The organism is Bacillus haimaensis (genome assembly GCF_048270625.1).
Classification (GTDB): domain Bacteria; phylum Bacillota; class Bacilli; order Bacillales; family Bacillaceae_I; genus Sutcliffiella_A; species Sutcliffiella_A haimaensis.
Window position 1 is genome coordinate 515,556 of sequence record NZ_CP158164.1, and the last position, 230,686, is coordinate 746,241.

The following is a 230,686-nucleotide window of genomic DNA, read 5'->3' on the forward strand; positions in this document are numbered from 1 at the left end:
AATTTGTGGAGAGACCCATCAGGCTGCTTATGGACCTGTCGCTGCCGTAACGGTAATTGTTCCGTTGATTGGCGTAGCGATTGCAATCGCATTGTTCTCACTTGGACTTGGTATCTAAAAACATTAAGGGAGGGAGCATAATTGGTAAAGGATAAAGTTGTCTTCATCACAGGAGCAGCCCAGGGTATTGGGTATGAAATAGGAAAACAATTCGCAGAAGCTGGCGCAAAAGTTGTGTTGACTGATTTAAATAATGAAACTGTAAAAACTGCAAGCTCTGCCTTAAATGAACAAGGGTTGACGACATTAGGAATCAAGTGTGATGTAACATCTGAAGATGAAATCAAGGAAGCAATTGGTGCTGCCATCAGCGAGTTCGGGAGTATTGATGTATTGATCAACAATGCCGGTCTTCAGTATGTCTCCATGATTGAAGACTTCCCGACGGAAAAATTTGAACTTTTAACGAAAGTGATGCTAGTTGCTCCGTTCGTCGCAACCAAGCATGTCTTTCCGATTATGAAAGAACAGAAATCGGGCCGTATCATCAATATGGCTTCCATCAACGGATTGGTCGGCTTTGCGGGTAAGGCTGCCTATAACAGTGCCAAGCATGGGGTAATCGGATTAACAAAGGTCACTGCTTTGGAGGGGGCTGCGCATGGAATCACCGTGAATGCACTATGTCCAGGGTATGTGGATACCCCGTTGGTACGTAATCAGCTGAAAGATCTGGCTGAGACCAGGGGAGTTCCATTGGAAAATGTATTGGAAGAGGTTATCTATCCTCTTGTCCCACAGCGAAGATTGCTGCAAGTAAAGGAAATTGCAGACTATGCGATGTTTTTATCCAGTGATTCAGCTGGTGGAATTACAGGGCAGGCTGCTGTTATTGACGGAGGGTATACCGTACAATAAAAGAAAACGCCAGGTGCTGCATGGCATCTGGCGTTTTTTGTCGAAATTAAATCAAAATAATTTGATTAATTTAGTTGCATATATTTTCCTCGCGACATATAATCAAAGTAGATAATCAAATAAAATTGATTTAAGGAGAGATCCAGATGAATAACAATCTTTATACATTGGCAAATATGAACCGCCAAAAAATCAACAGCCTAAGAGAAGAACAAATGCTTCATATGGTGGCAAAAGCTTCAAGGGGTGAAAGAAAGACAATCGGAAATGCATTGAAAGCGAGTTTCTTGAAGCTGACAAAAATGCTGAATAACCAACAGGAACCTTGCTGCGTTTGTGAATAAAGAATGCTTTATTAATCAAAAAAAATTGATATTAAAAGGAGTTGATGATGATGTTTTTAATGTTCAAGAAAAAGAAGGATGACTGCTGCAAAGTGGAGATCGTGGAAGTCCAGGAAGAAAAATGCTGCGAGAGCAGCCAAAAGGACTCAAACAACAAAAAAGAGTGCTGCTAACTACTGCTGAGAATAATTAGTTTGAAAAAAGTTCATAATGATTAATGAAAATACCCCTTGAAGTTTTCCAATAAATTCTTTACAATACAGAATAACAACTAAACTTATACGTTGAAAAGGATCAGTAGTGAACGAAACGAGCACAAGAGAGTTGACGGGTGGTGAGAGTCAACAAACGAGCGTTCATGAACTCGCCTTGGAGTAGCAGGTGTGAACCCTTCCTAAGGAAGCTAGTAATATCTCGCCGTATCATCCGCGTTAAGGATTTGAGTGATTATCACATTGGTGGTAATAATCTGGGTGGTACCGCGGTAGGTTATGTATATTCAAACCTCTCGTCCCTTTTATAGGGATGAGGGGTTTTTTGTATTTATTTGAATTAACAGGAGGAAAAGAAGATGTCGTTTCAGCATCAGTCCATTGAACAAAAATGGCAAAAGTATTGGGAAGAAAACAAAACGTTCAAAACACAGGAAGAAAAAGGAAAAGAGAAGTTCTATGCACTAGACATGTTCCCTTATCCATCGGGCGCAGGCTTACACGTTGGTCACCCGGAAGGATATACTGCAACAGACATCCTTTCACGCATGAAGCGTATGCAAGGACAAAACGTCCTGCACCCAATGGGATGGGATGCATTCGGATTACCTGCTGAACAATATGCATTGGATACAGGAAATGATCCTGCAGAGTTCACCGAGCAGAACATCAATACATTCAGAAGACAGATCAAGTCCCTTGGATTCTCCTATGACTGGGATCGTGAAGTGAACACCACAGATCCTGAGTATTATAAATGGACGCAATGGATTTTCTTAAAGCTTTATGAAAAAGGCTTGGCTTATGTGGATGAAGTACCGGTAAACTGGTGCCCGGCATTAGGTACCGTCCTTGCGAATGAAGAAGTAATTGATGGGAAATCCGAGCGTGGCGGACATCCGGTCGAGCGCCGTCCGATGAGACAGTGGATTCTTAGAATTACTGAATATGCGGATCGCCTGCTTGAAGATTTGAATGAATTGGATTGGCCGGAAAGCTTGAAGGATATGCAGCGCAACTGGATCGGTCGTTCGGAAGGAGCCAACGTCCATTTTGCGATTGATGGCACGGATGAGAGCTTTACCGTATTTACGACTCGCCCTGATACTCTGTTTGGTGCAACCTATGCCGTATTGGCACCAGAGCACCCTCTAGTGAAGAAAATTGTAACTGCAGACCAAAAGGACGCAGTAGAAGCTTATATTACAAAGATTCAAAGTAAGAGTGACTTGGAGCGTACAGAGCTTTCCAAGGAAAAAACAGGGGAGTTCACAGGAGCTTATGCTGTAAATCCTGTGAGCGGCGAAAAGCTGCCAATCTGGATAGCGGACTACGTGTTAATGAGCTACGGAACAGGTGCCATCATGGCAGTACCTGCACATGACGAGCGCGACTTTGAGTTTGCGACTAAATTTGAGCTGCCAATCGTCGAAGTGGTTGCAGGTGGAGATGTTACCAAGGAAGCTTACACAGGGGACGGGGAGCACGTAAACTCTGATTTCTTGAACGGACTTGGAAAAGAAGAAGCAATCACCAACATGATCCAGTGGTTGGAATCAAATGAAAAAGGCGAGAAGAAGGTTTCGTACCGTCTTCGTGATTGGCTGTTCAGCCGTCAGCGTTATTGGGGCGAGCCGATTCCTATCATCCATTGGGAAGATGGTACCACAACGGCAGTACCGGAAAGCGAGCTTCCACTTGTTTTACCAAAAACAAAGGAAATCCGTCCATCCGGTACAGGGGAATCTCCACTTGCAGCAATTGAAGATTGGGTGAATGTGGTAGATACTGAAACAGGTAAAAAAGGACGCCGTGAAACAAATACAATGCCACAATGGGGCGGAAGCTGCTGGTACTACCTGCGCTATATCGACCCAACCAACAGTGAGAGATTGGCTGATCCTGAAAAATTGAAAGAGTGGTTACCGGTAGATATTTATATCGGTGGAGCGGAGCACGCGGTTCTTCATTTATTGTATGCTCGTTTCTGGCACAAATTCTTGTACGATATCGGTGTTGTTCCAACGAAAGAGCCATTCCAGAAGCTTTTCAACCAAGGAATGATTTTAGGTGAAAACAACGAGAAAATGAGTAAATCCAAAGGGAATGTAGTAAACCCTGATGAGATCGTCGAGTCTCATGGTGCAGACACATTACGCCTATATGAAATGTTCATGGGACCTTTGGAGGCTTCCATTGCCTGGAGCACAAACGGATTGGACGGCTCCCGCCGCTTCCTTGACCGTGTATGGAGATTGTTTGTCGAAGAGAATGGCAAGATCAGCTCCAAGGTTGTGGAATTAACAGAAGAGGATACATTGGAGAAAACCTATCATGCAACCGTCAAGAAGGTAACCGAGGATTACGAAGGACTTCGTTTCAATACGGCGATCTCGCAAATGATGGTTTTCATCAATGATGCCTACAAAGCGGATGTGATTCCAAAAGAGTATGTGGAAGGATTCGTTAAGCTATTGTCCCCAGTTTGTCCGCACATTGCCGAGGAACTTTGGGAGAAGCTTGGCAATGAAGGAACCATCACATACGAAGCTTGGCCTGTGTTTGATGAAGCAAAGCTAGTCGAGGATGAAGTGGAAATCGTTGTTCAAGTTAACGGTAAGCTGAAAGCGAAACTTTATGTCCCGGCAGATGCAACTCGTGAAAAAATGGAAGAGATCGCAGTTGCTGATGAGACAGTAAAAGAATCCATCGAAGGAAAAACAGTTCGTAAGGTCATTGCGGTACCGGGGAAACTTGTAAATATCGTAGCGAATTGATATTTCTAAAATACAAGCAAGACTGCCGACAATTTGGCAGTCTTGTTTTGTTTTTGATAAAATGAAAGGTATCTTTACACATTACATAGAATCGAGGTTTTTATTGATGGAAGAAATCAAGACCATTACAACTGACGAGCTGAAAAAGAAATTGGATGCAGGAGAAGAACTGCTTCTTGTTGATGTTCGCGAAGATGAGGAAATCGAAACAGGTAAAATAAAGCAAGCGAAGCACATCCGCATGGGGGATATCCCGGCAAGTCTAGATCAGCTTGATAAGGAAAAAGAATACATCGTCATTTGCCGCTCAGGCCGCCGCAGCGAAAATGTCTGCCACTATTTGCAGGACCAGGGATATAAGGTCCGAAATATGGTTGGCGGCATGCTGGAGTGGGAAGGCGACGTGGAATAATGTAAATTGGAACACTGGCCGGCGGGCGAGGAAAGATGGCGCGCTGGTCAGTGCTTTTTTAATCCAAGGTGGAAATGGTCAATAAAGGGGCTAAAGTGTTCAATAAATGAGCGTAAATATACGAGATACACTCCAAGTTATTCAATAAAGCGCTTGAAATTAACGACAATACATATTTTGTAAATGTTAACCTGAGACGCATCAAGGAAAGATGGAAATTCCTAAGAGAATTTTTGCAGAAAAGGAGGAATTATGCAGAATCGTGTCTAATTGTCCTATTATCCTATCAAAAGAGGTGGTACTTTGATAAAAAAAGCTAGAAGCGTTCCTTTAAGAGTGCACAAATTGAGAGCAATGAAGAGACGTGTTCGGCCAGATCATGAAAATTATCAAGATTTCCTTAGTGAATTAGGAAGGAAAGAAGCAGGCATCTACGGTGAACAATCATTGGACTATTACATAAAACTTCTCCCAGAAACAGACCACCCATTCTACATTTTCCACGGGCTAAGGCTTCCATTTAGGGACACCTTCTTTCAGATTGATACCCTCATCCTATTCTCAAGCTTCTTTTTAACTTTAGAGGTGAAATATAACAAAGGAACTCTCTACTTTGATCCAAAAAATTATCAGCTCATTCAAGAGGTGGAAGGAAGTCCGCATAAAGGATTACCTGATCCCATTCTTCAAGCATCTAATCAATGCTTTAAACTACAGTTATGGCTAAGAGCCAAGCAGCTTCCTGAGATTCCGTGTGAAAAACTCGTAGTATTGACACATCCAAAAGCAATTATCAAAGTCCTTTCCTCTCCTAGCGAAGTGGAAAGATATGTGATTAAAAGCCCGGCACTTACAATAAAAGTAAAAGCAATACTCGAACGACATTCATCACAACCTCTAGACAAGAAAATAATAAAGAAAATAATCAGAAGTTTGCTTAAAGATGATACCCCTGCAACCTCTTCCCCCATTCCTCAGTATGCTATCTTACCTTCAGATATTATGACAGGAGTTTTTTGCCCCAATTGTGATCCTTATATTGTGATGAGAAGAATCCACGGCAAATGGGAGTGCTCTAATTGTGGGGAAAAATCAGAAGATGCACACAGAGCGGCATTGGAGGATTACGCACTTTTAATAAGTCCCTTCCTCACAATGAGGGAGTTAAAACGGTTTTTAAGGATAGAGAATCGAGTGACGATTATCAGATTGCTAAATCACCTCAATGTTGAATTTGTAGGAGGAAACAAATCCCGTACCTACAACCTCACCCCACTTCTAACAAAAACTTGAAACCAGACCTAGATCATACGTATGTTTATATATCAATCTCTCATCAAGAAGGGGGATAAAGAAATATATCCCGCAATCTTTCTTCAGCGTTATAGATAGGAATCTTGCAAATAAAAGCTATTCCTATAAAAAAGTCGTCATTGCAAATGAAGATTATCTAAGCAACAATTATATCACTATGTACTATTTCGACGATTCCTATCAAACAATTAAAATTAAGTGGAAAGACCTTGAAAACAGCAATATGGAAGTGGAGTTAGTAAAATTCTCCGATAAAGACTTTATTAAGGAGCAGTCAGCTGATCTGTGTGAGGAAAGACCTGCTATTTCCTTTTTTTAATTCAACCGGCTTTCTTTAAGCATTTCAGCCATCCTCATCTATATAGGAACCATGCAGTTACTTGGCTATTAATAATAGAAGTCGCTCGGCTACCTACTAGCCGAGCGACTTTAATTCTATAACTCACCAACTCTATTATATTCGACAGCTGTAGCAAAAAACCTTTAGGGGTCAGACCCCTAAAGAAAGTTTTTTTCTCTCCCATTAGTATAAAATCTCATAATTTCATCTATACATAGTAATAAAAACTGGCTCTATTAACCATGCAGGAGGTGTACAGGCTTGATTCAAATAAAAATGTTTGATGAAGAGCACGAGCGGGATCTCGAGGATTCAGTAAATGATTTTTTGAGAGGGCTTGCAGACAGGGATTTGATAGATATCAAGTATCAGGTGGGATGTTTACTGGAAGAAGAGGAGCAAATCTATTGCTTTTCGGCGATGGTCATATTCAGAGCCTGAAAAAATCTGAAAAAGATGTTTATCAGGCTCGAATATGTGGGTAGAGATAAGTAACTTATTAAAAAGAAGAAACAATTATTAAAAAGCTGTAACAATTATTTGTGACAATCGTCTAATAGAATAACACTACTTGAAAGGATGGATGGAACATGAACCACCACACTCAAAACGAAACGGTAATGACAGAGGACAAATCATTTATGAATGAATTCGCAATGTATGGTGTAGGACTTGGACTAGTATTCTCGTTTGTATTAATGGTAACTGCGTAGGCTTGCCGCCTTTTTCCCGGCGTTCAAGCCTGCCAGCCTTCCGGTAACAAGAGCCGATGTAATATTGTAACCACCAGTATATCCATGGATATCAAGTACTTCCCCACAAAAATATAATCCTTCTTTCTGTTTGGAAGCCATCTCTTTAGGATGAATTTCTTTTACAGAAACACCGCCACCGGTCACAAATGCCTTCTCAATGGATAAGGTGCCGGATACTTCAAAGCGGAATTGCTTGCACATTTTCGCAAGGTCCCTTATTTTCTCATGTGCTAAAGTTGCACCGATTTCCTGTTCATCGATACCACATTGCTCCAATAAAAATAATAAGTACCGCTCAGGCACAATTCCTTTAAGAACATTCTTAATGGCTTTTTTGGGTTCTTCCTTTAAAAGCTTATGCAGTTCCTGGAAAACCTGCTCTTCATTGATGCTTGGAAGAACGTCCAGATTCATCATCACAGTTCGGACATTAAATTTTTTCATCGTTTTCACGACATATTGGCTGCAACGCAATACAGCCGGGCCCGACACCCCAAAGTGAGTGAATATCATATCCATTTGATGTGTTTTGACTACTTTGCCTTTAGGGTTCAATACACTTAGAGCAACATCGCGCAAGGACAGCCCCTGCAATCGTTTTTCACGGATAAATGGCTCCGTAGAAGTTAAAGGCACTTCAGTAGGGAAAAGGTCAGTCACTGTGTGTCCCGCTTTTCTTGCCCATGGGTAGCCATCACCGGTAGAACCTGTATGCGGTACCGATTTTCCTCCAACCGCAATGACGACGCATGTGGATTCAATGAATTCCCCATTTTTCAGGAGGACCCCTTTGGTTCGCTCTTCTTCATATTCCACCGTTTCAACTGCAGTATTCGTACGAATCTCCACTTTTAGCTGTTTCATTTTATCCAAAAGGGCATCCACGACACTCTGCGCCTTATCGGTCACAGGGAACATACGGCCATGGTCCTCTTCTTTCAATTGAATACCAAGCCCTTCAAAAAACTTGATGATATCTTCATTACTAAACTCTGAAAACGCACTGTATAGGAATCTTCCGTTACCGGGTATGTGTTTGATGATCTCATCAACAGGAAGCCTATTTGTCACATTACAGCGGCCTCCGCCTGAAATCGCCAGCTTTCTGCCGAGCTTGTTTCCTTTATCCAACAGGAGAACCCGTGCTTTCTGTTCCGCTGCAGCAATCGAGGCCATCAGACCGGACGGACCGCCGCCAATTATTATTACATCATATTTCATCTTTTCACCAACCAACTAAATTTAGAAAACCTATCTGTTATTATATACTGTAAACGGAAGTTGGACAAAATAGACATCTTTCCGTATGATTTTGAGAGATAAAGTTAACGAAAAAGGGGTATACAATGAATTATTCACCTAATATAACGGAAGCGCATCATCCTGAAGATGGTGGTTGGACCGAAGAGAATGGAATTCCCGTACTTCTCTTGTCCGCACCATCATTGGGCGATCTCATTCCAACTAGAATAGATAAATATTCTTTTGCTTGGCTCTATGAAAAAGATATGGATGCATACATATTCTGTGTGATGATAAATAACAGAGATGAATTCGGGGTTCTTTTTTCCCGGGAGGAAGCAGGCCAGCTTCTTCTCGAGGCGGATGCTTATGGGGAGTTCAAGGTAGTCATCTGCAAAGAGGCATTTGAACACTTGGAAGATGACACGCCATTCATCACTTTTTCCAGGATTTCTCTCAATAGAAGCGTCCTTGCAGGCTGGTAAAAAGCATACACGCCAAGACCCTTTATGGTAAAATACTAAGGTTAGACAAAAAGTTACATATAGTAGGTAGGGATTTTATGTCAACATCGAATATATTAAGAGGTACGTTTATTCTTACTCTGGGAACGATGCTTTCTAGAGTGTTGGGGCTCGTCTATATTTTTCCGTTCTATTCCCTTGTAGGGGAAAGCGGCGGGGAGTTGTATACGTATGCTTATGTTCTTTATTCTGTGGTTTTAAGTGTAGCGACAATGGGTGTTCCGCTAGCGGTTTCCAAGTTTGTTGCAAAATATAATGCTTTGGAAGAGTATGCAGTGGGCAGGAAATTATTCAGCTCCGGTCTTCTATTAATGAGTATTACTGGGATTGTTTCGTTTTTAGTGCTCTATATTTTGGCACCCGTATTTTCACCAATGATTATCAATGATGGCAGCAAACACTCTTTTGATGACGTTACACTTGTTATCAGGATGGTAAGTTTCGCATTGCTGTTGGTTCCTGTGATGAGTTTGATAAGAGGATTCTTCCAGGGACATGAATCCATGGGGCCGACTGCTATTTCCCAGGTTGTAGAGCAGATTGCCAGGATTATCTTCCTGCTTGGTAGTGTATATATCGTGATTGAAGTAACGGATGGAAGCTTGCCGACAGCCATCGGTTATGCCACTTTTGGAGCGTTTATCGGTGCTGTGGCTGGTCTTGCAATACTTATCTGGTACTGGTTCAGCAGGAAAAAGCATCTGGATACCCTTTTGGAAAAAGACAAGGGTACGGTGGAAATATCGTATAAAGATATGTACAAAGAGCTAGTCATGTATGCCGCACCATTTGTATTTGTCGGGTTGGCAATGCCATTGTATCAATTAGTGGATACTTTCAGCTTTAACAAAGCGATGGCGCTGGCTGGGTTTGACGATAATTTTTCCGGATCCGCTTTTGCTATCATCAACACATACGGCCAAAAGCTAGTCATGATTCCAATCACGCTTGCTACCGCTTTTGCCTTGTCATTATTGCCGGCCATTACCAGGTCATTTATCAGTAATGACAAGGATGTTCTGCAACGCCAGATGAGCAAAACATTTCAGATACTGCTATATTTGACTTTGCCAGCTTGTATCGGCCTTTCCATACTCGGTGGACCAGCGTACGCAGCCTTTTACTCCTATGATGAACTTGGTGGTTATTTGTTGGCCTGGTACGCGCCAACTGCCATTCCTCTAGCGATTTTCACAGTGACGGCATCCGTGCTGCAAGGTATCAACCGTCAAAAATACACGGTATATGGATTGGCGCTTGGAATAGGATTGAAGCTTGTGCTCAACTTCCCACTTATTTTCCTGATGGGTGCGGAAGGATCGATTGTTGCAACCGGAATCGGGTATACTGCAAGTGTAGTAATGAATCTTTGGGCGATTAAAAGATACACAGGATTCGATTATTCCATCGTTTTCAGAAGAACGATGCTGATGAGCATTTTTAATATTGCGATGGTAGTAGGCGTGCTTATTGTACTTCGATTCTTGGAAGGCTTCATTCCATACAGCGATGGACGCTTACAGGCAATTATCGTGATATTCATAAGTGCTGCTGTAGGAGCGGGAATCTACTTCTTCCTAAGCTATCGCAGCAATTTGTTAATGTATCTTTTCGGGAACAGATTTCCGTTTTTAAATAGAAAAACAGGTGAAAGAGGCCTTTAATATCAAAGGAGTAAACTATGAGATTAGATAAACTTTTGGCAAACAGCGGCTATGGAACACGTAAAGAAGTGAAGAAGCTGTTGAAGACAGGCGTTGTAAAAGTGGATGGCAAGGTTGTAAAGGATGCAAAGGTTCATGTGGAGCCTGAAGAACAAGAAGTGACGGTTTTGGATGATGTTGTGGAATACCGCGAGTTCATCTACTTGATGATGCATAAACCGCCTGGATTTTTGTCGGCAACCGAGGATCACAGGCAGGAAACGGTGGTGGATATTTTACAAGAAGAGGATAAGATCTTTGAGCCTTTTCCTGTTGGACGCCTCGATAGGGATACAGAAGGATTTCTGCTCCTGACCAATGATGGACAGCTTGCGCACCAGCTGCTATCACCGAAAAAGCATGTACCTAAGACCTATTATGCAAAGATTGACGGAGAAGTAACGGAAGAGGACAAGGCTGCATTCCGAGAAGGTGTGACATTGGATGATGGATATGAAACCTTGCCTGCCGAGCTGAAGATACTTTCTGCAGGTCCACAATCCGAAATAGAAATCACCATTGTCGAAGGGAAGTTCCATCAAGTAAAAAGAATGTTCCAGGCAGTCGGAAAAACGGTTACTTATCTGAAAAGGCTCAGCATGGGACCGCTGGAACTCGATCCGGATCTTGAACTTGGTGAATACAGAGAATTGACGGACGAAGAACTGGAACTTTTAAAAGAGAATAGATAATCTCTCAGAACGCTCCTAGTAAATTAGGAGTGTTTTTTTATATTTTCTAAAACTTAAACTGATAAATTTCTACTATTTTCCTCATTAACCGACATAATCTGAAAAAATAGTTAGAAGATTATTATAGCCGAATGTAAAAGGAGGTGAAGCGATGAACGTGCGAATATTATGGTTTCTGCCTCTATTATTTTTGTTTGTGCTGACTTTGCCGGATGCAGCCGATGCTGAAAAAGGTGGGAATCCGCCTGAAGGGAAAGGGAAGCAAACCCCTGTAGAAGTAACAGTTCCGAATGGGAACGTCCCGCAAAAACCGGACAGGACTGAAACTCCAGTAAGAAAGGAAATCAATCCGATTGCAAAGGAAAAACGGAGCGTTCCAACTCAGCATGAGAAAAGCAATGTAGTAAAGGAACTACCCGAGCAAGCCAGTGAAACAGCAAATGCTGCGGTTCAAAAAGAGTCTGCCAAACAAAAAGTGGAAAAAGTACCAGTTCCATCTGAATCTGATCAAGCGGTTCCAGTCACGGCTCAAAAAGTCGAAGTGCTGGACAAACCGAGTGCCTCCACTCAAAAGCAACCTGAAATCATACATAACAAAAGTACAGCAGAGGAAGCAGATACGGATACTTCAAATAAGGGTGTAACCTTATCAGAAGAAACTTCAGTATCGATAAGCGAAGAACCTAGCAAGAGCATTCCTGCTCCACTTCCACCTAGGAAGGACAGGGAACCGACCATCCTCCAAGTGCAACAGCAGCAATCTCAGAAAAAGCCTTCGGGAAATACAGGAGACACTAAAGTGCCATCCAAAGGATCACTTGATTTCCTCGGCATGAATCCCGGTGAGGCGGTTATGGTGTTGATTGAGCCTTTTGTGTCAAAGCATCTCACGTTTCGGAGCCAATGGGTAAATGCACCACCGGCACCGCCGCCTGAGAGCCCTCTTTCTTTTTTCAATAGATAATGTATATACCCATTCTATTAAAAATTGAAGGAGCGAATCAAAATGAAAATCAATTTCCTAAACAGTAAAGCAATCGTAAAAACGTTAGTATTAACAGGTGTTCTATCTTTTGGTTTCGGGATTCAGATGAGTGAAGCGGCAGGTAAAGAAAACAAAGAAGACCACAAGCCAAAAGTAGAGCAAAAGGTTAACGTTGAGGAAAAGGTAAAAGTTGAACTTCCTGCACAAGCGAAAGTGAATCCTTCTGCTGAGAACAAAGCAAAGTCTCAAGCAAGTGTAAATGCCAGTGAGCAAGCGGGAGCAAACGCTGCAGCCAATTCCGCTGTCCATGCGGGCAAAATAGAGGAAACTCCTGAAGTAGTGGAACAACCGACTGAGGAAACCACAGAAGAAGTGGTGGAAACAGGAACGGAAGTACCGGAAACTGAAGCTCCAGAAACTGAAGAGGAAGCGAAAGTGAATCCTTCTAGGGAAAACAAGAAGAAATCCATGGCGAGTGAAAAAGCAAGCGCACAGGCTAAATTGCATGCAGCGCCAAATTCCGCTGTTCATGCAAGCACAGAAGAAGTAGAAGAAGATGTGAAGGAAGAAGAAACGGCTGAAGAAACAACAGAAGAAGCGACTGAAGAAGTAACAGAGGAAACGACTGAAGAAGTAACAGAAGAAGCGACTGAAGAAGCAACAGAAGAAGCGACTGAAGAAGTAACAGAAGAAGTGACTGAAGAAACAACAGAAGAAGCGACTGAAGAAGTAACAGAAGAAACAACAGAAGAAGCGACTGAAGAAGTAACAGAAGAAACAACAGAAGAAGTGACTGAAGAAGTAACAGAAGAAACAACAGAAGAAGTGACTGAAGAAGAGAAAGTAAACCCTTCTGTAGAAAACAAATCCCTTTCAATGGCAAGTGCAAAAGCTAATGAAAAAGCTAAAATGCATGCTGCTCTTCAATCTGCTGTACATGCAGTAGTGGAAGAAGAAATTGAGGAAGAAACTGTTACAGAAGCAACTGATGTAGAATAATCAGAGAAAAAGTGTCTGATTTAGCGGCCACTCATGAAACAGGCGGGAGAATAATCTCCTGCCTGTTTTCTTTCTTTTGTATAAGAAACCTTCGAACATATTCCCCATAAAAAAAGAATCGATCCGATTTCCGGAACGATTCTCTCCCTGCTATTTTCCAATCATTATATTTATGTAACGTTAAGACGACAACCTAACTTTCTTTTCTGTAGTAGACCATTTACCTTTTGTCGGACTTTGAACAAGACCATTAAAAGCTAACACATTTAAATCACGCTGGACGGTTCGGGGGGTTATCCCAAATTCATCGACCAACTGCTGTGTGGACACAGTCCCTTTCTCATGAATGTACATGTAGACGGCTTTAATACGGGTTAGCATACGGTTTGTTGAAGGCTTCAAAAAACCACTCCTTATCCGGTATTTAACATGTTACTACTAGATAATTCTTGATGTTAGGTGTTTAGTATTAAGTTAGTTTATATTGTACACGATTCTGTATAAAAAATTCTAGAATAATGATGCTATTTACACAATTTTAATAATTGACGTTGGAATTATCGTGGTAAAATTGGCTTATTATTCCTTATTCACAATATTACATTACTCGACAATAAACCGCCACTCTTTTTTGAAAATTCGAAACTTTTTCTTTTAAAGTCTCGTAAATAGGGAAGAAGGAGGAACTAAGATGAATTTACTGACATTAGATTTAAACCGTGCAGGATATGACGATGAAATGAAGGTCGTGCAAAATATATTTTTAACGGTGAATGCAGGTGAAATGGTGGGCCTGATCGGTCCCAACGGAGCTGGCAAGAGTACCACTATTAAAACCATGCTTGGGATGAATCCTTTTTTTGAAGGGGATATTCAACTCCCTTCAGATAAATCGTTTGCTTATATTCCTGAGAAACCGGTATTTTATTATGATATGACATTATGGGAGCATATCGATCTGATGGCTTCTCTTTTGGAGCTCGATGAACCCGAATGGAAACCAAGGGTGGACAGACTGCTTGATATGTTTGGATTGGGACATGTCATACATGAGTCTCCAGCTACTTTCTCTAAAGGGATGCAGCAAAAATCGATGCTGATATTTGCGTTCATGTCACGTCCTTCCTTGTATGTCGTGGATGAACCTTTCATTGGGCTTGACCCTATTGCAATGAAAGATCTCCTTCAACTATTTCGCCAAGAGCAGGAAAGAGGAGCCGGCATTTTGATGTGTACACATGTCCTTGATACGGCAGAGCGGATTTGTGACCGATTCGTGCTGCTCACAGAAGGTAAGGTGAAATCCTCCGGAACGCTACGGGATATACAGAAGGAGTGTGGGATGTCAGGCGCTTCCCTATTGGACTGCTTCTACACCTTATCCACTCGGAGTAAACAAATATGAACGGATTCGCACTTTTTCGTTATCGCCGAAAGAAGGACTGGGCTTACCAATGGAAGAACATGAAGGTTGTAGTGGATTGGACTATTTTGGTCTATATTATCCTTACCATCCTATTTGTTGGGGCAATGGTTTATGACTCAATCCCTGAAATTTTTGAAATAATCAGTCAATTACCTTTTGGTCTGACCTTATTCCTTATTTATCTGATGATGAATACTGGTGCCATTCGGATTTATGTGGAGTCGGCTGATTCCTATTTTTTTGTCCACCGGAAAAGTGTTCTTAAAAGCCTTAAAGGCTATTGCATTGGTGCGGCTATTTTGAAGAACACAGTTGTATCCGTCCTGATTGCCCTATTATCTTTTTTATTGCTCCAACAGATCAAACCGGATGCGTTTTCCCTGATTCATTTTGCAATATTCATCGTGCTGGTACGGTTGTTGCTGATTGTAATCGGTCAGCTGGTGGATGTGAGATGGAAAAGCTGGAGTAATAGGCTGATAAGTTTTACCGTTTTTGTACTGGGTGGGATAATCTTTTATTTGCTGGTAGATTATATGTTGGGCTTCTATACGAATGTTGGCATACTCTTACTAGTTGTAGCTACCTATTTCCTTTACTGGAAAATGGACAGCTTTGATTTTGATGTAATGGAAAGTGAAAAAATAAAGCAGAAATATGTTGGTGTGATGTTCTCGATGTCTGAGTACGTTTATATTCCCAAGGTATCCAAACGGAATAAACCATTTCTTTTCCGGAAATCCCAGCGTATTTTCGAAGACAGGCGACCGGAAAATGCCCTCGCCGAACTGTTCTTCAAATACTTACTACGTAATCTACGTCATGTTTCTTCTTACCTGAAGCTAATCGGAATCACCATTGCAGTGATGACATATATGCCGCTATGGATGAAATATGGGCTGTTTGTTGCATTTTTCTTTTTCATCAAAGAATGGTTAAATATACTATATGATGAATTGACCACCCATCCATTTTTGGGCTTGTATAAAGGCAAGGAGATTTTGAAGGAGCATTATCAGGACGCTGTTACAAGATGGCTCTACTATCCTGCATTGGGACTGGTTGGTTTTGTACTATTGATGAACACATTGTTTCATTTTTTATGGAAGGGATGATCGAACGGAATGACTAACATCAATTGGTTGGAAGAAGTAGAAAAACGCAAGGAAGCACTCATAAAGGATACACAAGAATTTTTGCGAATAAAAAGTGTGCTGAACGAAGAGGAAGCAACACCTGTTGCGCCTTTTGGAAAAGGTATAGAAGAGGCGCTGCAATATTTGTTACATAAAGGGAAAAACGACGGGTTTACAACAAAGAATGTCGATCATTATGCCGGCCATATCGAGCACGGACAAGGGGATGAGCTAGTTGGTATCCTCTGTCACGTGGACGTCGTACCGGAAGGCGATGGCTGGACGGATGAGCCATACAGTGCTTCTATCCGTGATGGGAAAATCTTTGCCCGTGGTGCAATTGATGATAAAGGGCCGACGATGGCTGCCTATTATGCCTTGAAAATAGTGAAGGAATTGGAGCTTCCGCTATCCAAGCGTGTCCGGATCATTATCGGAACAGATGAGGAGAGCAGCTGGCAGTGTGTGGACCACTATTTCAAAAAAGAAGAAATGCCTACAATGGGATTTGCGCCTGACGCGGATTTTCCAATCATTTATGCGGAAAAAGGACTTGGAGACATCCGTCTGCAAATGAGAAAGGCTCAAACAGAGACCGCTGGCTCGGTTAAGCTACTGGCATTCGAGTCGGGAAGACGTCTGAACATGGTACCAGATCACGCGAAAGCAACTGTTGAAGTGGATGGCAGCATGGAGGAAACAAGCCATGCATTTAACTGTTATATAGAAGAGAAAGGTCTTGAAGGTGGCTATACGAAAGAAGGGAACGCCCTAATATTATCCATCAAAGGTGTATCGGCTCATGCGATGGAGCCTGACAATGGAAAGAATGCCGGCTACTATTTGGCGGAGTTCCTCCATTCCCAAGCTTTGGATGCGAATGGAGCGGCATTTGTCTCTTTTGTTTCTGAAAAGCTTGCTTTCGATTCGAGAGGAAAAAAACTTGGCATTGCGTTCAAGGATGATATCACAGGGGATTTGACCGTAAATACCGGGGTATTTTCCTATAACTCTTCCACCGGCGGGACTCTTGGAGTGAATATCCGTTTCCCGGTTACATGCGACATAGAAGTAAGTCGGGAGAAGATTAAAGCCGCGGCTGAAGCAGGCGGATTCGAGCTAAGTAAATATGAAGTAGCGCCGCCTCACCATGTACCACAGGACCATGCGTTGATTCAATCACTTCAAAAGGTTTATGAGGAGCAGACAGGGGAAAAGGCGGAGCTCTTGTCTATCGGTGGCGGGACCTATGCGAGGTCGCTTGAGGCTGGTGTTGCTTTTGGAGCACTTTTCCCTGGGCGTGAGGATGTGGCCCATCAGAAGGACGAGTATATTTTTATCGAGGACCTGGTGAAGGCCACAGCAATTTACGCTCAAGCCATCTATGAGCTTGCAAAATAATCTGATGTATAAAAAAGATTGTGATAGAATGAAAAGGTTACCTGCCGATAAAGTGGGTAGCCTTTTCATTTTATTTTTATGCGAGAAAGAAGGTCTATGAAGACGATGTCTACGAACCGGTATTTTTACAGCTTTTATTTTCTTGTATTCTTTAGCTTTGGTGCTCTTTTTCCGTTGTTAACGGTCTATTTAAAGGATGATGTTGGGCTCTCAGGCTCACAGATTGGGATGATCATGTCCATCAGTCCTGTCGTGATGATCCTTATACAGCCGATGTGGGGTGTGTTCAGCGACTATACGCAAAATCCAAGACAAATCTTGATTGCTACATTGTTTTTTACCGCATTGGCTGGTTTCGCCTTTTCCTTTGTGGGAGGCTATGCTGGACTGCTTGTCATCGCATTTTTATTGGCATTTTCTCAGAGTGCCCTTGTACCGATTTCAGATAGCATTACCTTGAATTATGTACAAAAAACAAAAGGGAACTATGGCTCCATCCGGTTATGGGGAGCGGTCGGTTTCGCAATAGCGGTCCTTGTCTCTGGTAAACTTTCGGAGTACTTTTCACTTATAGTCATTTTCTATGTATTTGCAATAGGCCTGTTAATTGCCATGGTCGTGGTTTTCTTTCTGCCGAAAGAAAGCCAGTCGATGAACGTGAATATCAGGGACGGAATCGGTACTTTGATGAAAATGCCAAAATTTGTCCTCTTCCTTGTCACCACATTCCTGATATTCGGTCCGGTCTTTGCGAATAACTTCTATTTCGGGTTGTTTATCACAGATATAGGCGGCACGGTGACAGGAGTAGGAATTGCCTTCCTGTTGGCTGCAGGGAGTGAGGCGCCTTTCATGAGGTTTGCAGGTAAATGGATATCCAAATTCGGCTTGCATTCCATCATGATCAGTGCCGCATTGGTATCTGCGCTTCGCTGGGTTTTCTATTTTTTTGAACCGCCTTTATACATTGTCTATGCCACCACCATTGCACAAGGTTTTTCAGTAGGACTCTTTATCCCTGCTGCGATGCAATATGTACGCGACATAGCACCGGTCAACGTCCGGGCAACAGCTGTCAGCCTATATACAGCTGTAGGTAACGGCCTTGGCAGCTGGTTCTGTACATTCCTAGGCGGATACATTGCAGAATACTTCTCCGTAGCCTATGTTTATCTATTTTTCGGAATTCTTACCTTCGGAGGGCTTGGGTTGATTCTTTATATCAGACAGGCTGATCAGCGGGCGTTGGCGGAGGCTTAAATGGATTTGAATGTGTGCTGTCCGTAATTTTTCGGGCAGCTTTTTCTTTGTCTTTTTTTTGAATGCAGGACTTTTTGCGGGGAAGGAGGCGGGGGAAGTCCATCATAAAGGGTATGAAGGACGTTTTCAAGGTGAAGGTGGTGAGAAAAGTCCATCATAAGGGAGATGAAGGACCTTTTCACGAGGATGCCGGTGCGAAAGGTCCATCATAAAGGGTATGAAGGACTTTTTCATGGTGATGCTGGTGCGAAAAGTCCATCACAAACTAAAAAAGGACTTTTCTAATATCGCGAAAAGTCCTTCATCCATTAATTTTACCTAAGCTATCGATTCATTCAAAATCAAACAAATCCGTCGATAAGTATCTTTCCCCGGTATCACATGCAATGCACACCACTACATCGTCCTCGGTAAGCCTTTTTGCCACCTGGATGGCAGAATAGCACGCTGCCCCCGATGAAGGACCAACGAGGATACCTTCCAATGCAGCAAGCTGACGGGTAATTTCATACGCGTCGTCATCTTCTATCTTAAATATCTCATCATAGACTTCCTGGTTTAATATGTCGGGAATGAATCCTGGGCTGGTGCCGACGAGTTTATGTTTCCCTGGCTTTCCGCCGCTCAGAACCGGTGATCCTGCAGGCTCCACGACATGGACAGTTAGATCCTTATAATGCTTTTTCAGTTCTTCCCCTGTCCCTGTAATCGTTCCGCCAGTTCCGGCAGTTGCAACGAAAGCGGATAGCGACTTGCCGATCTGGTTCATGCCATCTATGATTTCGAGTGCCGTCGATTTGCGGTGGGCATCTGAATTGGCATGGTTTTCAAACTGCATCGGCATGAAGCTGTTGGGAATCTCTTTTACAAGCTCCTTCGCTTTATTGATGGCTCCAGGCATTTTTTCATCGCCGGGAGTTAAAACCACCTCAGCTCCATATGCTTTAAGTAGATTAATTCTTTCTTTTGACATGGTATCTGGCATAATAAGAATAGCTTTATAACCGCGCGCTGCTGCATTCATAGCCAAGCCGATTCCTGTATTGCCGCTTGTCGGCTCGATGATGGTAGCGCCTGGCTTGATTAATCCATCCTTTTCAGCCTGTATGATCATATTGAAAGCGGCTCTGTCTTTTACGCTGCCGCTTGGATTAAAGAATTCCAATTTCAGATAGACCGTAGCTGCCCCTTTTGGAACGATACGGTTCAGTTTTACCAATGGGGTGGAACCAATCAAATCTGCCATGTTGGAAACAACTTTCATTGTAAGAACACAACCTTTCTCTGTCTCATCCATTTTACTACTTTGTTGTTTTCGCATGCATTGTTGCTTTTGACGTATCTAATTTAAACACGTAATATTACTTGCATTCGTGCTCTTTTCCCGTGTAATAGATTAATTTCCTAATTTAATTTTAAGGTGAGAAATGCTGAAAAAAATCCAAAAGCCGATTTTTTTCGGACATATGCAACAGACTTTGCGAAAAGACCCTACTACTTCGTATTGTATCATAAAAAAGCTGATTAAATTGATGGATAAGGACGGGATTACTTTACATTTTATTATGATTTGCTTTAAACACCCCGGCTAATCACCGCAGACTTCAAACTTTTTGATAAAATAGGAAAGGTGAGAATAATGACATTACAAAATCATTTTTTTATAGCAGTCCCACTGCCTGATGAATGGAAAAATCAAATGTCTGTTTACTTAAAAGAGCTTAAAGATGAATTTGCTTTTACACGATGGGTTCATCCAGAAGATTTACATATTACCTTGGCTTTTCTAGGACCGGTTAGTGAAGAGAACATAGCTGCCATAAAGGATTCCATGAAGGTTATCGCGCAGGAAACGAAAGACTTTTCTTTAACATTGGATCGCTTAGGGACCTTTGGAAACCCGCAGTCACCAAGAATTTTCTGGCACGGGGTTGAGGAATCTGCCGAACTGAACGCTTTGAGGGATCGAGTGTATGAGGTGTGCGAAAAGATGGGCTTTGAATTGGATCGACGGTCCTTTCATCCGCATATTACCGTAGCAAGAAAGTGGCAGGGGCCGGCTTTCCAACATGAGTCAAGCCTGAGCGACCTGGCAAGAACGGACACTTTTAAAGTGAAAGAAATTGTTTTATATCAATCGCATCTACATATGCTTCCGAAATATGAAAAAATAGGAATTTTTCCTTTAAAACAGGAGTAGGAGAATCAAATGAAGGGAATTAGAATTGTACTGCAAATAGCTGGCCTCTATGCCTTGTATTGGATAGGGGCAGAGATTCAGCGAGCATTTGATATACCGGTGCCAGGAAGTATTATCGGGATGCTTCTTTTATTTATCCTGCTTTTAAGCGGGATAGTGAAAGAGAGGCTGTTGGACGAAGGGGCTGATCTGCTGCTGAGATACATGCCTTTGTTCTTTGTTCCTGCAACGGTTGGGGTCATCCGCTACTTTGACGTTTTTGCGGGAAAAGGGTCAATGCTATTGGTGGCATTATTATTAAGTACCTTTCTAATCATGATCATTTCAGGGTTGGTTGGTCAAAAAACGGTTGAGTTGGTCGATAAAAGGAAAAAGAGAGGGGTATAAGGTGACCTATATTATTGGAATCGCATTTGTGATACTTACGGTTCTCATCTATATCGGAATGAAAGTCATATACGAACGATTTGGTTGGCCACTCCTGGTACCCGTAGCAACGACCACGGTTCTCCTTATCGCGTTTCTCTTAACCTCCAACATCCGCTATGAAACCTATATGGTTGGCGGCACCTTGATCAATGAGCTACTCAGTCCGGCAGTGGTAGCCTTGGCGTATCCCTTGTACCGGAACCGCGGAAAGATCTACCAATTCAAGCTTCCATTATTCGCTGGTGTCGCTTCCGGAATTGCAGCTGGTTTTATTTCAGGTTTTGCCTTTGTGAAAATGGCAGGTTTGGACCGTGCGTATGCGGCGACATTTCTCCCGAAGTCGGTTACATCCCCTATTGCGATGGATATCGCTTCAATGACAGGAGGGATTCCAAGTCTTGCTGCAGCACTTGTTGTATTAAGCGGGATGATGGGGGCCATTTTTGGTCCTTACTTACTAAAGATATTTCATATCGAGCATTTTTTAGGAATAGGAGTAGGGTATGGGAATGCCGCTCATGGAATTGGGACGGCAAAAGCGATGGAGTATGGAAAAGAAGAGGCTGCTTTCAGCTCGATTAGCATGACTCTATCAGCGATTGTCTATGCATTCGCGTTACCTGTCGCCGTAGAGTATTTACTATAGAAATAGAAAAGAGTGAACCCATGTGGCTCAGCTAATAAAACTGCAAGATTATATATCTCGTTATGAAGTGGATGTTTATCGCTATCCAAGCCAATTTATGCGATTAAAAAAACAGCAGTGGAATACCTTCCTGCAGCAGGAGTCAGATTCACAGGCAGATACGGAGCTGTCCTCTCTTCAAGAGGAGGAGCCGTTAAAGCACAATAAGCTTGCCGTTTTTTTCCAATCATTGAAAAAGAAGCCCGAAATCGAAGAGGAGCTTCATGTCGGCAAGGTGGTAAAGTCTGAGGAAGAGCTTGATGAGTGGGAACTGCCGAAGCTTGTTGGGGCCAAGACGCCCGAGGAGAAAAAGCAGCTATTCTTGAATGCAATTCTCCCCTTGCAACTTAAATGGGCAAGTTCCACAATACGGGAGATGTCCTATCTGCAAAAAAACTATAAGCGGGAGTCGACGCTTCTATATTTCCTGCAGCGTTTCCCGGATACGCATCTGGTCATGTATCGACCTATTTTCCTGGTAAAGCAGGCACCTGTTGAATTGGAAATTATCCTTGTTACTCCCACCGAAATATTTGCCATTACGTATTTGGAAGAGGAGAATAACAGTGTGGTGCTTGGAAATAATGAACGTTTCTGGGCAATAAGGGATAAGGAAAAAGAAAGAAAAATTGTCAATCCAACGATTAGCTTGAATCGAATGGCGTCTATAATAAAGAATATTCTGGCGTATCATGAAGTCGATTTTCCGATTACAAAGGTGCTTTTGCATCAGAACGGTTATATTGATATTACAGACGGACCATCTGACATACATGTCATTGATAAAAGAAGCTATGAGCCTTGGTTTGAGAAGATGAGAGCAAATAAACTCCCTCTTAAACATAACCAGTTAAAGGCGGCAGGGGTCCTGCTTTCCCATTGCCAATCTACTTATGTGGATCGTCCTGAATGGAAGTGAAGGGGAGAAAGTTTTAGATAAGGCTGTTTCGAAGGGAGGAATATGGTGTGATATTCATTAAAAGAGAATTTGAAGCCTATTTAGATGAGATAGATTGTATTACCATTTTACTGCCGACAGAGCGCCATCATGGAGAATCAAGTCTCTTTACCCTCCTATTGCAAGAGAAGCAGCACCCGTTACACATCATAGAAAAAGTGAATCTTGGGCATTCAGTGAAATATAGATGCAAAGCAGATGCCCCTATTTCAATAGGAGCTAAATATAAGGTAAAAGATGAGCATGGCAGAAAAACAGATTTGCAGATCGGTGCGGTGATCAGAACCGCTGCGTTTGATGAACTCTACTATTACGGAGAAAATGATCTTGGTGCAACCTATCACCTTGGTGAAACTAACTTCACTGTTTGGGCACCGACCGCTACTTCGGTAAAAATTAAGTTGCTTGCTCCAAACAGCGAGGAACCGATCCATTATTCACTCGTTCCCGAGGATAAAGGAATATGGCGCATCACAGTCCAAGGTGATCTGGAGGGCTTCCAATACACCTATCTTGTGTGTGTGAATCTTATATGGAGGGAAGCGGTGGATCCGTATGCAATTGCCACCACAATAAATAGTGGAGCGGGAGTCATTATCAATCCGGAAAAGGTAAATGTGCCAAAGACAGCTCTGCCCCCATTTCTAAAAGCAACGGATGCCATCATCTATGAATTGCATGTAAGGGATTTTTCCTCTCACCCGAAAAGCGGGATGCGTCAAAAAGGTAAATACGCAGCTTTTATGGAGGAACCTCTCGTTGAAGATGTAGGGGTTACAGGTGTTCCTTATATAAAGCAGCTGGGAGTAACACATGTGGAACTACTTCCCGTAAATGACTTCGGCGGTGTAGATGAGGAAGAGCCTGAAAAGGATTACAACTGGGGGTATAACCCATTGTTTTTCAATGTACCTGAGGGGAGCTATGCATTAGAGCCCGAAGATCCTTATTCCAGGATCCTGGAACTGAAGAACCTTATCGGGAAGCTGCACAAAGAAGATTTAAGGGTCATCATTGACGTTGTATACAATCACGTTTATGTACGCGAGGAATCCTCATTTGAGAAGATTGTGCCGGGCTATTATTTCCGTCACGATAATCATGGCATGCCTTCCAATGGAACCGGGGTAGGGAATGATATTGCATCGGAACGCAGAATGGTACAGAAATTCATTTTGGATTCCATCCGATATTGGCTCACGGAGTATGATGTGGACGGATTCAGGTTTGATCTGATGGGAATCTTGGATATTGCCACGATGAACGCCATTAAAGAGCTGATTGATACACATAAACCAGGTAGCATCCTCCTTGGTGAAGGCTGGGAGCTCAACACCCCTTTACCAGCTGAACAGAAGGCAATGATTATGAATGCGAAAAAAATGCCTGGTGTGGCGTTTTTTAATGATATGGTCAGAGACTCCATCAAAGGCAGTACCTTTAATTTGTTCGATAGGGGCTTTTCACTGGGGAATACCCATAAAATTCAAAGCCTCAAGCAAACGCTTTCTGGGAGTGTGGGATTGGATCCCCATTTTAGAGGATTATTCTTCGAACCCACCCAGTCAGTCAATTATGTCGAATCACATGATAATCACACCATGTGGGATAAGATGGCAATTTGCAATAGTCATGAAAGTGAAGAGCTTCGAAAGCGGAGACAGATGCTCGCAACGTCCATTATCCTGCTCTCGCAAGGCATCCCTTTCCTGCATGCAGGCCAGGAATTCTTTCGTACGAAGCATGGAGAGGAAAACAGCTATAAATCTGCGGATACTGTAAACTGGATAGATTGGGAGAGAAAGCATCAATTCTCCAAAGAGGTGACATACGTACAAGGCCTCATTGAGCTAAGGAAAAATCATGGAGCTTTCCGCTTCTCCTCCAGCACAGAAATACACAAGCATCTGACATTTCCACAAGATAATGGGCATTTGCTGATGTATATGCTAGAGGACGTGAAAGTATATGGTAAATGGAATAAACTGCTTGTCGTATTCCATAACGCAATGCAGCAGGAAAAAATAGAGCTGCCGGATGATTCCGGTTGGGAGGTTCTTGTCAAGGACCTGCAGGTGAACCTTGATTCACCACCCTTTGTCCAAAAGGAAATAATGGTGGATCCCATCAGTACAATTGTTTTGGCACAATATTAATTGTTCCAGAAGTACTTGATTTAATTGGGAAATAACGATAAAATTTATTAGATAGCTATTGTGAATTATCCAATAGCTGTTTTTTGCTTTTTATTATATATCAACAAATACGGCTCCAGTCCGATAAAAATAATGATAGAAGTTTACATGAAATAAGAATGATCAGCTCAGGGCATAGGTGCTCCGCTGTCTAATTTTTGATGAAAAGTTGTGTTGAAATTGAAGGTGAAATGGTTGGAACATTTATTAGGTGATGAGTGGAAAATCAGTCCTGCCGGCGGTTTAACCGGAGATGCATATTTTGCTCAAAATGATGAGAAGAAACTCTTCTTGAAAAGGAATTCATCGCCATTCTTGGCTGTTCTTTCTGCAGAGGGAATTGTTCCTAAATTAGTTTGGACAAAGCGGCTGGAAAACGGGGATGTCATTACGGCCCAGCATTGGATCAGCGCAAGAGAATTGAAGCCGAGTGATATGAACAAAGAAACAGTGGCACAACTTCTTCACAAAATACACCACTCTAAAGAACTCCTTGATATGCTCACTCGACTGGGAAAAGAACCGGTAGAGCCAAGTACCATTTTGGACGATATTAAAAATGGTATGGCGTTGGATCTATTGTCATTGGAAGTGATTCAAAAATCATTGGACTTCTTGCTGATAGAGATGCCTAATGTACAATATAAAGACAAAGTGGTTTGTCATTGTGACTTGAACCACAACAACTGGCTTTTGTCGCATAGCAATGAACTCTTCCTCATTGATTGGGACGGTGCAGTCATAGCGGACCCCGCCATCGATCTTTGCATGCTGCTATACTGGTACATCCCTGAACAGGATTGGCAGGATTGGCTGTCCACCTATGGAATTGAGCTTACAGACGATCTGCGTCATCGCATGCATTGGTATGTGATCGCCCAGACTATTCTTTCTGTTCAATGGTACCATAAGAAAAACATCGAAAAAGAAAAAATGAACTGGTTGAACTATCTGGAGCGATTATTGCCTGTTGAACTATGAGTATTGGTCGATGCTGTCGATCCAGTTGGTGAACTGCCCTTGATGGGACTGTACGTGCTCGTTGACATTGCTTGAATTGATTCCAGCCTGGCTATAGGTATAAATATCCTGAAGAACACTTTTCACATTTTGATCAATCTCGGAATTGACCATTAACGATTTGATTACGCGTTCGAGCTGTTCATATTCAGCCACAGAACCGCAGCAATCAATCTGATGATCCGCCAAAATATCCTTTAACAAGTGTATTTGATCATGATAATTTAACGGCATAACATGCACTCCTTTTGAAAAATAAATGATAAGTTTAGCTTTCGTCATAAAATCATTCTTATACTCAAAAAAAGAATCGGTCTCCGGATCGGTTTTTTTCTGTGAATAGGGACGAATTAGAAAATCTATCCAGCATATGAGGTGACATACAATGAGATTCAGAAATAAACCATGGGCAAAAGATTATATTGCAGAAAATGCATATTACTGTATTCCAAATCCTGAAGAGCATAAAGGGAAATGGGCAGTGCTGTTTGGCAACTCCAATCCGATCCATATTGAAGTTGGAACAGGAAAAGGTACGTTTATTACGGAAATGGCCAAAGCCAATCCCGAAATCAATTATATAGGCATTGAACTATTTGAAAGTGTCATTGTGAAAGCATTGGAACGTGCGGTTGAGGCTGACATTCCGAATGTGAAGCTTTTGAATGTGGATGCAAAGAAACTGACCGAGATTTTCGAAAAAGGGGAAGTGAACCAGGTTTACCTCAACTTTTCCGATCCATGGCCTAAAGGTCGTCACGAAAAGAGAAGATTGACCTATAAGGACTTTTTGGATTTATATAAAACAGTATTGATCGAGCAAGGTGAAATTCATTTTAAAACGGATAATAGAGGATTGTTCGAGTACTCACTCATGAGTTTCTCTTCCTATGGACTGCTTCTGAAATATGTGAGCCTGGACTTGCATAACAGTGACTTCGAGGGGAATATCATGACGGAATATGAAGAGAAGTTCTCGAGCTTAGGCCAACCTATTTATCGTTGTGAAGTGAAGTATATGGATTGATTCAGTGGCCGCTCATTTTGGTGTATACCGAGAGAGCGGCCATTTTTTATTTAAGAAATAAATCACCTTGCAGTGGCGCTTGGAATTTGTCGAAACGTGCGGTTTATCGATATCTCCACTGTTTTCATTGATAAAATAAAAAACTCGTTGATATATGAAATTTTTCATTGATATCTTGATCAGATTCATTGATATATGTAAATTTTCGTTGATATCTGAAATTTCAAAAGAAAATTGAACGCTGTATGAAGGGAGAAAACCGTAATTTCTATGTGGCGCGTCATAATGAAGGCGCTTTCGCCATTCTTTTGTTAAAATAAGGGCAAGTACATCGAGGGGAGAGTAAAAAATGGAAACATTATCTTTTGGACAATGGAAGCTGACCTGGCTTAATGGGGGAGTCACACATCTGGATGGAGGGGCGATGTTCGGAGTGGTACCAAAAGCGCTTTGGTCAAGGAAGTACCCTGTTAATGAACAGAATCAGATAGAACTTAGGACTGACCCGATACTATTGCAGACTGGTGACAAAAACATTCTTATTGATGCTGGAATCGGGAATGGCAAGCTTTCTGATAAGCAGAAGAGGAATTTTGGGGTTCTCGAGGAGTCATCCATTGAAAAGGATCTTAAAACTCTCGGCCTGACACCTGAAGATATCAATATGGTTCTCATGACGCATCTTCATTTCGATCATGTTTGCGGTTTGAATAGATGGGATGCAGAGAAAGAAAAATATGTGTCCATGTTTCCGAATGCAAGCATTCACGTATCAAGCATAGAGTGGGAGGAAATGAAGAATCCTAATATACGTTCAAGGAATACGTATTGGGAAATGAATTGGAAAGGGATCGAGGGACAGATCCGTCCTTTCGAAAAGGAAGTAACACTGGAACAAGGCATAAAAATGATACATACAGGCGGACATAGTGATGGGCATAGCATCATCGAATTGGTTCAAGGGGATGAGATTCTGCTTCATATGGCCGATCTAATGCCAACACATGCCCATTCACCATCCCTTTGGGTACTTGCCTACGATGACTATCCGATGACTTCGATCTATGCAAAGGAAAAGTGGATCAAAGAAGGGATTGCCCGTAATGCATGGTTCACTTTCTATCATGATGCAATCTACCGGGCAATTAAGTGGGATAATAATTTTGCAGTTGTGGACAAGGTGGAAAGAGAGAGATAACAAGAAAGGTGCCTGGCGGGAGTTTTCCCGATACAGGCACCTGTATAAAGATCATTTTATTTGATTAACATCCAGCAATACTCCTGTGCTCTTATCCACAATAAATTCATATTGCTCCAGAACTTTGTCGATTCTTCTTGAGATTCCACCGCGGTATACGCTATAGGCAATATCATGTTTCATTACGGTTTCAGGAACCATCTGTATCCATGAACCGTCAACAGGGCCTTTTTTCTTGAATGCATCTTTTGCAATTTTTAATGCTTTCTCTGGTTTGATCGCCTGTTGCTTGGAGGCTTCCGTAAAGAAGTATGCAGCGGCGATTCCTATGCCTGCACCAAGTAATAACGTTTTCCATTTCATTGACGTCCCATCCTCTCTCTTCTCAAACGGCTATAAAAGGTAAGCCTTTTCAATTGTAGGTAAGTACATTGGATTTTTGTCACTGACTGCCATTAGTTATAGTATAACTCGATATTCAAATAAATGTCATGCTAAAGGTGGAAAGTCTCCAGAAAGTTCGATACAATAATAATAAAAATATTTCGATAATCTAAACGAAATAGACTAAGTATTTTACATAAGCAGGTCAACTAATAATTTTGGGAGATGAAAACTGTGAACCAAGAAACTTTATCGCTTTTTAAAACATTGACGGAATTGCAAGGGGCACCAGGATTTGAGCATGATGTAAGACGCTTTATGCGTAGCGAACTAGAGAAATATTCGGATGAAGTGGTACAAGACCGCCTAGGTGGAATCTTCGGGGTTAAACGTGGGGATGAAACGGGTCCGACTGTCATGGTGGCAGGACATATGGATGAAGTAGGATTTATGGTTACAAGCATCACAGAAAATGGAATGCTTCGCTTCCAGACGCTTGGTGGCTGGTGGAGCCAGGTATTATTGGCTCAAAGAGTTCAGGTAATGACAGATAATGGACCGGTTGTTGGAGTGGTTGGTTCCATTCCTCCGCATTTGCTGGATGAAGCAAAACGCAGCAAGCCGATGGAAATAAAGAACATGCTGATTGATATCGGTGCTGATGACAAGGAGGATGCTTTGAAGATCGGTATCAAGCCTGGTCAGCAAATTGTCCCGATCTGCCCATTTACACCAATGGCAAATGAAAAGAAAATCCTGGCGAAATCTTGGGACAACCGTTATGGATGCGGTCTTTCCATCGAGCTTCTAAAAGATCTCCAGGGAGAAACACTTCCAAATATCCTATATTCAGGTGCAACTGTTCAAGAGGAAGTCGGCCTGCGCGGTGCCCAGACGGCTGCCAATATGATCAAGCCGGATATTTTCTTTGCCTTGGATGCGTCCCCGGCAAACGATATGACAGGTGATAAAAAAGAATTTGGCCATCTTGGTAAAGGGGCATTATTGCGTATCTATGACCGCTCCATGATCACGCACACAGGAATGAGGGACTTTGTCCTTGACACGGCAGAAAGCAACGACATTCCATATCAATACTTCATTTCACAGGGCGGCACCGATGCGGGAAGAGTTCATACTTCCAATGAAGGTGTACCATCTGCAGTTGTGGGAATCTGCTCACGCTACATTCACACACATGCATCCATTGTACATGTCGATGACTATGCAGCAGCTCGTGAATTGATTGTGAAGCTGGTAAAATCAACGGATCAAGTAACAGTCGATGCCATCCGAAATAGATAATCACAATAAACGGTGGGGAGACTCCACCGTTTTATTATGGAAAAAAACATAAAGGAAGGGACTAATATGATAAAAGTTGCAATTGGATCCAAAAATCCTGCGAAATATAAAGCAGTCCTCGAGGCTTTCGATCAACTTGATATAACATGCACCTGGAGCAGCCATGAGGTGGATTCCGGCGTACGTGCACAGCCTATATCGGATGAGGAAACGGTGAGGGGGGCCATCCAGCGCGCCAGGAGTACACTGAAAGAAAGTGGAGCGGACATTGCCATTGGACTTGAAGGGGGAGTTGTATTGGATGAAGGCTCCAATGTGATGGTCTGCAACTGGGGGGCATTGGTTGATAGTGCCGGAAGAGAGTTTATTGCCGGTGGGGCAAGAATTCCGCTTCCCGATTATTTTAGGGGTCCCATAGAACAGGGTGTGGAGCTTGGAGATCTAATGGAACAGTATTGCAACAGAGAGGGAATTCGGAAGCATGAAGGGGCACTGGGCATATTTACTAATGGAGCGGTCTCAAGGGTGGAAATGTTCAAGCTTGTAAGTCTAATTTTGATTGGTCAATGGCAGTACAATAATAGGGATTCACAAGATTAAGAGAGCGTACTCCCATTATAGAGTATGCTCTCTTATGAAAATTTTTCTATTCATAAATATAAGATAATACCTTTAATGCCTGATTCACTGTCTCAACTGTCACATTCGCTTTATTGGATAGCTCTTTTAATGGGTGATGCAAGGCTTCCGGTCTGATAAGTATTAATGGCTTTTGCAGGGAAATCGCTGCGCTTGCATCCATCGCCGTATTCCACTGCTTATACTTTTCACCGAATAAAGCGATCACCATATCAGACTTTTTCATGAGGAGCTGTGTTCTCAGGTTGTTGATCTGGGATGCAGCTTCATCTTTAGCTATTGCATTCACTTGAGCTCCAAGAACGATTTCACCGATATTATCCGACTTTTCATGGTCTGTCATTGGGCCGACAAAATCGATGGGAAGGTCCAGTGCACGGACCTTTTCCATAATCTCCTCGCGCCAAGGTGTGTGAATTTCTCCTGCAAGATAAACTGTCAGTTTCATCCTTATCCCTCCAAATAGTACCTCTTGTAGTTATCCTGCTTTTTAGTCTATCATAAATGGAGGAATAAAGTGATAATTCGAAAATATCCTTGTCAACACAAAACTATTATAGGTATGATAGATGAAGTGGTATTTTCTAGTCTAAATGTACTAAAGGAGTGGAAGAGTTGTATTTGGGAAGAGCATTTATTTCTATTTTTATTTTTTCGATTCTATTATTAAGCGGATGTTCCTTATCCTTCGAGGATGCTTCGAATGATACGTTGAAAGCGATTGAAGAATCTTTGGGCGAAGAGAAGAAAGAAACAAACGAGACCAGCGATCAATTCAACTATTATCTGCCTCCTGGGTATGAAGTGGATAGTGCTGCAACCAACAATATAGTCCTGACACATAAAGAACAGACCTATATACTTTTCATCAATCCTTTTGAACCGGATGATTCTAAGGTTATATATGAATCTACACTTGAAGGCTATGATAGCCCTGAAGTGGAAGAGACATTCACCGAAAATGGAGAATTTGGATATGTGATTATTGATAGATTGGACGATGAAAAGGAAGAGTTCTATGAGATAACGGTTGGAGTAGGCGGAGTCAAAATGACGACTGTGACCGACCCTGATAATATGGAAAAGAGTGCGGATACGATGATGGAGATTGTATCATCTGTGGAAGTGCAGGGGGAAGAGAGCTAATTATTATATATGACAGCTAACCATTCGATGGTTGGCTTTTTTTATGGGGAAATTCATTGGGCAAATAAGTAAAGCAGCTGCCCCAAGGACAGCTGCTTTATAAATATATCACTTCTTGGAATGGTGTTCTTCTTCTTCGAGACCAATTGCTGCCTCATTATACGCTTTTTGTTCTTCATTTAACCCTTCGAACTGCTCCGATTCCAGATTTTCGTCTTCATAGTCTTCAACAGAATCCAAGTATGGAGATTGTGCAGCTTCGTCTTCACCTACTTCATCCACCACAACAAACTGACTCACTTCTTCTTGTAGCTCCGTAGCTATATCAGATAGGGAAAGTGCCGCCTCATTCACCTGCTCGATTGCAAGGATCTGATGTTCACTTGATGCACTTACTTGCTCGGAGGCCGCTGCCGCTTCCTCTGAAATATAATGCACTTCTGATAATTTTTCCTCAAGCATCACGTTCGAGTGGGTAACCTGTGCGATAGCTTGTTGAACATCATTCACTTTATGGTTAATTTCCAGGATATTATGCGCAATTTTTTCGAATGATGACTTTGTCTGAGTAACGGATTGCTGCTGGAGCTCCCTGTATTCATTGAATTGAAGGGCATCATTGGATAATTTGCTCATCTGGCTGCCCATTTCCGCTACCAGCTTTTTGATGGATAGTGCTTCATGCTTGGATCGTTCTGCAAGCTTACGGACTTCCTGGGCAACTACTGCAAAGCCTCTTCCGGCTTCACCGGCTCTTGCAGATTCAATGGCTGCATTAAGAGCAAGAAGGTCGGTGTTCTCTGCAATTTCCTGAATGGTTGCTACGATAGTATGAATCTGCTGTGATTGTTTGGTCGCCTGCTGCACACGCTCTGTCAGATGATTGGCAAGGGATAGGAATTGCTCTGATGACTGGTGAAGGTCTTTGACGACTGTCAGTCCTTCTTCCCCAACTACCTTGGCACTGTCAGCCTGCAGTTTGATCTCATTGCTGAAGCGGTCAGTTTTCCCAACTGCTTCTTTGACATGATGCAAGATTTCTGTACTTTCATCCAAATGCCTTGCTTGCTCGCTCGATCCCATTGCGACCTGTTTGATTGCTTCGTTCACTTCTGTTGATTGTGCGGTCGTTTCCTCTGAAATAGCTGCCAGGTTTTGAGAAGAGGAATGTAGCTTATCCGTTGCTTCCATTACTTTTAACAAGGAAACTTGCATTCTCTCAGCCATGGCATTGAATGTCTGAGCAAGGTCGGCCATCTCATCTTTGGTAGTGATGGGAACACGATAGGCAAAATTCCCTTCCCCGATCTTCGATGCCCCGTCCTTTAGGGAACGGATCGAACCAGCTATTTTTCGGTTCAGGAAATAACCGGTGGTACTCAGGAATAGAAGCAGTAGAACACTGATAATGAGTGATAAAAGCATGATTGTTTGAAGGTTGGAGTTTAATTCCTTTTGGAGCTCTGTTTGTAGAGAGGATACATTGGACTCCACCTCATTGACACTTGACTCCACCTCATTGCTGATCTCTTCAAAGTTCCGAATATACGTAACGGACATGGTATAGTTTTCATATAGGGTATTCATTGTTTCCGTATATGGATTGAATAGGTTGATAATATCGGCCTTTTGAGAATCGGTAAGATCTGTTCCTTCCAGGGTTGTACGGAAGGTTTCTGCTGTTTCTTTGAAATCCCGGTAGCGAATCTCCTGTTTGGACGCCAGGTATTGCTGTTCATAGAGACGTAAATCAAGCAGAACCTCTTCAAGCTCCACCTGGTTTGCTCCCTGGATATTGATGGTCAGGTTTCGGACCATGTTCCCCATCTGTCCCTGAAGTCCTGTTGATTCTGTAAATCCGATTTCAGTGTAAGCTTCTTCCAACGGCTGGAATTCATTTAAATAGTTTGTGGACGAAGCCTGGATTTGCGAAAACAATGCTACAAGATCATCATATTCGGCAAACTGTTTTTGCAGCTTTTCGGATTCAGCTGAAATTCCAGCGAGATTCTCTTTTATCTTCTCCGCAGTTTCCGTACTTGGTGCGCGCAGGAATTCCTGCTCATTTTTGCGTGTATCGGCAAATGAATATTTGATGTCCTTACTTCCGTTCACCGCTTCAAAAAGTGCTGTTTCTTGTTCCTTGGCATTAGACTGAGTGAAGTAGAATAAGAAGTTGAAAAGTAAAACTACAATAAGTCCCAAAATCGCTGTTAGTAAAATAAATCTGACTCTTCCTCTGATTGTTTTCATGGTACCCCCCTAAATCCTTATATCTTTTCGAATTTTATATGTTTTAATAAAAATCAGATATTTTAAAATAATTATAGACATAATTCAACAAAATTCACAATAAGGTTTTGAAAGATTATGAAAATAAGAATAGAATTTTCTATTGCGCTGAAACTAAATTTGGCTATGATTAGTTTGAAGGTATGAATATTTAGTAGGAAAGAGGCGGTTGAATGAAGTCCTTTTTACATAAGAAGGGTGTGACATTGTCACCAAGGGTATATTTGATTGATGGGTTGAGCTATATGGCCCTGGGATTATTTTCATCTTTGATTATCGGACTTATTATCAAAACGGTGGGGGACCAGCTAGGGTGGACTTGGTTTACGGAAATGGGTGTCCTCGCGATGGGGCTGATGGGTCCAGCCATAGGAGCGGCAGTTGCCTATGGATTGAAGGCGCCACCATTAGTATTATTTGCAACCGTTATTGCCGGTGCTGCTGGAGCACAGCTTGGGGGGCCGGCAGGAAGTTTTATTGCAGCCCTTTTTGCAACGGAAATAGGGAAAGTGGTTTCAAAGGAAACAAAGGTGGACATTCTGGTCACCCCGTTTGTTACAATTCTTGTAGGATTTTTCGTTGCAACCTTTATAGGGCCGCCAATCAATTATGGAATGACCAGCCTTGGATCTGTCATCATGTGGGCAACAGAACAACAGCCGATTATCATGGGTGTACTGGTAGCTGTATTGATGGGATGGGCTTTAACGGCTCCCATTTCCAGTGCGGCAATTGCATTCATGCTTGGACTTGAAGGAATCGCAGCGGGTGCCGCTACCATTGGATGTGCAGCCCAAATGGTCGGATTTGCAGTCAGCAGTTACAGGGAAAATAAAGTTTCAGGGCTTTTGGCGATTGGGATAGGAACCTCCATGCTCCAGGTCCCGAATATTATCAGAAATCCCTGGATTATCATTCCTCCGACCATCGCCGGGGTTGTTTTCGCGCCGATCGGAACAACGATCTTTAACATGACGAACGTGAAAGAGGGGGCAGGTATGGGCACGAGTGGATTTGTCGGGCAGATTATGACATTTGCTTCCATGGGCTTCTCGGTTTCCGTCCTCCTCCAAGTCTTGCTGCTTCACATTATTGGCCCGGCTGTGGTAAGTTTAGCAATATCGGAATGGATGAGAAAAAAATCCTATATTAAAGACGGCGATATGAAAATTAACATTGGAGGGTAATGAAAATGGAGAAATTACAATCGTTGGAGCAATTTAATGAATTAAAGGAAAGCCGAAATGTGGTTTTCATGTTTTCCGCAGACTGGTGTCCGGACTGCAGAGTAATCGAACCGGTATTGCCTGAGATTATGGAGAAGTTTAATGAGTATACATTCATCTATGTGGACCGCGATGAGTACATCGATTTATGTGCCGAATTGAGTGTTTTTGGAATTCCAAGCTTTGTCGCTTTCAAAAATGGCCAGGAAGCGGGGCGCTTTGTCAGCAAGGATCGAAAAACTCAGGAAGAGATTGAACAATTTATAACTTCATTATAAGTAAAAAGGATGCGGGAACTTTCTCCCGCATCCTTTTTTCATTCATTTTAGTTCTTTTTCCCTTTTCCTTTACCAGGTTTTCCTGGCTTTCCAGGCTTTCCATCGTCTTCGCCAGCTTCATTGATATACAATTTACCTTCTGCTAGCGCACGAGTCACATTATTATATTCATCAGTAGCTTTCACCTCAATTTCGGCCCCGCTGGCAACCACGCTGGAAGTTGCTGTCCAATAACCAACATAGTACCCAGGAGATTGTTCCATCATTGGCAGCTCAACTGCGTTGCTTGGTTCATTGTTCTGCAGCATGGCCGAAGCATTGGTCAATGGCATACGGATCGAGAAGGTTGCACGTAAACCAGGTTCACTGTTGAATTCAATCTTCACAGATTCTCCAGATTTCAAGTGCTTATCTTCTGTAGGCTGTAAGTTCTCGATCACAGGAGCATCATAATCAGCAAAGACCGTGACGTCTTGTGTAGTATTGTTTCCTGCAAGATCCTGTGCGATGACCTGGATGTTATTCTCGCCGCTTTCAAGTAGAATTCGGTGGGAGAACGCCCCGTCTGTCACCGCAACCTCCGCTCCATTCACTTTTACAAAGTCGAGATTTTCATCTGCAACCGTTCCTGTGACTGTCGTTGTTTCTCGGTTTGTTTTGGACCCATTTTCAGGCCCCGTGATTGCAAGCTCAGGTGCTGCCTGGTCGAGCACTACTGTTACAGGCTCTGACGGATCTGTCGTTCCATTGTCAGTGGAAGCTTTCGCTGTTAAAACATTCTCTCCATCATTCAGGCTGATATCGACAGCGAAGGTTCCTTCATCTGTAGCTGTAGTGGTGGCCACTTCTTCGCCATTATTCAAAACATGTACTGTTGTGGTAGGAGCTGCATTTCCTTCTACCGTAACAGTCTCTTCATTTGTATAGGATCCGTCTGCAGGGGAAGTGATGCTAGGTGCCGTCACTTCAAAGTTCACTCTTGCACGGATCATGTAGTTACCTTCCTCTTCAGGTGCTGGGGACCATGCACCTCCAACGAATTGCCAGCTGCGAGCAGCATTCTCGCCATCTTCATCAGTAGCTAGACCAGGAGTATTCGGATTCGGATGGGACTGGATGTATACCATGTAGAAGTCCTGCTCTACAATGATACCGTGTTCAGATAGATCAACATCTGTCCATTCTCCATTTCGAAGTGCTGTAGCATCGAATGGACCAGCCAGCTTCTGACCTGGCGCTCCATCTGCACCTGATGCATCATATACTTCGACTTGGAATGCAGTACCACCAGGAACCGGCCATTCCGTATCCCAGAAGCGGAACAAACCGCCAGTTACAAGGGCACTGTTTTGTCCTTCAGGAAGAGACATCTTTACTGCCCAACCGTTTCCGGCATCGTAGAATGCACGTGCATTTTCTGCAGTGCCATCATCATAGCCGATTTCACCAGGGTAGCCGATGAATGGACGAAGCTCCACGTCAAGTGTTGTTTCGCCGTTCGGCTCTACGCTGACTGGGATATTTTCACTGTAGAAGGAAGGAGCCATGACACGTAATGTGTAATCTCCCTCGTAAGCAGTGATAGAGTAGTTTCCGTTCTCATCTGTTGTAACAGGTGCAATAGCTGCATCCTCTACAAGCATTAATGTAGCATTTGCAATCAGCTCACCTGTAGCACTGTTTGTAACAGTACCTGTAAGTGTACCTTGAGGGATTTCCTCTAGGATAAAGTTTGCGACTGCTTCCCCATCTGCCGGGATATCCACTGTTTGCTCAGCAGGGTAATATCCGTAGCTTTCTGCCTTAACGGTATAGCTTCCTGCTGCATGCAGCAATTCATATTGGCCATTTGCAGGGTTCGTATTTACCGTTCTGTCGGTCTCGACAACCGTTACCTGTGCATTTAAAGGAAGTGCTGCAGGGTTGAATTCTTCTTTTGATTCATCCGTTTCAACAGGCGTTGCTGCAGGATGGATCTTATCCGGGTTCACTTGCTCTTCCTTCAGTTCTACTGAACTTTCTTTTTGTAAGCCAAGCTGAGATTTGTTTGCAGCTTCAGCGGCATTTGATTCAGCTGAAAGTGCTACATCATCAATATACCAGCCAGCTCGTACCACGCTTCCATCGGTTGTAACGTTAAATCCGATATAGATGCGTTGTCCTGCATATGCGGACAGGTCGACTTCCCGTGCCTGCCACTCCGTAGTCACACCGTCAAAACGGAGAAGCTGTGTCCAGTTTTCCTGATCAGTGGAAACAAACACATGGGCAAAATCATAACGTGTTTCAAGGTTATGCCAGTTCATGAACTGCAGATAGGCTGCACTGTCTGCCGGCAGGTCCACAGGAGGCATCACAAGTGTCATGTTGGCACTGTTCCCGTAATTTCCTTCAAGATTAGTAGCATAGACTTTTTCTCCGGAGTTGGCAGCACCAGGTCCGCTCGTTGGGGCACCCCATTGCCAAGAATTTACCGCTCCGAAGGAATACCAGCCAATCGGATCTGATTCAAAGTCCTCGGAATATCCAAGTGAAATACCTGGTTGAACACTGACTTCATACGTATCGGAACTAACTTCATTTCCTCCGAAATCGACAATCATCCATTTGTAGGATACAGATGGTTCTGCGATTGCTTCTCCTAGAATGGAAGCAGTGTAGACGGCATCATTATAGGTGCCGGATGCACGTTCAGCATCGATATTCACCCAACTGCCATCCTGAGACAGATGTTGAAGTGTAACAGAAGAAATACTGACATTATCCTGGACGTCGATGCTTAGCGGTAAATTCATTCCAGCATATGTTTCTGCCGGGGCTGTATGTTCAAAAGTAGGAGCTTCATCGTCTTCTCCATCTTTTGCAACCTGCCCTTTGATTTTCCCTAAGCCAGAGATGATGGAGGATACTGCATCGAATGCATTCACAATTCCATGCCCATATCCATTGTTAGGAGTTTCAGGGAATGCGGAGTCGGTTCTAGGTGTCGCTGTGGTCATTAAAATTTCCTCAATGTCACTGATAGTCAAGGAGGAATTGACTTGTTTAAGCAAGGCTACCACACCGGCAACATGCGGACTTGCCATGGATGTTCCACTGGCAGCACCATATTGATTGCCCGGGAAGGAAGATCGAACGCCAACCCCTGGCGCAGAAACTTCCGGTTTAATTTCTCCATAAGGAGATGGACCTTGCAGGGAGAAGCTTGCCAGATTCATATTTACATCTGTTGCTCCAGTTGCAAAGGACTCAGGGTAGTTACCAGGATTGGAAACAGAGCCCGGTCCTCCAGGATTTCCTGCACGAGTGTTCCCTGCAGCAAAAGCCGGGAAGATTTCAGCAGCTGTCCATGCCTGAACCATAGGTCGGTACCATTCGTCCAGACCTGCTCCGCCACCCCAAGAGTTGTTGACAACATCAGGAGCCATTGCAGGATTTGGAACACCATTTGCATCCTTTGGTGCCAGGATCCATTCCCCTGCAGAAAGTAAGGCAACATCGGTTCCGCCTGAAGGAGTGAACGCTTTAACTGCAATCCATTTTGCTCCAGGTGCCACACCGATCTGGTTGGAACCGTTCGGCTCAGAACCAGTCATCGTACCGGTAACATGCGTTCCATGCCCGTCATCATCATAAGGAGTTGATTGGTTGGCAGGAGTTGCATCAAACCAGTTATACTCATGACTAGGGCTGGTTGGGTTGTTGGCATCATATCCACGATATTTCTCTACCAACGCTGGGTGATTCCACTGGACACCAGTGTCGATACTTGCGACAACAGTTCCGGTTCCATCCACTCCCATTTCCCAAGCCTGTGGAGCTCCAATTTGAGCCACGCCCCACTCGATATTCTCCAAACCTGCAGCCGGCTTTTGGTTTTCTACCGCCAGGCCGACACTATTTGATTTTTGGGCTTCAATTTGTGGATCAAGCTGCCTTGTTTCGTTAGGAAGAAGTTTATCCACCTCTGGAAACTGAGCAAGCATTTCCATTACTTCTTTTGTAGCAGTGACAGCCATTCCGTTCACCACGTAGAAAGATTGGATGTCCTTGGCATTTCCTGCTTCCACTTCTTTTTCAAGAAATTCTTTTACATTCACTTGAGTTTCGATTGCAGTTGATCTCAGCTCAGAAACAACCGCATTTCTTTTCATCAGCTTTTCCTGGTTTGCAGTGGCAGCCTTTGCTTTTGCTGATTGAGCTGCTTTGTTTGCTACCGCAATTGTGTCAACCTGCTCCTTGAACTTGATAAGGAAAGTGACTTTTTCACCGTCCTTGGAGAACTGTGTCGACAGGCGATCAGGAATTTTGCTGGCCGCTACTTCATTCGACTCTCCCGATAAGGAGACAGTGGCACCTTTTCCTTGTGCAGCCGCTTTGTTAAGCGTGAAACTTGGGACGATCAAAAGTAAACACATAATGATACTGAACACTCTAGCAATATTACGTTTCCTTCTCATTCAACATCCCCCTCAAATTGGTTTTGAATAACCGTACAGCATGCATCCCCCTTTCTTTGACAAAATCCTTCTACCATTTAATTTGCGAGAATGGTAGAATCCGGCCGCATTAAAAAAAGCCGGTATATGTAGGTTTTTCTAAGTTGACAATTTAAGAGTAAAGAAGAATGTAGAAGAAGAATGTCGAAATAAGAGGAAAGAAATCAGAATATTCCAAAAATGATTCTTTTGATATAGTTGGATTAATTTGGATGGTAAAATAGTATTTGGGTGCACAGATAACCAAAACGAAGAAATAATGTAAAAATATTCTATTGCACTCAGATTTAATAGGATATTTCCCATACTACTTAGGTAGTAGAAGTGATAGGTACTAATCACTATGGTTACAAAAATTGAAAGAATTGAAATAAAATCGAGCTATTATTACTAATGCAAGTATTCTTACAAGAATAAAGCAACATCCTATAAGTGGAAGGAACTAGGGAAAGGAAGAAATGAAAGCGGCTTTACTACTAGTTTTCAGATGAAAGGGTATTATTTTCCTAGCTGACGGAAAAGGTAGAAATGGAAAAATTCAATTCTCCAGAGAAAAAAGGGGAAAAGGGGCTTACCCGTTACATGCTGTCTATTTTTGTTGTACAATAAAGGTTGACCTAAATGAGAGAAGGGAATGTTCCTCATGGAGAAAATGACCGTCCAAAAAATCAGGCGGATGTTGGAAGACAAACTATCCAATCCCAATTGGACTTTTACATATGATAGAGAACAAGAGTCACTTCGAGTAGAGGATAAAGAAACCAAAAAAGGCATCAATGTTGCCCTTCAAGGTGTTCTTGCAAAATACGAACAGAATGATGACCAAAAAGCCATCGAAGAGTACGTATATTATGTTAAGGAAGCACTAACGAGCATGAGAGTGCCAATTCAGTTGAATGGAGCGGAACGCCACATCTATCCAGTTATAAGGTCCACTTCCTTCCCGACTTCTAGCAATGAAATCCCACTTGTATATGATGAACATACGGCTGAAACGCGCATCTATTATGCGGTGGATCTTGGGAAATCCTATAAACTGATAGATGAGAAGCTGCTTCAGAAAGAGAATCTGGAAAAGAAAACGATCAAAGAGATGGCAATGTTCAATGTTCGCTCCCTGCCAACGAACATGAAAGAGGATGTTGTAGCGGGCAACACTTTTTATTTCGTCCGCTCCAATGACGGATACGATGCGAGCAGAATACTGAATGAAAGCTTCCTTGATTCCTTTAAAAAGAAGATTACAGGAACCATGACGGTGGCTGTACCCCATCAGGATGTACTGATAGTTGCTGACATTCAAAATGAGGTAGGGTATGATGTACTTGCTGAATTGACCATGAGCTTTTTTGTGAATGGCAAAATCCCGATAACAGCTCTTTCTTTCCTATATGAAGAAGGGAAGCTGGAACCGATTTTCATTCTAGGGAAAAATAATAAGGATACAAAGTAGGAGAGAAGGGGTTTACACATGAATGTATTCTATAATAAAGAAGGTATTGGCGATACGCTTCTTATCTACATAAAAGATATGGACCTGAAAAATAGGACCTTTGAAAAAAACGGAGACGTAGCAACCATCCTGGACAGCGAAACGCAGGAAGTGGCCGGCTACAATCTTTTTGAAGCTTCCAAGTATGTCGATGTGGAGCAGTTTAATGGCCAAGTGGAACTTACAGAAGAATTGGTCGATAAAATCAATGAAGCTTTTAAAGAAAACGGAGTGCAGGAAAGCTTTTCTCCTGATCTGAGCCCTAAGTTCGTCGTTGGTCATGTGGTGGGAAAGGAAAAGCATCCAAACGCAGACAAGCTGAGTGTATGCAAAGTGGACGTTGGCACTGAAGTGCTGCAGATCGTTTGTGGCGCACCTAACGTAGACAAGGGACAGCATGTCGTGGTAGCAAAGGTCGGGGCGGTTATGCCAAGTGGCCTGATTATCAAGGATGCAGAATTGCGTGGTGTTGCCTCCTCCGGAATGATCTGTTCCGCCAAAGAATTGGACATGCCGAATGCACCTGCCGAAAAAGGAATTTTAGTTCTTGATTCCGATGAATACAAAGCCGGACAACCTTTCGGGAAGTAAAAATCAAAGAAAATACCACTAGATTGTTCTAGTGGTATTTTTGGCTAAAATAACGTACGAAAGAGTGTGATAGATGTGAACTGGTTTAAAAAGCTGTTTGCTCAGCTAAATGATGATGTCGAGCAGGAGAGAATTGAGCAGAGTTATGCTAAGAAACCGGAACAGAAGAATATGCAGGCGAGAATTTCCTATCAGTACCCCAATGGCAAATTTCGCTTTCCGTTAATACCTGATGGAGAGAAGACAGTGATGGAACCACCTCCGCAAGTGGCACCAAGAAAGAAGAAGGAAACTGCGTCTTCAAACAAGAAGCAGATTTCTGAGCCAACGATAAAAGAACAGATTAAAAAAGAAGCTGCACCTGCCAAAAAGGTCATGCAAAAGAAAGTAGAACCGAATTGGAAAGAGAAGAAGCCATTTCACCCAACTGAAGTGGTGTCCCCGGTATATGGCTATAGCCTTCGTCCTCCTGCAAGTAAAAAAGTGGAGGAGGAAATTCCGGAAATCGAATTGGAAAGTCTCAGCTTCGCAGCACAAAACAACCTTGTAAACGTAGATCCTATTATGGAAGAGACATTGACTATTAAAGAGGGTTCTTTTGCCATTTCGGAGACGGAGAAGGAAAAAGTGCAAGCCTTCAGCTTTGGCCTGTTGAAAGAAGAGACGGAATATAACAGGCATATTGAAGAGGAAGAAACGTATTTCGTGGAACAAATTCCGAAAAGTGAAAAGTTTAAAAGCAATGCCGAGCTTGAAGTGGATCACTACCGGAAAGAACAAGAAACACCTATTGAGGCATCTCCGGAGAACAAGGACGACAACTACGAGTTTAATCCTATCGTAGAAGAGTCTGTTTCACAACTAGAAGAAGAGACTGCACCTGAACTGGAAGAACAGGCGGAAACGATGGAACCAATCGAAGAAGTAGGTTTGAATGAGACCCCGATGGAACCAGTCGAGGAGGTAGGTCTGAATGAGACCCCGATGGAACCAGAAGAGCCGAAACGTCCACAAATGCAACAGGCCGAACCTGTCAGAAGCCCAAGGCGTGAGTCGGAAAATGATAGAAATAAAGAATACAAGAGACAGCATATTCCCTATAATGTGATTATGCTAAAGCAGGACAAACGTACCTTGGAAAATCGGAAAACGGAAGAGGTACAGCCTGAATACTATCGAAAGCCGCCTATCCACCTTCTGAATATTCCCCCACAGCATTCAGAGAATGATCGTGAATGGGTGGAGGACCAAAGAAGGCTGCTTGATGAGACCCTGCACCATTTCCGAGTAGGGGCGAAGGTGGTTAAAGCAACACAGGGGCCATCTGTGACTCAATTCGAAGTACAGCCTGAACCTGGAGTAAAGGTGAATAAAATTACAAATCTCAGTGATGATATCAAGCTGAGCCTTTCTGCTAGGGATATAAGAATGGAAGCGCCGATCCCAGGGAAAAACACAATCGGAATAGAGGTTCCGAACCGGGTGAGTAAACCAGTACTTATCAGGGAGATACTCAGACATCCGTCATTCATACAGAATGCTTCACCATTAACGGTTGCCATGGGACTGGATATTTCCGGCCAGCCGGTTGTGCTTGACCTGCAGAAGATGCCTCATGGACTGATTGCAGGTGCAACTGGTTCCGGAAAAAGCGTATGTGTGAATTCCATTATTATGAGCTTGCTCTATAAGAGTACCCCAGATGAAGTGAAGCTTTTGCTGATCGATCCGAAAATGGTCGAGTTGACGCCATATAATCATATTCCCCATCTGGTCAGCCCGGTTATCACAGATGTAAAGGCTGCGACCGCTGCTTTGAAGTGGGCGGTGGAGGAGATGGAAAGAAGATATGCCATGTTCGTCCATGCAGGCGTAAGGGATATTGCCAAATACAATGAAGGCGCCAAAAAGCATAAACAGGAAACCTTGCCTTATATGGTCATTATCATCGATGAGCTCGCTGATTTGATGATGATGGCGCCAAGTGACGTCGAGGAGGCGATCTGCCGTATTGCCCAAAAAGCGAGAGCGTGCGGAATGCACCTTCTTATTGCGACTCAGAGACCTTCTGTTGATGTCATTACCGGTCTAATCAAAGCGAATATTCCAACCCGTATCGCCTTCTCTGTATCGTCCCAAGTGGATTCCAGAACCATCATCGATATTGGCGGGGCGGAAAGGCTTCTTGGCAGAGGGGATATGCTGCTGTTGGAAAATGGTGCTCCAAAGCCGATCCGGGTGCAAGGAAACTTTGTTTCGGATGAAGAAATCGAAAAAGCTGTATCACACGTCAGAAAAGAGCAAAAACCCACTTATCTGTTTGAACAAACGGAATTGCTTAAAGAGAGCTATGTTCAGGAGGAAGATGAATTGTTCCTCGAGGCATGCCAGTTTGTGGTGGACCAGAACGTCGCTTCCACATCAAGCCTTCAGCGCAGATTTAGAATCGGCTACAACCGCGCTGCCAGATTGATGGAACTGATGGAGGATCAGGGAGTCATATCCGGTCCGAAAGGGAGTAAGCCTCGTGATGTATTAGTATCCGAGGAAGAATTAGTAACAAGGCAAGAAGCGGAGTATTGATGAATACATGCAGGAAAAGTTGTAAATGGATATAAACTTCTTATAATATAGATAATAGTTAATAAGACAAGTATAGGCGGGTTGGGCAATCTGTCCCGGCCGCCTATACCTCAGTAACCATTCTTCATTATTTAACAGTTGTTAAATAGGGGACGTAAGGAGCTTTTTGGATGAAAGAAATAGAGTTAAAGCTACAAGGAAAAATCAAAAGGTTGACAAATCGTACATTCAAATTTGATGAACGTGTGAAAGAAGGCTGGTTTTCTGCTGTCTATTTTCTTAAAACGCGTGAAATTGTACGTGACTATAAACCTGACAATATTGTTACCATGCAATTTTTCCAAAAAGAACACGCAGTGCTTTGTGGTACGGATGAAGTAATCGCCCTGATAAAAACATTTGCAGATGATCCTGATTCCCTGGAAATATACTCACTGAAGGATGGAGATAAAATAAGTCCTTTTGAGACTGTGCTTACAATTACAGGGCCATATCAGAACTTTGGGTTCCTCGAAGGTATCATCGATGGCATACTGGCAAGGCGCACTTCAGTTTCGACAAATGTCTACAATGTGGTCAAGGCTGCAGGGCAGAAGCCTGTCATTTTTATGGGTGACCGCGATGACCATTTCACCCAGCAAGCAGGGGATGGTTATGCCGCACATATCGGCGGCTCCACAGCCCAGGCAACACATGCGATGAACGAGTGGTGGGGCAAAAAGGGAATGGGAACGATGCCGCATGCCCTTATCCAGCTTTTTAATGGTGATGTAGTCGAAGCATCCAAGGCATATCATGAAAAGTTTCCTGAGGACGATCTGCTAGTTCTGGTTGATTACAACAACGATGTCATTACAGACGCACTGAAGGTAGCCAGAGTCTTTGGAGACAAGCTCAAAGGTGTTCGCATAGATACATCAAGAACGATGATTGATCAGCACTTCATACGTAACCAGGATGTATTGGGCACGTTTGATCCACGTGGAGTGAATGGACCACTGGTATTCGCATTAAGGGAAGCGCTCGATAAGGAAGGCTTTCAACATGTGAAAATTGTGGTAAGTGGAGGCTTCAATCAACAAAGAATCATGGAATTCGAAGAGCAGAAGGTTCCGGTGGACATCTATGGTATCGGAGGCAGTCTGCTGAAAATCACTATTGGGTTTACCGGTGACAATGTCATGCTGAACGGGGAGCCGCAAGCGAAAGCTGGAAGAAAATATCGTTTCAATGAACGTTTGGAAAAAGTGGATTAATATCTTCATAAAGCCTTTTGGAAAACTGATGGAACGATAATTCTATCAGTTTTTCTCCCCTTGTGGATATTGGGTACTTTAATGCACTCCTTTGATAAAGTGGAGTATAACTGAATTTCATGCTATAATAACAAGTTGTTGGGCAAAAAATTAGTATACATATGGTTTGATGGCTTTCGAATGAGGGAATTATCACTTTGAGATGTAAATCATATACTGTAACTATCGAAGTTACGGAGGCATTGCCTACAAATAAAAAACTACTATTCGATTCGGCTGCAAGGAAGTGCTGCAGACGGATTATATATAGATAAATGTTGGAGGTTTTTTCATGACCATTTATCATTTTGTTGGTATTAAAGGTACAGGAATGAGTGCTTTAGCTGGTATTCTTCACGATATGAAATTTGAAGTTCAAGGTTCGGATATTGAAAAAAAATTCTTTACCCAAAAAGGACTGGAAGAAAAAGGTATAACCATCCTTCCTTTTGACAAGGACAATGTAAAAGATAATATGACAGTAATAGCAGGTAATGCTTTTCCTGATACACATGAAGAAATTGTGGCGGCGCATGAATTGAACCTTCCTGTCATCCGATACCCACAATTTCTTGGTCAGTTCATGGAGAAATTCACAAGTGTTGCCGTAACCGGCGCTCATGGGAAAACATCCACTACAGGATTGCTGGCGCATGTTATCCAAGGAGCAAAACCGACTTCCTTCCTGATCGGAGACGGTACTGGCCGAGGTGCAGAGGACAGCGAATATTTCGTATTCGAGGCATGTGAATACAAAAGACACTTCTTATCCTATCACCCTGATTATACAATCATGACAAACATTGATTTTGACCATCCGGATTATTTCGGAAGCATTGATGATGTCTTCAATGCATTCCAGGAAATGGCCCTTCAAGTTAAGAAAGGGATCATCGCTTGTGGAGATGACGAGTATCTGCAGAAGATCCAAGCAAAGGTTCCGGTAATCTATTATGGCTTAGGGGAAGAGAACGACTTCCAGGCAAGACATATCGAGAAGAGCACAGAAGGAACAACCTTCGACGTATTTGTCCGCAATAATCATTATGCCACTTTCAAGATTAATGGTTATGGCGATCATAATATTATGAACTCTTTGGCTGTTATTGCTCTATGCCATTATGAAGGAGTTCCTGTTGATGTAATCCAAAGCCAATTGCTCACTTTCGGTGGCGTAAAACGAAGATTTTCCGAAAAAGTGTTCGGTTCCCAGGTGCTGATCGATGATTACGCCCATCATCCAACAGAAATTCGCGCAACAATTGAAGCGGCAAATCAAAAGTACCCGGATCGAGATGTAATCGCAGTTTTCCAACCACACACATTCACGAGAACTCAGACGTTCCTGAATGAGTTTGCTGATAGTCTTGGCGGTGCAGACTTTGTCTACCTATGTGACATCTTTGGTTCTGCAAGGGAAAACCAGGGCAAGCTGACAATCAACGATTTAAAAGAAAAAATCGAGCAGGCAGAAATCCTCAGTGAAGAAGGAACAGAGATGTTGACACGTCATGAAAATGCCGTCATCATTTTCATGGGTGCAGGAGATATCACAAAATTCCAGGAAGCTTATGAGAAGCTGCAGGCTACGGAAACGAATTAAATGACTAATACACTTTTGAGAGAGGATGAGGTAGTAATACCTTGTTCTCTTTTTTATTTTGATTTAAGAGGGAAATCGTTAATTTAAATCCGGGTGAACACATACACCTGCAAAAAAGCAATTTATTGTAAGAGAAACAGGAATCGTACCGTGACCCAGGTTAAAACGAGAGAGACGCGGTATGAGAGGGAATCAAAAGCGAGTAATGATACCCTGAGCGGGTAAAATCGTCGGAGTGAGGGAATTAAAAGCGAGTAATGATACCCTGAGTGGGTCAAAATCGTCGGAGTGAGGGAATCAAAAGCGAGTAATGATACCTCGAGTGCATCAAAATCGCCTGATTGAGGGAATAAATAGTGGCTACCCGATACGATAAATAAAAAAAGACCTGCCCCATGGGAATAAATCATTTGGGCCAGGTCCTTCATAACATTTTCGTTTTCTTATTTCAAATTCTCCGGATTCAAGCTCTCTAGTTCAGGAATTACAAAACGACCATCTTTTCTGATCAGTACATCATCAAAGTAAATTTCACCGCCACCATATTCAGGGCGCTGGATCATGACCATATCCCAGTGGATATCGGAGTCGTTTCCATTGTATGCATCCTCATATGCCTGACCTGGAGTGAAGTGGAAGCTACCGTCAATTTTCTCATCAAATAGGATATCCTGCATCGGGTGCTGAATATAAGGGTTCACACCGATAGCAAATTCACCGATATAGCGTGCACCTTCGTCCGTGTCAAAGATTTTGTTGATGCGATCGGAATCATTTGCAGATGCTTCTACGATTTTTCCGTCCCTGAATGTCAATTTGACATTTTCATAAGTGAATCCCTGGTAAGGGGAAGGAGTGTTGTAAGTGATGGTTCCATTTACTGAATCTCTAACTGGACAAGTATAGACTTCACCGTCAGGAATATTCATTTCACCTGCGCATTTAATTGCCGGGATATCCTTGATGGAGAAGCTTAGATCTGTGCCTTCGCCTGTAATGCGCACTTTATCCGTTTTATTCATAAGGGAAACCAGTGCATCCATCGCATCGCTCATTTTCCCGTAATCAAGGTTACAAACGTCAAAGTAGAAGTTCTCAAAGCCTTCAGTACTCATTTTTGCAAGCTGAGCCATGGAAGCATTCGGGTATCTTAACACAACCCACTTTGTTTTCGGTACACGAATGTCACGGTGAACCTTTTTGCCGACTGTGCTTCCTTGGATTTTCTGCTTTTCATCCGGTACATCGGAAAGTTCACTGATGTTATCGCCGGAACGCAACCCAATATATGCGTCCATATTTTTCATAACATTTGCTTCGAAATCAGCCTTCATGTTAAATTGTTCTTCCTGGGCACCCATAAGCAGGGCACGATCTACTTGTACATCCTTTAAGGATACGAACGGGTAGCCGCCAGCTTTGTATGCCTCTTCCACCAAGGCCACAACAAGCTCTCGTTGAAGACCGAAGTTTTCAATAAGCACTTTTTCACCTTTTTGTAATTTAACCGAGTAATTTATCAGGTTTTTGGCTAAAGTTTGAATGCGAGGATCTTTCACATGTATTGCCCCCTAATTAATGAATTTTAGTATGTAACCATTATATTGTAACCGAATTCACGGAGTTTGTTTAATTTTTTTGATTTTCCGGCAGCTGAATTTTTTTTATAAAATGTACATTTTGTGCATTTTCTAGCAGGGATTTTGTCTTTCTCATAGAATAAGAAGTGGTATAAGATGTTTAAACTTTATCATGTGGGGTAAACAACTAGTATGCAAATATTCAGCAGGAGGTGTCAGATTTGATCGACTTGCTCTACGTGAGTGCCATTATCGTAGCAATTGCATTTTTAGTATTAGTAATTTTTGTTTCGAAAACTCTTCGTTCTGTGCAGGGCACATTGGATCAGGTTGCAGGTACTCTTGGAAGTATCGAAAAGCAGATGCAGGGAATCACGACAGAGACGGAGCAGATATTACATAAAACCAACGTTTTGATGGATGATATTCAAGATAAATCGCAGCAGCTTAATACGGTTGTAACAGCCGTAAAGGATGTTGGTACTTCCATTCAAGGGTTTAATCATTCCGTAACACGGTTATCAAATAATGTAGCACATCAATTGGATCAGAATCAGGATAAGGTTTCCCAGGTGGTTCAATGGTCCAATGTTGCAATGGAGCTAGTGGAAAAATGGAATGAGAAAAAACAGAAAAACAAAATCAACAAATTATGAGGAGGAATCGGAAATGAGTAACGAAGAAATGAACAAAAACAATGATGGAATCAACACAAAGGACTTTTTAATCGGTACATTGATTGGTGGAATCGTTGGAGCGACAACTGCACTTTTCCTAGCGCCTAAATCAGGTAGAGAGCTTCGTGAAGACATTACCGATCAAGCTACTCAATTGAAGGAAAGAACAGATAACTGGAAACAGCAAGCAACTGATTTTTCAACAGACTTGGCTGAGCAGGCACGTGAGAAGTCCAATCAATTAACAAAGGCTATCACAGAACAGACACAGCAAGTAATGGATAAAGTGAAGCAGCTGAAAGATAGAAACGGTGATGTTTCTTCAGATCTCCAGGATCAGGTTCAGGAAATCATCTCCGAGGCAGCCACTGCAATTGAAAGCGGCTCTGATGAAATGACGGACGAAGTGAAAAAGAAGCTTGAAGATACAAAAGCTGCATTGGAAGATGTAGAGAAGCAATTGACTGAAACTAAATAACTTGAGTATAATGCGGCGAAGTGATATGATAACTTCGCCGTTTTTAATTCGGTACAATCTAGAGGATGGTGTAATTCTATGAGTAAAACGTTGGTTCAATCTGTTGAACAATTCGAAGAGCTGGCAAAAGAAAATGGTACGTTTCTATTGTTTAAGAACAGTACAACCTGCCCAATAAGCCATGCAGCATATGAGGAATTTGAGAACTTCGCTGCAGACCATAATGAAATTCCTTTGTACTATTTGCATGTACAGGAAGCTAGATCCTTATCAAACTATATTGCTGAGACATATGGCATTAAACATGAATCTCCACAGGCACTTCTTTTCAAAGACGGAAAAGTTGTATGGAATGCTTCCCATTGGAAAATCACGTACTCTTCTCTTGGGGAAAATGTAAAATAAAAACGAACGGGCCCATGCTGCTCGTTCGTTTTTTTGTATTATTGGTACACCCTTTTCTCCCACTTGATATCGAGCACATCCCCTTGTTGAATGAAGTCATAGAAAGAGGAATCCGCTCCATTTTTTTGAAGTATAAACGATCCTGCTCCGTGTGGCTTTTCGATTTCTACAAATCGGAAAATATCCTGGAAAATAAACGGCTCTTTTCGTCTCACCATCAGCTGAAGATGATCTCCGTTGGATAGTGTATCATCTTCTGTCAACAGTACTCCATTCCGATAAAATTCAAGAAGCGTTTTGTGAAGGATTACCTTTTGCCCATTATATATGACAGATATTTCTTGCCTTGTTTCATAGTTTTGAATCATGGACACCATTTTTACTGTCGCTTGTGAACCTTCTTTACATTCAATCTCATCGCCTGGCGAAAAGTTGTCTTGCAGGGAGGCTTTTTTTCCATTTACATAAAGGGTCTTGGAGAAATGCTCGAACTTTGTTTTTTCATCGTTCAAATAAAGAACAAAAGGAGAAAAATCCGATTCTTCATTTTGATCAAGATGTGTCAGTAACTCCCTAATGCTAGTGGGGTAATGGAATACAATTCTATCCCGGTCTCTTAAGTCTCTGTCAAAAGAAGCAGACTCACCATTGATGAGAAGAGTTGGCTTTATGACCAGTGTGGTTCCATTAAGTTTTACTGGATAGCTCGGCAGGTCCTCCCCTATGACATCACTGACTGTAGCGGCGGCGGATACGCCGTCAACGCCTTTTATCACCTCAATGGAATCGCCGTTCTGGATGGTGTCAAAGCTTTGGGCTGGCTCCCCGTTTTTGTATATTTCAGGGGCTGTTCCAAGGCTGCCAGGAAGTGTGATGCTTTTCTCATTAACGGAAAACATCAAGGCAAGACCTGGTTTTCCTACCAGTTTGTTGATGGAGACGCCAGCTGCCAACAGACTGTCGCCTATTGTTAGCTTTTTCACATCAAATAGTCGCACCTGCAGATCATTTACAGTGACAGAGACATATTCGATGGGTTTTTGCTTTGCCGCTATTGCAATGCCGATAGGAGTGACAAATTCAGGACCAGTGATGGATATGTCCGATTTTTGAAGCTGAGGGATGGCATCCACCCCACGAATTGCCACACGGTTCTCAGGAAGCTCCAGGTAATGGGCAATCATGGAGGTTAGGGTGGGCGTTAAGCTTCCTCCCCCAACAAGCATGACAGCCTTTGGTGATTTCCTATTATTCTGATGCTTGATTTCATCTGTAATGGCTTTTGCCAGTTTTTCAATGAAAGGCTTAATAGAATCAATCATCGAATCTTTCATAAGAGTATGTTCAAATCCTAGAATGTCGGTGAAGGTAATCATGTCTTTATGTATCATATCTCTTTTTGCCAGTTCCGCTTGAGGGAAGTCCAATAAGAATTGATCACTTAGTCCCTCTGTAATCTCATCTCCTGCAACAGGGACCATTCCATAGGCAGTAACGGTGCCATCCCTTGTAATGGCAATATCCGAAGTTCCTGCACCGATATCTACAAGTGCAACGTTCAGGCGGCGCATGCTAGGTGGAATCAGCACGTTGATAGCCGCTATCGGTTCAAGGGTCAAAGCTTCCAGCTGCAGATTGGCTCGCTGTAAGGCAGAGATGAGGGACTCCACCACTATTTTCGGTAAGAAGGTGGCGATGACCTCTGTTGAAGCAATCTCACCTCTTTGATCAAGAAGACTACCGATTTCCTCTCCATCCAAGTAATAGCGGAGAATCGAATATCCTACACAGAAATATTGATTGGCGGTATCCTGCTGATCGTTCAATAACTGCGCTTGAGCTTCTTGTACAGCTGCCAGCTCCAATAGGAAAATATCATTTTCTGTAAAAAGTGATTTCCCTTTAATGTTCTGAGTGGAATGGGCAGTCTGCGTTTTAAGGGCTCTACCCGCAGCCGCCACACAAACTTTCGTAAGCGGACCATGGTTTTTTTCCAGCTCCGTTTTTACATATTCGATCACCTTGGAAACTGCTAATATATCGTGTATCTGCCCATCCAGCATGGCGCGTTCCTCATGTTCTTTTGATACCATATCCAGGACCTTGAATTGTTCGTTCTGCTGTTCCAATAATAGGCCGACCACAGATCTTGTTCCAATATCCAATGCAAAAACTCTCGAGTTACCTTCCAAAATAGGTACACCTTCCTCTATATAAGGTCATATAATACTTTATCGCTTAAAAGCGTTTAATTATTAAAGAGATTTTTCGTGACAATCACTGATTGTTCGTTTATAATAACTAATTAATAGAAATGTACCATAACTTGGTGCTGTTATAAATAAGCTCTTTTCGTAAAGTTTGCTGCTTTTGACCGTAAAAAATCGGCTTTTGGATTTTTTACCGCGATTAACTTCGCACTGTTTAAAAATTATTTGATCTAATACACCGAAAAGAGCACGATGATATGTTTATATACGTGTTTATGTTGTATTCGTCAAAAGCAACAATTTCTGCGAAAACGGCCTATAAATAAGGAAAGGATGAATTAAAATGAGTCATAACGAATTAGACGCCTTGCGAAAACAAGTAGAAGAACTTAACTTACAACTATTAGAGGTCATCAATAAGCGCGGTGAGCTTGTTCAGGAAATTGGGAAGCTCAAGGAAGCGCAAGGTGTAAATCGATATGACCCTGTGCGAGAAAGAAAGATGCTCGACCTGATCACGGAACATAATGATGGTCCATTCGAGACATCTACCTTGCAGCATCTTTTCAAGGAAATTTTCAAAGCTGGTCTTGAACTCCAAAAGGATGATCATAGAAAAGCTCTATTAGTATCCAGAAAGAAAAAACCAGAAGATACAATTGTCGATGTAAAAGGTGTAAAAATCGGCGACGGTTCTCAACACTTCATCATCGGACCGTGCGCAGTGGAAAGCTACGAGCAGGTGGCTCAAGTGGCACAGGCTGCCAAAGCACAAGGAATCAAGCTTTTACGCGGAGGAGCATTCAAACCTAGAACCTCCCCTTATGATTTCCAAGGTCTTGGCCTTGAGGGCTTGAAAATCCTGAAGCGTGTCGGCGATGAATTTGATATGGCCATCATCAGTGAAATCATCAACCCTGCAGATATCGAAACTGCATGTGATTATGTGGACGTGATCCAAATCGGTGCACGCAACATGCAGAACTTCGAATTATTGAAGGCTGCTGGTGCCGTAAGAAAGCCTGTACTATTAAAACGCGGGCTAGCTGCAACGATTGATGAATTCATTAATGCAGCAGAATACATCATCTCACAAGGAAACGATCAAATCATCCTTTGTGAACGCGGTATCAGAACGTACGAGCGTGCAACCAGAAATACCTTGGATATTTCCGCTGTGCCTATTCTGAAAAAGGAAACACATTTACCGGTATTTGTGGACGTGACACATTCCACGGGACGAAGAGATCTTCTATTGCCTACAGCAAAAGCTGCACTGGCAATCGGAGCCGATGGAGTCATGGCAGAGGTTCACCCAGATCCAGCAGTTGCGCTTTCCGACTCTGCGCAGCAAATGGACATCGATATGTTCAATGAATTCATAACAGAGCTCCGCAGCCATTATGCATATAAATCATAAGAGATAGCCATCCAAGACGAGCACCGAGTTGCTCGTCTTTTTATTTAGTTGGAACAGCTTTTATCATGAAAAACAAATAATTTATCCCTGATAGGGCAAGATGAACAAAAAGGCAGTAAATTCGTTGCTTGTCCCACCATAATAACGTATGATAATAAAATAAATGCGCTGAAATTGCCATTATTATCTTATATATATCTGTTTTACCTACATAGATGCATGTAAATGAAGGAGTGTGTGTTTGAATGAACGTAACAATTTATGATGTTGCCAGAGAAGCGAATGTCTCCATGGCAACGGTTTCCCGTGTAGTAAACGGAAACCCAAATGTAAAACCGACCACAAGAAAAAAAGTACTCGAAGCGATTGAACGCCTGGGCTATCGTCCAAATGCAGTTGCACGTGGATTGGCAAGCAAAAAGACGACTACTGTCGGTGTAATCATCCCTGATATCTCGAATATCTTCTATGCAGAACTGGCACGAGGAATTGAAGATATTGCGACAATGTATAAATACAACATAATCCTGAGCAACTCGGATCAAAACGTCGATAAGGAATTGCATCTTTTAAATACAATGCTAGGCAAGCAAGTAGATGGAATCGTATTCATGAGCGGAAATATTACAGAAGACCTTGCTGCAGAATTCGAAAAATCACCTGTACCGATCGTACTTGCAGCCTCCATTGAAAGAGACAACAAAGTACCGTCCGTTACTATTGATTATGTACAAGCTTCCTTCGATGCAGTTACTGCTCTCGTGGAAAAAGGCCATAAGCGTGTTGGATATGTTTCCGGACTTTTTGATGAACCGATCAACGGCGAAAAGAAATTGACCGGCTATAAGAATGCGCTTCAGGAAGCAGGTATTTCCTATGATGAAGAAATAGTGATCGAAGGTGATTACAGCTACGATTCAGGGATTGAAGCTGTAGAGAAGCTCATCAGCTTGGATGATAGACCAACAGCAATCTTTGTTGGTACAGATGAAATGGCGCTTGGTGTGATTCACGGTGCACAGGATCAAGGTCTTCACATTCCAAATGATATAGAAGTGATTGGTTTTGATAATACCCGTCTGGCTACGATGGTACGCCCAACGCTTACAACCGTGGTACAGCCGATGTATGATATCGGTGCAGTGGCAATGCGTCTATTGACCAAATTCATGAACAAGGAAAAAGTCGAAGAACAAACTGTCGTTCTTCCTCACCGAATTGAATTTAGGCGCTCAACAAAATAAAAAAACTGTCGATATAGATAGTAAAAGAGGACAAAATGCTTTAAAGTTTGTCCTCTTTTTATATCAAAAATTTTAAAAAGCGCTGTAAGGTCAGGGGAGAAAGTATGAAAAAGCTTGATATGTTAACACCTATTGGACTAGTTCTTGGATTTGCTATGATTGCCTTTGGAATATTAAGCAACTCTGGATTTGCCGGAGCTGCCAGCTTTTTGGACCCTGCGTCTTTGTTTATTGTTCTTGGAGGCACAACAGGCGCACTTTTCATTACCTTTAACTTGAAAGAAATGAAGCTGATGCCCAAAGTGCTGAAGGCGACATTTTCCAGAGAGGAAACAGAGCTGCCTGCTCTCATTGAAACATTTGTCCGTCTTTCTGACCGTGCAAGAAGAGAAGGTTTATTGGCATTGGAAGCAGAGCTTGAAGATGTGGAAGATGATTTTATAAAAAAAGGTATACTGCTTGCCGTGGATGGAGTGGATCCGGAAGTCATTCATGATATTATGAACGCAGAAATAAGCGCGATGGAAGAACGCCACCTAAAAGGCAAAAATATTTTAGAAAAAGCAGGTGAATATGCCCCTGCATGGGGAATGATCGGTACACTGATTGGTCTTGTCCTCATGTTGAATAATCTAAACGATCCCACTACGTTGGGTCCAAACATGGCCATTGCAATTCTGACTACCCTTTATGGCTCCTTGCTGGCAAATCTTGTTTTCTTGCCAATGGCGAATAAATTAGGGAATAAGACAGAAAAAGAAGTATTTATGAAGCAGATCATCATCGAAGGTGTCATCGGAGTTCAATCCGGACAGAACCCGAAAATCCTGGAAGAGAAATTATCAGCATTTCTTACTGCACAGGATCGTGAAAAAGAAGAAGTGGAAGTGATGGACGGGATGGAGGAGACCGTCCGATGATGATCAGGAAGAGAAGATCGTCAAAGGCACCAGGTGCACCACTATGGATGGTGACATTTTCCGACCTTTTCATGCTTGTTCTCGTATTCTTTATCCTATTATTTTCTATGTCCCAAATAGATTTGGTTAAATTCAAGGCGGTAGCGGAATCCTTCAAAGAGACGAACATTTTGGATTATTATCCTTCCGCCGTTCCGTTTGATCATCCTACCGATTTTACGGTGGAGACAGAATCAACGAACAACAAGGAAGAAGATCAGACGAATCCACAGGAAAGCGAGCAAAGTCTCGAGGAGTTGTTGTATGAAGTACAGAAATTTCTGGATGAGAACGACTTGCAGGATGTCGTGATTGCAAACCGCACTGAACGTGGTATTGTGCTGGTTCTGGAAGAAAAGGTGCTCTATGAAACTGCGGAAGCAAGAATCCTTCCAACAGCATACCCATTCCTGGATAAAGTCGGAACACTGCTGACGAAAATCCCAAATCTGGTGAAAGTGGAAGGGCATACGGATAATAGGCCGATTTCCAATGAAAAGTTTCCTTCCAACTGGGAATTGTCCGCTGCCCGGGCCAGCAGTGTCATCCGTTATCTCGTTGCTGAGCATAATCTCGACTCCGAGCGGTTTGTAGCAGTGGGTTATGGGGATACAAGACCAATTGTACCAAACACATCAAGTGAAAATTTTCAAAAGAATAGAAGGGTCGAAATAGTCATTTCGGATCCGCAGTATGAGGAAAAGATCAATTGATATTGGTCTTTTTTTCTTTACAGGAGCTGTTTTCGCATTGATTGTTGTTAATTAGATAAAATGTACACAACAAATGTAGCCCGTTGATTTCCGCTCCGGACACAAGATTCCCCGGGACGGATGGGAGCCCGCGGAAAGCGAACGCCTGGAACGGAGACCAACAGGGTGTTTAATGTTGACACCTTATCTTTAGCCCAGCTAGCTTTTCAAAGCAACAATCTTGACGAAAACAACTTTTCGGAAAAAGCTTCCAGGGAATATAAAACGCCAATCCTCATTTGGATTGGCGTCAGTTTCTTGGAAGTATCAATATTTCAACACGTCTATTCTGTGCTCTTCCTTCTGCAGTTTCATTAGAAGCAATGGGTTCGTATTCTCCAAAACCTTTGGCACTGAACCAGCTGGGATCAAGCCTATCGTTTTCTATTACAATCTTCATAAAATTGACGGCTCTCATTACGCTTAATTCCCAGTTTGATGCAAATTGGGAATTATTGATTGGAACATTATCTGTGTGTCCGCTGATAATAATGTTTCTCGGCGGGTTTATCACTAATAGATCGGAAATTTCTTTTGCCATCTCCAAATCATCTTTTCTTACCCTGTCACTTCCAGATGAGAATAATACATTATCACGGATTAAGACCAATAGTCCTTCATCTGTTAAGGAAGTGTCGAGCATATTACTTAGTTCCTTTTCTACGATATAAGAGTCAATCTTCTTTTGAAGGGATTCAAGTTCTTGCATATCTGCCTTTTTCTCCAATTGCTCTTCAACCTCATCCTGTTCATCCAAAACTGCTGCGTTCTCCTGTAGAACTGGATTAGGGAATTCCATTATACCTGAGCCTTTAGAAAAAACTTCATTAAAAACCTCAGAAAGTGCTTGGAACTTTTTTGCATCGATGGAACTCATGGAGAATAAAACGATAAACAATGCTAAGAGCAGTGTTAAAAGGTCAGCATACGGAATTAACCAGGACTCATCAATATGTTCTTCTTTGTCATGTTTTTTCCGCCTTCTACTCATCCTTGTTTCCATCACTTCCATCAAGAATTTTCTTTCTTTCACTTGCAGGCAGATAGGATGATAGCTTTTGTTCAATTACTTTAGGAGATTCGCCCTCCTGAATGGATAAAATTCCTTCAATCATCATATATTTCAATTTGGCCTCTTGTTTTGATTTCCTCTTCAGCTTATTTGCAAATGGATGCCAAAGCACATATCCTGTAAAAATCCCAAGTAGTGTAGCGATGAATGCAGCACTGATTGCCTGGCCGAGACCGTCGATATCATTCATATATTTTAATGCTGCTACCAATCCGATCACTGCACCGAGTACGCCTAATGTTGGAGCGTATGTACCAGCCTGTGAGAATATTAATGCTCCGGATTGGTGCCTTTCTTCCATTGCTTCAACTTCTTCTGATAATACATCTCTGATAAATTCAGCACTTTGACCATCGACTGCCAATGTTAAGCCGTTCTTTAAAAAATCATCTTCAATATCGATGGTAGTTGATTCAAGTGCCAACAAACCTTCTTTTCTTGCCAGTTGAGCCAAACTGGAAAAAGTTTTGATCAATTCTATCGGATCCATTAATTTTCTTTCTGTAAATAAAATGCCAAATAGCTTTGGCACTCTCTTGATTTCAGAGGTTGGAAAGGCGATTGTTACAGCAGCTACTGTTCCTAATAAAATAATTAATAGAGCGGCTGGATTGATTAACGCCGCTGGAGTGACACCTTTAAAAAACATTCCTACTCCAACAGCTACTAATCCTAAAATGAGACCTACTACCGACGTTTTATCCATGAAATAACCACCTGTTCCTATTCAATAAACTTTTACAAAACTTCTCTTTCTAATTACTTCGACATAAAATCTAATTATTTTATAGAGCGATATAAAATTGTGCGTTCGGATAGTCAAAAGAAAAACACCTTTCCAATAATAGGAAAAGTGCTTTGCAGGGTGTATCAGCCGATGTTGTGGTTGTCTTTATTGAGATGGCTGATCGGATATAGGGCTTTTAAGAGAATCTGTTTGTTTTTCTCGGTTATTTCCTGCTTTCGTGGAATGGCCTTATACATGTCTATTGGATCTTCCCAGTTTGGAGGGAGAGCTACAGGAGCTTGCACTTCCCATTCCTTCATCCATTCCTCTGAGATTGCTCCTGTGACAGTGTTCTTATCAATCATCTCAGCCCAAAGATGCGACCAGGCCCTTGGTACCACTCTCCATATATCATAGCCGCCACCGCCAACAGCAATCCAACGTCCGTTGCAGTATTGATGGGCAATTTTATGGGCGAGCTTCGGGATTTCCCGATAAACCTTCATCGTGGTGGAGAGATGGGTCAGGGGATCATGATAGTGGGCATCGACACCATTCTGGGTCAAGATGATATCCGGTTTAAAAAAGGCCGCAATGTCGGTCAATGCCTGCTCATACACTTCAAGGAAGGAATCATCCTCCGTAAAGGCGTCGACTGGAATATTGAAGGAATAGCCATAGCCATCCCCTTGGCCGCGCTCATTCACATTCCCGGTTCCGGGGAACAAGTACCGACCTGTTTCATGGATGGACAAGGTGCAAACATCAGGATCCTCGTAAAAGGTCCACTGTACACCGTCTCCATGATGGGCATCGGTATCCACATACAACACTCTCGCATTATATTTCTTCTGTAAATATTTGATTGCCACAGAGCTATCATTATAAATGCAAAATCCGGAAGCCTTTCCACGAAATCCGTGATGCAGCCCGCCACCCAAATTCAATGCGTGCTCCGACTTCCCTGTCATCACATAGTCCACAGCGGTCAAGGTGCCTCCCACTAAAAGGGCACTCGCCTCATGCATGTTTGGAAAGATTGGGGTATCTTCTGTTCCAAGTCCATAATTGTTTGCTTTTTCTTTCGGCAATAGTCCCTTGCCAGCCAATTTTACAGCTTCGATGTATTTGGGATCGTGGACCAAAGCCAATTCCTCGTCCGTCGCCATCCGAGGAGGGACTACATCCTGAAAGGACAGAAGATTGCTTTTTTGAAGCAAATCATAGGTGAGCTTCACTCTAAGCTGGTTGAATGGATGATTCTCACTGAATTTATAGGTTTGAAAATCATCCGAATAGACGAAAACCGCTTTTTTCATGAGGTCACACCCGGAAGATTGGGCCATAGCACATCATAGCCTTCCTCTTGGAGATCCTTGATTACCCCTGTAGGATTCATGGTATGTACACGAAGTACCAGAATTTTATACTGTTCGTCCTCATGTGGATATACCAGGACACTTAGAATATTGAGCTTCCGTTTACGTAAGATTGATGTGACTTCTGCAAGTTTCCCTGAGATGTTCTCCACCCTTACTTCGAACTGCGATGCCGGCTGGTTGGCACCTGTCAGCTGGATAAAGGTATACAACAGATCTGATTCTGTTACAATACCAAGCAATTTAGAATCACTTACAATCGGCAGGCAGCTTATTTTATATTCGTAAAATAATGCCGCAACCTCTTCCACGAAATCAAGCGGATGCCCGGTGAGAAGGTTGGTCTTCATCACTTTGGAAAGTGGCTGATTCAAATCATCCTTGCCTGCATGTTCAGAAAGCGAGGAATGCAGCACGTCCCGCACATCCCTGTCCGAAATGATCCCGACCAGCTGCTGTTTAGCATTGACGATCGGAATATGACGGATACTCTTTTTCTCCATCAACTGAAGTGCCTGTTCCACCGTATCGGTAGGCAAAAGCGTAAAAACGTCTTTCTTCATTATACGTTCAACGATCAAAAGTCTCTCCCCCTTGTAAAACAAGTTCCCTTAAGACATCATATGCTAGTACATGAAGCGGTTGTGAAAGCGAAGAGCATCAAATTTCTGTACAGACTCTGTGTTCACGTTTTTCCCGATCCTTGCCATCAGACAGTTGGCAGGATGCGAGCTGATTTCCGGATCGTCGGTTGCGTAATATTCCAAGCCACCGGCATTCATCATTTTCTCCATCACTTTCCGGTATTCCCAGACGTTCAGCCCAGTCCCTTTTAAATCCCAATGCCAATAATATTCAGTCGTTATGACAATATAATTTTCCATCATTTTATCCATCATCGATACCTGTAGAAGGGTCTTACCTACAGAACTCCCCCGGACCTCTGGCACAACCTCGATTGCACCGAGTTCAATCAGGTTCTCCATCTTCCCTTCCGCCCATCTTTCCATCGGATCAGGATATAGATAAGTCACATATCCTACGATCGTATCATGTGTCCGTGCAATCAGGATCCTCCCCTCAGGAAGTCCCGCTATCTCAATCAATGCCTTTCGCTGCTGGGCAGGCGGCCTGAAAGCAATCAGATCTTCATGGAAATCATAGCTTGCGAGTTTCTCAGGCGTTACTGGCCCTTCTATAATCAAGCGGCTATTTTTCGTTTTGATTTCCTTTGCATTGTACGTTTTTCTATGTTCCAACAATCATTCACCCACTTTTGCCTACGATAGTATAAAACTATTTTCTCATTTTACTGAAAAAAAACAAGAGAAATAAAACGCTTTCATGCCTGCTACCCTTTAAGTCTACTAGAAAACAGGAAATAATTCATGTGATTATACCGATTTTTTAAAAAATTGAGAAAAAACAAAAACTATATTATAATAGAGGGTATATTTTACATAAGGGGGAGTTGTGGATGAAAGTGGAAGCGCTACCAGTAACCAAGGGGAACTATAATCTCGAAGACTATCAACAAACCTACCATAATTTCGATTGGGCAGAAGTGGAAAAGAGCTTCAGTTTTGCCGAAACAGGAAGAGTGAATGTGGCATACGAAGCAATTGATCGCCATGCCTTGACTCACAGAAAGAACAAAGTGGCACTTTATTACCGCGACCCGGAACGTGATGAAAAGTACACGTTCAAGGAAATGAAGGAAATGTCCAACAAAGCGGGGAATATTCTTCGCCAAACGTGTGATGTGGAAAAAGGTGACCGCGTATTCATTTTCATGCCTCGTTCTCCGGAGCTTTATTTTGCTGCACTCGGGGCGATTAAATTAGGTGCAATCGTAGGGCCATTATTCGAGGCTTTTATGGAAGGTGCCGTAAAAGACCGCTTGGAGGATAGTGAAGCGAAGGTGATCGTAACGACGCCTGAACTTTATAAGCGAATTCCGTTTGATGACCTGCCAGCATTAAAGCATGTTGTGCTTGTAGGCGAAAATGTGAAAGAGGAAGGACCGTTTATTGATTTCAATACACGCATGAAGGATGCGAGCAAAAAGCTGCAGATTGAATGGGTGGATAAGACTGACGGACTTGTTCTTCATTATACAAGCGGATCCACTGGTAAGCCCAAGGGTGTGCTGCACGTCCATAATGCGATGGTACAGCACTATCAGACGGCTAAATGGGTATTGGATCTAAAGGAAGATGATGTATACTGGTGTACGGCCGACCCGGGTTGGGTAACTGGAACCGCATACGGTATTTTCGGTCCTTGGCTGGCTGGCGCATCGAACGTCATCGTGGGAGGACGCTTCCGACCGGAGGCTTGGTATCAGACAATCGAGGACTTCGGCGTTTCTGTATGGTATAGCGCACCGACTGCGTTCCGTATGCTGATGGGTGCAGGGGATGAAGTAGTGAAGAAGTATGATCTGTCTTCGCTCCGCCACATCCTGAGTGTAGGTGAGCCTTTGAACCCAGAAGTAATTCGTTGGGGAGTAAAAGTGTTCAACCTGCGTGTACATGATACATGGTGGATGACGGAAACAGGGGCCCAGCTGATCTGCAACTACCCATGCATGGAAATCAAACCGGGCTCCATGGGCAAACCTATTCCGGGTGTCGAAGCGGCAATCGTTGATGACCAAGGGAACGAACTGCCTCCATACCGCATGGGTAACCTTGCCATCAAAAAAGGCTGGCCATCCATGATGCACACAATCTGGAACAACAAGGAGAAATACGAATCCTATTTCATGCCGGGCGACTGGTATGTTTCAGGCGACTCCGCCTACATGGATGAGGAAGGATACTTCTGGTTCCAAGGCCGAATCGATGATGTCATCATGACCTCCGGTGAGCGCGTCGGACCATTTGAAGTGGAGAGCAAGCTTGTCGAGCATCCGGCAGTAGCGGAAGCAGGCGTAATCGGAAAACCGGATCCTGTCCGAGGGGAAATCATCAAAGCTTTCGTTGCGCTGCGTGATGGGCATGAAGCGACAGATGAACTGAAAGAGGAAATCCGCCAGTTCGTGAAGCGAGGGCTAGCGGCACATGCAGCACCTCGTGAAATCGAGTTCCGCGATAAGCTGCCTAAGACACGAAGCGGGAAGATCATGCGTCGCGTGCTGAAAGCCTGGGAGCTTGATTTGCCGACAGGTGATTTGTCGACGATGGAAGATTGATTTGTTCGGAGGTTTAAGCTGCGACTTTGGAAGTTGACGAAGTTGTTGAAATAGAGCATTGGAGCAGCCACCCCCTTTGGAGGGGGTGGCTGTTTTTTTGAGGAGAAATTTTATTTCCCAACACATAAATTTCGTATTGCGAAACACTTCCCGCAAGCTTACAATAAATACAAGAACTAGAGAGTGGGGAAGCAGCATTGAGAAATCATAAGTTATTTTTATACACCAAAGCGTTATCTGATTTTGGTTCGTTTATGGACCTGATTGTTTTGAATGTCGTTGTTTATGCGGCAACGGGCAGTCCTGTTTGGCTGGCTGCAACAATGATAGCCAGGACAGTTGGGGGAGTGCTGGCAAGCTTGGTCTCGGGTGTGGCTGCAGATAAATGGAACCGTAAATCGATTATGCTTGTTACGGATATTGCCAGGGCGGGGTTGATACTGCTGCTCATCCCATTTCCAGATCCGGTTGTCATTATCGCTGTATCGTGTCTGATCGGCTTTATTAACAGCTTCTTTATGGTCAGTTTCAGTGCGGAGATTCCGCAGATTTTCGGTCAGGATAAGATTATTGAGACCAATTCACTTATCGCCAGACTAACCTCTGTCAGCCTGGTAACAGGTTTTATAGGAGCTGGTGTGATAACCGAAATGCTCGGTTATAAATATACGCTGTTGATTGATGCGACTACATACCTTTTATCAGCACTGGTACTTTGGCGCCTGAAATGGAATATGGCACTACCAGAAACACGTGAAGCCGTTAGAGGGTTCAAACAAAACATCTATTCTATAGGAAAGGACATTTCCGAAGTGCTCGGTTATCTGAAAAAGGCTCCGATGCTTCTGAAGATTAATGTTGTCTTTCTGGTTGGCGCTTTTGCCGGAAGTTCCCATAACCTTGGTATTCCGTTATTGGCGGAGGATATAAATCCCGAGCGCCAAAGCTTTTATTACGGTTTGATCTGGGGTGTATGGGGGATTGGTTCAGTGCTTGCCACATATACCATACCTCGTCTAAGCATCATCAGAAGTGAAAAGATATATATGGTGTTTTTTGTATGCGCCATGTTCATGTCACTTGGATTTATCTCGTTTCTGTCCGGCACAGTGGTTCCTTTTGTGCTAGCTTTTGCTTTCCTGACAGGTATCTTTGATGCAGGATTCACCACACTTCATGCAAGCCTGCTTCAGAAAGCGGACAATAATATTCGCGGCAGGGTGTTCGCTGTGGGGATGCTCCTGAAGTCACTTGGCTTTGCTCTTGGGTTCTTTGCAGCTACTATCCTGATAAGCAACATGAGCATGCCGCATATGGTGTGGATTCTGCACGGAACATTGATCACTACATGTTTGGTTGTCATAGGTACTTCATTATTTCATGCGTTAAAGAAAAAGCAGGTACAGGTAGCAAGGGAAAGTTCATAAAAAAGAGCCACGAGACAAATTTCGTCTCGGGGCTCTTTTCTAGTTTAATCATCACCGTTGGAATCAGGTGGCGGATCGGTGGAGGTATCATCTCCGTCGTCATTTCCGTTTCCATTTCCGCCGCCATTATTGCCGCCTCCTGGTGGGGTGGTTGGTGGCTTTGGATCAGGTTTCGGTTCTTCTTTTTTATCTGGATCTCCAAGTTTTGCTGAACTAGATGGAGAGGAAGTTTTTCCACTGGCATTTATCGCTACAACATAATAGAATCCAGTTCCTTGTGATAAGTTCGTACTTGTTTCCTTTCCTGCAGGAACAGAAGCAATTTTCTTAGCAGAGCTTGAACTGTTTGCAGAATGATACACATAATAGCCAATCACATCTTTTTCCGGACTTGCAGACCAGGAAAGTGTCGAGCCGGAGATCTTTACTCCGCCTACTTGCTTTGGAGCCTGGTTGTTGACCGGCAGTGGATCTGGTGACAGCACAGTTAGACCTTCAAAGATGGAACTGTCCGGCATATATTTTGCAAGTTCCTCGACATCCTGAATCTGTAGTTTCTTTAGGAAATCAGGCTTCAGCATCGGTCCTTGTTTAACAAATTCGGAAGGAGTTGACCCCAGTGGTGCATAGGCCACATCTCCAATTTGTACATATTTTCCGACTGTTAAGCTGTCATCCACTTTTGTCGGTGCGAATGCTGCGTTGAAGAGATCCTCACCAACAAGACCAGCTTGACGGCACAAATCGGATGGCAGCATGCCGGAAAGCTTACAGTAGCTGCGCTTTACAATTCCGCCTGGCATTTGGAATCGTTCGGTCGGAGCAATGTATTCCGGATTTACTTCGTGGGCTGCATTCAGTAATTGAGCCCATAGAACTTGGCTTCGTTGTGTTGGAGTATAACCTTTAACAGATTTTAGTACTCTTCTTTCATCATAGCCCATCCACAAGCCAAAGGTAACATTTGGGTTTGATCCCATCATCCAAATATCTTGTGTATCTTGTGTGGTACCAGTTTTTCCTGCCCAGTCAGCAGAGAATTGAAGATTGTTTCTTGCCGGAATTGCAGTACCTCTGCTGAACACATCACGCATCGTATCAATCATGAGGTAAGCTGTTTGTGGAGAGTAGATTTGAACAGGTTCTACTTTATGTTCATAAACAATTTCTCCATCACTTGTTTCAATTCTTTCAATCAAATAAGGCTCCACATAGTTACCGCCATTGGCGAATGTGACGTAGCCACCGGTATTCTCTTCAACAGTTACTCCATAAGTAGGAGCACCCAATACTGCAGAAGGATATTCAGCATCGCCAGGTGTTAGACCGGTAAATCCTTGCTTGTATAGAAATTCCATTGGTCGTTGAGGCAATATTTCCATATAGCCTCGAATAGCTGACAGGTTATGTGAGAGTCTTACGGCATCACGAGCTGTTACAAGACCATTAAACTTATTATTCCAGTTAAAAGGTTCCCAATAGCTGCCGTCTGGTTGAGGAACTCTTAATGGTATATCTGCCAAAATACTACCAGGCTGCAAAGTCCCCAATTCATAGGCTGGAGCATAGCCAAGCAACGGCTTCATCGTAGAACCGTTGTGACGATAGGTGCTTGTTGCAAAATTGACGGAAGATAATTCAAAGTCACGGCCACCAACAAAGCTCTTAATGGCACCAGTCTTGTTATCAATCATGACAGCGGCCACTTGTTCTGCATTATTCTTCATCAATTCCCCAGTTTCAGGGTCCGTCTTTTCCTGATAATCATAAGTTGCATCGAAATACTCGAAATTATCTTTCACTGCTTGCATCTTGTCATAAATATCCTTATCAATCGTGGTATAGATACGATACCCATTCTGTCTTAAAGCAGTATCTGCAAGCGATCGATATTGTTCCTTCAAATCTGGATTGTTCTCAAGGTCAGTTACTTCATAACCATCCTCAACGGCAAGCTGTTCCGAAATGATGTTCCTTGCTCTCTTTTCCAACTCAAACGTCACATGCGGATATTGCTCAATCGCTGAATTAGTTGGTGCAGTAAAATCCTTAGTTATATCGTACGCAATAGCTTCCTCGTACTGCTCATCTGTTATCTTGCCCATCGCATTCATCCGGTGAAGCACATAGCGCATTCTTTCAAGGCCTGGAGCCAATCCATCTACGTCCTTCACTTCTGCAGATCTTGTAAAGGGCGTATAGGCGAATGGGCTCTGCGGAAGTCCGGCGATAAAGGCCGCTTGCGGAATGGAAAGCTCGCTGATATCGACGCCGAAGATTCCTTCTGCCGCCGTTTGTGCTCCTGCGATGTTTCTACCGGAGGAATCTCTTCCAAAAGGGGAAACATTCAGGTAAGCTTCGAGTATTTCTTCTTTGCTGAAGTAATTTTCAAGACGAAGGGCTAAAAGGATCTCCTTCGCTTTACGATCGAAGGATACTTCATTGCTCAGCACCTGGTTCTTGATAAGCTGCTGTGTTAAGGTACTTCCCCCGTCTGGTTGGCGGAGTTCGTTACTTCCTGGACAATGGCCCGGACAATCGCTTTTGGCACGACGCCTTCATGTTCAAAAAAGTACTCATCCTCGGTTGACACAAGGGCATTAATTAAATGCTCGGATACGTTTTCCAGGTCCACTTCCTCACGGACGAGATCCGCGCGGTATTTCCCTAGATACACATCGTTTGCAAAAAACATCTCTGTTGATTCCTCGTAGTTGTAAATGTTTTTCCTCATATCTTCATAGGAACGGACTTCTTCATCTTTTACGAGTGCTGCAAAGTATCCTGCACCTGCACCACCTGCAAAGGATGCTCCGATCAATCCGATGACAAGGAAAATCAAGATTAGATTCCACACTACTAAATATGTAATGTTTGCACCTTTTTTCGTGTATTTATTGACGAAAATTTGATAAAAGGACTGCGTTTTTTCTTTGAACTTGTCGTAGTTTGACATAATTTATCTACCCCCCGGCAAATCATACTAATTATAGCATATTGCGGATTTCTAGCGACAAATTTTTTACTTTTTCCAGGATTTTGTTGACACTGAGCTTGCTCTTGTGATAAAAAGACTGTATATTATTTTTAACATAAGAGCGTAGACAGGAAAGAGTAGTGTATATGGGCTTGCTTAAAGAGAGCTGATGGTTGGTGCAAATCAGTACACCCTTATAGATGAATTACCTCCTTGAGCATCTTTTGGGAACGGCGTATTTGGCCTAGTAGCAAAAGACGGTGTGAACCGTTACATTTTTGAGTGGGAAAGCACATGCTGCTTTTCAATTAGGGTGGTACCGCGTATAAACTCGTCCCTTCTGTATGGAGGGATGGGTTTTTTTGTGTTTATTTTGAACAAAAGGAGCAAAAAACATGAATTTATTAGAGGATTTAAAATTTAGAGGCTTAGTGAATCAGGTTACAGATGAAGAGGGATTGGTGAAGCTTTTATCCGAGGAGAAGGTGAAATTGTACTCCGGCTTCGACCCGACAGGTGATAGCTTGCATATCGGCCACTTGCTTCCAATCTTGACGTTAAAAAGATTCCAGCAGGCAGGTCACCATCCGATTGCGTTGGTTGGTGGAGCAACTGGATTGATTGGTGATCCAAGCGGGAAGAAAGCGGAACGTACGTTGAATACGTCCGATATCGTAGTGGAGTGGTCCAACCGTATCAAAAATCAACTTTCGCAATTCCTGGATTTCAAAGCTGCTGAAAACCTTGCAGTAATCGCGAACAATCACGACTGGATCGGCGAAATGAATGTCATTACCTTTCTGCGTGATGTCGGGAAAAATTTCGGCCTGAACTACATGTTAGCAAAAGATTCCGTGCAATCCCGTATTGAGTCAGGGATCTCCTACACGGAATTCAGCTATATGATTCTTCAATCATTGGACTTTTTACATTTATACAAAGAGGAAAACTGTAAGATTCAAATCGGTGGAAGTGACCAATGGGGGAACATCACTGCGGGTCTTGAATTGATCCGTAAGTCTGAAGAGAATGCAAAGGCATTCGGGTTGACGATTCCGCTTGTTACGAAAGCAGATGGTACGAAATTCGGTAAAACGGAAGGCGGCGCGGTCTGGTTGGATCGTGAAAAGACTTCCCCATACGAGTTCTACCAGTTCTGGATCAACACGGATGATCGTGACGTTGTGAAATACTTGAAGTTCTTCACATTCTTATCTCACGAAGAAATCATGGAGCTGGAAAATGAGTTGCAGGAAGCACCTGAAAAACGCTCAGCGCATAAACGCCTGGCAGAAGAAGTGACGAAATTGGTGCACGGGGAAGCATCCCTTGAGCAGGCGATCCGCATTTCCAAAGCGCTGTTCAGCGGAAGCATTTCTGAATTGACAGGTGACGAAATCAAGCAGGGATTTGCAGATGTACCTTCCTTCACAATTGAAAATGAAGAGCAGCTGCAACTTGTGGAATTGCTTGTAGCAAGCAAGATCGCGCCATCCAAGCGCCAGGCCCGTGAGGATATCACAAACGGTGCCATCTCTATCAATGGAGAAAAAGTACAGGACCTTGCGTATGTCCTAGGGGATTCCGACCGAATCGAAGATCAATTTACTGTAATCAGAAGAGGGAAGAAGAAGTACTTCCTAATTAAATACTAAAGTTAGTGGAAAGAGGTGGATAAAATGTCCGCCTCTTTTTGTAAAGTAATTGCTTTTATGTATCTAGCTATTGATTGGAGCAATAGGCGAAGACTCCTTGAAAATGCGAGCATTTTCTGCGGCGATGTACCGCTTCCGAAGCCTTCCTTGTCCTGCGGGAGGTGGCGTTTAGTGGAGACCCCACAGGCGAAGCCGAGGAGGCACCACAAACGCCCCTTGGGTCGCTGCGCCTAGTGCGGAAATCAACAGCGGTCTTTAATGGGGAGAAACAAAAAAACACCACCGGAATCCGGTGGTGTTTCTTATCATTAACGAGAGTAGAACTCAACGATTAGAGCTTCGTTAATTTCAGCAGCTAACTCGGAACGCTCAGGTAAACGAGTGAAAGTTCCTTCTAAAGCGTCAGCATTGAAAGTAAGGTATTCTGGAACGAAGTTGTTTACTTCGATAGATTCCTTGATAGTGCTTAGGTTACGTGATTTTTCACGAACACCGATTACTTGACCAGCTTTCACGCGGAAAGATGGGATGTCTACGCGAGCTCCATCAACCGTGATGTGACCGTGGTTAACTAATTGGCGAGCTCCACGACGAGTGCGAGCTAGACCTAAACGGTAAACTACGTTGTCTAAACGAGATTCTAAAAGAACCATGAAGTTTTCACCGTGCTTACCTTGCATCTTGCCAGCAGCATCGAAAAGGCTACGGAATTGACGCTCATTTACACCGTACATGTGGCGTAATTTTTGTTTTTCTTGTAATTGTAAACCGTACTCAGAAATCTTTCTGCGTTGGTTTGGACCATGCTGTCCAGGAGCGTAAGGACGCTTTTCTAATTCCTTACCTGTTCCGCTTAATGAAATGCCTAGACGGCGAGAAAGTTTCCAACTTGGACCTGTATAACGAGCCATGAATGACTCCTCCTTCGTGTTATTATTTGTTGTAAAATAATAACAGATGCGACTAATCTACCCGACCATTTTGTTTTCATGTATCCTCGCTCTGCAGCAAAGAGTTACACGATACACCTCCGTTTTTATGGAACGGGGAACAAAATGAATCAACATAGCATACCACATAGGCTGCAATATTTTACACAAAGGCTATTATATCGGAAAAATGTATAGGAAGTCAAGGATAGAATCGAATAGTTTTGGGGAAAGGATGTTTTCAGTACATTTATTATACCACAACCAGAAAGCCGTCAATAATTTCGCTAAACGTGCGTGTCCGTCCTTATAGCTCCTATGGTATAATTTTCAATACAAATGCGTCGAGGAGAAATAAACATGTACAAAGAATCGAAAAAAGAAAAAATTATTCGCTTTCTTATTATTGGAGTCATCGGGATTACAACTTTGTATTTGTTTTCCGTACAATATGGTTCCGATGAAGAAAAAGAAAAGGCGAAACCTCCAAAACCATTCCAACCGATGGCTGTGGTCGTCCAGGAGAAAGATCAACAAAATCAGACTCCCGTCATTGCAATTGTAAAGGAACATGAAGAGAAGCCAATTCTTGTTACCTATAAGATAAATGAAAAAGATAATTACAAGTTTGACACGATAAATGCCATCGAGCTGAAGACTCATCCGACTCAACTTGAAAAGGACCCAAAGTCCAAAGGTATATGGCTGCAAACCGATGAGGAATGGATGCTCTATAATGAAGAGTTAAAAATGGAAAAAGGTGTTAAAAAAGAGGAGAATGAGGAAGAGAAAGATTATCAAGTCTCAATAGAAGAGACTGATACGAAACAGTATGTGGTGAAACTCTCCAATGAAGGGGGGTTTATCATTCAGAAATCCTTTGATGAAAAACCCATCTCGGTTCATAAGCTTTCGGAAAAGCATGATTTGTGGCTTGTCTTGTTTGAAAAAGATACTGTTTTGTTAATTCCTTAAAATAACACTAGGAAAATTTAACCTGTTACCGTTATAATATAGGTAAATAGTAATGTAAAAGGTGAAAAAAATGGAATCGACTAAAAAAATTCTTGAAATAAAAAGCAGAATATTAGATTTTTTTCTTTCGTCTTCTAATCTTACACAAGCTACATTTCTCACCATGCTGCAATCCATCCTAAAAGAAGAGCTGAAGGCGAATTCGGTCACCGTTACAATGGAAGAGTTTTCACCCATCTACGATCAGCTAAGAGTAAGGGAAGTGGGTGCCGTTTACCATAAAACTCTTGAAACAGGGGGAAGTGACTGGGGAAATGTCAACCTGCCTCTCTATGGGGACAAGGATTTTTTGGGTGCAGTAGAATTGCAATTTACCTCTCCATTACCTCTCTCATTAGTAAGCTTTGACGAGTTATCAAAAGAACTTTCCACAATCTTTCAACAATACAACCAATACATACATACAAGATTTGAAGAGAAGCAATACGAAGAATTGTATAAAGTGACATCCAAATTCCATTCTTCCATGAGGGTGGAAGGCATACTATCTGAAATTATCGAAATATTACGAAATACGTATGAGGATTTTTCATATTTGCTGCTGCTTACATCGGATAATGATGATCTGCAGCATCTGCCGGTAAAAAAATTGGATTTTGATGATTCTAACATGAGCGCAATGAATGCCTATGTGACAGGGGAAGTTCAGCTTGAGAACTGTATCAGGGACAGAAGAACCTATATTTATGTTCCGATAAAAGGGGAGCAGGGGATCTATGGCGTATTGCAGATTATCTCCCTGGATTCTTTCTATTTGCCTGAAAAAGAGCTGAAATTTATCACTTTGCTTGCCAACGCTACCGGAACTGCCCTTGAAAATGCACAACTGTATGAGCAGTCGAAGCAGGTCATTTCCGATCTGCAGCTGATCAATGAGACCTCCCATCAGTTAAATTCCAACCTGAGGCTTCAGGAAGTTACGGCATATATGATCAAGAAGATCATGCATTTCTTCGAGGCAAAAGAAGCGGCATTTGTCCTATATAAAGCTGGAGGGGCAGAGGTGCTGCCAGGGTCCACCGAATTTTTCCAGCAGGAGGATATCGGAGTCTATCTATCCCATATGCAGGATTATGTATATTCAGATGGAGAGCCGCTTTTTATCGGAGATCTACGTGTACATGAACGGCTTTCCAATCTGCCGTTTTGTTCCTGTATGATTATTCCGATGCATACCTCCAACGGCATTAAAGGAGCATGTGTCGTTACACACACACTGCCCTACTTTTTCAGCTTTGAGCAATTTAAGCTGCTTCAATCGCTTATTCACCATTCGACGCTTGCATTCAGCAATTCGATGCTGCGGGAGGAATTGGAGAAGTACGTCATCACGGACTATTTGACAAAGCTATATTCAAGAAAATATTTGGACGAAAAAATAAAGAAATCGATGAAACACGATTCCTATGGAACTTTTATTCTATTGGATATTGATGATTTCAAAAGGGTCAATGATACATTCGGCCATCAGATAGGGGATACCATCTTGATGCAGGTCGCCGCGATCATCAACGCAAGCATTCGAGAAACGGACATTGGTGCCAGGTGGGGTGGGGAGGAATTGGCTATTTACCTTCCGAAAATTGATTTGGCACTAGGTGAGCAGATTGCCGGGCGCATCATCAGGAAAATTGAAGAACAGACGTCGCCTGCTGTGACGGTTTCCTGCGGACTATCCTTCTGGAAAAAAGGTCTGAACGATTCCGCGCGCGACCTCTTTCACAGGGCTGATTTTGCCCTTTTGAAAGCAAAAGATTTAGGTAAAAACCAGCTATGCATCGAGTCAGAGGAATATTGTGGATAACATTAGCGGCCGGCTGAATCGGCCGTTTTTTTATGAATTCCATCATTTTCAGTTTTCCTCGGAAAAGGACCGCAAAAAAGAAAACGCTTTCATTTTTCGGTATTTTGCCATATGCTAATTATGGATGTGATATTTGAAGGGAGAAATTTTTATGGAAAAGAAAAATACAAGGTTTGAAACAGAAGTCGTCCATCATGGATATGACAGCTCCATTTATCACGGAAGCTTGGCGCCACCAATCTTTCAAACTTCTACTTTTTCCTTTCAAACGGCAGAACAAGGGGAAAAACGGTTTGCAGGCGAAGAGGAAGGGTACATCTATTCAAGACTCGGAAATCCGACAGTGAAGATGCTCGAGGACAGAATTGCTGCGCTTGAAAATGGGGAAGCGGGATTGGCGTTTGGTTCCGGTATGGCGGCAGTTTCTGCAGTACTGATTGCCCTGACGAAAAGTAATGGACATATTTTGTGTTCTCAGGGGATATATGGCTGTACATTTGGATTATTGCAGCTTCTTAAAAACAAATATGAGGTGGACCACAGCTTCTGCAGCATGCAAACAGAAGCGGAGATCAGGGATGCTATTCGTCCTGAAACCACCTGCATCTATATAGAAACACCGATAAACCCTACGATGGCGCTGATCGATATCGAACTGGTGGTGTCGATTGCGAAGGAATATGGTATCAAAGTGGTGGTGGACAATACATTCTGTTCTCCATATTTGCAGCAGCCTTTGGACATCGGCTGCGATATCATCATCCATAGTGCCACCAAGTATATTGGCGGACATGGAGATGTCATCGCCGGTTTGATTGTAGGATCCAAGGAAATGATCCAGGAGATATCCATGACTACACTAAAGGACATTGGCGGTGTTATGTCACCATTTGATGCGTGGCTGTTGATTAGAGGATTAAAAACTCTGCACGTCCGGATGGACCGCCATTGCGACAATGCAGAGTACGTCATTGAACAATTGAAGGGTCATTCGGCGATTGAAAGCGTCTTTTATCCAGGTGATCAAAGCAATCCATCACACTCCATCATGAAAAAGCAGATGAAGCGTGGCGGCGGACTTATTTCCTTTACCATTAAAGGCGGAAAAACAGAGGCGCAGAAACTGCTGAATGAATTGAATCTGATAAAGATTGCAGTAAGCCTTGGGGATGCCGAAACGTTGATTCAGCATCCTGCTACCATGACGCATGCTGTTGTTCCAAAGGAGAACAGGGAACAGATGGGGATTACAGAAAGTCTGATCCGCCTTTCCGTGGGTCTTGAAGCGAAGGAAGATATCTGGAACGACCTGAAACAGGCATTGGATAAAATCCTATAAAATAAAAAAGTGCCAAGCCCTCTGTTAATAAAACAGGAGCTTGGCACTTTTTTTATGTTATTTTCGCATGTTTTGTTCCTTTTCGTATGCGATTATAGCCCGTAATATTACTCGTCATCGTGCTCTTTTCCAGTTTGGAATATTGGTTCACCAATAAACTTAAAATAATTAATGCATTAAAAAATCCAAAAGCCGATTTTTTTACGAACAAAAGCAACAAACTTTACGAAAAGAGCCTTTTTAATTTGCCAGAAGTACCTCAACGAACTTCTCGAGGTATGTTCGGTCCACTTCATCAAAGCGCTCTTTGATCGGGCTGTCGATATCCAGCACCCCAATGACTTTTCCATCCTTCACCATCGGCACTACTATTTCCGATTGGGACGCGGCGTCACAGGCGATATGTCCCGGAAAAGTGTGAACGTCTGCAACAAGCTCCGTTTTAGCATTCGCTGCTGCGGTTCCGCAAACTCCACGGCCGAATGGAATTCGTACACATGCAGGGAGGCCTTGGAATGGACCAAGTACCAGCATGCTTTCGCCTTCAGTCAGATAGAAGCCTACCCAGTTGATTTGATCAAGAAAGACATTTAACAGCGCGGAGGCGTTGGAAAGGTTGGCGATGAAACTTGGCTCATCAGCTATTAGTGCCTGCAGCTGCTTGATGACCAGTTCATAATTTTCTTCTCGAGTTCCTTTGTAGTTTTCGACTTGAAACATCATAATCCCCTCACTTTTTCCTAATAATATGCGGAATTACCAAACTATAAGTAGAATTCCTATGTACTTTGTCGACATTTAATAAAAGGATAAACGCTCCACGGCTAGAAATCAATAAAAGAGAATCACCAAAAGGGGTGAAAAGGATGGAATCGACCAAAGAAAGAATAATAGAAGCCGCTGTTCATCTATTTAATACAAATGGTTATTCAGGTACCTCAATTCGGGAAATCGCTAAAAAGGCAAAGGTCAATGTTGCACATATATCCTATTATTTTACAAACAAGGCAGGGCTGCAGGAGTATCTGCTTGCAGCTTTTCTGGAAGAATATCTGTCCGTCCTGGAGCAAATCTATAAAAAGATGAACATTCTATCAGCGCAGGAATGTGTCATACTTACAGTGAATAATGTGATGAGTTTTCATCGTGACAATCGCCAGCTTGCAAGATATGTGTACAGGGAAATTACGCTGGATACCACATTGGTCCGGGAAGTGATGACCACCTACTTGATGAAGGAGAAATATTATTTGCAATTGTTTTTTGAAAAAGGAAAGAAGAACAAAGAATTTCAGCCTATTTCCATTCCTCTTGCGGTGATGCAACTGAAAAGTATGATCAGTATGCCATTTTTACAAGCTCAGTATTTGGCTGAGGTGTGGCATGTGATGCCGTATGAGACACAAACAGTCGATCTCTACCAGAAGAAGATCATTGAATGGCTCGAGCATTCCGTCTTCTCAAACAGGGTTGTGGACAGGATTGCCCTCTAATCAAGAAGAGTCCGCTCCAACTGTTGATATCCCTGCATTAATCCCTTTGCGCTGTGGGCGTCCGATCCATAGACGAGAGGGATTTTTCTTTTATATGCCTCCAATGCGATGGACGCCGGTGGATAGGAATCCAAACAAAGAGACTTAGTGAAGCCTGCACCATTATAGTCAAGTTCATAACCTTTGTCCGCAATGGTGTCCAATAGAGGCAGCACATAATCAGAAAGATCCTGTTCATGTGGGAATTTGCGCTTGAACTTTTCAACTAGCGTGATATGACCGATCCGACCTGGTTTATATTTTCCGAGATCTGTAACAATGGATTTTTTCAGAGTGGAGAAATATGCTTCATAAACCTTGCTTAATCCTCCAAACATCTGAATCATCTCCTCAAAGGTTTCCTCACTGTAATCCATGCAATAATAGGCCTTCCCACTCCATAAAAAATGAACGGATAAAATGCTGTCATCCAAAAAAGGACCATATTCATCGAGAAAGGAGGCAGTTTCTTTTTCATAGCCCTCAATAAAGTCCACTTCCAAACCGATATTAACCTTTAGTGCTGAAGAATAGTAAGTTTTCAACCTACACAAGTCCTCCAGATATGAAGACATTTGGTCTAGGGACATAGCACTGTCTTTTTCCGGTGTTGGATCAATAAAATTCTTGGGTAAGGGAGCATGTTCCGTAAAGGAAATTTCCCGGTAATTCAAGGCAAGAGCCTGTTCGATATACCTCTCAAGTGGATCTGTGCTACCATGGGGACAATAGTGGGTATGTACGTGTTTATCGATAATCATCATTCTTGCCTCCAATACTTGAAGAAATATGTAAAAAATTTTAAAATATTGGTCAAAAAATGTCGTTTACATGGTATCATAAATACATTGAAATACAAATAAAATGGGCATGTTTTATACTTGTTTACCATCAAAAACAAAAATTTTGAAAAATGAATGGAAACAATGACCGTTTTAGTTTCGAACCTTATATATATTAGCATGTGTTCAAAGGGAAAAACGCCTTTTTGATTATCTTACATAATAAAATTTTCAGTTAATCGTTACAACCATCCAGGCCAAAGGGGATTAGGTATGAAAATAATCATTGGAATACTAGTAGCAGTAATTATATTTGTCATTTTCAGTTATCTAAGAAGAAAGAAAATTTATGCGGAAGTTGACCGATTGGAAACGTGGAAGGTGTCGATTATGAATAAGCCCGTTTCTGAAGAGCTGTCAAAAGTGAAAGATCTTAACATGACCGGGCAGACAGAAGAGCTCTTCGAGAACTGGCGCTATCAATGGGATGAAATCCTGTCCTCCGAATTACTGAGCATTGAAGAGTATCTGTTTGATGCAGAGGACCTTGTCGATAAATACCGTTTCAAAAAGGCGAAAAATGTGCTTGCTATCGCAAATCAGAAGCTTGAAGGCATCGAGGATAAAATCAAGTCCATATTTGATGAACTGGATGAGCTGATCGGCAGCCAAGCGAAAAGCGTGGAACAGATCGACATGTTGGAAGTCACTTATACGGAATTAAAAAAGAAGCTGTTAAACCAGCGCCATCAATACGGGAGTACCACAGCCCTTTTGGAAAAGGAAGTCGATCACCTTCAGCAAACCTTCCTTGAATTCCATGATAGCATGAACAATGGGAACTATCTGGAAGCGAGAGGGTTAGTGCAAAAGCTGGAAAAGGAAATCGAGGCATTTGAATTTAAAATAGCTAATATCCCAAGTCTATTGATTGATTGTCAGTCCGTCCTGCCAAGCCAGCTGGCCGAGGTGGAAACAGGCTATAAGGAAATGCTGCAAGAGGGATACATACTTGATCATGTTAAATTGGAAGAAAATGTAGAAAGTCTGAAAGAAAAGACAAAGCATATCACCAATCTTCTTTTTGAAACAAAAGTGGCGGAAGCAAAAGAAGGCATAGAGCTTATGAAAGAGGAAATGGATAAGCTCTATGACAACATTGAAAATGAAGTGATTGCCAAACACTACATTGTGAAGGAATTGCCTGTTGTCGAAACGGTGCTGCATACCCTATCCGAGGCAAGTGCAAAATCCAAGGAAGAAACCTACGTAGTACAGGAGAGCTATCACCTGCAGGAAGAAGACATTCAAACCCAACGTAAAATAGAACATTCCATGCTTGCTCTTGTCGATCGTTATGAAAAACTCAGTTCACATCTGGAAAACCAGACGATAGCATTTTCCATCCTCAAAGAAGAGCTCGAGGATATTTGCGAACAGATCAATTCCCTGCAAGAAATACATCAACAGTACACGGAGATATTGCAGGCTTTGAGAAAAGATGAAATGGCCGCCAGAGACCAATTGGCAACTTTGCGCAAAATGCTATTGGAAGTGAAAAGGGAAATCGAAAAGAGCAACATGCCTGGACTTCCGGAAACCATTTATCAGGAGCTGACAACAGCCAGTGAGCAGTTGAAGGCAGTTAAGGAAAAGCTGGAGGAAAAACCGCTGAACATTATTGAAGTGAATGCCATCTTGCATCAGGCTGTCACTTCAGTGGAAAAATGCTATGCGGATTGTACGGACATATTAGACCATGCTTTCCTTGCAGAGAATATCATACAATACGGCAACAGATATAGAAGCAAGCATGCTTTCGTCCATGAAAGCTTGATAGAAGCGGAACAGCTGTTCAGAAACTATGAATACAAAAACGCTTTGGAAGAAGCGGCTACTGCACTTGAGAAAGTGGAGCCAGGCGTACTGAAGAAAATAGAGCAGATCTTGGAAAAGGAGAGCTAAGAACGTGACGACCTTAAGGTTCTTGCTTATCGGGCTACTGGTTGTAAGTGGAGCGGCCACATGGTTTTTGGTTTTTGATTCTTTGGAAACCATTAAGGATCAACCTTTGACCGTGCAGAAGCATTCAATGAAAAATAATATGGAAGCAGAACCACTTTCCCTTATTATTCATGACTCCAAAGATGTTCAAACGTTTCATTCGGGTGTCTATGGTTTAACCTATAAAGACGTCACTGAACTCCAATCAGAAAACCAGCGTGTATCTATTGATGAACTGCTTACCTATGTAGAAAAAAAACAGAATGACAGATAAAAAAACTCCGCTTGGCAACCCAAGTGGAGTTTTTCTTTTATGCAATACTTTCTGAACGTTTGCTTCTTGGCATCAGGTTTCCAATTGCCATTCCAATTAAAGCACCGATGATGGCAGGAACTAACCAGCCTACGCCAACACTGTAAAATGGAAGAACACTAAAAATATCTTGAAGGAATGTAATATTTATATTTGCAATGGCCAATCCATCGACAAAGCTTACTATTCCTGTAAACAGTAGTGCAAAGCTATATACATACGATTCATTTTTCCAGCGATAGAAGGATAAGAGAATCAATACAATCGCTAGTGGATAAATCATGATCAGTACAGGCAATGAGAATGCGATTAGTTGATTTAATCCGAAATTCGCCACAATCAAGCTGAAAATACATAATATTGCAACAAATAATTTATAGGAGATGGAAGGGAACACTTTTACGAAAAACTGGCTTGTTGCAGATACTAATCCAACAGATGTGGTCAGGCAAGCAAAGGTAATGGCAAGCGCAAGAATAACAGTACCTAAGGAACCGAACAGATAGCTTGCAGAACCTGATAAAATTTGGCCGCCATTATCCGCAGCACCAATAACATTCGTACTTGTAGCTCCCAGATAGGAAAGTCCGCCGTATACCAGGGTCAATCCGATTGCAGCAATGAATCCAGCTTTCATACAAAGGGAGGTAATGGTTTTTTTATCGGTAACCCCTTTATCCTTGATGGCCGAAATAACGACAATTCCGAAAACTAATGCTGCAATGGTATCCATCGTAAGATATCCTTCCAAAAAACCTTTGAAAAATGGAGAATTCGCATATGCTTCCGAGGGCTTTTGCAGTTCTCCCATCGGGGTCACGATGCTTTTTATAACCAATATTCCAATTACCCCTAATAGGAGTGGTGTCAATATTTTACCGATTCGATCTACAAGCTTGGTTGGATTCAGTGCAAGAAAATACGTGATAGCAAAAAATCCAATCGTATAAAAGAATAAAGGCCAGCCCACCGGATTAATGGATTCCGGTAAAAATGGAGTAGCACCGATTTCAAAAGCTACCGTACCAGTTCGTGGAATTCCGAAGAATGGTCCAATCGCCAAGTACATAATGATAGTAAAAATAATTCCGAAAATTGGGTTTACACGATTAGCAAGTGTCTGCAGGTCTCCACCGGTATATGCTATCGCCATGACACCGAGTAGTGGCAATCCGACTCCGGTAATTAAAAATCCTATAACAGCCGTACCTACACTAGTACCAGCTGCCTGCCCCATCAATGGCGGGAAAATCATGTTTCCGGCTCCCAGGAATAGTGCAAAAAGCATTAAGCCTAATATGAGAATATCCTTATTGGAATATAGTTTATGTTGCATAAGTGAACCTCCTGATGACAAGAAATAATGAATACGTTTACATACTATCATAGTTTTGCTGAAATTTGTCGAATAACTTAAAAGTTAGACAATTCAATATATTAGAAAAACATTTAATAATCGTAACATAGATAAGGATGTATGAAAAGTGAGAACAGTTTCCAGTAGAAAATGTCTGTTTTCACGAATGGATAAGACCGAATCTTTTCCCTGTTTGTAAAGTGTGCTAACATTAATATTTGCTTAGAAGAAAAAATTATCAGTGAAATACTTGCATCTCAAGCTGGAGGCTTTATGATGATCTATTTGGATAATAGTGCGACAACAAAACCTTATAAAGAAGTGTTAGATTCCTATATAGCTGTATCCACCAATTATTTTGGCAACCCTTCCTCTCTTCATTCCCTGGGGGGGAAGCGGAAAAGCTGCTTCATCATTCCCGTGAGGTGATAGCTTCCCTACTGAAGGTGGAGCATAGGGAAATCATCTTCACATCTGGTGGAACAGAGAGCAATAACCTGGCAATAAAAGGGTCTGCCCTCAGCAAAAAACATCTCGGTAACCATATCATCACAACCTCAGTCGAACATCCATCTGTTACCAATGCTGTAGAGGATCTAAGGAAAGAAGGCTTTGAGGTAACAATCCTGCCGGTAAATGAGGAAGGAAGGGTTTCCACGGAACAAGTGGAAAAAGCAATGAAGAAGGAAACGATTCTTGTTTCCATCATCCATGTGAATAATGAAACGGGAGTAATCCAGCCCATTGAGAAAATAAAAAAAGTGGTTAAACAGTTTCCTCTCGCAAATCTCCATGTGGACCATGTGCAGGGGATAGGAAAAGTTCCACTAAATATGGAGGGAATCGATCTATGTTCCATCTCCTCCCATAAATTTCATGGACTGAAAGGGAACGGGGTATTGGTTGTCAAGCAGGGGGTAAAGTTGCATCCCCTCTTTAGTGGAGGAAATCAGGAATGGACGCTCCGTTCCGGTACAGAAAATGTTGCCGGGATTGTGGCGATGACCAAGGCATTAAGAATGACCATGGAACTCAGTGAAAAGCGTTTGGAATCCATTCAAAGCCTGAAAGAGTATTTGTTGAATAGACTGTATGAGATGAAAGAGGTTGCAGTCAATACACCTTTCCATGACTCAGCTCCACATATCTTCAATTTTTCGGTTCCCAAAGTAAAATCGGAAGTGTTGGTGCATGCACTTGGTGAAAAGGGGATTTTCGTATCAACAACTTCCGCCTGTTCCTCCAAGCGAAAGGCACCAAGTAAAACACTTTCTGCAATGGGGCTCTCGAAGGACCGCTCCGAGACGGCAATCCGTGTCAGTATGACCTTCGACTCAACGAAGGAAGAGCTTGATATATTCTTAAAAGAAGTAACCAAAGCAATCGCCACAATAAAACAGTTAACGAGGTAGAAAATGATGAATTATGACCACATTTTGATCAGGTATGGAGAAATGTCCACTAAAGGTAGAAACAGAAAACAGTTTGTTCAAAAGCTCAGCTCGAACATCCTGGATAAAGTAAAAGATTTTCCTAAAGTAGGAATCGAAAAAAGCAGGGACAGAATGTTTATCAAGTTAAACGGAGAACCGCCGGAACCAATCATTGAAAAGCTTCAACGTGTTTTTGGGATTTACTCATTCAGTCTTGCAGTAAAAACAGAAACGGAGCTTGAAGATATGAAAAAAGGTGCACTCTTTGCCTTAAAAGCATTGCCATATGAAGGTAAGACTTTTAAAGTTACTGCCAAAAGAGCGTACAAAAAGTTTGAACTCGATACAAACGGGTTGAACCATGCGATTGGATCACATCTATTGATAAACACGGAAAATCTGAAGGTGAATGTCAAACAACCAGATATAAATGTCAGGGTGGAGGTACGCGAGGATGCCACGTATATTACCTGTAAGGACATTTTAGGAGCAGGAGGCCTGCCGGTTGGTTCGAGTGGAAAAGGCGTATTGATGCTCTCAGGCGGGATTGATAGTCCGGTTGCGGGATATCTCGCGATGAAGAGGGGCATCGAGCTGCAGGTTGTACACTTTTTCAGCCCGCCATACACAAGTGAACGTGCAAAGCAAAAGGTGATCGATCTAGCTGAAAAACTGACGGAATTCGGTCCTTCCATCAACCTGCATATCGTTCCATTCACAGACATCCAAGTTGCCATTCAAAAGCAGGTTCCTGAAAACTACACCATGACCTCGACGAGAAGATTCATGCTGTTGATAGCAGATAAACTGCGTGAGCAAGAAAAAGGGCTTGCCATCATAACTGGTGAAAGCCTTGGTCAGGTTGCAAGCCAGACCTTGCAGAGCATGGTAGCCATCAATGAAGTCACAAGTACACCGATTATCCGTCCTTTGATTACGATGGATAAAACGGAAATCATGGAGATTGCGGATAAAATAGATACATTGGAAATTTCCAATCGCCCATACGAAGACTGTTGTACCATTTTTACTCCCGCTTCTCCGAAAACGAAGCCGAAAGCAGAAAAAATCAACTTCTATGAAAGCTTTTTTGACGTGGAACAGATGGTAAAGGATGCGGTTGAAAACACAGAAAAGTTGAAAATAACGGGAAAATCCGATAAAGAAGACAGTCTTTTCAAGGAACTATTTTAGTGACTATAAATTTGTGAACAATTACCATTTTTAAAACATGAATGATGCCATGTGTTTTTACACATTCTATATTCACAAGGAGGTGAAAACACATGGCAAACAACAGTTCAAACCAACTAGTTGTACCTGGTGTACAACAAGCTCTTGACCAAATGAAATACGAAATCGCTTCTGAATTCGGAGTTCAACTTGGTCCTGATGCAACTGCTCGCGCTAACGGTTCCGTTGGTGGAGAAATCACTAAGCGCTTAGTTCAAATGGCTGAGCAAAGCTTTGGTGGCGGTTACCAAAAATAATAAATATAAATGGCTACGAGGTGGGGGCGACCCCACCTTTCTTATATTCTCTGGAGGTGTTTGTTTATGAAAGAGCAGAACCAGGTGGAAAAGCAACAAAAAAAGCAAGGCCGTAAACGTCAGAGTGAACCAAAACACGCAAAAAAATCAAATGAGCAGTAATAGGATCATGGCGCCTTCTTCGGAGGGCGCTACTTTTTATGAAAGCTCTATTCGTATTCATTGATGTTACTTAGATAAAAATCAAATGTAGTCCGTTGATTGCAGCGAGGGACACAAGATTCCCCGGGGACGGATGGGAGCCTCCTGGGCTTCGTCTGTGGGGTGTCTCCCATGCCCTCTACTATCCCGCAGGAGTCAAGTGTCCTCCGCTACAATCAACTCAGTTTTTTTAAATTATTTGCTATATGGAAGAGTAAAAAAATTGATTCGCTACTGACTTTAGTAAGGTGAATTTTTTCTTTGAGTCATCCCCTTTTGGTTGGAGTGCAAGGGGTGAGACTCCTGCGGGAGGAGAGTGTCAAGGGAGACCCCGCAGGCGCTTTTACGCCGAGGAGGCTCCCGAGGCCGCCCGCGGAAAGCGAACCCCTGGAACGGAGACCAAAAGGGTGTTTAATGTTGACTCTTCATTTTTAACAACAATCTTTTCGTAAAGAACCTTTGTGAAAGAGAACAAATTGTCCGACAGCACCTACACAATATTACAAAATGATAAAATTCCAACAAAACAATTCAAATTATTTTAAAAATTTTGTAAGATAGAGATAGTACTAATACAAAGGGGATGACTTCATATGTTGAGAGAGGAATTATTAGCACCAGAAAAGTACAACCTTGTTCAGGAAGTGGAGAAGTACGCACAAGTTGGGGATAAGCTTGCACTTATCTGGGAAAGCGAGCAAGGAGAGAAAAATCAGGTTACATATCAGGAATTAATGAAAGCTGCAAATAAAATTGGAAACGCTTTACTTGCCGAGGGGCTGCAAAAAGGGGATGTGGTCCTTGTGATGATGCCGAGGTTGATTGAATCCTATCAAATCTACCTTGGTGCACTGAAAGCAGGGCTGGTAGTAATTCCGTGCTCCGAGATGCTAAGAGAGAAAGACTTATCCTATCGGATAGAACATGGGGATGTGAAAGGGATCATTACGTACCATCCTTATGTGGAACAGGCTAATAAACTGGAGGAGGTAGGAAGTTTAGTTCGTTTCAGTGTTGGTGGATTCAATGACGCAGGCTGGAAGAATCTGCACGACGCTGTGGAGAAGCAATCAGACGTCTTGCCGTTCGCTGAAACCTCCAAGGACGATATGGCTTTCCTGTCATATACATCAGGCACTACAGGGAACCCAAAAGGTGTCGTCCATACACATGGCTGGGCCTATGCGCATCTTCGCACTACTTCCAAACATTGGCTCGGAATCGAAGAGAAAGACGTGGTATGGGCGACAGCCAGCCCAGGTTGGCAAAAATGGATCTGGAGTCCATTCCTTTCGACACTTGGTTCAGGTGCGACAGGGTTCGTTTATCATGGGAAGTTCGATCCCAACACTTATTTGAAGCTCCTTGAAAAGTACGAAGTGAATGTCCTTTGCTGCACACCTACAGAGTACCGGATCATGGCGAAGGTGGATAATCTGGATGCCTATTCGCTGCCGCATCTCCATAGTGCTGTATCTGCAGGGGAACCGCTTAATAGAGAGGTTATCGACACATTCAGAAGGCATTTTGAAATAGATGTTAGGGACGGTTATGGGCAAACGGAGAATACTCTTTTGATTGGTGTTCTAAAGGGGATGGAAATCAAATCGGGCTCCATGGGAAAACCGACTCCAGGAAATAGTGTTACCATCATCAATGATCATGCCGAGGAATGTGAAGTAGGTGAAGTAGGGGATATAGCGGTGCATATCGAGACTCCTGCACTGTTCAAACATTACTACAAAGATCCGGAACGTACGTCAGGACAATTTAGAGGGGAATATTATATTACAGGGGATCGGGCGAAAAAGGATGAAGAGGGCTACTTCTGGTTTGAAGGGCGTAGTGACGATATCATCATCAGTTCAGGCTATACGATTGGACCATTTGAAGTGGAGGATGCACTCGTGAAGCATCCATTTGTCCGTGAATGTGCGGTGGTTGCAAGCCCAGATGAAATCCGGGGAAGTGTCGTCAAGGCTTTTGTCGTTCTGCAGGAGGGTGCAGAAAAAGAGGAGGCTAAATTGACCAAGCTTTTGCAGGAGCATGTCAAGGAGCTTACAGCACCATATAAGTATCCTCGAAAAATAGAGTATGTGGCGGAATTGCCAAAAACGACTTCAGGTAAAATAAGAAGAATCGAATTGAGGCAAAAGGAATTGGCTTCAGGAGCAAAGTAAATAAGGTTGGCGGGTAATGGAACCATTACCCGCCTTTGTTCTGCATGCAGTTCTTTTGTATAGGACCCATACAAATGATAATCTGAAATTATTACATTAAAAACTTACATAGGAAAAGGGGCAAGAATGTATATGGGAGAAATATGGTTTGGGGGCAAGATCTATACTCTTCAACAAGAAGGGCAAACGGTGGAAGCGGTCTACACGGAGAATGGGGTAATTAAAGAAATTGGGGCTGAAAAAGAGCTGAGCCATAAATATGGAGAGGCTGAGAAAAAGGATCTTCAAGGAGCGGTGATGTACCCTGGATTTACCGACAGTCATATGCATTTGCTCGGGCACGGGGAAAAGCTGCTGCGGTTGGATTTGTCCGAATTATCATCCTCTCAGGAAATTAAAAAGGCATTGCTCGAGAAAGTGGCTGACACGGCTGTTGGAGAATGGATTTTTGGAGAGGGCTGGAATGAAAACAACTTTATCGATCGAAAAATCTTTCATCGTGCAGAACTGGATGAGATCACATCCAGCCATCCGATGATCCTATCGAGAGTATGCCGCCATGCGGTGCTAGTAAATTCTAAGGCATTAGAGCTCGCAGGAATCACAAAGGATACCAAAAATCCTCCTGGAGGCGTCATTGTGAAGGACGAGCAAGGTGAGCCAACAGGATATCTATTGGATCAAGCACAGGAGTTGGTCAAAGCAATCATTCCGAAAGCGACAGAAGAATACTTGTATACCGCACTGAAGAAGTCGGTTCAGGATTGCCTGAGGCTTGGGCTGGTAGGAAGCCACAGCGAGGACCTAAGCTATTACGGCAGTTTCCACAAAACGTACGGTGCATTTGTCAATCTGATTGAACGGGACAATTGCAAATACAGGGCACATCTACTTGTGCATCATGAGGTGGTGGATGATATGCATGAATTCGGCCACCGCTATAAAGATTCAACAGGATTTGTCACGCTTGGTGCGATGAAGATATTTGCAGATGGTGCGCTAGGGGGAAGAACGGCACTATTAAGCAGGCCTTATAATGATGCACCGGAAACCTCGGGGGTGGAAATCCATTCGAAAGAACAGCTGGAAAGGCTTATCAAAAAAGCGAGGGATTACGGGATGCCAGTTGCGGTACACACAATCGGCGATCTGGCCTTTGAATATATATTGGATGTAATCGAGCTTTATCCTGCACCGGCAGGGGAAAGGGACCGGCTCATACATGCGCAGATATTAACAGAGGGATTGATTGAGCGTGCTAAAAAGCTCCCGATCATACTGGATATTCAGCCCCGTTTTGTCGCAACGGATTTTCCTTGGATTATTGAACGTCTTGGAGAAGAACGCTTGAAGTACAGCTATGCGTGGAAAACGTTGCTTGATGAAGGGTTGATATGTGCAGGTGGATCCGATGCGCCAATTGAGCCGGTAGATCCGTTGCTCGGCATACATGCCGCTGTCACACGGCAGATTCCATCTGACCCGGAACAAACGGTGTATCAACCGGAGCAGCGCTTATCGATGTATGAAGCCATTCAATTATTCACAAAAGGAAGTGCCCAGGCCATTGGCGAGGAAGAGAAGCAGGGTCTGATCAAGGAAGGGTATTATGCGGATTTCACGATACTGGATAAAGATCTGTTCAGGATTGCAGCTGATGAAATCCTGGAGACCAAGGTAAGAATGACGGTCGTGGACGGTACTGTTATGTTTCAAAATTAATATCCCAATAAAACACCCCACTCCAGATATGATACGTTGGAGTGGGGTGTTTTTTTTATAGGAAGGTGCGTTTCACTTTTTCCCAGAAAGAGTTGTCCTTCAGTTTTACCGTTTTGATTTTCTGGTCGGTCAATTGGATATCGAGTTTTTCGACATGACGGATACTCAAGGCTTCGTTGTCGATACCGATAGTCGGATAGTCATTGCCGTCCTGGACCACTTTTAGAGTCAGCTTTCTTGCGCCTGCCATAATGAATGGAGAGCCAAGTGTACGATAGCTGTTATTGTTGATGGAAGCAAGCTCGCTTACCTGGAAGCATGGAAGCATCGGGTCCACAACCGCTCCATGTACGGATTTATTGTATGCGGTGCTTCCAGTCGGAGTCGATACGATCATGCCATCCCCCCGGAAGGTTTCGAAATGCAGATCATCTATGTATACATCGATTGCAAAGGTTTTGATGATGGCCGATCGAATCGAGCATTCATTCAGGCAATAAAACTTGGACAAATCATCCACCGTCACTTGAATAGTGGGGTATTTTCTTACTTCAATCTGTTCATTTGTCATAGCTTCCACCATTTTATCGGTTTCGTCTATATGAAAATCGCAATAGAAGCTGGACGTATATTCCGTTGAAATACCTGCGTACAGGCAATCCTCCTTGAAGCCTGTTTTTTGGACAGCCTGCAGGAACGTCCCATCACCTCCGACAGCAACAATGATGTTGGCTGTCCGATAGTCTTTTACCACCTCAAAGTTATTGGCTTCCGCTAACTGCTGCAAGTTGTTCACCTTTGTTTCAAGGTCCTGTTCTTTTTTATAAAAGAAATACATTTTACGGCGCTCTGTCATCTTTTTTCCTCCTCTGATTAATAAATAATGGTAGAAAATCAAAAGATAACCAATAATCATTATCCTTTTTGTCTTGTTTTTAGTACAATTCTATATTGTGATTAGTTTATCATTTTCATGAAACTTTTTGAAAGATTTTAACGTAGTAGTACAGTACACACACTTTAGGAGGTTTTAGCATGAGCGGAAAACGGTGGGCGGCACTAGGTATAGCTGCATTGCTATTTTTGGTATCAATCGTGACGAACATGACTGCAAGCGCAACAGAAAGCAGTGAGTCACTGTCAGATATTTTTGGAACAGATACGGGATTTGTAGAAAAAGTGGTGGAAGAAGGCAATCCGGACCGAAAGCTTCTTGTTTTGGAAGTGAATGGTGCAATTCAAGACCTTGGAGAAGATGTAACTTCCATTTTTCAATCGGCAGGATATAATCATCGACAATTTTTGAGAATGCTGGATCAGGCGAAGGAAGATGACTCTGTAGAGGGAATCGTACTTCGGGTGAACACGCCTGGTGGCGGGGTATCGGAAAGTGCGGAAATACATAAAAGATTGATGGAAATCAAAGAAGAGACGAAAAAACCTATTTATGTGTCGATGGGAGCGATGGCGGCTTCTGGTGGTTATTACATCGCCGCTCCTGCAGATAAAATCTTTGCAACCAATGAAACGATCACAGGCTCCATCGGGGTGATTATGCAAGGTGTGAACTACAAGGAGCTTGCTGAAAAGTATGGTGTGAAATTCGAAACCTTCAAAAGTGGGCCCTACAAGGATATCATGTCCCCAACTAAGGATATGACGGATGAAGAGCGCCAAATCCTGCAAACGATGGTCGACAATATGTACGATCGCTTTGTCAGTGTCATTGTCGAGGGCAGGGGGATGAGTGAGGCGGAGGTGCGAAACATTGCCGATGGACGCATCTATGACGGCCAGCAGGCCAAAGGAATCAATCTTGTAGATGAAATCGGTTATTTCGAGGATGTCGTGGACGCAATTAAAAAGGATCATAAACTTGGAAATGTCCAAGTCATCCAATACGAAGAGAACCTCGGATTCGGTTCCCTGTTCAGTATGAATGCCAGCTCTCTGCTAAAACCGGATTCAGAGATGCAGATGCTTGCTAAGCTCATCAATCAGCCGAACTCTCCAAGATTGATGTACTTGTATGCGGACTAGGGGGGTGGAAGAATGAGAGAAGAATCTAATAGAACAGAGCCGGAAATGAATAGGATAGCTGTTAACAAGAATGAGCATGTAGAAAAGGTACATGTAGAGAGCGTCGAAGAAGAGTTTGTGCACGATTCCTATCCAAGTGCAGGCATAGATAACACCATTTTTAAGTCTCCGCCAGAAAGACCTGTATATCGGTTTGCAGGCTTCTGGATGAGACTGTGGGCATTTCTTTTGGATGGAATCATTATTTGGAGTATCGGATCCATCTTAATTTTCCCTCTATTTAGGGTACTTGGATTTTCTACGGGAGAGAGCTCCATGTTTTCGCCGGCCACCATTGCGACGACCATCGTCTTTTATGCCTACTTTATCCTGATGACCAAATACTTTAAGCAGACGCTAGGTAAAATGGTATTTGGACTGAGAGTAGTCGATCTTGCGGAGGAAAGGCTATCCTGGAAGACGGTCCTGTTCCGTGAAGGGATCGGCCGTTATATTGCAGGTGTTTTTGCGCCTATCACCTTTATAGTCTATCTGGTTGCCGCTTTCACGAGAAAGAAGCAAGGAGTGCATGACCTCTTTGCTGATACTAGTGTTGTTCATGAAAATTGATGATAAACCTGCAGGCTTGAAGCTTGCAGGTTTATTTTTTTTTCCCAAGGAGATAATGATTGTTGACGGAAAGGGCGTGAGTATATTGATTTGGATTGGTATTTTAGCTGGAATCGTCCTTTTACTATTTTTATTGATATTTTTCACTAAAATCACGGTCCATTTTTATTACCACCATCAGCAGGATGATGACGAAATGATAATCCGCTTAAGCGCCTGGTTTGGGCTTATCCGGTATACGATAGATGTTCCCTTGATAAAAGTGGACAAGGAAACGGCCTCCATTGAAGTGAAGGAAGAGACTCATATGGGTAAGGGTGGAAAGACAAAGGAGAAGGATAAAAAGTATTCTCCAGAAGAAATACTTAATAGTTTTCGTGATACCTATGAAATGGTGAGACATGTGGTGGGAATGCATAAAATAGTAAGAAGGTTTTTATCAAAAATGGAAATCAAGGAATTGGAATGGCACAGTAATATCGGCCTTGGGGATGCTGCCCATACCGGAATGGTTGTTGGTGCGGGGTGGACGCTAAAGGGTGGTATAGTGGGCTTTATGAGCCATTTTGCCAAATTGCAGACACAGCCGATTCTCACCATCACACCCTACTTTCAAATGATGGTCTCCCAAACTCTGATTAAGTGTATGATTCGTTTTCAAATCGGGTATGCTATTCTAGCAGGAATAAGAACCGTTAAATATTGGAAGGGCGGGAGGCCAAAATTCAAGACTCGTCCTTTATCCATGCTCTCGAAAGAAGAAGATAGACAAGAATCTATGTAAGTGTATAGAAGGAGGATCTATATGTCTGAACATCCTATTAAAAGTCTGATGACAACCGCAATGGAAAACTTGAAAGATATGATTGATGTGAATACCATCATAGGTGATCCTGTTGAGACACCTGATGGAAGTGTCATCCTTACCGTGTCGAAGGTGGGATTTGGATTCGCTGCTGGTGGAAGTGAATTTCAAGGCACTTCTTCTGCAGGTCAGGAAAAGCATGACGGCGGCCATGGCCAGCAACAGCAGTCTAAGCTTCCTTTTGGTGGAGGTAGCGGTGGTGGAGTTTCCATTACACCTATCGCTTTCTTGATTGTCAGCTCTTCAGGTGTGAAAATGCTCCATCTTGATGAAAGCACACATCTCTACGAGCGCATTCTGGATTTGGCTCCACAAGCGGTGGAAAAAGTGCAACAGATGATGAACAGCAATAAAAAGAACCAAAACCAGCAATCCAATCACAACTCCTATTCAGATCACAAACAGGATCTGGACTTTTAAGAAGTTGGCTGCTTAGCAGTTGACTTCTTTTTTAATTAATTGGAACGTTTAGACTTTTAAAAGCGATTTTGGAGTGTGATTAATTGCAAAACACCACCGACAGGGCTATTATTAACATAGTACATAACTTTTAAGGAGTGAACATTTCATGGCAAACGTTACATTCAAAGGGAACAAAATGACTTTAGTTGGAAGCGAAGTTAAAGTTGGGGATAAGGCACCTAATTTTTCAGTACTTGCAAACGATCTATCCCCAGTGACTCTTGAAGATTCCAAAGGTTTCAAACGTTTAATCAGTGTAGTACCTTCTATTGACACAGGTGTATGTGATGCACAGACCCGCCGTTTCAATGAAGAAGCTTCTAAATTGGATAACGTAAAAGTGATCACTGTCAGCATGGATCTACCTTTCGCTCAAAAGCGTTGGTGTGCTGCCAGCGGACTTGATAACGTTCAAGTTGTTTCCGATCACCGTGATGCATCATTTGGTGAAGCGTATGGCGTGTTAATGCAAGAACTTCGTTTATTGGCTCGTTCTACTTTCGTAGTCGATTCAAATGATACTGTAACTTATGTGGAATATGTAGGTGAAGGAACAGATCACCCTGATTATGATGCAGCTATCGAAGCTTTAAAAGCTGCTGAATAATTAATCGTCTTATTTGGCATCGATAGGAGCAGACTGTAGGAACATGCAGTCTGCTTTATTTTTTTGTTTGTCGGAGCTGACCGAGCGGCTTGCACTTTTAGGGCAACGCTAGTTAAAATAAGTATACTCATTAAGGAAAAAAGAATAGGAGTGTCAGAATGTCCATTACCAAATTGGAAAACACATTTAGTTTATTTGATACAACCGCGCAGATTTTGCAGGAGGAATTGGGGTGCACGTACTTGGAGGCACTTGCGGAAACGGCCGAGAATATGTTTCACGGGGACGTGATCCAGGAAGAAGTATCGGAAGTGACGAAGCGCCGCCTCACAAAGGAGTATGACAAGTTGAAGCTGCAGTCGCTAAGTAAGGAAGAAATCCGTAAAGGATTCCAGCTTGCCATTCTAAAAGGAATGAAGGATGCGGCTCAGGTTCATCATCAGATGACTCCCGATGCCATTGCCATATTTATGGGCTATCTTGTAGGAAAATTCACTTCCCAAGAGCAGCAGCTGACACTTCTCGATCCTGCTGTTGGTACAGGAAACCTGTTGACCGCTGTGCTTAACCATCTGCAAGGGAAGAAACTTGAAGGTTTCGGAATTGATGTAGACGATCTTCTAGTAAAGCTTGCTTATAATAATGCCAATCTGCAGGAGCAGTCCATCAATCTTTTCAACCAGGATAGCTTGGGTAATTTATATCTGGAGCCTGTGGATGTCGTGGTTAGTGACCTGCCTGTCGGATACTATCCGAACTCGGTGAATGCTGCCAACTTCCAGCTGAAAGCGTCGGAAGGCCATTCCTATGCCCACTATCTATTTATTGAACAGAGCTTGAAGTATACGAAATCAGGTGGATACCTCTTCTTCCTTATTCCCAACTCCATGTTCGAGGACGAGGATGCACCAAGATTGAATTCTCTTATCAAGGAAGAAGCGTATATCCAAGGGATGCTGCAGCTGCCCGAATCCATGTTCCAGAACATTAAGCACGGAAAAAGCATCCTGATCCTCCAGAAAAAAGGTATAGGAGTGGAAAAACCGAAAGAAGCCCTGCTTGCCAGTCTTCCTAGCTTCTCCAACGTTCAGGCGATGGAGAGAATGATGGGGCAGATCAATCAGTGGTTTACGGAGAAAAATACCTCCAAGTAAAGGTGCCTCTATTCAGAAAATAACGAATATATAAGGAAAGCGTTACCATTAAGGGAAGGCTCTTGCAATTGAATTATGACGGTGTTTAAATGAAAAAGGTATATATAATGAACGTGCATTGCACATGCTAGAATTAGTATGGTCACCCGATTTTTTCATATATGATGAGTGACAATATAAAAGGAGTTGTACGTAACGTCATGTCAAAAGTTATTGCGATAAATGCAGGTAGTTCTTCTCTTAAGTTCCAACTTTTCGAAATGCCAAGTGAGAATGTTATTACAAAAGGGCTAGTAGAACGTATCGGATTAAATGATGCAGTATTCACTATTTCCGTGAACGGTGAAAAAGTAACAGAAATCACAGACATTCCGGAACATGGAGTAGCGGTTAAAATATTATTGAGCAAACTGATAGATTTGGGAATCATTCAAAGCTTTGACGAAATTACAGGAATTGGCCACCGCGTCGTGCATGGTGGAGAAAAATTCAATGATTCCGTCCTGATCAGCGATGAAGTGCTAGGTCAGCTTGAAGAGCTCTCCGAATTGGCACCTCTTCATAATCCTGCAAACATCGTTGGAATAAAAGCCTTTAAAGAAATCCTGCCAAACGTTCCGGCAGTAGCTGTTTTTGATACGGCATTCCATCAGACGATGCCTGAAAAATCTTTCTTGTACAGCTTGCCATACGAGTACTATGAAGATTATGGTGTACGTAAATATGGTTTCCACGGAACTTCCCATAAGTATGTATCAGAGCGTGCAGCAGAGCTTCTTGGCAGACCGGTTGAACAGCTTCGTCTAATATCCTGCCATTTAGGTAATGGTGCCAGTATCGCAGCTATCGAGGGCGGTAAATCAATCGATACTTCCATGGGATTCACTCCATTGGCTGGTGTAGCTATGGGAACTCGTTCCGGTAATATCGACCCGGCTTTAATTCCATTCATTATGGAGAAGACAGGAAAAACGGCTGACGAAGTCTTGGATGTATTAAATAAACGCAGTGGTATCTTAGGGGTATCTGGATTCTCCAGTGACTTGCGTGATATCGAGTCTTCTGCCCAGGAAGGAAATGAGCGTGCGGAACTTGCTCTTGAAGTGTTTGCAAGCCGTATCCATAAATACATCGGTTCTTATGCTGCCAGAATGTTCGGTGTGGACGCCATTATCTTCACAGCTGGTATCGGGGAGAACAGTGATGTAATCCGCGCTCGTGTACTCCAGGGCCTTGAATTCATGGGCGTTTACTGGGATCCGGCACTGAATAAGGTACGTGGTAAAGAAGCATTCATCAACTACCCTCATTCACCGGTAAAAGTAATGGTCATCCCTACAAATGAAGAAGTAATGATCGCAAGAGATGTTGTAAAAATAGCACTATAAAAATGAAAGCCTGAGTCTGGATATTTGTCCCGACTTGGGCTTTTTTTTACAGACTGCTTCTATGCTATAATGGTACTAATCATAAATGAGAGTGAGGGGAAGACAGTGTCTGTCATATCCAGCGAAGAACAATGGAAGCAAAGAATAGCAAATTGGGAGCAAACCCTTTATTCATATGAACCATCACAGTTCAGCACCACAGTGGACTATTGGTTGGATCTTGCTTTTGAATACCTGCCAGCTGATACCAAAGATATGTTCTTTTCTCAAATTGACACCTGGCTATTCCACTTACACGGCTTTATTCAACAAACTTCCTTTCAAAAGCAGGCCGAAGAACGGATTTTGAAAATGGCCCAAAGCTATAAGGAGGATGTGGAAACGATTGAAGACATCCAGACATTGAATCTAAGCCAAAAAGTTTTTATTGCAGAGCAGCAGATTGCCAAGCAAAAGCTGTACTCCGTTGTCCAGGGAGGGATGACCGGTACTGGCAAGCTTTCTACACTTGCTGTGGATATTCCTGCATTTGCAGCATTGAATATTCGAACAACCCAGCTGATCTCTTTGTCCTTCGGCTATCGTGCCAGTACACCGTATGAGATGGTGAAAGCTCTGCAACTGTTCTACTGTGCTACCATTCCGAAAAAATATCAATTTGATCGGTGGCAGTCGCTGACAAAAGACCTTGGAGAGGAAGAAGATCTTTATTTTGACACTCTTTCGGAAAAGGACCATCCTACCGTTTGGCTCCAACAGCCTTTGTTTCACCTTGTAAAACTATTATTTGTCGTGGTGCTGGGCCGGAGGAAAGTGAATGGCATTCCTTTCATAGGCATGGTGGCTGCTGCTGGTACCAATTATTATTGGACAAAAGAAGTCTCTCGATTTGCACATCATTATTATGTGATGCGCCATCTATCAGCGAACAAATAATTTAAAGAGGACCGATACTCAAACTAAATTTGAGTGCCGGTCCTTTATTTACGCGTGCATACGATCTTGTGAAACATGCTGGTTCATGCGATACCAGAGCCACAGATCATTGATTATACTGGCGAGTTCTGCAATGTCTGAATTCAATTGGCAGGATCGTTCAAAATTGAACTCGTTATTCAACATTTCCTGTTTTTCGTTGATTTCATTTTCCAATTCCTTGATTCTGTCCGGTATCTTTCCTCTGATTTTTTCCCATTCCAACAGAATTTTCTGCTGGGTTTCTTTGCTGTAATGCTTCCAATCCATCTCCAATTCCGGCAAGGGAATCCCTAATCGTTCATTTTGTCTAAAAGAAAACATGACGACAACATCCTCTTTCTCCTTGTTTTCTTTATTGTATAACAAGCGAGTTCAACAATCTATGAAAAGGAAATATCTGCTTCCCGATTTTACCCCCTAACGACTAGTACATCGCAATTTGCATGGCGGACAATCTTTTCTGAGACACTCCCACTAACCAACCTTTCAGCAAGATTCATATCCGAGGAACCACAAACCATGAGATCGATGTGATGATCTTCGGCAATTTCATTAGGAAGCGTCTGTTTGGGAGATCCGAATTCCATGATGGTTTTCACAGTGTGGATTCCTTTTCTTTTTGCAACCTCCCCATACTCATGCAGTAGCTCCCTTGCATGTGCTTCCGCCTCTTCTGTCATGGTCACAGCATATGCCTCCATCGTGGCAATGGACCTTATATCAATGACATGTGCAATGAAGAGTGCTGCATTATTTTGAAGACAGAGGTGAATAGCCTTATGAAAAGCTAATTTGGCCTCTTCTGTACCGTCAATTGCAACCAGTATATTTCGATATGATACATTCATCATGATCAGCTCCATTCTCTTTTATACTATTTTTTACCACATTTAAAAGAATGGTAAACGAGGAAAGCTATCATGGTAATAAGAGATGAGAAAGGTGGATGAAGAATATGAAGGAAAAAGATCCAAAAGAGATATTTTCTTATGACGACGAAGCGGTAAACCAAGTGCATAATCAAATTACGGATGCCTATTCAAGTGGAGTGGTAGGGGACCAGTACAGCCAGAATGCTTATCAGCCGACTGAAGAAGAGCCGAATAAGCAAGAGGGGCAATAAATTCTCTATAAAAAAGGTGTCTGCAACTATGCCGGCACCTTTTTGAATGATTTCTTGAACAATACATATAAGCAGCCTGTAAATACAAATGATAGAAATCCTGGAGATAAGGAGTCAGGCAGCAGGAAATAGAGAATGATACCTGCTCCAATACAACAAAATGCGGCTTTATTGTAGGCAGATAGTGTATGCTCCTCGTCTATTTTTAATTTTTTGATGAACAGAAAATCTGTCACAATCACAGCGGATAATGGAATAACAAAGGCACCTATCAGAGATATGTAGTCTTTTGCCTGTTCCACGAGTGCAGGTGTCAGGGAAAGAAGAATGCCTGCCACCCCGAAGATCAGCGAACTCTTAATTCTTCCGAGTTTCGGGACAGAATTAAGCAGACTGAAGCCTCCCGTATAGGCGTTGCTTAGATTGATGGAAATCATCGACACCATGGCTGCCCCAAGGATAATGGAGCCATAAACAGCAGAACCGGTCATTTCGCTTGTAGCGATAAAGGGGTTCAAAGAGCCGTTCAAACTCGCTGTAAATGCTCCGAAAAACGCCGTGAGGATAAATCCTGAAACATTACCGGCATAGAGTCCCCAGAAACCTTGTTTAGCTGTGATGGCATATCTGGTCATATCCGAAGAAGCAGATACACCCGAAACGTACTGCACAAAAGCCAGGCTTGCGAAAAAAACCATCATTGACAGATCCCATGTCCCGTCACTGGCATCCAGAATAGGTTTGCCAGACAGTCCTTTTATTAATAGAAAGAACATTAGAATCTGTCCTGTCAGTAATAATGGCATGAAGTATTTCGTTGCTTTCTTCACGGCTTCGAACCCGACAAGTGCCAAGAGCGTCATAATGGATGCGAGGAACATGGCAATGACAGCAAAGGGAATGGTAACCTTAAGGACTCGTTCCAACAGGAATTGCACCACCATTGCGCCTCCAATGGTTTGTACCGAAAACCAGTAAAGCGATGTGATAGTCCTTAATGGGGAAGAGACAAATCGTGCCCCTTTTACGCCGATAATCGATCTGATCGCAAATTGTGAAGGTATGCCTCGTTCTGCACCAGGCAATGATAGGAAGGACACAAAAAGGAAAGCAAGTGCTGCCCCGGCAATCGTCGACAAAAATGCAGCTGTAAAGCTCAGGCCGCCCTCAATGACCGCCAAGGCGGGGACGAGAAAGTTTCCTGCATTAACGGAAAATGCTATTTGAATGATCATATACTCATACCATTTTGTTTTTCTTAGTTCCTGTGGTACTGCTTCTAGTCCGAATTTTTCAACTCTTGTTTTACGAAGAGGTACGGTGTTTTCTAAATTTGCCACGATGATGTTCCCTTCTTCCCGCTTAAATAGATAATAGTTTCATTTTATCGCATGTTGACAGCTTAAATGTTGTAAAATTTTTTATTCTGCATGAAAATAGAGAGAGACTTCAGTTTAAGGGGGAATCCTGTTTTGCGTCATGCTTTGATAACAGCTGGTTCCAAAGGGCTAGGAAAGAAAGTATCTGAAATGCTTCTAGAAAAAGGCTGTACTATTTCCATCAATTTCCGCAGTGACATGGATGCGGTAGAAAGACTAAAAGAGAAATGGGCTCATTATGGAGTAGACCGACTTCATTTCTTCCAAGGGGATGTGACGAAAAAAAAGGACATGGAACGATTTGTTACAGAAGCTGTCCATAGATTCGGTCGCATCGATTACTTGATAAATAATGCAGGACCTTATATTTTTGAACGGAAAAAGCTCGCAGATTATACCGAAGATGAATGGTATGAGATGCTAGAAGGCAACTTGAGTTCGGTATTTCATTTATTTCGCCATGCCATTCCGATCATGAGAGAGCAGAAGTTTGGGAGAATTGTTACTTACGGGTTTCAAGGAGCGGAATCCTCACCAGGTTGGATTTATCGTTCCGCTTTTGCTGCTTCGAAGGTGGGATTGGTCTCCCTGACAAAATCCATCGCCATTGAAGAGGCGGAGAATGGAATAACCGCTAATATGATATGTCCAGGAAATATTGTAGGGGAAATGAAAGAGGCGGATATCGCATATTCACGGGGTATTGTAGATGACCAAACCCCAGTGGGACGTTCGGGAACCGGGGAAGATATTGCACGGGCCATTCTTTTCTTATGTGACGATGATTCAGATATGATCACAGGGACCGTAATGGAAGTTACAGGGGGAGTGGATGTCATCAATCGGTACCGCTAGAGAGCCTATAAACATACTTATTGGTTTGTCCGAATTATTTGTGAATATTGATAATTCCGAGTTCGGTAAAGCGCTTACATAAAGTTGCAGAAAATGGTTTTACATTTTCTTTTTTAATGTTATATTAATTACGTCTTTGTGATTATATGAAGGAGGTATTTGATCCATGCGTATTGGAGTGCCTAGAGAAATAAAGAATAATGAAAACCGTGTAGCCATGACTCCAGCAGGTGTTGTGAACCTTGTTGGATTTGGACACGAAGTATACATAGAAAAAGAAGCAGGTATGGGCTCGGGTTTTATGGACGAGCAGTACGTGCAGGCTGGAGCTAAAATAGTAGATACAGCTGAAGAAGCATGGTCCATGGATATGGTCATGAAAGTAAAGGAACCGCTTCCTTCCGAATATGGTTATTTCCGTGAAGGATTGATTCTTTTCACTTATCTACATCTAGCTCCCGAGCCTGAATTGACAAAAGCGCTTATCGACAACAAAGTGGTTGGGATTGCGTACGAAACGGTTCAGCTTCCGAACGGTTCCCTGCCGTTATTGACTCCAATGAGTGAGGTTGCAGGACGTATGGCAACGCAGATCGGGGCACAGTTCCTTGAGAAAATCAAAGGCGGTAAAGGAATCCTTCTTGGTGGTGTTCCAGGTGTTCGCCGTGGTAAAGTAACCATCATCGGTGGTGGTGTTGCCGGTACGAATGCTGCAAAAATGGCTATCGGTCTTGGTGCCGATGTCACAATCCTTGATTTGAACCCGGACCGTCTGCGTCAGTTGGATGACATCTTTGGAAAAGACATTCAGACTTTAATGAGTAACCCGTTGAACCTGGAAATAGCAGTGAAGGAATCCGATCTTGTTATCGGTGCCGTACTTATTCCAGGAGCTAAAGCACCAAAGCTTGTATCAGAAGAAATGATCCAATCCATGGGTGCCGGTTCTGTTGTAGTCGATATCGCTATCGACCAAGGCGGAATCTTTGAGACAACCGACCGCATTACAACGCATGATGATCCTACTTATGTGAAGCACGATGTTGTGCACTATGCAGTAGCGAACATGCCAGGAGCAGTTCCACGTACTTCGACTATTGCATTGACCAACGTAACAGTGCCGTATGCAGTGCAAATCGCCAACAAAGGCTACAAGCAGGCATGCTTGGACAACGAGGCGCTATTGAAAGGTATCAATACATTGAATGGTTTTGTAACCTATGCCGCTGTTGCCGATTCTCATGGTTTGGCTTACGAGAGTGCAAGCACATTATTATCAAAAGCTTGATATGGAAGACCGAACATGGTGGAGCCCCACTTGTTCGGTCTTATTTTATGGCTCTTTTCGTAAAGATTGTTGTTTTAAGTATAGGGCTGGGCTAAGGATAAGGTGTCAACATTAAACTCCCTGTTGGTCTCCGTTCCAGGCGGCAGCGATCGCGGGCGGCCTCGGGAGCCTCCTCGGCGCTTTGAGAAGTGCACCCCTTTTGTTGGACATACATCTAACAATAGGAGGTGTACTTCAGTTGAGTAAATTTACCCGAGAAGTAAAACATCAAGCCGTACAACGTTATATGAATAATTTAGTAAGTTATCGAGAGTTGGCTAAGGAGGTTGGAGTAGATCACTCCGTTCTCCGTTACTGGGTGATGTTGTTCAAACATCATGGTGACCAAGCATTCTCCTTTCCCTATACAAAATATTCTCCAGCCTTTAAACTGAGGGTAATTCAATTTATAAAGGAATCGAATTATTCCGTTCGAGAGGCATCGGCGATTTTCCATATCCCAGACCCTTGTATGGTTCGTAGGTGGAAAATTAAATGGGAGACATGTGGAGATGCCGCCTTTAATCCAAAAGAAAAGAGGCCATCTACTATGACTTCCAAAAACAATAAAACTAATGAAGAAAAAGCTACCAATCCATCTGTGGACGAGTTGAAAAAAGAATTAGAATACCTTCGTATGGAGAATGCGTATCTAAAAAAGCTGAGAGCCTTAGTTCAGGAAGAAAAGTCACCAAAGAAATCAAAGCGAAAGTAATATATGAACTAAGGCATGCATTTCCTGTTAATCAATTGGTGAAGGTAGCTAAGATGTCTAGAAGTACCTACTACTTCCTTGTTCAAACATGGGAACAAGCCGACCCTGATCGCAAGTGGAAAAGACGGATTCAATTCATTTACCGTAAACATAAAGGCCGTTTTGGATATCGTCGTATCACAGATGTTCTACAGGAAAAAGGCCACAAAATTAATAAAAAGAAAGTGTATCGTATTATGAGAGACCTAGGACTTCAATGCATCGTTCGGATAAAGAAGTATAAGTCCTATACAGGCGAAGTGGGAAAAGCTGCGCCAAATATCTTAAACCGCAATTTTAAGGCCGATAGACCGAATCAAAAATGGGTTACCGACGTCACAGAGTTTAAGTTGTTCGGGCAAAAATTATATCTTTCCCCAATACTGGACTTGTTTAACGGCGAAATTATTACGTATACACTTCAATCGAGACCGACGTTTGATCTAGTAGAAACGATGTTAACCCAAGGCTTAGAACGCATAAGTGAAGGTGATGATCTCTTACTTCATTCTGACCAGGGTTGGCATTACAGAATGCCTAAATACCAAAGGACTTTAAAGGAAAATAACATTACTCAGAGTATGTCTAGAAAAGGAAACTGTTATGACAACGCAGTAATGGAGAACTTCTTCGGAATCATGAAATCCGAATTATTGTACTTACAAGAATTTGATAGCATCGACCATTTTAAGGAGGAGCTCGAAGAGTACATCCATTACTACAACCACCTGAGAATTAAATCAAGATTAAAACGTAAAAGTCCAGTAGCTTATCGAGCTAGTTTTGAGCAAGCAGCTTAGAAAACAAGTGTCCAGTTTTAAGGGGTCAGTACATTTGCGCCTGTGGGGTCTCCCTTGACACGCTGCTCCCGCAGGAGTCTCACGCCTTGCACTCCAACCAACAGGGGTGAATAAAAAATAAAACTTACTCTCCTAAAATTTGGGTAATTTGAATTTGTCTCCTTTTTTCATTTCAGTAGAGCAAATAATGTTATAAAACTGAGTTGATTGTAGCGGAGGACACTTGACTCCTGCGGGAGAGTAGAGGGTATGGGAGACCCCACAGGCGAAGCCGAGGAGGCTCCCATCCGTCCCCGGGGAATCTTGTGTACGGAGCGGAAATCAACGGGCTACATTTGATGCTTACATTTTATCTATATAGCAACAATAAATGCGAAAAGAGCCTAATTTATATAGCAAGGATGAAAAAAAATGAACCTTTTTACGGAACGGGCTATTACGATTATGAAACAGATTCCTGCTGGTAAAGTGATGAGCTATGGGCAGATTGCCGCTTTGGCGGGAAGTCCGAGAGGCGCTCGCCAGATAGTCCGGATTCTTCACTCCATGAGCAGGAAATATGAGATCCCCTGGCATCGTGTCATCAATGCAAAGGGTGAGATTGGATTCAAGGATGAGCAACAGCTGTTTGAACAAAAAAGAAGATTGGAAATGGAGCAAATCATTGTGGATGAAAATAACAGAATCGATTTGGACAAATACCGCTACTTACCAGATGGACTGTTTTTCTAAAATAGTTAGAAAAGTTAAAATAGTGGATCATTATAAAAAATATTAACCTCCTTCATTTAGTGGCCGATATAAATTAGGTACACTAGTTGAAGGAGTTTTTTTATGAAAAACAACCGGTTTTTTATTTTTTTTATTACTATATTACTATTATTGGGAGGCTGCTCCCAGCAGGAGATTACTGTTGACATGAAGGATACGGTAAGTGTAGGAATCATGCTGTCAGATGTGGGATTAGGAGATCAGTCCTTCAGTGATGCAGCGTTTACGGGACTTGTCCGTTCCAGGGATGAATTGGGGATTGTTTTTTCCTATAAGGAGCTTTCGGAAACAGGCTCCTATGAAAAAGGACTTCGGGAATTGGTGGAAGAAGATCATGACCTGATTGTTGGTTTAGGGTTCATGGTACAGGAGGATCTGGAAAAGGTTGCCTCTGATTATCCAAAACAGAAATTTATATTGGTTGATTCGGTTTCAGAACTACCAAATATCACATCCATCACGTTCAAAGAAAATGAAGGAAGCTTTCTGGCAGGTGTTTTGGCTGCCCAAAATACCTCCTCCAAGAAATTGGGATTCGTAGGGGGAGCTGATGTACCGCTTATCCGTAAATTCCTTTCCGGATTCGAGCAAGGGGCGAAAGCGATCGACCCTAGTATCGAAGTGTTAACCCATTTTGCCAATGATTTCGGCAATAGTGAATTAGGGTCACAGCTTGCAAAAAAGTTAATGAATGAAAACGTGGACGTGCTCTATGCAGCTGCCGGCTTAACGGGTGTAGGTGTCCTAAAAGAAGCCCAAAACCAAGGTAAGCTTGCTATTGGAGTGGACAGCGATCAATTCTTTTTTGCTGAAAAGGCTGTTGTGTCCTCCATGATGAAGAATGTGGACATCGCATTATTCAATGTCATAGATGAGTATACAAAAAGCTCTGAGATACCGAAGGGCACCATTGAATTAGGCTTGGCGGAAGGTGGAGTAGGTCTTGCACCGATCAGGGTCATCCCGCACTCCACTATCGATCAGGAAGAGCTGGAGGAATGGAAAGAAAATATCATGGACGGAACGGTTACCGTAAAGTGAGGAGAATAAGATGACGATCAAAAGAAAACTAATACTCAATTCCACTGCGGTTCTTATCGTTGCGCTCATCATGGTCGCCACTATTATTTTTCAGATGATTTCCATGCAGACAAGTAACCGTGATGTTGTAGATGTTCTGGTGAATGTTCAAAAATTGGAATCAAGTACGCTGACATTGAAACAGAGCCTGAATAATGCATCGATTTTAAACAATGACGCGAGTAAGCATGAGGTCAAGGTAGCAAGGGATCACACACTTTCCTGGTTCAAGAAGCTGGAGGAAACGTTATTCGACAAAGAGAGCAGAGAATACTTGGAAAACGCTGCAATGAAGCTGGAATTGTTGAACAATTCGACTGTTTCGGCATTGAATGCCAATGACAACGCAGAGCTTAAACGCCAGTCTGTCCGTGTAGATGGTATTTCCAATGATATCTACATGCTCAATATGTATGTATCGGAATATTACGATCAAGTGCAGACTAATCTGGAAAAGCAGGTAAAGTCCATAGTCGTATCAGCTATTATCGGAGCTGTAATACTCATCGTCTTTTCCATCGCTTCTTCCTTAAGGGTGACATATGCCATTACCCGACCGTTGGATCGCATTGCCGAGCAGGCAAGGGAAATTGCTGACGGAAACCTTCAGGTGGAGCCGTTTATCTATAATAAAAAAGATGAGCTTGGTCAATTGAATCATTCCTTCCAGCAAATGACTGAACAGCTGCATCACTTGATAAAAGAAGTTCAAGTGGCAAGTGATCAGGTCAACAGCTTCGCTCAGCTTGTGGAAGCTGAAAATGCCACCTTGAGTGAAATTACAAAGCAGATTGCGGTCTCAACAGATGAGCTGTCTGCAGGAGCCCAGTCCATTTCGAGCGAGCTCCAGGACTCTGTGCATATGATTTCTGATATGGATGAGCATTTCTCTTCCAATGTTGTGATTACAAAAGAGAGCAAGGAGCTTGCCCAAAAGGCTAAGGCTGCGGTGAATACCGGCTTGGAGACGCTTCAGTCCCAAGAAAAAAATGTGGAGGAAACTCAGCTTGCGACCCAATCCATTGAACGGGCAACCAAACAGTTCCAATCCTACGCCGAGAAAATTGAAGATGTGGCGGCCTCTGTATCTTCCATTTCAGAGCACACCAACCTGTTGGCATTAAATGCTGCCATAGAGGCGGCAAGAGCAGGTGAAGCTGGAAAAGGCTTTGCAGTTGTAGCAACAGAGGTGAGAAAGCTTGCTGATGAATCCAAAAACCTGATGACAGAAGTGTTCTCGGTTATAGGGGAATTGAAATTGGGGCTTGAGGAAGTAGTGGTTTCCGTTGGGCATGGTGTGACGATGTCCCTAGAACAAAAAGAGACCATGACGCTCACTTCCAAGTCTTTTCATGTGATCCAGGAAAGCATGGATCGGATGGACGAGCAAATCTCCCACCTTGTCCAGGGAGTTTCCAAATCAAAGGAACTCGGCGAACACGTCCTCTCCAATGTCGATAATATCAGTGCAGTAGTAGAAGAGACAGCAGCAGGCAGCGAAGAAATCAGCGCCGCAACCACAGAACAAGTCCACGCATTCACCAACCTAAGTGAAAAAGTACTTGAACTGAAACAGCTAACAATTAGCTTACAGCAATCCATTTCGAGATTTAAAGTTTAATATAACCTGGAAGCGCTCCGTATGGGGTGCTTCTTTTTTGATTCCAAAAATAAAATGATAGATATTCCTCAAATCAAGGTGTAAAATTATTAAAAATAACTAATTTTCTAAGTATACTAGCATTTGATTGGAGCAATAGGCGAAGACTCCTCGAAAATGCGAGCATTTTCTTCGTGCGATGTAACGCTGCCGCAGCCTTCCTTGTCCTGCGGGAGATAGCGGTAGGCTGGAGACCCCACAGGGCGAAGCCCGAGGAGGCTCCAGCACCGCCCCGCGGAAAGCGCAGCCTAGTGCGGAAATCAACTGCGGTGTTTAAAGGAGCCAATTAATTTATCACTCTTAGTGTACAAAAAGTCAGAATATTAAAAACTATTTGAAGAGGTCGATGAAGTTGACACAAGATATAACTATTAAAGAACAAACCATTTTTCATCACACGGGAAATAAAATAATCACAGAAGATCGAGAAATCAACATAATTGCTAGATACGAAGAACCGTTAATAGTAGTCCTGGGCAATGTGTTAAGTGATAAAGAATGTGACGAACTGATTATACAGTCAAAAGATAGGATGCAGCGTTCGAAAATCGGTAATGCACGTGAAGTCGATGAACTCAGAACAAGCAGCAGTATGTTTTTTCAAGAAGGTGAGAATGACATTATTGCCAGAATTGAAAAAAGAACCTCACAGATTATGAACATTCCCGTTGAACATGGAGAAGGCCTTCAAGTTCTTAACTATAAAATTGGACAAGAGTATAAAGCTCATTTCGATTTTTTCTCATCAGCCAGTAGACCAGTAAACAATCCGAGGGTAAGCACCCTGGTCATGTACTTGAATGACGTGGAGGAGGGTGGAGAAACATATTTTCCTAAACTGAATTTTTCAGTGTCTCCCAAAAAGGGGATGGCGGTGTATTTCGAATATTTCTATGATAATCATCATTTGAACGAGCTGACCTTGCATGGCGGTTCTCCAATTATCAAAGGTGAAAAATGGGCAGCAACACAGTGGATGAGAAGGAAAAGATATAAATAAATATTAAAAATGGTCAGAGCTTAAACAAAAAACTCTGACCATTTTATCTATTATGCTTTGATAATCTGCAAGTCTTTCGGATAGCTTGTCAGGATCTCTATTCCGCTTTCTGTCACCAGGATGTCATCCTCGATTCTTACGCCACCAACTGACGGCTTGTAGATGCCAGGCTCGACCGTGAAGGCCATCCCTTTTTGGAGCTTCATTGTGTTTGTTGCATTCATGGACGGATATTCATGTACCTCGATGCCGAGACCATGACCGATGCGATGTGTGAAATACTCTCCATACCCTTTTTCAGTAATGATGGAGCGGGCAGTACGGTCAATCAGTCCAATCTCAACACCAGGCTTACAAATCTCAAGTGTCGAGGTTTGGGCTTTCAGAACTGTTTCGTAAATATCCTGCTGCTTTTCGCCTACATCCCCGAATGCGACCGTTCTGGTAATGTCTGAACAATAGCCATTCAGGACCACGCCGAGATCGAATAGTACAAGGTCGCCATGCTGGATAGTATCGAGTCCCGGTTTACCGTGTGGTGACGCTGTCTTTTCCCCGGCAAGTGCCATCGTGGAGAAGGACATCTGGCTGATTCCCTTTTTCTTTAACTCGTATTCAATAATGGCCACAAGCTCCTGCTCGGTACGGCCTTTTTTAATGTTATGTACGCCTACTTCCACTCCGAAGTCAGCAAGCTTTGCCGCCTCACGCAAAATGGAAACCTCATCCTCATCCTTGGTCAAACGAAGCTCATACATCTTCACTTCCGCAGAAGTAAATGCAGCTTGAGGGAAAATCTCCTGAAGCTTTTGGAAACGTGAAACCGTCATATGCTCCTGTTCAATCGCAAGTTTTTCGATTGTAACGTTACGCTTTTCTACATCTTCCTTCACTTTTTCCCATGGATCGTCCGTGTCGTCATAGCCAATGATTCCAAATGTCCATCCGCTTTTCTTCACCTGCTCCCTTTCCATATTCGGGCAGACGATTGCAGGCTCGTTGTCAGGAAAAACGAGAAGCCCCAATAAACGCTCATGGGGATCTGTGTAGAATCCTGTGAGGTAAAAAACGTTCGGTGTGGAAGTTAAAAAACATGCGGAAAGGTTTTCTTCTTTTACCCAATTTACGAGCTGTTCGAGTCGTTGTTCTTTCATTTCTATCACTCCTTCTAGATCATTCCACTTACAAAGTATGTGTGTTTTACATTTAGATTAGCAGGGAATCATACATCTGTAAAATTAAAAGGAGGATTTCTCCCTTTTGGAAGAGAAGCTATGATAGAAATCTATCGATAGGAGAGGATAGTTATGAAGGTTTCATTTCATGGTCACTCTGTTGTGAAAGTGGAAGCGAAGGGGAAAACGATTTTGTTTGATCCATTTATTACAGGGAACGGCAGTACAGATCTTAAGCTTGAGGATGTAAAAGTGGACGTGATCCTCCTCACACATGGACACAATGACCATGTAGGCGATACGGTAGATCTTGCTCTGAAAAATGATGCGCTGGTCATCGCGCCATTTGAGCTTGCAGAATACTTGGAATGGCAAGGTTTGAGAACACACGGAATGAGTATTGGCGGATCCCATACCTTTGATTTTGGTACGGTGAAGCTGACCCAGGCTTTTCACAGCTCAAGCTATACGGATTATGAATCAAAAACAATCGTCTATACTGGTATGCCAAGCGGGATTTTGCTGACGATAGAAGACAAAACGATTTATCACGCCGGCGATACGGGTCTATTCTCTGACATGAAAATGATTGGGGAACTGAACGAGATTGATCTGGCCTTCCTGCCGATCGGGGACAATTATACAATGGGACCTGAGGATGCATTGCAGGCTGCAAAATGGCTGGATGCCAAGCAGGTGGTTCCCATCCATTACAACACATTCCCTGTAATCGAACAGAATCCGGACGAATTTGTTGCAAGACTGCAGAAGCAGACTGGGCTTGTGATGAAGGCGGGGGACACAATAAAATTGTAACGTTAAGAGAAGCAGAATTCCCTGCTTCTTTTTTTTGACCTCCAGAATATATATAGAACAAGCTGTTAATAGAGTGGGAGGGACTGTAGATGAAAAATAGAATTCTGCTATGCTTGCTTTGCATCGGAGCGTTGTTATATGTGGCAGTGCCAAGGCTTCCGATGGGAGAAGATGGACTTGCAGGCTGGTTTGCGCTTGCATGGCTTGTGGTATGTTTGATGGCAGTCGGGGGTAATATTGCAGCACTTATGTATCTTCCGAAAAGAAAGCGCATCGTGAGCAAAGTGAAAATCGAGCAGGAAAAAAGGGTGCGTTTGCGCCAATATTAGTAAACTCATTGAATCCACCACCTTTCCACCGTATAATAAAGGGATAAATAATTAGTTGGACGGGTGAAGAGTGTGACAAAGCATGAACAAATTATCCATTTTATTGAAGAACTGCCAATCGGGGAGAAGATTTCTGTTCGTCAGATCGCGAAAGAGCTGACTGTGAGTGAAGGGACAGCATATCGGGCGATCAAGGATGCGGAAAACAAAGGCTACGTCAGTACCATTGAACGTGTAGGTACGATCCGCATCGAACGAAAAAAGAAAGAAAACATCGAAAAGCTGACATTTGCTGAGGTTGTCAATATCGTGGATGGACAAGTGTTGGGCGGAAAAGAAGGGTTACATAAAACCTTGAATAAATTTGTCATCGGCGCCATGAAGCTTGAAGCGATGATGCGTTATACGGAAGCGGGCAACCTATTGATTGTCGGTAACCGGACGAATGCCCATCAGCTTGCAATTGAAGCAGGTGCCGCTGTGCTTATCACAGGCGGATTTGATACAGATGAGCATGTAAAAAAGCTCGCGGACGAAATGAAGCTTCCGATCATTTCGAGTAGCTATGATACATTTACCGTGGCGACGCTGATCAACCGTGCCATCTATGACCAGCTCATCAAAAAAGAAATTGTATTGGTAGAGGACATATTGACTCCTATTGAAGCAACGACCTATCTCACGACAGAGGATACAATCAATGACTGGTATAAATATAATGAGGAAATCAAGCATAGCCGTTTTCCGATTATTGATAAGAACCTGAAAGTCCAGGGTGTCGTCACCTCCAAGGACGTACTCGGAAAAGATAATGGTCTTCTGATTGAAAAAGTGATGACGAAAAACCCGATTACCGTTAACGGAAAAACGTCAGTTGCTTCAGCAGCGCATATCATGGTGTGGGAAGGCATTGAGATGCTTCCGGTTGTCGATCCAAACCAACGCTTGCTTGGCATCATCAGCCGCCAGGATGTGCTGAAGGCGCTGCAGATGATCCAAAGGCAGCCACAGGTCGGGGAAACGCTGGACGATATCGTGACCAATCAATTCGTGGATGTAACAGAGACAAAGGGGGAGGAACACTACCAAAGCGAAGTGACTCCTCAGATGACGAACTCTGTTGGGACCATTTCCTATGGAGTATTTACAACAATCGTCACGGAAGCTGCAAAACGGGCAATCCGTAACCTGAAAAAGGGTGATATGGTTGTTGAGAATATCACCATTTACTTTATCAAGCCTGTCCAGATTGATAGCATGATTGAGATTAAACCGAAGATACTCGAGGTTGGGCGTAAGTTCGGAAAAGTGGACGTAGAAGTCTACCATGAAGGCTCCGTTGTCGGAAAAGCGATGATGATGGTGCAGTTGATGCAATAAAAAAAGAACCGGGTTCCCTGTATGTGGGAATCCGGTTCTTTTTTTATTGCATAATCTATCAATTCGTAACCGTCTTTTCTTTCATTTCCTGTTCTTTTACATATTCCGCTTCCTTGATTGCATATGGAAGGTAGAAACGGTATGACTTAAGTCCGGCCCAAAAGCTGGCTGCACCCACCAGGATAAGTACGACTCCGACCACAATCGCCACAGTCGATAATGGATTGATAATTGTATTCAACCCGAAAAATAAGACGAAGCTGCCCAGAGCCATACTGGATTTCGCGCTTAGCCATTTCTTTTCTGCAGGCAATTGGGTACGGAAGTATTTCACTTTATAGAACAAGTAGAAAATGAACGAGAAAATGATCAAAAATACAAAAATAGGCATGCGGAACACTCCTTATATGTGAACTAGTTTCATTTTAACAAAAGATTGCCATCTTATTGTAACGTGTTCGTGACAAAAATTCTACTATTGCTCCCAGTTGTGATTGTCGGAACCCTCAATATTACTTTGATATTAAGAGAAACTATGATTAAATGAAAGTAATGAAACAGATAAATGAGGGATAGTATGAAGCAGCAAATAATAGATGAAATCAAGGCCCATGACACCATAATTGTTCACCGCCATGTTCGCCCGGATCCTGATGCATATGGATCTCAATGTGGACTGGCTGAAATCATCAAAGAGTCTTATCCAGAGAAGATGGTGTACAGAGTAGGAAAAGCTGAGGAATCCCTGAATTTCCTTAGCAGATTGGATGAGATACCTGATTCCAGCTATGAAGGAGCACTCGTGATAGTCTGTGATACGGCCAATGCGGAACGAATCTGTGATGAGCGCTATAAGCTGGCAAGCAAGCTGATAAAAATCGACCATCATCCCAACGATGACAAATATGGAGACCTGGTTTGGGTTGATACGGAAGCAAGCTCTACAAGCGAGATGATCTATGAACTTTATCTTGCGGGGGAGCATCAGGGCTACCGAATGACAAAAGAAGCGGCAAGACTGATCTTTGCAGGGATTGTCGGGGATACAGGACGATTCCTTTTCAAAAGCACCAACACTAAAACCTTTCAGTATGCAGGCGAGCTATTAAGCTATGGTTTCTCCATGACTGACCTTTACAATGAGCTTTATAAAATGAAACTTCATGTTGCAAAGCTGAGTGGGTATGTGCTGGAAAACTTCACCCTGCATGATGAGGGGGTCGCTTCCATGAGAATCACAAAAGAGATTCTTCAGCGTTATAACGCATTGCCTTCCGAAGCGTCTCAATTGATTGGTATGCTTGGTAACCTAGAAGGAATTAAGGCCTGGGTTTTCTTTATTGAGGAAACGGATCAGATCAGAGTAAGACTCCGTTCCAAAGGTCCGATAGTAAACCAGGTGGCTAAGCGCTATAACGGCGGGGGGCATCCTCTGGCATCCGGAGCTTCGATCTACAAGTGGGATGAGGCGGAGAATGTGCTGAGTGATTTGATTGAAACGTGCAGAGCGCAATTGCAGGGAGAATAAAAGATAGAGGCTGACGTCATCCGACTCCAGCCTCCCATCACTCCACCTTCACGATCATAAGACCAATTTCAATGGTCGTATCAATATAAAGATCTTCCACATGAAAATAGTATTTCTTTTCATCCAGTTCGTAGCTTTTGTTTTCTATCGTTTTTTTCAAGAGCTCCTTATTGTCCTTGATACCTTTGACTTCCTTTGCGATGAGATGGTTCAAATCCTCTTTGATTCCTTCTATGATGGAAAACCGAGTCAGGGATCCCAGCATGTACTTGTCATGATTGATAATGACAATCTTGATATCCTGCACCTTCAGTTTATCTTTCTCCTCTTTCAGTTTTTCATTGTCTTCTATCAAAATATGATATCTGGCTTCAGACAGCTCCAATTGTTTTTTTGCTTTTATCAAGTCACCAACCTGCCGCTCCTGAATGGCTCCATACAAAATCAAGAACACTACCCAACCAATGACTGCACCAAGCACGACTCCTGAAAAGAATAGCTGCCAGCTTGGCTCTTTATGATAAGGAGGCACCCGCATCTCAAAGTTCTTCCTGTGTCAGCCAGCTGATGATCAAAGCACCTGTCTGAGCGCCACCGGTTGCGGAAATGATCAGGAGGAGCTGTTTGACAAGGAATTTTGTCTCCCCGTTAAACAGTCCTTTTTCCAGATTGTAAAAAGTATCAAATGTTCCACCGATGGCCGCCACAATGGCCCATATCTTCAAGCTGTTTGCAAGCCGAAAAATCCTTGTCAATGGTGCATCCCCCACTAAAAAGGCGGCAATACCACCTATGATGGCCCCACCAATAATGACACCAATCGCAATAAAGAAGCTGAATAGCATCGTTGCTACAAATGGATCCTTTACATCCATATCCATCATCCTTTCTGTCATTATTTATATATATGGACAGGGAGTAGGAAGTATGATGTGTTAGACTTAGGTTATCAGGATTGTTTTTTAATAAAAGGAAAATTTATAATAAATTCAGGATCAGTTAGTAAGGTGTGATAAAAATGAGTGTCGTCCATTTACATATAATGAGCTCTTTCAGTTTGTTGAACAGTTCGGTACGATTCAGCCAGCTGATTGACAGAGCAAAACAACTTGGATTAACTTCTCTGGCATTAACGGATGAAAATGTGATGTATGGGGCGGTTGATTTTTATAAAGCATGCAAAAAAGCGGATATCAAGCCGATTATCGGACTGAAACTATCTGTTTTGAATGCCGAGGAGGATGCAGAAAGCAGTTCGATTGTATTGCTTGCAGAAAACATACAGGGCTATACAAATCTGATGAAGCTCTCGAGCATTGTACAAACAAAGTCACCTCAAGGTGTCCCGAAAAAATGGCTCAAGCACTATGCTGCGGGTTTGACCGCGATACTCTCTGCAACAGAATCGGAATTGGCTTGGGTGGAAGAATCGGAAGCACTCGAAGGCATCGTCAAGCAGTATACAGGAATGTTTGGCAAGCAGCATGTATTTCTCGGTATCGATCGTAACACCAAAGAAGCATATGAACAATCTGAAGCGCTCCGTAAAGCCCTGACATTGCCTATCGTAGCATTAAGTAAAGTCCAATACATGGTGCAGGAGGATGCTTTTGTCTATGAATGTCTCCGTTCGATCAAAGAGGGAGTGAAGCTTGAATCCCTCCCGAAAACCGCTCCCCACTATTTGCGAAATGTCAACGAGATGGTGGAGCTGTTTCAGGATATTCCTGAAGCGCTGGAAAATACCTATCTCATCAGCCAGAGATGCCAGGTTGACATACAGTTTAATCAGAATGCATTGCCGAGTTATCCTGTCGAGGATGGTCTTTCCGCTGATGAGTATCTTGAAGAACGATGCTGGCTCGGGCTCACGGAACGCTTGGGTGAGGTGGACGAAACCTATAAAGAACGGCTTCGTTATGAATTGAAAGTGATAAAGGGCATGAAGTTCAGCGATTATTTTCTGATCGTTTGGGACTTTATGTATTTTGCCAGAAAAGAAGGCATTCTCACAGGACCGGGGCGTGGTTCAGCTGCCGGTTCACTGGTAGCCTACAGTCTATATATTACGAATGTCGATCCGATTGAGCATCAGCTTCTGTTTGAACGATTCCTGAACCCGGAGAGAATCACGATGCCTGATATCGATATCGATTTTCAGGACAATAGGCGTGACGAGGTCATTCAATATGTAGCCCAGAAGTACGGGGAACTGCATGTAGCCCAGATCATCACCTTTGGAACCCTCGCTGCCAAGGCAGCCTGGAGGGATGTCAGCAAAGTGCTGAATCTGTCCGGTAAAGAGATCGAGATGATATCCAAAATGATCCCATCGAGACCAGGCATCACCCTTGATGCGGCTTATCAGGAAAATGAGCAGTTAAGAAGAGCAATCAATGAATCAGAGGAGCGGAAACGGGCATTTGCCGCTGCAAAAAAAATAGAAGGTCTTCCAAGACACAGCTCTACTCATGCTGCAGGGGTGATCATCAGCCACAAGCCGTTAACAGAAATTATTCCGATCCAGTCAGGTCACGAGGATATCTACCTTACCCAGTTTACAATGGAGACGCTCGAGGAACTGGGACTGTTAAAGATGGATTTTCTCGGTCTGCGCAACTTGACCATGATCCAAAACATTCAAAATCAGTTGAAAAAATCAAAACAGAATTACAAAAGCATGGAAGAACTGCCAGCTGACGATCTTTCCACCTTTAAACTGCTGAGTGATGGGGACACATCAGGCATCTTCCAATTGGAGTCTCCGGGTATGAAAAAGGTGTTAACAAGACTGAAGCCTACGTCCCTCGAAGACATTGTTGCTGTCAATGCCCTCTATCGTCCTGGCCCAATGGAGCAGATTCCACTCTTCATTGACAGAAAGCACGGTAAGAAGAAAGTGGAATACCTTCATCCTGACCTCGAGCCGATTCTTAAAAATACGTATGGTGTCATCGTATATCAGGAACAGATCATGCAGATAGCTGCTGTTATGGCTGGCTTTTCACTTGGAGAAGCGGATCTGCTAAGACGAGCGGTGGGGAAGAAGAAGAAAGAAGTGCTGGCAGAAGAGCGTAACCATTTCGTAAGCGGCTGCTTGAAAAAGGGCTATGATGAAACTACCGCCAATCAGGTCTATGATTTGATCGTCCGCTTTGCTGATTACGGATTCAACAGAAGCCATGCCGTGGCATACAGTATGATTTCCTATGAATTGGCTTACCTTAAAGCAAATTATCCTACCATTTTCATGGCAACTTTGATGAGTGGTGCGGTAGGCAGTGAACAGAAGGTGGCCCAATACATCAATGAGGCAAAAAGAAAGGGCATCACTGTGTTGCCTCCTTCGGTCAACAAGAGCGGCTATTACTTCCAGGTGGAGAATAATATGATCAGGTTCAGCCTGCTCACCTTAAAGGGTGTCGGCGGTCAAATCATCAAAGCCATCGTCGAAGAGCGCAGGAAAAAGGAGTTTGTGGACCTCTTTGATTTTTGCACACGGCTTTCCAATAAGGTTAGCAGAAAAGCAATGGAAACCCTCATCTATGGTGGAGCACTTGACGAGTTCAAGGAAGATCGGGCCACCCTGCTCGCCACCCTGGATGTAGCGCTTCAGCATGCAGAGTTGATGATGCCCGCAAACGATGATCAAATCGACTTTTTCATTGAAGAGGAATTTTCCCTGAAACCTAAGTATGTGAAGGTGGAGCCTCTTCAACTGACAGAACAGCTTCAACTTGAAAAAGAAGCGCTGGGATTCTATTTGTCCAAGCATCCTACAGAACCTTTTGCAGCCTATTTCCAACTGGGGGGAACGGCCTTTATCCAGGATATCCTTGGAGGAAATGCAAAAAGGGCCAAGCTTGGCGTATTCGTAACAGCCGAGCGTGTCATTCGGACAAAGAAAGGTGATCTGATGGCCTTCCTGACTTTGTCCGACCAGACGGGAGATTTAGAGGCGGTTGCCTTCCCGGATCTATATAGAAAGTTCTCCTCTGTCCTGAAAACCGGTCAAACTGTTCTTGCTGAAGGGAACCTGGAGCTCCGGGACGGCAAGGAACAACTGATTCTGAAAAATGTGATGAGCATGGATTCCTTAAAAGAAACATATGAACACTTGGTAGGAAATATCTATTTGCAGATTGAAGAGCATCTGCAAGGGGGAGATGTCCTGCAAAAGGTGCAACAGGTGCTAAAAGAATTTCACGGCCCATCGCCTGTATACCTTCACTATATCAAAGAGAAAAAAACGGTCAGACTTCAGCCTACTTATCATGTAACGCCAACAGATGCCTGTTTGGATGCCCTGAAGGAATTGCTGGGCGAGGCAAATGTGGTATTCAAAAAATCTTTACAATAATTAATATTATGCTATAGTTAACAGGAAGGTGGTCTGACCACCTTCCTGATTCAGTTTAATACTTCCGCTTTTCTTCTACTCCTAGTAAAATAAAAGCATATGAGAATGGTAGCTCCCATCAAGTATACACGGACTATAATTATAATATTTTCTAGCAATAGCACTTATCATGGTGCGCAAGCCATTTAATCAAGGGGGACCAAAAAGTGTCACTAAAAGAAGAAGCGTTACATATGCATAAGATTCACCAAGGGAAGTTGGAGTCAAAGTCAAAAGTACCTGTCAGAAATGCGAAAGATCTGAGTCTGGCATATTCACCTGGTGTAGCTGAGCCTTGTAAAGCGATCTATGATGATAAAAATAAAGTGTATGACTATACAATGAAGGGCAATATGGTAGCGGTCGTATCAGATGGTACAGCGGTATTGGGGCTTGGTAACATCGGACCGGAAGCGGCACTGCCAGTTATGGAGGGGAAAGCTGTATTATTCAAGAGCTTTGCCGGGGTGGATGCGTTCCCAATCTGCTTGAACACGACGGATGTTGATAAAATCGTGGAAACAGTCAAGCTGTTAGAGCCGACATTCGGTGGAGTGAACCTTGAGGACATCGCAGCACCTAACTGTTTTGTGATTGAAGAGCGCTTGAAAAAGGAAACAAACATCCCTATTTTCCATGACGACCAACATGGAACGGCAATTGTTACAGTCGCTGGACTTGTCAATGCATTGAAACTTGTAGGAAAAAATATCGGGGAAATCAAAGTGGTTGCCAATGGTGCTGGTGCGGCAGGAATCGCCATCATCAAGCTTTTATACCGCTATGGTGTCCGTGATATCACCATGTGTGATTCCAAGGGTGCCATCTATGAAGGGCGTCCTTTTGGGATGAACAGTGTGAAAGCGGAAGTGGCAACATATACCAATCGTAATAGGGTGGAAGGTACGCTTGCTGATGTGATGCAGGGTGCAGATGTCTTTATCGGAGTTTCCGTTGAAGGGGCCCTTACTCAGGCGATGGTAGAAAGCATGAACGAAAAGTCCATCATTTTTGCTATGGCAAACCCGAATCCGGAAATAATGCCTGCAGAGGCGAAGCTTGCTGGGGCGAGTGTCATTGGAACGGGACGCTCCGATTTCCCTAACCAGGTTAACAATGTTCTTGCATTTCCAGGTATTTTCCGCGGGGCATTGGATGTCAGAGCGACACATATCAATGAGCAAATGAAGATTGCGGCGGTTGAAGCAATTGCCAGTCTTGTTGCTACCGACGAATTAAGTGCAGATTATGTCATCCCTGCTCCTTTCGATCCAAGAGTAGCTCCTGCAGTGGCAGCAGCCGTTGCCAAAGCTGCAATGGAAACGGGAGTTGCGAGAATTCAGGTGGATCCCGAAGAAGTAGCGGAAAAAACAAGAAAAGCTGCGATTATCGGAAAAAGTGAATAGTCCATGACAACCACACCTACAAAAATGTATCTAGAGATCGTCAAAAAAATCCGTTCCATTATTGTAGAGGATGGATTAAGCAGCGGTGATAAGATTCCTTCAGAACGAGAGCTGTCCGACAGATTGAATGTCGGGCGGTCTTCTGTTCGTGAAGCGCTTCGTGCATTGGAGCTTCTGGGTCTCATTGAAACGAAACGTGGCGAAGGGACATTCATCAAGGATTTCAAGGAACATCATCTGGTTGAGCTGCTTGGAACGTTTATTCTCGAGCAGGATAAGACGAAGACAGATCTTCTTGAAACAAAAATGGAAATTGAAAAGACCTGTATCCAGCTCTTTGCTAAGAAAGCAGATGTGAAGGAATTTACCCTTTTAAAAGAGATGATCGAGTCCGACGAATTTTCAAGGACTGATTTTTTCAAACAGATGGTTACACTTATTGATAATAGTCTAATGTTGAGAATATGGAATATCGTCAATAGTTATGCACTAATTATCACCAAAGATATTAGAATAGAGAATGACTTGTTCAACTCTCTTATTCAATTGCTAGAAGAGAAAAATGCCAATGAGGCAATATTACTATATGAAAAACATTTTGCGGAAATTGTCGTGAGCAAGTAGACAAATTTCTACAACATCATTCAACACATTTCCGTTACATTAATAGTACAAGTATATTGGTAAGTAGAGGATTTTGTTTATTACTATAATTTTAACAGCCTTGCTTGCCTATATTTTCACCTATTATTAGGACCAAATACCAATGGCAGATGATAAAGAATTAGGACAATAATACAAGTGTACGTAAACTAGTAGAAATGTTATTTTGCAGCTTCTGGCTCCTAGTGAGGTATGGGGAGATAGGAATGCAAGTAGATAAGGGAGGTTCTGTTGTTTTGTTAAAGGATTTATTTATGAAAAAGAAGAAATACGCTTCTATACCATCTGAAGTAGCGAATCAAGATGTTCCAGAAGGGATCATGACGAAGTGTCCAAGCTGTAAAAAGATCATGTATACAAAAGAATTGATGAAAAACCTGAAAGTTTGCCTGCATTGTAACCATCATCATCCTATGAATGCAAAAGAAAGAATTCACAGTCTGCTCGATAAAGGGAGCTTTGTTGCTTATGATGCAGACATGATTTCTGAAAATCCCCTACAGTTTCCAAACTATCTGGAGAAATTGGAAGGTGACAGAAAGAAAACTGGCATCAATGAAGCGGTTGTTACCGGGGAAGGGACATTGAACAATTTCCCTCTCGTCCTAGCAGTCATGGATTCCACCTTCCGTATGGGAAGTATGGGGTCTGTAGTTGGGGAGAAAATTACCAGAGCCATTGAAAAAGCAAAGGAAAAAGGAGTGCCATTCATCATTTTCACTGCATCAGGCGGTGCGAGAATGCAGGAGGGTGTTCTAAGTCTGATGCAAATGGCAAAAACGAGCAGTGCGCTAAAACTCCATAGCGAAAGCGGAGGGTTAATTATTTCCATTATGACCCATCCTACTACTGGTGGAGTTTCAGCTAGTTTTGCTTCTTTAGGAGACTATAATTTTGCTGAACCGAAAGCACTTATCGGATTTGCAGGCCGAAGAATCATCGAGCAGACGATCAGGGAAGAGCTTCCGGAAGATTTCCAGACAGCAGAATTTCTCCTGAAGTGCGGTCAGTTGGACGCAGTAATCTCCCGTCTGGACTTAAAGGAAACCTTATCCAACGTATTAGATATTCACGCTCCTGGAGGTGATGCCAAATGGTAGGGGAACTGGAATTTGAAAAACCGGTTGTGGAATTGCGGAAAAAAATCGGTGAACTGAGAGAATTTACGAAAAACAGTGATATGGATCTTTCCAACGAGATTGAAAAGCTTGAAGTAAGATTGGAAAAGCTGGAAAGCGATATATATGGTAACCTGAATCCGTGGGATCGTGTACAGATTGCAAGACACCCGGAAAGGCCTACCACTTTGGATTATATAGAAAGAGTCATCACGAACTTTTTGGAATGCCATGGTGACAGATACTTTGGTGATGACCAGGCGATCGTTGGTGGAATCGGCAAGTTTGAAGGGATTCCGGTAACAGTTATCGGACATCAGCGCGGGAAGGATACAAAGGAGAATATCCGCCGCAACTTCGGTATGCCTCATCCTGAAGGATATAGAAAAGCCTTGCGTCTCATGTATCAGGCAGAGAAATTTAATCGTCCGATTATCTGCTTCATCGATACGAAGGGTGCCTACCCTGGTAAGGCTGCAGAAGAGCGTGGCCAGAGTGAAGCAATCGCAAAAAACCTTTTTGAAATGGCTGGCTTGAAGGTTCCTGTCATCTGTATTGTAATCGGGGAAGGCGGCAGCGGAGGAGCTCTGGCTTTAGGAGTGGGGAATCACTTGCATATGCTTGAGAATTCCACGTACTCCGTTATCTCACCAGAAGGCGCGGCTGCTATACTTTGGAAGGATGCATCACTTGCCAAAAAAGCGGCTGAATCCATGAGGATCACTGCTCCGGATCTATTTGAACTTGGCATCATTGATAAAATCATTCCGGAAGCCAAGGGTGGCGCCCATAAGAATGTGGATTTCCAGGCAAACGGAATAAGGGAGATCATCAAGGAATCTCTTCAAGATTTGATGCCATTGACACCTGAGGAGCTTATCGAGCATCGCTATGCGAAATATAAGCGTATTGGGGAATTTTCTTTTAAGGAAAACCTGGAGAAAATCAAACAATAGCATCTCAAAAAAGAGGCTGAGTTAGTTACAACTCTTCCTCTTTTTTGATTTTTCAGGCTTTTGAAACACCGCTGTTGATTTCCGCACTAGGCGCAGCGACCCAAGGGGCGATTGTGGAGCCTCCTCGGCTTCGCCTGTGGGGTCTCCACTAATCGCTACCTCCCGCAGGAGTCTTCGCCTATTGCTCCAATCAACAGCTAAATAATCTCATCCCAATTCTTAAACTGAACGATTTATTTGAAGGGATATGGTAAATTGCGGATGTTTCAATTCTAAATGATAGGAAAAGTTTCTGTTTCTGCAACAATTATTCGACTGTTTTCTATTGTTTTCGACATACCTTCGTGTTAATTTTTAATAAAACAGCTTTGCAATCTAAGCAGATTTCTAATAAAATATATGTTTGGATGAAAGTTAATAAGCAAAAATGCCTAAGAGGTGATTGAGATATGAAACGAATTGGCGTACTGACGAGTGGTGGAGATGCACCAGGTATGAATGCTGCGGTACGAGCGGTTGTTCGGAAAGCTATTTTTCACAATATGGAAGTATACGGGATTTATCGCGGATACGCTGGTCTGATAGATGGGGATATTAAGAAACTGGAAGTAGGTTCAGTTGGAGATATTATTCATCGCGGAGGTACCATGCTCTATTCTGCACGTTGTGAGGAATTCAAAACATTGGAAGGCCAGCTTAAAGGAATTGAAAACCTGAAAAAACATGGAATTGAAGCATTGGTTGTTATTGGTGGAGACGGTTCCTACCAGGGTGCGAAGAAATTGACAGAGCACGGCTTCCCATGTATCGGTGTTCCAGGAACTATTGATAATGACATTCCAGGTACGGACTTTACCATTGGATTCGATACAGCTTTAAATACTGTTATTGATGCAATTGATAAAATACGCGATACGGCAACTTCCCATGAACGTACATATGTAATTGAAGTAATGGGTAGACATGCAGGTGATATTGCATTATGGGCAGGACTTGCTGGAGGAGCGGAAACCATTCTTATTCCAGAAGCGGAAGATGAAATGGATGAGGTTATTTCAAGGCTTAAACGTGGATCGGATCGTGGCAAAAAGCACAGTATTATTATTGTAGCTGAAGGCGTTGGCAGCGGTGTGGAATTCGGTAAGAAAATCCAGGAAGAAACTAAATTCGAAACTCGTGTCAGCGTATTGGGTCATATTCAGCGTGGTGGTTCGCCAACAGCCCATGATCGTGTACTTGCAAGTCGTCTCGGTGCTCGTGCGGTAGAACTTTTACTTGATGGCAAGGGCGGAAGATGTGTCGGTATTCAAAGTAATGAATTAGTGGATCATGATATTATTGAAGCTTTATCCAGGACTCATACCATTGATCGCAAAATGTATGACCTTTCAAAAGAACTTTCCATTTAACTATGTGGACGTTTTGGAATCGTTTTCATAACTAGGTTATACCCTAAGAATGTTAATTTTGGCAGGGTTGGCTTATAATAAGGTATACACAAAATAGAACGGGTAATTTTTAGGAGGAAACTTTACATGAGAAAAACCAAGATTGTTTGTACGATAGGACCGGCTAGTGAAAGTGTCGAAAAGTTAGTCCAACTCATTGATGCAGGAATGAATGTTTCAAGACTTAACTTCTCCCATGGAGATTTCGAGGAGCATGGTGCACGTATCCGCAATATCCGTGAAGCTTCCGAGCGTACAGGAAAAAATGTGGCAATCCTATTGGATACAAAAGGTCCGGAAATCCGTACACATACGATGCAGGACGGAGCTATTGAGCTTGTGCAAGGGAATGAAATCACAATCAGTATGGAAGAAGTAATCGGAACAACGGAAAAGTTCTCTATTTCTTATCCAGGACTTATGGAAGATGTGGAAGTCGGATCTAGAATCCTTCTGGATGATGGCTTAATCGGCCTTGAAGTTATCGGTTTTGGTAGCAATGAAATCCATACAAAAATTCTGAACAGCGGTACATTGAAGAACAAAAAGGGTGTAAACGTTCCTGGGGTGAAAGTGAAGCTTCCTGGTATGACAGAAAAGGATGCAAACGACATTCGTTTCGGTATCGAACAGGGTGTAGACTTTATTGCAGCTTCTTTCGTTCGCCGTGCATCTGATGTATTGGAGATCCGTGAATTATTGGAAGCCCATCAAGCAGGGGATATCCAAATCATCCCTAAAATCGAGAACCAAGAGGGTGTGGATAACATCGATGAAATCCTTGAGGTATCTGATGGCTTGATGGTTGCACGTGGAGACCTTGGTGTGGAAATTCCTGCTGAGGAAGTACCACTTGTTCAAAAAGAACTGATCAAGAAATGCAACCTTGTCGGTAAACCGGTTATTACTGCAACTCAGATGCTGGATTCCATGCAGCGCAATCCACGTCCAACACGCGCGGAGGCAAGTGACGTAGCGAATGCGATCTTTGATGGCACGGACGCAATCATGCTTTCAGGGGAAACAGCTGCAGGAAGCTATCCGGTCGAAGCGGTGCAAACGATGCACAATATCGCTTCCCGTGCAGAAACGGCTTTATCCTATGAAGAGCTATTAAGTAAGAGAAGCAAGCAATCTCGTGCATCTGTAACGGATTCTATTGGACAATCTGTCGCTTACACAGCAATCAACCTGGATGTATCCGCTATTGTAACTCCGACGGAAAGCGGTCATACTGCACGCATGATTTCCAAATATCGTCCAAAAGCGCCGATCGTTGCAGTCACTTCTTGTGAAGCGGTGTCCCGCAAACTTGCTTTAGTATGGGGCGTATATCCTCGTATCGGCCGTCAAGCTACGACAACCGATGAAATGCTGGATGTAGCGGTGGAAGAATCCATCAACACAGGTATTGTCTCTCATGGTGATTTGATTGTCATCACTGCAGGTGTGCCGGTTGGCGAAAAAGGAACAACAAACCTGATGAAAATCCATGTGGTTGGCGACGTTCTTGCGAGTGGACAAGGAATCGGAAGAAAATCTGCATACGGTAAAGTGGTTGTAGCGAAAACAGCGGAAGAAGCTCAATCCAAAATGACACATGGTGCAATCTTTGTTACAAATGGAACAGACAAAGATATGATGCCAGCACTTGAAAAAGCATCTGCCCTGATCACAGAAGAAGGCGGATTGACAAGCCATGCAGCAGTGGTAGGATTAAGCCTTGGCATTCCTGTAATTGTTGGGGTGGACGGTGCAACCTCCATTCTGAAGGATGGCCAGGAGATCACAGTGGATTCCTCAAGAGGAACCATCTACACTGGACATGCAAGCGTACTTTAATAGGTAAATCAAGACAGCCCTTTTCTAACATTGATGTTAGGCGAGGGCTGTTTTGCATTTTACTCTTTAAGTAAGGCTCTTTTCGTAAAGATTGATTTTTAAAGTATAGGGCTGAGCTAAAGATAAGGTGTCAACATTAAACTCCCTGTTTGGTCTCCGTTCCAGGCGTTCGCTTATCCTAAGGCTCCCCTCTCTCCCCGCGGAAAGCAAGTGTCTCTCGCTGCAATCAACGGACAATATTAGTCAAATACATTCTAGCTAATTAGAAAAATGATTAATTAGCAGGTGGCAGTATTAAACCTGCGCGATTCTGCACCTTTTCTTCTAAAATTAGAGTTATCCTGCTCCATTTGGTATAATTATAAAATAGGAGCCTGCGGTTTCTATGATTGATTAATCGAGCTTTTTTACGATTGGGGATGACCTCTGTGTTCAGAATACTTTTGGCTTTAATAATAGTAGTGCCTGCACTCGAAATCTGGTTGCTAATTTCAATTGGTCAATATATTGGGCCATGGCTAACCATTATCCTGATTATACTGACGGGTATCCTAGGGGCATGGCTGGCAAAATATCAAGGACTGGAAGCATTGAGAAATGCCCAGCAAAAAATGAGTTATGGGCAGATGCCTGGTGATGTGATCATTGATGGATTATGCATATTGGTTGGTGGTGTCCTACTGCTCACTCCGGGATTCATCTCGGATTCCATTGGATTCTTTCTGTTGATTCCTGCTACCAGAAATATCGTGAAGCCATTCATCATCCGAGGAATCCGGAATAGAATGGACAAGGGACAATTTACCATCATCAACAGAAGATAGAAGAGTGAAAGGCATTGTGAAACCATTGCCTTTATGAAAATTCATGCTAATATATGAAACAGATAGAATTGAAAAATATGTAAAAAATACGGGGGATAAACGATGAAGCACCTATTGAAAGTCTTGCTAGTTTTTACATTAATACTGACAGGTTTGAGCTTTACAGGGACAGCCTTAGCCGCTAATGGCGACAAAGAGGAAGAGAGCATCAATGAAAAGTTCGGCTTGCCGATTGTTGTATACGGCGGGTCACTTTCCGAGGAACAGAAGCAGGAAGTCCGGGAGCTCTTAAATGTGAAGGATCCGGAAATGGTCGAGGAAATCACAGTAACAGGTGAAGACCTGGTAAAGTATATCGATGGGGAAGATCGAAATGCGAGAATGTTCTCTTCTGCTAAAATTACGAGAAAAGAAAAAGGAGAAGGCCTTGCAATCAAAAGGGAAACTCCCAAAAACATTACAGAAGTAACAAATGATATGTACGCCAATGCACTATTGACAGCGGGAATCGAGGACGCAGAGGTTATCGTGGTCTCTCCTGTAAAGGTGAGCGGCCATTCCGCCCTTGTAGGAATTTATAAAGCATATGAAGTAAGCGGCGAGGTCCTGGACAAGGATCGGATGGAAGTTGCCAATGAGGAGCTAAGCCTTGCTACCAATCTTGCAGAAAAAGAAGGCATGGATCAGGAAAAAGTAAGTGAGCTACTGACAGAAATCAAAAAGCAGATTGCAGAGCAAGATCCGGCTACAAGGGAAGATATTGAGAAAATTGTTGAAGAGCAATTACAAAAGCTTGAAATTCAGTTAAGTGAAGAAGACCGACAGCTGCTTATCGACTTATTTGATAAAATGCGTGAGCTTGACATCAACTTTGACGGTGTAAAGCAGCAGCTGGAGGATATTTCAAAGCAAATCAAAGATAGAGTGGAAAATGTTATTGGAGATCCGGGCTTCTGGCAGGGAGTTGCTGATTTCTTCAGAGAGCTTTTTCAATCAATCGCTAATCTATTCAAATAATGGAAAAGAGGCTGTTCCGACATTTTCGGGACAGCCTCTTTTTGCTTTTTTAGACAGTTCTATTTCTGCCAATGATAAATGCATAGATTTCATGGAAGACACCAGCTTTGTACAGGGTATTGAAAATTACCACTGTGACAGGTCCTACAAGGAGTCCGAGGAACCCGATAAGCTGAAATCCGATAAATAAAGACACCAGGGTAGCCAAAGGGTCCAGTCCGATACTCGAAGAAAGGATTTTTGGCTCCATCAGCTGGCGCTGCACTATCACAATAAGGTACAGAACGCCAAGTCCAATGGCAAGTGGAAGGTTGCCGCTTATCGCAAGAAAAATAATCCAAGGGACAAAGATCAACCCGGTTCCAAGGTATGGAATTAGATCGACCAATCCTATAATCAATGCTACTGTAATGGCATATTCCACCCGCAGTATCAATAATCCTATCAGCACAATGACCGTAGTGATGGAAATGAGTGTCGCTTGAGCACGGAGAAATCCAATGAATGCTTTTTGCAGGCTCAGAAAAACCTTTGTAAGGCTTTCTTGACCTTTTGCAGGAATGATTCTTTTTAATCGATGTTGATGACGATACCAGTCCTTGCTGATAAAAAAAGTGGCGAGGAGGGAAAAGATAAGCACGGTAGCAAAGCTTGGAATCCAAGTAATCAGTTTCGGCAGGTTTTGCAGGAATGACTGGATGAATTCCCCTACGTTTGTAGCAATGCTTGCGCCCATATTCTCTATGTTTGTAAGGACGGATTGTTGCTGCCCTTCTTCAAGACTGTGAAACATCGTGGTTATTTCATTGAAAAATGGAAGAACCTTGGTTACGATGAATTGCTCGACAAATACAACCAACGTTTCAAAATGGCCAGGTACCACCTTTGCCAAATATTCAGTCCCGGAAACAATCTCCACAATCAACAGTGTGACAACTCCGGCGACGCTGGCAAAGACAGCCATCAATGAAATGAATACGGCGAAACTCCTTGGGATCTTTCCTCTTTTTTCGATGATGTTCACAAGGGGGTTAATAAGGAAAGCTAATGCTAAAGCGATGATGAATGGATAGGCAATGGAAAAAAGATAATAAAAGGAAAGTAATCCTAAAATGGCAATTAGGATAACAAGCAAGCTTCTAAATACAATATGAACGTAATTCCAATTCAACCGCAACACTCCTTTATTTACCAACACTCTCTAAACCATATTTTACAGCCTTTGAAATTCTTTGGAAAGATAAATGTTTCTAATATTAGGCATAGACCGGTTTCAAATCTTTTTCATTGGATTTTTTTTATGTTAGGATGGAAATAGGCTCTGGTCTTTTGGAAGGATGGAAAGAATGTTAAGTCAAGCTACTGTATTTTTGGTCATACTACTTGCGATTGGATTTATTGCGAAAAATCCCTCGCTAATGTTTGCAGTAGGTGTACTGCTGGTCATTAAAGCTATTGGATTGGATAATAAAATATTCCCCTATCTTCAATCAAAAGGCATCAATTGGGGAGTAACGATCATTACGATAGCTGTACTTGTACCGATTGCTACTGGTGATATAGGATTCAAACAGCTGCAGGAGGCTGTCAAATCCTCCTATGCATGGATTGCCCTTGGCGCTGGCATAGCAGTGGCATTGATTGCGAAAAGTGGATTGACGCTGCTTGCAAATGATCCCCACATCACAACTGCTCTTGTTTTTGGGACCATCCTCGCAGTGGCACTATTCCAGGGGGTTGCTGTAGGACCATTGATAGGTGCGGGAATTGCCTATTTGGCCATGAAGGTGGTAGAGTACTTTACATAAGGATAATTTTCACAAATTGTTTTTTCGTAATAATATTTTTTTGAGTAGTTTTGTTCTTTTCATTCACAAAGTTCAGATAATTGTTTATAATAGGGACAAGGACACATCCTTCCTATGGGTTACTCTTATTTTGTTCGCCTGGAAGTGCGCGCACATCCCATGATTGAAATGGTTATGGCGCTTATTTTTTTGAATGGAAATGTAAGCATTTTCTTATTTTGATAGAATTATATATGCTTGTTAATCTAATGCAGAAAAAATGTGTATTTATTAACAAGGATGTTTACAATCATTATGGTGAGCAAGCGTTCAATAGGCGGAAGTAGATAAGGATATGGGGAAACTTTACGTAAAGGAGAGGTTTTATATGACAACCACAAAAGGTCTAGAGGGAGTTGTAGCAACAACATCAGCAATCAGTTCTATCATTGATGATACGCTGACGTATGTTGGATACAATATTGATGATTTAGCAGACCACGCCAGCTTTGAAGAGGTAATCTACCTTTTATGGCACCAGAAATTGCCGAAAAAAGAGGAGTTGGACGCTCTTAAAAAGGAACTGGCGGAAGAAGCTGCCCTTCCACAAGAGGTTATCAACCACTTCAAAACATACCCGATCGAGAAAGTACATCCAATGGCGGCATTACGCACAGCCGTTTCACTATTAGGTTTATATGACGAAGAAGCTGACAACATGGATCAGGACGCTAACTATCACAAAGCGGTACGCCTACAAGCTAAAATGCCGACAATTGTGACAGCGTTCTCAAGAATCCGTAAAGGATTGGATCCTATTGCTCCAAGAACCGATTTAGGTTTTGCGGCAAACTTCCTATACATGCTAACTGGCGAAGAGCCATCCGAGATAGCGGTAGAAGCATTCAATAAAGCGCTTGTACTTCATGCAGATCATGAGTTGAATGCTTCCACTTTTACAGCACGTGTTTGTGTAGCCACTTTATCTGATGTGTATTCAGGAGTTACTGCGGCAATCGGCGCTTTAAAAGGACCCCTTCACGGTGGAGCCAACGAAGCAGTGATGAAAATGCTTTCCGAAATCGGGGAAGTGAAAAATGCAGAGAGCTATATTCGTGAAAAATTGGCAAACAAAGAAAAGATCATGGGCTTCGGTCACCGCGTATATCGTCAAGGCGATCCGCGTGCCAAGCATCTTCGTGCCATGTCCGAAAAGCTTGCTGGATTGACCGGGGAGCCGAAATGGTATGAAATGTCTGTAAAAGTGGAAGAAGTGGTAACTAGCGAAAAACCGCTTCCGCCAAACGTGGACTTCTATTCTGCATCCATGTACCACTCTTTAGGTATCGATCATGATCTTTTTACACCAATTTTTGCAGTTAGCCGAGTATCCGGCTGGTTGGCTCATATCCTGGAGCAGTATTCCAACAACCGCCTAATTCGTCCTCGTGCGGATTATACTGGACCTGGAAAGCAAGATTATGTACCATTAGAGCAAAGATAATTTATTACTATCAAGGTAAGGGAGGGCCTCATAACTTCCTCCCTAAATTTCAACTATCATAGGAGGTATTTTACCGTGACTCAAGGAACTAAAATTACAGTAACAAATGGTGTACTTAATGTACCAAACAACCCGGTTATCCCATTTATCGAAGGTGACGGAATCGGTCCTGATATCTGGTCGGCAGCATCCAAGGTTTTAGAAGCGGCTGTGCAAAAAGCATACAATGGTGAAAAAGAAATCGTATGGAAAGAAGTGTTGGCAGGAGAAAAAGCATTCAACCAAACTGGTGAGTGGTTACCCTCTGAAACATTGGATGTAATCCGTGAATACATAATTGCGATCAAGGGTCCATTAACAACTCCTGTTGGTGGAGGAATCCGTTCTCTTAACGTAGCATTGCGTCAAGAATTGGATCTTTTCACATGCCTTCGCCCAGTTCGCTATTTCCAAGGGGTGCCTTCACCTGTAAAACGCCCTGAAGATACGGATATGGTTATCTTCCGTGAAAATACAGAAGACATCTACGCTGGCATCGAATACGCAAAAGGATCTGCAGAAGTGGAAAAGCTTATCAACTTCCTTCAAAATGAAATGGGAGTAAACAAAATCCGCTTCCCTGAAACTTCCGGTATCGGAATCAAGCCTGTTTCCCAAGAAGGTACATCCCGTCTGGTTCGTGCTGCAATCAACTATGCAATTGAGCATGGCCGTAAATCTTTAACTTTGGTACACAAAGGAAACATCATGAAATATACGGAGGGTGCTTTCAAGAACTGGGGTTATGAACTGGCTGAAAAAGAATTCGGCGATAAAGTATTCACTTGGGCTCAATACGACCGTATTGCTGAAGCGGAAGGAAAAGACGCTGCAAATAAAGCACAGGAAGCTGCAGAAGCAGAAGGCAAGATTCTTGTGAAGGATTCCATTGCAGATATCTTCTTGCAACAAATCCTTACTCGTCCAAAAGAATTTGATGTAGTTGCTACCATGAACCTGAATGGAGACTATATCTCTGATGCATTGGCTGCACAGGTCGGTGGAATCGGTATTGCTCCTGGAGCAAACATCAACTATGAAACAGGACATGCGATTTTCGAAGCTACTCATGGAACGGCTCCTAAATATGCTGGACTGGACAAAGTGAACCCATCTTCCGTTATCCTTTCAGGTGTATTGATGCTTGAGCACCTTGGCTGGACAGAAGCTGCGAAATTGGTAATGGATGCAATGGAAAAATCCATTTCTTCCAAAGTGGTAACATATGACTTTGCACGTCTGATGGATGGCGCAACAGAAGTTAAATGCTCTGAATTCGGAGAAGAACTAATTAAAAATATGTAATAGACTTTGAAGGTGGCTTTGTGCCAGCTTCAACTTAAACACTTTGGGCTGGGAGGAATAGTTCATGACAATGAGGCGTAAAAAGGTTTCCGTAATCGGTGGAGGTTTCACAGGTGCCACTACAGCGTTTTTACTAGCACAAAAAGAGCTTGCTGATGTGGTATTAGTAGATATTCCACAAATGGAGAACCCTACTAAAGGTAAAGCTCTGGATATGCTGGAAGCTGGTCCGGTACAAGGATTTGATGCAAATATCACAGGCACATCCAACTATGCAGACACTGCAGACTCCGATATCGTTGTCATTACTGCAGGGATTGCGCGTAAGCCTGGGATGAGCCGTGATGACCTAGTTACAACAAACCAAAACATCATGAAAAGTGTAACGAGAGAAATCGTGAAGTATTCACCAGAATGCTTTATCATCGTGTTGACCAATCCTGTTGATGCAATGACTTACACAGTATTCCAAGAGTCCGGCTTCCCGAAAAACCGTGTAATCGGTCAATCGGGCGTGCTTGATACAGCCCGTTTCCGTACATTCGTTTCCCAAGAGCTTAACCTGTCTGTAAAAGACATTACAGGTTTTGTTCTTGGCGGACATGGGGATGACATGGTACCATTGGTGCGCTATTCCTATGCTGGAGGTATCCCGCTTCAAACGTTGCTTCCGCAAGACCGTCTGGATGCCATCGTGGAAAGAACAAGAAAAGGCGGCGGAGAGATTGTTAACCTTTTAGGTAACGGTAGTGCATACTACGCCCCAGCTGCATCCATGGTGGAAATGGTGGAAGCCATCCTCAAAGACCAGCGTCGTGTACTTCCTTCCATCGCATACCTTGAAGGAGAATATGGACATGAAGGTATCTACCTTGGAGTTCCTACCATCCTTGGTGCTGGTGGAATAGAGAAGATCATCGAGCTTGAGTTGACTGAGGAAGAAAGCTCAGCACTTGCGAAATCAGTAGAATCTGTAAAAAGCGTAATGAACGTATTATCATAATAGTGAGTGGATTCGGGGAGAAAATCCCCGAATTTTTCAAAAGAAGATGTAATCGCTTTCACAACTGGAGGTGTCACAATGTTACTTGGTAAAAAGAGAAAACTTGGAAGAAGACTGGAAGAGATTCAAGTGGGCGAAAAGCTCGCTCTAACCGAAAAGATTGAAGACAAGGATCTGCTTCTGTATCTGGGATTGACCAATGATGCCAATCCATTGTACATTCAGCATGACTATGCGTCTCAGACACCATTTAAGAAGCCGATTGTTCCTAGTATCATGTTAACTGGAATTATTACCTCTGCTGTTTCAAAGTATTTGCCAGGCCCGGGAAGCCATGTTGTAGAACAACACCTATCCTTTCCAAAGCCTGTTTACCATTACGCAACAATTCAATTTCTATTTGAGATTGTTGATGTAAACCATGATAAGCATACCATTGAAATGACGGTCCATGGAACAAACGAAAAGGAAGAAACGGTAGCAAAAGGAACAATAACCGTCTGTCCTCCCCATCGATTGGAACCAATGGAAAGCAGTGCGATGGATAACTTCTAAAAAGAGCTCATTTGGGCTCTTTTTATTTTTTGCTTTTTTGACAGCATAGAAAATGAAGTGTCAACATTTAACACCCCTGTTGGTTTCCACTCCAGGATTTCGCTTTCCGCGGGCGGTCTCGGGAGCCTCCTCGGCGCTTTTGCGCCTGCGGGGTCTCCCTTGACACGCTCCTCCCGCAGGAGTCTCACCCCCTGCGCTCCAACCAACAGGGGGAGAGTAATATAAATAATGTTTTTTCTGACTAAGAAGTAAAGAATAATTTAATAGTAAGGGAAGAAAAAATCTTTAAAACCGTCTGGGGATTGTAGCGGAAGGCACTTGACTCCTGCGGGAAGATAGAGGGCATGGGAGACCCCACAGGCGAAGCCGAGGAGGCTCCCATCCCTCCCCGCGGAAAGCAAGTGCCTGTAGCGGAAATCCACGGGTCGAATTATCAAACTATAACAACAATAAATGAGGTAAGAGTCTTTTAAGGGCTCTTTTTTCTATTTATTGTGAAGAAATAATTTAAGGTGTATGATGGTATTGTAAATACATAGATAGATATTCAAGGATGAATAGGGGCTTTCCAAAACAATTGGTGGAGGAAAAAGATGAGTAAAAAGATATTGATCGTTGACGATGAGCAGTCCATTGTAACTTTATTGCAATATAACTTGCAGCAGGCAGGATTTGAAGTGTCAGTTGCCATGGATGGGGAGAAAGGGCTTAATAAAGCAGCAGATGAGCAATTTGACATGATTGTTCTGGACTTGATGCTTCCAAAAATGGATGGTATCGAGGTGTGCAAGGAACTTAGGCAGCGAAAAATAAACACTCCCATTTTGATGCTTACCGCAAAAGATGATGAATTTGATAAGGTGTTGGGTCTCGAACTAGGTGCTGATGATTATATGACAAAACCTTTCAGTCCAAGAGAAGTGGTCGCTCGAGTAAAGGCAATACTGAGACGGACACAGCTATTGTCAGGTCATGAGGACAACATGAAAGATGAAGATCCTTCCGAAAAAATCATCATCGGGGAAATAAAGATATTACCGGAGCATTATGAAGCGTACTTCCAGAATGAACGTATTGAATTGACTCCAAAGGAATTTGAGCTTCTTGTCTATTTAGCAAAAAACAAAGGCAGGGTATTGACCCGCGATCAGTTGTTAAGTGCAGTTTGGAACTACGATTTTGCCGGGGACACCAGGATTGTGGACGTGCATATCAGCCACTTGCGGGAGAAAATCGAAAAAGATACAAAAAAACCTACATATATAAAGACAATAAGAGGGTTAGGTTACAAGCTTGAGGAACCGAAATTAGATGAGTAGGTTTCGTTCCCGTCTGCTTTTTGCTTTAATTACGCTCATTATTGTCGTTCTTGTCGGGTTGGGGCTTTTATTGGGACAACTTTTTAAGAGCTTTTATCTTAATACATTCAATCAGCGTCTCGAGAAAGAAACCAACCTTGTCACGCTATTAGTGGAAGAGGAAGCAACCATCACGCCTTCGCTGCAAAAACACCTCGAGGATATCGGAAAGACGTTAGCTGCGAGAATCAGTATAACAGATCTAGATGGCACCCTTCAGTATGACACGGACGGCAGTGTGCAACCTGAAGAGGATTCCCATCAGGATGTGCTGCAGCAAATCATAGAAAAAAACAAAGATAAGCAACGCGTCTATTATGAACGAAATGATGAAATGTACTATTATGGTGCTTCCTTGATGAGAGATGGTGAACGCGCTGGGTTTGTGGTTTTAAGCACGCCTGTAGAATCCCTCCACAGGGTCAATCAACAAATCTGGGGACTATTGATTGCAAGTCTCGGTGCTGCACTTGTTGTCATTCTATTACTGGGGGTCAGAATTACAGCCCAATATACGAGACCGATTGAATCGGCAACAAAAGTGGCAATGGAGCTTGCCAAAGGGAATTATAAAGCGAGAACCTACGAGGAGCACGTGGACGAGACAGGGATGCTCAGCCAATCGATCAATGTGCTTGCAAGAAACCTGCAGGACATGACAAAAGCGCAGGAAATGCAACAGGATAGACTTAGCACATTAATTGAAAATATGGGAAGCGGCTTGATTTTGATTGATGGAAGAGGCTATGTGAATCTGATCAATCGTGCTTATAAGGAAACCTTTCATGTAGAGCAATCCGACTATTTATACCGCTTATACTATGAAGCATTGGAGCATAAAGAAGTAGTGGAGCTTGTGGAAGAAATTTTCATGACGGAAGTCCGTGTAAGAAAGCAGCTTGTGCTTCCCCTTAAAATTGAACGAAGGCATTTTGAGGTTTACGGGGCACCAATCATCGGCACTAATGATGAATGGAAGGGAATTGTACTTGTTTTCCATGATATCACAGAGCTGAAAAAGCTGGAGCAGATGAGAAAGGACTTCGTAGCTAACGTATCTCATGAATTGAAGACACCGATCACTTCCATCAAGGGGTTTTCGGAGACGCTTCTGGATGGAGCCATGAACGACAAAGAGACACTGGAGTACTTCCTTTCCATCATATTAAAAGAGAGTGAGAGACTTCAGTCGTTGATAGAAGACTTATTGGATCTTTCCAAAATAGAAAGACAAGGCTTCAAACTCAATATGGATTATGTGGATATCCATGAATTATTGGAAGATATCCTTATCATTCTTGAAGCAAAAGCCAAAGAGAAAGAAGTTGATCTGGAGCTGTTGAAAGCGAAAAGAGACCTGTTTATCTATGGGGATAACCCTCGGGTGAAACAGATTTTCATTAATCTTATCAACAATGCATTAGCCTACACCCCGTCCGGCGGCAAAGTGAGCGTGACAGTCCAGGATGCAGGTGAGAAGGTGGAAATAACCGTTTCAGATACAGGAATTGGTATGGATGAAGAGGAGATACCCCGAATTTTCGAGCGCTTCTATCGTGTAGATAAAGCGCGTAGCAGAAATTCCGGTGGTACAGGGTTAGGACTGGCAATTGTCAAACACCTGGTGGAAGCACATCACGGCAGTATGACAGTTGAAAGTAAAGTGAACAACGGGACAGCATTTAAGGTGAAATTGTCCAAAGAAAACAAAGATTTACAATAGCTTTACATTTCTTCCATTACTGCTTAACAAACCTCTGTTACTATTACTATTGAAAACCCCTTCATCCAAGGAGCCAATTTTGGCAGGCGAGAACACCTCTGTTCTCGCCTTCTTTTTTTTGTGGGAAGGCTAACCTGAAAATAAGTGTGTGCTCTGTTTAACTCCCTGTTGATTTCCGTTCCAGGTGTTCGCTTTCCGCGGGGCGGTGCTTGAGCCTCCTCGGCTAGCCTGCGGGGTCTCAAGTCTACCGCTATCTCCCTCAGGAGTCTCACACCTTGCACTCCAATCAACAGGGGCGTCAGGTGACTCATAACGTCTGCACTAAATTTTCATATCTAATGTGTAAATCTTTTACATTAGGGTCTTTGGAAAAACAAAAGTGTTGTTTTGTGTGTATACTAGCTGTTGATTGGAGCAATAGGCGAAGACTCCTGCGGGAGGTAGCGATTAGTGGAGACCCCACTGGCGAAGCCGAGGAGGCTCCACAATCGCCCCGCGGAAAGCGCAGCCTAGTGCGGAAATCAACAGCGGTGCTAAACAGAGACTTTGTGAAAATGAAAAACCTCTGTAAAAAAAGAAACTTTCCTGTAACTTGAACGTATTAATCACTGAGAACAAAAAAAGGGGAGAAGACAACAGTGATGAGTTTAAAGCGCATATATACAACTGTGTTTCTTGTGGTGCTGGCTGTCATGCTTGGAATAGTGGCCTTTAGTTCCTGGTACACAGTCGATCAATCCGAACAGGCTGTCATCCAGACCTTCGGGAAAGTGGAAGAGGGAATAAGTGAACCGGGTCTGCACTTCAAGATGCCTTGGCCGATCCAGACTGTGGAAAAGCTCTCAAAAGAGACATTCAGCTTACAGTTCGGCTATGAGGAAAAGAATGGGGAAGTTGTAGAATTCACCAGTGATACAAAAATGATAACCGGAGATGAAAATATCGTCCTTGCAGACATGGTTGTCATGTGGAAGATAACCAACCCGGGTAAATACCTATATAATTCGGACGACCCGCAAGCGGTGCTTTATAATGCAACATCCGCTTCTTTAAGAAGTATCATCGGAAGCTCGCAAATCGATGAGGCCCTAACATCAGGAAAAGGGCAAATCGAAGTGGAGGTCTTTGATCTATTAACTTCACTTATGGAAAAGTATGACGTTGGTATATCAGTAACCGCGGTTAAACTGCAGGATGTGGAACTTCCGAATGCGGAGGTTCGTAAAGCATTTACCAATGTTACTGATGCGAGGGAAACAATGAACACCAAAATCAACGAAGCGAACCGCTACCGAAATCAGAAAATGAATGAAGCGGAAGGGGAAAAGGATGCAATCATCTCAAGAGCAGAAGGGGAAAAGGCAGCCAGAGTCGAGCAGGCACGTGGGGATGTTGCCAGATTCAATTCCTTGTACGCTGAATATGTGAATGCACCTGACCTGACTAGAAAACGATTGATTCTTGAGACTATGGAAGAAGTCCTTCCATACGCAGAAATCTATATCATGAACGATGATGGCAATACGATGAAGTACTTCCCGATTCGTCCAATGGAGAGAACGGAAACGACGGGCACAACTCCTAAGCCTCCAACAACGCAGGAAGGAAGTGGGACAAATGAGTGATCAGAACATCATAGATTTAGAAGGTCGTAAACCTACCTATGAGTGGAGAAAGATGGTCAGAGGTGGGATAATAGCAGTTCTTCTTATCGTCCTGCTCGGTGTAGGAATTGCTAATGTGTTTGTGGTAAAAGAAGGGGAATACAAGGTAGTCAGGCAGTTTGGAGAAGTAGTGGAAATTGTTAGTGAACCAGGACTCAATTTCAAAGTTCCATTTGTTCAGACTGTAACGACCGTACCTAAGTATCAGATGCTCTATGATGAAGCTGGAGCCGAGATCAATACAAGAGATAAGAAAAGAATGTTGATCGATAACTATGTGGTATGGCGCGTGGAAAATCCTGCAGAAATGATAGACAGTTTAGCCAATATCGTCAATGCTGAAACAAAAATGTCTGAATTTGTGTTTTCGGTTGTTCGAACAGAGCTTGGCCAATTGAATTATGATGAAATCATCAATGATGAAAAATCCTCCAGGGGAAGTCTGAATGACCGTGTAACGGAAAGGGTCAATGAGCTTTTGGCAAAGGATGGATATGGCATTGTGGTAACAGATGTCAGGATGAGACGAACTGACCTGCCGCCTGAAAATGAACAGTCTGTCTTCACGCGAATGATTTCAGAGCGGGATTCCAAAGCACAGGAATACCTTTCAAAAGGGGACGCAGATAAAAATATCATCATTGCCAAAACCGATAAAGAAGTACGTGAGATTATAGCTAAAGCAGAAGCGGATGCAGACGTGATCCGTGGGACAGGAGAAGGAGAAGCGGCGAAAATATACAATGACAGCTTCTCCAAGGATGCTGAGTTTTACGAACTATACCGTACACTCGAATCCTATAAGAAGACAATCAACGGTGAAACAGTCATCGTTCTGCCGTCCAGTTCCCCATATGCACGACTCCTAATGGGCTATATGGAGTAAAAAAAATCAATAATGCCGCAATTTTTCTTTCTGTTCTTATCCGTGATAAAATAGAGAGGGAGATTGCGGCTTTTTATTTGAGTGATTTATTAAAGAGAAGTGTTGATTTTTAAGTATACTAGCTGTTGATTGGAGCAATAGGCGAAGACTCCTGCGGGAGGAAGCGTTTAGTGGAGACCCCACAGGCGAAGCCGAGGAGGCTCCACAAACGCCCCTTGGGTCGCTGCGCCTAGTGCGGAAATCAACAGCGGTGTTAAGAGAGTCTGAAGTATTTACATAGACCATAAAAGGAAGAAGGAGGAATTCACATGGCAAACAAATTAGTCCTGATTGATGGGAACAGCATTGCATATCGCGCATTTTTCGCGCTGCCCCTTTTAAGCAATGAAAAGGGAATACATACGAATGCAATTTACGGTTTCACGATGATGCTAATGAGGATCTTGGAGGAAGAAAAACCGACACATATGCTTGTGGCCTTTGATGCAGGGAAAACAACCTTCCGTCATAAAACTTTCGGAGAATATAAAGGGGGAAGACAAAAGACCCCACCTGAGCTTTCCGAGCAATTCTCCTTTTTAAGAGAGTTATTGGATGCCTATAATATTAAACGCTATGAACTGCCTGAATACGAGGCGGATGATATTATCGGAACCCTTGCCCGGCAGGCAGCCAACGATGATTTTAACGTGAAGATCATTTCCGGGGACAAGGATCTGACTCAGCTTGCAACCGACAAAATAACGGTGGATATCACGAAAAAAGGGATCACAGATGTTGACTCCTATACACCTGCCTTCATTGAAGAGAAGTATGGCTTGAATGTGGATCAGATTATTGACATGAAGGGCTTGATGGGTGATTCCTCCGATAACATTCCTGGGGTTCCGGGAGTCGGGGAAAAGACGGCAATCAAGCTGTTGAAGGAATTTGGCACCATTGAAAAGCTCCTGGAATCCATCGATCAGGTCAGCGGTAAAAAGCTGAAGGAAAAGCTTGAGGAGAACAAGGAGCAGGCAATCATGAGCAAGGAGCTTGCAACGATCATGACGGAAGCGCCTGTTGAATTGCAGGTGGATGAACTAATTTATGAAGGCTTTGATAAGAAGAAAGTCATCTCGATATTCAAAGAACTGAGCTTCAACTCCTTATTGGAAAAGATGGGGGACGAAGGGGAAACAGTTACCGAGGACTTAACGGACATTACGTTTGATGTTGTGGATGAGCTGACTGCCGACCATTTTGCAGAAGAGAACTTTTTCATGGTAGAGGTCCTTGAAGAAAACTACCACCGGGCAGACATTCAAGGATTTGCGCTTGTGAATGAAAAGGGCAACTTCTTCATTCCGACTGAAGTGGCACTAAAGTCAGATGAGTTTAAGAACTTTGCAGCAGATTCCACAAAAAAGAAGACCGTCTTTGACGCCAAACGGGCAATCGTGGCATTGAAATGGCAAGGAATCGAGCTGAACGGGATAGATTTTGATTTTATTATCGCCTCCTACATCGTTAACCCGTCTGATACGTCCACGGATCTTGCAGAGATCGCACGGAAGAAAGGATATCATCAGATTGAAACGGATGAAGCGGTCTATGGCAAGGGTGCCAAACGGGCAGTGCCGGATCAAGAGACGGTATCTCAGCATCTAGTTCGTAAAACCTTCGCGATGCAGGAGATGAAGGAATCTTTTATCCATGAACTAAAGGATAACGAACAGCTTGAATTGTTTGAGGAACTCGAAATGCCATTGACACTTGTACTTGCGGAAATGGAAGCGCTCGGTATTAAAGTTGATAAAACCCGCCTGGAGGATATGGGACACGACTTATCTGAAAAGCTAGAGAAGATAGAAGAGGACATCTTTGAGCTTGCCGGTGAAAAGTTCAACATCAACTCGCCAAAGCAGCTTGGTGTCATTCTTTTTGAAAAGCTCGGACTTCCACCGGTGAAGAAAACGAAAACAGGATACTCCACCTCAGCCGATGTACTCGAAAAGCTCGCGGACAAACATGAGGTCATTCGCCAGATCCTTCTCTATCGTCAATTGGGGAAATTGAAATCAACCTATATCGAAGGCTTGTTGAAGGTTGTGCATGAAGACACCAATAAAATCCATACACGCTTCAACCAGGCGCTAACCCAAACTGGCAGATTAAGCTCCATTGATCCAAACCTTCAAAACATCCCAGTCCGTCTGGAGGAAGGCAGGAGAATCAGGGAGGCATTCATTCCATCGCATAAGGATTGGGTCATTTTTGCGGCGGACTATTCTCAGATCGAGTTAAGGGTCCTTGCCCATATTGCCAATGATGAAAAGCTGATTGAAGCATTCAGGGAGGATGCAGATATTCATACGAAAACCGCCATGGATGTGTTTCATGTAGCGGAGGATAAGGTCACTTCCAACATGAGACGCCAGGCGAAGGCGGTCAATTTCGGTATTGTCTATGGAATCAGCGACTATGGTTTATCGCAAAGTCTGGATATCACGCGCAAAGAAGCAAAGCTGTTCATTGACCGCTATCTGGAGAGCTTCCCGGGAGTCAAGCAGTATATGGATGACGTGGTACTCGAAGCGAAGGATAAGGGCTATGTAACGACCCTGCTTCACCGTCGCCGCTATTTGCCGGAGATCACAAGCAGCAACTTCAATCTGAGAAGCTTTGCTGAGAGAACGGCGATGAACACCCCTATTCAGGGCAGTGCAGCCGACATCATCAAGAAGGCGATGATTGAAATGTCGATGAGATTGGAAAAAGAAAACATGCAGGCGAAAGTGCTGCTGCAGGTGCATGATGAACTTGTTTTTGAAGCTCCGAAAGAAGAAATAGAAAAGTTGAAGAAAATCGTGCCGGAAGTGATGGAGCAAGCACTGGAGCTGACCGTTCCGTTGAAGGTCGACTACTCCTACGGCTCCACCTGGTACGATGCGAAATGATGTAAGGGAGGTGTTTTTATGCCAGAGCTTCCAGAGGTTGAAACCGTCAGAAAAACACTTCTACACCTGGTGCAGGGAAAGAAGATTAAAGCTGTAAGAGTTCTTTGGCCAAAAATGGTGAAAGAACCTGATGATGTCGCCTTATTTGAGCATATGCTTGTGGGGCAGACCATTCAGACGATAGGTCGTAGGGGGAAATTCCTTCTGTTCTACCTGGATGACTATTGCATGGTTTCCCATCTTCGTATGGAAGGTAAATACGGACTTTACCAAAAGGATGAACCTTTCAATAAGCATACCCATGTGTTCTTCCATTTTGAGGACGGAACAGAGCTCCGCTACCAGGACGTGAGGAAGTTCGGAACGCTCCACCTTTATAAAAAAGGGGAGGAGCTGAAGGCGAAGTCGCTTGCAAGCCTTGGACCGGAACCATTTGACGAGGAATTCAGCCTCGCCGGCTTCAAGGAAAGCCTCTCCATGAAAAAAAGGAACATCAAAGCCGTCCTGCTTGACCAGACCGTTGTAGTGGGGCTTGGCAATATCTATGTGGATGAAGCGCTTTTTCGTGCTGGGATACATCCTGAACGGTTCGCCAACAGCCTGTCCGATCAGGAACTGGAGATATTGCAGAAGGAAATTGTCCTCACGCTTCAGGAAGCGGTGGATAAGGGTGGAAGTACAATCCGATCCTACATCAATTCTCAAGGTCAGATCGGCATGTTCCAGCTAGAACTGTTTGTGTACGGGAGAAAAGGGGAACCTTGCAAAAAATGTGGAACGGAAATAGAGAAATCCGTGGTGGCAGGGAGAGGGACCCATACGTGTCCGATCTGTCAGCCGAAAGAAAGATAATTCTCACGTCCGGAAAAACACATCGAATGGGCTCCTGCCATATACTATCTCAGTGATAGTTAGGGAGGAGCTCTTTATGATTCCATACATCTCACTTGTTCTTTTAGCATTTGCTGTCAGTCTGGACAGTTTCAGTGTCGGTTTGACATATGGCCTTAGAAAAATGCATATGCCGCTCAAATCGATCAGTATCATTGCATGCTGCTCTGCTGTTTCACTTTTGCTGGCGATGTTTGTTGGCACGATACTTACAACGTTCCTTTCTCCTGTTTATGCAGAGAGTATAGGAGGAGGGATTCTCATTCTTCTTGGAGTCTGGGTGCTATATCAGTTTTTTAAGTCGAATGCGTCTGAGGATCCAACGCTGATTGGAGAGAAAATCCTATTCAATCTGGAAATCAAGTCTTTGGGAGTCGTCATCAATATTTTGAGGAAGCCGACAGAAGCCGATTTTGACAAATCAGGGTCCATCACTGGACTAGAGGCATTCTTCCTTGGGATTGCATTATCGCTTGACGCATTCGGAGCCGGGATAGGGGCCGCGTTGTTAGGATATTCCCCGTGGATGATGGCTGTTTCTGTTGCGATGATGAGTTCCCTATTTGTTATCACTGGCATAAAGCTTGGAAGAATCTTTTCTGGAGTATCTTGGATGAACAAATTTTCCTTTTTGCCAGGTGTATTACTTATTATTATCGGGATTATCAAGATTTGAGGCTATCTGTTCTACAGAAGCCTCTTCCATTAGAGAGGAGTTGGACTGGCCCATGATTATTGGATTGACCGGCGGTATAGCCAGTGGCAAAAGTACGGTGGCTGCAATGCTGAAGGAATACGGTCTGCCGATTGTTGATGCTGATGTAGTAGCCCGCGAGGTGGTGGAAGTTGGTGAGGAAACCTATGGGAAATTGGTTTTTGAGTTTGGAGAAGGGATTTTACAGGAGGACAAATCTCTGGACCGGGTAAAGCTTGGAAAACTCATTTTTGAAAACAAAGAAAAAAGAGAGCGCTTAAATTCCATTATGCATCCGAGTATTCGCAACCGAATGAAGGAAGAGACAAATGAGTATCTAAATAATGGATATCAAACGGTTGTCATGGATATTCCGCTGCTGTTTGAAAGCAAACTCACCCATCTGGTAGAAAAAACGTTGCTTATCTATGTGGATGAAGAGGTGCAACTCGATAGGCTGATGAGAAGAAATGATTTATCCCGCGAGGATGCCATGGCTAGAATCTCCTCACAAATGCCGCTCCGGGAAAAAGTGGATCTAGCGGATGAAGTTATTTACAACAACGGTTCAATAGAAGAAACAAAAGAACAGCTACATACTATATTGAAGAAATGGGCTATCCAAAAATAGGGATATGCCCTTTTTTTAATTTTTTCATGACATATTCAAATTAAATATGTTATACTAATTGCAGGTAATCATAACATAAGTATAACATATATACAGAAATGGGGAATTTGCATGAAGGCAAGGGTTGCAATTAATGGTTTTGGACGTATTGGAAGAATGGTATTTAGACGTGCCATCCAAGAGGAAGGTTTGAATATTGTTGCAATCAATGCGAGCTATCCAGCCGAAACGTTAGCTCATTTAATTAAGTATGACACAAATCATGGGCGTTTCGATGCGGATGTCTACGCGGAGGACAACGCTCTTATTGTAAATGGTAAGCGCATTCAATTGGTCAATAACCGTAATCCGGAAGAATTGCCTTGGAAGGAAATGAATATTGATATCGTAATTGAAGCGACAGGGAAATTCAATGCACGCGATAAAGCGGCGCTTCATATGAATGCAGGGGCAAAACGAGTGATTCTGACTGCGCCTGGTAAAGATGAGGATGTAACCATCGTAATGGGTGTAAATGAAGAAGCCTTGGATTTGGATCAGCATTATGTCATTTCAAATGCATCTTGTACAACCAACTGCTTGGCACCTGTTGTGAAAGTCCTCGATGAGCAGTTCGGAATCGAAAATGGCCTGATGACGACGGTTCATGCATATACAAATGATCAGAAAAACATCGATAATCCTCATAAGGACCTGAGACGTGCAAGAGCGTGCGGGCAGTCCATCATCCCGACATCGACCGGTGCAGCGAAAGCATTGTCCCTTGTATTGCCGCATCTGAAGGGTAAGCTGCATGGTATGGCATTACGTGTGCCTACTCCTAATGTCTCGCTGGTAGACTTGGTTGTGGACTTAAAGCAGCCTGTAACAGTGGATGATATAAACAATGCATTCCAAACAGCTGCAGTCGGATCCATGGATGGCATCTTGGGTATAACCATGGAGCCTCTTGTGTCAGTCGACTTCAACACGAATCCACACTCGGCAGTGATCGATGGTCTATCCACCATGGTAATGGGGGAAACCAAGGTGAAAGTATTGGCTTGGTATGACAACGAGTGGGGCTACTCCTGCCGTGTTGTGGACCTGGTTCATTATGTAGCGGAGAAAATGGTAGAAGCGAAAGAAGCAATGGCTGGATAATATTCCCGTAGTATGTACTCAAAAAATGTGAAAGCGGTTAACATACCATGTTAGCCGCTTTTTTGCGTTGGAAGAAAAGGGAGGATGAGTTCTTTCTTTTTCTGATAACAAAAAAATATGAAATGCATGTTGCAAAACTAATATAAAAACAGTATACTATTTTTCGTGAACTTCTTGAAACGGTTATGTGGCTACTTAAAGGGTTAGGACCTCTCTGGACTAACTTTCCCCCGTGGTAGTAATACAATAATCAATTTTCACCTTTGAGGAATTCATGTATTCTAAAATATGTTAAAGGGGGAACGTGAGATGGAAACAGTAGGTCGTCACGTTATTTCAGAATTATGGGGTTGCGATTTTGATAAGTTGAATGATATGGATTACATTGAAAAAACTTTTGTTGATGCTGCGTTGAAATCCGGAGCTGAGGTTCGCGAGGTTGCATTCCATAAGTTTGCACCACAAGGAGTTAGCGGAGTTGTCATCATCTCTGAATCACATTTAACTATTCACAGCTTCCCGGAACACGGATATGCAAGCATTGACGTTTATACATGCGGTGAGTTGGATCCTAACATTTCTGCAGATTACATTGCTGAAGCTTTAAATGCTCAGACACGTGAAACAATCGAACTTCCACGTGGAATGGGTCCTGTTCAAGTAAACAAAGCGAAAGCACTTTAAAATTATATCTAAATCGATTAAAATGGTAAGAGGTGTATAATATGCACCTCTTTTTATTATATCTTTTTTCCTACATATCATTTCTTTTATATAGAACGTAGTAAATCTAAGGGGTTGTCAAATTATCGTGGGAGCTATTCAAAAACTAAAAAACCTACTATCCACTCATACGGAGACAAGGGAAAATCATATCGATGCAGCATTGCGAAGCCATTATTATAAGGTATCCAACAAAAATGCCATGAAAGCCCTCCAGGAGATGTTCCAAAAAATGGACGGGTTTACAGTCAAATCCGTTTCAGAGGAACATGGAGAAATAGCGGTGCAGGTGAACAAAGGAAAAAAGGCATTTATGGTCGTGACAGTGATTTCGGTGAGGCCATTTGAAACGGCGATCGACTTTTCCGTTACAACGGATACTAGCATTCTGCCGACAGATTTCGGCTTTAGTCGCAAGCTGGTCCTGCATATGTACCAAGAACTTAATAAATCTCTCAACTATACAGGTTCTGGTTTAAATTCGGAAAGATAAAAATACGATAAGGAAATGGAGCTGAAACCCTTATGAAATGTCCAGCTTGTCAACATAATGGCACCAAGGTATTGGATTCCAGACCAGTGGAGGAAGGGCGCTCTATTCGTAGACGAAGAGAGTGTGAGTCCTGCTCCTATCGCTTTACCACATTTGAAAAGGTGGAAGAGATGCCTTTGATCGTGGTGAAAAAAGAAGGGATCAGGGAAGAATTCAGTAGAGAAAAGGTGCTGCGTGGCCTGATAAAAGCTTGCGAAAAAAGACCGGTAGCGCTCAAAGTGCTAGAAGACATTGTCATCGAAGTGGAAAAGGAACTTCGCAACATTGGCATATCCGAAGTGAAGAGCGATATTGTCGGTGAGATGGTGATGGAGCGACTTTCCAAAATTGACGAGGTTGCTTATGTGAGATTTGCCTCAGTATACCGTCAATTTAAGGATATTAATGTTTTCCTTGATGAATTAAAAGAGATAATAGAAAAAGAGCGGAAATAATATCGCATAATTAGCAGAACAGAGAGGAGAATTTTCAGCCTCTCTGTTTTATCATTAATCACTTATAGTTAGAGAAAGGTTTGAATGTATTATGTCTGAACGGCATTGGAAAGAACTGGTCCCTGTTGATCGCTATATGGTCCGTGCCAGCGGGGTACTTCAATCATTTGATCGGAAAATATTGACCATGCTTTATCAGCCTCTTCTCGGCTACAGGGGGTTCAGCCTGTTTATGACGCTTTGGAGTGAGCTGGACCAGGATCGGCTCTGGGGGGAAGAGACGACCCATCACGGCATCATGACAACGATGCAATGCAATTTAAAGGACATCCATCAGGAACGGATCAAGCTGGAAGGAATCGGACTGTTGAAGACTTGGGTGAAGGAGGACGAGCATTCCCGGACGTTCATCTATGAGCTTCAGCCTCCCCTTTCTCCTGATGCCTTCTTTTCCGAGCCTATGCTGACCATCTACCTCTATAATCGTCTCGGGAAGACAAAATACTTGAGCGTTAAGAAGTATTTTTCAGATGAGGCGATTCCTGAAGCGGATTACACCCAGATTACCCGTCAATTCAGTGACGTCTTCCAATCCGTCCAAGCGGAAAATATCGCCTATGCCGCAAATGAAGAAACGATGGAAGAGCTGCAGCTTTCAGAGGATAAAGAGTGGATAGGACGGAAGTCCGGTCAGGAGCCGGAAGTCGGGAAAAGTGAATTTGATTTCGAGTTGTTCTATGCAGGTCTTTCGGATGTGGTAATTCCAAAGAAGGCGATCACAGCAAAAGTGAAGCAAGCCATTCAGAAGCTCGCCTTTATCTATCAGATCGATCCAATAACGATGAAGGATCTGATGATGAATGTCATTGATGAAGACGATATGATCAATCTGGAAAAATTAAGAAAATCGGCACGTGACTGGTATCAACTGGAGTACCACAATACCCTTCCCTCCCTGGTGGAGAAAACGCAGCCGGCCAACCTTAAACAGTTTTCCGATAAGAATCCTTCTTCCAAGGAAGAGCAGCTTATTCAGCAGCTAGAAAATGTTTCACCTAAAGCGATGCTCACAGACCTCTCGGGAGGGGCGGAGCCGTCCGTATCGGATTTGCGCATTGTCGAGGACGTCATGTTCAAGCAGCAGCTCACCCCTGGGGTAACAAACGTATTGCTGTACTACGTACTATTGAAAACAGACATGAAGCTGAACCGCAAGTATGTGGAGAAAATAGCAAGCCACTGGGCCCGTAAGCAGGTCAAAACAGTGAGCGCGGCGATGGAGCTTGCTAAAGAGGAGCATCGCCAGTATCAAAACTGGGCCGATACGAAAACGACGAAGAAATCTGCCTCCACTCCGAAAGAGAAACAGGTTCGAAACCGCTTTGTAAGCGAGCCGGACCTTGCTGATGACAATGCCGAAAGCTTCCAAGAAGTTCAGGAACAGGACAAACAGAAGCTCGCAGAACGTCTTGCACAGTTGAAGAACAGAAAGTTGAAGCTTGATAACTAGAACCACATAGCCGCGTGCACTCGGTTTGTCAGAGTGTTTCGCGGCTTTTTCGTCTTATTTTTTCTATGAAGAGTGCTCCTTCTCACGTTATTCATGCAATTATTGGGTATGGTAAAATAAATGCACAAAAATTTCATGTTGGAAGGAGGTACGATTTGTGAAAAAAGTGGCACTTATTTTAAACCCGAACGCCGGGAAGCGAAAACTCGCAGAGTCAATTGATGTGATTAAAGAAAAGCTGCAGAAAGGCTTTTATGACGTGGAGATTTGTGTAACAAAGGAAGCTGGGGATGGAGCAAAGATAGTTTCGGACCTTGAAGGCAAGGTCGACCTTATCATTGGCGCAGGTGGGGATGGAACCATCTATGAGCTGATCAACGCCATTTGCAAGCTGAAAGAGCGTCCTGCATTTGCCATTATACCGGGTGGCACCTGCAATGATTTTTCCAGGACAATCGGGATGAACCAGGACCCGATCCTTGCTGCGGAACAGATTGTGGAAAAGAGAATGGAACTCGTCGATGTAGGAAAATGTGAAAAGCAATATTTTCTTAATTTTTGGGGAATCGGCCTGATATCAAAGGTTTCGGATAATATGGATACCCAAAATAAACAGCTGCTTGGAAAGCTTTCGTATTATATCAGTGCCGGCCAGACGGTTTTCGATAGTGAACCCTTTCAGCTGAAAGTAAAGAGTGACAGTACCAACTATGATGGAGAAGCGATGATGCTTCTGATTGGAAATGGCTCCTATGTGGGGGGATTCCAGTCCTTCTTTCCGGAAAGCCATGTCCAGGACGGGGTGCTTGATGTTCTGATAGTCAAACAAACCTCCCTCACCCACTTATGGACGTGGATGCAATCCAAGATCCAGCAGCAATTTCCTGCTGAAGCAAACGAAGACCTGATTTACTTCCAGGCACGGGAGATTGAAATAGAGACTAGCCCCAAACAAGAAATAGATTGTGACGGGGAATGCAATTTCAGCACTCCATCCAAAATAAAGATTCTACCCAAGCATCTGAAAGTGCTGGTGGGAGACTTTGCTGCTATAGTATAGAGAGGTCTCCAAAATTTAGCCATAAGGAGGAGGGGTGTTGAGAAAATAATCCCCTCTTGTTCCTTATATTTGTTATCATTTTTTCCCTCGTCCTCCCATATACATAGAATCAGGTGTACCAAAGGGGGGACAAACTTGTTTGAGATTTCCTTTCGCGATGAATTGGATGCAAAAACAGTGTTTTTATCTATACTTGAGACAAATCCAGAAGGTGATTCAATCCTTTCTTTACATAAAGAAAAAATTGTAGTGGAGTCAAAGGATCTCGATTTTTACCAACATGCTATCATACCCGCATTAAAGAGCTTCATTACAAAGGTGAAGGAAAAAGCGTATATTGTATCTACCTTGGAAAATACATTTTACTTCAAGGATGAAGAAGAGCACGAGCAGATTCTATGTATCTTGCAATCTATCCTTCAAGGGGAAAGAAGCGATATACCCAATCTCCCTCCCATACAGGAAAGGGAAAAACAGCTTGACTCCATCATCAAGGGCTTTTTTTGGGAACCTGTTTCCTTTTCTTTTGATTCCTTTGTGACTTTCCGTCTAAAAGAATACTATGATACCCTGCAGATCTATCTGGAGGCGGCAATAGATGAATACAAGCTGGAACAGGAATACCAGACCTTCATCCATCAGCTGCGGGAGCTGTTGAACGCTACGGATTCCAAATTGAATGAGGTCCACCTTGTCTACCAATACCAATTTGATTTCTATGATGAAAGCCTGAATCATATTACGAAGAATCAACTGATAAAATACATGAATCGAACGCATTTCAACAACTATTCCTACTATATCGATTCAGTCGTATTGGCCCCATTGGTATCTATTGCACCGAGAAAGCTCTTTCTTTATACCGACAATACGGATCATCAGCTGGTTGAAACCATCCGCAATATTTTCGAGGAAAGAACGGAAATTCTTCCTTATCACTATTTTGGGCAAAAAAAAAGCAAAATTGATTAAGATGTGTACTTGATTTTCCTTGATATGGAGAATATAATAACAGACATAATCAATTTTAAACCTTATAGCCTACAAGTAATGATGAGGACATGAGTACGATTAACACGAATTCAAGAGAGGGAAGTCACCGGCTGAAAGCTTCCTATTACGGTTAAAGTATTTACCACCTCTAAACTTCAGCAGCGAAAATCACAGTAGCTGTTGACGGGGAAATCCCCCGTTATCGAAAACGAAGCCGTCTTTTTATCGATTTGAAAAAGATGGGAACTTGGGTGGAAACACGGATATTAAACTCGTCCCTTATTTATAGGGGACGGGTTTTTTTATTTTTTCAAAAAAATCTAAAGAAGAGGTGACAGGGATGTCGGAATTATTGAAAATCACATTTCCAGACGGAGCGGTAAAGGAGTTTGAGCGTGGCACGACAACAGAAGATATCGCTGCATCCATTAGCCCGGGTCTGAAAAAGAAAGCTATTGCAGGTAAACTTAACGGAGAGTTCATTGACCTTCGTTCCCCGATAAAAGCAGATGGAGAAATCAGCATTGTTGTCCAGGATACTGAGGAAGCCCTTGGAATCATGCGTCACAGCACTGCCCACTTGATGGCACAGGCGATCAAGCGTCTATATGGCAACGTGAAGCTTGGGATTGGACCAGTAATCGAAAATGGATTCTATTATGACATTGATATGGAAGAGTCATTGACTCCGGATGATCTGCAAAGAATCGAAAAGGAAATGAAGAAGATTGTAAGTGAAAACCTGGATGTAGTAAGGGTGGAAGTCAGCAGGGAAGAAGCAATGCGCCGCTACGCGGAATTGAATGACGAGCTGAAGCTTGAGTTGATAGCTGAGCTTCCGGAAGGCGAAACAATCTCCATCTATGAGCAGGGCGAATTCTTTGACTTATGCCGCGGAATTCACGTACCATCCACAGGCAAAATTAAAGAGTTCAAGCTTCTAAGCATTGCAGGAGCGTATTGGAGAGGCGACAGCAAAAACAAAATGCTGCAGCGTATCTATGGAACTGCTTTCTTCAAAAAAGCGGAACTGGATGAGCATCTTCGCCTGTTGGAAGAAGCAAAAGAGCGTGACCACCGTAAAATAGGAAAAGAGCTTGACCTGTTTTTTAACTCTCAAAAGGTTGGGCAAGGGTTACCGCTTTGGTTGCCAAAAGGTGCTACAATCCGCCGCGTAATCGAGCGCTATATTGTGGACAAAGAAGTTTCTCTTGGCTATGACCACGTCTACACTCCTGTAATGGGAAGCGTGGACCTTTATAAAACTTCCGGTCACTGGGACCACTATCAGGACGGCATGTTCCCTCCGATGGAGATGGATAACGAGCAGTTAGTGCTCCGTCCAATGAACTGTCCGCACCATATGATGGTTTACAAGAACAGCATACACAGCTACCGCCAACTGCCTGTCCGCATTGCGGAGCTTGGAACTATGCACCGCTATGAAATGTCCGGAGCGTTGGCAGGACTTCAACGTGTACGTGGAATGACACTGAATGACGCACACATCTTCGTTCGCCCTGACCAGATCAAGGATGAGCTGAAGCGTGTAGTGAACCTCGTTCTTGAAGTATACAAAGATTTCGGCCTGGATGACTATTCATTCCGTCTATCCTACCGTGATCCGGAAAACAAAGAAAAGTACTTTGACGACGATGCAATGTGGGAAAAAGCGCAAGGCATGCTGAAAGAAGCAATGGACGATCTAGGCTTGAACTACTTCGAAGCGATCGATGAAGCGGCATTCTACGGTCCTAAACTGGACGTACAGGTTCGTACTGCCCTTGGAAAAGAGGAAACACTTTCCACTGTACAGCTTGACTTCCTATTGCCGGAGAAATTCGATCTGACTTATGTTGGAGAAGACGGCAAACAGCACCGTCCGGTCGTTATCCATCGCGGGGTTGTTTCCACAATGGAACGCTTTGTTGCCTTCCTGATCGAAGAGTATAAAGGCGCATTCCCAACTTGGCTTGCACCTGTTCAAGTTCAAGTGATACCTGTATCACCTGACGCACACTTCGATTATGCAAAAGAAGTGCAGGATCTCTTAAAATCCAAAGGGCTTCGCGTCGAAATGGACGAAAGAAACGAAAAAATCGGCTACAAAATCCGTGAAGCACAAATGCAAAAAATCCCTTACATGCTCGTAATCGGGGACAACGAAATCCAAGAACGCGACGTAAATGTCCGCAAATACGGAGAACAAAAATCGGAAACAGTTCCTTTGGAGAAATTTGTGGATGAGATTGTGAAAGAAGCGAAACGTTAATATTGCCGGTTTGCCCACGAAATAAAATGCATTAGCTATGGGTAAAAGAGCCGTACAAAGTCTAACCGTTCACCCCTGTTGGTTGGAGTGTAAGGTGTGAGACTCCTGCGGGAGCAGCGTGTCAAGGGAGACCCCGCAGGCGCATATTGTACTGACCCCTTAAAACTGGACACTTGTTTTCTAAGCTGCTTGCTCAAAACTAGCTCGATAAGCTACTGGACTTTTACGTTTTAATCTTGATTTAATTCTCAGGTGGTTGTAGTAATGGATGTACTCTTCGAGCTCCTCCTTAAAATGGTCGATGCTATCAAATTCTTGTAAGTACAATAATTCGGATTTCATGATTCCGAAGAAGTTCTCCATTACTGCGTTGTCATAACAGTTTCCTTTTCTAGACATACTCTGAGTAATGTTATTTTCCTTTAAAGTCCTTTGGTATTTAGGCATTCTGTAATGCCAACCCTGGTCAGAATGAAGTAAGAGATCATCACCTTCACTTATGCGTTCTAAGCCTTGGGTTAACATCGTTTCTACTAGATCAAACGTCGGTCTCGATTGAAGTGTATACGTAATAATTTCGCCGTTAAACAAGTCCAGTATTGGGGAAAGATATAATTTTTGCCCGAACAACTTAAACTCTGTGACGTCGGTAACCCATTTTTGATTCGGTCTATCGGCCTTAAAATTGCGGTTTAAGATATTTGGCGCAGCTTTTCCCACTTCGCCTGTATAGGACTTATACTTCTTTATCCGAACGATGCATTGAAGTCCTAGGTCTCTCATAATACGATACACTTTCTTTTTATTAATTTTGTGGCCTTTTTCCTGTAGAACATCTGTGATACGACGATATCCAAAACGGCCTTTATGTTTACGGTAAATGAATTGAATCCGTCTTTTCCACTTGCGATCAGGGTCGGCTTGTTCCCATGTTTGAACAAGGAAGTAGTAGGTACTTCTAGACATCTTAGCTACCTTCACCAATTGATTAACAGGAAATGCATGCCTTAGTTCATATATTACTTTCGCTTTGATTTCTTTGGTGACTTTTCTTCCTGAACTAAGGCTCTCAGCTTTTTTAGATACGCATTCTCCATACGAAGGTATTCTAATTCTTTTTTCAACTCGTCCACAGATGGATTGGTAGCTTTTTCTTCATTAGTTTTATTGTTTTTGGAAGTCATAGTAGATGGCCTCTTTTCTTTTGGATTAAAGGCGGCATCTCCACATGTCTCCCATTTAATTTTCCACCTACGAACCATACAAGGGTCTGGGATATGGAAAATCGCCGATGCCTCTCGAACGGAATAATTCGATTCCTTTATAAATTGAATTACCCTCAGTTTAAAGGCTGGAGAATATTTTGTATAGGGAAAGGAGAATGCTTGGTCACCATGATGTTTGAACAACATCACCCAGTAACGGAGAACGGAGTGATCTACTCCAACCTCCTTAGCCAACTCTCGATAACTTACTAAATTATTCATATAACGTTGTACGGCTTGATGTTTTACTTCTCGGGTAAATTTACTCAACTGAAGTACACCTCCTATTGTTAGATGTATGTCCAACAAAAGGGGTGCACTTCTCAAAGCACCGAGGAGGCTCCCGAGGCCGCCAAGGATAAGCGAACCCCTGAAGCGGAAACCAACAGGGTGTTTAATGTATTCGCCTATTTTTATGTATCTCGAAAAAAACTATTGCATAACTGTAATTTATCTGATATCATTTAAAACGTTGTTTCATTTGATACGAATTCTTGACAATCAATCATCATTAATGATATATTATACAAGGTCAAATTGAATACTTGTTTGAGAACAAGAAGAAGCACCCGCTTCTCACCTGATTGACGCAAATGATTGCAGTTGACAGGTTTTACGAGAAAGATTTCAATCTTTTACTTAATCGTAAAGTGTGGGTGTCATGTGCACCCACACTTTTTTGTTTGCAGAGTAATTGTTCGTCAAACGGTGTTCGGAAAAAACCTTGGAGGTGGCTAATTATTAGCAAAGATATGATGGTAAACGATGGCATTCGTGCCCGTGAAGTTCGTCTAATCGGTCAAAATGGAGACCAGCTTGGAATCAAGTCAAAGGTAGAAGCGCTGGAAATCGCAGCACGTGCAAACCTTGACTTAGTAATGGTGGCGCCAACTGCAAAACCTCCTGTATGTCGAATCATGGACTACGGAAAGTTCCGTTTCGAACAACAGAAGAAAGATAAAGAAGCGCGCAAAAACCAAAAAGTTATCAACATTAAGGAAGTTCGTTTAAGTCCTTCTATTGATGAGCATGATTTCAATACGAAACTTCGAAATGCAATTAAGTTCCTTGAAAAAGGGGACAAAGTGAAAGCTTCGATCCGATTCAAAGGCCGTGCAATCACTCATAAGGAAATTGGTCAGCGAGTATTGGACCGTTTCTCAGCAGCTTGTGCAGAAGTGGCAACCATCGAATCACATCCGAAAATGGATGGTCGTAGCATGTTCTTAGTACTAGCACCTAAAAACGAAAAGTAATGATATGAGGAGGAACTCCAATGCCTAAAATGAAAACTCATCGTGGATCAGCGAAAAGATTCAAGAAAACTGGATCTGGAAGCCTGAAGCGTTCTCATGCTTACACAAGTCACTTATTCGCTAACAAATCTCAGAAGCAAAAACGTAAATTACGTAAAGCAGCTGTAGTTAGCAAAGGCGATTTCAAGCGCATCCGTCACATGTTAGACAACATCAAGTAATAAATAATTAGGAGGTATTTATAATGCCAAGAGTTAAAGGCGGTACAGTAACACGTCAACGTCGTAAAAAAGTCATTAAATTAGCTAAAGGTTATTATGGTTCTAAACACACTTTATATAAAGTAGCAAACCAACAAGTAATGAAATCCCTAATGTACGCTTATCGCGATCGTCGCCAAAAGAAGCGCGACTTCCGTAAGCTTTGGATCGCTCGTATCAACGCAGCGGCTCGCATGAACGGTCTTTCTTACAGCCGTCTAATGCACGGTCTTAAATTAGCTGGTATCGAAGTTAACCGTAAAATGTTAGCTGAGTTAGCAGTTACTGACGAAAAAGCATTTGCTGAATTTGCAACAGCTGCAAAAAACAGCTTAAACAAATAATTTTACTGATTGAGGCTATCGCTCTAGATAGCCTCTTTTCTTTATTTTCTGCAAGAGTCGGTGTAGTATAAAGAAATCAAGAAGAAGAGGTGCGGAGGTCGAACATGGAACTATTTATCACTATTTACATACTAATAAATATCCTTGCTTTTCTACTGATGAAAGTGGATAAAAAAAGGGCGGTCAATCACGAATGGAGAATTGCGGAATCCAAGCTCTGGACCGTTTCATTCATAGGAGGGGCCTTGGGAGCTTGGATGGGGATGAGAACCTATCGCCATAAAACGAAGCATTTCCCCTTCAAGTACGGTCTGCCTTTCATTACAATTCTGCAAGTGGCACTGATAAGCTATATTCTCATCGTGTTAACATAATGGATTCTTTTTTGAATAAGCTATATTATTCCTTGTCTATCCAAGATTGGAGAGGTGAAGCCTTATGGATGAAAAGTTGAACGTATTATTTGTCATCATCGAAACTCATTGGTGGCTGGCTTCTCTCGGTTTTATTATCTTTCATATAGTAAGACAAGTCCTTTTCATTCCGGTAGTCATCATCTGTATAGCAGGCGGAGCCCTATTTGGCGGCTTGATCGGCAGCATCTACTCTATTGTGGGGTTGACGCTCTCCAGTCTTTTTTTCTATTTTCTTTACCATCAGATGCCAAGGATATTTGAAAAAGTTCTTGCAATGAAGGAACGGTGGTTCGGCAACAGAGGAAACCTTTCAGTAGGGCAGATCACCGTTCTGCGCCTCATCCCCTTCATCCATTTCCATCTTCTCTCCCTTGTTCTGATTGAAACTACCAAGACATTTTCCAAATATGCCAGAGCGTCTCTTCTTACCAATATCCCGCTTGCCATCATTTATACGGTTTTTGGGCAATTTATCACGGAGTTCTCTCCAACTGCCATGGTGGGTGTACTGATATTCCTTTCAGCGATGCTCCTTATCATGAGGCAGAAGGTAGTAGTCATGAAATGGGAGCAATTTTTTCAAAAAGAAAAGCAATACAAAAGAGGATAGCGGTTGTTGCCGATTTAAGCCGGGCAGCCATGCTATCCTCTCTCTTTTTAATCTTCCTTCAAAAACTCTTTTATCGGACTTTTCCAATCAATGATAGCGTCCGGATACTGCTTTCGGACTTCCTTTTGGATAAAAGAAAAATCCTGCTTCTTCAAACCCTCCAGCTTTTCCGGATTTTTTGGCCAGATGAAAATCGAAATGACCTCAAAAGATTTCTCCGTTGTCCCCAAATACTTTTCGCCCTCAAACATGACTCCTTTATAGGTAAGCAGGAAATTCTTGCGTACATTGTTTTTCTGATCAAGCAGGTAAAAGTTCTTCTGCTCATGGGCAAGCTCCAGTTTCCGTTTCGGATTGAGCAAATACTTGAAGATCGAATAAATAATAAAAATAATGAGTGCAAGCAATGCCAATCGTATGAGGATAATAAAAAACATATTCGCTTCTCCTTCGCAAAAACATAAAATTTATTATAAAATACCTTTTATACGGGTTAGGGGAACAGAAGGTTTCATTTTATTTTTAAAAAATTTAAAAAGGCGGTACATATGGGACTAAAAGAGCTTTATACGATGCAGAAGAAACTCGATGCAAAAATAGAAGAACAGCACGGACTGGACAATAGAGATCTTGTCGACAAAAAAATGTTGGCGCTCCTTGTTGAACTGGGAGAACTGGCCAACGAAACAAGATGCTTCAAGTTCTGGAGCGTCAAGCCTGCCTCTGAACGAAGTGTCATACTCGAGGAATATGTGGATGGGGTCCATTTTCTCCTTTCCGTTGGATTGACGTTAGGCTACACAGATGAAATTCCAAGTGAAGTGGGGACCAGAACAGAATCGCTCACCGATCAATTTTTAGTACTATACGATCTAATAAGCATGTTCCGTGTCGAAAAGCAGGAGGAACCGTTTCAGGTGCTGTTTGCAACCTACGTGGAACTAGGTGAGATGCTCGGCTTTTCTTGGAAAGAAGTAGAAGAGGCGTATATGGAAAAGAATCTAGAGAATCATAAGAGGCAGCAGCAGGGATACTAATGTTTTTTACATTAGTAAGAGTTTTCTGTATAATATTCATTGAGAGAAATTAAGGGGGTCGAAATAAATGGCTAAATTAGATGAAACATTAACCATGCTAAAAGATTTAACAGATGCAAAGGGTATTCCAGGCAATGAAAAAGAACCGCGCGATGTAATGAGAAAATACATAACTCCTTTTGCAGATGAAGTCATGACAGACGGATTGGGAAGCTTGATTGCAAAGAAAATCGGGAAAGCGGACGGACCGAAAGTAATGGTAGCCGGCCACTTGGATGAAGTCGGATTCATGGTAACAAACATTGATGATCGCGGATTCCTGCGCTTCCAAACAGTTGGTGGCTGGTGGTCCCAGGTTATGCTAGCACAACGAGTAACGATTGTAACTAGCAAAGGGGACGTAACAGGCGTCATCGGTTCCAAGCCGCCGCACATCCTGCCTGCAGAAGCGCGCAAAAAGCCGGTTGATATCAAGGACATGTTCATTGATATCGGTGCATCCAGCCGTGAAGAAGCACAGGAATGGGGCGTTCGTCCTGGCGACCAGGTGGTTCCTTACTTCGAATTCACCGTCATGAACAACGAAAAAATGCTTCTTGCAAAAGCATGGGATAACCGTATCGGCTGTGCCATCGCTATTGACGTATTGAAGCATTTAAAAGATGCAGACCATCCAAACGTGGTATACGGCGTAGGAACGGTGCAAGAGGAAGTGGGACTTCGCGGTGCGAAAACATCCGCTAACCTGATCCAGCCTGACATAGGCTTCGGTGTTGACGTTGGAATCGCAGGGGACACTCCAGGCGTAACCGAAAAGGAAGCACTCAGCAAAATGGGCAAAGGTCCGCAAATCATCCTTTATGATGCGAGCATGATCTCCCACAAAGGCTTGCGTGACTTTGTAACTGGCGTAGCGGACGAAATGGACATTCCATATCAATTCGACTCCGTTGCAGGAGGCGGTACGGACTCCGGAGCAATCCATCTGACTGCTCAAGGTGTACCAGCATTGTCCATCACGATTGCAACCCGCTACATCCACTCACATGCAGCAATGCTACATCGTGATGACTACGAGAACGCAGTGAAGCTGATTGCGGAAGTGATCAAGCGTTTGGATCGTGAGACGGTTGAGAGATTGACTTTTGATTGATTAGAATGATAATTGGGAACCCGTCGCTCGGTTGGGCGATGGGTTCTTTTTTTGTGTAGGTTGTGAAGCTGGGGTTCGAATATGGGGATCGGCATCAACTAAGGGCAGTTTGGCACGAACTCGGTGCTTTTCGGCACGAACTATTGCCAGTTTCGCACGAACTCGGTACATTTTCGAACGAACTTCAAAAAAACACTGAAAAATACCTGCATAAATTCTAAATTATGGTAAGATAAAACTCACTAAGCTATTAGGAGGTTATCCATGATAAAAAAACCACTAGAAATACCGCTTATTATTCTTATTTTAGAGGCTTTACTCAGAAGAATTGCTAAAGATCACCCTAAAAGGCTACTAATCGAGCAGGATTTCGCAAAAAGGATGGCAGGGTATAAAGGTGAACTTTCCATGAAATATCATTTGACCTTTTTAAATCCGCAAAAACATCTTATTTTTCACAGTTTAAGGTTGATAAACAACAACTATGCATTTCAGATGGACATCCTCATTTTGACCACCCGATATATCCTCATTTTAGAAATCAAAAACATCATCGGTACTGTTTTATTCGAAAGCCACTTTGATCAATTTATTAGGACTTTGAATGGGAAGGAAGAAGGTTTCCTTAATCCCCTGAGTCAAATTAAATTGCAGAAGCACAGACTGAAAAAATGGCTTAAAGACCATAAAATAAATGAACTCCCAATTGAATCTTTTGTTTGTTTTACCAATCCCCAAACAATCATCAGAGCCGATTCCCGAGTAAATGCCTCCCGCTCAGTGATTCATAGCCACAACCTTTTAACTAAAATTGAAGAAATGGAACGAAATCATGCCGAGCCGATACTAACGGAAAAAGAACTGGCAAAGCTATCAAGATTGTTATTAAAGAAACACCGTGAAGAGGATATAAACATTTTAGAGCGGTATAATATTGCGCCTGAAGAGATTCTAACGGGGATACAATGTCCAAGTTGCATGGAAATATCTGTGATAAGAAAAGGAGGTGGGTGGGTTTGTACAAGGTGCAGGAATAAGTCAAAAAATGCACACTTAGCCGCTTTGGAAGATCGTCTACTTATATTTGGACCAAGCATCACACATAGACAACTCAAAGAATTCCTTGGACTTCCATCTGATTCCATTACCTCAAAATTAATCTCCTCACTTGCACTTCAACATTGTGGATCCAAATACCAGCGCACCTACACACTCCAAAAAAGAATGCAAAAAACAAAACAGCCCCCTTAAAGGAGCTGCCTCAACTTAATACTATTTCAATCCGTCCTCAAGTGTAGAGAGCATTTCTGATTTTTCCTGCTCGGAGGAATTCTCCCAAATTACCTCAAACAACACGCCTAAACCTGGAAGCATTTTTTCCTCGCCTTTATTAATGGCATCTAGGATCGTATCTCTAAGTTGGTCTTGGGAATTGCCTTCCACATTCTGACGAATAGCATGACGTAAATTCAAATTCATCCTTATCACCTCGTAGGGAAAAATAGTATCATCCCTAGCTTGTCTGTTCACGGCTTTAAATATGTATAAAAAATGCGTATAATAGCAGTATCGAGCACTAAAAGGAGAATTACGACGTTGAAGCATATTGAATCGGTAAAAAATAATAAAGTGAAGCAGTGGAAGAAGCTGCATAAAAAGAAAGAACGCGAACAGTCAGGAATGTTCCTGATTGAAGGCTTTCACCTGATCGAGGAAGCGTTGAAAATAGAAGGTCTCATTGAAGAAATCATTGTAGCGGAAGACCGCTCCATCCCATCCGACTGGAACCTGAACAACGTGGAACTCATTTATGCTGTTCCTAATGTGCTAAAGGAACTCAGTGAAACGGAAACGCCGCAGGGGATCGCCGCCATCTGCCGGATATCCAAAAGTGATGAACAGGCCATCAAACCGAATCAACGGCTACTTTTCCTGGATAATGTACAAGATCCGGGAAATGTGGGCACGATGATAAGAACGGCTGATGCTGCAGGCTTGGATATGGTCATCCTGGGAGAAGGGTGTGCAGATCTATACAGCTCCAAGGTCATCCGTTCCACCCAGGGATCCCTTTTTCACTTGCCCATCATAAGAGGAAATCTGCAGGAGTGGATCCAACAAGCAAAGGAGCAAGGGATACCGGTTTTCGGAACATCTCTTCAAAATGGGATACCCTACAATGAAGTGAAACCTTCCGAGTCCTTTGCCCTTATCCTCGGCAACGAGGGAAAAGGCATGGCACCAGAGCACCTCAACCAGACGAACCAAAACCTCTACATCCCGATCTTTGGTCAGAGTGAATCGTTGAATGTCGGTGTCGCAGCAGGAATTTTAATGTATTATTTACGCGGATAGAGTTGCATCCGGCATCTGTTTTCAATATAATATAAAAATAGTTACATAAAATGCATGTTCAAAAAGGAGGATAAAAAGAGCAAAGAAGTTCGAGGAAGCGAAGTCTCGAGCACCGCAGCGTATATTTGGGATACGTGAGGAGCGGAGAAGCAAGCTGACGAAGAAATTCGAAGCTATTTTTACCGGACTTTTTGAACATCCTTATAAAGATTAAAGCAATGACAGAGGAAAGTAGCTTACTCCCAACCTTTTTCAGGGAAAAAATGCCGTAGACTGCAAGCATTTTTAAGGAAGGCTAAGTGAAATTTCACCTCCTGAGTTGGCACTTGGACCAGCAAACATGCTGTAAAGGTGTTCCGGTTAGATAGCCGTTATCTGGAATGGAGCGAACAAAGGGCACAAACTCTTTGTTAACTAGGGTGGTACCGCGAATATCTCGTCCCTTTTTGAGGGGCGAGTTTTTTATTTGTCAAAAAAGGAATCAAGGAGGAATAGATGTGGAAGAGCGTTTAAAGGAACTCGAAGCACTTGCGTTAGAGCAGGTTAGCCAAGCACAGGATTTAAAGCAGTTGAATGAAGTGCGTGTTGCGTACCTTGGAAAAAAGGGGCCAATCACTGAAATTTTAAAAGGAATGGGTAAGCTGTCTGCCGAAGAGCGCCCGAAAATGGGGGCACTTGCAAATGTTGTCCGTGAAGCTGTTGCTTCTAAAATCGAAGAAAAACAGGCGGAAATGGAAAAGGCGGAGGTAGCGAAAAAGCTTGCTTCTGAAACCATCGACGTAACATTACCGGGACGTCCTGCACCAACAGGAAATCCACATCCTTTAACAAAGGTAATCGAAGAAATTGAAGACCTGTTCCTTGGAATGGGATACACAATCACAGAAGGTCCGGAAGTTGAAACGGACTATTACAATTTCGAAGCATTGAACCTGCCGAAGGATCACCCGGCGCGTGATATGCAGGATTCCTTCTATATTACGGATGAAGTGTTATTGCGTACGCAAACTTCCCCTGTACAGGCAAGAACAATGGAAGCGAACAAGGAAAAAGGGCCAATCAAGATCATCTGTCCTGGTAAAGTGTATCGCCGTGATGATGACGATGCGACCCACTCCCATCAGTTCACGCAAATTGAGGGACTTGTCATCGATGAGAATATCAGCATGAGTGACTTAAAAGGTACGCTTGAAACTTTTGCGAAAAAAATGTTCGGCGAAGACCGTGAAATCCGTCTGCGCCCAAGCTTCTTCCCATTCACTGAGCCATCCGTTGAGATTGATGTGACATGTGCGAAATGTGGAGGAAAAGGCTGTGGCATGTGCAAGGGCACAGGCTGGATCGAGATTCTAGGTGCTGGTATGGTTCATCCCCGCGTACTCGAGATGTCCGGCTATGACCCGAAAAAATATCAGGGATTTGCTTTCGGAATGGGGCCGGAGCGTATTGCAATGCTGCGTTACGGCATTGATGACATCCGCCATTTCTACACGAACGATCAGCGTTTCGTGAAGCAATTCAATCGAGTTTAAGAGGAGGGAAAACCATGTTAGTATCTTACAATTGGTTAAAAGATTACGTAAATATAGATGATATTTCCGCAGAGGACCTGGCGGAAAAGATTACAAGAAGCGGTATTGAAGTGGAAGGCGTGGAGCTTCTGAATGATGGAATCCAAGGTGTTGTAGTCGGTCATGTCCTTGAAAGAGAGCAGCACCCGAATGCCGATAAGCTGAACAAATGTCTTGTGGACGTTGGAGACGAAGAGCCGGTGCAGATTATCTGTGGTGCACGAAACGTTGATAAGGGCCAGAAGGTTGCTGTTGCGAAAGTTGGCGCTGTTCTTCCCGGCAATTTTAAAATAAAGCGTGCGAAACTGCGCGGCGAAGAGTCAAATGGAATGATTTGTTCCCTGCAGGAGCTTGGCATCGGTTCCAAGCTTGTAGCCAAGGAATTTGCAGAAGGAATTTTCGTCTTCCCAGAAGGCGTGGAAGTCGGGACAGATGCACTCGATTACTTGAACCGTAACGACAAGGTAATGGAGCTTGGCTTGACGCCAAACCGTTCGGACGCCTTGAGTATGCTTGGAGTGGCCTATGAAGTCGGCGCAATCCTTGGAAGAGAAGTGAAATGGCCGGAAACAGCATACGATGCAAACAATGAACAGGCTTCCGACTACGTCTCAGTTAATGTGGATGCAGCAGAAGACAACCCGTTATATGTGGCGAAAATCGTGAAGAATGTGAAAATCGGTCCTGCTCCACTTTGGATGCAAGGTCGTTTGATGGCAGCTGGAATTCGTCCACATAACAATGTAGTCGACATTACGAACTATATTTTATTGGAATATGGTCAGCCATTGCATGCATTCGATTATGATCGTCTAGGAAGCAAGGAAGTTCTTGTTCGTCGTGCGAACAAAGATGAAAAAATCATCACGCTTGACGATGCAGAACGCACATTAACGGAAGATCATTTGGTCATCACAAATGGTACGGAACCGATCGCCCTTGCAGGTGTAATGGGTGGAGCGAATTCAGAGGTTCAATCAGACACTACCACAATCCTGCTTGAGTCTGCATACTTTAACGGAGTAACTGTCCGTAAAGCATCCAAAGACCACGGACTGCGCAGTGAAGCAAGTGCCCGTTTTGAAAAAGGAATCGATCCGAACCGCACGCGTGAAGCGGCAGAAAGAGCCGTTGCGTTGATGGCAGAGTATGCCGGCGGAGAAGTGGTCAGCGGTTCTGTTGAAGTGAACACGTTAAAAGTGGAGCCTGCAGTGGTAGTGACTACGGTGGAAAAAATCAATTCCGTTCTTGGCACAAGCGTCACAGCGGCTGAAGTGAAGGATATCTTTACTAGACTTCAATTCGAAGTGAAAGAAGACAACGGAAGCTTTACTGTAACGGTACCTACACGTCGCGGCGACATCACTATCGAAGAGGACCTAGTGGAAGAAGTGGCTCGTCTTTACGGTTACGATAACATTCCAACAACCCTGCCGGTAAGTGCAGCGACACCTGGAGTATTGACTCCTTATCAAGCGAAACGCCGTAAGGTTCGACGCTATCTGGAAGGTGCCGGTCTAATCCAGAACATCACGTATTCCTTGACAAGTGAAGAGCGTGCGAAGCAATTCGCTCTTGAGGATGGAAAAGTAATCCGTTTGGCGATGCCGATGAGTGAAGAGAGAAGTACCTTGCGTTTAAGCCTTGTTCCACATCTATTGGAGGCGCTGCAGCATAATATCGCTCGTTCCTTGCCTGCAAATGCAGTCTATGAAGTTGGATCAGTTTTCATTGGATCCGATGATAGCATCCTGCCTTCTGAAAAAGAGCGTCTGGCTGGAGCATTGACAGGATTATGGGAGCAGCATCCTTGGCAGGGTGAAAAAAAGGCCGTTGACTTCTTTGTGGCAAAAGGAATCCTGGAAGGCATGTTCGCAATGCTTGGTATAAGTGAAGAAATTTCATATACTCGTGCAGAGAAAGACGGCTTGCATCCTGGACGTACTGCAGAGATCCTTTTGAACGGAGAAAGTGTCGGTTTCATCGGCCAGCTTCATCCGGAAAAGTTAAATGAATTGGATCTACCTGAGACTTTCGTGTTCGAGCTTTCATTAACAGACCTTCTTGGTGCCAATGTGGAAGAAATCAAATACGAGGCCATCCCTAGATTCCCATCCATCGGTCGTGACATCGCACTTGTAGTCGACCGTAGTACGCCAGCAGGCGAGCTGAAAGCGGTGATCAAGGAGACTGGCGGAACACTACTCACTGATGTTCAGGTGTTCGACGTATACGAAGGAGATAAAATTGACGCTTCCAAAAAATCAGTCGCATTCGCGTTGCGCTACTACCACCCTGAGCACACACTGACTGACGAAGAAGTAACAAAAGTTCACACAAAAGTTCTGAAGGCAGTCGAAGAGAAATTTGACGCTGTGTTGAGAAGCTGAATAAAGTAAGAAATGATGAGAGATGCCATTCTAACAAGATGGTGTCTCTTTTTTTATACCTCCTGTTAATAAGGACGTTTGCAATTGAAGTATACTAGCTGGTGATTGGAGCAAAAGGCGAAGACTCCTGCGGGAGGTAGCGGTAGGCTGGAGACCCCGCAGGGCAAAGCCCGAGGAGGCTCCAGCACCGCCCCGCGGAAAGCGAAGCCTTTTGTGGAAATCAACAGCGGTGTTCAACAAGATTAAAAAATTCTACTAAAAAATAGGTAAAACGTACGATTTATAAGAACAGGTGTTCTGTTTTTCTGATAGAGTGGTATAATAGAGGAGACAGTATAATAGGAACGGGTGGTGCGGTGAGTCCCTGTGGAGAACGGGGGTGACCGTATGAGTGAAATGCAGCTATTTTTGACCTCAGGACTATTCCTCTTTGCATTTGTGAATCTAGTAATTGTGCTGATTAAGGAAATGACAAAAAAATAACCCACCCGTGACTACTGATTCGCTGTTAGGCAGTCGGGTGAGTTATTAGTACGTTCGACTCCACAGTAGCCGTGCTTCTGCGGGAGTTATACTGTTAAGGGTCAAAGTGCGTCCAACACTTTGGCTTCTTCGAATATGTGTATAGATTGATTATAGCACAACCTCAAAGGCTGTAAACAGATGCAAAAACATCAAACCAATTTTCTGGCTTTCAGCGTATTGGCGAAATGGACCTTGGCTATGCTGTTCAAAATTGATTCACCGTGAGTTCGAATCACTTTTGCAGCAACCTCATCCACTTTTGCCCCGGCACCTTTAGGGATGGTGACACCTGCAATCTCACTGATTTTGTCCATCTCTTTCAAAAAAGAATAGCGTGCGATAATGGATGCTGCTGCCACTGAAAGATGAAGGCCTTCTGCTTTTGTGGAAAAGTATACATTCTCTTTGATGATGGTCTTTTCTTTTGCCACATGCCTGTAGTACACGCCCGCTTCAGCAAACTGGTCGATCAGAATGGCGTCCGGCTTTTCCGGTACAATTTTGCCAAGCACGTTCTCTAAGGCCTTGTTATGCAATATCGCTTTGATTTTACCTTGTGTCATGCCGCTCTGTTGAAGCTTGTTGTATTTTTCATTGTGCAGAACAAGCAGGCTATATGTAATGTGTGGCAGAATGTTCTTTGCAATCTGCACAATTTTCTCATCAGTAAGGGCTTTTGAATCCTTTACTCCAAGCTCGGTCAGTTTCGCCATTTGGTCTTTTCTTACATAAGCGGCGCACACCGTAATGGGGCCGAAATAATCTCCTGTTCCCACCTCATCTGATCCGATGACTGATAATGACGCAAAACCAGGGGGCAGACCAGCTCCACTTTTGGTTACGGAAGACTTTGGCTTACCAGCAGTGCTTTTCGCTGAAGAAGCAGGTTTCCCTCCGAACTCTCTCCAGATCGCCGCTTCTTCATCTGCACTTTTTCCCTGGAATAATACTTTTCCTGATTTATAGGCTGTAATCATGCACTGAGGCGATTTTGCTGCGAACACAGCACCTGTTGGAAGCTTCTCGATCCGGTGGGGATGATAGAACTCTTTTAGCTTGATAAGAACACTTGTTGGCACTTGTATGACTTGATATGACAAATCTTTCACTCCTACTACAAAATTTTACATTTTTCTATGGAAACTAACAGGTTTGCTTTCCAACTTCCAATCTTTCATGGTATTATTAAGATTAGGATTTTATGAATGGGGGCATACACGTTGTCAGAGCAGAAAACTCGCACGACCGTCGACATATATGGACAGCAATATTCTATTGTTGGTACGGAAAGTATAAGTCACATACGACTTGTTGCTTCCATTGTCGATGAAAAAATGAGAGAAATCAATGGGAAAAATTCAAATCTGGATATCAGCAAACTGGCTGTCCTTACAGCAGTCAATGTTGTACATGATTATATCAAATTAAAAGATGCATACGATACACTTGAAAATGAAATGAAGAAAAAGGGCTGAATGGAATGTTGGATTTAATCATTATCTTCTTATTTATAATGGGGTTAATTATAGGCATACGCCGTGGTTTTATCATGCAAATCGTACATTTGTCCGGTTTTATCGCAGCGTTTGTCGTAGCATACATGTTCTATGCCGATCTTGCACCAAAACTGAAACTTTGGATTCCGATGCCAAGCTTTGGCGATCCGGAGTCGGCGACGATGTTTTTTGAAACAATCAGCTTGGATACCGCTTATTATCGTGCCATTGCTTTTGCTTTGCTATTTTTTGGTACAAGGATAGCGGCACAAATTATAGGTTCGATGTTTGATTTTCTCTCCCATCTGCCAATTCTGAAGCAGCTGAACAGCTGGGCTGGTGCTGTACTTGGTTTTGTGGAAATCTATTTGATTGTGTTTATTTTTCTTTACATAGGTGCATTGGTACCAGTGGAAATTGTCCAAAGCTCGATCAGTGATTCCTCCATGGCGAAAGGAATCGTCGAAAACACCCCTGTTTTTTCTGAAAAGCTGAAGGATTTATGGACAGGGTATATGGCCGGAAATTAAAACTCCTCTTCTTTCTTGAGGAGTTTTTCTTTTGTCATGGTGTCATGTCGGTTTTTCAATTGTACTTTTGGGTCAATTATTTGTATGATTTTAAGTAGGACTATTATTCATTGAGGTAGGGTGATACCAGTGAACAAGAAGCAGATTGTCAAATGGTTGGAGACCATTGCGATATATATGGAATTGAAAGGTGAAAACGGTTTTAAAGTATCAGCCTTCAGAAAAGCGGCGCTGGCACTTGAAAATGATGAGAGAAGCCTGAGTCAAATCGAGGATTTTACGAAGATAAACGGTATTGGAAAAGGGACTGCTTCCGTCATTCAAGAGGTACTGGAGACAGGGAAATCATCGGTGTTGGAGGAATTGCAGGAGCAGGTTCCAGAAGGATTGGTTCCATTATTGAATCTGCCTGGTCTTGGCGGAAAGAAAATAGCGAAACTTTATCAGGAATTAAACGTAGTGGATATTGTGACATTGAAAGAAGCGTGTGAGTCCGGGAAGGTTCAGGCTCTTGCAGGTTTTGGAAAGAAAACGGAAGAGAAGATACTGGCTGCCATAGAAGAAGTCGGGAAAAGGCCGGATCGCCTGCCAATTTCCTTTATGACGGAGATTGCAGAGGAAATAGAAAGACACCTTTCGGAAGTCTCCGGAATAGAGGCCTATTCCAGAGCGGGAAGCTTAAGAAGATACAGAGAAACGATAAAAGATCTTGATTTTATCATCTCTACCACGACTCCTGCAGAGGTCCGCGAACAACTTGTAAAAATGGACCGGGTCAAAGAAATTATCTCAAACGGGGATACGAAGGTTTCCATCGTGCTTGAATACAACTATGATGTTAGCGTCGATTTCCGAATGGTTGAGCCGATCAGCTTTCCGACGACCCTTCACCATTTTACAGGATCTAAGGATCATAATGTACGCATGCGCCAGCTCGCTAAGGACCGCGGTGAGAAAATAAGCGAGTACGGCGTGGAGAATGTAGAAACGGGTGAAGTCACCCATTTCGAAACGGAAGAAGAGTTTTTCAAGCATTTCGATCTTCCTTTTATCCCTCCTGAAGTCAGGGAAGATGGCACGGAAGTGGATTATGCGATCGATAATGGAGAAATTCCGCTTGTTTCCTTGAAAGACATTCAAGGCGATCTGCATATGCATACGACTTGGAGCGATGGCGCCTATACACTCGAAGAAATGATTGAAGCATGCCGCGCCAAAGGATACAAATACATTGCCATCACCGACCATTCCCAGTACTTGAAGGTGGCAAACGGACTGACGTCGGAAAGGCTGCGTCAACAAAAGGAAGAGATACGGAAGCTCAATGAGAAATATGAAGATATTACGGTACTATCAGGGGTGGAAATGGATATTCTGCCGGATGGTTCCTTGGATTATGATGATGAATTGCTTGAGGAGATGGACCTTGTCATCGCCTCCATCCACTCCAGCTTCTCGCAAAAGAGAGAAGTGATCATGGAGCGTTTGAAAACGGCATTGGAAAACAACCATGTGGACATCATCGCCCACCCTACAGGAAGGCTGATAGGTAAAAGGGAAGGCTATGATGTGGATATGGAAATGCTGATCAGATTGGCAAAGGATACGGATACGGCGCTTGAACTGAATGCCAATCCGCACAGATTGGACCTGGCAAGCAAATATGTAAGAATGGCTCAGGATGCAGGGGTTAAGCTTGTCATCAATACGGATGCCCATAGCATTGATATGCTTGAACATATGGAAACGGGAGTGGCAACTGCCAGAAAAGGCTGGATCAGAAAAGAAAATGTCATCAACACCTGGACGGAAGATAAGCTGAAGCGATTCTTATCACGTCATCATACGTAAGGCAAGCAGAGAAGGGAGTTATGGTCACGTGCAACAGAGAGTATTAAAGGTTTTGGAATTTAATAAAGTAAAAGATAAATTGGCTTCCTTTACAGCTTCCTCATTAGGAAAAGAAAAGGTGGCACAGCTACTGCCATCCACCGAATATGCGGAAGTTGTGGAAAGACAGGCAGAGACCGACGAAGCGGCCATGATACTCAGGTTAAAAGGGGAGGTTCCGCTTGGGGGTATCACTGATATCCGTGCACATGTGAAGCGAGCTGAAATCGGCGGTACGTTAAATACGCACGAGCTTTTGGATGTGGCTGGTACAATCTACGCGGCAAGAAAGCTAGATCGTTTTGTAGAAGCCCTGCTCGATGATGAAATTGATGTTCCAATCATGAAAAATTACATGGAGCAGTTGAACATTTATCCTGAGCTCGAAAGAAATATAAAAAACTGCATTGATGAGTACGGGGAAGTATTGGATGGAGCAAGTGACAAGCTGCGGGGGATTCGTCAACAGCTGCGATCGACGGAATCGAGGGTTCGTGAAAAGCTCGAAAGCATGATCCGATCCTCTAATGCACAAAAAATGCTTTCCGATGCAATCATCACGATCAGGAACGAGCGCTATGTCATCCCTGTTAAACAGGAATATAGAGGTGCTTACGGAGGGATTGTGCATGACCAGTCATCATCCGGTGCGACATTATTTATCGAGCCGCAGCAGGTGGTCGACCTGAACAATGTGCTGCAAGAAGCGAAAGTAAAAGAGAAGCTTGAAATCGACCGCATACTCGCTGAACTGTCCACAGAGGTGGCAGAAGTCGCAAGAGAGTTGTTGGCAAATGTGATGATACTGGCTGCCATTGACTTTATGTTTGCCAAAGCGAAATACGGAAAGCATGTAAAAGGAACCAAGCCGGCAATCAATGATGAGAAGTATGTAAGACTTATCCAGGCCCGTCATCCGTTGATTTCTCCGGATGAAGTGGTACCGAACACGATCGAATTAGGGAAAGACTATACATCCATTGTTATCACCGGTCCGAATACGGGTGGAAAAACCGTTACATTGAAGACATTGGGACTTTTGACGATAATGGCACAGGCCGGATTGCATATTCCTGCCCAGGACGGCTCAGAAGTCGGCGTGTTCTCTGCCGTGTATGCAGATATTGGGGATGAACAGTCGATTGAACAGAGCTTGAGTACCTTCTCCTCCCATATGGTGAATATCGTGGATATCTTGAAAAAGGTAGACCATAACAGCCTTGTGCTCTTCGATGAGCTGGGAGCTGGTACAGACCCTCAAGAAGGAGCGGCCCTTGCCATCTCCATTCTGGATGAAGTATACAGCCGAGGTGCCTGTGTTATTGCGACGACCCATTACCCGGAATTGAAGGCATACGGATATAACAGGGATGGCGTGGTAAATGCGAGTGTGGAATTTGACGTCAATACACTAAGCCCGACATATCGTCTATTGATCGGGGTTCCTGGCCGAAGCAATGCATTCGAGATCTCAAAGCGCCTTGGATTATCCATGGATGTCATTGAACGCGCCAAAGGCTTTGTGAGCGAAGACAGCAACAAAGTGGAGAACATGATTGCCTCCTTGGAAGCTTCCCAAAAGAGGGCGGAAGAAGAGTGGAAAGAAGCCGAGCAGATCAGAAAGACCTCTCAAAAACTGCATGAGGATTTACAGGAACAGATGCAGGATCTGAATGAAGAGCGCGATAAGCTTATGGAAAAAGCGGCACTAAAAGCGGAAAAAATGGTAGAAGAGGCGAAAGAAGAAGCGGAAAAGGTCATCAGGGAACTTCGGAAAATGAGAATCGAGCAGCATGCCACTGTCAAAGAGCATGAATTGATTGATGCTAAAAAACGCTTGGAAGAAGCCGTGCCAACCGTCAAGAAGTCAGCCGCTACGAAAAAGCAGGAAGCGACCAATCAGACCCTGGAGCCAGGTGACGAGGTGAAAGTTTTGAGCCTGAACCAGAAAGGGCATCTGGTGAAAAAGACGAATGATAAGGAATGGCAGGTCCAGATCGGGATCCTGAAAATGAAAGTGAAAACAAAGGACCTCCAGTATATAAGCAGACCTAAGCCTGTCGAGACAAGGCCATTAGCAACGATAAAAGGCAAGGATTATCATGTGAATATTGAGCTGGACCTGCGTGGGGAACGCTTTGAGGATGCATTGATGCGGGTGGAGAAATACATTGATGATGCAACACTTGCAGGTTATCATCGTGTATCCATCATTCATGGTAAAGGAACCGGGGCGCTGCGCATCGGGGTACAAAATTATTTGAAAAATCATCGCTCTGTGAAAAACTATCGCTTTGGAGAAGCTTCAGAAGGCGGAACTGGAGTGACAGTGGTCGAACTGAAATAACAGGGGGAGCAAACTATGTCTAGTTTCTGGGAGAATGAATTAGTAAGAACGGCAGCTAATTTCAGTGTCGTGGTTCTTTGCATGATTTTATTTCTGGCGATCTTTGAGCTAGTGACGAAATATCATAATATGGAAGAAATCAAAAAAGGCAATATGGCGGTAGCATTGGCAACAGGAGGAAAGATCTTGGGGATAGCCAATATCTTTCGCTACTCCATTTTAGACCATGACACGCTTTTTACGATGATCGGGTGGGGAGCGCTTGGCTTCGTCCTTTTGCTTTTTGCCTATTTCATCTTTGAATTTCTGACACCAAGCTTTAATATTGACGATGAAATAAGTAAGGATAATCGGGCAGTTGGACTTATTTCCTTTGCCATTTCTGTTGGACTGTCATTTATCATTGGGGCAAGCATCGGGTAAGGAGTTATGGAATGGAAACTTTAGCAAAAGTATTAATTGGACTATGCGGATTGTTTGTATTGATCGGTATCGTATATCTATTCTTTTTAGCATAAGACAACAGGAGTTTGACTAAATCAATTTTGGTCAAACTCTTTTTTTGTACGGATGTGCTGCAATTTATCAAAATATTAAAAATATGTTATAATTTTGATGGGATTACTGATATACTATAACAAAAAGACATGGGCCTATTGTAATAGTACAGGCCGAAAAAGGAGGGAATGAATTGGAACAAGTAGTGAATAAGCCATGGCTCTCGCTTTATCCAAGTGAAATACCTCATGAAATCAACTTCGAAGAAAGAACACTTCAATCCTATCTAAAGGAAGCTGCCATTGAACATCCTTCCAAAACCGCCATACATTTTCTTGGGAAAAAGCTTACTTTCCAAGAGGTGTATGATCAATCTTTGAAACTTGCAAACTACCTGAAAGATCTTGGTGTGAAAAAGGGTGATCGCGTCTCCATCATGCTGCCAAACTGTCCCCAAGCCGTGATCAGCTATTATGGCGTTCTTTTTGCAGGTGGTATTGTGGTGCAGACCAACCCGCTATACATGGAAAGGGAACTGGAGTACCAGATAAATGATTCAGGTTCAGAGATCATCATTACACTCGATATCCTCTACCCAAGAGTATCTAAAGTGAAAGCGCTGACAAAGCTCAGGGAGATCATCGTTACGGGAATAAAGGATTATCTGCCGTTCCCGAAAAATATGCTCTACCCTTTTGTCCAGAAAAAACAATATGGCATCGTCGTGAAAGTGGAGCATAGCGGAGAAAACCACTTGTTTACAGAAGTGATGAAGGAATCCCAGGTTAATGAGATTGATGTGGATATTGACCCGGAGAATGATCTTGCCTTGCTTCAATATACCGGAGGGACCACAGGTTTCCCGAAAGGTGTCATGCTGACCCATATGAATCTGGTGTCCAACACGATGATGAGTGTGAAGTGGATGTATAAATGTAAAAGGGCACAGGAGAAGGTAATCGGGATATTGCCTTTCTTTCACGTATATGGAATGACGGCTGTCATGAATCTTTCCATCATGCAGGCGTTTGAAATGGTGCTCTTGCCGAAATTCGATCCAGAGACAACATTGAAAACGATCCAAAAAGAGAAGCCGACCCTATTCCCGGGAGCACCAACCATCTATATTGCACTTCTGAATCATCCTGATATCCAAAAATACGACCTGTCTTCCATTGATTCCTGCATCAGCGGATCAGCCGCACTCCCTGTGGAGGTTCAGGAACAGTTTGAGCGGGTAACGGGAGGTAAGCTTGTAGAAGGCTATGGCCTTTCAGAAGCATCCCCTGTCACCCATGCAAACTTTTTATGGGATGAAAGAGTATCGGGAAGCGTAGGTATACCATGGCCCAACACTGATTCCAAAATCATTTCGATGGAAACCGGTGAAGAGGCTCCAGTAAACGAAATCGGGGAAATCGTAGTAAGAGGTCCCCAAATAATGAAGGGATATTGGAACCGTAAGGAAGAAACGGAAGCGGTACTGAAGGATGGCTGGCTTTTGACCGGTGACTTGGGCTATATGGATGAACGAGGTTTCTTCTATGTGGTGGACCGTAAAAAGGATATGATCATTGCCGGCGGCTTCAATATTTATCCACGCGAGATTGAGGAAGTACTTTACGAGCACGAGAAAGTCCAGGAAGTGATTGTTGCAGGGATACCCGACCCATATAGAGGGGAGACGGTAAAAGCGTATGTTGTAAAAAAGCAGGGCGCAAGCTTGACCGAAGAAGAGCTGGATGCCTATGCAAGAAAGCATCTCGCGGCCTACAAGGTTCCAAGACTATATGAATTCAGGGACGAACTGCCAAAAACAGCGGTCGGCAAAATCCTGAGAAGAGCGCTGATTGAAGAAGAGAAGCAGAAAATCGCAAAATAATATGAGATGGCCGGTATCTACATTCCAAAAAGAAAAAGATGATGAATGCATCGTCTTTTTCTTTTTATCTATTTTATAGACCAATGATGATTTTTAATAATCTAGCTGTTGATTGGAGCAATAGGCGAAGACTCCTGCGGGAAAGTAGCGGTAGGCTGGAGACCCCGCAAGGCGAAGCCTGAGGAGGCTCCAGCACCGCCCCTTGGGTCGCTGCGCCTAGTGCGGAGATCAACAGCGGTGTTCAATGGAGCAAATGGGGCCTTCTTTTTTCTACCATTCTCAGAATAATATGATAAGATAGTAATTGACAGTTCTTTTCGTGTAAAGTATTATAAAATTATGAATGATTATTCATTCATTTTGCAAAAGGAGAGAACAGGTTGAAACAACAACAAAAACCTAAATACAAGCAAATAATAGATGCCGCAGTCATTGTTATGGCAGAGAACGGCTACCATCATGCACAAGTTTCCAAGATCGCGAAACAGGCAGGAGTAGCGGACGGAACCATCTATTTATATTTTAAAAATAAAGAAGACATCCTTATTTCGCTCTTTCAGGAAAAAATGGGGCTCTTCGTCGAAAAGATTCGTCAAGAAATTGCAGGAAAATCGACATCAAAAGAGAAACTATTAACATTGATACAAAAACATTTTTCCATGCTAGCAGCCGACCATCACCTGGCCATCGTGACCCAGTTGGAACTAAGACAATCCAATAAAGAGCTCCGCTTGAAGATTAACGAAGTGCTAAAAGGGTATCTAATGGTAGTAGATGAAGTCCTGACTGTCGGGAAAGAAACCGGTGAGTTCAGGGATGATCTCGATGTGCGCCTCGCAAGGCAGATGGTGTTCGGGACGATTGATGAAACCATTACCACTTGGGTGATGAATGATCAGAAGTATGACCTGACAGCCATTGCACCGCGTGTACATGATCTGTTAATCAAGGGGTTTGGAGCCACACCTTAAGTGGCTCCGGTTTTATACATAAGGAGGGATGGACATGAATTTTCTACAAGTGAATGTGGAGGATAGGGTTGCCGTAATTACCATTAGTAAAGCGCCGGCAAATGCTTTATCGTCCGCAGTTTTGAAAGAGCTTTCAATTGTTCTAGATGATATGAAAAATCAGGAGGAAGTTCGTGTAGTGCTTCTTCACGGGGAAGGCAGATTCTTCTCGGCGGGAGCGGATATCAAGGAATTCACCACTGTTGAAACAGGAGAAGAGTTTGCACAGCTGGCTAAATTCGGCCAAGACCTTTTCGAAAAGATGGAAACCTTCCCGAAACCGATAATCGCTGCCATCCATGGCGCTGCACTCGGCGGAGGGCTGGAGCTTGCAATGGGCTGCCATATCCGTCTTGTTACGAAAACAGCAAAGCTTGGCTTGCCTGAGCTTCAGCTGGGACTGATTCCCGGTTTTGCAGGGACACAGCGTTTACCTAGATTAGTAGGATCTGCTAAAGCTTTTGAAATGCTATTTACCAGTGACCCGTTAACCGGGGAAGAAGCTGTCAAATGGGGCCTTGCAAATCATGCATATGAAGAAGAGGCTCTGATGGGTGAGGCTTTTAAAATGGCGAAGAAAATCGCACAAAAAGGACCAATATCTGTGGCATCTGTCATTGAATTGGCCCGCTACTCCAAAACGCAGGAATTCTATAACGGCGTTCAAAGGGAAGCGGAGCTGTTTGGAAAAGTATTTACTTCCGAAGATGGAAAAGAAGGCATCCAGGCGTTTATAGAAAAAAGAGCTCCCGAATTCAAAGGGAAGTAATTTTTTTATCTATAAAAAACAGAATATTACTAATAAAACTAATGTTTAAACAGGAGGTACTGTGATGAATATTTATGTGCTACTTAAAAGAACGTTTGATACGGAAGAAAGACTGACGGTGTCAAATGGTGGGATAAATGAAGACGGAGCGGAATTTATCATCAACCCTTATGATGAATATGCAGTGGAAGAAGCGATTAGAGTAAGAGACGCTCATGGTGGTGAAATCACCGTGGTTACAGTTGGAACGGAAGACGCGGAAAAAGAGCTTCGTACCGCGTTAGCAATGGGTGCAGATAAAGCAGTGCTGATCAATACAGAGGATGATATTGAAAATGGCGACCAGTTCACAACGGCGAAAATTTTGGCGGAATACCTAAAAGACAAGGAGGCAGATCTGATCCTTGGTGGAAACGTAGCCATTGATGGCGGATCTGGTCAAGTTGCACCGCGTGTTGCAGAACTGCTTGACATCCCTTACGTAACAACGATCACAAAGCTTGAAATAGAAGGGCAAAAAGTAACCATCACTCGTGACGTGGAAGGGGATTCAGAAGTAATCGAGACATCTCTTCCATTATTGGTAACAGCTCAGCAAGGTTTGAATGAGCCACGCTATCCATCATTGCCTGGTATCATGAAGGCAAAGAAAAAGCCTTTGGAGGAACTGGAGCTTGATGATCTGGATCTTGAAGAAGATGATGTGGAAGCAAAAACAAAAACATTGGAAATCTATCTGCCGCCTAAAAAAGAAGCGGGAAGAGTCTTACAGGGCGAGCTTGATGCACAAGTAAAAGAACTTGTGGCTGCACTTAGAAATGAAGCGAAAGTAATCTAACCTATACAGATAGATCGATACATGGACAGGAGGAGACAAACATGGCAAGAAAAGTATTAACTTTAGCAGAGGTACGTGAATCGGCATTACGTAATGTTTCATTTGAAGCGATTGCTGCAGGTAAAACAGTGGCAGAGGGTGGAGAAGTTGTTACCGTATTAGTGGGAGAAAGTGTTGGTTCCCTGGCACAGGAGCTTATTGCATACGGAGCAGACCGTGTCATTACTGTAGAGCACGCCAATTTGAAAACGTATACATCGGATGGATATGCGCAAGCATTAACGGCTGTCATCGACGCAGAAAAACCGGAAGGACTGATTTTCGGACACACTGCATTAGGAAAAGACCTTTCACCAAAACTAGCAAGCAAGTTGAATTCTGGACTTGTTTCCGATGCAACAGAAGTAGAAGAAGTGGGTGGAAACCTAGTGTTCACTCGTCCGATCTACTCAGGTAAAGCGTTTGAAAAGAAAATCGTAACGGATGGTCTTATCTTTGCAACGATCCGTCCAAACAACATCGCAACGCTAGAAAGGGATGATGCCAGAACTGGTGACGTATCCTCTTTGGATGTAGATGTAAAAGACCTTCGTACCATCATTAAAGAAGTGGTTCGCAAAGCAACGGACGGTGTCGACCTTTCCGAAGCGAAAGTAGTAGTGGCAGGCGGCCGTGGAGTTAAGAGTACAGAAGGATTTGAACCGCTAAAAGAGCTGGCTGATGTGCTTGGAGCAGCAGTTGGAGCATCCCGTGGAGCATGTGATGCGGACTATTGCGATTACTCCCTGCAAATAGGGCAGACAGGTAAAGTCATCACTCCTGACCTTTATATTGCTTGCGGTATCTCAGGAGCGATCCAGCATTTGGCTGGTATGTCCAACTCCAAAGTTATCGTAGCAATCAACAAAGATCCGGAAGCTAATATCTTCAAGATTGCGGATTATGGAATTGTTGGAGACCTGTTCGAAGTTGTACCTTTATTGACAGCAGAATTCAAAAAGCTATTGGTAACAAACTAAGGCAGAGGACAGACCAAGCGAGTGGGGTACACTCGCTTGGTCGTTTTTTATTGGAAAACCGCAAATTAATTTTGAAAAATAGGTTAAAACTAGAGTGAAGCAAATAATTAGCGTCCGTTTTTCGGAAATGCTATACTCTAGCTATACTGAAACTCTGAAAGATAATCCATCTGGCAGAGAGAAACCAATTAACATACGTTAATTGTGACATAAACGTTTAGGAGGAATTATAATGGCTATTCAAAATGTAACAGATCAAACTTTTACGCAAGAAACAAGCGAAGGCTTAGTTTTAGCAGACTTCTGGGCACCTTGGTGTGGTCCTTGTAAGATGATTGCTCCAGTACTTGAAGAACTAGACCAAGACATGGGCGACAAAGTGAAAATCGTAAAAGTCGACGTAGACGAAAACCAAGAAACTGCTGGCAAATTCGGCGTAATGAGCATCCCGACTTTACTTGTTATCAAAAACGGTGAAGTGGTAGATAAAGCAGTTGGTTACCAACCTAAAGAAGCTTTAGCTGAACTATTGAACAAACACGCTTAAGCCTAGCTGATAGCGTTCTGAAAGTCCGGTGTCCCTTGTTAATGATAAGGGTGCCGGGCTTTTTTGTATGAAAAGGTTTGTAAATTATTTTATGTATCTAGCTGTTGATTGGAGCAATAGGCGAAGACTCCTGCGGGAGTTAGCGGTAGGCTGGAGACCCCGCAAGGCAAAGCCTGAGGAGGCTCCAGCATCGCCCCGCGGAAAGCGCAGCCTAGTGCGGAAATCAACAGCGGTGTTTCAAGAACCTTGTTAGATTAGCAGATCCAGATTCATTCAGCTAATGGGTAAAGATCGCACCAAACTCAAAATGGAACAAAAAAACAGATAGATGTATAATAAAAGGAGACAAATCATTGGTTGGGGTGAAAGGGTAAATGGAACAGAACATAAAAGAAAAGCTTGCGATATTGCCTGACCAACCAGGATGCTACCTCATGAAGGATAGGCAGGGTACCATCATCTATGTAGGAAAGGCAAAGGTGCTGAAAAACCGGGTCCGCTCATATTTTACAGGCAGTCATGACGGCAAAACGCTGAGACTGGTGAATGAGATTGTGGATTTTGAATATATTGTCACGTCTTCAAATATTGAGGCATTGATACTCGAACTGAATCTTATAAAGAAGCATAATCCGAAATACAATGTGATGCTGAAGGATGATAAGCGCTATCCTTTTATAAAAATTACGGCGGAGAAGCATCCTCGACTTCTCATTACAAGGAAGGTGGCAAAGGATAAGGGTAAGTATTTCGGACCCTATCCCAATGTACAGGCTGCCAATGAAACCAAGAAGCTGCTAGACCGCGTCTATCCGTTGCGTAAATGCATGACCCTGCCAGACAGGGTCTGCCTTTATTATCATTTGGGCCAATGTCTTGCACCTTGCGTGGAGGACATATCCCAGGAAACGAACAAAGAGATGGTCGATGGGATTGTGCGATTCCTTAACGGCGGATATAAAGAGGTCAAGGAAGAATTGACCGTAAAGATGCAGAAGGCCGCAGAGGATCTGGAGTTTGAACGAGCAAAGGAATTTCGCGATCAGATTCTGAATATCGAAGCCACGATGGAAAAGCAGAAGATGGAAATGAACGACTTTGTTGACCGTGATGTGTTTGGGTATGCGGTGGATAAGGGCTGGATGTGTGTGCAGGTGTTCTTTATCCGACAAGGCAAGCTGATAGAACGGGATGTATCACTTTTCCCGATTTATAATGAACCGGAGGAGGATTTCCTGACCTACCTCGGACAATTCTATTCCAAACAGAATCACTTTGTACCAAAAGAGGTGATGGTGCCGAATGGAATCGAATTGGAGATGGCGCAGGCCCTTCTGCAGACCAATGTGATGCAGCCGCAAAGAGGCAAAAAGAAACAATTGGTTGACTTGGCGAAGAAAAATGCCAAAGTAGCCTTGGTGGAGAAGTTCTCCTTGATTGAACGCGATGAAAAGAGAACAATCAAAGCGGTGGAAAACCTTGGTGAGGTTCTTGGAATTGAAACACCCTTAAGAATTGAAGCATTCGACAACTCGAATATACAAGGGACAGATCCTGTTTCTGCGATGGTTGTGTTCATCGATGGCAAGCCTGAAAAAAGAGAGTACCGGAAATACAAGACGAAAAGCGTACAAGGACCGGATGATTATGAATCCATGCGTGAAGTGGTAAGAAGAAGGTACACGAGAGTACTGAAGGAATCCCTGCCACTTCCAGACCTTATCATCATTGATGGCGCAAAAGGGCATATGTCTGCTGTTAGGGATGTGCTCGAAAACGAGCTGAACCTCTTTATACCGATTGTCGGTCTTGCAAAGGATGAGAGGCATCGAACGAGCAATCTACTGGCTGGAGAAGACGCCATGATTGTCCCGCTCGAGCGGACGAGCCAGGAGTTCTACCTGCTGCAGAGAATCCAGGATGAGGTTCATCGATTTGCGATTACATTCCATCGCCAGCTAAGGAGTAAAAATGTCTTCCACTCCGTCTTGGACGATATTCCGGGAGTAGGGGCAACAAGGAAAAAAGCGCTGCTCAAGCAGTTTGGATCTGTTGCAAAACTGAAGGAAGCAACAGTGGAAGAGATTCAGCAGGCGAAAATCCCACGCCCCATCGCTGAAGAAATTTTTAATAAATTACAGGAATAGGTATTGTATCTATTCTAGGAGTCTGATATAATCACTATTAATTTCATAATGTGCCACTTCAAACTAATGAAGTGATGATAGAGGTGCGAACTTCAAAAGTATGTAATCGGAGAAGAAAGAGCTTCCGAGAAGATTACGGAAAGGGGAGGATCGCCGAAGTAAAAAAAAGTCTCTTTTTCTTTTTTTTACTGGTTCTGCGTTTAAGAAATGTAGGACTGTCAGGCTGTTTTTGTGCTGCCTGGAGAGCTATCTCACGCGTGAACGGTTTTTATATTTTGCCAATCACAGCAATGAGACAAAGCTCATTGCTGTTTTTTTATACCTTCATACAGGAAATAGTCACGGGTTTAAGACTCATTTCTTCGCGAGGTGCATCCATTGGGCTTTCTATCTTTTACATTATGATGAAATAAACTAGAAAAGGGAATGGTGGGTATGTCAACGATTGTTGTACAAAAATTTGGAGGAACTTCGGTCGGGTCTGTTGAGCGAATTCAGCATGTTGCAAAACGAGTTATTTCTGAAGTGGAAAAAGGCCACAAGGTAGTGGTGGTGGTTTCTGCCATGGGGAAAACGACAGATCAGCTGTTAACGTTGGCAAATGCAATCAATCCACACCCGAGCAAACGCGATATGGATATGCTTCTTACAACTGGGGAGCAGATCACCATTTCACTTTTAGCTATGGCGCTTCAGGTCAGAGGCCATGAAGCGGTATCCCTGACTGGATGGCAGGCCGGTATTCGGACAGAGCCTGTACATGGGAATGCCAGAATCACCCATATTGAAACAGACCTTTTGAAAAGCCATTTGGCTGCAGGGAAAATTGTGATTGTGGCAGGCTTCCAAGGGATTACGGAGACGAATGAAATCACAACACTTGGCCGAGGTGGTTCCGATACAACGGCTGTTGCATTGGCTGCTGCTCTGGAAGCGGACAAATGTGATATCTATACAGATGTAACCGGAGTGTTTACGACGGATCCCCGTTTTGTGAAAGAAGCAAGAAAATTGGCGGCAGTATCCTATGACGAAATGCTGGAGCTTGCCAATTTAGGAGCGGGTGTATTACACCCAAGAGCGGTTGAATTTGCGAAAAATTATGGAGTGCAGCTTGTTGTGCGTTCAAGTATGGAAGAGGAAGAAGGCACCATCATTGAGGAGGAAGTTTCCATGGAAAAGAGTTTAGTAGTAAGAGGAATTGCGTTTGAAGATCAGATTACCCGTATTACCGTATGTGGATTGCCGAATGAGCTACATACTCTATCCACTATTTTTACAACATTGGCAAAACATAGCCTGAACGTCGATATCATCATCCAGACAAGTATGGATAAAGATACAACTAATATCTCCTTCTCTGTGAAAACGAAGGATGTGGAAGAGACTATCCAAGTGCTCGAGCAATATAAAGAGCATCTGGGCTTTACTCATATTGAAAAAGAAAGCAACTTAGCGAAGGTTTCCATCGTTGGGTCCGGTATGATTTCCAACCCTGGTGTAGCTGCGGAAATGTTCCAGGTGCTGGCGACGGAAGGCATTCATGTCAAAATGGTAAGTACTTCCGAAATCAAGGTATCCACAGTGGTGGATGTAGGAGTAATGGTGAAGGCTGTAGAGGCGTTGCATGTAGCGTTCAAGCTTGGGGAAGAATCAGTGGAGAGAGTATTGAACTAGGTGAAGTGGGAGGAGCGTCCTTTGAGGGTGCTCTTTTTTTATGAATATGAATCTGGGGGACAGGCATCTCTTTTAGTGATAATCTATAAGAAAATGCCTGGAGAGGTTAGAGGTGTAATCATAGATGAAAAAGAGTAATAAAAGCCATGTTATAACTTATGGGGATGCTTTTGTCGATTTCATTGCCAAAGATATAACAAACAAATCATACAATACCTATCTTGGTGGAGCTTCATTAAATGTAGCAGTAGGCTTGAGTCGCCTTAAAGTTCCATCCTATCTTATGACGGTAACTGGTGAAGATGAAAACGGTCAGTTTGTCCGCAATGAACTTTTAAAGGAAAACGTGCGACTTGATTACGCTCAAGTAATTCCAGAGAAACAAGTGACTGGAGTATACGTGCATCTTATGTCCGATAACGAAAGAATCTTCCACAAGTATATGGATGAAACACCTCACGTTCAATTGGAGAAAAATTATCTTGCTACTGAAGCATTTCTGCAAGCTTCCATTTTTCATATAAGCTCAGGGACAATGTTCCACTCTATAGCGCTTACGACCACTCAACAAGCAGTGGCAATGGCGAAAAAAGCCGGAACCCTCATTTCGTTTGATGTAAACATCAGACTGCTGCGATGGGAAAGCGAAGCACAATGCAGAAATACGATTCACTCCTTTTTAACTGAAGTGGATATTCTTAAATTAACGGTCGAGGAACTGTTATTTCTAACGGAAACTTCGCAAATGGAGGATGGAATCGATAAGCTTGTGAGATTGAATATTCCTTTGATCCTCGTGACTGTTGGGGAATCAGGTACATATGCAATACAAAATCAAAAAACTTATCACATACCCGTAAAGAAAGTGGAACCAGTGGATACAACCGGTGCCGGGGATGCCTTTATGGCAGGTTTACTTCGATATGTTTACTTTAATGGCATACCATCTACATCAGAAGCACTCTTTCAATGCATCGCCTTCGCCAACAATCTTGGGGCACTTGCAACAACAAAACATGGGGCCATGACAGCAATGCCCCGTTTGGAAGAAATTGACTGGGGGATGTAGCTTTTATCGGATACATTAAAATCTTTAGCGCCAAGGAAGTACCTCTAAAAGGAGTTCGGCATCAACTTTGCCTTTTTCGGCACGAACTAGGCTGACTTTGGCACGAACTCGGTACTGTTCGGCATCAACTCACCCATTTTCGGCACGAACTATGAACTCTGGTGAATTCGAAAGCAGTACCCACCAGTCAAAACAGAAAGAAATAAGCGCATGCCTCAGCATGCGCTAGAAAGTATAGGTTATTTGTCCCATTGGACGGTGATGTAGATCTCCTGGCGTTTTTTCTGCTCTTCGATTGCCTCGGCAGTTTTGCCTTTTTGGCGTTGAACTTGTTCTGCAAGAAAGCCGGCTTCAAGCTGGAAGATTGCGTCCTTATTCAACTCAAGGCGTCGCTTCACCATGTCACCGCTAAGAAGGTATTTGATCTCGTATTTTTTCTGTTCAATGATCTCAAGATCTCCCCATCCCGCTGCTTTGAAAAATTGCGAGATCTCTTCCTGGGTGCCAATAGTGAATCGTCTTGCAAGCTGCTTGCCGGACCAATAGATGATCTGTGTGTGATCTTTTCCCAAAAGGTCTGGAAGGAGCATGTCGCGTATCAGTTCGTACCCAAAAACAGGGACTTGTAACGTTGTGTCCATTTCTTCTTGTTGTTCTTGCAGCTTGTTTGCTTCGGTCAATTTACTTCCCCTCTTTCTACTACCCTCATTATATAATAAAGCCCTTCACAAATAAATGAAGCGGAAGAAGTATTTTATACTAGAAAAATATTATCTTATTTTTCTGACATATTAAACTGCACTTGACTTTTTCAAAAATTACAATTTTTGTACGCGTTTTCTTGACGCTTCTAATATGGGGGAGTAAAATAAACTTGTCACATATTTGTCGATATATCTGTAAAGGCTTTCATTATATTGAAAGTTTAAAAAAGGGATGCGGGAGTTCGAGTGATTTTTTACTATAATAGATAGTGAAAGAAAGAACTTGTAAACATCTAATCTATTTTCCTACATTAAAAAGGGGGTTAAGTGATGGCAACAGAACGTGAATTTTTACTTCGAAGACTCCACTCGCTTCTAGGAGTCATTCCGGTTGGTATTTTCTTAATTCAGCACTTGGTTGTTAACCATTTTGCTACAAAGAGTCCGGATGCATTTAACAAAGCGGCACATTTTATGGAGAGCCTGCCGTTCCGTTATGCTTTAGAAATTTTTGTGATTTTCCTGCCAATTCTATTCCACGCAATCTACGGCTTATATATTGCTTTTACAGCAAAGAACAATGTAAGCAAGTATGGGTATGGACGTAACTGGATGTTCATGGTTCAACGTTTCACGGGAATTGTTACATTGATTTTTATCGTATGGCACGTATGGGAAACACGTATTGCAGCTGCAAGAGGAGCGGAAGTAAACTTTGATATGATGGCTAACATTCTTGCTAGTCCTGCTATGTTCGGGTTTTACGTTGTTGGTGTAATTGCAACGATTTTCCACTTCGCAAATGGCCTTTGGTCTTTCTGTGTAAGCTGGGGAATTACTGTAACTCCTCGTTCTCAACAAATTGCTACCTACGTGACAATGGGTATCTTTGTCGCTCTTTCAGTCGTAGGAGTTCGAGCATTATTAGCATTCGTATAAGACCTATAGCAACTATTAAGGAGTGAGTTACCATTGAGTAAAAAAATTATCGTGGTCGGCGGTGGATTAGCGGGCTTAATGGCTACCATTAAGATTGCAGAAGCCGGTGTACCAGTGGATTTATTTTCATTAGTACCAGTTAAACGTTCTCACTCGGTTTGTGCCCAGGGTGGAATTAACGGGGCAGTAAACACAAAAGGAGAAGGGGATTCTCCGTGGGAGCATTTTGACGATAGCGTATATGGTGGGGATTTCTTAGCAAATCAACCTCCAGTTAAAGCAATGTGTGAAGCGGCACCAGGGATCATCCATCTTTTGGACCGTATGGGCGTTATGTTCAACCGTACACCTGAAGGACTTTTGGATTTCCGTCGCTTTGGTGGAACACAGCATCACCGTACAGCATTCGCTGGAGCAACAACAGGCCAACAATTATTATACGCACTGGATGAGCAAGTTCGCCGCCATGAAGTGTCCGGACTTGTTACGAAATATGAAGGTTGGGAGTTCCTGGGAACTGTCGTCGATGATGAAGGCGTGTGCCGTGGGGTTGTTGCACAGAACCTGACAAGCATGGAAATCGTTTCGTTCCCTGCTGATGCTGTCATCATGGCAACAGGCGGTCCTGGAATCATTTTCGGTAAATCAACAAACTCTGTCATCAATACTGGTTCTGCTGCATCGATCGTGTATCAGCAGGGTGCCTACTATGCAAACGGTGAATTCATCCAGATCCATCCTACAGCGATTCCGGGAGACGACAAGCTTCGTCTGATGAGTGAATCTGCTCGTGGAGAAGGTGGACGAGTTTGGACATATAAAGATGGGAAGCCTTGGTACTTCCTTGAGGAAAAATACCCTGCCTACGGTAACCTTGTTCCTCGTGATATTGCAACACGTGAAATCTTTGACGTGTGTGTAAATCAGAAGCTGGGTGTAAACGGCGAAAACATGGTATACCTGGATCTTTCCCATAAAGATCCGAAAGAACTGGATATCAAACTTGGTGGAATCATCGAAATCTATGAGAAGTTCATGGGTGATGATCCTCGTAAAGTACCAATGAAGATCTTCCCGGCTGTTCACTATTCCATGGGTGGTCTGTGGGTCGATTATGACCAAATGACAAACATTCCAGGTCTATTTGCAGCAGGAGAATGTGATTACTCACAGCATGGTGCGAACCGTCTAGGTGCCAACTCCCTACTTTCAGCCATCTATGGCGGTATGGTAGCTGGTCCAAAAGCGGTTGAATACATGAATGGACTTGAAAAATCTACAGATTCTCTTGCCACTTCTCTATTCGATCGCTATGTAAAAGAAGAAGAGCAGAAATGGAACCGCATCATGACGATGAACGGTACGGAGAATGCATATGTCATTCACAAAGAGCTAGGCGAGTGGATGACAGACAACGTAACAGTTGTACGTTACAACGATAAGCTTTTACAGACAGATGCGAAAATCCAGGAACTTTTAGAGCGTTATGATAATATCAATATCCATGACACAGCAAAATGGAGCAACCAGGGAGCGGCGTTCACCCGTCAGCTATTCCACATGCTTCAATTGGCGCGTGTCGTGACAATCGGTGCATATAACCGTAATGAAAGCCGCGGAGCGCACTATAAACCGGACTTCCCGGAACGTAACGATGAAGAATTCCTAAAAACAACAATGGCGAAATTCACTGGCCCTAAATCTGCACCTGAGTTCCATTACGAAGATGTGGATGTAAGCTTGATCCCGCCGCGTAAGCGTGACTATTCCAAGAAAAAAGGGGGTAAAGAATGATGGCTGAACAAACAAAAACAGTAACGTTTAAAGTGAAGCGTCAAGATGGTCCTGATGGAACCCCTTTCTATGAAACATTTGAATTGCCTTACCGTCCTAACATGAACGTCATTTCCGCCTTGATGGAAGTGCGTCGTAATCCTGTGAATGCAGACGGAAAAGCTACGACTCCTGTAAACTGGGACATGAACTGTTTGGAAGAGGTCTGTGGAGCGTGCTCCATGGTGATCAACGGAAAGCCTCGTCAATCCTGTACAGCGCTTGTCGATCAGTTGGAGCAGCCGATCGTGCTTGAGCCGATGAGTACTTTCCCGGTTGTCCGTGACCTGCAGGTGGACAGAAGCCGTATGTTCGATTCCTTGAAAAAGGTAAAAGCTTGGATTCCAATCGACGGAACATACGATCTTGGGCCTGGTCCTCGTATGCCGGAGAAGAAACGCCAATGGGCTTACGAGCTTTCTAAATGTATGACATGTGGTGTTTGTCTCGAAGCATGTCCTAACGTAAACAGCAAATCGGACTTCATCGGTCCTGCTCCTCTTTCCCAGGTGCGACTATTCAATGCGCATCCAACTGGGGAGATGAACAAATCAGAACGCCTGGAAGCAATCATGGGTGACGGTGGACTTGCAAACTGCGGTAACTCACAAAACTGTGTGCAGTCTTGCCCTAAAGGCATTCCATTGACCACTTCCATTGCGGCACTTAACCGCGATACGACTATCCAGATGTTCCGTAATTTCTTTGGCAGTGACCAAGCATAAATAAAACGAACGCCTCTTTCTTGTTAAGGGGCGTTTTTTTACAAATGAATGATTTATCTGAAGATATTGAAAATAAATAGGAGGGTAAGGGTAATGAAAAATACAGCTTATATCAAGGATATGCATCATTGGATGAATGAGTTCTCATTCAGTCATGAGGTGACAGTCCGCTTCTCGGAAACCGATATGTTTGGGCACATGAATAACACTGTTCCATTTGTCTATTTTGAAGAGTCAAGAATTGAGTTCTTTAAAGCATTGGGATTCATGCAGGATTGGACAAAGCCCTCGAGCAGCACCATTCCTGTGGTGGCAGATCTGCAATGCGATTTTCTGAAGCAGGTGTATTTCGGGGAGAAGCTGGAAATCTATGTGAAAGCGAATGAGTTGGGGACATCCTCTGTGGACCTGCATTACCTCGGAAAAAGAGAGAATGGGGAACCTTGCTTTGTTGGAAGAGGTCGGATGGTTCAACTCAACAAGCATACAGGAAAAGGGGAAGCTTGGAGCGCGGAACAGCGCCATTTATTCCTTTCTCCGCTCTCAATAAATAATTAAAGCCTTTTTTTCCTTTTTAGATGAAAAACTGCATATTTAGATGTAACTCCATCCTGCCTGCTAACATATTATACCATGACTAAATATACACCCATCCGCTAGTTCAGCTCTGGCTAAGGCAAGGAGGGTTACAATTATTGAAGGAGAAAGAGTTTCAACCAAAGCCATTGCTTACCAAAAGAGAAAGAGAAGTATTTGAGCTGTTAGTTCAAGATAAAACAACAAAAGAGATTGCTGGTGAGTTGTTTATCAGTGAGAAAACAGTTCGGAACCACATTTCAAACGCTATGCAAAAGCTGGGAGTCAAGGGGCGGTCCCAAGCAGTTGTCGAGCTTCTTCGCATGGGAGAGTTAGAGCTTTAATAATCTGCCGGCTATCTATTAACAATTCGTTAAGGAAGATAGTCGGTTATTTTATTCAAAACCCAAGTATTGCGATTGGTTCTCATATGATTATTGATTGTTACATCTTGCTTTTTAGAGGAAAACATAAGAGAATGGTAAGGAGAAGATTTAATTTCGTATTGCTAATAACTTCACAAGTCCTTTCAGAATATAGATAAAAAGACATATATGTAGAAAGAGGGTCGGGAATGACAATGCAAAATGAGTTAGTATCAGAAGATCAATTGGTAGCGGATATTGAAAAATCATTAAGGTACATAGCGACACTAGTAAAACAGAAAGGTCGCGAAATCCTTAGCAATTATACGATTACACCACCACAATTTGTTGCCTTGCAATGGTTGATGGAAGGCGGGGATATGACGATCGGGGAGCTTTCCACCAAGATGTATCTTGCGTGCAGCACGACAACAGACCTAGTAGACCGCATGGAGAAAAATGAACTCGTACAGCGAGTAAAAGATCCCAACGACCGCCGAGTGGTACGCATCCACCTGCTGGAAGAGGGCGCACGGATCATTGAAGAAGTAGTGCATAAGAGACAGGATTATTTGCGAAACATCCTAAAGAACTATTCACAAGATGAGATTTTCATGTTAGAAAAGTGTTTAGCACGATTACATCTAGAAATGAAAGAATGAGGGATTTAGTTGCAAAGACCAATTGGCGTAATTGATTCGGGAGTTGGAGGCCTTACAGTTGCAAAGGAAATAATGCGACAGCTTCCAAAAGAAAGAATTATCTATCTTGGTGACACAGCCCGTTGTCCGTATGGGCCAAGACCTGCTGAAGAGGTCCGCAGGTTCACTTGGGAAATGACAAGGTTTCTGCTGCTGCATGATATCAAAATGCTTGTGATCGCCTGCAATACCGCAACAGCAGTTGTGTTGGAGGAAATCAGGGAGCAGCTGGACATTCCTGTCATTGGTGTCGTGGATCCAGGTGCCCGAACTGCACTGAAAGTCACGTCCAACAATCATGTTGGCGTAATCGGTACAGTAGGAACGGTGAATAGTGGTGCTTATGAAAACGCGTTGAAATCAATCAATAACGACGTCTCAGTTGACAGCCTTGCTTGTCCCAACTTCGTCCCATTGGTGGAAAGCGGGGAATTCGAAGGAGAAGCTGCCTTTGGCATAGTCCGTGAAACCTTGATTCCTTTCCAGGGGATGGGCATGGATACGCTGATTCTCGGATGCACCCATTATCCGCTGTTGCGACCTACCATCCAGGAAGTGATGGGACCTGATGTCCAGTTGATCTGCTCAGGGGACGAAACAGCAAGGGAAGTGAGCACCATCCTGAACTTTAAGAAACTACTGAACTGGACTATCTCCAAAGAGGAGCATGTATTCTATACAACAGGCTCCCGAGAGCTTTTCGAAAAAATTGCTTCCAAGCTGTTTGAACAGCAGGTCAAAAATGTGAAGACGATTGTTTTGGAACCCATATCGATATAAAGTCATGGACTCGATAGGCAATAATAGAAAAACTCTTTCCTTTTCGGAAGGAGTTTTTTCTTTTTGGACAAATTCTTTTTTCATCCGGTCTATTTTAGACATAGGGCTCGTATACATGTTAGTACAAACCGTCTTAGGAGGGAAACCTATGTCTAATAAAAAAGTGAAAATGACTGCTGCAGCTGTTCTTGCATCCTCTGTATTATTGTCTGGATGTGGATTATTCGGAGGGGATGAGCAGGCCACGCCTGAAGCAGATATTCCAAAGGATGTCAGTTATGTGGATGATGCCGAAGATGTAACAGAAGAAGCAGAAGGTACTGAAGCAGATGGTACAGGAGCGGATGGCGAGGAAGAGGCTGTAACGGAAACTACCAAAAGGGAATTATACTTAATCGACAGTAACGGCTATGTTGTATCCCAAACATTTGATTTGCCAAAGACGGAAGGTACAGCAAAACAAGCCTTGGAATACCTGGTGAAGGGCGGTCCTATCGAGGAACTGCTGCCTAATGGATTCCGTGCGGTTCTTCCGGCAGGTACAGAGGTGGATGTGAACCTGAAGGAGGATGGCACCATTATTGCTGACTTCTCCAATGAGTTCATTGAATATGATAAAAATGATGAAATGAAAATCCTGGAATCCATCACTTGGACGTTAACACAGTTTCCAAACGTGAAAAAAGTCCAGATCCAGGTAAACGGACATAACCAGGAAGTGATGCCTGTAAATAAGACACCAATCGGAAAAGGGGTAAGCAGGGCCAACGGTATCAATCTTGATACTTCTGAAACGGTGGATATCCGGAATACTCGTGCGGTAACCCTCTATTTTGTTGCTGAAAACAATGAAGGAGATCCGTACTATGTTCCTGTCACGAAGCGTTTAGCGATGACTGAGTCAAACGACTATACAGCAATCGTCAATGCGTTGGTTGCCGGACCTTCCTATAATTCAGGCCTGACGAAGGAATTGAGCAATGAAATTAAGCTTTTATCTGAACCGAAATATGCAAATGGCAACCTTACACTGGATTTCAATGAAGATATCCTTGGGCTCGAGGAGAAGGTAGTTTCCAGAGCAGTAGTGGATTCCCTTGTCCTGACTTTAACTGAGCAAGCCGGAGTAGAAACAATCTCCATTACAGTGAATGGGGAGGGCGACTTGATGGCTACAGACGGAACGAATGTATCCGAGCCTGTTGCTAGACCCGAAAATGTGAATACAGGAAGGTTTTAATCTCTAAAATTTGATATACTAATGGAGGACATGTGAAGAGGTGGGTAACTGCCTCTTTTTCCTATTGATTCGTGATCATACACTCTTACTGTTGGACAGTTATCATGCTGCCTACTATAGAAAAGGAGTTTAGAATATGTCGAGAGTAGATGGAAGAGACAATAATGAATTAAGAAAAATTGAAATTATCCCTCATTACATAACCCATCCGGAGGGAAGTGTCCTGATCACAGTTGGGGAGACAAAGGTTATCTGTACTGCTACCGTCGAGGATCGAGTACCCCCGTTTATGCGTGGACAGGGCAAAGGGTGGATAACCGCCGAATATTCCATGCTGCCTAGAGCGACGGAGAAAAGAACCATGCGTGAATCCACAAAAGGAAAAGTATCAGGCCGTACGATGGAGATTCAGCGTCTGATAGGAAGGGCGCTGCGGTCAGTGGTGGACTTGGAGAAACTCGGAGAAAAGACAATCTGGATTGACTGTGACGTGATCCAAGCCGATGGTGGTACAAGAACTGCATCGATAACAGGTGCCTTCGTTGCGATGGTTCTCGCATTCCAAAAACTTGTTGAGGCAAAAAAAATCAAAGCCCTGCCAATCATAGATTATTTGGCAGCTACATCAGTTGGAATCGATGCGCAAGTTGGGCCGATCCTCGATTTGAATTACATAGAAGATTCGAAAGCGCAAGTGGATATGAATGTCGTCATGACAGGTTCGTTGGACTTTGTAGAGCTGCAGGGAACTGGAGAGGAAGCCACTTTTTCCAGAAAACAGCTTAATGAGCTATTGGACCTTGCAGAGGAAGGGATGCTACAGCTGGTTGAATGCCAAAAGCAGGCCCTTGGTACAATCGCTGAAAACATTGGAATATCAAAAGAGGAAGTGAACAGACTGTGACCATGCAGGAGATTATCATCGCCACGAACAATCCCGGCAAAGTTCAGGAGTTTCAAACAATCCTTGAACCAAAAGGGATCTTAGTTAAATCATTGGCAGATTTCCCAGAGATTCCGGAAGTGGAAGAGACAGGGACAACCTTTGAAGAAAATGCGCTATTAAAAGCATCTGCGGTAGCGGAATATCTGGGTAAAACCGTTCTTGCCGATGACTCCGGGTTGGAAGTGGATGCCCTGAACGGAGAACCGGGTGTGTACTCAGCGAGGTACGCGGGTACTAATAAAAATGACAGGGAAAATTATCTGAAGGTCTTAGGGAAGCTGGAAAATGTACCAGATGAAAAGAGAACAGCAAGATTCGTTTGCGTTTTGGCAATCGTGCAGCCTACAGGTAATAATCATACTGTCCGTGGGACCTGTGAAGGAAAGATTACACATCAGCCTATCGGTGAAAATGGATTCGGCTACGATCCCGTATTCTTTGTAGAAGAAAAAGGGAAAACGATGGCACAGCTCTCCAAAGAAGAAAAAAGTGAAATCAGCCACAGAGGGAATGCGATCAAGCAATTAACCAATAAGTGGGATGATTTATTTCTCACAAAATAGGAGTGAGAGGATGAAAGTACTAGTTGTCAGTGACAATCATGGTCAAACAGATGTCCTGCAGCAGCTGAAGGCCCGACATCAAGATGAGGTGGAGCATTTCGTTCATTGTGGGGATTCTGAATTGCCATCGGACAGCACGGCAATGGAAGGTTTTTATGCGGTGAGAGGAAATTGTGATTTCGATAGTGGTTATCCACAGAGATTAATCATAGAAGTTGAAAGTAATCGTCTCTTTATTGCCCATGGTCACCTTCATCAGGTGAAATCCTCCTTGATGCCGATCAAGTATGCTGCAGAAGAGGAGGAAGCAAATATAGTCTGCTTCGGCCACTCTCATATCGCGGGTGCGGAATATACCGGGGGGATCCTCTTTGTGAACCCTGGCAGCATCAGCTTGCCACGTATGACACATGATAAAACCTATGCTATAATAGAAGAAACAAATCTGGATTTTTTCGTACACTACTATAATGAAAAGGGAGAGAGATTATCCTCTCATACCTTCAACAAGTAGAGAGGGGAGGCCCAATTCTCTCTCTTTCTTCTCTTTAAAAGTTATATAAGAAAAGTTTTTGAAAAAGTGTTGACTTTAGAATCCCTATCTCATATAATAAATCTTGTCGCTGATGATAATTAGTAAATATTTCTTGTGACTATGTCCACTTATTTTTAGTCCCAGTAGCTCAGCAGGATAGAGCAACGGCCTTCTAAGCCGTGTGTCGGGGGTTCGAATCCCTCCTGGGACGCCATTTTACCTAAAGCACCATGTACGTTTTTATGAGCACTTAATCTTTGAGTGCTGATAAAATTGTATGTGGTGTTTTTTCGTCTAACAAAAGGCTCTATTCTTAAAGATTGTTGCTTTAAGGATAGGGTATGGCTAAGGATAAGATGTCAACATTAAACACCCTGTTGGTCTCCGTTCCAGGCGTTCGCTTTCCGCGGGGTCTCCCTTGACACGCTGCTCCCGCAGGAGTCTCACGCCTTGCACTCCAACCAACAGGGGTGACCCAAAGTGAAAAATTTGTCTTTCTAAAAATAAAAATGTATTTTGTCTCAATTTTCATTTCAGTAGGGGATTTGATTGATTTTAAGGCTCTTCCTTTTAGCAAATAATGTTTAACCCGTGAGTTGATTGTAGCGGAAGACACTTGACTCCTGCGGGAGAATAGATGGCATTGGAGACCCCTCAGGCGAAGCCGAGGAGGCTCCAATCCGTCCCCGCGGAAAGCAAGTGTCTGCAGCGGAAATCAACGGGCTACATTTGATGTGTTAATTTTATCTTAATAGCAACAATGACATCTCGAATGGCATTCACCCGTCATTCCCATTTCACTTGTACTCCCAACTAAACATTGATACACTTGTTTCAAATATTTCCACAAAAAAATAGGATGGAAAAATACATATGACAAACAAACAAAAACAGATAAAGAAGGTTGTAGAGTTCCCAAATCTTAAACAGCGATTATTGGAAAAAGCGATGAATACAATGAAGGAAAAGAAGTTCTCAGAGGCGCTTGCGCTGTTCGAACAAGCAAGAGAAAATGAATATGCCTATGCAGAAGTGGAGCTTGGGATGATTGTATGTTATATGGAACTGGGACAGCTTGCCGAGGCGAAGAACCGCTGCAAGAAAATGCTCAGGGAAGACATCGGGGATTACTTTCACATCCTCCAAATCTATATCACAATCCTTATTCAGCTGAAAGAGTATGGGGAAGTGAAGAATACGATTGAGGCGATTTTAGAGGAAGATAAAATTCCGGCCCAGTATGCACAGAACTTTTATCAGCTTCTGGAATTTGCGAGAAAAATGCTCCCAGGGCAGGATGAAGCACAGGATAAGGAAAAGGAAGACCCGGTAATATACGATGATTCGCACACTTTTCCCATCGAAAAGCTACATAGCGGTACACTGCAAAAACAGTATGAAATCATTCAACAATTAAAACAGATGCATATTCGTCCTTATCTTCCTGACATCGAACAATATCTTCAAGATGTAGAAAAGCATCCTGTATTAAAGACATTTCTCCTCCATATGCTGAAGGAGCAAGGAGTGGAGAAGGAATTTCACGTACATAAGCTGGGTCAAGCCGCTATAGTCGTACCGAAGGATCTACCCACTGGTGAAGAGGATCCATTTTTAAACAAAGTGATCGGGCTATTGGATGATTCGGTAAACAGCGAAAATCCGGTTTTATTTGAAAGCTTGAAGGAAATGCTTGTAAGGTTACATACTGCACAGTTTCCGATTCCATTTCAACCCTCTTCCCCAAAATTATGGGCAGCAGGATTGCATAGGCTAGGCAATGATCTCTATGGGATTCCTCATGACGAAGAGGAATTTTTTGACCAATATGGTGTAAAGGCTGTTGAACTGGAAGGCATCCTGGACCAAATTAAGAAGCTTGAAGATTTTTCATTTTTACATTTATAATGGTATCTGTTGAACTCGTTGCAGGTTGTGTTATAATGTAAGGGTTGTAAACTGTATATACCATATAGGTTTCTTAGATTGTGCCAGAATATGGGACAATCAGGAATGTGCATGCAGCAAATTTTGTAAACAAACAACCACGTGAAAATGTGGTTATGCCGATTAGATAGTGACAGTTTCATTATCTTTTTCGAAAATAGATGTTGGAGGGAAAATTATGTCTGCTAAATGGGAAAAGTTAGAAGGAAATCAAGGCGTGTTAACAATCGAAGTTGACGCTGAAACTGTTAACAAAGGTCTTGACGAAGCATTTAAAAAAGTTGTAACAAAAGTTAACGTACCTGGATTCCGTAAAGGTAAGGTACCTCGTGGAATGTTCGAACAACGCTTTGGTGTGGAAGTACTTTATCAAGATGCTCTTGATATCATTCTTCCTGAAGCTTATGCAAAAGCTGTAACTGAAACTGGTATCGAGCCTGTTGACCAACCGGAAATCGATATCGAAAACATCGAAAAGAACCAGCCTTTGGTATTCACTGCGAAAGTAATCGTGAAGCCGGAAGTTAAACTTGGCGACTACAAAGGGTTAGAAGTTGAACGTATGGATGCTAACGTTTCTGACGAAGATGTAGATGCTGAATTAAAGGGTCTTCAAGAGCGTCAAGCTGAGCTTGTTGTAAAAGAAGAAGGCGCTGTAGAAAATGGCGACACAGTTGTGATGGACTTTGAAGGATTCGTAAACGGTGAAGCTTTCGAAGGTGGAAAAGCGGAGAACTATTCTTTGGAAATCGGTTCTAATACGTTCATCCCTGGCTTCGAAGAGCAACTGGTTGGAATGACAGCTGGAGCAGAGAAAGAAGTAGAAGTTTCTTTCCCTGAAGAGTACCATGCTGAAGAGCTTGCTGGTAAGCCTGCTGTATTCAAAGTGACACTTCACGAAATCAAAACAAAAGAACTTCCTGCACTTGACGACGAGTTCGCGAAAGATGTAGACGAAGAAGTTGAAACGCTTGAAGAGCTTAAAGCAAAAACAAAAGCTCGTCTAGAAGAAGCAAAGAAAACAGACGCTGACAATCACCTTCGTGACACGCTAGTGGAAAAAGCTGCTGCTAACACAGAAGTGGAAATTCCAGAAGCAATGGTGAAAACAGAAACTGACCGCATGGTTAAAGAATTCGAACAACGCCTTCAAATGCAAGGTATGACTTTAGATCTTTACTTCCAATTCTCTGGTCAGGACGAAGAAGCTCTTCGCACTCAAATGAAAGAGGATGCAGAAAAGCGTGTGAAAATGAACTTGACTCTTGAAGCTATTTCCATTGCTGAAAACATCGAAGTAACAGATGAAGAAGCGAACGAAGAAGTGGAAAAAATGGCTGGTATGTACAATATGCCTGTAGAGCAAATCAAGCAAGCGCTAGGAAGCTTGGAAGGTCTTAAAGAAGATTTGAAAATCAGAAAAGCAATTGATTTCCTTGTAGAAAACAGTAAAGATGTTGCATAATAATATATAAGAGACAAGGCGCGACTTGATCGTGCCTTGTTTTGTACCATCTGGACAAGATTCTGATTAGATTTTCCTTTATTTCCACCCATCGCTGTGTTATTTATTTCATATCATGGATACAATAGTACGGACTCTTCCTCTAAAATATCCATACATAACCAAAGAGATATTATTAGAAATGTTAGGTAAATATGTGGTAAAATGCAGTACATAACTATTCGTTTTGATTAATGGGAAAATGGATTTTTTCTTATTGGATAAGAAAGCTGGGCAGGATAATAGGTCTGTTCGGCATTTCTATTCTTTGTTTAATCTTAGCCAGCCGGTGGATGAGAATAGAGAGAAATGATAAGGGGTGAAACAATTTGTTTAAATTTAATGACGAAAAAGGACAATTAAAATGTTCTTTCTGTGGGAAAACGCAGGATCAAGTTCGAAAACTTGTTGCTGGGCCAGGTGTATACATATGTGATGAATGTATTGAACTTTGTACAGAGATTGTGGAAGAGGAGCTAGGTACAGAGGAAGAAGTGGAGTTTAAAGACGTTCCGAAGCCAAAAGAGATTCGTGATATTCTAGACGAATATGTTATTGGACAGGAGTCTGCTAAAAAATCGCTTTCCGTAGCGGTATATAACCACTACAAGCGTATCAATTCGAATAGCAAGATTGATGATGTGGAGCTTGCGAAGAGTAATATTGCCATGATCGGTCCGACTGGTAGTGGGAAAACCTTATTGGCTCAAACTTTAGCAAGAATACTGAATGTTCCTTTCGCTATTGCCGATGCGACTTCTTTGACAGAAGCTGGTTATGTTGGGGAAGACGTAGAGAATATTCTGCTTAAACTGATTCAAGCGGCGGACTATGATGTAGAAAAGGCTGAAAAAGGCATCATCTACATCGATGAAATCGATAAAGTGGCACGTAAGTCGGAGAATCCATCCATTACGCGCGACGTTTCCGGTGAAGGTGTACAGCAAGCGTTACTGAAGATTTTGGAAGGTACTGTTGCAAGTGTACCTCCACAAGGCGGACGTAAGCACCCTCATCAGGAATTCATTCAAATTGATACCACGAATATCCTATTTATTTGCGGTGGGGCATTTGACGGAATCGAACAGATTATCAAGCGCCGTCTAGGTAAAAAAGTAATTGGATTCGGAACTGTTGAAGCAAAAGCGGATGAGCTGGAGCAAAAGGAACTTCTTTCTAAAGTGTTGCCAGAAGACCTTCTTCGCTTTGGTTTGATCCCGGAGTTCATCGGACGTCTTCCGGTTACTGCAAGCTTAATGCCGTTGGATGAAGATGCATTGATTGAAATCCTGACTAAGCCTAAAAATGCACTTGTGAAGCAATATCAAAAGATGTTGGATCTTGATAATGTCGAGCTTGAGTTTGAAGATGGAGCGTTAGTTGAGATTGCGAAAAAAGCGATCGAAAGAAAAACGGGTGCGCGTGGACTAAGATCCATCATTGAAGGCATCATGCTTGATGTGATGTATGAACTTCCTTCAAGAGATGATATTAAAAAATGTGTCATCACAGCTGATACCGTAGCGAACAATGTCGCTCCAAAACTGATTCTGGATGATGGATCCGAATTGGAAGAGGACGAAAAGACATCTGCATAAATAGTAAAAGAGCATTCCTTTAGGAGTGCTCTTTTTTTATGTGAAATCAATCAAACTGCATATTGAAAATAAAGTAAAGTACACCAATTTCCAAGGGGGATATCAGATTCTCTTTATGTATTACAAATCTAAATTTGGGTCTTGGAAAACGCTTCTCCACTTTAATTTCAGCAACAAGCAATTCATCACTTTTTATGTAGGCTGTCCGATTGAACATATCCTTTTGAATCGTTAGGGTATCATTCTCCTTTTCATACAGGAACTTGCCATGCGTCTTTACTTTGGATATATCTTTTAAAATATACTTCTTTTCTTCCAACTGTTGATTATGTATGAGAATATCCCACTTCATCCGTAATAAATTCTCTTTAAAGGTTCGTTCCTGTACTATCACTTCCTCCCCATTTTGTGCAGATCCTCTGCAATCCTTTTTACCGAAAAACACGATGGCACCTTCCGAAATGATAGGAATAGGCAGTTTGGACATGATTGCTATCCATTTTTTTCGATAGGTTCGTCCGAAAGAGGCTATTGCTTGTCCTTCTAGGTTAGAAATTATTATCGGTTTTGATGAATATTTGAACAGTGGCAAAGTAAATGTATATTCCTGCAAAAAAGCACCCCCTTCCTTGTATTTTACGGGTTAGAAAAGAATAAGTTTCATAATTTAACCAAATGCACATTTGTGGTTTATTCCATCTTTTGCACGGAGATACTAGCAAATAATCACATCACGAATGCAGGAGGGTAATTATGTCTTGGACAGGTATTGCACTGTTTATTCAGCTTTTTTTTGGGGTCATCATTGGACTCTATTTTTGGAACCTGCTACGAAATCAACGTACTCAGAAAGTCTCGATTGATAAAGAGTCAAAAAAAGAAATGGAACAATTACGCAAAATGAGAAGTATCTCTCTTTCCGAGCCTTTGGCGGAAAAGGTGAGGCCGACCAGCTTCAAAGAAATAATCGGACAGGAAGATGGAATCAAAGCATTGAAAGCGGCAATATGCGGACCTAATCCACAGCATGTCATCATTTACGGACCTCCTGGAGTGGGGAAAACTGCTGCAGCGCGACTGGTTTTGGAGGAAGCAAAAAAGAATAGAAAGTCACCTTTTAAATCCTCCGCGGTGTTTATTGAACTGGATGCTACCACAGCCAGATTCGATGAAAGGGGAATTGCCGATCCGTTGATAGGATCTGTGCATGACCCGATCTATCAAGGTGCAGGTGCGATGGGACAAGCTGGTATACCACAGCCGAAGCAGGGTGCTGTCACCCATGCACATGGAGGAATGCTCTTCATTGATGAAATCGGGGAGCTGCACTCCATTCAAATGAATAAACTCCTGAAAGTGCTTGAAGACCGAAAAGTGTTCCTTGATAGTGCGTACTATAGTGAAGAGAATCATCAAATCCCTCAACATATTCATGATATTTTCCAAAATGGTCTGCCTGCGGATTTCCGGTTGGTTGGCGCAACTACTAGAACACCAAACGAAATACCCCCAGCTATTCGCTCCCGCTGTATGGAAGTATTTTTCCGTGAATTGGACAAGGAAGAGCTGGAAGTGGTTGCAAGAAACGCTGTGGACAAGATACATATGACAGCAGAGGAGGCTGGAATCAGTCTACTCGCCTCATACACAAGAAACGGGCGGGAAGTGGTGAACATGATGCAGATTGCCGCAGGCCTTGCCATTACAGAGGACAGATACGAAGTGAAGCTTGAAGACATTGAATGGGTCATCCATTCCAGTCAGCTGGCTCCTAAATACGAAAACAAAATAAAGGAAAAAGCGCAGCTTGGCCTCGTAAATGGCCTTGCGGTATTCGGACCTAATTCAGGAGCGTTACTGGAAATTGAAGTAACGGCCATCCCAACAGAGCCTAAAAAGGGTACGGTGAATATTACAGGAATCGTGGAAGAGGAAAGCCTTGGTGGCCAGAGCGGCAAATCAGTGCGCCGCAAAAGTATGGCCAAGGGATCGGTGGAAAACGTCATTACGGTACTGCGTTCACTGGGAGTACCTGCTGCAGATTTCGATATCCATGTGAACTTCCCTGGTGGTGTCCCGATTGATGGGCCTTCAGCAGGAATAGCAATGGCAACAGGAATATATTCCGCCATCTTCAAATTGCCTGTTTCCAATCTTATTGCGATGACAGGTGAAATCAGTATTCATGGTACAGTAAAGCCAATTGGTGGAGTGATTCCAAAGATTAAAGCGGCTAAGCAGGCGGGGGCCAAGAAAGTGATCATCCCTGCAGAAAATATGCAGTCCATCATCAGAGAAATAGATGGAATCGAAGTGATTCCGGTACATGAGTTCCAGGAAGTGCTAGACCTGGCTCTAGTAAGGGAAAAAGCGACCGACACCATTATCGAGAATATCCTACAGGTGCCAATCGCTGTGCCGAAGACGGAATCGATGTAAAGTTAGTAGATTTAATTAAAGGGATTTTGAGATGGGGGTATCGTGAAAAATGATACCCTCATTGCCGTTTATTATGGATAGAGAGGGTATCAATCACGTTGATTGATACCTTCACTCCAGGTAATAGAGAGATGTGAGGGAATCAATCCCTCCGATTGATACCTTCACTCCAGGTAAAAGAGAGCCGTAAGGGAATCAATCATTCCTTTTGATACCCCCACTCCAGCTTAAGGAATGTAGAGAAGGCATCCTCCTTACCTTTAACACCTCAAACAAACTCATTTATTGCACTTCCACTCCTAAAAAGGTAAAATTTTTACTACTGGTTTTGATAATAACTTCCTGAAACAAGTAAAGAATAGTACAAACAATATCTTTTCTTTGTATTTGCCCACTCTTAATTAGACAGGGCTAGGCAATTAGGATAGAATTGAACAAAGATGAAACAACAATGGAAGAGCGTACGGGGGTGTTACGATGGCAGAGAATAAGGAATATCATGTTCCATTATTGCCTTTAAGAGGTTTGATGGTGTTTCCCACGATGGTGCTTCACTTGGATGTGGGCAGGGATAAATCCATTCAGGCCTTGGAAACAGCAATGCTGAATGATAATATTGTAGTCCTTTCTACACAAAAAGAGGTAAGTACGGATGTACCTTCAGAAGAGGATCTGTATGAATGGGGAACATTGACGAAGGTAAAGCAGATGCTAAAGCTTCCAAATGGTACGGTCCGGGTACTGGTAGAGGGGCTCGAGCGTGCTAAGATTGAAGAGTTCATCGAGAAGGAAACACATTGGGAAGCGAAGTTGCTGACATATCCTGATACAGAGGATAAAGATGCAGAAGATGAAGCGTTGATGAGAACGTTATTGGAATACTTTCATACATATACGAAGCTTTCAAAGAAGACGACGATTGAGACGTATCATACGGTATCTGATATTGCGGAGCCGGGAAGAATGGCGGATATCGTCACTTCGCACCTTCCTTTAAAAATGAAAGAGAAGCAAGCGGTGCTCGAAACGAGAGACGTTAAGGATCGACTTCATAAAGTAATCAAGTATGTAAACAACGAAAAAGAAGTACTTCAATTGGAAAAGAAAATAGGACTTCGCGTGAAGCGTTCGATGGAGCGCACGCAAAAGGAATATTACCTGCGTGAACAAATGAAGGCCATTCAAAAAGAGCTTGGTGATAAAGAAGGCAAAGCAGGCGAAATTGAAGTACTGAAAGAAAAGCTGAGCAAGATTGATATGCCTGAGAACGTAAAAAAGACGGCATTAAAAGAAATCGACCGGTATGAAAAAATCCCATCCAGCTCAGCCGAAAGCTCTGTAATCCGCAATTATATAGATTGGCTATTGGGCTTGCCATGGGATATCTCCACAGAGGATCAGCTAGATATTAAAAGAGCCGAACAAATCCTGAATGAAGATCATTTCGGCTTGGAAAATGTAAAAGAGCGTGTACTGGAGTATTTGGCGGTACAGCAGCTGACAAAATCACTGAAGGGGCCGATTCTTTGCTTGGCGGGACCTCCAGGAGTGGGGAAAACGTCGCTTGCGAGATCGATTGCAAAATCCCTGAACAGAAAGTTCGTCCGAGTATCCCTAGGCGGCGTGCGGGATGAGTCTGAAATCCGCGGACATAGAAGAACCTATGTAGGTGCCATGCCGGGCCGTATTATTCAAGGGATGAAAAAAGCGGGAACAATCAATCCAGTTTTCCTGCTGGATGAAATCGATAAAATGTCCAACGATTTCCGTGGGGATCCTTCTTCTGCCCTGTTGGAGGTCCTGGATCCGGAACAGAATTTTAATTTCAGTGACCATTATATTGAAGAAGCTTACGATTTATCGAACGTCATGTTTGTGGCAACAGCCAACAATCTGGCGACAATTCCTGGGCCGCTGCGTGACCGTATGGAAATCATCACAATCGCAGGGTATACGGAAATAGAAAAGCTTAATATCGGTAAAGACCATCTATTGCCAAGACAGGCGAAAGAGCATGGACTTGAGAAAAACTTGCTCCAGATCCGTGATGAAGCAATTCTTTCCATCATCCGCTACCATACGAGAGAAGCGGGAGTCCGTAGTCTGGAGAGACAGCTTGCCTCCATCTGCAGAAAAGCAGCCAAGATCATCGTATCGGGCAGCAAAAAACGTGTCATTATTACCAACAAGAACCTGCCGGAATTTTTAGGGAAGCCAAAATTCCGTTATGGACAGGCTGAGCTCGAGGATCAGGTTGGTGTAGCGACAGGATTGGCGTATACGACTGTTGGGGGGGATACTTTATCCATTGAAGTCTCTTTATCCCCGGGTAAAGGAAAGCTGCTCTTAACTGGAAAGCTTGGCGATGTGATGAAAGAATCTGCACATGCGGCATTCAGCTTTATCCGCTCCAGAGCGAAAGAGTTGAATATCGATCCTGATTTTAACGAGAAAAACGATATCCACATACACGTTCCTGAAGGAGCTGTACCGAAAGACGGCCCTTCTGCAGGTATCACCATGGCAACAGCCCTCATCTCCGCTTTGACTGGGAAACCGGTCCGCAAAGAAGTGGGAATGACCGGGGAGATCACCTTAAGAGGACGGGTGCTGCCAATTGGCGGACTAAAGGAGAAATCTTTAAGTGCGCATCGTGCAGGATTGAAGACAGTAATACTACCAAAAGATAATGAAAAAGATTTGGATGATATTCCAGAAAGTGTGCGGGAAGATTTGACGTTTGTCTTAGTATCACATCTAGATGAAGTGTTGGAACACGCATTAACAGGAGAGACACAATGAAAGTAACACAAGCAGAAATTGTAATCAGTGCCGTAAAACCAGAACAGTATCCTAATGATCTTTTGCCGGAATTCGCCTTGGCGGGTCGTTCCAATGTAGGTAAATCATCGTTCATCAATAAGATGATCAATCGAAAAAACCTTGCGAGAACTTCCTCCAAACCGGGTAAAACACAAACATTGAACTTTTATTTGATCAATGAAATGCTTCATTTTGTGGATGTACCTGGTTACGGATTCGCTAAAGTGCCAAAATCGGAACGTGACGCCTGGGGTAGAATGATGCAGACTTATTTGACTTCACGCGAGCAGCTTCGTGCTGTTCTGATGATAGTCGATCTGCGTCACCCGCCTTCCAAGGACGATGTTACGATGTATGACTACCTGAAGCACTATGATCTTCCGGTTATCGTTATTGCAACAAAAGCGGATAAGATTCCAAAAGGCAAATGGCAGAAGCATAAGAAGGTAGTAAGAGAAACCTTGGACATGGACCAGGAGGATGAGGTGGTTTTATTCTCTTCTGAAACCGGTCAAGGGAAAGATGAAGTGTGGGGTATACTCCAAAAAAGAATGAAATAGCATGTAAAGCGGTAGGACATTAGTCCTGCCGCTTTTTTGTATTTCCTATTAAACTTTTTAAAAAGTTATAAAATATAGGTTTATTCTGAATTGTCTAATGGGAATAGAAAGGATACGGGAGTATGTGGGAGCATCTCTATGTTACATGGGAGGTAGTCTTTGCTTACGAGAGAATATACTGAATTATCAAATGATACTCTCTCATACCGTATTTGTGGCAGTTTTGTGAAAATGCTACGATTTAACTAGTACATAAAAATACTCATCAAGGGGGATTCAGGAAATTGAAAAAGAGATTATTATTTGTGTCACTGTTCTTATTATCTACTATTCTAGCAGCATGCGGAGGTGGCAAAACCACATCAGATGAAGGATACGAACTAGTGGAAGACGGAAAGTTTACATATGCAGCATCCGGAGAATTCAAACCATTCAGTGTTACGGATGGATCAGGTAAGATGAGCGGCTTTGATATTGAGGTTGCAGAAGCGGTTGCAGAAGAGCTTGGTCTTGAACCGGTTCAGAAAAAATATACATTTGCGAGTATCGTGGAAGGTGTGAAAAGCGGAAGGTTTGATGCAGCTGTAGCAAGTCACACCATTACACCGGAGCGTGCAGAAGCAGTGGATTTCTCCACACCTTACTACTATTCCGGACCACAGATTTTTGTTCGTCCAGACAGCGATATACAGACATTGGATGATTTGAAGGATATGGAGGTAGCCGTATCGAGAGGATCCACCTATGCGGATATCATGGAAGGTGTTTCTGACAATGTCGTCAACTATGATAGTGACGTTGTCGCATTGGAGGCTCTGAACAACGGCCGTCATGATGCAGTAGTAACAGATTTCGTCACCGGCAGGGAAGCAATCGGTGCCGGAATGGAACTAGAGGGTCGTGAACTTCTGGAAAGAAGTGAACAGGCAATCGGTATCGCCAAGGGCAATGAGAAGCTTCTTGAAGCGGTAAACAAAGCAATAGAAACATTGCGTGAAAACGGAAAGCTTAAAGAAATCAGTGAGAAGTACTTCGGAGAAGATATCACAACAGAGCCTAAAGAGTAAATGAATTCTTACTTTATTTGATCTAGATGTGTGGTGTCTATACACCACACATTTTTTAAATCGCCAGAAGGAGAGTGAAAAATATGCCAAGCTTGGCGCATTTTATAGAAGTATTTATGGGTTCTTATGACATGTTCCTGAGAGGAATGCTCAAAACCCTACAGATTACGGCAGTATCCATCTTAATTGCACTTTTTATCGGTCTATTTTTTGCCTTTTTAAAGATATCCAAAATCAAAGTTCTTGAGTGGATAGCAAACGCGTATATCTATCTGGTCCGTGGAACACCGTTGATTGTTCAGATCTTCGTTATCTACTTCGGGTTGGTGGAGTATAACATCTCGGCATTCTGGTCGATTTCCCTGGCGTTGGCTTTTCATAATGGCGCATACATAGCAGAAATTTTCAGAGGTACGATTCAATCCATTGACAAAGGTCAGATGGAGGCGGGGCGTTCTCTTGGAATGACGAGACAGCTGACCATGAGGCGCATCATCTTGCCACAGGCCGTCAGAAGAGCTCTTCCCCCACTTGGGAATCAGTTTATTATCGGTCTGAAGGATTCCTCACTAGCGGCATTCATCGGGTTCTATGAACTATTTAACGTTGCCCAAACACAAGGGGCAAACACATACGATGTCATGACCTACTTATTGGTTGTAGCCGTTTACTACTTAGTTCTTGTTGGATTGATTGGAATTATCGTAAATATGCTGGAACGAAAATTCTCAGCGAGCGACAGATAGGAGGATAACGGATGAATACAAAGATTGAAGTGAATAATCTGAACAAGTCATTCGGTTCCTTGCATGTACTGAAGGATATATCGATGACGGTAAATAATAAAGAAGTGGTGTGCCTTATCGGGGCTAGTGGTTCGGGTAAAAGTACCCTTCTTCGATGCATGAACTTCCTCGAAATGAAGGACAGCGGAAGCGTTGTGATTGACGGGAAAGAAGTGGATGTCAAAAAAGACAACCTGAACAAGGTCCGTCAAAAAGTGGGAATGGTGTTTCAGCATTTTCATCTTTTTCCGCATAAAACTGTTCTGGAAAATGTCATGGAGGCACCGATTCAAGTGGAAGGGCTGAAAAAGGCGGAAGCGAAAAAGATTGCATCCGATCTGTTGGCTAAAGTTGGCCTTTCCGAAAAGGAGAACGTGTATCCGAGCAAACTCTCAGGTGGGCAGAAGCAGCGTGTAGCAATTGCCAGGGCGCTTGCTATGAGACCGGAAGTGATGCTCTTTGATGAACCTACCTCAGCACTTGATCCAGAGCTTGTAGGAGAAGTTTTAAAAACTATGAAAGAGCTTGCCGAAGAAGGAATGACGATGGTCGTGGTAACGCATGAAATGGGATTCGCCCAGGAAGTGGCTGATAGAGTGGTCTACATGCATGACGGAAAAATTGTCGAGGAAGGTTCCCCAGATCAGCTTTTCAATAATCCAGAGAATCAGCGGACAAAGGAATTTTTGGACGCCGTTCTATAAATCTTCAAAGAAAAGACCTACAACAATGTATGGAAATTGTCGTAGGTCTTTTTCTGATTATTTCTTTTTGAATATGAGATAGGCGCCAATAAGGATGAGCACCGCTGGCCAGAAAGTATGTAAGGCGGAAAATCCGTTTTCCACGATTCCAAGCATCTCCATCAGGGTATTGGAAAATAGAAAGAAGCTTGCGATTACTGTCAGCACGGCACCTTCAAACAGTCCACTTTTTGTCTTTTGGGAGCGGAGTATAAAACCGACCCCCACGATGAGAATAATAACAGCAAAGTGATCGGGCCAAAATGCCAATTGACCTTTCAGATGAAAATGCAGGCCTACTCCTAGAAGCACAAAGCCTGGTAGAATGTTAGCGGGATCGTTCTGCTTGTAAGCTTGTAATAATAATGCAAACCCTGTAATAACGAGAATGGTCGGCCAAGTAAAGGTTCCCTGCCATAGCTCGATGTTCATCTGTTCCAATAGGAAATATGCTCCAAATAAGAGCAGGAGCAATCCCGGCAAAAAGCTGTTCTTCTTCATGTTTTCCTCCTTGAAATCAAGCCTGAAACCTTGATTCTGCGTAGAATTTCTGTTAATGTACAAGTTGGTGAATAAAAGAATTGTAATGTTTGTAATATATAAAGGAAATGTATTTATTAAGAACGGGTATATTACTTAAAAATGGCAACCATTTGTTCACATTTTAACAGATGTTTCGCCAATCAGTCATGTTATAATTTTTATAGATCATAATTTTCCTGGGGGTGTACGGACAAGTGCATATTATAGTAGTCGGCGTTAATTATAAGACGGCCCCTGTTGAAATCCGTGAAAAATTAACTTTTAATCCAGCTGATCTTGATAAAGCGATGATAGCATTAAAGGATCGCAAATCCATCTTGGAAAATATCATCGTTTCTACCTGTAATCGTACGGAAGTATATGCAGTAGTCGATCAGTTGCATACTGGACGTTATTATATTAAATCTTTCCTTGCTGAATGGTTCGATTTGGACAAGGAAGAGTTTTCTCCTTACTTGAACATCTATGAAAATGATGGGGCTATCGAGCATTTGTACAGGGTTTCCTGTGGATTGGATTCCATGGTACTTGGTGAAACCCAGATTCTTGGACAAATCCGTACAAGCTTCCTCTCCGCTCAGGAGAATCATACAGTGGGGACCATTTTCAACCAGCTTTTCAAACAGGCTATCACACTTGCCAAGAGAGCGCATTCCGAAACGGAGATCGGTTCGAATGCAGTTTCCGTCAGTTATGCAGCGGTGGAGCTTGCAAAAAAAATCTTTGGTGATTTAACAGATAAGCATGTTTTAATTTTAGGCGCAGGAAAAATGGGAGAACTCGCCGTCCAGAATCTTCACAGCAACGGGGTAAAGAAGGTTACGGTCATCAACCGTACATTGGAAAAAGCGGAAAGCTTGGCAAATCGATTTGAAGGAAAAGCCAAATCGATCAAAGAGCTATCCTGTTCGTTGGTAGAAGCGGATATCCTTATCTCTTCTACCGGAGCGAAAGACTTTGTCATTACAAAAGAGGACATGATCTATGTCGAGAGAATCCGCAAAGGCCGTCCTTTATTCATGGTGGACATCGCGGTTCCACGCGACCTCGATCCTGAACTCGATCAACTCGAGAGTGTATTCCTCTACGATATCGATGATCTTCAAGGAATTGTCCAAGCCAATCTTTCCGAGCGCAAAAAAGCGGCAGAAGAGATTGAACTGTTCATTGAAGAGGAAATTGTCGAGTTCAAGCATTGGCTGAATACATTAGGAGTGGTCCCGGTCATTTCGGCTTTACGTCAAAAGGCTTTGGACATCCAATCAGAAACAATGCAAAGCATCCAAAGAAAGCTTCCTCACCTGACTGAGCGTGAAATCAAGGTGCTGAACAAACACACGAAAAGCATCATCAACCAGATGCTCCGTGATCCGATCCTTCGTGCAAAAGAGCTCTCTTCTGAGCCTGATGCACAAGAATCTCTAGAATTGTTTACTAAAATCTTTAATATTGAAGAAGCGGTACAACAAGAAGTCCAAACACAGTACTATGCTGTGAAAAAGGAGAAAAGCACGAGTGCTCCCGTGGGCATTCCGCTTCCTCATGCAGCGACGTTCCAGTCGTAAGAGAGGCCTGAAAATATGCTAGAGATGACAATTGCAAGGCTATATGAGTTTACCATCATCCTTTACGCCTTGAGTGTACTGCTATATTTCATTGATTATCTTCATAATAACCGGAAGGCCAACAAAACGGCCTTCTGGTTACTTGCAATTGTTTGGGTGCTGCAAACAATTTTTTTATTTCTGCGCATGATCGATACCGGAAGATTTCCGATTCTCACCATCTATGAGGGAATGTATTTCTACACCTGGGTACTCATCACTTTCTCCCTTATCATCAACCGGATTCTCCGGGTCGACTTTATCGTATTCTTTACCAACGTTATAGGGTTCCTTGTCATGGCACTACATACCTTCACCCCTATTCAGCACGAATCACAGGTGGTGGCACAGGCTCTTGTTTCGGAGCTATTGATCATTCATATTACAATGGCCATTCTTTCCTATGGTGCATTCTCACTTTCCTTTGTCTTTTCGCTTCTCTACATCCTGCAGTACAATCTGTTAAAGCGGAAAAAGTGGGGAAAACGGCTCCTGCGAATACAGGATCTGTCCAAGCTTGACCATATGAGCTATGTATTGAATGTCATCGGTGTCCCAATGCTGCTTCTCTCTTTGATCTTAGGCAGCATCTGGGCCTCCGTGAAGCTTTCCGAGTTTGTATGGTATGATGCAAAGGTCCTCGGTTCCTTCCTGGTCATTACCGGATACAGCTATTATTTTTATCAGCGTTTGGCAAAGGGGATAACAGGCAAGGCTATTGCTAACTGGAATATAGCCGCTTTTTTAGTGATACTGATAAATTTTTTCCTGTTAAGCAGACTATCAAATTTCCATTTTTGGATTCTATAGAGAACCAAATATAGGGTAAGGAGGATATATGAGAAAAATCATTGTAGGTTCTAGAAGAAGCAAGCTTGCGTTAACACAAACGAATTGGGTGATTGAACAGCTGAAAAGCCTTGGTGCCCCTTTTGATTTTGAAGTGAAGGAAATTGTGACAAAAGGGGATCAGATCCTTGATGTCACCTTATCCAAAGTTGGCGGCAAAGGCCTTTTTGTAAAAGAGATCGAACAGGCGATGCTCGATTGTGAGATCGATATGGCTGTCCACAGTATGAAGGATATGCCGGCAGTTCTTCCTGAGGGGCTGACTATCGGTTGTATTCCTTTCCGCGAGGATCATCGGGACGCGTTCATCTCCAAAGACCATGTTAAGTTTGATGATTTACCGAGCGGTTCGATTGTAGGCACGAGCAGTCTTCGCCGTGGAGCGCAGCTTTTGGCAAAGCGCCCAGACCTTGAAATCAAATGGATCCGTGGAAACATTGATACTCGATTGGCGAAGCTTCAGAATGAGGATTATGATGCGATTATCTTAGCGGCTGCGGGACTTGCCCGTATGGGATGGTCAAAGGATGTAGTAACAGAATTCCTCGATGAAGACCTTTGCTTGCCGGCAGTCGGCCAAGGTGCCCTCTCCATCGAGTGTCGCGAAAATGACCATGAATTACTGGAAACGTTAAAGCTTTTCACCGATTCTGTAACTGAAAAAGCTGTCGTGGCAGAGCGTGCATTTCTTCATAAAATGGAAGGTGGATGCCAGGTGCCTATCGCAGGCTTTGCATCTGTAAGCCAGGAAGACATGGTCACTCTTACTGTACTCGTTGGAGCTCCCGATGGTTCTGTCCTCTACAAAGAAAGAATTACAGGTACAGATCCGGTCCAAGTCGGTCTTGAAGCAGCACAAAGCTTAACCGATCAGGGTGGAAAAATGCTGATTGACCAGGTGAAGAAGGAGCTTGATCAATAATGGACCGTACTTTGCCTTTAGCTGATAAACGCATTCTTATTACAAGAAGCAAGGAGCAGGCATCGTACTTTTCCAAGCAAGTGCTGAAACTCGGAGGGACCCCATTGGAAGTCCCTCTTATTCAATTTTCACTGCCGGACAATAAAGAGGAGGTTTCAGCCGAGCTTGAAGACGCGGCCGCTCATTATGATTGGCTTGTATTTACAAGTGTGAATGGCGTGAATCACTTTTTTGAATTACATAGTAAACCGTTAACGAATAAAATAGCTGCTGTCGGGTCGAAAACGAAGGAAGCATTAACGGAGCGTGGATATGAGACAAAACTTGTTCCATCCTTCTATTCGGCTGAGAATCTGATAGAAGAGATTTCGCGTAGGCTGGATCCGGAACGGGATACGCTTGCATTAATCCAAGGAAACCTCGGCCGGCCTGTTTTGCGTGAAGAACTGCTCCGTTTAGGGTACAATGTTAAACAGATTACCGTTTATGAAAATAAGCCCATTTACCTTACAAAAGAGGATATAGAGGCTATCATGCAGCAGAGCCTGGATCTTATTACTTTTACAAGCCCTTCAACGGTACACAACTTTAAAAAGGCATTTGGTTTGCTTGACGTGCCTGTAGCAGTGATTGGACCGATAACAGAACAAGCAGCAGTACAAGCCGGCTTCACTGTGGTGGCGAGTCCGGAAGTATACACCATGGATGGATTATTGAAAGAGATCATCACTTATTTTCAAAGGGAGGATACGTAAATGAAAGACTTACAATTTGCTCGTCATCGTCGTTTAAGAAGCTCGGATAATATGAGAGCGCTCGTAAGAGAAACACACCTTCATAAAGAGGACTTGATTTATCCGATTTTCGTCGTGGAAGGGCACAATATCAAAAATGAAGTACCATCCATGCCTGGCGTCTATCACCTTTCCTTGGACCTGCTGAATGCGGAGATGGCGGAAGTTATGGATCTGGGAATCAAATCCGTGATTGTGTTTGGTGTACCAAATGAAAAGGATGAAGTGGGAACACAGGCTTATCATGACCATGGAATCGTCCAAAAGGCAATTGCGCAGATCAAGGAGAGCTTTTCCGATCTAGTTGTCATCGCGGATACATGCTTGTGCCAATTCACCAATCACGGTCACTGTGGAATTGTGGAAGAAGGCCAAGTGCTGAATGACCCTACGTTGGATTTGTTGGCACGTACAGCTGTCAGCCAAGCTAGAGCAGGGGCGGACATCATTGCTCCATCCAATATGATGGACGGATTTGTTGCGGCTATCCGACATGGTCTCGATGAGAACGGCTTTGAACATATTCCGGTCATGTCCTATGCGGTTAAATATTCTTCTGCATTTTACGGACCATTCCGTGATGCAGCCCACAGCTCCCCTCAATTCGGAGACCGCAAAACCTACCAGATGGATCCTGCCAATCGTCAGGAGGCACTGCGTGAAGCGGAATCCGATATCATGGAAGGTGCAGACTTCCTGATTGTGAAGCCTGCTCTATCCTACTTGGATATCATCCGTGATGTGAAGAACAACTTCAATGTGCCTGTTGTGGCCTACAACGTAAGTGGAGAATACTCCATGATCAAGGCAGCGGCACAAAACGGCTGGATCAATGAAAAAGAGATCGTGATGGAAATGCTCGTCAGCATGAAGCGAGCTGGTGTGGATCTGATCATCACCTATTTCTCCAAGGATGTTGCACGTTGGTTGAACGAAAACTAAATGGAAAGCGGTCTTGCGCATGTGGACCTCTTCCCAATAAAAATAGAATAATCCATTCGATAGAAAGAAAGGATGACGTAAAAATGAGAAGCTATGAAAAGTCAAAGCAAGCATTTCAAGAGGCAGTAAAATTAATGCCAGGTGGGGTGAACAGCCCTGTCCGCGCCTTTAAATCCGTAAACATGGACCCGATTTTCATGGAACGAGGCAAAGGTTCCAAGATTTATGATGTGGATGGAAACGAATACATAGACTACGTCCTTTCCTGGGGACCGCTTATTCACGGTCATTCCAATGACAGAGTAGTGGAAGCCATCAAAAAGGTAACCGAATCCGGAACAAGCTTCGGGGCGCCTACACTTATTGAAAATGAGCTGGCAAAGCTTGTGATCGAGCGCGTGCCATCCATTGAAGTGGTTCGAATGGTAAGCTCCGGTACGGAAGCAACGATGAGTGCCCTGCGTTTGGCGCGCGGCTTTACAGGCCGGAATAAAATCGTGAAATTCGAAGGCTGCTATCATGGTCATGGCGATTCCCTGTTGATCAAAGCGGGGTCAGGAGTGGCCACACTCGGATTGCCGGACAGCCCTGGTGTACCGGAGGGTGTGGCCATGAACACCATCACGGTTCCTTACAATGATCTTGAAAGCATCAAGTACGCATTCGAGCAGTTCGGCGACGACATCGCTGCCATCATCGTGGAGCCTGTTGCAGGTAATATGGGTGTCGTACCACCGCAGCCAGGATTTTTGGAAGGACTGCGTGAAGTGACAGAGAAAAACGGCTCGTTGCTGATTTTTGATGAAGTAATGACGGGATTCCGTGTTGACTACCATTGTGCACAAGGATACTATGGCGTAACGCCTGATTTGACCTGTCTTGGAAAAGTAATCGGTGGTGGTCTTCCGGTTGGTGCGTACGGCGGGAAAGCCGAAATCATGGCCAGAGTGGCTCCAAGCGGCCCTATCTATCAGGCAGGTACCCTTTCAGGTAATCCGCTTGCCATGACTGCAGGCTATGAAACCTTGGCACAGCTGACACCTGAAACCTATAAAGAGTTTGCCAAAAAGGCGGACAAACTGGAGGAAGGCATCCTTGCACTCTCTAAGCAATACGATGTTCCTTTGACAGTCAACCGCGCTGGTTCGATGATCGGCTTCTTCTTCACGAACGAAGAAGTAACCAACTATGAAAAAGCGAAAACATCCAACCTGGACTATTTTGCGGCATTCTACCGCGAGATGGCGGATAACGGCGTATTCCTGCCGCCATCCCAATTCGAGGGTCTATTCCTATCCACTGCACATAGTGATGAGGATATCGAAAAAACACTCGAAGCAATTGAGAAGTCGTTTTCGGCTATTAAGAAGTAAAATGATTTGTGAAACCCGTCTCTGTGTAGGAGGCGGGTTTTTTGTAATTTTTTTGGATACTGTATATTAACGAACTGGAATAAGTTTTCCCCCCACCCCCACATCTCCAAAAACTTATCATATTCCGTCATGTCCTCACATACACCTTTATTGATATAGTAAATTTTTTTTAGGTGTGAAAGGAGGAACCCCTTTGTCTTCAGAACAACAATCGTGCTTGCGGTTTTCAGTAGAAGAGTCTGTATGGTTTCAAAAGGGACAGGAAGTAGCGGAGCTCATCTCCATCGCGTTGGATCCAGATATTCAAATCCATGAACAGGACCAATATGTTTCCATCAGGGGAGCTTTATTATTATCAGGAGAGTATCATGCTTTTATGAATGAGGAGGAAGAGGAGGATTATCGTCCTTTTACTCAGGCAAGAGTGGTGCAGGAGGTGGAGGAGCGGGAGGATGGCGTTTGGGCGTTGAAGCATCGTTTTCCGGTGGACATCACCATCCCGAAGAACAGGATTCAAAGCCTTGATGAGATTTATGTGTCGATTGAATCATTTGACTACAGTGTGCCTGCTCGCGGCTGCCTGCAGCTGGATGCAGAGCTTTCCATTTCAGGGATCTATGGGCATCAGCAAAGTGCACCTGTAGTGGAGGAGTTTGAGCAAGAGGAGGAAGAAGAGCCGAATGCTTTTGAAGCGGAGGAACAGCCTGAGTTAGAACCGATGTACCGAAGTGCTCATTCTGAATTTGATGCTGATAATGAAGACTTCCATTATGATGCAGATGATGATGAGGAGGAAGAAATACTCAATCAGGATGAAGTCAATGCAAATACGCAATACAGCTACAATGATTCAGGGGAATATGAGCCGTTTGAAGTGGAGGCAAGAAAGAGTGCTGTAAACGATGAATTGGACATTGATGCAGACACCTCCTATTATCAGGCGGATAAGGTCTATACGGAAGATCCGTTCTCGCCGATTTATGCACTTCAGTCTTCTAAACAAGAAGAGGAGGAGGAAGAGGAGGATCCTCAGAATCTTGCATCCTTCTTCGAAAAAAGAAAGCAAAAAGAGAAAGTTGTGGAACAGACTTATCACGAGGAAGAGACAGAAGCTCGTGATGAGAATTCCCTGTCCTTGACGAAGATTTTTGCAGAAGAAGATGGAGAAGAGTTTACGAGGTTGAAAATATGCATTGTGCAGCAAGGGGAGTCCATTGACCATATTGCGGAAAGATATGACGTGACTATTCAGCAGCTTATCCGCATCAACCGTCTGTCCACGGAGGACAATGTAAATGAAGGCCAGTTATTATACATCCCTGCGAAAGCAAAAGCAAAATCCTAGTCGGTTAACATAAAACTTTTCAAAGTGGTGAGGGAGGGGGACCTTTCTCACTTCTTTTGTAGTGCAAGTTTAAAAAGGAGGATAAAAAGAGCAAAGAAGTTAGAGGATGCGAAGGCTCGAGCACCGCAGCGTATGATTTGTAATGTTGCGGAGCGGAGAGGCAAGCAGACGAAGAAATTCTATAGCTTTTTACCGGACTTTTTGAACATCCTCTTTTAGAGATTACTATCCTCAAAAGGAAAGAGAGTAATGTCATGATGACACAAGAATATAATCTCGATGAGCTGTTAAATCAATACGGGGTAACGGCGGAATATGTGGAAAAACATGGAGAGGTATGGAGGGTTGCTACCAAGAACGGCACATTTGCCTTGAAGAAAATCAGAAGAGAGCATGCCTACCCACTGTTCATGAATATTCATTCACTGTACCGGCGAGGAATAAAGACGATTGTACCGATCTATCAGACGAAGCAGGGCTATTACTTTGTAGAAAATTACTCGGATGCCTACTATTTGATGCCATGGATCGAGGATCAGGAGGAAAGGGAACTGGACTTCAAGGATAGTCTCATGTTCAAAGAGCTTTCAAAGCTGCATAGCATGACGGTGAAGGAAAAGGAATATGAGGAAGAGCAGATAACCGCCTTCTATGATCGGCTATCAGGGGAATGGACGAAAGAGCAAGAAGAGCTGGAGAAGTTTGTGGATGAATGCGAAAAAAAGACTTATATGTCTCCATTTGAACTGATGGCATGCACATATGCACATGAGATCTCCCTGGCCCAAAAGTTTTCCCTGCAGAAGCTGGACAGTTGGCAGGAGGAAATCAAAGAAACGAAAAAACATAGGGTGTCCATGAATCATGGCAGGGTTTCCTTTCATCATTTTGTAAAAGATACAGAAGGCAGAGGTTATTTTATCAGCTGGGAACGGGCAAAGCATGGTCCTCCTGCCAATGACCTCATCTCCTTTTATCAGAGGTATCTGCGCACTTACCCGTTATATTGCGATGACTGCATTGACTGGTTCTATGAATATCAGAAAGGCTTCAGTCTGCAGGATCATGAAAAGAATCTGACCTTAAGCTATCTTTCCCATCCGAAAACATTCATGCAAACGATCCAACATTTTCAGCAACCGAGCATCCAGCAAAGAAAACCAGTATCAGAAAGGGAGCTTGTCAAAAAACTGCAAGGCAGCTATTGGATGGCAAAAAATATTGAGTATGTAGCAGGAAGGATCAATCAGATCGAAGAGCAGAAAAAAAATCAAGAGGCCCACACCGGATAAAAGGTGGGGCCTTCTTTTATTTATCAATCGCTTTTTTCAGAAGAGAACCAGTCAGGACGGAGAGATTGGTAGTGGTAGCATTAATCTCTTTGAATGCCGTTACGATGCTATCAAGATCCTCTTTATTTTTGTTGAAGCGGTCCACATAGTTGTCCATTTCCATCTTGACTGTAATTAGTCCGCCCTTAACCTGCTGGATGTTCTGCTGGGACTGCCCGGTAACTTTGTGCATGGAGTCCATGAGGGTGGTCACATTCGAGATCTGCTGGTCACTCTTGTCGATGAGCACCTTGATCTTGCTGCTCAAGTCCTTGGAGCTTTCCGCAAGCTTTCGAACCTCGCTTGCCACTACGGCAAATCCTCTTCCTTCCTCCCCGGCACGAGCCGCTTCGATCGATGCATTCAAAGCAAGAAGATTGGTTTGATCAGCGATATTGTCTATTCCCTGGGTCATGGTGATAATTTCTTCAGACACGTTTTTCAAGATATGCAATTCTTCTAGGGATTGGGTAACCTCTCGCATGACCTCACCGAAATTACCAACCATTCTTTCCATCTGTTTTTCATTTTCATGGGTCAGGTTCAGCAGGTTCTTGCTGCTTCTTTGGGTCAGATCCGTTTCCTTAAGAACGGTTTCGGCTTTTAACGTGACCGTCTGAATCGTCTCCTCTGTGTCGCTCACTGTACTTGCCACTTCTTCGCTCATTTTTGTCAGCTCAGTTTGGAGTGCACGATTGGCCTCATTCGCCTGCTCGAGCAAGTCGATCCTGACATGGATATATTCCTCTACGACAAGCTGGGAATCAAGGTTCGTAATATGTGTAAGAGCGGTTATTATGGTCACCAGTTTTTCAGGAGAGTCCTGGAACCACTCGACCACTTTTGGAAGCAGAAGTGTCTGGATCGCTGAATAAGTTGCCAAGAACCAGGTCACAGGAAGGTGGACACCGTTATGGGTTTGCCCAATTCTCTTTCTCATTTTGAAAAATTCCTCATCAAGCTCTCCACTTAAAAGGCTTTGAAAATAGTGACGGAATACAGCTTCCAATCTTTCTTTACTGGAGTTGTTGGATGCAACGCGTTTCAATGGCGGCTGCTTATATAAATGCTCAAGCACCTTGAGAAGTACGTCATCAAGTATAGTAAAGACTGCAGGCTTCGCATCCTTTAGTGCTTGAAGATGTTCTTTGGTAAAGCCCATATAATAAAGGCGGCTGGAAAGGTCCTCGTCAGTTAGGCGCACTACTGACTGGCTGGAGGGAAATTGCATGTTTGCCGAATAGGGTGGCGTTTTCTGTTTTTGCAAAAATGATAGCATGTTTTTCTCCTTCGAATAGAAAAATGGTAAAAAATTCTTATCTTTATGTATAATTATGGCGGTTCTTAGGGAAATATGCTACAAAAAATATGCTGAAATCAGAAAAAAGAGACGATTGGAAACAAGGTCCAACGTCTCGCTTTGTTTTTTAGATCCATTCCAGGTGAAAACATATGGCTATGACAATGCAAATCGCCAGAATTAACACATCAAAAGTGGTTGGGAGAAAAATGGTCCGTATACCTTGGAAAATGCAGATGGGAATAATGAATTGTGCACAGACAGCTCGAACCTGTCTTAACCATGGCGGCAGGGAATAGGGGTTATACTTTCGCATGGATGTACCTCCTCTATAGATGAAGCTGACCAAAGTTCACTATATATTCAACTTATGATATATGGCGAAAATTAGTGCCCAATTTCGCACAATTATTTTCTTTTGTGAATATCTTAATAAAAAGTTGGAGAAGCTTATTGACTATTAGATGCATTATTTTGTAACATAGAAGGACAATAAAATTATAAGAAATACAGTGACAGGGAAGAGTACGGAACTCGACTCCTTTAGAGAGAGAAACCAATTGCTGAAAGGTTTCTTAGGAAGGTCAGTCTGGAAGGTCGCCCTCGAGTAGTTTCAATGAAATATCAGTAGTTGAAACCGGTGCAGAGCCGTTAGCAAGCTTTGAGTGTACAGGGGATAGTCTATCTATTTCTTGTAAAAAAAGGTGGTACCGCGAAACTTAACTCCTTTCGTCCTTTTATTTGGATGAGGGGAGTTTTTTATTTTTTTGGCTTTGTTAAATAAACAAAAGTGTTGTTTTTTTGAATACTAGCTGTTGATTGGAGCAATAGGCGAAGACTCCTCGAAAATGCGAGCATTTTCTTCGTGCGATGAATCGCTGCCGAAGTCTTCCTTGTCCTGCGGGAGATAGCGGTAGGCTTGAGACCCCGCAAGGCGAAGCCTGAGGAGGCTCAAGCACCGCCCCTTGGGTCGCTGCGCCTAGTGAGGAAGTCAACAGCGGCGTTTAACAGGGCTTTATTTTTCTATAAATGATGAGGAGGAACAAGGATGGAAATGAAAGAAGTTAATCTTCCGACTAAATACGATCCGCAAACAATTGAAAAAAACCGTTATCAATATTGGCTGGATGGCCGTTTCTTTGAAGCGACCAATGACCAGGAGAAAACACCTTATACGGTAGTTATCCCACCGCCAAACGTTACAGGTAGACTGCACCTTGGGCATGCATGGGACACGACACTTCAGGATATCGTGACGCGCATGAAGCGCATGCAGGGCTTTGACGTACTGTGGCTGCCTGGTATGGACCACGCCGGTATCGCAACACAGGCAAAGGTGGAGGAAAAGCTCCGCAGCCAAGGCATCTCCCGTTATGACCTGGGCCGTGAAAAGTTCGTGGAAGAAACATGGAAATGGAAAGAAGAATATGCCGACCACATTCGCCAGCAATGGTCCAAACTGGGTCTTGGGCTTGACTATAGCCGTGAGCGCTTCACATTGGACGAAGGCTTATCAAAAGCAGTTCGTGAAGTATTCGTAACGCTATACAAAAAGGGCTTGATCTACCGCGGTGAATATATCATCAACTGGGATCCTGCAACGAAAACGGCATTATCCGATATCGAGGTTATTCATCAAGATGTTCAGGGCGCATTCTATCATATGAGATATCCTCTGACTGATGGGTCCGGACATATTGAAATTGCGACAACCCGTCCTGAAACGATGCTTGGAGATACTGCAGTAGCGGTTCACCCGGAAGACGAGCGCTACAAGCACCTGATTGGCAAAAACGTAACATTGCCGATAACAGGCCGTGAGATTCCAATCGTTGCAGACGACTACGTAGACATGGAATTCGGTAGTGGTGCGGTAAAGATCACTCCAGCCCATGATCCGAACGACTTTGAGATCGGGAACCGCCATAACTTGGAGCGCATCCTAGTAATGAACGAAGATGGCAGTATGAATGACAAGGCTGGAAAATACTCACGCATGGACCGCTTCGAGTGCCGTAAGCAGCTTGTAAAAGACCTGCAGGAGGAAGGCATTCTTTTCAAAATTGAAGAACATATGCACTCCGTTGGACATAGTGAGAGAAGCGGAGCGGTAGTCGAGCCGTACCTATCCACTCAATGGTTCGTTAAAATGCAGCCGCTTGCTGATAAAGCGATCGATCTTCAAAATCAGGAGGACAAAGTAAACTTTGTACCGAACCGTTTTGAAAACACATACCTGCGCTGGATGGAGAATATCCGTGACTGGTGCATTTCCCGTCAACTATGGTGGGGCCACCGTATTCCTGCCTGGTATCATAAAGAAACTGGCGAAGTGCATGTAGACCACGAGCCACCGGCAGACATCGAAAATTGGGAACAGGATAAGGACGTATTGGATACATGGTTCAGTTCCGCACTATGGCCTTTCTCCACAATGGGCTGGCCGGAAACGGAATCACCGGACTATCAACGTTTCTACCCGACAGATGTATTGGTGACAGGCTATGACATCATCTTCTTCTGGGTATCCCGAATGATTTTCCAAGGATTGGAGTTTACCGGCGAACGTCCATTTAAAGATGTTCTGATCCACGGACTTGTTCGTGACGAGCAGGGCCGCAAGATGAGTAAATCCCTTGGCAATGGTGTCGATCCAATGGATGTTATCGAAAAGTACGGAGCGGATTCCCTCCGCTACTTCCTATCTACAGGAAGCTCGCCAGGTCAGGACCTTCGCTTCAGCTTTGAAAAAGTGGAGTCCACTTGGAACTTTGCCAATAAGATCTGGAACGCGTCCCGCTTTGCCTTGATGAACATGGGAGATATGAAGTTTGAAGATATCGACCTGAGCGGTGAAAAATCAGTGGCGGACCAATGGATTCTTACCCGCTTGAACGAAACGATTGAAACCGTAACAAAGCTTGCAGATAAATATGAATTCGGTGAAGTGGGCCGTGCCCTTTATAACTTCATCTGGGATGACTTCTGTGACTGGTATATCGAAATGGCGAAGCTTCCGCTATATGGCGAAGACGAAGCGGCGAAGAAGACAACTCGTTCTATCTTGGCTTACGTGTTGGATAACACGATGCGCCTGTTACATCCATTCATGCCATTCATCACAGAGGAGATCTGGCAGCAGCTTCCTCACGAGGGTGAATCCATCACGGTTGCAAAATGGCCGGAGGTTCGCACGGACTTGACAGACAAAGAAGCAGCAGCGGATATGCGCCTTCTTGTTGATATCATACGAAGCGTTCGTAACGTTCGTGCCGAAGTGAACACGCCGATGAGCAAGCAGGTTAAATTGCTTGTTAAAGCGAAAACGGAAGAAATTGCAGGCAAGCTGGAACAGAACCGTTCCTACTTGGAGCGCTTCTGTAACCCAAGTGAACTGACAATCGGTACAAACGTTTCCTTGGACGAAAAAGCAATGACAGCAGTTGTGACAGGAGCAGAACTAATTCTTCCGTTACAGGGCCTCATCAACATCGAAGAAGAAATCGCCCGTCTCCAAAAAGAGCTTGCGAAGCTTGATAAAGAAGTGGAACGTGTACAGAAGAAGCTTTCCAACCAAGGCTTTATCGCGAAGGCTCCAGAGAGCGTGATTGAAGAGGAGAAAGCGAAAGAAAAGGATTATGTGGAAAAACGAGAGGCTGTTCAGGCTCGCATTGATGAACTGAAGGGCTAAGAATGTAAAAGTGAAGGCGAATCCGTATCGGGTTCGTCTTTCCTTTAGAAATAAACCGCCAGAAAGGAACGTTATGATGATCCATACATATGAAGAAGCGTTAGATTGGGTCCATTCGCGATTGCGCTTTGGAATCAAGCCCGGCATAAAAAGAATGGAATGGATGATGGAAAAGCTCGGTCATCCTGAACGGAAATTTAAAACGATACACGTTGCAGGTACAAATGGCAAAGGCTCCACGGTCACCTATATTCGTCATATTCTTCAAGAGGCAGGCTACAGGGTGGGTACTTTCACCTCTCCTTATATCGAACAATTTAATGAAAGAATCAGTGTCGATGGGATACCATTTGCAAACGAAGACCTGGTGAAGCTTGTAAATCTGATCAAGCCTTTGGCAGATGAAATGGAAAACCATGAGCTTGGAAGCCCCACCGAATTCGAAGTGATTACAGCAATGTCCTTCTATTATTTCAGGCATATGGCAGAAGTGGACATCGCCGTATATGAAACAGGTCTTGGCGGTAGATTCGATTCAACAAATATCATCACCCCGCTCGTATCCGTCATCACCAACATCGGTCATGACCATCAAGCGATCCTTGGGGACAGTTTGACCGAGATTGCTTTTGAAAAAGCTGGCATCATCAAACATGGCGTACCAGTGATAACAGCGGTTTCTCAGGAAGAAGCAAGAGGAGTTATTGGGGTAGTTGCAAAAGAGAAAAAAGCTCGTCTGTATCAGCTATCGCAAGAGCTGAAAATTAGCAACTATGAAGCAACCGTACAAGGAGAAAGCTTTTCACTTCACACTCCTTTTGGATACATGGAAAACCTCATGCTTTCAATGAAAGGGCGGCATCAGGTGGATAATGCTTCACTTGCAGTCATGGCATGTGAGTATGTGAAAAACTATTATTCCTTCTTTATAGAAGAGGAGCACATCCGCCAGGGCTTGGAAAAGGCGTTCTGGGCTGGAAGAATGGAAGAGATCTCACAGGACCCACTTGTGGTGCTGGATGGAGCACATAATAAAGAAGGAATAGAAAAGCTCACTGAAACGGTAAAGGGTCGATACAAGGATAAACATGTTCATATCCTGTTCACGGCATTATCCGACAAACCTTTGGATGAAATGATCAGCCTGTTGGATGAAGTCGCCGATACCATCACTTTTACTTCCTTTGATTTCCCGCGGGCAGCGGATGCGGAATTTCTTGTTGGAAAAAGTAACCACCCTGTCAAAAGGGCTATTGAATCATGGAAAAATGCTTTGCAATCCATCCTTTCTGAGCTTGGTAAGGACGATTTACTGCTCATTACAGGGTCCTTGTATTTTATTTCAGAAGTAAGGACTTATTTCACAGAAAACGGGTAATGAAATTAAGGGAGAATTATCCTATTTTTGTTGTGACAAAGTTTAGAAAATTTGATAAAATTACGTTATTGCATTATTTTTTGAAAATTTAGGTAGGAAGGGAGGGGTTAGTATGGCACCTCATGCAGTAAGTGGGACGATGAAAGCAGCAATTTGGACATGCTTCTTTTTGTTTTTTCCTTTGATCCTTTGGATAGGATATCAGCTTTCTCCTATAGCTATAGAGGAAATGCCCTTACTTCATCTCGTAGGGTTTGCAATATTGCTGATCATACTTGCCCTCATCCCGATTGTTGTAGGTGAGGTACCGCTGTTTCTGACTCAGGGTGTATCTCTGGCAATTCTACTATCCTTTGGCCTTTTTGCAGAAATGGTCCTTACGCTGATATCCGTCATCGCGCTGATGTTAAAAATACGGGTTAGCAAGGATAACCTGATTAGAATACCTATCAATCTGTTGATGTTTTCCACGATCTCTCTTATTTGCGGTTCTGTTTATTACGCACTTGGCGGAGGACATGGGGACACAAGACTACTGCAGCCAGGTGTCATCGTACCGATCCTTTCCCATGAATTGATGTATTTCACATTGAACTCCATTGCTTTGTATATGATTCAAGTATCCATCTATAAAAGGAAAAGCAGTTTTATCACCCCTGACACTAAGTGGGAAGCGGTAACCAGTATTATTGTGTTGCCGGTTGGACTGATTCTTTATGTGCTGTATGAGCAGTTAGGAATCGTAGCCATTTTCTATGTAGGCCTGCCATTTGTCGTATTGACGATGATCCTGCAGCTCTACCATTCCAGCCAGAAGGTGAACAAGTACCTCCAGCAGGCAGCAGGTGTGGGACATCAGCTGACTGAACGCCTTGATACACAAGGGGTGCTGGATGTATTCCTGGACAAGGTCTCCACCTTGTTTCCTGTGGACTATGCTGCCATTGTTGATGTGAATGGGGAAAGCACCTTGAAAATCCTCCGTGTAATCGACAATCAGAATTTTGTGGCAGTCAATACCGAAATGAATATAGATAATGAGGAACTTTTGTCCTATATATTAAAACGTGGAAAAAGCCAATGCTATCTTACGAGAAAGGAATGGAAGCATTTTTCCAACACCCATCTGCATCCTTCCCTTCAAAGTGTCATGTGCGTCCCGGTATCTCGAAATCAAAAGATTGAGGGAATCGTCGTTCTGGCAAGCACCACAAAAAGGTCGTATGATAAATCCCAGCTGATGATTGCCGATATACTCGCCTCGTACTTTGGGGTAGCGATGGAAAAGGCGCGCCATTATCAGGAAACAAAGAATAGAAGCGAACGTTGTGCCCTGACGAAGCTATACAATTACCGCTATTTTGAAAGTGTACTGGAAAAAGAGTATGCCAGCTTGGACAAAGGGGAGCTTTCCTCTTTATCACTCATTCTCCTGGACCTTGACCATTTCAAAAAGATCAATGATATATACGGCCATCAAAGCGGCAATGAAATACTGAAGCAAGTGGCAGACCGGCTTGTAGGGATCGTGGGGGAAATTGGCACTGTTGCGAGATACGGTGGAGAGGAATTTGTCATCCTTCTTCCAAATATGGACAGAGGCAAATGCTTTGAGCTTGCAGAAAGAATCAGAGTCAACCTTGCCAATAGATCCTTCGCGTTGAAGCAGCACATCCGGGATTCCCATACCGTCCAGCTAGTCAAAGTTACTGCCAGCATCGGCTTTGCAACAGCACCTGATGATGCAGAGGATACACTGGATCTTATCCGTCATGCAGACCGTGCGATGTATGTAGGGGCGAAGCAGGCTGGGCGGAATAAGGTGGCGGAGTATAGGAAGACGTCGTAATAGAAACTCACCTTTGTGGTGGGTTTTTCTTTTTCATACAGTTATAAAATGACAAAATTAAGCAAAATCCCTAAAATAAACTATGTATCTGGCAAAAAAATGATATAATAGACATGATATGATACTATATACCTATAAAACTTAGAACCATCCTAATAGACAGACAAACTTTTACATAACGGCGGGATGTGGGGAGGACCAATGAAGAAATTATTAACCATCATTACTGTTGTATTGCTGATAGCAGTTGTTAGTGTTTCAACCGGTGCACAGTCCCAGTTTAACCCGAGTGAGAGTGATTTTGATTTTACGGTAAGCAGATCATTAGCGGAAAGCGGCATGAAAAAAGTGAACGAGCCGTTTATCATAAACTATTCCATAATACCATCTGACATTGTACCTTTAAACAACAACTCTGGAGTGAGTGGTCTTAAACCAATAGGGATAACGGATAGAGGCTTTGAGGTTGGCAGGGAATATGAGTTTGACTCCACAGTTACAATCGATTTTCCAGAAACGAAGAATGGTAAACCCTCTTTTCAAAATTTGATGATTTCAGGTGTTAAAGATACATATACAATCGACTCTTTGAATAACTTGCCTGACAGACTTGGACCATGGTCAGGTAGTCATGGTAATGGAAGAACTAAATGGGTTGAAGGTAGTGTAGAATATTTGGAGGAAACAGGTCAGAACCTTAACCTGAGGATTCCGGTTGTTGAAATTGACGGGAAAAAGAATAAAAGGGAATACGAGTTCAAAAGTATCGGTTTATTTGATCTTTATTTAAAAAATGGGGATGTATGTGGGAAATTCAAAGGTTATTATTTAAAGGATGGGTTAACACTTCCTTATGAAATTTCATCAAATAATAACCTGACATTCTCAGAAACCTTACCGGCAGGTCTTGAAGTGGAAATATTGGACAGCCCCAAAGCTGTAAATTACCATAAAAAAAGTAATGGCGAAACAGTGGTTACCATAGATTTCGGAAAACTGAATTACTCCAAAAAAACTGGCAATAAGTATATACTAGATGAAATAATTTTCCGTGCGAAAGTAACTCCTAAACAAGCTAACAAGAAGTTTAATTTAACGAATTCAAATGTGACCATCGGGAATAATAGATTTCCATTCCCAGCTATCGAATTTGATACCTATGATGTAGGATTAACCGTTTCTCCGAGTACGCTTAACTTGACGGTAGGCGACGAAAAGCAGCTTAGCAGTTTCAATGTCAAGATTCAGGATCCTTCAGGCAAAAATAAGAGCCATAAATGGCTTCTAGTCGAAGGTAGTGACATAATTAAACTAGAAGGTAACAAAGTTGTTGCCTTAAAAGCTGGGGATGCAACCCTCTCTGTAATGGCAGAACCTGATTCTTCCGCCCGTGCACTTGTTACTATTAAGGTAACAGATCGAGTTTATCCGTTGACCGGTCTTTCGTTTAAGAAGACAAACTATCCAATCAAGGAAGGTTCAATGGTTAACATGTATGAAGAATTGATTTTCAATCCTTCCAATGCAACGAATAAAGAAGTTACTTGGAAAAGTAATAACGAAGAAATGATGAGGGTGGATGAAAATGGTGTAGTGACTACCCTTTCCAAAGGGCATGTCCAATTATCCGCTACTTCCAAGGATGGGAACATTGTTGCCGTAACCAACATTGTAGTCCAGCATAATCCGAAAGATGAAGATGATGAAGAAACCGATGAATATCGTTGGTAAACATAAAAAAATCCCGCTGCCAATGCAGCGGGATTTTTTTATTGAATAGTCGTTTCATCCACGATGACGCGAAGTTTTTCCGATAACGGCAGCCTCGATAATTGATCCAATAATACGTTCGGGTCGTGGATCACCTGAAAACGGGTTTTCCTTCCGTTTTGAGTCAGTGCATCCGGAATGGACAATACTTCGTCCACTTCCCCGATATTCCCTCTTACAGCGTTCACTTCCAGGGATTCTTTTGCGAAGACTCCTCCATTAATGTAGAAAAGGGATCCGACACCGTATAACTCCGCTTTCTTCTCTGTATAGAAATAAGCATCAAGGGGAGAAATAGTATTGTTCAGAAATGAATCGGACATGATTTCTTCCAAGGAGCTACTATTTTCAAATTGATTGGTGTATGAATACAAATCATTTATCCTCGTAATGGTAATATTATCCCTTGAAAGCAGTACCAGCTGTTTATCATCTCGTCCCTTGATGTTGATATTGGAAATGAAGCTTTCCTTCCAGTTATAGATGGTACTGTCAAAATAAACAGTATTATTGTCGGTATTATCGAACAGGACATCGTTTCCGTTTATCCTCAGATTGCCGAGAACAGTAATAGTCCCTCTATGATAGATTGGAACGTTATAGGCATTGAACTCGAGATCGCCTACCACCACGATATCCCCATTCAATGTAATCGGGTTATTGTTGATGGAGGTAATTGTCAGGTCATCGGTCACGACAATATCATGCTCAAATGTGATAGCCTGGTCACTGCTCATCATTTGTAAGGATTCCTTTGAAACGATCGGTTTTGAAAAATCCACTTTATCCAGCTTCAGAACCCCCAACCGGTCAATATCCCCATTGTTTACAGTAAAACTAAGTTCCTTATTCAAATCTTTGATAAGCTGAGCTTCATCTTGAAAATCATTCAGAACAAACTTTTTGCTTACATTCAACTGTTCATTAAATTTAAAAAGAAAAGATTGATCAAATTGAACCTCGACAAACTCTTCATTCAAGCGTTGAAAAGATGGTCGGGAGTCCAGATAGAAGTAGTTCTGTAAATTATTTATGTTTTTAACATTATTTACACTGGTTTTTTCAATAGGATCCGCTGCTGGATAGTTATACAGGGCAAGCTCATTCTGTACAAAGACATCTCCCAGGATTCCCGGATAGTTTGTTCCTGTTATTCTGTCGCCCAGCTTATCCTTGAAATTTGCGGAGTTCTTCACAAACAGCTTGTTTGCAATAATGCTTCCTTTAATATTGGAAGAACCATTAAGGTCCAAGTTTCCTTCCGACTCGTCCTGCCCATAAGACCCCAAGGCATAATCCAGAAAACTCGGAGCAGGGGTCAGAATAACCCGTTTCTTCACTTCTTTACTATAAGTGTTGGATTCCGCTGGTAAGGAAAATTCAAAGATTCTGGTAAAAGACTGATCCCTTTCCAGTTGATTTGGAATGAAAATTGGAGTCTGGTCTGTAACAGTTAATTCAGGATAGGATACCTTCAACTCGTCCACTATCCCCAGCAACGAATTATTGTAGGAATCCATTGTTAGCTCATAGCTCAGCTTGACTTTTAGAGGGTCTTCCACTTCTCCTTTAAAAGTGGCAACAATGAACTCCAGCTCTTCCTTCCCTTTGTACATCGTTCCGAAGGCCTCACTGCGTTGCTGTGTTCTGGAGCTTCCGTTTAAAGCCATCGTTAAAATACTTAAACCAAGGATCATAAATACAGTAGAAATAATAAGTACTAATAGAAGGGTGGACCCTTTTTGATTCATTATAATTACCTCTCTAATATCCAAATTCACTATGGAATTCCATCGGTTCCACGTAAAGGCGGTTGGATGGGGCGGAATATTCGCCATGACTGATTTTGAAATGGGTATTGATTGTTCCTGAACTGCAGATCGTATCCCCTGTAGTGGCTTGAACAGAGTTTTGGGAACAGGTAAAGGTCATGATTGGTGTAGAGTCATCAATCGGCTGCAGAAAAAATGCACCATCATTTATCCTGATTTCCTCTCCGTCCTGGTATTTAAAAAGATCGTACTTCTTAATGGAGGAACCTGCGCTTGCTGCTCTTTCTTTTATATAAAATTTTCCTTGTGGTACAGCACTTGGAGAAGCTATTTTCAACAGATCACTTTCAATAGTCAAATAATCCTTGTATACTTCCGGGCTTACAGTATAAAGACTCAACTCTTTCAGAGGAGAAACTGATATGGCATCAGGCTCGATACTGTTAAGATCGTTCAATAACGAGGCCACCATGATATCGGCTTCATCACGCATCTGGGCTTCAATTCCGATTTTTTTATAAAGATTGATTCCCATAATGAAGGCACCATACATGGAGCTCATGATGATGCTGCTGATTGCAAGAACCGCTAATAGCTCGTAAAGTGAAATACCTCTTTCATCCTTTAAAATCTTAACGAATAGATTCATGGGAAATAACTCCTTGTATCAAAACTTCCTCTCTCTTATCCTTCCAATCCACGACTACAAAGACCCTTAACAGATGATTATCCACGGATTCAGATTGGTTTGAGGGCGGATTGTTCTTCCACTGAAGTATCACATCGGTAATGGATGCTGGAAGATCGATAGCAGGATCATTGCTTTCTATTAGACTGGCTAAACCGGAAAGGTGCTGCTTGTCATTGTATTTCATGATATAGACGTTGACATTGTTTTCATTGAACATGGAATTGTTTATCTTGGATGCAAGGATGGATTCGCATTGGGAAGGATCTTTGAAAATGGAGATGCCCTTCCATTCTCTCCTGTCAGATGCGGTTGGGAACGGCTTAACCTGAAGATCTTCTGTTATGTTGCAATGTGTTCGATTAAGATGTATGTAGTAGGGAGAGCCATCACTTGTAGAGGATTCTAGCTGTAGGGACTTTGTAAGGTAGCCTTCCATGACTTGATAATCCTGCTTCTCCATATAATTCATGACATTGCGTGCTACCTGAGTTGCCACTGTTTTCGATTCATTTTCTTTTACATAGGAAAGTCCGTTGGTGAAGAAGGTCATCATGCCGAGAAGGATGATGGAGAAAATTGTCATGGACACTAACACTTCAATTAAGGTAAATCCACCATTTTTTTCAATAATTTGTTTCATCTTGTAATCTCCTATTTCAAAATACCTATGTTTATTATACAATAACAATAGTCTACTTCGTTCTACAAATTTTGTAAAAATATAAAGAAAAGTGGTGTAATTTTGGGGAACTACGTTTTTGCTGTCTTGGCTACAGCATTATTGTTGCCATTATTTTTTCTTGTCAGGATGAAATTCACCTCCAAGGGTAAGTGGTTAATCCCGATATTGTCATTATTTATCTCCATTACAGGTATATTTGTACTGAACACTTTAACAATCTGGCACAGTATCATTTTAATGATTCTACTTCTGCTACTCACTGCTCTATTACTTCAACGACAACATTTATTCCTAAGGAATACTTCAACTAATGAAGGAACTACAAGACCAGCAAGATTCATCAAACAGAATAATACAATTCCTGAATCAGAAGCTTATGAACAAAAGGATATACATAGAAGAAAACTGGTATTAGAAGATCTCTCCGATCAGATTACAGAGAAAAAGTGATAGGAGTTTAATGGGGGGTGAAAGTATGCAAAGTTTGAAGACATTGCTTGCATTGCTTGTTTGTACAGCTTTTATATTTACATTTTCTTTTGTCGCCAACATGATCACGGACAATTGGCTGCCGCACAAAAGTGCATTTTCCGAGCAGACGCTTATTGCCAATGAAGAGGTAAGCAACAAGTTAAAAGAAGAAGTTGTGGAAAAATTAGAAGCCGCCAAAGATGCATGGCTTACTGATGGAACCATTTTTTTGGAATGGTCCGGGGAACTAAGACCTTTTGATAAGGACCATTTTGTTTTCTATATTCCTGAATCCGTTGATTATGCGCAAGATTCCACGGCCAATTCCTTAAATGTAGAATTGGAATCTAGTATCCTATTGGCTGAAATAGAGGCTTTAACAAATAGTCCAGATATTTTTGCAGCTTTGGATTCTGAAAGACTCTTAAATGATTTGATAGAAGTTGCCACCATGCTAAAAGGGGGAAATCAAAATTTCTCCATTGCGGATTATCTGTTGGATGATTCGTTAGTGGAGAAAACCTCGATTGATTCCATTCTTAAGGTGTCTGATAAAAAAGTTTTAGACGAAATTAAGGAAGGTCTGTCAAACAAAGAAGTGACTCTTTTGGCCGGGCAAGCCTTCTCTGTCCATGATTGGCTGCTAAAGGAAAATGTCACTTTATCGGATGAGGCTTCCAGCATCGTTGCTTCCATGATCTATCAGCTTTCCGCTTCGACTAACTTTACCGTTTTGGAAAGACATATTTCTTCTGAATTGCCTGAGTGGGCAGTAGCGGGTTATGAGGCGAGGATGGAAAGTGGCAAGATGGACCTAGTGATAGAGAACCCTAATAATAACGATTTTACTGTTACTTTTTCCATCGATTCTTCTACCGTGCTTGGAACGTTGAACGGGCCCGCCTTGCCTTATGTATTCAGCATTGAAGAAGAAAATAATGAATCCTATTCTCCTAAAACGATTGTTCAATATTTGGCTTCTCTTTTGAATAATCAAAAGAAGGTCAAAGAGGAAGGCAAGGACGGGGTGTTTGTAAAGCTTCAACGTGTAGCTAAAGATGCCTCTGGAGCGGTAGTGGAGACGGTATCGTATAGTGAAGACTTCTATCCACCAATTCACAGAATTGAACAACATAGTCTGATAAGAAATACAGTTGCAACGAACCCTGGTACAGATACAGATACAAATTCAGGAACGACACCAGGGAACACCAATAATTCAGGATCCAACAATACTGATGGCTCAAACACAGGCGTTACTAATACTGGCGGAACGAACACGGGTGATACAAACGGAAACTCTAACAACACAGGTGGAAACACCTCAAATAATGGGGAGAACAACGACTCCGGTAACACAAATACAGACAACAATAACAATAATGAAAATGATAACGATTCAGGCAACAAGCCAGGTTCTGGAACGGATAACACTGGGAAATAAGAAATGAAAAGGTGAAACATATGGTGCAGACAAGAAAGAGACTTGGAGACTTATTGGTCGAAGCAGGGATTATTACCGAGAGTCAGTTGAAAAGTGCTCTGAAGGAGAAAACACGTGAACAGAAGCTTGGGGATGTTCTGCTCCAAAAAGGTTTCATCACGGAACAGCAGCTTATTGAAGTATTGGAATTCCAACTGGGTATTCCGCATGTAAGCTTATTCCGCTATCCTTTTGATGAAAAGCTGATGCATATCGTGTCCCAAGAGTTTGCAAAACGGAATATCTTAATTCCATTAAAAAAGGAACATGATCGGCTGTTTGTTGCCATGTCAGACCCGATGGATTTCTTCGCCATGGATGACCTGAGGCTATCAACAGGTTTTGAGATTGAACCGGTCATTGCCACAAAAGACGATATTTTACGATCCATCAATAAATATTATGAAACGTCCGATTCCATGGATGAGCTATTGGAAG

The 230,686-nt window shown here is 43.0% G+C and carries 207 protein-coding genes, 1 tRNA gene, 4 pseudogenes, 1 riboswitch and 5 other annotated features (2 of these 218 only partly in view); of the genes and pseudogenes, 168 read left to right on the forward strand and 44 right to left on the reverse strand.

Annotation, left to right across the window (positions count from 1 at the left end; all coding sequences use genetic code 11):
- The 9 genes from ABN702_RS02490 to ABN702_RS02530 form a co-directional block, all read left to right on the forward strand.
- On the forward strand, positions 1–118 hold the 3' portion of the coding sequence (locus ABN702_RS02490; RefSeq protein WP_417899257.1) for a GntP family permease. Its footprint begins 1,205 nt before the window's first position; the window shows 118 of its 1,323 coding nt (coding positions 1,206–1,323); the start codon falls outside the window, past its left edge; it ends in the stop codon at positions 116–118.
- A gap of 23 nt (positions 119–141) precedes the next feature.
- Positions 142–918 (forward strand): 3-hydroxybutyrate dehydrogenase, encoded by a 777-nt coding sequence (locus tag ABN702_RS02495; protein WP_417899258.1) that lies wholly within the window; start codon positions 142–144, stop codon positions 916–918.
- Between the two features lie 146 nt (positions 919–1,064).
- Positions 1,065–1,262, forward strand: a complete 198-nt coding sequence (locus ABN702_RS02500; protein WP_417899259.1) for a hypothetical protein — start codon at positions 1,065–1,067, stop codon at positions 1,260–1,262.
- A gap of 44 nt (positions 1,263–1,306) precedes the next feature.
- Positions 1,307–1,435, forward strand: a complete 129-nt coding sequence (locus tag ABN702_RS02505; protein ID WP_417899260.1) for a hypothetical protein — start codon at positions 1,307–1,309, stop codon at positions 1,433–1,435.
- A 102-nt stretch (positions 1,436–1,537) separates the two neighbouring features.
- Positions 1,538–1,781: a binding site (T-box leader), on the forward strand.
- 52 nt (positions 1,782–1,833) lie between these two features.
- Positions 1,834–4,251, forward strand: coding sequence for a leucine--tRNA ligase (gene leuS / locus ABN702_RS02510; RefSeq protein WP_417899261.1), 2,418 nt, complete (start codon positions 1,834–1,836; stop codon positions 4,249–4,251).
- A 106-nt stretch (positions 4,252–4,357) separates the two neighbouring features.
- The gene (locus tag ABN702_RS02515) at positions 4,358–4,663 is read left to right on the forward strand and encodes a rhodanese-like domain-containing protein (protein ID WP_417899262.1); all 306 of its coding nucleotides are present in this window, start codon (positions 4,358–4,360) and stop codon (positions 4,661–4,663) included.
- A gap of 303 nt (positions 4,664–4,966) precedes the next feature.
- The gene (locus ABN702_RS02520; protein ID WP_417899263.1) at positions 4,967–5,956 is read left to right on the forward strand and encodes a nuclease-related domain-containing protein; all 990 of its coding nucleotides are present in this window, start codon (positions 4,967–4,969) and stop codon (positions 5,954–5,956) included.
- Between the two features lie 622 nt (positions 5,957–6,578).
- Complete coding sequence (locus tag ABN702_RS02525; RefSeq protein WP_386643090.1) at positions 6,579–6,758, forward strand: sporulation protein Cse60; 180 nt, start codon at positions 6,579–6,581, stop codon at positions 6,756–6,758.
- A 149-nt stretch (positions 6,759–6,907) separates the two neighbouring features.
- The gene (locus tag ABN702_RS02530) at positions 6,908–7,030 is read left to right on the forward strand and encodes a hypothetical protein (protein WP_386643087.1); all 123 of its coding nucleotides are present in this window, start codon (positions 6,908–6,910) and stop codon (positions 7,028–7,030) included.
- Here ABN702_RS02530 and ABN702_RS02535 read toward each other — a convergent pair.
- The gene (locus ABN702_RS02535; RefSeq protein ID WP_417899264.1) at positions 7,013–8,293 is read right to left on the reverse strand and encodes an NAD(P)/FAD-dependent oxidoreductase; all 1,281 of its coding nucleotides are present in this window, start codon (positions 8,291–8,293) and stop codon (positions 7,013–7,015) included. The two genes, ABN702_RS02530 and ABN702_RS02535, sit on opposite strands and share 18 nt — an antisense overlap.
- A 125-nt stretch (positions 8,294–8,418) precedes the next feature.
- Here ABN702_RS02535 and ABN702_RS02540 point away from each other — a divergent pair, with 125 nt between their 5' ends.
- The 5 genes from ABN702_RS02540 (at position 8,419) to ABN702_RS02560 (ending at position 13,217) form a co-directional block, all read left to right on the forward strand.
- Positions 8,419–8,799: a hypothetical protein gene (locus ABN702_RS02540; protein ID WP_417899265.1), complete on the forward strand. Its 381-nt coding sequence runs from the start codon at positions 8,419–8,421 to the stop codon at positions 8,797–8,799.
- A 77-nt stretch (positions 8,800–8,876) separates the two neighbouring features.
- Positions 8,877–10,502 (forward strand): putative polysaccharide biosynthesis protein, encoded by a 1,626-nt coding sequence (locus tag ABN702_RS02545; RefSeq protein WP_417899266.1) that lies wholly within the window; start codon positions 8,877–8,879, stop codon positions 10,500–10,502.
- A 17-nt stretch (positions 10,503–10,519) separates the two neighbouring features.
- A complete protein-coding gene (locus ABN702_RS02550; RefSeq protein WP_417899267.1) occupies positions 10,520–11,233 on the forward strand; it encodes a pseudouridine synthase in 714 nt (237 codons plus the stop codon).
- A gap of 151 nt (positions 11,234–11,384) precedes the next feature.
- Positions 11,385–12,197 (forward strand): hypothetical protein, encoded by an 813-nt coding sequence (locus tag ABN702_RS02555; RefSeq protein ID WP_417899268.1) that lies wholly within the window; start codon positions 11,385–11,387, stop codon positions 12,195–12,197.
- Between the two features lie 42 nt (positions 12,198–12,239).
- Positions 12,240–13,217, forward strand: coding sequence for a hypothetical protein (locus ABN702_RS02560; protein WP_417899269.1), 978 nt, complete (start codon positions 12,240–12,242; stop codon positions 13,215–13,217).
- Positions 13,218–13,397: 180 nt separating this feature from the next.
- On the opposite strand, the gene ABN702_RS02565 is transcribed toward ABN702_RS02560, so the two are convergent.
- The gene (locus ABN702_RS02565; RefSeq protein WP_386643068.1) at positions 13,398–13,619 is read right to left on the reverse strand and encodes a DeoR family transcriptional regulator; all 222 of its coding nucleotides are present in this window, start codon (positions 13,617–13,619) and stop codon (positions 13,398–13,400) included.
- Positions 13,620–13,908: 289 nt separating this feature from the next.
- On the opposite strand from ABN702_RS02565, the gene ABN702_RS02570 reads away from it, so the two are divergent.
- The 4 genes from ABN702_RS02570 to ABN702_RS02585 all read left to right on the forward strand — a co-directional run bounded on the left by ABN702_RS02570 (position 13,909) and on the right by ABN702_RS02585 (position 18,440).
- Positions 13,909–14,622 carry an ABC transporter ATP-binding protein gene (locus ABN702_RS02570; RefSeq protein WP_417899270.1) on the forward strand — a complete coding sequence of 238 codons (714 nt, stop codon included), beginning with the start codon at positions 13,909–13,911 and terminating at the stop codon, positions 14,620–14,622.
- Positions 14,619–15,758: an ABC transporter permease gene (locus tag ABN702_RS02575; RefSeq protein ID WP_417899271.1), complete on the forward strand. Its 1,140-nt coding sequence runs from the start codon at positions 14,619–14,621 to the stop codon at positions 15,756–15,758. Before ABN702_RS02570 ends, ABN702_RS02575 begins: the two co-directional genes overlap by 4 nt.
- Positions 15,759–15,767: 9 nt before the next feature.
- On the forward strand, positions 15,768–17,180 hold the full coding sequence (pepV, locus tag ABN702_RS02580; protein ID WP_417899272.1) for a dipeptidase PepV: 1,413 nt from the start codon (positions 15,768–15,770) through the stop codon (positions 17,178–17,180).
- Between the two features lie 96 nt (positions 17,181–17,276).
- Positions 17,277–18,440 carry an MFS transporter gene (locus ABN702_RS02585; RefSeq protein ID WP_417899273.1) on the forward strand — a complete coding sequence of 388 codons (1,164 nt, stop codon included), beginning with the start codon at positions 17,277–17,279 and terminating at the stop codon, positions 18,438–18,440.
- 331 nt (positions 18,441–18,771) lie between these two features.
- Here ABN702_RS02585 and cysK read toward each other — a convergent pair whose 3' ends face one another.
- On the reverse strand, positions 18,772–19,704 hold the full coding sequence (gene cysK / locus ABN702_RS02590; protein ID WP_417899274.1) for a cysteine synthase A: 933 nt from the start codon (positions 19,702–19,704) through the stop codon (positions 18,772–18,774).
- Between the two features lie 375 nt (positions 19,705–20,079).
- On the opposite strand from cysK, the gene thpR reads away from it, so the two are divergent.
- The 6 genes from thpR (at position 20,080) to ABN702_RS02620 (ending at position 25,888) form a co-directional block, all read left to right on the forward strand.
- The gene (gene thpR / locus ABN702_RS02595; RefSeq protein WP_417899275.1) at positions 20,080–20,640 is read left to right on the forward strand and encodes an RNA 2',3'-cyclic phosphodiesterase; all 561 of its coding nucleotides are present in this window, start codon (positions 20,080–20,082) and stop codon (positions 20,638–20,640) included.
- Positions 20,641–20,649: 9 nt separating this feature from the next.
- Positions 20,650–21,027, forward strand: a complete 378-nt coding sequence (locus ABN702_RS02600; RefSeq protein ID WP_417899276.1) for a CidA/LrgA family protein — start codon at positions 20,650–20,652, stop codon at positions 21,025–21,027.
- A 1-nt stretch (position 21,028) separates the two neighbouring features.
- Positions 21,029–21,715: an LrgB family protein gene (locus ABN702_RS02605; protein ID WP_417899277.1), complete on the forward strand. Its 687-nt coding sequence runs from the start codon at positions 21,029–21,031 to the stop codon at positions 21,713–21,715.
- Positions 21,716–21,737: 22 nt separating this feature from the next.
- Positions 21,738–22,673 (forward strand): NERD domain-containing protein, encoded by a 936-nt coding sequence (locus tag ABN702_RS02610; protein WP_417899278.1) that lies wholly within the window; start codon positions 21,738–21,740, stop codon positions 22,671–22,673.
- 47 nt (positions 22,674–22,720) lie between these two features.
- Complete coding sequence (gene pulA, locus ABN702_RS02615) at positions 22,721–24,868, forward strand: type I pullulanase (protein WP_417899279.1); 2,148 nt, start codon at positions 22,721–22,723, stop codon at positions 24,866–24,868.
- A 234-nt stretch (positions 24,869–25,102) separates the two neighbouring features.
- A complete protein-coding gene (locus ABN702_RS02620; RefSeq protein ID WP_417899280.1) occupies positions 25,103–25,888 on the forward strand; it encodes a phosphotransferase in 786 nt (261 codons plus the stop codon).
- Here ABN702_RS02620 and ABN702_RS02625 read toward each other — a convergent pair.
- Positions 25,883–26,161 carry a YtzH-like family protein gene (locus tag ABN702_RS02625; RefSeq protein WP_417899281.1) on the reverse strand — a complete coding sequence of 93 codons (279 nt, stop codon included), beginning with the start codon at positions 26,159–26,161 and terminating at the stop codon, positions 25,883–25,885. The two genes, ABN702_RS02620 and ABN702_RS02625, sit on opposite strands and share 6 nt — an antisense overlap.
- Positions 26,162–26,312: 151 nt before the next feature.
- On the opposite strand from ABN702_RS02625, the gene trmB reads away from it, so the two are divergent.
- Positions 26,313–26,954: a tRNA (guanosine(46)-N7)-methyltransferase TrmB gene (gene trmB / locus ABN702_RS02630; RefSeq protein ID WP_417899282.1), complete on the forward strand. Its 642-nt coding sequence runs from the start codon at positions 26,313–26,315 to the stop codon at positions 26,952–26,954.
- A 349-nt stretch (positions 26,955–27,303) separates the two neighbouring features.
- Positions 27,304–28,152, forward strand: coding sequence for a YtnP family quorum-quenching lactonase (locus ABN702_RS02635; RefSeq protein ID WP_417899283.1), 849 nt, complete (start codon positions 27,304–27,306; stop codon positions 28,150–28,152).
- 51 nt (positions 28,153–28,203) lie between these two features.
- On the opposite strand, the gene ABN702_RS02640 is transcribed toward ABN702_RS02635, so the two are convergent.
- Positions 28,204–28,515, reverse strand: coding sequence for a PepSY domain-containing protein (locus ABN702_RS02640; RefSeq protein WP_417899284.1), 312 nt, complete (start codon positions 28,513–28,515; stop codon positions 28,204–28,206).
- 255 nt (positions 28,516–28,770) lie between these two features.
- Between ABN702_RS02640 and ABN702_RS02645 the strand changes: the two genes are divergently transcribed.
- Both ABN702_RS02645 and ABN702_RS02650 read left to right on the forward strand, forming a co-directional pair.
- Complete coding sequence (locus tag ABN702_RS02645; RefSeq protein ID WP_417899285.1) at positions 28,771–29,841, forward strand: M42 family metallopeptidase; 1,071 nt, start codon at positions 28,771–28,773, stop codon at positions 29,839–29,841.
- Between the two features lie 69 nt (positions 29,842–29,910).
- Positions 29,911–30,441: a DUF84 family protein gene (locus ABN702_RS02650; RefSeq protein WP_417900797.1), complete on the forward strand. Its 531-nt coding sequence runs from the start codon at positions 29,911–29,913 to the stop codon at positions 30,439–30,441.
- A 46-nt stretch (positions 30,442–30,487) separates the two neighbouring features.
- On the opposite strand, the gene ABN702_RS02655 is transcribed toward ABN702_RS02650, so the two are convergent.
- Positions 30,488–30,928: a YtoQ family protein gene (locus ABN702_RS02655; protein ID WP_417899286.1), complete on the reverse strand. Its 441-nt coding sequence runs from the start codon at positions 30,926–30,928 to the stop codon at positions 30,488–30,490.
- A gap of 167 nt (positions 30,929–31,095) precedes the next feature.
- Here ABN702_RS02655 and ABN702_RS02660 point away from each other — a divergent pair, with 167 nt between their 5' ends.
- Complete coding sequence (locus ABN702_RS02660) at positions 31,096–31,626, forward strand: hypothetical protein (RefSeq protein ID WP_417899287.1); 531 nt, start codon at positions 31,096–31,098, stop codon at positions 31,624–31,626.
- Between the two features lie 108 nt (positions 31,627–31,734).
- On the opposite strand, the gene ABN702_RS02665 is transcribed toward ABN702_RS02660, so the two are convergent.
- Positions 31,735–32,853 (reverse strand): methyl-accepting chemotaxis protein, encoded by a 1,119-nt coding sequence (locus ABN702_RS02665; protein WP_417900798.1) that lies wholly within the window; start codon positions 32,851–32,853, stop codon positions 31,735–31,737.
- Positions 32,848–33,879 (reverse strand): annotated as a pseudogene (locus ABN702_RS02670) (HAMP domain-containing protein); the annotation flags it as partial. The pseudogene ABN702_RS02670 and the gene ABN702_RS02665, both read right to left, overlap by 6 nt.
- Before the next feature lie 212 nt (positions 33,880–34,091).
- Here ABN702_RS02670 and ABN702_RS02675 point away from each other — a divergent pair.
- Together ABN702_RS02675 and ABN702_RS02680 are read left to right on the forward strand one after the other, a co-directional pair.
- The gene (locus ABN702_RS02675) at positions 34,092–35,105 is read left to right on the forward strand and encodes a PTS transporter subunit IIC (RefSeq protein WP_417899288.1); all 1,014 of its coding nucleotides are present in this window, start codon (positions 34,092–34,094) and stop codon (positions 35,103–35,105) included.
- A gap of 5 nt (positions 35,106–35,110) precedes the next feature.
- Positions 35,111–35,422 carry a thioredoxin family protein gene (locus tag ABN702_RS02680; protein ID WP_386643010.1) on the forward strand — a complete coding sequence of 104 codons (312 nt, stop codon included), beginning with the start codon at positions 35,111–35,113 and terminating at the stop codon, positions 35,420–35,422.
- A gap of 47 nt (positions 35,423–35,469) precedes the next feature.
- Here the strand turns inward: ABN702_RS02680 and ABN702_RS02685 are convergent, their stop codons facing one another.
- Positions 35,470–39,882, reverse strand: a complete 4,413-nt coding sequence (locus ABN702_RS02685; protein ID WP_417899289.1) for a S8 family serine peptidase — start codon at positions 39,880–39,882, stop codon at positions 35,470–35,472.
- Between the two features lie 682 nt (positions 39,883–40,564).
- Here ABN702_RS02685 and ABN702_RS02690 point away from each other — a divergent pair.
- The 5 genes from ABN702_RS02690 to murC all read left to right on the forward strand — a co-directional run bounded on the left by ABN702_RS02690 (position 40,565) and on the right by murC (position 47,485).
- Complete coding sequence (locus tag ABN702_RS02690; RefSeq protein ID WP_417899290.1) at positions 40,565–41,374, forward strand: DUF1444 domain-containing protein; 810 nt, start codon at positions 40,565–40,567, stop codon at positions 41,372–41,374.
- A gap of 18 nt (positions 41,375–41,392) precedes the next feature.
- Entirely contained in the window at positions 41,393–42,004 is a 612-nt protein-coding gene (gene ytpR / locus ABN702_RS02695) for a YtpR family tRNA-binding protein (protein ID WP_417899291.1), read from the forward strand.
- A gap of 75 nt (positions 42,005–42,079) precedes the next feature.
- On the forward strand, positions 42,080–44,587 hold the full coding sequence (locus tag ABN702_RS02700; protein WP_417899292.1) for a DNA translocase FtsK: 2,508 nt from the start codon (positions 42,080–42,082) through the stop codon (positions 44,585–44,587).
- Positions 44,588–44,757: 170 nt separating this feature from the next.
- Positions 44,758–45,843: a nicotinate phosphoribosyltransferase gene (locus tag ABN702_RS02705; protein WP_417899293.1), complete on the forward strand. Its 1,086-nt coding sequence runs from the start codon at positions 44,758–44,760 to the stop codon at positions 45,841–45,843.
- A gap of 331 nt (positions 45,844–46,174) precedes the next feature.
- The gene (gene murC / locus ABN702_RS02710; RefSeq protein ID WP_417899294.1) at positions 46,175–47,485 is read left to right on the forward strand and encodes a UDP-N-acetylmuramate--L-alanine ligase; all 1,311 of its coding nucleotides are present in this window, start codon (positions 46,175–46,177) and stop codon (positions 47,483–47,485) included.
- 443 nt (positions 47,486–47,928) lie between these two features.
- Here the strand turns inward: murC and ABN702_RS02715 are convergent, their stop codons facing one another.
- Complete coding sequence (locus tag ABN702_RS02715) at positions 47,929–49,044, reverse strand: aminopeptidase (RefSeq protein ID WP_417899295.1); 1,116 nt, start codon at positions 49,042–49,044, stop codon at positions 47,929–47,931.
- 242 nt (positions 49,045–49,286) lie between these two features.
- Between ABN702_RS02715 and ABN702_RS02720 the strand changes: the two genes are divergently transcribed.
- From ABN702_RS02720 to ytxJ, 3 genes are all read left to right on the forward strand, one after another.
- Entirely contained in the window at positions 49,287–49,721 is a 435-nt protein-coding gene (locus ABN702_RS02720; protein WP_386642984.1) for a DUF948 domain-containing protein, read from the forward strand.
- A 13-nt stretch (positions 49,722–49,734) separates the two neighbouring features.
- Positions 49,735–50,220, forward strand: coding sequence for a YtxH domain-containing protein (locus tag ABN702_RS02725; RefSeq protein ID WP_417899296.1), 486 nt, complete (start codon positions 49,735–49,737; stop codon positions 50,218–50,220).
- A 78-nt stretch (positions 50,221–50,298) separates the two neighbouring features.
- Complete coding sequence (ytxJ, locus tag ABN702_RS02730) at positions 50,299–50,625, forward strand: bacillithiol system redox-active protein YtxJ (RefSeq protein ID WP_417899297.1); 327 nt, start codon at positions 50,299–50,301, stop codon at positions 50,623–50,625.
- A gap of 38 nt (positions 50,626–50,663) precedes the next feature.
- Here ytxJ and pilM read toward each other — a convergent pair whose 3' ends face one another.
- Positions 50,664–52,817, reverse strand: coding sequence for a pilus assembly protein PilM (pilM, locus tag ABN702_RS02735; protein ID WP_417899298.1), 2,154 nt, complete (start codon positions 52,815–52,817; stop codon positions 50,664–50,666).
- A 361-nt stretch (positions 52,818–53,178) separates the two neighbouring features.
- Here pilM and ABN702_RS02740 point away from each other — a divergent pair, with 361 nt between their 5' ends.
- From ABN702_RS02740 to motS, 4 genes are all read left to right on the forward strand, one after another.
- Entirely contained in the window at positions 53,179–54,255 is a 1,077-nt protein-coding gene (locus ABN702_RS02740; RefSeq protein WP_417899299.1) for a bifunctional 3-deoxy-7-phosphoheptulonate synthase/chorismate mutase, read from the forward strand.
- A 245-nt stretch (positions 54,256–54,500) separates the two neighbouring features.
- The gene (gene ccpA / locus ABN702_RS02745; RefSeq protein ID WP_417899300.1) at positions 54,501–55,499 is read left to right on the forward strand and encodes a catabolite control protein A; all 999 of its coding nucleotides are present in this window, start codon (positions 54,501–54,503) and stop codon (positions 55,497–55,499) included.
- 104 nt (positions 55,500–55,603) lie between these two features.
- Positions 55,604–56,419: a flagellar motor protein MotP gene (gene motP / locus ABN702_RS02750; protein WP_417899301.1), complete on the forward strand. Its 816-nt coding sequence runs from the start codon at positions 55,604–55,606 to the stop codon at positions 56,417–56,419.
- Positions 56,416–57,171, forward strand: coding sequence for a flagellar motor protein MotS (gene motS / locus ABN702_RS02755; RefSeq protein WP_417899302.1), 756 nt, complete (start codon positions 56,416–56,418; stop codon positions 57,169–57,171). Before motP ends, motS begins: the two co-directional genes overlap by 4 nt.
- A gap of 289 nt (positions 57,172–57,460) precedes the next feature.
- Here the strand turns inward: motS and motB are convergent, their stop codons facing one another.
- The 5 genes from motB to ABN702_RS02780 form a co-directional block, all read right to left on the reverse strand.
- Positions 57,461–58,201 carry a flagellar motor protein MotB gene (gene motB, locus ABN702_RS02760; RefSeq protein WP_417900799.1) on the reverse strand — a complete coding sequence of 247 codons (741 nt, stop codon included), beginning with the start codon at positions 58,199–58,201 and terminating at the stop codon, positions 57,461–57,463.
- The gene (gene motA, locus ABN702_RS02765) at positions 58,194–58,988 is read right to left on the reverse strand and encodes a flagellar motor stator protein MotA (protein WP_417899303.1); all 795 of its coding nucleotides are present in this window, start codon (positions 58,986–58,988) and stop codon (positions 58,194–58,196) included. The genes motB and motA overlap by 8 nt, the downstream gene beginning before the upstream one ends.
- 164 nt (positions 58,989–59,152) lie before the next feature.
- A complete protein-coding gene (locus ABN702_RS02770; protein WP_417899304.1) occupies positions 59,153–60,328 on the reverse strand; it encodes an acetoin utilization protein AcuC in 1,176 nt (391 codons plus the stop codon).
- Positions 60,325–60,969, reverse strand: a complete 645-nt coding sequence (locus ABN702_RS02775; protein WP_417899305.1) for an acetoin utilization AcuB family protein — start codon at positions 60,967–60,969, stop codon at positions 60,325–60,327. The genes ABN702_RS02770 and ABN702_RS02775 overlap by 4 nt, the downstream gene beginning before the upstream one ends.
- Before the next feature lie 45 nt (positions 60,970–61,014).
- The gene (locus tag ABN702_RS02780) at positions 61,015–61,647 is read right to left on the reverse strand and encodes a GNAT family N-acetyltransferase (protein WP_417899306.1); all 633 of its coding nucleotides are present in this window, start codon (positions 61,645–61,647) and stop codon (positions 61,015–61,017) included.
- Positions 61,648–61,865: 218 nt separating this feature from the next.
- Between ABN702_RS02780 and acsA the strand changes: the two genes are divergently transcribed.
- Both acsA and ABN702_RS02790 read left to right on the forward strand, forming a co-directional pair.
- Positions 61,866–63,584, forward strand: coding sequence for an acetate--CoA ligase (gene acsA, locus ABN702_RS02785; RefSeq protein WP_417899307.1), 1,719 nt, complete (start codon positions 61,866–61,868; stop codon positions 63,582–63,584).
- Between the two features lie 197 nt (positions 63,585–63,781).
- A complete protein-coding gene (locus ABN702_RS02790) occupies positions 63,782–65,011 on the forward strand; it encodes an MFS transporter (protein WP_417899308.1) in 1,230 nt (409 codons plus the stop codon).
- Positions 65,012–65,055: 44 nt separating this feature from the next.
- Here the strand turns inward: ABN702_RS02790 and ABN702_RS02795 are convergent, their stop codons facing one another.
- Entirely contained in the window at positions 65,056–67,146 is a 2,091-nt protein-coding gene (locus ABN702_RS02795; protein ID WP_417900800.1) for a penicillin-binding transpeptidase domain-containing protein, read from the reverse strand.
- Between the two features lie 36 nt (positions 67,147–67,182).
- Positions 67,183–67,967: pseudogene (locus ABN702_RS02800) on the reverse strand (transglycosylase domain-containing protein); the annotation flags it as partial.
- A 136-nt stretch (positions 67,968–68,103) separates the two neighbouring features.
- Positions 68,104–68,330: a binding site (T-box leader), on the forward strand.
- Between the two features lie 53 nt (positions 68,331–68,383).
- On the opposite strand from ABN702_RS02800, the gene tyrS reads away from it, so the two are divergent.
- Positions 68,384–69,643: a tyrosine--tRNA ligase gene (tyrS, locus tag ABN702_RS02805; protein ID WP_417899309.1), complete on the forward strand. Its 1,260-nt coding sequence runs from the start codon at positions 68,384–68,386 to the stop codon at positions 69,641–69,643.
- Between the two features lie 308 nt (positions 69,644–69,951).
- Here tyrS and rpsD read toward each other — a convergent pair whose 3' ends face one another.
- Entirely contained in the window at positions 69,952–70,554 is a 603-nt protein-coding gene (rpsD, locus tag ABN702_RS02810; protein ID WP_386642923.1) for a 30S ribosomal protein S4, read from the reverse strand.
- A 378-nt stretch (positions 70,555–70,932) separates the two neighbouring features.
- On the opposite strand from rpsD, the gene ABN702_RS02815 reads away from it, so the two are divergent.
- The 3 genes from ABN702_RS02815 to megL all read left to right on the forward strand — a co-directional run bounded on the left by ABN702_RS02815 (position 70,933) and on the right by megL (position 74,750).
- Positions 70,933–71,547: a hypothetical protein gene (locus ABN702_RS02815; protein ID WP_417899310.1), complete on the forward strand. Its 615-nt coding sequence runs from the start codon at positions 70,933–70,935 to the stop codon at positions 71,545–71,547.
- 70 nt (positions 71,548–71,617) lie between these two features.
- Entirely contained in the window at positions 71,618–73,411 is a 1,794-nt protein-coding gene (locus tag ABN702_RS02820) for a diguanylate cyclase domain-containing protein (protein ID WP_417899311.1), read from the forward strand.
- A 151-nt stretch (positions 73,412–73,562) separates the two neighbouring features.
- Positions 73,563–74,750, forward strand: a complete 1,188-nt coding sequence (gene megL, locus ABN702_RS02825; protein WP_417899312.1) for a methionine gamma-lyase — start codon at positions 73,563–73,565, stop codon at positions 74,748–74,750.
- Between the two features lie 240 nt (positions 74,751–74,990).
- Here the strand turns inward: megL and ABN702_RS02830 are convergent, their stop codons facing one another.
- On the reverse strand, positions 74,991–75,470 hold the full coding sequence (locus ABN702_RS02830; RefSeq protein WP_417900801.1) for a GAF domain-containing protein: 480 nt from the start codon (positions 75,468–75,470) through the stop codon (positions 74,991–74,993).
- Between the two features lie 146 nt (positions 75,471–75,616).
- Between ABN702_RS02830 and refZ the strand changes: the two genes are divergently transcribed.
- Positions 75,617–76,243: a forespore capture DNA-binding protein RefZ gene (gene refZ / locus ABN702_RS02835; RefSeq protein ID WP_417899313.1), complete on the forward strand. Its 627-nt coding sequence runs from the start codon at positions 75,617–75,619 to the stop codon at positions 76,241–76,243.
- Here the strand turns inward: refZ and hisJ are convergent.
- Positions 76,240–77,043, reverse strand: a complete 804-nt coding sequence (hisJ, locus tag ABN702_RS02840; protein WP_417900802.1) for a histidinol-phosphatase HisJ — start codon at positions 77,041–77,043, stop codon at positions 76,240–76,242. The genes refZ and hisJ overlap by 4 nt on opposite strands.
- A gap of 294 nt (positions 77,044–77,337) precedes the next feature.
- On the opposite strand from hisJ, the gene ezrA reads away from it, so the two are divergent.
- Both ezrA and ABN702_RS02850 read left to right on the forward strand, forming a co-directional pair.
- Entirely contained in the window at positions 77,338–79,029 is a 1,692-nt protein-coding gene (ezrA, locus tag ABN702_RS02845; RefSeq protein ID WP_417899314.1) for a septation ring formation regulator EzrA, read from the forward strand.
- A 4-nt stretch (positions 79,030–79,033) separates the two neighbouring features.
- Positions 79,034–79,342, forward strand: a complete 309-nt coding sequence (locus tag ABN702_RS02850; protein WP_417899315.1) for a hypothetical protein — start codon at positions 79,034–79,036, stop codon at positions 79,340–79,342.
- 37 nt (positions 79,343–79,379) lie between these two features.
- On the opposite strand, the gene brnQ is transcribed toward ABN702_RS02850, so the two are convergent.
- Positions 79,380–80,717, reverse strand: coding sequence for a branched-chain amino acid transport system II carrier protein (gene brnQ, locus ABN702_RS02855; RefSeq protein WP_417899316.1), 1,338 nt, complete (start codon positions 80,715–80,717; stop codon positions 79,380–79,382).
- A gap of 297 nt (positions 80,718–81,014) precedes the next feature.
- Between brnQ and ABN702_RS02860 the strand changes: the two are divergent.
- From ABN702_RS02860 to ABN702_RS02880, 5 genes and pseudogenes are all read left to right on the forward strand, one after another.
- Positions 81,015–82,150 (forward strand): annotated as a pseudogene (locus tag ABN702_RS02860) (cysteine desulfurase family protein).
- A 6-nt stretch (positions 82,151–82,156) separates the two neighbouring features.
- Entirely contained in the window at positions 82,157–83,365 is a 1,209-nt protein-coding gene (gene thiI / locus ABN702_RS02865; protein WP_417900803.1) for a tRNA uracil 4-sulfurtransferase ThiI, read from the forward strand.
- Positions 83,366–83,457: 92 nt separating this feature from the next.
- A complete protein-coding gene (locus tag ABN702_RS02870) occupies positions 83,458–83,661 on the forward strand; it encodes an alpha/beta-type small acid-soluble spore protein (RefSeq protein WP_047972144.1) in 204 nt (67 codons plus the stop codon).
- A 794-nt stretch (positions 83,662–84,455) separates the two neighbouring features.
- Positions 84,456–86,042 carry an acyl-CoA synthetase MbcS gene (mbcS, locus tag ABN702_RS02875; RefSeq protein ID WP_417899317.1) on the forward strand — a complete coding sequence of 529 codons (1,587 nt, stop codon included), beginning with the start codon at positions 84,456–84,458 and terminating at the stop codon, positions 86,040–86,042.
- Positions 86,043–86,174: 132 nt separating this feature from the next.
- Entirely contained in the window at positions 86,175–87,764 is a 1,590-nt protein-coding gene (locus ABN702_RS02880; protein ID WP_417899318.1) for an amidohydrolase, read from the forward strand.
- Between the two features lie 55 nt (positions 87,765–87,819).
- Here ABN702_RS02880 and ABN702_RS02885 read toward each other — a convergent pair whose 3' ends face one another.
- Positions 87,820–88,620, reverse strand: a complete 801-nt coding sequence (locus ABN702_RS02885) for an NAD kinase (RefSeq protein ID WP_417899319.1) — start codon at positions 88,618–88,620, stop codon at positions 87,820–87,822.
- 179 nt (positions 88,621–88,799) lie between these two features.
- Here ABN702_RS02885 and sppA point away from each other — a divergent pair, with 179 nt between their 5' ends.
- The 8 genes from sppA to ABN702_RS02925 all read left to right on the forward strand — a co-directional run bounded on the left by sppA (position 88,800) and on the right by ABN702_RS02925 (position 95,825).
- The gene (gene sppA, locus ABN702_RS02890; RefSeq protein ID WP_417899320.1) at positions 88,800–89,804 is read left to right on the forward strand and encodes a signal peptide peptidase SppA; all 1,005 of its coding nucleotides are present in this window, start codon (positions 88,800–88,802) and stop codon (positions 89,802–89,804) included.
- A gap of 12 nt (positions 89,805–89,816) precedes the next feature.
- A complete protein-coding gene (locus tag ABN702_RS02895; RefSeq protein WP_417899321.1) occupies positions 89,817–90,413 on the forward strand; it encodes an RDD family protein in 597 nt (198 codons plus the stop codon).
- Positions 90,382–91,197 carry a DUF2953 domain-containing protein gene (locus tag ABN702_RS02900; RefSeq protein ID WP_417899322.1) on the forward strand — a complete coding sequence of 272 codons (816 nt, stop codon included), beginning with the start codon at positions 90,382–90,384 and terminating at the stop codon, positions 91,195–91,197. The genes ABN702_RS02895 and ABN702_RS02900 overlap by 32 nt, the downstream gene beginning before the upstream one ends.
- A 21-nt stretch (positions 91,198–91,218) precedes the next feature.
- Positions 91,219–91,698 (forward strand): GerW family sporulation protein, encoded by a 480-nt coding sequence (gene ytfJ / locus ABN702_RS02905; RefSeq protein ID WP_417899323.1) that lies wholly within the window; start codon positions 91,219–91,221, stop codon positions 91,696–91,698.
- Between the two features lie 148 nt (positions 91,699–91,846).
- A complete protein-coding gene (gene tpx, locus ABN702_RS02910) occupies positions 91,847–92,347 on the forward strand; it encodes a thiol peroxidase (protein ID WP_386642877.1) in 501 nt (166 codons plus the stop codon).
- 158 nt (positions 92,348–92,505) lie between these two features.
- On the forward strand, positions 92,506–93,501 hold the full coding sequence (locus ABN702_RS02915; RefSeq protein WP_417899324.1) for a class I SAM-dependent methyltransferase: 996 nt from the start codon (positions 92,506–92,508) through the stop codon (positions 93,499–93,501).
- 200 nt (positions 93,502–93,701) lie between these two features.
- Positions 93,702–94,889, forward strand: a complete 1,188-nt coding sequence (locus tag ABN702_RS02920) for an acetate kinase (RefSeq protein WP_417899325.1) — start codon at positions 93,702–93,704, stop codon at positions 94,887–94,889.
- 105 nt (positions 94,890–94,994) lie between these two features.
- Positions 94,995–95,825, forward strand: coding sequence for an EcsC family protein (locus ABN702_RS02925; RefSeq protein WP_417899326.1), 831 nt, complete (start codon positions 94,995–94,997; stop codon positions 95,823–95,825).
- Positions 95,826–95,873: 48 nt separating this feature from the next.
- On the opposite strand, the gene ABN702_RS02930 is transcribed toward ABN702_RS02925, so the two are convergent.
- Both ABN702_RS02930 and ABN702_RS02935 read right to left on the reverse strand, forming a co-directional pair.
- Entirely contained in the window at positions 95,874–96,188 is a 315-nt protein-coding gene (locus tag ABN702_RS02930) for a hypothetical protein (RefSeq protein WP_417899327.1), read from the reverse strand.
- 89 nt (positions 96,189–96,277) lie between these two features.
- A complete protein-coding gene (locus tag ABN702_RS02935; RefSeq protein ID WP_417899328.1) occupies positions 96,278–96,718 on the reverse strand; it encodes a universal stress protein in 441 nt (146 codons plus the stop codon).
- A gap of 104 nt (positions 96,719–96,822) precedes the next feature.
- On the opposite strand from ABN702_RS02935, the gene ABN702_RS02940 reads away from it, so the two are divergent.
- Positions 96,823–96,990 (forward strand): hypothetical protein, encoded by a 168-nt coding sequence (locus ABN702_RS02940; protein WP_417899329.1) that lies wholly within the window; start codon positions 96,823–96,825, stop codon positions 96,988–96,990.
- 26 nt (positions 96,991–97,016) lie between these two features.
- Here the strand turns inward: ABN702_RS02940 and ABN702_RS02945 are convergent, their stop codons facing one another.
- A complete protein-coding gene (locus ABN702_RS02945) occupies positions 97,017–98,330 on the reverse strand; it encodes a purine-cytosine permease family protein (RefSeq protein WP_417899330.1) in 1,314 nt (437 codons plus the stop codon).
- A 90-nt stretch (positions 98,331–98,420) separates the two neighbouring features.
- On the opposite strand from ABN702_RS02945, the gene ABN702_RS02950 reads away from it, so the two are divergent.
- The 7 genes from ABN702_RS02950 (at position 98,421) to ABN702_RS02980 (ending at position 106,616) form a co-directional block, all read left to right on the forward strand.
- Positions 98,421–99,224 carry an SDR family oxidoreductase gene (locus tag ABN702_RS02950; RefSeq protein ID WP_417899331.1) on the forward strand — a complete coding sequence of 268 codons (804 nt, stop codon included), beginning with the start codon at positions 98,421–98,423 and terminating at the stop codon, positions 99,222–99,224.
- A gap of 166 nt (positions 99,225–99,390) precedes the next feature.
- The gene (ald, locus tag ABN702_RS02955; protein ID WP_386642850.1) at positions 99,391–100,512 is read left to right on the forward strand and encodes an alanine dehydrogenase; all 1,122 of its coding nucleotides are present in this window, start codon (positions 99,391–99,393) and stop codon (positions 100,510–100,512) included.
- 238 nt (positions 100,513–100,750) lie between these two features.
- A protein-coding gene (locus ABN702_RS02960) for an IS3 family transposase (protein ID WP_417899332.1) occupies positions 100,751–102,105 on the forward strand; the annotation gives its coding sequence in 2 pieces (ribosomal slippage) (positions 100,751–101,219 and positions 101,219–102,105; 1,356 coding nt in all).
- 411 nt (positions 102,106–102,516) lie between these two features.
- Positions 102,517–102,837 (forward strand): MGMT family protein, encoded by a 321-nt coding sequence (locus ABN702_RS02965; protein ID WP_417899333.1) that lies wholly within the window; start codon positions 102,517–102,519, stop codon positions 102,835–102,837.
- A gap of 102 nt (positions 102,838–102,939) precedes the next feature.
- On the forward strand, positions 102,940–103,917 hold the full coding sequence (locus tag ABN702_RS02970; protein ID WP_417899334.1) for a BMP family lipoprotein: 978 nt from the start codon (positions 102,940–102,942) through the stop codon (positions 103,915–103,917).
- Between the two features lie 448 nt (positions 103,918–104,365).
- Positions 104,366–105,577, forward strand: coding sequence for a methyl-accepting chemotaxis protein (locus tag ABN702_RS02975; RefSeq protein ID WP_417900804.1), 1,212 nt, complete (start codon positions 104,366–104,368; stop codon positions 105,575–105,577).
- 385 nt (positions 105,578–105,962) lie between these two features.
- A complete protein-coding gene (locus ABN702_RS02980) occupies positions 105,963–106,616 on the forward strand; it encodes a 2OG-Fe(II) oxygenase (RefSeq protein ID WP_417899335.1) in 654 nt (217 codons plus the stop codon).
- A gap of 50 nt (positions 106,617–106,666) precedes the next feature.
- Here ABN702_RS02980 and ABN702_RS02985 read toward each other — a convergent pair whose 3' ends face one another.
- Positions 106,667–107,770 carry a M24 family metallopeptidase gene (locus ABN702_RS02985; protein ID WP_417899336.1) on the reverse strand — a complete coding sequence of 368 codons (1,104 nt, stop codon included), beginning with the start codon at positions 107,768–107,770 and terminating at the stop codon, positions 106,667–106,669.
- A gap of 153 nt (positions 107,771–107,923) precedes the next feature.
- On the opposite strand from ABN702_RS02985, the gene ABN702_RS02990 reads away from it, so the two are divergent.
- The 3 genes from ABN702_RS02990 to ABN702_RS03000 all read left to right on the forward strand — a co-directional run bounded on the left by ABN702_RS02990 (position 107,924) and on the right by ABN702_RS03000 (position 110,316).
- Entirely contained in the window at positions 107,924–108,607 is a 684-nt protein-coding gene (locus ABN702_RS02990) for a metal-dependent hydrolase (RefSeq protein ID WP_417899337.1), read from the forward strand.
- An 89-nt stretch (positions 108,608–108,696) separates the two neighbouring features.
- The gene (locus ABN702_RS02995; RefSeq protein ID WP_417899338.1) at positions 108,697–108,936 is read left to right on the forward strand and encodes a hypothetical protein; all 240 of its coding nucleotides are present in this window, start codon (positions 108,697–108,699) and stop codon (positions 108,934–108,936) included.
- A 72-nt stretch (positions 108,937–109,008) separates the two neighbouring features.
- A complete protein-coding gene (locus ABN702_RS03000; protein ID WP_417899339.1) occupies positions 109,009–110,316 on the forward strand; it encodes a DRTGG domain-containing protein in 1,308 nt (435 codons plus the stop codon).
- A 58-nt stretch (positions 110,317–110,374) separates the two neighbouring features.
- On the opposite strand, the gene ABN702_RS03005 is transcribed toward ABN702_RS03000, so the two are convergent.
- Positions 110,375–110,707, reverse strand: coding sequence for a YtpI family protein (locus tag ABN702_RS03005; RefSeq protein ID WP_386642823.1), 333 nt, complete (start codon positions 110,705–110,707; stop codon positions 110,375–110,377).
- Positions 110,708–110,893: 186 nt separating this feature from the next.
- Here ABN702_RS03005 and ABN702_RS03010 point away from each other — a divergent pair, with 186 nt between their 5' ends.
- On the forward strand, positions 110,894–111,844 hold the full coding sequence (locus ABN702_RS03010) for a DHH family phosphoesterase (protein ID WP_417899340.1): 951 nt from the start codon (positions 110,894–110,896) through the stop codon (positions 111,842–111,844).
- Positions 111,845–111,881: 37 nt separating this feature from the next.
- Here ABN702_RS03010 and ytrI read toward each other — a convergent pair whose 3' ends face one another.
- A complete protein-coding gene (ytrI, locus tag ABN702_RS03015) occupies positions 111,882–112,382 on the reverse strand; it encodes a sporulation membrane protein YtrI (RefSeq protein WP_417899341.1) in 501 nt (166 codons plus the stop codon).
- 1 nt (position 112,383) lies between these two features.
- Positions 112,384–112,719 (reverse strand): YtrH family sporulation protein, encoded by a 336-nt coding sequence (locus ABN702_RS03020; RefSeq protein WP_417899342.1) that lies wholly within the window; start codon positions 112,717–112,719, stop codon positions 112,384–112,386.
- Between the two features lie 143 nt (positions 112,720–112,862).
- Here ABN702_RS03020 and dnaE point away from each other — a divergent pair, with 143 nt between their 5' ends.
- From dnaE to ABN702_RS03065, 9 genes are all read left to right on the forward strand, one after another.
- Positions 112,863–116,204 (forward strand): DNA polymerase III subunit alpha, encoded by a 3,342-nt coding sequence (gene dnaE, locus ABN702_RS03025; RefSeq protein ID WP_417899343.1) that lies wholly within the window; start codon positions 112,863–112,865, stop codon positions 116,202–116,204.
- 206 nt (positions 116,205–116,410) lie between these two features.
- On the forward strand, positions 116,411–117,649 hold the full coding sequence (locus ABN702_RS03030; protein WP_224839258.1) for an NAD(P)-dependent malic enzyme: 1,239 nt from the start codon (positions 116,411–116,413) through the stop codon (positions 117,647–117,649).
- A gap of 3 nt (positions 117,650–117,652) precedes the next feature.
- The gene (locus ABN702_RS03035) at positions 117,653–118,273 is read left to right on the forward strand and encodes a FadR/GntR family transcriptional regulator (protein ID WP_417899344.1); all 621 of its coding nucleotides are present in this window, start codon (positions 117,653–117,655) and stop codon (positions 118,271–118,273) included.
- A 275-nt stretch (positions 118,274–118,548) separates the two neighbouring features.
- Positions 118,549–119,412, forward strand: a complete 864-nt coding sequence (gene accD, locus ABN702_RS03040; protein ID WP_417900805.1) for an acetyl-CoA carboxylase, carboxyltransferase subunit beta — start codon at positions 118,549–118,551, stop codon at positions 119,410–119,412.
- Positions 119,406–120,386 (forward strand): acetyl-CoA carboxylase carboxyl transferase subunit alpha, encoded by a 981-nt coding sequence (gene accA, locus ABN702_RS03045; protein WP_417899345.1) that lies wholly within the window; start codon positions 119,406–119,408, stop codon positions 120,384–120,386. Before accD ends, accA begins: the two co-directional genes overlap by 7 nt.
- A gap of 449 nt (positions 120,387–120,835) precedes the next feature.
- Positions 120,836–121,795: a 6-phosphofructokinase gene (gene pfkA / locus ABN702_RS03050; RefSeq protein ID WP_417899346.1), complete on the forward strand. Its 960-nt coding sequence runs from the start codon at positions 120,836–120,838 to the stop codon at positions 121,793–121,795.
- Between the two features lie 126 nt (positions 121,796–121,921).
- Positions 121,922–123,676: a pyruvate kinase gene (gene pyk / locus ABN702_RS03055; RefSeq protein ID WP_417899347.1), complete on the forward strand. Its 1,755-nt coding sequence runs from the start codon at positions 121,922–121,924 to the stop codon at positions 123,674–123,676.
- Between the two features lie 428 nt (positions 123,677–124,104).
- Positions 124,105–124,500, forward strand: coding sequence for an FxsA family protein (locus ABN702_RS03060; RefSeq protein WP_417899348.1), 396 nt, complete (start codon positions 124,105–124,107; stop codon positions 124,498–124,500).
- A 102-nt stretch (positions 124,501–124,602) separates the two neighbouring features.
- Positions 124,603–125,517 carry a DUF1002 domain-containing protein gene (locus ABN702_RS03065; RefSeq protein ID WP_417899349.1) on the forward strand — a complete coding sequence of 305 codons (915 nt, stop codon included), beginning with the start codon at positions 124,603–124,605 and terminating at the stop codon, positions 125,515–125,517.
- 49 nt (positions 125,518–125,566) lie between these two features.
- Here the strand turns inward: ABN702_RS03065 and ytvI are convergent, their stop codons facing one another.
- Positions 125,567–126,688 carry a sporulation integral membrane protein YtvI gene (gene ytvI / locus ABN702_RS03070; protein WP_417899350.1) on the reverse strand — a complete coding sequence of 374 codons (1,122 nt, stop codon included), beginning with the start codon at positions 126,686–126,688 and terminating at the stop codon, positions 125,567–125,569.
- A gap of 175 nt (positions 126,689–126,863) precedes the next feature.
- On the opposite strand from ytvI, the gene ABN702_RS03075 reads away from it, so the two are divergent.
- The 21 genes from ABN702_RS03075 (at position 126,864) to thrS (ending at position 151,184) form a co-directional block, all read left to right on the forward strand.
- A complete protein-coding gene (locus ABN702_RS03075; RefSeq protein WP_417899351.1) occupies positions 126,864–127,325 on the forward strand; it encodes a DUF441 domain-containing protein in 462 nt (153 codons plus the stop codon).
- A 367-nt stretch (positions 127,326–127,692) separates the two neighbouring features.
- Positions 127,693–128,808 (forward strand): citrate synthase, encoded by a 1,116-nt coding sequence (citZ, locus tag ABN702_RS03080; RefSeq protein ID WP_417899352.1) that lies wholly within the window; start codon positions 127,693–127,695, stop codon positions 128,806–128,808.
- Positions 128,809–128,883: 75 nt separating this feature from the next.
- The gene (icd, locus tag ABN702_RS03085) at positions 128,884–130,152 is read left to right on the forward strand and encodes an NADP-dependent isocitrate dehydrogenase (RefSeq protein WP_417899353.1); all 1,269 of its coding nucleotides are present in this window, start codon (positions 128,884–128,886) and stop codon (positions 130,150–130,152) included.
- Positions 130,153–130,216: 64 nt separating this feature from the next.
- Positions 130,217–131,155 carry a malate dehydrogenase gene (gene mdh, locus ABN702_RS03090; protein WP_417899354.1) on the forward strand — a complete coding sequence of 313 codons (939 nt, stop codon included), beginning with the start codon at positions 130,217–130,219 and terminating at the stop codon, positions 131,153–131,155.
- A gap of 78 nt (positions 131,156–131,233) precedes the next feature.
- A complete protein-coding gene (locus ABN702_RS03095; protein WP_417899355.1) occupies positions 131,234–131,710 on the forward strand; it encodes a MaoC/PaaZ C-terminal domain-containing protein in 477 nt (158 codons plus the stop codon).
- Between the two features lie 593 nt (positions 131,711–132,303).
- On the forward strand, positions 132,304–133,029 hold the full coding sequence (locus tag ABN702_RS03100) for a response regulator transcription factor (protein WP_417899356.1): 726 nt from the start codon (positions 132,304–132,306) through the stop codon (positions 133,027–133,029).
- Complete coding sequence (gene pnpS / locus ABN702_RS03105) at positions 133,022–134,791, forward strand: two-component system histidine kinase PnpS (protein ID WP_417899357.1); 1,770 nt, start codon at positions 133,022–133,024, stop codon at positions 134,789–134,791. Before ABN702_RS03100 ends, pnpS begins: the two co-directional genes overlap by 8 nt.
- Positions 134,792–135,432: 641 nt before the next feature.
- The gene (hflK, locus tag ABN702_RS03110) at positions 135,433–136,416 is read left to right on the forward strand and encodes an FtsH protease activity modulator HflK (protein WP_417900806.1); all 984 of its coding nucleotides are present in this window, start codon (positions 135,433–135,435) and stop codon (positions 136,414–136,416) included.
- Positions 136,409–137,341 (forward strand): protease modulator HflC, encoded by a 933-nt coding sequence (hflC, locus tag ABN702_RS03115; RefSeq protein ID WP_417899358.1) that lies wholly within the window; start codon positions 136,409–136,411, stop codon positions 137,339–137,341. The genes hflK and hflC overlap by 8 nt, the downstream gene beginning before the upstream one ends.
- 308 nt (positions 137,342–137,649) lie before the next feature.
- The gene (gene polA, locus ABN702_RS03120; protein WP_417899359.1) at positions 137,650–140,280 is read left to right on the forward strand and encodes a DNA polymerase I; all 2,631 of its coding nucleotides are present in this window, start codon (positions 137,650–137,652) and stop codon (positions 140,278–140,280) included.
- An 18-nt stretch (positions 140,281–140,298) separates the two neighbouring features.
- Positions 140,299–141,132, forward strand: coding sequence for a DNA-formamidopyrimidine glycosylase (mutM, locus tag ABN702_RS03125; RefSeq protein ID WP_417899360.1), 834 nt, complete (start codon positions 140,299–140,301; stop codon positions 141,130–141,132).
- Positions 141,133–141,208: 76 nt separating this feature from the next.
- Positions 141,209–141,847, forward strand: coding sequence for a sporulation membrane protein YtaF (gene ytaF, locus ABN702_RS03130; RefSeq protein ID WP_417899361.1), 639 nt, complete (start codon positions 141,209–141,211; stop codon positions 141,845–141,847).
- A 52-nt stretch (positions 141,848–141,899) separates the two neighbouring features.
- Complete coding sequence (gene coaE / locus ABN702_RS03135; protein WP_417899362.1) at positions 141,900–142,496, forward strand: dephospho-CoA kinase; 597 nt, start codon at positions 141,900–141,902, stop codon at positions 142,494–142,496.
- Between the two features lie 111 nt (positions 142,497–142,607).
- The gene (locus ABN702_RS03140; RefSeq protein WP_417899363.1) at positions 142,608–143,639 is read left to right on the forward strand and encodes a glyceraldehyde-3-phosphate dehydrogenase; all 1,032 of its coding nucleotides are present in this window, start codon (positions 142,608–142,610) and stop codon (positions 143,637–143,639) included.
- 309 nt (positions 143,640–143,948) lie between these two features.
- The gene (gene speD / locus ABN702_RS03145; protein ID WP_078379448.1) at positions 143,949–144,323 is read left to right on the forward strand and encodes an adenosylmethionine decarboxylase; all 375 of its coding nucleotides are present in this window, start codon (positions 143,949–143,951) and stop codon (positions 144,321–144,323) included.
- A gap of 127 nt (positions 144,324–144,450) precedes the next feature.
- Positions 144,451–144,855 carry a cytosolic protein gene (locus ABN702_RS03150; protein WP_417899364.1) on the forward strand — a complete coding sequence of 135 codons (405 nt, stop codon included), beginning with the start codon at positions 144,451–144,453 and terminating at the stop codon, positions 144,853–144,855.
- 32 nt (positions 144,856–144,887) lie between these two features.
- Positions 144,888–145,349, forward strand: a complete 462-nt coding sequence (gene nrdR, locus ABN702_RS03155; protein ID WP_204416270.1) for a transcriptional regulator NrdR — start codon at positions 144,888–144,890, stop codon at positions 145,347–145,349.
- A gap of 91 nt (positions 145,350–145,440) precedes the next feature.
- Positions 145,441–146,859 carry a replication initiation and membrane attachment family protein gene (locus tag ABN702_RS03160; RefSeq protein ID WP_417899365.1) on the forward strand — a complete coding sequence of 473 codons (1,419 nt, stop codon included), beginning with the start codon at positions 145,441–145,443 and terminating at the stop codon, positions 146,857–146,859.
- A 157-nt stretch (positions 146,860–147,016) separates the two neighbouring features.
- Positions 147,017–147,919 (forward strand): diacylglycerol/lipid kinase family protein, encoded by a 903-nt coding sequence (locus tag ABN702_RS03165; RefSeq protein WP_417899366.1) that lies wholly within the window; start codon positions 147,017–147,019, stop codon positions 147,917–147,919.
- A gap of 135 nt (positions 147,920–148,054) precedes the next feature.
- Positions 148,055–148,891, forward strand: coding sequence for a sporulation protein YtxC (ytxC, locus tag ABN702_RS03170; protein WP_417899367.1), 837 nt, complete (start codon positions 148,055–148,057; stop codon positions 148,889–148,891).
- A gap of 361 nt (positions 148,892–149,252) precedes the next feature.
- Positions 149,253–151,184 (forward strand): threonine--tRNA ligase, encoded by a 1,932-nt coding sequence (gene thrS / locus ABN702_RS03175; RefSeq protein WP_417899368.1) that lies wholly within the window; start codon positions 149,253–149,255, stop codon positions 151,182–151,184.
- 180 nt (positions 151,185–151,364) lie between these two features.
- Here the strand turns inward: thrS and ABN702_RS03180 are convergent.
- Positions 151,365–152,719, reverse strand: a protein-coding gene (locus tag ABN702_RS03180; protein ID WP_417899332.1) for an IS3 family transposase whose coding sequence is annotated in 2 segments (ribosomal slippage) — positions 151,365–152,251 and positions 152,251–152,719 — 1,356 coding nt in all. Because the reading frame shifts where the segments join, the coding sequence is not laid out codon by codon here.
- Between the two features lie 281 nt (positions 152,720–153,000).
- Positions 153,001–153,136: a sequence feature (ribosomal protein L20 leader region), on the forward strand.
- Between the two features lie 50 nt (positions 153,137–153,186).
- Between ABN702_RS03180 and infC the strand changes: the two genes are divergently transcribed.
- The 5 genes from infC to ABN702_RS03205 all read left to right on the forward strand — a co-directional run bounded on the left by infC (position 153,187) and on the right by ABN702_RS03205 (position 155,335).
- Complete coding sequence (gene infC / locus ABN702_RS03185) at positions 153,187–153,705, forward strand: translation initiation factor IF-3 (protein ID WP_386640873.1); 519 nt, start codon at positions 153,187–153,189, stop codon at positions 153,703–153,705.
- Between the two features lie 20 nt (positions 153,706–153,725).
- Positions 153,726–153,926 (forward strand): 50S ribosomal protein L35, encoded by a 201-nt coding sequence (rpmI, locus tag ABN702_RS03190; protein ID WP_066415379.1) that lies wholly within the window; start codon positions 153,726–153,728, stop codon positions 153,924–153,926.
- A gap of 23 nt (positions 153,927–153,949) precedes the next feature.
- Positions 153,950–154,309, forward strand: coding sequence for a 50S ribosomal protein L20 (gene rplT, locus ABN702_RS03195; protein ID WP_386640784.1), 360 nt, complete (start codon positions 153,950–153,952; stop codon positions 154,307–154,309).
- A 104-nt stretch (positions 154,310–154,413) separates the two neighbouring features.
- On the forward strand, positions 154,414–154,683 hold the full coding sequence (locus ABN702_RS03200; RefSeq protein WP_417899369.1) for a DUF1294 domain-containing protein: 270 nt from the start codon (positions 154,414–154,416) through the stop codon (positions 154,681–154,683).
- Between the two features lie 64 nt (positions 154,684–154,747).
- Positions 154,748–155,335, forward strand: a complete 588-nt coding sequence (locus ABN702_RS03205) for a TVP38/TMEM64 family protein (RefSeq protein WP_417899370.1) — start codon at positions 154,748–154,750, stop codon at positions 155,333–155,335.
- A gap of 47 nt (positions 155,336–155,382) precedes the next feature.
- Here the strand turns inward: ABN702_RS03205 and ABN702_RS03210 are convergent, their stop codons facing one another.
- Positions 155,383–155,772: a sigma-w pathway protein ysdB gene (locus tag ABN702_RS03210; RefSeq protein WP_417899371.1), complete on the reverse strand. Its 390-nt coding sequence runs from the start codon at positions 155,770–155,772 to the stop codon at positions 155,383–155,385.
- A 111-nt stretch (positions 155,773–155,883) separates the two neighbouring features.
- Here ABN702_RS03210 and ABN702_RS03215 point away from each other — a divergent pair, with 111 nt between their 5' ends.
- The 3 genes from ABN702_RS03215 to ABN702_RS03225 all read left to right on the forward strand — a co-directional run bounded on the left by ABN702_RS03215 (position 155,884) and on the right by ABN702_RS03225 (position 158,776).
- On the forward strand, positions 155,884–156,372 hold the full coding sequence (locus ABN702_RS03215; RefSeq protein ID WP_417899372.1) for a dUTP diphosphatase: 489 nt from the start codon (positions 155,884–155,886) through the stop codon (positions 156,370–156,372).
- Between the two features lie 67 nt (positions 156,373–156,439).
- Positions 156,440–157,525, forward strand: coding sequence for a M42 family metallopeptidase (locus ABN702_RS03220; protein WP_417899373.1), 1,086 nt, complete (start codon positions 156,440–156,442; stop codon positions 157,523–157,525).
- A gap of 264 nt (positions 157,526–157,789) precedes the next feature.
- The gene (locus tag ABN702_RS03225; RefSeq protein ID WP_417899374.1) at positions 157,790–158,776 is read left to right on the forward strand and encodes a nuclease-related domain-containing protein; all 987 of its coding nucleotides are present in this window, start codon (positions 157,790–157,792) and stop codon (positions 158,774–158,776) included.
- Between the two features lie 21 nt (positions 158,777–158,797).
- Here ABN702_RS03225 and sspI read toward each other — a convergent pair whose 3' ends face one another.
- Positions 158,798–159,004 carry a small acid-soluble spore protein SspI gene (gene sspI, locus ABN702_RS03230; protein WP_152445403.1) on the reverse strand — a complete coding sequence of 69 codons (207 nt, stop codon included), beginning with the start codon at positions 159,002–159,004 and terminating at the stop codon, positions 158,798–158,800.
- Positions 159,005–159,076: 72 nt separating this feature from the next.
- Here sspI and ABN702_RS03235 point away from each other — a divergent pair, with 72 nt between their 5' ends.
- The 3 genes from ABN702_RS03235 (at position 159,077) to pheT (ending at position 163,841) form a co-directional block, all read left to right on the forward strand.
- Positions 159,077–159,880 (forward strand): TrmH family RNA methyltransferase, encoded by an 804-nt coding sequence (locus ABN702_RS03235; protein WP_417899375.1) that lies wholly within the window; start codon positions 159,077–159,079, stop codon positions 159,878–159,880.
- 209 nt (positions 159,881–160,089) lie between these two features.
- Positions 160,090–160,327: a binding site (T-box leader), on the forward strand.
- 50 nt (positions 160,328–160,377) lie between these two features.
- Positions 160,378–161,412 carry a phenylalanine--tRNA ligase subunit alpha gene (pheS, locus tag ABN702_RS03240; RefSeq protein ID WP_224838316.1) on the forward strand — a complete coding sequence of 345 codons (1,035 nt, stop codon included), beginning with the start codon at positions 160,378–160,380 and terminating at the stop codon, positions 161,410–161,412.
- 14 nt (positions 161,413–161,426) lie between these two features.
- The gene (gene pheT, locus ABN702_RS03245; protein WP_417899376.1) at positions 161,427–163,841 is read left to right on the forward strand and encodes a phenylalanine--tRNA ligase subunit beta; all 2,415 of its coding nucleotides are present in this window, start codon (positions 161,427–161,429) and stop codon (positions 163,839–163,841) included.
- A 674-nt stretch (positions 163,842–164,515) separates the two neighbouring features.
- On the opposite strand, the gene rnhC is transcribed toward pheT, so the two are convergent.
- Positions 164,516–165,466, reverse strand: a complete 951-nt coding sequence (gene rnhC, locus ABN702_RS03250; RefSeq protein ID WP_417899377.1) for a ribonuclease HIII — start codon at positions 165,464–165,466, stop codon at positions 164,516–164,518.
- Positions 165,467–165,571: 105 nt separating this feature from the next.
- On the opposite strand from rnhC, the gene zapA reads away from it, so the two are divergent.
- The 14 genes from zapA (at position 165,572) to ABN702_RS03320 (ending at position 182,085) form a co-directional block, all read left to right on the forward strand.
- The gene (gene zapA, locus ABN702_RS03255) at positions 165,572–165,841 is read left to right on the forward strand and encodes a cell division protein ZapA (protein ID WP_204416237.1); all 270 of its coding nucleotides are present in this window, start codon (positions 165,572–165,574) and stop codon (positions 165,839–165,841) included.
- A 5-nt stretch (positions 165,842–165,846) separates the two neighbouring features.
- Positions 165,847–166,392 (forward strand): CvpA family protein, encoded by a 546-nt coding sequence (locus ABN702_RS03260; RefSeq protein WP_417899378.1) that lies wholly within the window; start codon positions 165,847–165,849, stop codon positions 166,390–166,392.
- A 123-nt stretch (positions 166,393–166,515) separates the two neighbouring features.
- Complete coding sequence (gene polX, locus ABN702_RS03265; RefSeq protein ID WP_417900807.1) at positions 166,516–168,243, forward strand: DNA polymerase/3'-5' exonuclease PolX; 1,728 nt, start codon at positions 166,516–166,518, stop codon at positions 168,241–168,243.
- Between the two features lie 28 nt (positions 168,244–168,271).
- Positions 168,272–170,629: an endonuclease MutS2 gene (locus ABN702_RS03270; RefSeq protein ID WP_417899379.1), complete on the forward strand. Its 2,358-nt coding sequence runs from the start codon at positions 168,272–168,274 to the stop codon at positions 170,627–170,629.
- A gap of 15 nt (positions 170,630–170,644) precedes the next feature.
- A complete protein-coding gene (locus ABN702_RS03275) occupies positions 170,645–171,052 on the forward strand; it encodes a DUF350 domain-containing protein (protein WP_386640744.1) in 408 nt (135 codons plus the stop codon).
- A gap of 280 nt (positions 171,053–171,332) precedes the next feature.
- The gene (locus ABN702_RS03280) at positions 171,333–173,009 is read left to right on the forward strand and encodes a long-chain-fatty-acid--CoA ligase (protein WP_417900808.1); all 1,677 of its coding nucleotides are present in this window, start codon (positions 171,333–171,335) and stop codon (positions 173,007–173,009) included.
- A 380-nt stretch (positions 173,010–173,389) separates the two neighbouring features.
- Positions 173,390–173,980 (forward strand): TetR/AcrR family transcriptional regulator, encoded by a 591-nt coding sequence (locus tag ABN702_RS03285; protein ID WP_224838323.1) that lies wholly within the window; start codon positions 173,390–173,392, stop codon positions 173,978–173,980.
- A 34-nt stretch (positions 173,981–174,014) separates the two neighbouring features.
- Complete coding sequence (locus tag ABN702_RS03290; protein WP_417899380.1) at positions 174,015–174,788, forward strand: enoyl-CoA hydratase; 774 nt, start codon at positions 174,015–174,017, stop codon at positions 174,786–174,788.
- A gap of 64 nt (positions 174,789–174,852) precedes the next feature.
- Complete coding sequence (locus ABN702_RS03295) at positions 174,853–175,626, forward strand: electron transfer flavoprotein subunit beta/FixA family protein (RefSeq protein WP_417899381.1); 774 nt, start codon at positions 174,853–174,855, stop codon at positions 175,624–175,626.
- 41 nt (positions 175,627–175,667) lie between these two features.
- On the forward strand, positions 175,668–176,645 hold the full coding sequence (locus ABN702_RS03300) for an electron transfer flavoprotein subunit alpha/FixB family protein (protein WP_417899382.1): 978 nt from the start codon (positions 175,668–175,670) through the stop codon (positions 176,643–176,645).
- Between the two features lie 232 nt (positions 176,646–176,877).
- Complete coding sequence (trxA, locus tag ABN702_RS03305) at positions 176,878–177,192, forward strand: thioredoxin (RefSeq protein WP_204416222.1); 315 nt, start codon at positions 176,878–176,880, stop codon at positions 177,190–177,192.
- Positions 177,193–177,566: 374 nt separating this feature from the next.
- Positions 177,567–179,339: an excinuclease ABC subunit UvrC gene (uvrC, locus tag ABN702_RS03310; RefSeq protein WP_417899383.1), complete on the forward strand. Its 1,773-nt coding sequence runs from the start codon at positions 177,567–177,569 to the stop codon at positions 179,337–179,339.
- A 70-nt stretch (positions 179,340–179,409) separates the two neighbouring features.
- Positions 179,410–179,596: riboswitch (Lysine riboswitch) on the forward strand.
- Positions 179,597–179,774: 178 nt separating this feature from the next.
- Complete coding sequence (locus ABN702_RS03315; protein WP_417899384.1) at positions 179,775–181,016, forward strand: aspartate kinase; 1,242 nt, start codon at positions 179,775–179,777, stop codon at positions 181,014–181,016.
- A gap of 124 nt (positions 181,017–181,140) precedes the next feature.
- Positions 181,141–182,085, forward strand: a complete 945-nt coding sequence (locus ABN702_RS03320; protein WP_417899385.1) for a carbohydrate kinase family protein — start codon at positions 181,141–181,143, stop codon at positions 182,083–182,085.
- A gap of 239 nt (positions 182,086–182,324) precedes the next feature.
- Here the strand turns inward: ABN702_RS03320 and ABN702_RS03325 are convergent, their stop codons facing one another.
- On the reverse strand, positions 182,325–182,765 hold the full coding sequence (locus ABN702_RS03325) for a YslB family protein (RefSeq protein ID WP_417899386.1): 441 nt from the start codon (positions 182,763–182,765) through the stop codon (positions 182,325–182,327).
- A gap of 354 nt (positions 182,766–183,119) precedes the next feature.
- On the opposite strand from ABN702_RS03325, the gene ABN702_RS03330 reads away from it, so the two are divergent.
- The 15 genes from ABN702_RS03330 to clpX all read left to right on the forward strand — a co-directional run bounded on the left by ABN702_RS03330 (position 183,120) and on the right by clpX (position 197,041).
- Entirely contained in the window at positions 183,120–183,728 is a 609-nt protein-coding gene (locus tag ABN702_RS03330) for a succinate dehydrogenase cytochrome b558 subunit (protein WP_417899387.1), read from the forward strand.
- A 33-nt stretch (positions 183,729–183,761) separates the two neighbouring features.
- Entirely contained in the window at positions 183,762–185,522 is a 1,761-nt protein-coding gene (sdhA, locus tag ABN702_RS03335) for a succinate dehydrogenase flavoprotein subunit (protein ID WP_417899388.1), read from the forward strand.
- Positions 185,522–186,286 (forward strand): succinate dehydrogenase iron-sulfur subunit, encoded by a 765-nt coding sequence (gene sdhB, locus ABN702_RS03340; RefSeq protein WP_417900809.1) that lies wholly within the window; start codon positions 185,522–185,524, stop codon positions 186,284–186,286. The genes sdhA and sdhB overlap by 1 nt, the downstream gene beginning before the upstream one ends.
- Before the next feature lie 93 nt (positions 186,287–186,379).
- Positions 186,380–186,844, forward strand: a complete 465-nt coding sequence (locus ABN702_RS03345; RefSeq protein ID WP_417899389.1) for an acyl-CoA thioesterase — start codon at positions 186,380–186,382, stop codon at positions 186,842–186,844.
- A 137-nt stretch (positions 186,845–186,981) separates the two neighbouring features.
- Complete coding sequence (gene gerE, locus ABN702_RS03350; protein ID WP_047972062.1) at positions 186,982–187,206, forward strand: spore germination transcription factor GerE; 225 nt, start codon at positions 186,982–186,984, stop codon at positions 187,204–187,206.
- A 230-nt stretch (positions 187,207–187,436) separates the two neighbouring features.
- Positions 187,437–187,889, forward strand: a complete 453-nt coding sequence (locus tag ABN702_RS03355) for a MarR family winged helix-turn-helix transcriptional regulator (protein ID WP_417899390.1) — start codon at positions 187,437–187,439, stop codon at positions 187,887–187,889.
- Between the two features lie 9 nt (positions 187,890–187,898).
- Positions 187,899–188,708 carry a glutamate racemase gene (gene racE, locus ABN702_RS03360; RefSeq protein WP_417899391.1) on the forward strand — a complete coding sequence of 270 codons (810 nt, stop codon included), beginning with the start codon at positions 187,899–187,901 and terminating at the stop codon, positions 188,706–188,708.
- 148 nt (positions 188,709–188,856) lie between these two features.
- Entirely contained in the window at positions 188,857–189,948 is a 1,092-nt protein-coding gene (locus ABN702_RS03365) for a GerMN domain-containing protein (protein ID WP_417899392.1), read from the forward strand.
- A 136-nt stretch (positions 189,949–190,084) separates the two neighbouring features.
- A complete protein-coding gene (gene rph, locus ABN702_RS03370; protein WP_417899393.1) occupies positions 190,085–190,852 on the forward strand; it encodes a ribonuclease PH in 768 nt (255 codons plus the stop codon).
- A 2-nt stretch (positions 190,853–190,854) separates the two neighbouring features.
- Positions 190,855–191,457: an XTP/dITP diphosphatase gene (locus ABN702_RS03375; RefSeq protein WP_417900810.1), complete on the forward strand. Its 603-nt coding sequence runs from the start codon at positions 190,855–190,857 to the stop codon at positions 191,455–191,457.
- A 10-nt stretch (positions 191,458–191,467) separates the two neighbouring features.
- Complete coding sequence (locus tag ABN702_RS03380) at positions 191,468–191,971, forward strand: metallophosphoesterase (protein ID WP_417899394.1); 504 nt, start codon at positions 191,468–191,470, stop codon at positions 191,969–191,971.
- A 158-nt stretch (positions 191,972–192,129) separates the two neighbouring features.
- A tRNA-Arg gene (locus tag ABN702_RS03385) sits at positions 192,130–192,206 on the forward strand.
- Between the two features lie 659 nt (positions 192,207–192,865).
- The gene (locus tag ABN702_RS03390; RefSeq protein WP_417899395.1) at positions 192,866–193,900 is read left to right on the forward strand and encodes a tetratricopeptide repeat protein; all 1,035 of its coding nucleotides are present in this window, start codon (positions 192,866–192,868) and stop codon (positions 193,898–193,900) included.
- A 217-nt stretch (positions 193,901–194,117) separates the two neighbouring features.
- Positions 194,118–195,404, forward strand: a complete 1,287-nt coding sequence (tig, locus tag ABN702_RS03395; RefSeq protein WP_417899396.1) for a trigger factor — start codon at positions 194,118–194,120, stop codon at positions 195,402–195,404.
- 368 nt (positions 195,405–195,772) lie between these two features.
- A complete protein-coding gene (gene clpX, locus ABN702_RS03400; RefSeq protein WP_386640684.1) occupies positions 195,773–197,041 on the forward strand; it encodes an ATP-dependent protease ATP-binding subunit ClpX in 1,269 nt (422 codons plus the stop codon).
- Positions 197,042–197,087: 46 nt separating this feature from the next.
- Here clpX and ABN702_RS03405 read toward each other — a convergent pair whose 3' ends face one another.
- Positions 197,088–197,654, reverse strand: a complete 567-nt coding sequence (locus ABN702_RS03405; protein ID WP_417899397.1) for a hypothetical protein — start codon at positions 197,652–197,654, stop codon at positions 197,088–197,090.
- 140 nt (positions 197,655–197,794) lie between these two features.
- Between ABN702_RS03405 and lonB the strand changes: the two genes are divergently transcribed.
- The 6 genes from lonB to ABN702_RS03435 all read left to right on the forward strand — a co-directional run bounded on the left by lonB (position 197,795) and on the right by ABN702_RS03435 (position 205,419).
- Positions 197,795–199,480: an ATP-dependent protease LonB gene (lonB, locus tag ABN702_RS03410; RefSeq protein ID WP_417899398.1), complete on the forward strand. Its 1,686-nt coding sequence runs from the start codon at positions 197,795–197,797 to the stop codon at positions 199,478–199,480.
- A gap of 477 nt (positions 199,481–199,957) precedes the next feature.
- The gene (lon, locus tag ABN702_RS03415) at positions 199,958–202,282 is read left to right on the forward strand and encodes an endopeptidase La (protein WP_417899399.1); all 2,325 of its coding nucleotides are present in this window, start codon (positions 199,958–199,960) and stop codon (positions 202,280–202,282) included.
- The gene (gene yihA, locus ABN702_RS03420) at positions 202,279–202,863 is read left to right on the forward strand and encodes a ribosome biogenesis GTP-binding protein YihA/YsxC (protein WP_417899400.1); all 585 of its coding nucleotides are present in this window, start codon (positions 202,279–202,281) and stop codon (positions 202,861–202,863) included. Before lon ends, yihA begins: the two co-directional genes overlap by 4 nt.
- Positions 202,864–203,147: 284 nt before the next feature.
- On the forward strand, positions 203,148–203,930 hold the full coding sequence (locus tag ABN702_RS03425; RefSeq protein WP_417899401.1) for a transporter substrate-binding domain-containing protein: 783 nt from the start codon (positions 203,148–203,150) through the stop codon (positions 203,928–203,930).
- Positions 203,931–204,013: 83 nt separating this feature from the next.
- Positions 204,014–204,676, forward strand: coding sequence for an amino acid ABC transporter permease (locus ABN702_RS03430; protein ID WP_417899402.1), 663 nt, complete (start codon positions 204,014–204,016; stop codon positions 204,674–204,676).
- An 11-nt stretch (positions 204,677–204,687) separates the two neighbouring features.
- Positions 204,688–205,419 carry an amino acid ABC transporter ATP-binding protein gene (locus tag ABN702_RS03435; RefSeq protein ID WP_417899403.1) on the forward strand — a complete coding sequence of 244 codons (732 nt, stop codon included), beginning with the start codon at positions 204,688–204,690 and terminating at the stop codon, positions 205,417–205,419.
- 57 nt (positions 205,420–205,476) lie between these two features.
- Here ABN702_RS03435 and ABN702_RS03440 read toward each other — a convergent pair whose 3' ends face one another.
- Positions 205,477–205,959, reverse strand: coding sequence for a LiaF transmembrane domain-containing protein (locus ABN702_RS03440; protein WP_417899404.1), 483 nt, complete (start codon positions 205,957–205,959; stop codon positions 205,477–205,479).
- Between the two features lie 236 nt (positions 205,960–206,195).
- Here ABN702_RS03440 and hemA point away from each other — a divergent pair, with 236 nt between their 5' ends.
- The 8 genes from hemA (at position 206,196) to ysxE (ending at position 215,122) form a co-directional block, all read left to right on the forward strand.
- A complete protein-coding gene (hemA, locus tag ABN702_RS03445) occupies positions 206,196–207,566 on the forward strand; it encodes a glutamyl-tRNA reductase (protein ID WP_417899405.1) in 1,371 nt (456 codons plus the stop codon).
- A 15-nt stretch (positions 207,567–207,581) separates the two neighbouring features.
- Complete coding sequence (locus tag ABN702_RS03450) at positions 207,582–208,415, forward strand: cytochrome C assembly family protein (protein WP_386640655.1); 834 nt, start codon at positions 207,582–207,584, stop codon at positions 208,413–208,415.
- A 28-nt stretch (positions 208,416–208,443) separates the two neighbouring features.
- Positions 208,444–209,376 (forward strand): hydroxymethylbilane synthase, encoded by a 933-nt coding sequence (gene hemC, locus ABN702_RS03455; RefSeq protein WP_417899406.1) that lies wholly within the window; start codon positions 208,444–208,446, stop codon positions 209,374–209,376.
- A complete protein-coding gene (locus ABN702_RS03460; protein WP_417899407.1) occupies positions 209,376–210,131 on the forward strand; it encodes a uroporphyrinogen-III synthase in 756 nt (251 codons plus the stop codon). The genes hemC and ABN702_RS03460 overlap by 1 nt, the downstream gene beginning before the upstream one ends.
- Positions 210,132–211,112 (forward strand): porphobilinogen synthase, encoded by a 981-nt coding sequence (gene hemB / locus ABN702_RS03465; RefSeq protein WP_417899408.1) that lies wholly within the window; start codon positions 210,132–210,134, stop codon positions 211,110–211,112.
- 83 nt (positions 211,113–211,195) lie between these two features.
- Positions 211,196–212,485 (forward strand): glutamate-1-semialdehyde 2,1-aminomutase, encoded by a 1,290-nt coding sequence (hemL, locus tag ABN702_RS03470; protein ID WP_417899409.1) that lies wholly within the window; start codon positions 211,196–211,198, stop codon positions 212,483–212,485.
- A 193-nt stretch (positions 212,486–212,678) separates the two neighbouring features.
- Complete coding sequence (gene spoVID, locus ABN702_RS03475; protein WP_417899410.1) at positions 212,679–213,830, forward strand: stage VI sporulation protein D; 1,152 nt, start codon at positions 212,679–212,681, stop codon at positions 213,828–213,830.
- 254 nt (positions 213,831–214,084) lie between these two features.
- Positions 214,085–215,122: a spore coat protein YsxE gene (gene ysxE, locus ABN702_RS03480; protein ID WP_417899411.1), complete on the forward strand. Its 1,038-nt coding sequence runs from the start codon at positions 214,085–214,087 to the stop codon at positions 215,120–215,122.
- 16 nt (positions 215,123–215,138) lie between these two features.
- On the opposite strand, the gene ABN702_RS03485 is transcribed toward ysxE, so the two are convergent.
- The 3 genes and pseudogenes from ABN702_RS03485 to ABN702_RS03495 form a co-directional block, all read right to left on the reverse strand.
- Positions 215,139–215,828 (reverse strand): methyl-accepting chemotaxis protein, encoded by a 690-nt coding sequence (locus ABN702_RS03485; RefSeq protein ID WP_417900811.1) that lies wholly within the window; start codon positions 215,826–215,828, stop codon positions 215,139–215,141.
- 78 nt (positions 215,829–215,906) lie between these two features.
- Positions 215,907–216,440, reverse strand: a pseudogene (locus tag ABN702_RS03490) (protoglobin family protein); the annotation flags it as partial.
- A gap of 148 nt (positions 216,441–216,588) precedes the next feature.
- Positions 216,589–216,777 carry a hypothetical protein gene (locus ABN702_RS03495; protein WP_386640630.1) on the reverse strand — a complete coding sequence of 63 codons (189 nt, stop codon included), beginning with the start codon at positions 216,775–216,777 and terminating at the stop codon, positions 216,589–216,591.
- Positions 216,778–216,964: 187 nt separating this feature from the next.
- Positions 216,965–217,201: a binding site (T-box leader), on the forward strand.
- A 308-nt stretch (positions 217,202–217,509) separates the two neighbouring features.
- On the opposite strand from ABN702_RS03495, the gene ABN702_RS03500 reads away from it, so the two are divergent.
- The 4 genes from ABN702_RS03500 to ABN702_RS03515 all read left to right on the forward strand — a co-directional run bounded on the left by ABN702_RS03500 (position 217,510) and on the right by ABN702_RS03515 (position 225,110).
- Complete coding sequence (locus tag ABN702_RS03500; RefSeq protein WP_417899412.1) at positions 217,510–220,152, forward strand: valine--tRNA ligase; 2,643 nt, start codon at positions 217,510–217,512, stop codon at positions 220,150–220,152.
- 76 nt (positions 220,153–220,228) lie between these two features.
- Positions 220,229–221,530: a bifunctional folylpolyglutamate synthase/dihydrofolate synthase gene (locus tag ABN702_RS03505; protein ID WP_417900812.1), complete on the forward strand. Its 1,302-nt coding sequence runs from the start codon at positions 220,229–220,231 to the stop codon at positions 221,528–221,530.
- A gap of 112 nt (positions 221,531–221,642) precedes the next feature.
- A complete protein-coding gene (locus tag ABN702_RS03510; protein WP_417899413.1) occupies positions 221,643–223,379 on the forward strand; it encodes a sensor domain-containing diguanylate cyclase in 1,737 nt (578 codons plus the stop codon).
- Between the two features lie 201 nt (positions 223,380–223,580).
- The gene (locus tag ABN702_RS03515; protein WP_417899414.1) at positions 223,581–225,110 is read left to right on the forward strand and encodes an Ig-like domain-containing protein; all 1,530 of its coding nucleotides are present in this window, start codon (positions 223,581–223,583) and stop codon (positions 225,108–225,110) included.
- A gap of 38 nt (positions 225,111–225,148) precedes the next feature.
- Here ABN702_RS03515 and ABN702_RS03520 read toward each other — a convergent pair whose 3' ends face one another.
- The 3 genes from ABN702_RS03520 to ABN702_RS03530 are packed head-to-tail and all read right to left on the reverse strand — an operon-like array spanning position 225,149 to position 228,252.
- A complete protein-coding gene (locus ABN702_RS03520; RefSeq protein WP_417899415.1) occupies positions 225,149–226,900 on the reverse strand; it encodes a hypothetical protein in 1,752 nt (583 codons plus the stop codon).
- Between the two features lie 13 nt (positions 226,901–226,913).
- The gene (locus tag ABN702_RS03525; RefSeq protein ID WP_417899416.1) at positions 226,914–227,570 is read right to left on the reverse strand and encodes a PulJ/GspJ family protein; all 657 of its coding nucleotides are present in this window, start codon (positions 227,568–227,570) and stop codon (positions 226,914–226,916) included.
- Positions 227,554–228,252: a type IV pilus modification PilV family protein gene (locus ABN702_RS03530; protein ID WP_417899417.1), complete on the reverse strand. Its 699-nt coding sequence runs from the start codon at positions 228,250–228,252 to the stop codon at positions 227,554–227,556. Before ABN702_RS03530 ends, ABN702_RS03525 begins: the two co-directional genes overlap by 17 nt.
- A gap of 102 nt (positions 228,253–228,354) precedes the next feature.
- On the opposite strand from ABN702_RS03530, the gene ABN702_RS03535 reads away from it, so the two are divergent.
- The 3 genes in view from ABN702_RS03535 to ABN702_RS03545 are tightly spaced (at most 25 nt apart) and all read left to right on the forward strand, a layout consistent with a single transcriptional unit that may run on beyond the window.
- On the forward strand, positions 228,355–228,744 hold the full coding sequence (locus ABN702_RS03535; protein ID WP_417899418.1) for a hypothetical protein: 390 nt from the start codon (positions 228,355–228,357) through the stop codon (positions 228,742–228,744).
- A 25-nt stretch (positions 228,745–228,769) separates the two neighbouring features.
- A complete protein-coding gene (locus tag ABN702_RS03540; RefSeq protein ID WP_417899419.1) occupies positions 228,770–230,209 on the forward strand; it encodes a hypothetical protein in 1,440 nt (479 codons plus the stop codon).
- Between the two features lie 20 nt (positions 230,210–230,229).
- Positions 230,230–230,686, forward strand: the 5' portion of a protein-coding gene (locus tag ABN702_RS03545) for a GspE/PulE family protein (RefSeq protein WP_417899420.1). 1,211 nt of this gene lie beyond the right edge of the window; the window shows 457 of its 1,668 coding nt (coding positions 1–457); it begins with the start codon at positions 230,230–230,232; its stop codon lies beyond the right edge, outside the window.

Coding starts and splice junctions, on each gene's coding strand:
- refZ (WP_417899313.1), top strand. CDS start 75,617: ATGGAATCGACCAAAGAAAGAATAATAGAAGCCGCTGTTCATCTATTT.
- ABN702_RS02815 (WP_417899310.1), top strand. CDS start 70,933: ATGTACAAAGAATCGAAAAAAGAAAAAATTATTCGCTTTCTTATTATT.
- ABN702_RS03460 (WP_417899407.1), top strand. CDS start 209,376: ATGGACCGTACTTTGCCTTTAGCTGATAAACGCATTCTTATTACAAGA.
- motB (WP_417900799.1), bottom strand. CDS start 58,201: ATGAGTAGAAGGCGGAAAAAACATGACAAAGAAGAACATATTGATGAG.
- ABN702_RS03530 (WP_417899417.1), bottom strand. CDS start 228,252: ATGAAACAAATTATTGAAAAAAATGGTGGATTTACCTTAATTGAAGTG.
- coaE (WP_417899362.1), top strand. CDS start 141,900: ATGATTATTGGATTGACCGGCGGTATAGCCAGTGGCAAAAGTACGGTG.
- ABN702_RS02505 (WP_417899260.1), top strand. CDS start 1,307: ATGATGATGTTTTTAATGTTCAAGAAAAAGAAGGATGACTGCTGCAAA.
- ABN702_RS03035 (WP_417899344.1), top strand. CDS start 117,653: ATGACAACCACACCTACAAAAATGTATCTAGAGATCGTCAAAAAAATC.
- ABN702_RS03140 (WP_417899363.1), top strand. CDS start 142,608: ATGAAGGCAAGGGTTGCAATTAATGGTTTTGGACGTATTGGAAGAATG.
- ABN702_RS02585 (WP_417899273.1), top strand. CDS start 17,277: ATGAAGACGATGTCTACGAACCGGTATTTTTACAGCTTTTATTTTCTT.
- ABN702_RS02920 (WP_417899325.1), top strand. CDS start 93,702: ATGTCAAAAGTTATTGCGATAAATGCAGGTAGTTCTTCTCTTAAGTTC.
- ABN702_RS03095 (WP_417899355.1), top strand. CDS start 131,234: ATGTTACTTGGTAAAAAGAGAAAACTTGGAAGAAGACTGGAAGAGATT.
- ysxE (WP_417899411.1), top strand. CDS start 214,085: ATGATGACACAAGAATATAATCTCGATGAGCTGTTAAATCAATACGGG.
- pepV (WP_417899272.1), top strand. CDS start 15,768: ATGACTAACATCAATTGGTTGGAAGAAGTAGAAAAACGCAAGGAAGCA.
- leuS (WP_417899261.1), top strand. CDS start 1,834: ATGTCGTTTCAGCATCAGTCCATTGAACAAAAATGGCAAAAGTATTGG.
- ABN702_RS03365 (WP_417899392.1), top strand. CDS start 188,857: ATGTCTAATAAAAAAGTGAAAATGACTGCTGCAGCTGTTCTTGCATCC.
- rplT (WP_386640784.1), top strand. CDS start 153,950: ATGCCAAGAGTTAAAGGCGGTACAGTAACACGTCAACGTCGTAAAAAA.
- mbcS (WP_417899317.1), top strand. CDS start 84,456: ATGTTGAGAGAGGAATTATTAGCACCAGAAAAGTACAACCTTGTTCAG.
- lon (WP_417899399.1), top strand. CDS start 199,958: ATGGCAGAGAATAAGGAATATCATGTTCCATTATTGCCTTTAAGAGGT.
- ABN702_RS02995 (WP_417899338.1), top strand. CDS start 108,697: ATGAAAAATAGAATTCTGCTATGCTTGCTTTGCATCGGAGCGTTGTTA.
- ABN702_RS02535 (WP_417899264.1), bottom strand. CDS start 8,293: ATGAAATATGATGTAATAATAATTGGCGGCGGTCCGTCCGGTCTGATG.
- ABN702_RS02740 (WP_417899299.1), top strand. CDS start 53,179: ATGAGTCATAACGAATTAGACGCCTTGCGAAAACAAGTAGAAGAACTT.
- dnaE (WP_417899343.1), top strand. CDS start 112,863: ATGAGTGTCGTCCATTTACATATAATGAGCTCTTTCAGTTTGTTGAAC.
- sdhB (WP_417900809.1), top strand. CDS start 185,522: ATGGCTGAACAAACAAAAACAGTAACGTTTAAAGTGAAGCGTCAAGAT.
- citZ (WP_417899352.1), top strand. CDS start 127,693: ATGACAACCACAAAAGGTCTAGAGGGAGTTGTAGCAACAACATCAGCA.
- ABN702_RS02545 (WP_417899266.1), top strand. CDS start 8,877: ATGTCAACATCGAATATATTAAGAGGTACGTTTATTCTTACTCTGGGA.
- ccpA (WP_417899300.1), top strand. CDS start 54,501: ATGAACGTAACAATTTATGATGTTGCCAGAGAAGCGAATGTCTCCATG.
- ytxJ (WP_417899297.1), top strand. CDS start 50,299: ATGAGTAAAACGTTGGTTCAATCTGTTGAACAATTCGAAGAGCTGGCA.
- hemC (WP_417899406.1), top strand. CDS start 208,444: ATGAGAAAAATCATTGTAGGTTCTAGAAGAAGCAAGCTTGCGTTAACA.
- trmB (WP_417899282.1), top strand. CDS start 26,313: ATGAGATTCAGAAATAAACCATGGGCAAAAGATTATATTGCAGAAAAT.
- hflK (WP_417900806.1), top strand. CDS start 135,433: ATGAGTTTAAAGCGCATATATACAACTGTGTTTCTTGTGGTGCTGGCT.
- ABN702_RS02915 (WP_417899324.1), top strand. CDS start 92,506: ATGTCCATTACCAAATTGGAAAACACATTTAGTTTATTTGATACAACC.
- polA (WP_417899359.1), top strand. CDS start 137,650: ATGGCAAACAAATTAGTCCTGATTGATGGGAACAGCATTGCATATCGC.
- ABN702_RS03495 (WP_386640630.1), bottom strand. CDS start 216,777: ATGCGAAAGTATAACCCCTATTCCCTGCCGCCATGGTTAAGACAGGTT.
- ABN702_RS02575 (WP_417899271.1), top strand. CDS start 14,619: ATGAACGGATTCGCACTTTTTCGTTATCGCCGAAAGAAGGACTGGGCT.
- ABN702_RS03440 (WP_417899404.1), bottom strand. CDS start 205,959: ATGAAGAAGAACAGCTTTTTGCCGGGATTGCTCCTGCTCTTATTTGGA.
- ABN702_RS02500 (WP_417899259.1), top strand. CDS start 1,065: ATGAATAACAATCTTTATACATTGGCAAATATGAACCGCCAAAAAATC.
- ABN702_RS02625 (WP_417899281.1), bottom strand. CDS start 26,161: ATGCCGTTAAATTATCATGATCAAATACACTTGTTAAAGGATATTTTG.
- ABN702_RS02830 (WP_417900801.1), bottom strand. CDS start 75,470: ATGTTTCAAGTCGAAAACTACAAAGGAACTCGAGAAGAAAATTATGAA.
- ezrA (WP_417899314.1), top strand. CDS start 77,338: ATGAAAATAATCATTGGAATACTAGTAGCAGTAATTATATTTGTCATT.
- mutM (WP_417899360.1), top strand. CDS start 140,299: ATGCCAGAGCTTCCAGAGGTTGAAACCGTCAGAAAAACACTTCTACAC.
- ABN702_RS02940 (WP_417899329.1), top strand. CDS start 96,823: ATGAAGGAAAAAGATCCAAAAGAGATATTTTCTTATGACGACGAAGCG.
- lonB (WP_417899398.1), top strand. CDS start 197,795: ATGTCTTGGACAGGTATTGCACTGTTTATTCAGCTTTTTTTTGGGGTC.
- ABN702_RS03205 (WP_417899370.1), top strand. CDS start 154,748: ATGGATGAAAAGTTGAACGTATTATTTGTCATCATCGAAACTCATTGG.
- ABN702_RS02935 (WP_417899328.1), bottom strand. CDS start 96,718: ATGATGAATGTATCATATCGAAATATACTGGTTGCAATTGACGGTACA.
- rph (WP_417899393.1), top strand. CDS start 190,085: ATGTCGAGAGTAGATGGAAGAGACAATAATGAATTAAGAAAAATTGAA.
- ABN702_RS02665 (WP_417900798.1), bottom strand. CDS start 32,853: ATGGCTGAGAGAATGCAAGTTTCCTTGTTAAAAGTAATGGAAGCAACG.
- tyrS (WP_417899309.1), top strand. CDS start 68,384: ATGAATTTATTAGAGGATTTAAAATTTAGAGGCTTAGTGAATCAGGTT.
- ABN702_RS03520 (WP_417899415.1), bottom strand. CDS start 226,900: ATGAATCAAAAAGGGTCCACCCTTCTATTAGTACTTATTATTTCTACT.
- ABN702_RS03210 (WP_417899371.1), bottom strand. CDS start 155,772: ATGTTTTTTATTATCCTCATACGATTGGCATTGCTTGCACTCATTATT.
- ABN702_RS03200 (WP_417899369.1), top strand. CDS start 154,414: ATGGAACTATTTATCACTATTTACATACTAATAAATATCCTTGCTTTT.
- ABN702_RS03005 (WP_386642823.1), bottom strand. CDS start 110,707: ATGCCTATTTTTGTATTTTTGATCATTTTCTCGTTCATTTTCTACTTG.
- ABN702_RS03295 (WP_417899381.1), top strand. CDS start 174,853: ATGAATATTTATGTGCTACTTAAAAGAACGTTTGATACGGAAGAAAGA.
- ABN702_RS03540 (WP_417899419.1), top strand. CDS start 228,770: ATGCAAAGTTTGAAGACATTGCTTGCATTGCTTGTTTGTACAGCTTTT.
- tpx (WP_386642877.1), top strand. CDS start 91,847: ATGGCAAACGTTACATTCAAAGGGAACAAAATGACTTTAGTTGGAAGC.
- ABN702_RS02725 (WP_417899296.1), top strand. CDS start 49,735: ATGAGTAACGAAGAAATGAACAAAAACAATGATGGAATCAACACAAAG.
- pfkA (WP_417899346.1), top strand. CDS start 120,836: ATGAAACGAATTGGCGTACTGACGAGTGGTGGAGATGCACCAGGTATG.
- motA (WP_417899303.1), bottom strand. CDS start 58,988: ATGGATAAAACGTCGGTAGTAGGTCTCATTTTAGGATTAGTAGCTGTT.
- ABN702_RS03330 (WP_417899387.1), top strand. CDS start 183,120: ATGGCAACAGAACGTGAATTTTTACTTCGAAGACTCCACTCGCTTCTA.
- ABN702_RS02640 (WP_417899284.1), bottom strand. CDS start 28,515: ATGAAATGGAAAACGTTATTACTTGGTGCAGGCATAGGAATCGCCGCT.
- hflC (WP_417899358.1), top strand. CDS start 136,409: ATGAGTGATCAGAACATCATAGATTTAGAAGGTCGTAAACCTACCTAT.
- ABN702_RS03345 (WP_417899389.1), top strand. CDS start 186,380: ATGAAAAATACAGCTTATATCAAGGATATGCATCATTGGATGAATGAG.
- ABN702_RS03075 (WP_417899351.1), top strand. CDS start 126,864: ATGTTAAGTCAAGCTACTGTATTTTTGGTCATACTACTTGCGATTGGA.
- ABN702_RS02685 (WP_417899289.1), bottom strand. CDS start 39,882: ATGAGAAGGAAACGTAATATTGCTAGAGTGTTCAGTATCATTATGTGT.
- ABN702_RS02990 (WP_417899337.1), top strand. CDS start 107,924: ATGAAGGTTTCATTTCATGGTCACTCTGTTGTGAAAGTGGAAGCGAAG.
- zapA (WP_204416237.1), top strand. CDS start 165,572: ATGGGGGCATACACGTTGTCAGAGCAGAAAACTCGCACGACCGTCGAC.
- ABN702_RS02540 (WP_417899265.1), top strand. CDS start 8,419: ATGAATTATTCACCTAATATAACGGAAGCGCATCATCCTGAAGATGGT.
- accA (WP_417899345.1), top strand. CDS start 119,406: ATGGTAGGGGAACTGGAATTTGAAAAACCGGTTGTGGAATTGCGGAAA.
- motS (WP_417899302.1), top strand. CDS start 56,416: ATGATGATCAGGAAGAGAAGATCGTCAAAGGCACCAGGTGCACCACTA.
- ABN702_RS03160 (WP_417899365.1), top strand. CDS start 145,441: ATGTCTGAACGGCATTGGAAAGAACTGGTCCCTGTTGATCGCTATATG.
- ABN702_RS03315 (WP_417899384.1), top strand. CDS start 179,775: ATGTCAACGATTGTTGTACAAAAATTTGGAGGAACTTCGGTCGGGTCT.
- ABN702_RS03220 (WP_417899373.1), top strand. CDS start 156,440: ATGGCTAAATTAGATGAAACATTAACCATGCTAAAAGATTTAACAGAT.
- ABN702_RS03355 (WP_417899390.1), top strand. CDS start 187,437: ATGACAATGCAAAATGAGTTAGTATCAGAAGATCAATTGGTAGCGGAT.
- ABN702_RS03235 (WP_417899375.1), top strand. CDS start 159,077: ATGCGTATAATAGCAGTATCGAGCACTAAAAGGAGAATTACGACGTTG.
- motP (WP_417899301.1), top strand. CDS start 55,604: ATGAAAAAGCTTGATATGTTAACACCTATTGGACTAGTTCTTGGATTT.
- ABN702_RS02980 (WP_417899335.1), top strand. CDS start 105,963: ATGAAGTTGACACAAGATATAACTATTAAAGAACAAACCATTTTTCAT.
- ytpR (WP_417899291.1), top strand. CDS start 41,393: ATGAATGTATTCTATAATAAAGAAGGTATTGGCGATACGCTTCTTATC.
- ABN702_RS02880 (WP_417899318.1), top strand. CDS start 86,175: ATGGGAGAAATATGGTTTGGGGGCAAGATCTATACTCTTCAACAAGAA.
- ABN702_RS03300 (WP_417899382.1), top strand. CDS start 175,668: ATGGCAAGAAAAGTATTAACTTTAGCAGAGGTACGTGAATCGGCATTA.
- ytaF (WP_417899361.1), top strand. CDS start 141,209: ATGATTCCATACATCTCACTTGTTCTTTTAGCATTTGCTGTCAGTCTG.
- ABN702_RS03435 (WP_417899403.1), top strand. CDS start 204,688: ATGAATACAAAGATTGAAGTGAATAATCTGAACAAGTCATTCGGTTCC.
- ABN702_RS02705 (WP_417899293.1), top strand. CDS start 44,758: ATGAAAGAAATAGAGTTAAAGCTACAAGGAAAAATCAAAAGGTTGACA.
- ABN702_RS02655 (WP_417899286.1), bottom strand. CDS start 30,928: ATGAAACTGACAGTTTATCTTGCAGGAGAAATTCACACACCTTGGCGC.
- ABN702_RS02690 (WP_417899290.1), top strand. CDS start 40,565: ATGGAGAAAATGACCGTCCAAAAAATCAGGCGGATGTTGGAAGACAAA.
- yihA (WP_417899400.1), top strand. CDS start 202,279: ATGAAAGTAACACAAGCAGAAATTGTAATCAGTGCCGTAAAACCAGAA.
- ABN702_RS02870 (WP_047972144.1), top strand. CDS start 83,458: ATGGCAAACAACAGTTCAAACCAACTAGTTGTACCTGGTGTACAACAA.
- sppA (WP_417899320.1), top strand. CDS start 88,800: ATGAGCGGAAAACGGTGGGCGGCACTAGGTATAGCTGCATTGCTATTT.
- ABN702_RS02515 (WP_417899262.1), top strand. CDS start 4,358: ATGGAAGAAATCAAGACCATTACAACTGACGAGCTGAAAAAGAAATTG.
- rpmI (WP_066415379.1), top strand. CDS start 153,726: ATGCCTAAAATGAAAACTCATCGTGGATCAGCGAAAAGATTCAAGAAA.
- ABN702_RS02770 (WP_417899304.1), bottom strand. CDS start 60,328: ATGAAAAAAGCGGTTTTCGTCTATTCGGATGATTTTCAAACCTATAAA.
- ytrI (WP_417899341.1), bottom strand. CDS start 112,382: ATGCGGGTGCCTCCTTATCATAAAGAGCCAAGCTGGCAGCTATTCTTT.
- ytfJ (WP_417899323.1), top strand. CDS start 91,219: ATGTCTGAACATCCTATTAAAAGTCTGATGACAACCGCAATGGAAAAC.
- ABN702_RS02985 (WP_417899336.1), bottom strand. CDS start 107,770: ATGAAAGAACAACGACTCGAACAGCTCGTAAATTGGGTAAAAGAAGAA.
- ABN702_RS03320 (WP_417899385.1), top strand. CDS start 181,141: ATGAAAAAGAGTAATAAAAGCCATGTTATAACTTATGGGGATGCTTTT.
- ABN702_RS02965 (WP_417899333.1), top strand. CDS start 102,517: ATGAACCTTTTTACGGAACGGGCTATTACGATTATGAAACAGATTCCT.
- ABN702_RS02970 (WP_417899334.1), top strand. CDS start 102,940: ATGAAAAACAACCGGTTTTTTATTTTTTTTATTACTATATTACTATTA.
- ABN702_RS03380 (WP_417899394.1), top strand. CDS start 191,468: ATGAAAGTACTAGTTGTCAGTGACAATCATGGTCAAACAGATGTCCTG.
- ABN702_RS02950 (WP_417899331.1), top strand. CDS start 98,421: ATGAAAATAGAGAGAGACTTCAGTTTAAGGGGGAATCCTGTTTTGCGT.
- ABN702_RS02560 (WP_417899269.1), top strand. CDS start 12,240: ATGAAAATCAATTTCCTAAACAGTAAAGCAATCGTAAAAACGTTAGTA.
- megL (WP_417899312.1), top strand. CDS start 73,563: ATGGAAAAGAAAAATACAAGGTTTGAAACAGAAGTCGTCCATCATGGA.
- ABN702_RS02530 (WP_386643087.1), top strand. CDS start 6,908: ATGAACCACCACACTCAAAACGAAACGGTAATGACAGAGGACAAATCA.
- hisJ (WP_417900802.1), bottom strand. CDS start 77,043: ATGATTATCGATAAACACGTACATACCCACTATTGTCCCCATGGTAGC.
- mdh (WP_417899354.1), top strand. CDS start 130,217: ATGACAATGAGGCGTAAAAAGGTTTCCGTAATCGGTGGAGGTTTCACA.
- ABN702_RS03215 (WP_417899372.1), top strand. CDS start 155,884: ATGGGACTAAAAGAGCTTTATACGATGCAGAAGAAACTCGATGCAAAA.
- thrS (WP_417899368.1), top strand. CDS start 149,253: ATGTCGGAATTATTGAAAATCACATTTCCAGACGGAGCGGTAAAGGAG.
- pheT (WP_417899376.1), top strand. CDS start 161,427: ATGTTAGTATCTTACAATTGGTTAAAAGATTACGTAAATATAGATGAT.
- trxA (WP_204416222.1), top strand. CDS start 176,878: ATGGCTATTCAAAATGTAACAGATCAAACTTTTACGCAAGAAACAAGC.
- ABN702_RS03450 (WP_386640655.1), top strand. CDS start 207,582: ATGCTAGAGATGACAATTGCAAGGCTATATGAGTTTACCATCATCCTT.
- ABN702_RS03430 (WP_417899402.1), top strand. CDS start 204,014: ATGCCAAGCTTGGCGCATTTTATAGAAGTATTTATGGGTTCTTATGAC.
- ABN702_RS02550 (WP_417899267.1), top strand. CDS start 10,520: ATGAGATTAGATAAACTTTTGGCAAACAGCGGCTATGGAACACGTAAA.
- ABN702_RS02930 (WP_417899327.1), bottom strand. CDS start 96,188: ATGTTTTCTTTTAGACAAAATGAACGATTAGGGATTCCCTTGCCGGAA.
- ABN702_RS03525 (WP_417899416.1), bottom strand. CDS start 227,570: ATGAATCTATTCGTTAAGATTTTAAAGGATGAAAGAGGTATTTCACTT.
- nrdR (WP_204416270.1), top strand. CDS start 144,888: ATGAAATGTCCAGCTTGTCAACATAATGGCACCAAGGTATTGGATTCC.
- ABN702_RS03510 (WP_417899413.1), top strand. CDS start 221,643: ATGGCACCTCATGCAGTAAGTGGGACGATGAAAGCAGCAATTTGGACA.
- ABN702_RS03260 (WP_417899378.1), top strand. CDS start 165,847: ATGTTGGATTTAATCATTATCTTCTTATTTATAATGGGGTTAATTATA.
- rpsD (WP_386642923.1), bottom strand. CDS start 70,554: ATGGCTCGTTATACAGGTCCAAGTTGGAAACTTTCTCGCCGTCTAGGC.
- ABN702_RS03290 (WP_417899380.1), top strand. CDS start 174,015: ATGAATTTTCTACAAGTGAATGTGGAGGATAGGGTTGCCGTAATTACC.
- ABN702_RS03500 (WP_417899412.1), top strand. CDS start 217,510: ATGGAAATGAAAGAAGTTAATCTTCCGACTAAATACGATCCGCAAACA.
- ABN702_RS02680 (WP_386643010.1), top strand. CDS start 35,111: ATGGAGAAATTACAATCGTTGGAGCAATTTAATGAATTAAAGGAAAGC.
- speD (WP_078379448.1), top strand. CDS start 143,949: ATGGAAACAGTAGGTCGTCACGTTATTTCAGAATTATGGGGTTGCGAT.
- ald (WP_386642850.1), top strand. CDS start 99,391: ATGCGTATTGGAGTGCCTAGAGAAATAAAGAATAATGAAAACCGTGTA.
- ABN702_RS03390 (WP_417899395.1), top strand. CDS start 192,866: ATGACAAACAAACAAAAACAGATAAAGAAGGTTGTAGAGTTCCCAAAT.
- ABN702_RS03485 (WP_417900811.1), bottom strand. CDS start 215,828: ATGAGCGAAGAAGTGGCAAGTACAGTGAGCGACACAGAGGAGACGATT.
- hemB (WP_417899408.1), top strand. CDS start 210,132: ATGAAAGACTTACAATTTGCTCGTCATCGTCGTTTAAGAAGCTCGGAT.
- acsA (WP_417899307.1), top strand. CDS start 61,866: ATGAAAGTGGAAGCGCTACCAGTAACCAAGGGGAACTATAATCTCGAA.
- ABN702_RS03020 (WP_417899342.1), bottom strand. CDS start 112,719: ATGGATGTAAAGGATCCATTTGTAGCAACGATGCTATTCAGCTTCTTT.
- ABN702_RS03225 (WP_417899374.1), top strand. CDS start 157,790: ATGATAAAAAAACCACTAGAAATACCGCTTATTATTCTTATTTTAGAG.
- ABN702_RS02975 (WP_417900804.1), top strand. CDS start 104,366: ATGTATGTATCGGAATATTACGATCAAGTGCAGACTAATCTGGAAAAG.
- ABN702_RS02600 (WP_417899276.1), top strand. CDS start 20,650: ATGAAGGGAATTAGAATTGTACTGCAAATAGCTGGCCTCTATGCCTTG.
- pyk (WP_417899347.1), top strand. CDS start 121,922: ATGAGAAAAACCAAGATTGTTTGTACGATAGGACCGGCTAGTGAAAGT.
- uvrC (WP_417899383.1), top strand. CDS start 177,567: ATGGAACAGAACATAAAAGAAAAGCTTGCGATATTGCCTGACCAACCA.
- tig (WP_417899396.1), top strand. CDS start 194,118: ATGTCTGCTAAATGGGAAAAGTTAGAAGGAAATCAAGGCGTGTTAACA.
- cysK (WP_417899274.1), bottom strand. CDS start 19,704: ATGAAAGTTGTTTCCAACATGGCAGATTTGATTGGTTCCACCCCATTG.
- ABN702_RS03505 (WP_417900812.1), top strand. CDS start 220,229: ATGATCCATACATATGAAGAAGCGTTAGATTGGGTCCATTCGCGATTG.
- hemL (WP_417899409.1), top strand. CDS start 211,196: ATGAGAAGCTATGAAAAGTCAAAGCAAGCATTTCAAGAGGCAGTAAAA.
- brnQ (WP_417899316.1), bottom strand. CDS start 80,717: ATGCAACATAAACTATATTCCAATAAGGATATTCTCATATTAGGCTTA.
- ABN702_RS03010 (WP_417899340.1), top strand. CDS start 110,894: ATGAAGCAGCAAATAATAGATGAAATCAAGGCCCATGACACCATAATT.
- ABN702_RS02820 (WP_417899311.1), top strand. CDS start 71,618: ATGGAATCGACTAAAAAAATTCTTGAAATAAAAAGCAGAATATTAGAT.
- murC (WP_417899294.1), top strand. CDS start 46,175: ATGACCATTTATCATTTTGTTGGTATTAAAGGTACAGGAATGAGTGCT.
- ABN702_RS03515 (WP_417899414.1), top strand. CDS start 223,581: ATGAAGAAATTATTAACCATCATTACTGTTGTATTGCTGATAGCAGTT.
- ABN702_RS03375 (WP_417900810.1), top strand. CDS start 190,855: ATGCAGGAGATTATCATCGCCACGAACAATCCCGGCAAAGTTCAGGAG.
- ABN702_RS02570 (WP_417899270.1), top strand. CDS start 13,909: ATGAATTTACTGACATTAGATTTAAACCGTGCAGGATATGACGATGAA.
- ABN702_RS03100 (WP_417899356.1), top strand. CDS start 132,304: ATGAGTAAAAAGATATTGATCGTTGACGATGAGCAGTCCATTGTAACT.
- ABN702_RS02635 (WP_417899283.1), top strand. CDS start 27,304: ATGGAAACATTATCTTTTGGACAATGGAAGCTGACCTGGCTTAATGGG.
- ABN702_RS02675 (WP_417899288.1), top strand. CDS start 34,092: ATGAAGTCCTTTTTACATAAGAAGGGTGTGACATTGTCACCAAGGGTA.
- ABN702_RS02555 (WP_417899268.1), top strand. CDS start 11,385: ATGAACGTGCGAATATTATGGTTTCTGCCTCTATTATTTTTGTTTGTG.
- thpR (WP_417899275.1), top strand. CDS start 20,080: ATGACATTACAAAATCATTTTTTTATAGCAGTCCCACTGCCTGATGAA.
- ABN702_RS02895 (WP_417899321.1), top strand. CDS start 89,817: ATGAGAGAAGAATCTAATAGAACAGAGCCGGAAATGAATAGGATAGCT.
- pnpS (WP_417899357.1), top strand. CDS start 133,022: ATGAGTAGGTTTCGTTCCCGTCTGCTTTTTGCTTTAATTACGCTCATT.
- ABN702_RS02795 (WP_417900800.1), bottom strand. CDS start 67,146: ATGCGCTATGTGCTTCACCGGATGAATGCGATGGGCAAGATAACAGAT.
- thiI (WP_417900803.1), top strand. CDS start 82,157: ATGAATTATGACCACATTTTGATCAGGTATGGAGAAATGTCCACTAAA.
- ABN702_RS02885 (WP_417899319.1), bottom strand. CDS start 88,620: ATGACAGAGCGCCGTAAAATGTATTTCTTTTATAAAAAAGAACAGGAC.
- ABN702_RS03275 (WP_386640744.1), top strand. CDS start 170,645: ATGTCTAGTTTCTGGGAGAATGAATTAGTAAGAACGGCAGCTAATTTC.
- sspI (WP_152445403.1), bottom strand. CDS start 159,004: ATGAATTTGAATTTACGTCATGCTATTCGTCAGAATGTGGAAGGCAAT.
- ABN702_RS03065 (WP_417899349.1), top strand. CDS start 124,603: ATGAAGCACCTATTGAAAGTCTTGCTAGTTTTTACATTAATACTGACA.